This is a genomic window from Pseudomonas sp. DR208, from assembly GCF_019823005.1.
Classification (GTDB): Bacteria; Pseudomonadota; Gammaproteobacteria; order Pseudomonadales; family Pseudomonadaceae; genus Aquipseudomonas; species Aquipseudomonas extremorientalis.
This window is the reverse complement of the sequence record NZ_CP081944.1, coordinates 2963290-3193975: the sequence shown is the minus strand read 5'-3', so window position 1 is coordinate 3193975 and position 230686 is coordinate 2963290. Positions and strand designations below refer to the sequence as shown.

The window sequence follows — 230686 nt, the reverse complement described above, 5'->3', positions numbered from 1 at the left end:
CACCGTGTTTACCCGTGGGCTGGTGTCCAAGGAATTCCTGCACGATGAACTGTGGGAACTCTCGGCCTGGGCCTTCGATGATTTCCTGCGCGCCAACGACGATCCAGCGCTCAACCGCCTGGCGGATGTGGACGGGCCGAAGATCTTCCCCCACGACCCGGGCACCCTGCCCAACCGCGAAGACGACCTGGCCGCCGGCATGGATGAGTACGTGCGCATGGCCCAGTGTGGCATCACCCCGTGGGACCGGATCAGCACCGTCCCCGATGGCCTGCGCGGCCTGGAACAGACGCGCCGGATCGACCTGGAAGACTGGATGGACAAGCTTGGCCTCGACGCCGTGCTGTTCCCCACCGTGGCCGACGTAGGCCCGGCTGACGCCGATGTGAACGAAGCCTCTGCCGACATCGCCTGGAGCAACGGTGTCTGGGTGGCCAACGGCAACCTTGCCATCCGCCACCTGGGCGTGCCGACCGTCACCGTGCCCATGGGCGTGATGGCCGATATCGGCATGCCGGTGGGGCTGACGTTTGCCGGGCGCGCCTATGATGACTCGGCGTTGCTGCGGTTTGCGTCGGCGTATGAGTCGACCGGCAGCAAGCGGCTGGTGCCGCCGCGTACGCCGGCACTCTAACTCAAGGCAGGGGCACGGCAATCAACAGGATTGCCGTGCCGTGGGTAATCATCGCTCGCTCAGCCGTGCGCCAGCGCAATCATGTCGATCTCCACCGCCGCCGACTTCGGCAGCTGCATCACGCCGATCGACGTCCGCGTATGCACCCCGGCGCTGCCGAGAACCTCGTGCAACAGGTCCGACGCGCCGTTGGCCACTTCACTCTGCTGATCAAAATCCTCGGCACTGCGCACGTACACGGTGATGCGCGGGATGGCCTCGATCTGGTCCAGCGAACCCAGGGCTTGCTGGAGTAACCCCAGGCAGCGCAACGCGCTGATGCCAGCGGCGACTTGCGCCTGGGCCAGGGTCAGGCTGTCACCGACCTTGCCCGGCAGCACGATGGCATCGCCGACACGCGGGATCTGGCCGCTGATATACAGGTGGTTGCCATCGCGGACCAGCGGCGTGTAGTTGCCGCCGATCTTGAACTCATTCAACTGATAGCCGATACGCAATTGGGCGGCCTGGTATTTTTCGTCGCGGGTCATGGGCGTTGTTCCTCGTTGCGACGTTGCCACTCATCCACCATGTCGCCCAGGGTCTTGGGCCTATCGTTGCGAATCCAGGCCATGAACGGCCGGTCGAACTTGAACCCCGGGCCGCACTGCTCAAGCATGAAGCGGCGAACGTTCTGAGTGTTCTTGTAGTGTGGGGTGACGGGGGTAGTGCGGGTGATGGGGTCGCTGTGCCAGTCAAAATCCATGTTGTCTCTCGGGCGCCGTGGGGTTTCGGCGCTAGCATAGCGATGTGCTACCCGTGCAGGAAGCAAGGCGTGCATTGCTTGATGTCTTAGGACATCACATAAGCACAAGATATATTTATAACGCCATAAAGCCGAAGCTTTTCAGGATATTTCAAAATTTCACTTTCCTTCCCCATCTGAAATATTGCATGGTTGTACGACGACTTAGCCCGTCGTACCAGCCCCCAACAACAATAAGGAAACACCCATGCAAAACGTCAAAGTGCTGATCGGTTTTCTGTGCCTGTTCAGCGGCTATGTCGCCGCAGCGCCTGCCCCAGCCGAAAAGGACGTGGCCCAAGCGGTCGACCAACTGACCCAGGCCATGCTGCACCTGGACCTCAAGCAGCTTCACGCACTGACCTCCGACAAGCTCACCTACGGCCACTCCAGCGGCAAGGTGCAGAACAAAGACCAATTCATTGCTGACCTGGAAACCCACACCAGCGCGTTCAAGACCCTGGAAATGCAAAACCAGACCATCACCCTGCAAGGCGACACCGCACTGGTGCGCAACCACTTCCATGCCCTGGCGGTGAACAGTGGCGTTGAAGTGCCCACCGATATCGACAACTTCCAGGTCTGGCAGAAGCAAAAAGGCAAATGGCTGCTGATCGGACGTCAGGCCTACAAGTACTGATGCCCAGCGGTGAGCCGCTGAAACCGGCTCACCACGCCACCCCCTTGCGCACCGTCAACAGCGCTTCGCGCAGCGCTGGCAGCGCCACCGAGCCCAAGGCCAGGCGCAGTGCGTGCGGCACATGGGCCGAAACGGCAAACGGCTCGGCGGTGGACACGGAAATGCCCTCGCGCTGCAAGCTCATGGCCACCTGATCGGCCCGCGCCTCTTCCCCGAGGGGCAACCACAGGAAATACGAGGACGGATGGCTCACGTAGGCCAGCCCCTTCAGCACCTGCGCCGCCAAGGTCTGCCGCGCCTGGGCATCCTGGCGCTTCTGTGCTTCCAGTTGCGCCACCGTGCCATCTTCGAGCCAGGCCACCGCAATGGCGCTCATCACGCCCGGCACGTTCCAGGTGGTGGCCATGAGGGTGCGCTCCAGTGGTTTTACCCATTCCATTGGCGCTGCGACGAACCCGACACGTAACCCGGTCGCGACACTTTTCGACAGCCCGCCCACATACACCGTGCGCTCGGGTGCCAATGTCGCCAGCGGCGGCGGCGCGTCTTCGGCCAGGAACGCGTAGGCCGCGTCTTCGATGATCATCAGATTGTGCTGACGGGCGATCGACACCAGCTGTTCGCGCCGGGCCATGTCCATCACCCAGCCCAATGGATTGTGCAGAGTTGGCATGCTGTACACCGCGCGCACCGGGCGCTTGCGACACAGCTTGTGCAGCGCATCCAGGTCCGGCCCCAGCGGGGTGACCGGGATCGCGACGATTTCCAGGTGCAGGGTCTCGGCCAGCACCTTGAACCCCGAATAGGTCAAGGCATCCACGGCGATCACATCGCCAGGCTTGAGCAAGGCCATCATCGTCACCGCCAGGCCGTGCTGGGCGCCGCTGACCAGCAGCACCTGCTCGGCGTCCACCCTCAACCCTCGACTGAGCAAATGCCGCGCAAACGCTGCGCGCTCATGCAAGCGGCCCGCATGGGGCTGGTAACGCAACAGGGCTTCGAGGTCACCGGAGAGCGCCAACTGGCGCAACGCCGTGCGCAACATATCCGCCTGGCCCGGCAACGAGGGGTAGTTGAAGTTCAGGTCGAGCATGCCCGGCGCCACCGTCATCTGCCCGCTGCCCTGCCCCGGCGGCAGCGAGATTTCGCGCACGAAGGTGCCACGCCCGGCTTCACCGCTGACCAGTCCCATCCCCTCAAGCTCCGCATACACCCGGCTGGCGGTGACCAGCGCGAGGCCATGCTCGGCGGCCAGTTGCCGGTGGGTCGGCAGGCGTGTGCCGGGAGGCATGGTTCCACTGCGGATGGCTTGGGCGAAGGTATCGACCAACGACTTGTAGCGGGCGCGGGGCATTGGGCTGTATCCATGACAATTTTTTGATTGTCTCAATCCTCACCCCTAGGATGACCGCAACGCAACCCCTCCTTGTCCGGACGCCTGATCATGGAACGCACCTCCTCTCTCGACACCTTGAATACCAGCGCCCAAGGCTGGATCAACGGCTTTATCGGCGTGGTGATCTTCAGTGGCTCCTTGCCCGCCACGCGCCTGGCCGTGATGGCGTTCGACCCGGTATTCCTCACCATGATCCGCGCGGCCATCGCCGCCCTGCTGGGCGTGCTGCTGCTGTGGCTGTTCAAGGAAAAACGCCCCGCCCGCCAGCAGTGGATGCCCCTGGCGATTGTCGCCCTGGGCGTGGTGATCGGCTTCCCGCTGCTCACCGCCCTGGCGTTGCAATACGTGACCTCGGCCCACTCCATCGTGTTCATCGGCTTGCTGCCATTGGCCACCGCAGTGTTTGGCGTGCTGCGCGGCGGCGAGCGTCCGCGCCCGGTGTTCTGGCTGTTTTCGATCCTGGGCAGTGTGCTGGTGGTGGGCTATGCCTTCGCCCAGGGTTTGAGCGCCGCGCCGGCCGGCGACCTGCTGATGCTGCTGGCGGTGCTGGTCTGCGGCTTGGGCTATGCCGAAGGCGCAAAGCTGTCACGCAGCCTCGGCGGCTGGCAGGTGATCTGCTGGGCGTTGGTGGTCTCGATACCGGTGGTGGTGCCACTGAGCCTGATACTGGCGCCCACGAGCTTCAGCGACATCACGCTGCCCGCCTGGCTCAGCCTGGGCTATGTGGCGTTGTTCAGCATGCTGATCGGCTTTGTGTTCTGGTATCGCGGCTTGGCCCAGGGCGGGATCGCCGCCGTCGGCCAGTTGCAATTGCTGCAACCCTTCTTCGGCCTGGCGCTGGCGGCGGGCCTGTTGCATGAGCAGGTCAGCCTGGGCATGGTGCTGGTCACCGTCGCGGTGATCGGCTGTGTGGCTGGCGCGAAGAAGTTCGCCCGTTAACGCTGCGGCGCGACCATCTTGAACTTGATGTTGATGTCATTGGACACCACGCTGTTGCCGGCCCACTCGCCCTCGCCGATCTTGAAGTCGCCACGCCTGAGGATGAACTCGCCGTCGAACACACCAATGCCGCCCTGCTCCTTGAGCACCACGTCGACGTCCACCGGCCGCGTGGTGCCCTTGATTGTCAGGTTACCGCTGACCGTGTAGCGGTTACCCCCCAGCGCCTTGACCCCGGTGGATTCATACACGCCCACCGGGTAGGTCGCGGTATCGAACCAGGAGGCGCGTTGCAGCTCATCGTTGGCGTCCGGGCTGCCGGCGTCGATGCTGGCGAGCTGTATCCTGAGCAAGGCATGCCCGGCTTCCGGCTGTTGCGTATCGAAGGTCAAGGTGCCCTCGAAGTCGCTGAAGGTGCCGTATACCCGCTGCCCCAATTGCTTGTAGGTGAAGCTGATCTGGCTGGCGGTGCGGTTGACGTCCTTGTACTCCACCGCCTGGGCGCCGGCGCCATAGGCAAGGATCAAGGCGAGGACGGCGACCGGGGACTTTCGAGGTTTCATACAGCACTCCGCAACAGGTAAGGACACAGTATCGAGCTGACACTTCATACCAGGGATTTATTCCCATCGGGCGTTTGTCCTGCTAAACAGAGTAGTCGCCCCACAACAATAAGGACGCTGCATGCACGCCCCTTCGCTCCAGGACACCACCGCGCCGGAAGGCATCTGCTACGGCTGCGGCGGCAGCAACCCCCATGGCCTGCATATCAAGAGCCGCTGGGACGCGGACGGTGTCCACCTGGTCGCCGAACACCTGCCCGAGGCCAGGTACAGCGGCTGGCCCGACCTGGTCTACGGTGGCCTGATCGCGATGCTGGTGGACTGCCATTCCAACTGGACCGCCATGGCCTACCACTACCGCGCCGAACACCGCGAACCCGGCAGCCTGCCGCGCATCGATTGCGTGACCGGCAACCTGGGCATCAAATTCATCAAGCCGACCCCCATGGGCGTCACCCTCACGCTGCGCGCCCGTGTCGAGGGCGACGTGGGGCGCAAAACCCGCGTGATCTGCGAGGTGTACGCCGGTGACGTGCTGACCGCCGTAGGCGACTCGATCTTCGTGCGCGTCGACACCGGCCAACTGGCCGCCGCCGCCCATGGCCGTGACAGCTGATCCTGGTCTACATTGATGGCCACCGCTAATCGAGGACTGCACCGATGACTCGTCTCACCGCGAAAGACTTTGCGCCCGAACTGCTGGAACTCTACGACGGCTACGCCCACGGCAAGCTCAACCGTCGCGAATTTCTCGACCGCGCCGCCCTGTTCACCTTCGGCGGCCTCACCGCCTCGGCCCTGCTCGCGGCCCTGAGCCCCAACTACGCCCTGGCCGAACAGGTGAAATTCACCGACCCGGACATCGTCGCCGACTACATCACCTACCCGTCGCCCAAAGGCAACGGCAGCGTGCGCGGCTATCTGGTGCGCCCGGCCAAAGCGGCGGGCAAATTGCCGGCGGTGGTGGTGGTCCATGAAAACCGTGGCCTCAACCCTTACATCGAAGACGTCGCCCGGCGCCTGGCCAAGGCCGGTTTTATCGCGCTGGCGCCGGATGGCCTGACCTCGGTGGGCGGCTACCCCGGTAACGACGAAAAAGGCGTGGACCTGCAACAGAAAGTCGACCCAACCAAGCTGATGAACGACTTCTTCGCCGCCATCGAATGGCTCATGCACCACGACAGCAGCACCGGCAAGGTGGGCATCACCGGTTTCTGTTATGGCGGTGGCGTGACCAATGCGGCGGCCGTGGCCTACCCGGAGCTGGGCGCGGCCGTATCGTTCTATGGACGCCAGCCGGAAGCCAAGGACGTACCGCGCATCAAGGCGCCGATCATGCTGCATTACGGTGAGCTGGATACGCGGATCAATGAAGGCTGGCCGGCGTATGAAAAGGCGTTGAAAGCAGCCGGCACCACCTATGAGGCGTACATCTACAAGGGGGCCAACCACGGTTTCCACAATGATTCGACGCCGCGTTATGACGAAGCGGCGGCGAACCTGGCGTGGGAGCGCACACTGGGCTGGTTCCGCAAATACCTGGCGTGACGGAGGTCTGAATCTGGGGGGCTTGCTGTGCTGAGGCCTGCTTGCCCCGCGCCGGGCTGCGCAGCAGCCGCATGAGATAGACAGTGACCCCATCGGGGGACAATCCGTCGCCATTACAATGGCTCCAGCCCCGTCCAAAGCCAGACGACGCTCTCACCCTCCACGGTCGGCATCAGAACGCCATGCTCGATGACTTGCTTACTCCCCGGCTTATATTCACACACCCAGGCACCCGGATACGGACAGGGTTGACCGCTGTTCGCACGCATGCCGCTGACAGTCCAGTGCCAGCGCACGACCCGGCCTTCGTGGGCGGGTAGCGGTTCGTTCAACTGAACATCGTGTGCGATGAAGCGGTCGCTTTCAACTTCCCAGCGTCCTGCGCGAGGAGCCGGATCATGGGTATTGGCATAGCGGGCAGGCTCTGATGGTGTCTGATCAAGGTCACGCTGCCATATCACCACATCGTCTGTGGACGCCGCATTGAGGCCTGGCATGATCTCGCCCTGCTTGAAGGCTCGCCGGGTTTCCGCTTGCCCTGGAACCATCCACCATCCGGCTTGAATACAAGCTGTTCCCGCTACCATACGAAGAGGCATTGGCGTAGGGACTTGGACGGAAGACATCGGCGATGGAGCAACGAAGCGCAGTGCTGGCGTAGGCCAATCGCTGTCGAGGTCAAAGCGAGACATCCAGCGACGGCTGTCAGCGTCAGTGAAACGCTCGTTTGGGTCGCCGTCCCATTGGCCGAAGCCCAGCAATCCCAAATCATCGTAGCGGATCGGCTTGAGCAGTTTATTCAAGAGCATGGGCAGTTCGGGCACGCCTTTTTCGACCGGATACAATTCTGGCTGTTCGCCCAGTTCGATCCATTGGCCGCTCTGTAATTCGGTGATGCTGATGCGTGGGTGAGACAGTGTCGTACGCACTTGCTCGCGGGTCAGGTCAAGTTTTTCGCGCCAGTGGTCGGCGAGCAGGAACGCCCATGTGGGGGGGCGGATGCCGTCGAGCAGTTCGCCGCGCATGCTAAAGGCGTAGTCGATATCCAGGCCGTAGAAGCTGGGGGTTAGTGCTCGCTCCCACGTGGTGACGGCTGATCGCGTGCCAAATTCAAGTGGGTTGGCCATGGCGAAGCCACTATAGACCTGATGAGCCTTGAGCAGGTCAATGGTCTTGAGCACAAAGCGGCGCCACGCTTCGCGGTTGTCCAGCCACCATTGCCAGCGGTAATAGAACGTGATTGAGGAGTACGCGGTTTCTCTTCCTTCGTATTTTTTGAACCATGTACGCCAGAAATATCCTGCTGTCGTTGGTGATGAAACATGATTTTTTTCGTCAGTAAAGTTAAAAACAAAGGATTCGTCGTCTAAGCTTTTCCTGGCCTGTTCACGCAGATTTGGCAGGCGTGTGGAACCATATGGGTGTGGGCGTTCCGAAATTGGATGGGTGCCAACGGTGTAAGGCTTGCCGAGGAGCTGTTCGAAGGCTTCGTGGATATCCACCATCAGCAGCGCTTCTTCTTGGTGTTTGTCCGGGCCAGGAGGGAAATAGAAGTTGATGAACGGGCTGACGCTGTGTCGGGCATCGTCTGTCCCCCAATCAGTGTTTGGCCACTCCTTGAGCTCTGCAATGAATTCATCACGCTCATCTTCATCAAACAAATTATGGGTTGTACTCACGTTCACCTCCTGTTTTTTGTGCCTTTGGATGTAGGGGTCTGTTTGTTATCCGTTTCAAAGCCGGTGCAATCCTCCGGCACCCGTAGCAAGGCCACTTTCTCCCGCCCAATCTTTTTTCGGTTGGCTCCAGTTCTCGGCTGCATAAGCTCAGCGTATTGGTCTATTTGTTTTTGTTTTACCCAATCCCCTGGAAACTTGATCTCGACCGCCGCAAATACATTTTCGATCTCGAACGGTTCCTGGCGGTATTCCACTACCACCAGATCAGGTGCCAGAGAACGCGGGCGAGGCCAGAATGGCTGTATCGCGCTGCCAAACCGTTTGGGGCGAGTTGCTGGATCACCCAGCAACGCTTTTTGGCTGCTTTGGTTGTAATTCGGCTCGGCCTTGAGTGGGCTTCGCCACTCCAGTGCCTCGTCCACGGATTCAAAGAACAGCGAGGCGGTGAACTGCTTGAGTGCAACCTCAATCGTGGTTTCCACCCTATCGCCGGCGATCTTTTTGCGAATGCGGCGCGGCACCTTGATCGGCATCTGTAAGGCAACTGTGCAAACTTGGCTGATGGCTGGGCGAAAAGGCACTTTACGTTCGATGTATTCCTTGAAATTCAAGTTCTCCTGACCTCTGCGAGAAACCGTGCTATTGCCACCCCGGTCCACTGCGGCAAATGTGGAGCTTTTAATATCGATTTCACGCGTCATTGCTTCGATAGTGTCTTGAAGCATGTTTTTGATCTGCTTTCTTCGCTCGTTAATCTCTACTGCGAGTTGGGCCAGCTCGGTGGCAGTCTTGGCGTTTTCATAAGCCTGGTTCGCTCGATAAGCTCGATAGGCTCTGTCGATAACGTGAGCGAGAGTTCGGGCGATGGGGACTACTGGCATCAGTCGAGGTCTCCACTGTACTGAGCAAGAAAGTCATCAGGAAAAATGGCCTCGGCCTCTACGGGTGGGGCTTCATCATCGAAAGCCATCAGATAGGGCTGCCAGGTTTCGGTGATTCGTTGATCGTCGCGCATGATTGCCTTATGGGCCTGCACGGATTTGGATGCCTCGGTAACAGTCCAGTCAGTTCCCCCTTGGGAGCAGGTGAGGCCTTCGGTGAGTAGGGTGGCGCCATCGGTGATGCGATATCGATAGCCCGCGAAAGCACGTTGATCGTTCTTCAGCAACGTGTAACGTCCCAGGAATGCTCCAAGCGGTGCGGGAGGCGATTGTGGATTGCCAAGCGGATTGCCCGTACCGATTGCATCTGTGGTGACGGGGCCTTTGATCTTGATGGTCAGCCCATCAAGGGTAATGCCATTGCTATCAATCGTGATGCTGCCACCGGGGGCTTTCAGAACAATGCGTTCGCCCGATGTGACATCGAACACTGTCGTTTTTTGCTCAATGCGTTGCCCTGCGGATAGGTAGTAGCGGTTCCGGACTGATTGCTCAGCACTGCCTCCGACCTGGATGTTATGGTCAGCGGCAATTTTATCATGCCGGTTGTTGGCAATTTCCTCGACTCGGTCCCCGCCGATGCTGGTGTGATGATTACGCCCCAGCGTCTGAATTCGATCACGGCCCAGTTCCAGATGCTGATCCTGCACAATAGTAATGTGCTCATCGTTACCTACTCGCTCGCTGCGGTTATGGCCGATGTCTACCTGCTCGTCGTGTTCGACCTTCTCGCTTCGGTCGTTACCCACGTAGGTGGTGTTGTTGTTTTTGATATGGACGTTCTTGTCTTTTTCGGCGTGGATAAACACTTCCTGATGGCCCAACTCATCCTCAAAGCGCAGTTCGTTGAAGCCGGGTCCCTTGTGAGTGCGGCTTTTGATGGTCATCCGCGTCTTGTGTTTGGGCAGCTCATACGGCGGCAGATTGGTCTGGCGGTAGGTGCGGCCTATGGCGATAGGCTGGTCAGGATCGCCATCCAAAAAGCCGATGATTAGTTCCTGATTCACTCGTGGCACGGCCATGGCACCCCAGGTCGCCCCGGCCCAGCCTTGAGCGACACGGATCCAGCACGAACTCTGATCGTTGTTTTTGTCCGAGCGGTCCCACGGGAACTGCACTTTGACCCGGCCCCATTCATCGCAATAGATCTCCTCACCGGGAGGGCCGACCACCGTGGCGATCTGTGGGCCGTCGATGCAAGGTTTGTCACGCAGCGGCGCCTTCCAGTCCGAGGTCCAGCGGATGGCACTGGCCTTCATTTCATAAGACGTGCCGAGGCCGCTACCAAACGATTCTTCCTGCAGGCTGGTGTGCTGTTTGCCCTCGTGCTTGATGGCGATGGTGCGCCAGCGATCATTGAAGTCTTCACGCGGATGATCGTTGAGGTCGAACGCCAACCCCGGTTGCAGGCGTTCATCGTCGCCTTCCACATGGGCCAGCTTGGCGTCGTTGCGCAGGGCGGCCAGGCGGGTCTTGGTGAAGGGCTTGCCGGCGATATCGCGCTTGTAGCGGCCGGGGTAGTCGTAGCGTTCGTAGTCTTTGTGCTGGTTGTTCAGGTCCTGGTCGCCGGTGGCGGTGTGCTGCTGGTTGTAGCGCGGGTGGGTGAAGGTGTAGTCGCGCTGCACCTGCACGGCGGTACGTACCTGTTCGGTGTAGTGGAAGCGGGTCAATGCCGGCTCAAGGGCGTCGCCGCCACTCATAGGCTGGTAGATCACCGGGCAATCGGTGTGCGTGCCGATGGTGCCCAGGCCGCCGACGCGGTCGGTGAGAACGAGGGTGTGGCCGTCGGCGCGGTGTTCGAAGGTGTAGAGCAGGCCTTCTTCGGCGGCGAGGCGCGCGATGAAGTCGAGGTCGGTTTCACCGGCCTGTACGCAGTATTCGCGGGGTTGGTGCTCGAAGCAGATTTCGCTGCGGATGTCGGTCAGTTTCTGCTCGGCCAGCACGCTGGTGATGATGTCGGGCACGGTTTGGGCCTGGAAGATGCGCCAGTTGGAGCGCAGCCGGAAGCGCGCCAAGGTGGGTTCGACTACGGCGGTGTAGCGGGTGCGGCGGAAGCCGGTGTCGCCCTGTTGGAACAGGCTGACCAGGCCGTGGACGTAGCGCACCGGGGTGTCTTTGCGCCAGATGGTGAACACGGCGGCCAGGTCGAGCATGCGGTAGAAGTCGATGGCCGGGTGATGGCTGACCAGCTCCAGCTCCAGTTTGAAGGGCTGGGACAGGCCTTCTTCAAGGGTGAACGAAACCACTTCGAAGGGATCGCCCCGCAGCGGTTCGAAGGTGTAACGCAGGTCGCTTTGACGGGGCATGAAACCTCCTTGTGGTGAGTTCGGGTCAGTTGATCAACCAGCTGGCGTCGCCGTTTTCCAGGGTGCCTTCGTGGTCGGTGGTGTCACCGACGCGGGCTACAGCCCGGCCGTTAAAAGTGAAACGTTCTGATCCACTGGCGACAGCGACTGGGCCACACGCTGGACAAGCATGGCCGTGACCGACCAAAACGACGGCAGGCATAGAGCCTCCTGATGGCTTTTACATGGGGGTTAGAGCTTGAGAATTTTGTCCAGTGATGCAAGGACTTCTTGGGTGATGGCGTTCAGTCGCAGGGTATAGATCGTGTAGGCCACGACTAGTACGGCGGCGGCCAGTGCCCATGGCGTCCACAATGGCCACGTGCGTTTGATCCGGTAGTTACGCGGCGCAACGTTGGTCAACGGGTCGGTCAGGCGCTTGGGTGTTTCGCCGCGCAGGGGGCGCAGCAGGCCGTGCAGCTGGTTGATGATTTTTTGTATTTCGTCATCGCCCTTGGCATGGGCGCCATATTTACCTTTGAGACCGGAGATCAGGCACTGGTACATGAACTCCAGCACATGCTGGTACCTGGCCGCTTCGGGGATCATGTTGTTCATAACGGTAAAGAATTTTTCGCCGCCCCACGTCTCCTCATGAAACTGACTGAGCAGAGAGCGCGCACTCCAAGTGGAAGACTTGCCCCAGGTAGTGTTCATGACTACTTCATCCAATAACAGACACAGGCTGTAGGAGTAGGCCTTGAGCATGCCAGCGTCGTAGTCGAGTTGGTTGACTTCTTCCATGATCGTGGTGATCTGGTTGCTGACGCTTTGGTACAGCGCGGGCACATCGTTATGCTGGTCCAGACGGCGCAGGCGGATTACCAGTCCGATCAGGGGCGTGGCGGCGTCGCACAACGGGTTCCAGGCCAAGCCACGCATATCGAATTCGGGATCTGCGAGCAGCGGTTCAGGTTTGGTGCCAGGAGACGTCGGTTCAAGGGTATTTTCAGGCGAGGCGGCAGGTGTTGGTTCTGTGTGGATGGCTCTGTTGGATATGGCGTCACTCATCGCGTGCACTCTTTATATCTATTTGGTTGAGAGTTGCAACGCCAGTCCTGCATGGAAATTCGCTGCTAGAGCCACTCTAGGCAGACAAGATTTTGAGCTTCAATAGGTCATGGAGGATCAAGAGCCGTCCTACAATTACTGATGTAATAGGCTGTCAGTTTTGACTGTCTTTGATGGGTGTTTTTCAGCGGCGGATGTGGGTAGGAGCGAGCTTGCTCGCGAAAAAACCGAGAACGCCGCGTAAAACCAGAAGCACTGCGTGATCGTTGACGCTCTTCGCGAGCAAGCTCGCTCCACAGCAGGGGCACGTCAGTGTTCCAGTGCATAGCGCCGACAATGGTCGAGATAACCCTGCTCATGGCTCCCCACCAGTTGCACCACGCTGGTCCACAGCCACGACGGCGCATCCAGCTGTCTGGAACGGTTCTCCTGCAACACCGCCATCCAGTCCTTGCGGGTGTCGCGGTCCATCTGCCGGGCATGGGCGACACCCACCACCCGCGCCAGGTAACCGGCGGCGTGCATGGCGTCGATCTCGCTCAATTCGTCCAATTCCAGCTTCATGTCCTGGGGCAGCAGTTCGCGGATGAAGAAACCGTTGTCCAGCATCCGCGTCGCCACCATGCGCTCCCCCAAACTCGGTGACAGTTGACGGGCCCCCTCAACCACCCGGCGGCCATTGTCCCTGGGCATCTTCGCCCGTGCCACACGGGGCGCCGCCGCGCCGACGGCCTGCTTGATATCGATCAGGCAATATTCCTGGTCGTCCTTGTCGCCCACGCCGAGCAAGGCGGCATAACGCTGCAGGCCCAGGGAGCTGCAGCCCTTGACCCAATAGGCCGAGTCCAGCAGCTCGACCCTGGCGTCCTTGGGGCGGCCTTTGAGTGACGTCACCAATTGATGGATGTCCGCGGAGGCACAGAGCGTTTGCAGCGCGTGCTTTTCGGCCCGCGACAGCGACCAGAAATGCTTGCCCAGCGGAATACTCGGGCGAGCGTTCTCGATGCGTTCACGCGCCAGGTTCTTCCAGGTGCGCGCCACGGCGCTGCGCATGCCCGCCTTGACCTGGGACGGACGCGGCGGCGCTTCGTCAGGCTTGTCTTTGAATGCCTGTTCGTAGCCCACCATCATTTCTTCGAGCATGCGCGCGGTGGTGACGCCGGGCAGGTCCGAGCCGCGTGCGGCGGTGGCCAAGGACAGCGCCAGGCGCACCAGGTCGTGGGCCGGGTTGCCGATCACCGTCTGGTCAAGGTCGCGGATATGCATATCGATGCGCCCCTTGATATCACCGGTAGGCCCCAGGTTGCCGGCGTGGCAGTCACCGCAGATCCAGATCGCCGGGCCATGGGGCAAGCGGCGCCCGCTCTGGCTGTGCAGCCATTCGTAGAATTGCACGGTGCTGCCGCGCACGTAAGCGTGGGCAGAGCGGGCCATTTTCAGGTTACGTAGTTGGGTCAAGTGCGGCAGGCGGGCGGAGGGGCGCGGTATCTTCATGGAAAAACTCAGTGCAGGTGTTGCGGTAGAGCGCTGGCCCTCGACAAATGTTTCATTATGTTTCAAAAAAAGCATTTCAATCTTCCGCAGCCATGTCCCGCAACCAGCCTTTGAACGCCAGCATCGCCGCCGTCTCGGCCCGCGACTGCAAGCGCGTCAACCAGTAACTGCCGGTGGTGATGCCGACATCGAACGGCTGGCGAATCACATCGCTCTCCAGTTGCCGCGCAAACATCATCGCCGGCGCCAAGGCCACGCCGAGGCCTTGCAAGGCCGCCTCCATCATCGCCAGCGAAGAATCGAACACAATGCTGCGCGGCAGCAGGGTATCGGCGGGCAAACCGGCAGCCTGGAACCACAGGTTCCACTCATCGGCGCGGTAGGACCGCAGCAAGGTGTGTTTCAAGAGGTCGGCCGGTGCGTGCAGCTGTTCGGCCAGTTGCGGTATGCAGAGTACGGTAAGCGGGGCCTCCAGCAGTTCGCAGGCATCCGTACCGTGCCAGGCGCCGGCGCCGAAACGGACGGCGTAATCCAGGCCTTCGGCGGCCACGTCGACACGGTTGTTGTGGGTCGACAGGCGCAGGTCGATAAACGGGTAGCGCTGCTGAAAATCCGCCAGGCGTGGCAGCAACCAGCCGACCGCGAACGTGCCGACCGCACCGACGGTGAGGACCTCGCGGTAATGCCCGCCTTCAAATTGGCCGAGGGTGTGAGCAATGCGGTCGAAGGACTCGCGCAACACCGGCAGCAGGGTTTCACCTTCGCGCGTCAGCATCAGCCCTCGTGGCAGACGTTTGAACAAGGTGACATTCAGTTGCGCCTCCAGGCTTTTCACCTGATGGCTGACCGCAGCCTGGGTCACACACAACTCGATGGCCGCCCGGGTAAAGCTCAAATGGCGGGCCGACGCCTCGAACGCGCGCAGGGCGTTGAGGGGCAAATGGGAACGCAGCATGTCCTACCCTAGATTTTCTAATGGCAGCTGCAAGATATCATCGTTTGTCGAAGGGACCGAACCTGACTAGATTTGCCACGCCTGCGCAGGCCCCGATCGTCAGTGCATCATTTACATGGAAGCGAATAACCATGAATTCCAACGTTAGAAATTTCCTGATTTCAGCCTTATTTATCAGCTCCGGCACCTGCATGGCCGCCACCGACCTGCGCCAGGTCGTAGACAGCAGCGTCGACCCCCTGATGCAGCAGCAAGGCATCGCCGGCCTGTCGGTGGCGGTGGTGAACAAGGGTAAGGTGCAATACTTTAACTACGGCGTCGCCAACAAAGACAAACAACAGCGCGTGACCGAAGACACGCTGTTCGAGATCGGCTCGGTGAGCAAGACCTTCACTGCCACCCTCGGCGGCTACGCTGCGGCAAGCGGCAAGCTGAAGCTGTCGGACATGGCCAGCCAGCATCTGGCCGCGCTCAAGGGCAGTGCCTTCGACCGCATCAGCCTGCTGCAATTGGCCACCTACACCCCTGGCGGCCTGCCGCTGCAGTTTCCAGATGCCGCCGACAGTGCCGGCACCATGCTCAATTATTTCCAGCACTGGAAACCCACTTACGCCCCAGGCGCACAGCGTCTGTATTCCAACCCCAGCATTGGCCTGTTCGGCTACCTCAGTGCGCAAAGCCTGGGCCAGCCGTTCAACGTCGCCATGGAGAAAACCCTGCTGCCCAAGCTGGGCCTGACGAACACCCATGTCAGCGTGCCGGCAGACAAAATCCCTACCTACGCCCAAGGCTACGACAAGGACCAGAAACCCGTGCGCGTCGGCCCCGGCGCGCTGGACAGCGAAGCCTATGGCATCAAGACCAGCACGCAGGATCTGGCGCAGTACGTGATGCTGAACATGCACCCGCAAACCCTGGAGAAACCGCTGCAACAGGCCATCGCCACCACCCACACCGGTTACTACACGGTGAACGGCATGACCCAGGGCCTGGGCTGGGAGTACTACCCCTACCCGATCACGCTGCAAGCGCTGATGGAGGGCAACTCCACACCGATGGCCATGGAGCCGCACACGGTGAAATGGTTGGCCCCGGCCCAAGCGCAGCCGGCCAACGTGCTGTACAACAAGACCGGCTCGACCCGTGGGTTCGGTGCCTATGTGGCCTATGTGCCGAGCAAGGACATGGGGGTGGTGATTCTGGCCAACAAGAACTACCCGAATGCCGAACGGGTGAAAGTGGCCCATGCGATCCTGAGTGCGCTGGACCACTGATGCACACGCCCCGCAGGAACCGGCAAGCCGGCTCCTGCACGTTGGGTTACATACCGAGCCAATGCGGCAGCGCCAGCGAAATGAACGGCAAGTACGTGACCATGATCAGGAACACCAACAGAATCATCAGCCACGGCATCGCCGCGCGGATGGTCTGCCCCAGGGTCAACCCGGTCACCGCCGAGGTCACGAACAGGTTCAGCCCCACCGGCGGGTGCACCAGGCCGATCTCCATGTTCACCACCATCACGATCCCCAGGTGGATCGGGTCGATGCCCAGCTTCATGGCAATCGGGAAGAAGATCGGCGCCAGGATCAGCACAATGGCCGACGGTTCCATGAAGCTGCCCGCTACCAGCAGCACTACGTTGACCATGATCAGGAAGCCAATCGGCGTCAGCCCTTCGGAGATCACCCACGCGGTGATTTCCTGGGGGATCTGTTCGGTGGTCAGCACATGGGCAAACAGCATGGCGTTGGCAATGATGAACATCAGCATGATTGCCAGGCGCCCGGACTCCAGCAGCACTTTGGGACAGTCGCGCAGCTTCATGTCCTTGTAGACGAACAACGCCACGAACGCCGAGTATACCGCCGCCACTGCGGCCGCTTCGGTCGGGGTGAACATGCCGCTGTAGATGCCGCCGAGGATGATCACCAGCAGCAACAGGCCCCAGAAGGCGCGGCGTGCGCAGGTCAGCCATTCGCGGAACGTCGCCCGGGGCTGGGCCGGCAGCTTCTTGATGCGTGCGACGATGTAGATGGCGATCATCAGCATCAGGCCCAGCAACAGCCCTGGAATTACCCCTGCCATGAACAGCTTGCCGACCGAGGTTTCAGTCGCCGCCGAATACACCACCATCACAATCGACGGCGGGATCAGGATGCCCAGGGTGCCGGCGTTACAGATGATCCCCGCACCGAACGCCTTCGGGTAACCGGAACGCACCATGCCCGCCACGGCAATCGACCCCACCGCCGCCACCGTCGCCGGTGACGAACCGGACAGCGCCGCAAACAGCATGCACGCCAACACCGCCGCAATCGCCAGGCCGCCACGAATATGCCCGACACAGGCGTTGGCAAAGTCGATCAGCCGCTGCGCCACCCCGCCGGTGGTCATGAACGCCCCGGACAACAGGAAGAACGGGATCGCCAGGAAGGTGTAGGCGTCGGAGGTCTCGAACAGCTTGATCGCCAGGGAACTCACCGAGTCCTGGCTGAACATCAGGATCGACACCGCACCGGACAGCCCCAGGGAAATCGCGATGGGCACGCCGAGGAACATGAACACGAACAACAACAGAAACAGACAGAGCACGGCCATCAGTGACGCTCCTCATGACTGCCGGCCAATTTGCTGGCCTCACCGGCCTCGTCGGCCAAACCCAGCCCGACCTGACGGTGGGTAAGGATGCGGTAGAAAATTTCCAGGTAGCGGATAAACACCATGGCAAAACCGATGGGCACGATGATCACGATGTCACCGACGTCGATGCCGTACTGGTCGAGGTCTTCGGCGCCGATATGGGCGGTCATCACCGCACTCACCCATTTGTAGCTGGCGATCATGAACAGCCCGGCATAGGCCAGGCAGCACAGGCAGGCGAACATCCCGAGCACGCGTTGCACCGGGCGCTTGGTCAGCTTGACCAGGGCGTCCACGCCCAGATGGCCGGCGGTGCGCACGCCGTAGGAAATACCGAAGAAAATCAGCCAGCCAAACATGGCCTTGGTCAGCGCCACGCTCCAGGTCATGTCCTGGGCCCAGGTCATGGTGTGGTCGCCCAGGGCAGCGAAGAAGGTGCTGCTGAAGGCCCACTTGTCCGACAGGGCAAAGAACAGCGTGTAGATGTTGTTGAGCATGACGTAGACGAATGTCACCAGGGTCATGGCTGCCAGCAGGAAGGCAATGAAACCTTCCTCCAGGTGCTCCCAGACGCGCCTTAGCGTTTGCATGGCAAAACCTCGCGAAAGCAAATGAGATATCGATATGTGGGAGGGGGCTTGCCCCCTCCCACATTGGGGGTTACCGATTGGAGGCGTCTGCGGCCTTGATCAGATCAGCCCCGATCTCACCTTCGAACTTCTGCCACACCGGGCGCATGGCTTCGCGCCACAGCTGGCGTTGCTCCGGGGTCAGTTCGATGATTTCGCTGGTCTTGGCGTCGACGATCTTCTGCCTGGCCGACTGGTTCAGCGCCTCGGCCTGCTTGTTCACCTCGACGGTGACCTCGACCATGATCTGCTCCAGGGTGCTGCGGATGTCCGGTGGCAGGCCGTTCCAGAACTTGGCGTTGGTGATCACCATGTAGTCGATCAGGCCATGGTTGGACTCGGTGAAGTACTTCTGCACCTCGTTGACCTTCTGGCTTTCATAGTTCGACCAGGTGTTCTCGGTGCCGTTGACGGTGCCGGTCTGTAGGCCCTGGTACACCTCGGCGAAGCTCATCTTGCGCGGGTTGGCGCGGATCGCCTTGAACTGCTCTTCCAGCACGCTGGAGGCCTGTACGCGGAACTTCAGGCCACGGGCATCCTTGGGCTCATGCAGCGCTTTGTTGGCCGACAATTGCTTTAGGCCGTTGTGCCAATAGGCCAGGCCGAGGATGTTCTTGTCCTGCATCGAGGTCAGCAGTTCCTTGCCCTGGGCCGCCTGGAAACGGTCGACAGCAGCCAGGTCATTGAACAGGAACGGCAGGTCATAGATCTGCACCTGCTTGGTGTATTGCTCGAACTTTGCCAGGGACGGCGCCAGCATCTGCACGTCGCCCAGCAGCAGCGCTTCCATCTCCTTGCCATCGCCGAACAGCGACGAGTTCGGGTACACCTCGACCTTCACCTTACCGGGCAGACGCTCTTCGGCGAGCTTCTTGAACAACAGCGCGCCCTGGCCTTTGGGGGTGTTTTCGGCCACCACATGGGCGAACTTGATCACGATCGGGTCCGCCGCCTGAGCCAGGCCTGCGGCAAACAAGGTGGCGGCGCACAGCAGCGCCCGGGAGAGCTTGAGCATGGAAAATTACCTTCTTATTGTTGTGTTGTAAGGCAAGGTGCCTGATGTGACGCGTGTAGTGAATTTCGAATTTTAGATACCTGCGTTCGGAGTGGCCGAACGCTGCGCCTGGGCCGCCAACAACCTTTGTGCACGCAGCAACACCGGCGCATCCACCATCTGCCCATCGATCTGGTAGGCCCCTGCCCCATGGGCGCCGGCGTCCACCACCCGCTGCGCCCAGGCCAGGTCTGCGGCGCTCGGTGCGAGCGCTTCATGGATCACGGCCACCTGCTTGGGATGGATACACAACGCCCCGGCAAAGCCCATTTCATAGGCATGCCGGATCGAACGGCGCAGGCCCTCCGGGTCATCGATGGCCGGGTGGACGCCGTCCAACGGCGCGACCAACCCGGCGGCGCGGGAGTGTACGATCAGCGCCAGGCGCGCCTGGTCCAGGGCGAACTGCGCAGCCGGGGAGTTGCTGCTCAGGTTCAGGTCCAGCGCCAGGTCCAGCCCACCAAACGACAGGCGCTGCACCTGCGGCGCATGGGCGATCTCGGCCACAGCCAACAAGCCACGGGCGCTTTCGATAATCGGCCAGATCACTTTGCCGGTGGCGGCAACCACCGCTACCTGCGCGGCACTTTCAACCTTGGGCAGCAACACCCCCGCCACATTCGCATGGGCCTTGCAGAACGCCACATCCTCAAAATGCTCGGCATGTTCCGGCGCATTGATGCGCACCCACACCTGGGCAGCGGGGTTCGCCGTCAAAAACACCCCGAGGTTATCCCGCGCCTGGCGCTTGAGCGGCTCTTCCACCGCGTCCTCGAAATCCACGATCACCGCATCGGCCCCACTGGCCAGGGCTTTGGAAAATCGTTCCGGTCGGCTACCGGGTACAAACAACGCCGAACGCACCAATGGCTTTGGCATGACACAATTCCTTATTCAGATAACGCCGCGCGCGCGCAGGCTGTCGATGGCATCGCCGGAGTAACCGAGCTGATCGAGAATGTCCTGGCTGTGTTGACCCAATGCCGGAACGCCGTCCATGCGTGGGGTGAACGCGGCATTGCGGGCCGGCGGCAACAGCGACGGCAGCGGACCGGCCGGGCTGTCGACTTCACGCCAGCTGTCGCGCGCCTTGAGTTGCGGGTGGTCCCACACGCCTTGCATATCGTTGACCCGGGCGCTGGCGATCTGCGCCTCCTCCAGGCGCTGGATCACCGCTTCCGCATCCAATTGCGCAAAGCGGTCGACGATGATCTGGCGCAACACTTCACGGTTGGCCGAGCGCTTGAAGTTGGCGCTGAAACGCTCGTCCGCCGCCAGTTCAGGCGTGAGCAGCACCTTGTCGCAAAACGCCGCCCATTCGCGCTCGTTCTGCAACCCCAGCATGACGGTGCCACCATCGCCAGTGGGGAACGGCCCATAGGGGTAGATCGTTGAGTGCGCAGCGCCAGCACGCGGTGGCTGCGGTGCGCCGTCGAAGGCGTAATACATCGGGTAGCCCATCCACTCCACCAGGCTTTCCAGCATGCTCACGTCGATGCGACTGCCTTTGCCGGTCTTGCCGCGCAGCAGCAGCGCCGAGAGGATGCCGCTGTAGGCGTACATGCCTGCCGAGATGTCGGCGATGGAACAACCAGCCTTGGCCATCTGGTCGTCGCCAGGGCCACCGGTCACCGAGAGAAAACCGCCTTCGCTCTGGATCAGCAGGTCGTAGGCCTTCTTTTTCTCGTACGGCCCGCCCTCGCCGTAGCCGGAAATATCGCAGACGATCAACCGTGGGAAACGCTCGTGCAGCGCCTCGAACGACAGGCCCATGCGCGCCGCCGCGCCGGGCGCCAGGTTCTGCACCAGCACATCGGCATCGGCCAGCAGGGTGTCGAGGATATCGCCTGCCTCGTCCTGCTTGAGGTCCAGGGTCAGGCTTTCCTTGGAACGGTTGGTCCACACGAAATGCGAGGCCAGGCCGCGCACGCGCTCGTCGTAGCCACGGGCAAAGTCGCCGGCGCCGGGGCGTTCGATCTTGATCACGCGGGCGCCCAGGTCTGCCAACTGGCGTGTGCAGAATGGCGCGGCAATCGCATGTTCCAGGCTGACAACGGTGATGCCGTCCAGCGGTCTCGGGTTAGTCATGACAGTTCCTCAGAGCCAGTGGGCCATGGACGTGGCGTTGCGCAAATCCCAGACCTTCTCGATCACGGCGTTGGCCTGGGCCGGTGTGCGGGCGCCGCTGAACTGGCTCAGCCGCTGGAATTTATCCGCCAGTTCCGCGCGGCTCAGGGTGTTGCCCGGGTCGCCCTTGGGCTCGTCGATAGCACCGTGCAGCGTGCGACCCTCCACCGTGGTGACGGTGACGCGGCCGAGCCAGCGTTGCGGGTAGGCGCCGTCGACTTCGGGGTCGAGGGTCATGCTGACCTTGTCGCGAAAAGCCGAGACGGCTGGATCGGTCAATGCCAGCTCATGGAACTCGGTGAGACCGGCCTTGCCATGCACGCCAATCAAGCCCAGCACGGTGCCCATGGAGAACTTGGCCTGGTGCACGCTGGTCGGTACGTTCACGCGCCCCAGCACATCGATCGCGCCTTGATGCACGCGGGTTTCGACGCGGGCAATATCGGCGGCGGCGAGACGTTCGCGTTGCATCAGGTCCAGCAGCGCATCGGCGGCCGGATGGGTATGGCGGCACGAGGCGTGGAACTTGAACGAGGTTTCCAGCAGCGCCCAGCGACTGCCAAGGCCGGCGGACAACCTGCTCGGCTCGGCATCGCTGGACATGCCCGCCGCCAAGCCCTGGTCACCTTCCAGGATATTACGCGCCCCCGTCAGCCCATCCGCCGTCAGGTATGCGGCGAGCAACCCATCCGCTGCCGCCTTGGCGGTGTGCAGTTGTTTGGAGTCGGCGGCATCGCGCAGGAACTCCCACAAGCCGGCGGCCTGGGTGCCCGCGCTGCCGAGCAGGTTGATGAATTGTTCCTGGTTGAAATCCAGCAGCTTGCCCACCGCGACCGCCGCCGCCAACGTGCCGACGGTGGCCGTGGTGTGGAAGATGCGGTAATGGGAGCGCCCCATGAATTCGCCGATACGGATACCAGCCTCGTAGCCGGCCACCGAGGCCAGCAGCAAGTCACGGCCGGATTTGCCCAGGTCCTGGGCGGCGGCCAGGGCAGCCGGAAACACCACGGTGGCCGGGTGCAACACGGAGCTGTTGTGCAGGTCATCCTGCTCCACCAGGTGCGACGAAGCACCGTTGACCAACGCGGCGAAGTAGGCGCTGCTGCCGGCGCCATTGACGATCACTTGCGCCGGGCCGCTGCTCGGCCCCATCTTCTGCGCATAACGCTCGAACAATGGAATCGGATGCGCGCCCTTGCTCGCCAGCGCCGAGGCCAGCCAGTCCAGGTACAGGTCTTCGGTGCGCGCCAGGACGTTTTCGGGCAACTGTGCGTAGTGCAGGTCTGCCAGGAAGCGACACAAGGCTTGGGTATGGCTCATGGTCGGGCCCTCAGAAGCTGCGTGGCAGTTCGAGCAAGTGCTCGGCCACGTAGGACAGGATCAGGTTGGTGGAGATCGGCGCCACCTGGTACAGGCGCGTCTCGCGGAATTTGCGCTCCACGTCGTACTCGCAGGCAAAGCCGAAACCGCCGTGGGTTTGCAGGCAGGCATTGGCCGCCTCCCAGGACGCCTTGGCTGCCAGGTACTTGGCCATGTTGGCGCTGGCGCCGGCATGCTTGCCGCTGTCGTATTCCTCGCAGGCACGCCAGCGCATCAGGTCAGCCGCTTCGATCTCGATATGCGCTTCGGCAATCGGGAATTGCACGCCCTGGTTCTGCCCGATGGGCCGGCCAAACACCACGCGGTCACGGGCATACGCGCTGGCTTTTTCGATAAACCAGCGGCCGTCGCCGATGCATTCGGCGGCGATCAACGTGCGTTCGGCATTGAGGCCGTCGAGGATGTATTTGAAACCCTTGCCCTCTTCGCCGATCAGGCTGTCCAGCGGCAACTCCAGGTTGTCGAAGAACAGCTCGTTGGTCTCGTGGTTGACCATATTGGCGATGGGCTGCACGGTCAGGCCGTTGCCGATGGCTTCGCGCAGGTCCACCAGGAAGATCGACATGCCTTCGGATTTCTTCTTCACCTCGGCCAACGGCGTGGTGCGCGCCAGCAGGATCATCAGGTCGGAATGCTGGATCCGCGAGATCCACACCTTCTGGCCGTTGATCACGTACTTGTCGCCACGCTTGATCGCGGTGGTCTTGATCCTGGTGGTATCGGTGCCGGTGGTGGGCTCGGTCACGCCCATCGATTGCAGGCGCAATTCGCCGCTGGCCAGCTTGGGCAGGTAGAAGCGTTTCTGCGCTTCGCTGCCGTGCCGCAACAGGGTGAACATGTTGTACATCTGGCCGTGCACGGTGCCGGAGTTGCCGCCGCAGCGGTTCACTTCTTCAAGGATTACCGAAGCTTCGGCCAGGCCCAGACCGGAACCGCCGTATTCTTCGGGGATCATCGCCGACAGCCAGCCGGCGTCGGTCAGCGCCTTGACGAAGGCTTCGGGGAAGCCCTTCTCCTCATCGATCCGGCGCCAGTAAGCGGCATCGAATTCAGCGCACAAGGCGCGCACGCCGTCGCGGATGGCATTGAGTTCTTCGTTGTCATTCGGGTTCATCTGCGGCTCTCCGCCTGTTGTTCTTGGATTATTCGAAATGCACCTGGGCTTGCTGCGCCAGGCCATCGGCGTTGCCGGCCCACAGCTGGGCCACACCGGTTTCGGTCACGCGCCCGCCCACTTCGAAGGGTTGCGGCGCGATCAATGGGCGCACGCCGCGATAGGCAAACCGGCGCAAGGTGGCGTCGGGACGGGCGCGGCAGAACGCACGCAGGCCCAGGGTGGCGATCAGCGGCCCGTGCACCACCAACCCCGAATAGCCTTCGGTGCCGGTGACATAGGGGTAGTCGTAGTGAATTCGGTGGCCGTTGAAGGTCACCGCGCTGTAGCGAAACAGCAGGGTCGGCGTGGGGTCGACGGTTTCGGACCACTCGCCCTGCTCCAGCGCCTCGCCGCTGCCCGATTTGGGCGGCGTGGGTTCGCGGTAGACGATGTCCTGTTCCTCGCGGATCGCCAGGCGGCCTTGCTGGGAGTAGTCGTGGCGCACGGTGACGAACAGCAGCGCGCCAGTGCGGCCGGTCTTTTCTTCGACCTGGGTGATGGTCGACACCCGGGTCGCCGCCTCACCGGCACGCAGGGCATGCAGGAACTCGATGCGCCCACCGGCCCACATGCGATTGCGATTGTCGGCTGGCGGCAGGAAGCCGCCACGGGCCGGATGACCGTCAGTGCCCAGGGCGGTTTCCGGCAGTGGGTCCTGGAAGAAACACCACTGCCACAGCGGCGGGATGTCTGCGCCGTCTTCGGGCACGGCTTCGCCGAAGGTAGCGGCAATACGCTTGAGCAGGTTATGGCTGAGGTGGTCGTGGGCGGTTTCGCTTCGGCCGATCCAATCGGTGGCGCTCATCGGGTGCAGGTCCTCGGGCAGTGAGTGTCTGCCCCGGATCATGCAAGGACGCACCCGTTCCGGGAATTTGCATTTCAATAAACCAGCGTTCGGTTATGCTGAACGCCGCCATCCTGTCCCGGGAGTCTTGCATGCACTTCGATCTGGCCGACCTGCGCCTGTTTATCCACATCGCCGAATCCCCCAGCCTGACCCAGGGCGCCAAGCGTGCGTTTCTTTCGCCGGCCGCCGCCAGTGCGCGGATCAAGGCCCTCGAAGGCCAACTCGACACCCGCCTGTTGTACCGCGACAGCCGTGGCGTGGAGATCACCCCGGCCGGGGAGCGCCTTCTGCACCATGCGCGGTTGATCATGCGCCAGGTGGATTACCTGAAAAGCGAGTTCACCCAATACGGCGTGGATTCGGCCGGGCATATCCGCATTTTTGCCAACACCACGGCGGTCACCGAATTCTTGCCAGAGGTGCTGGCGGGCTTCCTGTCCCAGCGCCCTGGCGTAACGGTGGACCTGCAAGAGCGCCTGTCCCGCGACATCGTGCGTGGTGTGCTGGATGGCACCAGCGACATGGGCATCATCGCCGGCCCCGTGGAAGCCTCGGGGTTGCAGGTGCTGCACTTCAGCACGGATAAACTGGTGCTGATGGTGCCGGTGGGGCATGCACTGGCGCAACAAACCTCAGTCACCCTGGAACAGACCCTCGCCTACCAACACATCGGCCTGCATGAAGGCAGCACCTTGCTGAGCTTCTTGCGTGAACATGTCGAGCGACTGGGCAAACACTTGTCGCTGCGCATCCAGGTGTCGAGTTTCGAGGCGATCTGCCGCATGGTCGAAGCCGGCGTGGGCATCGGCATCATTCCCGAGTCCGCCGCTGTGCGCCACAGCCGTACCATGCGGCTGGTGGCGGTGAAGCTGGATGAGCCCTGGGCAATCCGCGAGCGCAGCATCCTGGTGCGGGAGCTGGAGGCGCTGCCCGGCACCATTCGGGCGTTGATTGCCACGTTGATGCCGGACTCGGTCAGTGCAAGCTGAGGTTACGCAGACGCGCACCGTCCACGGTGACATGGCTCAAACGCCCCTGGTCATCGAATAACAGCCAGCCGTCCTCGGTGCGACGGATGTTCACTTCGTAACGAGGCCAGTGCAGCACCGCACACAGGTGGTCACTGGCGCGATGGATAAAGTGCCAGCGCGTGTCGCGTTCACCAGCGATATAGCCGAACACCAACCACTGCGCGTCGAGGGCAACGCGCACCGGGTCGCCGTCGAAGAAACCTTCGTCACAGCCCGGCATGCGATACCCCTTGCGGTTGCCATTGACATCCAGGATCAGCGTCGGCTCTTCGTCATCGCGACACCTGATCCCGTACTCGATGGTTTGGTCGAGTGCACAGTACAGCGCGTGGCTCTCCTCCGACTGCGCGGATGCCGGATCGCGCCCGGCCAAGCGACGCTCAGGCAAGCGATAGTGCCAGCGTTCGACACCCTCGCGCGGGTTGTAGAGCCAGAGGAATTCATTATGTTCGTTGCTCTTGAGCGCGCGCAGCGCGCCCGGCAAGTCGCTGACATGCCACAGGGTCTGAAAGTTGCGGTCCACGTCCACCACGCGCAGTTGCCGGTCGTGACCGAGGGTCCAGGCGCTGCCGTCAAACTGCTCGGCGAATACATCCAACACCTGCACGCCCAGATCGGTGGCGGTACGGTTGACCAGGTCGAGCTTGCTGATGCGCCACACCCGGTCACGCCGGGCCAGCACCAGCGCCATCTGCCGACTGTGGGCCAGGACAATCCGCTGGGCCGGCACGGCGAAGTGGAACAGTGGCTGGCCGCTGGCATCCGTCACCATCGCACCGGCCTCGCCCAGCGCCACCAGGTAACGCTCGTCATCCAGCGCCACCGCGTCGTATATCGGTCGGCTGCCCTGGGTCGGGGCGGTCCACTCCAGCGCGTCGCCCACCCGTACCAACGAGCGCATGGCAGGCCGCTTGAGGGCCTGGCCAGGCAAGTCCGCCTGCAATAATTTATCGCGGCTCATCTTGACCAGCGCTTGCAGCTGATTGAAGTTCAGCCCGCCGCGACCACTGAGTTGGTCGGCGATCACCGCGTGCACGGTGGCACCGGCCAGCCAACTCAGGGCAGCGGCATCGGATTTGTGCGCCAACAGGGCGTGCGCCAGGGCATCACGCTCGGCGTATCGGTCGGGATCGTCACGCAACTGTTCGATCCACGGCCCATAAGCTTCCAGGGTCTGCGGCAGCAGAATCGCGCGTTTGACCAAGGCGCCCATCGCCAGCCGCCCACCGGCCGCTTCGGCATCCAGCAACCATTGCGCCGCGCGCGGGCGCTCATCCGGCAGGCTCCACACCACCTCGACGGCTTGCAGCCACAGGCCCTTGGCGATCAGCGATTCGGCCCACTCCAGGCGCAAACGCTCGGCAATCTGCGGCTGCCTGGCCTGGAGCAACACCACGGCATCGGCAAACGCATCGTCACGCCGTGCCACCAATAAGGCACGCTGCCAGTTCTCGGCCAGGCACAGCAAGCGCACGATGACCGCTGACGGCATGTCCCAGGCCAGGGCCAGGTCGGCAGCCTGTTGGTAACGTGCGTGTTTTTCCAGGTAGTCGAGGGCTTCCTGCCGCTCCTTGAGCAGTTCGGCGAGGACAAATACCGCTTCTTCGATCCGGTTTTCCCGGGCCAGGCGCTCGTAGGAGCGGCGATAGACCTCGCGCAGGTGCTCGGTCAGGCTTTGTTCGAAGTGATAGGCGCGGCCTGGCCCGCTCTGCTGGCTGAGGGTCAGGTCCTCGCGCCGCTGCGGCGTGCCGAAGTTCTGTTCAGCCTCCGGTTCCTGGCCTCCCAGAGGAATGGCATGGCGCAAGGCTTCGGCAAAATCACCGTCCTCGAACATCTCCAGCATGCGCTGCATGTAGGCGGCCTGGCGTTTGCCGTAGAGCCTGGACAATTTTGAACGCTCGGTCAGACGGGTCAGCCAACGGCGCCAGGCGGAGGGTTTATACCGAGCCGGTCTGGCCCGCTCGGCGATGCCCGGATCAGCCGGTGCTGAAGGCACGGCGCCGACGGGCCGCACGCCTCGACGCAGGTATTTGTTGATGCCCATCAACAAGGCAGTGAACACCGTTGCGCCTAGCAACATACCCAGGATCACGCGGCTGATGTCTTCAGTGGTCGAAGCAGGAATCGGCGTCAAGGGTTGGGATTGGCTGTGAATGGCCATCCAGATCAACCCGGCGACCAACGCCAGGGTAGCGCCCAGTTTCAACGCTGGGTACTGCGCGGGCGCCTCACTGGCCCATGGCTGGGCCGCCTTGGGAGGCGCTGCTTTCGGCGCTGGCAGTTGGCGCTCCAGCAATGCGCGGATCACGCCTTCCTGCTCGGGACTGACCGGCGCCAAGCCGCCAAGGATCTCACGCACATCGGTGATGTCCGGCACGGGCAGCAGCGGCACAACCGGCGCATGACAATCGAAGGTATCGAGTAAGGTGTAGGCACTGATCTCCAGCCACAACCCAGGTTCAAGGACCTCGGCGTCGCGCAGCTGCAAGGCGTGAACCTGGCTGCCGCGCACCAGCCACAAGTCGGCGGTGGGTAAAGCACGCAGCTCGTCAGCGGTCAGCCGTGCCGAACACAACCCACGCCCCTGGCGGACCAGCGGCCAGCCGGCAAGGGTCTGGCAATCCAGTGCGACGGGCGCGCTGAACTGCAACACATCTCCGTCGGCAAAACGGTAGGCAGCGGCACCCGTGCGCCAGTGTCCGAGGATCAGGCGAGCCCGCTCCTGCGTGGTGAAGCGGTCAGCAGGCAACCACACACCGTCGATGGACTGGTGGCCGGTCAGCAGCGGTCGGCGGATCAGCAGGGGTTCGTGCTCATGCATGGGCAGGCTCTTGTTTCAGGTCGCACATGACTTGCAGACGCATGTCGCGCTCGGTGACGTTGAACACCAGTAGTTCCCGGGCGGTGGTCAGCACCGCCACCAGCCCGCTCATGGGACAGAAGCTCGCACGGGCAATCGGTGCGGAGGTGGTGAACAGCGTCTGTTGCAGGCCTTCCGAGTACAGGCCGACGGTGTGCTGGTTCGGGCCCAGCAGTACCAGTGCATAGCACTCCTGCGCGGCCACGTGGTGATGCAGGCCGATAGCACTCCAGCCCGGCGCCAAATCGATCTGCGCCCTTTTCGCGGGGAAGCTGTCGTGGGTCACCAGGCGCCAACTCTGGCGGCCATCATGGTGAGTGAGTAATGCGCACCCGCCAAAGGTGTACTTCCAGTGGGCGGTGCTGGCGAACAGTACCTGGCTAACCCCGGCCGCTGCACCGACCGCATAGCCGGAACTGCGGACACCGGAGGCTGTTGCGGGGTACGCCACCAGTTGCCCGGCCTCGCTGCGGGCGTAGACCAACGACAAGGCATCCAGCTGCGCCAAGCCTATGACATTGTTGGTCACCGAGAAAAACGCGCCCCTCGGTCCATGACCGGGACGCTGCCAGTGGGCGAGTTGACCATTTGTATCGAGCACATACAGGCGTTCCGCTTGTTGGCCGCGCAGCCACACCGCGGGCAGCAAGGTCGCGGTGCCCGGTGGCAAGTGCAGCTCTTCGCGTGCAGGCTTGTTGGCGGAAACAAGGCCGGGGATATTCCAGAAGGTCAGGATCTGGCCATCACCGAGCACCGCACCGAGGCTGCGATAATTAAACGCGGCGGCAAACACATGCTGGTGCTTGCCCCACAGGCGACGGCGCACCTCCAGGGCTTTTTTCTGGTTTTTGTGCGGCAGCTTGATCACCGCCATGCCATGTTCGTCGAGCAGGCGCAGGGCGACATAGTTGCCTGAGCCGGAGATGACCGGTGGCAATGTCAAAGCCACCCGCGCCACCCGCCCGCTGGCGGTGGGCGCCGGGGTATGCGCGGCGTTTTCGAACTGGCCCTTGAGCAGGCGCACCGATTGTTGCTCGTCGGGCATGGGCAGCGACACGCGTCGTGACTGCAAGGCAAAAGACAGACTGCGTCCGTCCAGGTTGCGCGCAATCTGCACGCGGTGGGTGCAGGTCTTGGAATCGGTAGGCGGCAAGCGCTGGCCGACCACCCAGCACTCTCCCACCCGATGTTCGGCCAGGGCGTCACGCCAAGCCAGCCAATGGGTGTCGCTCACCACCTCATAGGTGCGGGCTTCGAGCAAGCGCTTGAGTTGCGCCGACGAGTCCAGCTCATGCAACACCGACGTGCCCTGCAGAATGCCCCAGCGCAATTGCGCCCCCGCCTCCTCGGCTCGCCGCGCCAGCAATATCAGCAGTGCCAGGTGTACCAGGCGCGCGGCGCCCAGTTGCAGGGGGCCGGCGTCGAACAACACCACGATCAGGCGGTTCGCCGCCTGGGCGCGGTACTGTGGCGCGAGGAACATATGCTCGCCGCCGACCGCCCGGCGCAGGAACTCATCGGGCACTTCATCGGCCAGCAGCCATTCGCTGGACAGCAGCCGCTCATAGGGGCCGCGCCGGTGTAGGTCGCCCAGGCCGTCGGGCTCCGGCACACCGCCCTGGTGCAGGCCTCGCAGCGGTCCCAACAGGGGGTTGAGGCGGCCCAGCAGGTCGGCGAACACGGGTAACTGTTCCGGGGCAAACCATTCCAGCCAGTGCCGCCAGGGTTGCAGCGACTCAGGCAGTTGCATGGGTGACTCCCCAATAATCAGCGATACGTTGCACAAGGGCGGGCGAAACAGCCAGCAAGCGGTCCAGCGGGACCACGGCCGCAGGCTCATGCCACACCAGCAGTGGCGAACGCTTGAAGCGTGCTGAAAAGGCCTGGCCCAACAGGTCCTGGGGCACATCCGGCTCCCAACTGGTCGGCAACCAGAGGTGTGGCGCGCTGGCGCTGGGGGCCGCGTAAGCCACGCCGTCGACCCACGGCAGATCAGCCGTCGAGCCCGTCACCACCAGCACCTCACCGTTGGCCGTGGCGTGCAGACGCGCGGCGAGTCCAGCCTCCAGCAGCGCCAGGCGCCTGAGCATCCGGCGTGCCGCATCACCCCAGGCCACGGCGGCTTGCGCCTCGGCGGGTGCCTGGCGTGAGCGCCAGCGCCAAGAATGGGTCAACGCACTCATTCGGCAGGTGTCAGCAAACGTGTGAGTTGCCCCCGTGCCTGCTGCAACGGCTCGGGCATCGTCTGGCTGTTGAAGTTCGCATCAATTTCGCGCAACAACCCTTCGAGCGCCGTACTGGTCGGCGGTTCGCTGCGGGCGAGATAGTCTTCGGCGGTTTCCAGCAGGCGATTCAAGCGTGACATCGGCTGCAACGTGGCCTCTTCCACCGCGCTGAACAGATGGCTGTTGCTGGAGGCGGCAAACAAGTCGCGCAGCACTTCACGACCGTGTTGCTGGGTAGCCTGGGTTGGCAACACGTAAAGCAGCGGCCACAAGTCAGCGTCGCTGGCTTCGAGGCGGCCGCCGAGCAACGCGGCAGCGGCGATCAGGCGTTGGGATTTGACAATACGCCGGTCGGACAGCTGGATACCGGCTTCGCGCAAACGGCGAATGGCCTGGGCCAGTGCCGGGCGCACGACGCTCAAGTCGACGTGTTTCAAGGCCTGGCCGAGGGTGTCCAGTTGCGCTAGCCCGAGTAACTGCTGCACCGGGCGCTGCTCCGACTGCCAGCCACCGGCCAACATCGCCTCCAATTGGTTGTCCGGCACCGACTCGACAAACAGGTGCAACAGGAAACGGTCACCAAAGGCCGCCAGCGCGTCATCGTCCGGCAGGCCGTTGGCCGCGCCGACGCACACCCGCAGCGGGCATTGCACCTGGGTATGGCCACGGCGGAAACGCCGCTCGTTGAGTACGCCGAGCAAGGTATTGAGGATCGCGGTGGAGCCCAGGAAGACTTCGTCGAGAAACACGATGTCGGCTTCCGGCAGCATGCCGCTGACATCGGTTTCCACCGTGCCTTCGCGCAGCTTTTTCAGGTCGACCGCGCCAAACAGTTCGGACGGTTCGGTGAAGCGCCCGAGCAGGTACTCGAAATAGCGCCCGCCCATGGACTGCGCGACGCGCCGCACCACTGCGCTCTTGGCGGTGCCGGGTGGCCCGATCACCAGGATATGTTCCTGGGCCACCGCCGCCAGCACGATCAGTTCGGCCAATTGCTCGCGCCCCACCAAGCCTTCGGTTGCGGCACGTACAGCGTGGCGGATTTGCGCGGCAGCGCTTTGCAACTGAGCAATCATGGGCGTCTTCCCTGAAACCAAAGCGCTGAATCTTGCCTGAGGCCAAGGTAATAGCAAAGCGTTGTTACATGTTCTTGTAAGGAGTCAGCCGTGCTCATGGGCTGGTGCGTTAACACTCTTTGACAGTTTCTCGACAAAGCTGCCAAAGACCTCCGGGTGTGGCCTCCCTAGCATTCGAGCATCCAAACCACCTGCCGGGTGCTCTTCATGCTTCGCACATTGCGCGGTATTCCATTGCTCGGTTGCCTGCTGGGCAGCATCGGCTGCCATGGGCAAGCCTCTGCCCCGCCGCCGATCCCCAAGGGCGACTACAGCGCGATCATCCGCTACCTGCAAACCCGCATCCCTCGGGACATGGCCCACGCCAACGTGCCCGGTTTGTCGATTGCCCTGGTCAATGGCCAGGAGTTGATCTGGGCCCGTGGGTTCGGCTTGGCCGACAAAACACTGGGCGTGCCGGTGACGCCGAACACGGCGTTTCGCGCCGGTGCGATCTCCAAGCTGCTCACCGCCAGCGCCGCCCTGCAACTGGTTGAACAGCAGCGGCTGGCGCTGGATGCACCGATCCAACAGACGTTGCGCGAGTTCTATGTGCGCTCGCGTTTCCACACCGACCAGCAGGCCGCCGACCGCGACATCACCTTGCGCCGCCTGCTCAGCCATCAATCCGGCCTGCCCAGCGAGCACCTGCGCGACCTGCGCAACAGCTATGCCATGGGGCAGATGCCGATGCGCCTGTCCGGCGTCTGGCTGAGTACACCGCCCGGCACCCAGGTGGCCTATTCCAACCTGGGTTATGCACTGGTCGGCGCGGCGATCGAGCGCAGCAGCGGCAGAGCGTTCGAGGCCCAATTGCAACACAGCCTGCTCAAGCCGCTAGAGATGAACCAGGCGAGTTTTATCGGCACCGCCGCACAGGTGAGCTATCGCGCCCAGGGCTATCAGGACGGTATCGCCAGCACCGACGCGCAGGTGCGCGACCTGGCGGCCGGCGGCTTATGGGCCAGCCCCAAGGACCTCAGCCATTACGTGCAGATGCTGTTCGCCGAGGGTCTGTACAAGGGCAACCGGGTGATGAACCAGCGCTCCATCGATGACATGTTCACCCAGCAAAACACCGGCAACGCCCTGGACTTCGATTGCCGGATCGGCCTGGCCTGGTTTCTCGCACCGTGCGGTGACGAGCCGGTCGGGCCTGGGGTGCGCACCTATCAGCACAGCGGTGGCGGCGATGATTTCGCCGCGCAGTTGACCGTGCTGCCAGACCAGCAACTGGCGGTGATCATCATGGCCAATGACAGCAACGCCGAAGACCTGGTTGCCACGTTGGCCACCGACACCCTGCGCCTGATGCTCCAGGCGCAGACCGGCGAGCCGGTGTGCAGCGAAGATTGCCAGGCGCCCCGTCACGGGCTCAAGCTGCGCCAGGTGCCGGCCGCCGTCGACCGCCAGCGCCTGTCCGGGTTTTACGCCACCGCCTGGGGCGTGTTCCGCATCCGGGACGACGCCGGTCGGCTGCGTGGCGAACTGGCCGGCTACGACTTCGAGCTGCTGCGTGACGACCACGGCTGGCTGCGCGCGCAGAAGAAAGTCCTGGGGTTCTGGCTCAAGGACCTCGGCGAACTCGGCCGCGTGCAGTTGGATGTGATCACCGTGCAGGGCCGGCAGATGCTCACCGCGCGCAGCCACGGCCAGCGCATCGCCATCGGCGAACGCATCGACCCGCCACCCTTGCCCATGGCCTGGGCCGACACCGTCGGCACCTACCAAGTGCTCAACACCCACGAGCCCGATGCGCCGTTGAGCGGCATCAGCGTGCGCCTGGAAGAAGGTTTCCTGGTGATTCGCGGCCAACTGCACGACGAGCCGCTGACCGACTACATCCTGCTGCCCGTGGACAACGCCCATGCCGTGCTCGCCGGCAACGGCTATGGCCTGGGCGACACCGTCAGCCGCCAGGTCAACGGCCTGAGCGCCTCGGGCTACTCCTTCAAACGTACCCATCCACCCTTGAGTTTCTGACCGACATGAAAACCCTGATGAGCCCCAAAAACCTCTGCCTGTCCCTCACCTCGTTGTGTTTGCTGGCAGGCGCCGACGCTGCACTGGCCGAGGACTGGACCTACAGCCTCAAAGCCGGCGTGGCCAATCTGCCGCGCTACAGCGGCAGTGACGAGCGCATGACTGCCCCGGTGTTCGGCGGCGCCATTGTCAGCCCCTGGGGAATTTTCCTCGATACCGACAAGGGCCTGGGCTGGGGCTACGAAGGCAACGCCTTGAGTTTCAGTGCGTATGTCGGCGCCAGCGCATCGCGCAAGGACAAGAACGAATCCCTGCACTTGGGCTCCAAGCGCCTCAAGGGCATGGGCGAAATCAAGTCACGCCCGCAACTGGGCGTGAGTGCCCACTACAATCTCGGCGGCGCCATTGTCGGCGCGACCCTGGAACATGCCCTCAAGGAAGATGACCACAAGGACAGCGGCAAGGCGTTCACCCATCTGGAATTGAGTCTGGGCACCACGCTGTACGAGGGGCGTTATGGCTCCGTCGATGCCAGCATCAACAGCCACTTTGGCGACCGGGACTATATGCAGACCTGGTACGGCGTCACCACCGGCCAAGCCGCGCGCAGCCGCTTCAAGGCCTACAAGGCCGGTGCCGGCAATATCAGCAATGGCCTGAACCTGGCCTGGAGCCTGCCGATCAGCGAGCACACCGAGTTCTCGACCTTGCTGGATGTGCAGTACCTGGCGGATGAAGCGGGCAAGAGCCCGATTGTGGAGCGGCGCTTGCAGACGTCGGTGATGAGCGTGCTGGAATACACGTTCTGATTGGATAGGTGGGAGGGGACTTGCCCCCGATGGCGGTGGATCAGCCCACATCGCTATCGGGGGCAAGCCCCCTCCCACACTTGATCTCCATTGAATGTAAAAGCGCTATTCGGCGTAGGCCCAGGTCATCCGGAACGACGCGCCGCCCCATTCCGAATCCTGCACTTGCACCTGGCCGCCGTGCCACTGCGACACCCGCTGCACCAGTGCCAGGCCCAGGCCGAAGCCACCGGTACGACGGTCGCGGCTGTCGTCCAGGCGCATGAAGGGCTGGAAGATCTTCGAGCGGCCTTCCTCCGGCACACCAGGGCCGTCGTCACACACCCGCACTTCATAGCCGCTGCCGAACTTGACCAGCGACACTTCCACACGCCGCTCGGCATACCGAATGGCATTGCGCAGCAAGTTGATCACCGCCCGCGCCATAAAACGCGGTTCGATCTGGATGTAGTCCACTTCGCAGGTGCGCAACGACAACTGGATACCGGCGGCTTCGGCCTCCAGCGCCACGCTGCCGATCACACTGTCGAGCCAGCTGTGGGCCTCGATGCGCTCGCGGGTGACCTGGGTGGCGCCGCGCTCCAGGCTGGCGTAGGTGAGCAGTTCGGAGACCATTTCTTCCAGCTCGCCCAGGTCGGCATACATGTCGGAGATCAGTTCGCCGCGCAGACGCGGGTCGATTTGTTGCTTGAGCTGGTCGAGTTCGAACGACAGGCGCGCAATCGGCGTGCGCAGCTCGTGGGACACGGCGTTGGTCAGTTCGCGCTGGTTGGCGATCAGGCTTTCAATGCGTTCGGCCATCTGATTGAAGTGCCCCGCCAGCTCGCGCACGGTGGAACGGCGCGGCAGCAGGATGCGTGAACCGAGGTCGTTGTCACCGAAGCGTTGTGCGGCCAGGCGAATATGCTCCAGGTCGCGCCAGTGCGGGCGCACCCAGAAATACAGCACGATCGCCAGGCACACCCCGAGAAAACCATAGGCCCACAGGTAGAGCCACTTGGGCTCTTCCGGCAGTTTGATTTCCAGCAACTGCGGGCCACCGTCAATGCTGGCGAGGAACTCCATGAAATCACCGCGCACCACCAGCAAGTCAGCGGCCAGCAGTTGTGTCTCGCGCTCGGTGAGCGCCTGGGTGTCCTTCTGGACCAATTTCAAGTGCAGCCCATAATGGGGCTGCAACTCGGCCAGCCGGGCCTGGCGTTGGTCGGCGCCGAGCGGACGCAGTTGCTCTACCAGGGCATACGCCGGGCCGCGCAAGGCTTCGCGGTTATAGGTTTCGTTGGCTTCGGGCAGCAGCTCGTCGAAGGTGTAGTTGACCAGCCAGATCGCCCCCGCCAGACCGAGGGCCAGGATCACATACAGGCGCAGAAACAGCCGCAGCATTTAAGCCTCCCACGCGAACGGGTTGAACAGGTAGCCCTTGCCCCAGATGGTCTTGATGCACACCGGTTCACGGGGGTTGTCGTTGAGCTTGCTGCGCAGTTTGCTGATGTACACGTCGACGCTACGGTTGAGGCCGTCGAACGCGATACCGCGCATGCGGTTGAGGATGTCATCGCGGGACAGGATCGTGCCTGAGTTGCTGGCCAGCAGCCATAACAGCTCGAATTCCATGGTGGTCAGATCGATCTTGTCATCCCCCAGGCTGACCCCCCGGCAACTGCGATCGATGGCCAACCGCCCGAACGCCAGGGCACCGCGCACCGTCGGCTCCGGGGCCTGGCGCCGTTGCAGGGCACGCAGGCGAGCCAGCAGCACGGGCGGCTTGATCGGCTTGATCACATAATCGTCGGCACCGGACTCCAGGCCCAGGATGTGATCCAGGTCATCTTCCTTGGCCGTGAGGATCACAATCGGCGTGTCAGACACCGTGCGGATCCCACGGCACACATGCAGGCCACTCTGGCCAGGCAGCATCAGGTCCAGCACGACGATCTTCGGCTTGAACGCCAGGAACGCTGCAAGGGCCTCATCGCCCCGGTGCTCCACGCGCACCTCGAAGCCATGCTGCTCCAGGAAGTGCGCGATCAGCCCCGCGAGTTTTTCGTCGTCTTCAACGAGCAAGACCTTGCCCAGCCCCAGGTTTTCCATAAGTTCTCAGTGTGCAGACGCAGATTGAAGAGCGGGCATTATAAGTGGCAAGCTGCCCAACTTAAGCAACTGGCCAGCCGTTGCCGACGAAGCTTCATGCTTTTAAGAGTTTTTAACAAATACCCCCCACTCTTTAACGCCAGCCACAGGGAGCTGTATGCGCAAGGATTACCTGGCGTTCTTTGTTTCGCTGTTCCTCTCGCGGTTGGCGGACCAGATCCTGCTGTTCATCGTGCCCCTGATCGTATTCCAGACCACGCAGAGTGTAGCCTGGGCCGGACTGGCATTCTTCGTCGAGTCGCTACCGCGTTACCTGGCGTTCCCAGTGTGTGGCGCCTTGTGCGACAAGTTCGCGCCAGTGCGCCTGCTGCAGATCAGCCAGGTTTACCGGGCGCTGGCGTGTGTGCTCGCGGTGGTCTTGCATGGGGTGTTCGATGGCCTCTACTGGATTGTCCTGCTCTCGGCGTTGTGCGGGGTGCTGACGACCCAGGGCATCATGGCGCGGGAAGTGCTGATGCCGCACATCTTCGCGCACTACAGCTACGCCAAGACCCTCTCCTACTCGCAGATCGCCGACCAGAGCGGGCTGGTGCTGGGGCCGCTGGTGGCGGCGCTGATGCTGGAAGTCTGGGCCTGGCATTGGGTGGTGCTGGGAGTGGCCGGATTGTTTGTACTGGCCGACCTGGCGATGCGCGCGTGGCAACGCTCCAGCACGGCGCACCTGGAAACCTTCGAACAGCATCAGGATATCTGGCTACAACCCCTGAAGATTGCGTTCGGGCATATCCGCAGCCTGCCGGACTTGAAACGGATCATCACCCTGGCCGTGGGGGTGAACCTGATCATTGGCGTCACCTTGGCCACATCGGCGGCGATGGTCACCGGCCACTTTGCAGCAGACAAGGACGCCTATGCCCTGCTGCAGGCAGCGGGTGCACTGGTGACCATCGGCATTCTGTTTTATCTGGCCCGGGCCGGCCTGCCGTTGAAAGTGCTGGGTGGCTTGTCGTATTCGATGATCGGGATGGGGGCGTTGATCATGGCCGCAAGCCCCGGCGTATGGCTGTATGCCGTGGGTTTCCTGCTGGTAACCGGTTTCGACAAGATGTTCAACGTCTACCTGCGCAGCACCCGCCAGCGGGTGATTCCCGTGCAGGACTTCGGCAAGACCGTGGGCGTGATCACCCTGCTCAACAACCTGCCGCAACCCTTGGCGGGCCTGGCGGTGGCGTTGCTGGCGGCGCCGCTGGGGACGCAGGCGGTGATCCTGCTGTTGGCCGGGATCGCCGCATTGCTCGGTGTGGCCGTGGCCTCAGGCTGGCACGCCACTGTGAAAGCGGAACTCGATGTCGGGTGACTCGATCAGGTCCTGCTCGGTCGCCCTGACCCGCTCGATCACCTGGGCGATGTCCTTGGCGTCGCCGTACTGGTACGCCAGCTTCAGGTAACCCTGGAAGTGCCGCGCCTCGCTCTTCAGCAGCCCGAAATAGAACTTGCCGAGTTCTTCGTCCAAATGCGGCACCAGGGCTTCGAAACGCTCGCAACTGCGCGCTTCGATAAAAGCACCGACCACCAGGGTGTCCACCAGTTTCACCGGTTCATGGCTGCGCACCACTTTGCGCAAGCCCGAGGCGTAACGCCCGGCATGCAGCTGGCGCAGCTCGATCTTGCGCTTTTTCATCAGGCGCATGACCTGCTCGTGATGCACCAACTCCTCGCGGGCCAGGCGCGACATCATGTTGATCAGGTCGACATGGCTGTAGTACTTGGCGATCAGGCTCAGGGCGGTGCTGGCGGCTTTGAATTCGCAGTTCTTGTGGTCGATCAGCAGGGTTTCCTGATCGGCCAGCGCGGCCTGGACCCAGGCATCAGGGGTGCGGCAACCGAGGAATTCGTGGATTTCTGGCAGGTTCATCGGGCTCACGGGCAAAAGGATCACAAAAGGCCGGCGATTATACCGACCCCGCCGCAGACCACCAGCCACCGGCCTTGATGTGCATCAACATGACGTGCGCGCGCCAGCAACTATAGTTGTTCCAGGCCCCGCCCTTTTTTATGGAGATCCCGATCATGCAAGCCATCCGCAGCATTCTGGTGATCATCGAGCCCGAGCACTCGGAAAGCCTGGCCCTCAAGCGCGCCAAGCTGATCGCCGGGGTCACCGACGCGCACCTGCACTTGCTGGTCTGCGACAAGAAGCATGAGCACTCGGCGCTGCTGGCGCTACTCAAGGCGGGCCTGCAGGAAGACGGCTACCGCGTCAGCACCGAGCAGGCATGGAATACCAGCCTGCATGAAACCATTATCGACGTGCAGCAGGCCGAAGGCTGCGGGCTGGTGATCAAGCAGCATTTCCCGGACAGCCCACTGAAAAAAGCCCTGCTGACGCCGGCGGACTGGAAGCTGCTGCGCTATTGCCCGAGCGCGGTATTGCTGGTCAAGACGTCTACACCCTGGATGGGCGGAAAGATCCTGGCGGCGATCGACGTAGGCAATACCGATGGCGAACACCGTTCGCTGCACAACTCGATCATTGACCATGGCTTTGATATCGCCAACCTGGCCAAGGCGCAGTTGCATGTGATCAGCGCACACCCGTCACCGATGCTGTCGGCGGCGGACCCAACATTCCAACTCAAGGAAACCATCGAGGCGCGGTATCGCGAGCAATGCAGGACGTTCCAGGCTGAGTTCGATGTGGATGACAAGCACCTGCATATTGAAGAAGGCCCTGCCGATGTACTGATCCCCTACCTTGCCCACCAATTGCCGGCGGCGGTTACCATCCTCGGCACCGTGGGGCGCACAGGTCTTTCCGGGGCGCTGATCGGTAACACCGCAGAGGTGGTGCTGGATGCCCTGGAGAGTGATGTGCTGGTGCTGAAACCTGACGAAGTGATGGACCGCCTGGTGGAGCAGGCCACCAAGGCCTGATGCCGACCTTTCAAACAATGAAGATAAAAAATGTGGGAGGGGGCTTGCCCCCGATGAGGGTGTGTCAGTTGATACATCCCGGGCTGACACACTGCCATCGGGGGCAAGCCCCCTCCCACAGGGGTTATCCGTTGTCAGTTGGAAAACACATCACGCAGAAAGCCGGGCGCGATATAGCGCTGGTAATGCGCCTCGGACAGGATAAAGAACTCACGGTCAATCGCGTCGCGCAGGTCCGGCAACGGCCAATCGCGAAATTCCGGTAATAGCACCATCCCATACGCCTCCAGGTTGGAAATCACCCGCGCGCCCCGGGCGATCAACTGGTAGGCCCAGCAGTACTCGGACTGGTGCGGCACGAAGCGGATCTTGCGCTGTTCCAGCTGGCCGCGCAGGGTCTTGGGGTCGAACACCTCCAGTTTGCCGGCCATCACCTGCACCAACAGCTGCTCCAATCGCAGCCAGACCGCGCGTTTTTCTTCCTCGTTATAGCCATTCCACTGGATCACTTCGTGGTGGAAGCGCTTGCAGCCACGGCACACCACATCGCCGTAAACCGTGGAGCACAGGCCGACGCAGGGGGTCTTGATGGTTTGGTTGGACATGGGTAACGACACGCAGATCAGCAAAACAATGCGCCATGTTAGCCCTTTGTCTAAGCGTGATCACCCAGCAAACTTGGTCAGGCAACTTACCTTTAGAAATTTTTTGCCGTAGAATCATCCGGCCTTGTAAGGCGCCAATAATCCGCTGGAAGCTGTTTTCAAAGCGTCACGAGCACAGTCGTTCCTTCAGAACGGTGTTGGCGCGGGCCCTGACTCGGTAGGTCAAAGCCCTCGCCAACCCTCATCAGCTCCGTTCTGCAGGCGTAAAACTTTGAAAGCAGCTTCTGTGAGGAATGCCGGCAGCGCTGGCTTTGCGGCCCAAAAAGCCCCCGAGCGCATGCGTGCCGTTCATTTCTGGATGAGCGTCCCGTGGGACCACTGATGAGGGTAATAACTGTGCTTGAAGCCTACCGCAAACATATCGAAGAGCGCGCAGCCCTGGGTATTGTTCCCCAGCCGCTTAACGCCGAACAAACCGCAGGCCTGGTCGAGCTGCTGAAAAATCCCCCGGCTGGCGAAGAAGAATTCCTCGTTGACCTGATTACCAACCGCATTCCACCAGGCGTTGACGAAGCTGCCTACGTCAAGGCCGGTTTCCTGTCTGCCCTGGCCAAGGGCGAAGCCACTTCCCCCCTGATCGACAAGAAACGCGCCGTTGAACTGCTTGGCACCATGCAAGGCGGCTACAACATCGTGACCCTGGTCGAGCTGCTGGACGACGCCACACTGGCTCCCGTCGCCGCCGCCCAACTCAAGCACACCCTGCTGATGTTCGATGCGTTCCACGACGTGGCCGAAAAAGCCCGTAACGGCAACGAACACGCCAAAGCCGTGATCCAGTCCTGGGCTGACGGCGAGTGGTTCCGCAACCGCCCTACCCTGGCCGACAAGATCAGCCTGCGCGTATTCAAGGTGACCGGCGAAACCAACACCGACGACCTGTCCCCTGCGCCGGATGCCTGGTCCCGTCCCGACATCCCACTGCACGCCCTGGCCATGCTGAAAATGGCCCGTGAAGGCATTGTGCCGGACGAGCAAGGCAAGACCGGCCCGATGAAGCAGATCGAAGAAATGCGCGGCCAGGGCTTCCCGATCGCCTACGTCGGTGACGTGGTCGGTACCGGTTCCTCGCGTAAATCCGCGACCAACTCCGTACTGTGGTTCTTCGGCGACGACGTTCCGTACGTGCCGAACAAGCGCGCTGGCGGCTTCTGCTTCGGCAGCAAGATCGCCCCGATCTTCTACAACACCATGGAAGATGCCGGCGCACTGCCCATCGAATTCGACGTTTCCAACATCAACATGGGCGACGTGATCGACCTGTACCCGCATGCTGGCAAGGTCTGCAAACACGGCACCGACGAAGTCATCACCACCTTCGAAATGAAGACTCCGGTGCTGTTGGACGAAGTCCGCGCCGGTGGCCGTATCCCGCTGATCATCGGTCGCGGCCTGACCGACAAGGCCCGTGCCGAGCTGGGCCTGGGCCCAACCGACCTGTTCAAGCTGCCTGAAGCGCCTGTCGACACCGGCAAAGGCTTCACCCTGGCGCAGAAAATGGTCGGCAAGGCGTGCGGCCTGCCAGAAGGCAAAGGCGTTCGTCCTGGCACTTACTGCGAACCGAAGATGACCACCGTGGGTTCCCAGGACACCACCGGTCCGATGACCCGTGACGAACTGAAAGACCTGGCGTGCCTGGGCTTCTCGACCGACCTGGTAATGCAGTCGTTCTGCCACACCGCGGCCTATCCAAAGCCGATCGACGTGACCACCCACCACACCCTGCCTGACTTCATCATGACCCGTGGCGGTGTATCGCTGCGTCCAGGCGACGGCATCATCCACAGCTGGCTGAACCGCATGCTGCTGCCGGACACCGTGGGTACCGGTGGTGACTCCCACACCCGTTTCCCGATGGGCATCTCGTTCCCGGCCGGTTCCGGTCTGGTTGCGTTCGCCGCAGCCACTGGCGTGATGCCACTGGACATGCCGGAATCGATCCTGGTGCGCTTCAAAGGCAAGATGAAGCCTGGCATCACCCTGCGTGACCTGGTTCATGCCATTCCTTACTACGCGATCCAGTCGGGTCTGCTGACTGTAGAGAAGAAAGGCAAGAAGAACGCCTTCTCCGGCCGCATCCTGGAAATCGAAGGCCTGAACGACCTGACGCTGGAACAGGCTTTCGAGCTGTCCGACGCCTCGGCTGAACGTTCGGCTGCCGGTTGCACCATCAAGCTGTCGAAAGAGTCGATCACCGAATACCTGAACTCCAACATCACCCTGCTGCGCTGGATGATCGGTGAAGGCTACGGCGATGCACGCACCCTGGAACGTCGCGCCCAAGCGATGGAAGCCTGGGTCAAGAACCCTGAGCTGATGGAAGCCGATGCCGACGCGGAATACGCCGAAATCATCGAGATCGACCTGGCCGACATCAACGAGCCGATCCTCTGCGCACCGAACGACCCGGACGATGCCCGCCTGCTGTCGAGCGTTGCCGGCGAGAAGATCGACGAAGTGTTCATCGGTTCGTGCATGACCAACATCGGTCACTTCCGCGCGGCCGGCAAGCTGCTGGAGCAGGTCAAGGGTCAGTTGCCAACCCGTCTGTGGCTGTCGCCGCCGACCAAGATGGACGCTCACCAACTGACCGAAGAAGGCTACTACGGCATCTACGGCAAGGCTGGCGCGCGCATGGAAATGCCGGGCTGCTCGCTGTGCATGGGTAACCAGGCACGTGTTGAGCCGAATTCGACCGTGGTGTCGACGTCGACCCGTAACTTCCCGAACCGTCTGGGTGACGGCGCCAACGTCTACCTGGCTTCGGCCGAGCTGGCAGCGGTAGCTTCTACCCTGGGTCGCCTGCCGACCGTCGAAGAGTACATGGGCTACGCAGCGAAACTGGACACCATGGCCAGTGACGTCTACCGCTACCTGAACTTCGACCAGATCGCCGAGTTCCGCAAGATCGCAGCAAGCGCCAACATCCCGGTGATTCAAGCCTAAGGTGTTGATGTGAAAAAACGCCGCGTATCGTGAGGTACGCGGCGTTTTTTATGCCTGGAATGCAGTACAAATGTGGGAGGGGGCTTGCCCCCGATAGCAGTGGGTCAGCCAATAAATCCGGCACTGAGACACCGCGATCGGGGGCAAGCCCCCTCCCACATTTTTACCGCGTCAGGTTTAAGCGAAGAACGAATAGACCACCGCAGTAATCGCCACCAGGCCAACCGCCGTGACGAACACATTGGACGCCTGCCCCCGGTACTTGGCCATGGCCGGCACCTTGCGAATGGCATACATCGGCATCAGGAACAGAATCGAAGCAATGATCGGACCGCCCAGCGCCTCGATCATGCCGAGGATGCTCGGGTTCAACGTGGCAACGATCCAGCACACCACCAGCATGAACGCCGCCGTCATGCGGTCCAGGCGCTTGGCCTCAGGGCGACGACCGGTCTTCAGCACCAGCCCCTTGAGGCCTTCACTCGCACCGATGTAATGCCCCAGGAACGACTTGGCAATCGCCACGAACGCAATCAACGGCGCTGCGAACTCGATGGTCGGGTTATTGAAGTGGTTGGCCAGGTACGACAGGATCGACAGGTTCTGCGCCTTCGCTTCGGCCAGTTGCGCCGGCGACAGGGTCAGCACGCAGCTGAATACGAAGAACAGCACCATCACCACCATCAACAGGTGCGCGCGGGACAGGATCTGCGAGCTGCGTTCATCGGCGTGGGCGCCGTACTGGCGCTTCTGGTCCACCGCGAAGGCCGAGATGATCGGCGAATGGTTGAACGAGAACACCATTACCGGGATCGCCAGCCACAACGTGTTGAGCAGTGCGGACGGTGCGGGGATGACGCTAGCGGTGCTGAGGATGCCGCCGTTCCAGTGCGGAATCAGGTACACCGCCAGGAACAGCAACGCGACGATAAACGGATACACCATCAGGCTCATGGCCTTGACGATCACTTGCTCGCCGCAACGCACCACGGCCAGCAGGCCGAGGATCAGCACGAACGACAGGATCGCCCGGGGCGGTGGCGCAATGTGCAGTTGGTGTTCCATGAAGCTGCCGACCGTGTTGGTCAACGCCACGCTGTAGATCAGCAGGATCGGGAAGATGGCGAAGAAGTACAGCAAGGTGATCAGCGCACCGGCCTTGATGCCGAAGTGTTCTTCCACCACGTCGGTGATGTCGGAACCTTCACGGCCGGACAGCACGAAGCGGGTCAGGCCACGGTGGGCGAAGAAGGTCATCGGGAACGCCAGCAGCGCCAGGATCACCAGGGGCCAGAAGCCGCCCAGGCCTGCGTTGATCGGCAAGAACAGCGTACCGGCGCCAATGGCGGTACCGAACAGGCCAAGCATCCAGGTGGTGTCCTGGCGGCTCCAGCTTGTGAGGGTTGCAGGTGTCGTTGCATAGCGTTCGTCGACGCTATTGGCCTGATCATTCATCCGGTCGGATCTCCGCATTTACACGGCCGGGACGAGTCAGAAAAACCTGACAGGCAGCGCCCCGACCATAGAAGGGGCCGGATTGTCCGGGATTCTTCTGAAGAAGCAAAGACTTAGCTGAGGAACGGTGGTGCGGTGCACGCCCGCAGGAGCGGCTGTAGACGGCGGTTTTCGGGGCCTGTGGCTGAAGGCAGAATATACATTCCCACACCAATCTATTTTAGAATCACGGCTGTTACTGTAGTTTTCACACAACGCCCGCCGCTTATCCAGAGAGCCCTGCCATGCCTCGCGTCTCCCGCAAACAAGCCGATCTCAACCGCGAAATCATCGTCGAGGCCGCCACGCACCTGTTTCGTGAGCGCGGACTGCACGGTATCAGCCTATCAGACGTGATGGCTGCTGCCGGCCTGACCCACGGCGGGTTCTACGGGCACTTCGCCTCCAAGGAAGCCCTGGCCACCGAAGCCTGCCAACAGGCATTCGAGCACGCCAACCTGGGCTGGCAGGCCAAAATCGAGCACAGCGACGATCAACAGGCCGCGCGCCAGGCGGTGCTGGGGCCCTACCTGACCGCCACCCACCGCGACAACCCCGGCGACGGCTGCCCGGTCTCGGCTTTCGCCCCGGACATGTGCCATGAACCGGCCGATACCGCTTTGCAGCGCACCTTTATAGAAGGCGTTGAAAAGTCCCTGGAGATCTTCGCCCAACTCGAGGACGGTGACCGTCAAGCCATGCTGGCCCAGTACGCAATGATGGTGGGCGCAGTGACCCTGGCACGTGCGACACGGGGCAATAGCCTGTCGGACGAGTTCCTGAAGGCTGCAAGAAATGCCCTCCTGCCCGTTGACAGCCCTTCCCCCGTCCCGGCATGACCAGGCCATGAACTTTTTCCGGCTCGTCCTCACCCATACCACCACGACCGCTTCCGGCGGCGGGCAAGCGCAGTCGAGACCCGCTTCTGACCGCACAAATACCGCATACTCCTCCCCTCAAACCCTTCAGGAAGAGCCTTCCGATGACCGCCACTGTTCTGGTCCTGGTTGAAACCATCAACGAATACCTGCCCATCATCGAGGGCAATGACTTTCATGTGATCCTCGCGCCGACACCCGCCGAACGCGCCGAAGCCATCAAGGCCCACGGCAGCCAGATCAAGGCGGTGCTGACCCGTGGTCCGCTGGGCTTGTACGCCGAGGAAATCGCCGCCCTGCCCCTGCTGGAAATCATCTGCGTGATCGGCGCCGGCTACGAACACGTCGACCTGCAGGCCGCCAGCAATCGCGGGATCGTGGTCACCAACGGCGCCGGCGTGAATGCGCCGTCGGTGGCCGATCACGCCATGGCGTTGCTGCTGGCGCTGGTGCGCGGCATCCCGCAGACCGACGCCGCGGTGCGCCGCAGCGAATGGCCCAAAGTGATGCGCCCGTCCCTGGGCGGCAAACAATTGGGCATTCTCGGGTTGGGCGCCGTAGGTATGGAGATCGCCAAGCGCGCCGCCCTGGGGTTCGGCATGCAAGTGAGCTATCACAACCGCCAGCCCCGTGACGATGTGGACTACACCTACTGCGCCACCGCCGTTGAACTGGCGCGCACCTCGGACTTCCTGATCCTGGCCACGCCGGGCGGTGCCAGCACCCGCCACCTGATCGACCGCCATGCCCTGGATGCCCTGGGGCCGAATGGCTACCTGGTCAATATCGGTCGTGGCAGCGTGGTGGTCACCGCCGACCTGGTCGCCGCCCTGGAGCAGCGTCGCATCGGTGGCGCGGCGCTGGATGTGTTCGACGATGAGCCCAAGGTGCCCGACGCGCTCAAGAAACTCGGCAATACCGTGCTCACCTCCCACGTGGCCGGGCTGTCGCCGGAAGCGGCCCATGACACCGTGCAGCGCGTGGCCGACAACCTGGTGGAGTACTTTGCCGGCCGCCCGGTGCTCACTCCGGTCGCCCTGCCCCCGCCTACGAAATGACCGATCAGGCACGCTGATCATCCTCCAACACGCTAACCTATTAAGCCGCCCCGACCTTGTCGCTGGGCGGCTGTGCGCATTAGATTAGGAAATAGTCCGAGGCCTTTAGAATAAGCAGAAGGGATAAGCATGGCGCTGAACGACCAATCGACCCAGATTCGCCCAGGCGAAGAGCTTGATGCCAGCCTGATCGATCCCTACCTCAAGGCCCATATCCCGGGCCTGGACGGCACGCCCAGGATCAGCCAGTTTCCCGGTGGCGCGTCGAACCTGACCTACCTGTTGGAATACTCCGGCCAGGAATTCGTGCTGCGTCGCCCACCCTTTGGCCACAAGGCCAAGTCCGCCCATGACATGGGCCGCGAATACCGCATTCTCAACCAGCTCAAGGACGGTTTCCCCTATTGCCCCAAGGCCTATGTGCATTGCACTGACGAGTCGGTGATCGGTGCCGAGTTCTATGTGATGGAGCGCGTCAACGGCATCATCCTGCGCTCCGACCTGCCGCCCGAACTGGGCCTGGATGCGACCAGGACCGAGGCTTTGTGCAAAAGCTTCATCGACAAGTTCGTGGAACTGCACCAGGTGGACTACCACGCCTGCGGCCTGGCCGACCTGGGCAAGCCCGACGGCTACGTGGCGCGTCAGATCCGCGGCTGGAGCGACCGCTACGAGAAGGCCCTGACCCCCGACGCACCAAGCTGGGAAGCCGTACGCGCCTGGCTCGACGACAAGATGCCGGCCGATCACCCCACGTCCAGCATCGTGCACAACGACTACCGCTTCGATAACGTGATCCTCGACCCGCACAACCCGATGCAGATCATCGGCGTGCTGGACTGGGAACTGACCACTCTCGGCGACCCGCTGATGGACCTGGGCAACACCCTCGCCTACTGGATCGAAGCGGCGGACCCGGCGCCGGTGCAGTTGATGCGCCGCCAGCCGAGCAACGCCCCCGGCATGCTCACTCGCCGTGAGTTCGTCGACTATTACGCCGAACGCTCCGGCATCCAGATCGACAATTTCGACTTCTACTACACCTACGGCCTGTTCCGCCTGGCCGGCATCGTGCAGCAGATCTACTACCGCTTCTTCCATGGCCAGACCCAGGACAAACGCTTTGCGCAGTTCATTCACATGAACAAGCTGCTCGAGCAGATGAGCCTGAACGTCATCAGCAAATCGTCCCTTTAAGGAACCGCTATGTCCAAGACCCACCTGTTCGACCTCGATGGCAAGATCGCATTCGTTTCCGGCGCCAGCCGTGGCATCGGCGAGGCCATCGCCAAGTTGCTGGCCCAGCAAGGCGCCCACGTGATCGTCTCCAGCCGCAAGCTGGAAGGCTGCCAGCACGTCGCCGATGCGATCATCGCCGACGGTGGCAAAGCCACGGCCATCGCTTGCCATATCGGTGAAATGGAGCAGATCACCCAGGTGTTCGCCGGTATCCGCGAGCAGTTCGGCCGCCTGGATATCCTGGTCAACAATGCCGCGACCAACCCGCAATTCTGCAACGTGCTGGACACCGACCTCGGTGCGTTCCAGAAGACCGTGGACGTGAACATCCGCGGCTACTTCTTCATGTCCGTGGAAGCCGGCAAACTGATGCGCGAGAACGGCGGCGGCAGCATCATCAACGTCGCCTCGATCAACGGGATCTCGCCGGGTGTGTTCCAGGGCATCTACTCGGTGACCAAGGCCGCCGTGATCAACATGACCAAGGTGTTCGCCAAGGAATGCGCGGCGTTCGGCATTCGCTGCAACGCCCTGCTGCCGGGCCTGACCGACACCAAGTTCGCCTCGGCGCTGGTGAAGAACGATTCCATCCTGAAAATGGCCCTGGCGCAGATCCCGCTCAAGCGTGTGGCCGACCCGAGCGAGATGGCCGGTGCGGTGCTGTTCCTGGCCAGTGACGCGTCAAGCTACACCACCGGCGTATCGCTGAATGTGGACGGCGGTTTCCTGTCCTGAGTACACCTGGGTTTCTACAGATCGATTTGCGCGTAACCTTGGCGCAGATCGAACTGTCCCAGGATGAAACATGGAACTCCACATCGTCATCAACGGGCGCAAGGACCTGGCTGCCCAGCTTTATCAGCAGTTGCGTGAAGCCATCGCCACCGGCCGACTCGCGGCGGGCGCGCAATTGCCACCCAGCCGCCTGCTGGCCGAGCAATTGGGCGTATCGCGCAAGACCGTGTCCGACACCTACGCCACGTTGACCTATGAAGGCCTGCTGGTGGGCAAGATTGGCCGTGGCACCTTCGTCAATGCGTGGGCGCCACAGACGAATCGCGTGCAAACCGCCACCGACCTGGCCTGCGCCGCCAACCTGGCGAAATGGCAGGCACTGCCCTCGCCCATGCGTCATCCCACCCGCGACAGCACCTTGCGCTACGAATTTATCGGCGGTGCGACCAGCCGCCACCAGTTCCCCCTGGATGAATGGCGCCGCTGCACCCAGGACGCGCTGCGGCGCATTGCCCGGAACAGTGGCTTCTACAGCCAACCCGAAGGCTTGCCGGCGCTGCGCAGCGCAATCGCCGGGCACATCGCGTTCTCCCGTGGCGTCAACTGCCGCGACAGCGACATCGTGGTCACCAACGGCGCGCAACAGGCGCTGGACCTGATTGCCCGCGTGGTACTGGAACCGGGCAGCGTTGTGGCGATGGAAGACCCCGGCTACAGCCCCGCCCGCCAGATGTTCATGGCGGTGGGCGCCCAGGTCGCCAGCGTGCCGGTGGATGAACAGGGCATCCGGGTCGACCTGATTCCCGACGGCACACGGCTGATCTATGTGACGCCCTCCCACCAGTTCCCACTGGGCATGCCCATGAGCCTGGCGCGTCGTGAAGCCTTGCTGGCGCGGGCGTTCGAGCTGGGCGCGATCATTATCGAGGACGATTACGACAGCGAGTTCCGCTACGAGGGGCGGCCCACCGACTCGCTGCAAAGCCTGGACACCCGTGGTGTGGTGACCTATGTGGGCACCTTCTCGAAAACCCTGCTGCCCGAGTTGCGCCTGGGCTACGCGGTGCTGCCGCCGGCGATCTACGGCGCGGTGCTCAAGGCCAAGCAATTGACCGACCAGCACAGCTCCACTCTGCCCCAGTGGGCGTTGGCCAAGTTCATCAGCGAGGGCTACCTGCTCAAGCACATCCGCCGCTGCCACACGGTCTACGCCGGGCGCCGCGAGCGGATCCTGCAGCGCCTGGCGGGGGATCTGTCGCCGTGGTTCGAAGCGGTGCCGACCGTGGCCGGGTTCCACATGGCGGCGCTGTGCAAGGTGCCGGTGGACATGCCGCTGCTGATGGAGCTGGCGCGCCAGGCAGGAGTGGGCTTGTATCCCCTGGATGTGTTCTTCCACGATGCGCCGGTACGTCCTGGTCTGATCATCGGCTTCGGTGCCATCGAGGCCCTGGACATCGACCCGGCGCTGGATACGGTCCGCGATATTCTCCAGCAGATTGGCTAGCGGATTTTCCGCCGGATTGGTCATTGGTCACTCAGGCCCCGCGGCGTAGGGTGAAGAGGTCTCGAACTACTCGGAAACCTCATCATGAAACGACTGCTCGCCGCCTCCCTGATGCTCGCCTCGCTCTGCGCCGTGGCTCACGAACCGGTGTACAACCAGGAGTCGATCAAGGTCCTGCAGGAGCATGCGCTGGCCAATGTCCCGGGCAAGAAAACCCTCATGCTCACCGTCGATTACGCCCCCGGGCAGGCCACCGTGCCCCACAGCCACACCGGCACCGCCGTCGCCTATGTGCTGGAAGGCGCGATCACTTCACGGGTGAATGACGAGCCCGCGAAAACCTACAAGGTCGGCGAGTCGTTCTACGAGCCAGCGGGTTCCCGCCACTTTGAATCGAGCAATGCCAGCCAGACCAAGCCGGCCAGGTTGCTGGTGGTAATGGTGCTGGATGACAAGGCCGAGGTGCTTACCCCTCTGCCCAAGTAACCCACCTTTCTGATTTGTATCGGTCAGTGACTCAGGGGCGTTTGAACTGGCGGCGCAGGTCTTCGGTCCGCTCGCGACAAGCACAGCCTTCCAGGTGATCATTGACCATGCCCATCGCCTGCATCAACGCATACATCGTGGTCGGCCCCACGAACGTCCAGCCGCGCTTTTTCAAGGCCTTGGACAATCGCACCGAGGCCGGCGACGTGGGATTGCCCGTCCAGTAAGCCATGTCCACCACCGCCGGCCGTTCATCCTCATCGGGTTCGAACGCCCACAACCAGCGCGCCAGCGAACCGGTCTCGTCCACCAGCTCACACGCCCGGCGCGCATTGTTGATCGTGGACACGATCTTGGCCCGATTGCGCACAATGCCCGGGTCCTGCATCAACCGCGCGACATCCGCTTCGCCGTACTGCGCCACCCGCCGAAAATCAAAGCCTTCGAAGGCCACCCGGAACTGCTCGCGCTTGCGCAGGATGGTGATCCAGGCCATGCCCGCCTGAAAGCCTTCGAGGCAGATCTTCTCGTACAACTGGATATCGTCCGCCACCGGCACGCCCCATTCGGCGTCGTGGTAACGCGGGTACTCCGGCGCCGCCGTGCGCCAGGTGCAGCGGGTCTGCCCGGTTTCGTCAGTGGTCAGTCCTGGTGTGTCCATCCATCACCTCATGTGCCGAGCAGCGGATGATAAGCGAAAAAAATTCCGCCCTGCCAACCGCTCAAGCATCGCCGTTACCGACCAACTGGTCAGACCGGGACCTGTAAACCGCCAAATAATTGCTTGTGATTTCAAAAATACCGGGCGTAGACTGGCCCCGCACTGGACTTACCGGTAAGACCACAAAAATTAAGCCCTGGAACCACCAGGGCACCGAATAGAGATCCCTCCCATGCTCAGATGGTGCTCGCGTTCGATTTTCCTGCAAGTCGTGATTGGCCTGATGCTCGGCATCGCCTGCGGCCTGGCCCTTCCCGAATTCTCCTCGCAACTCAAACCCCTGGGTGACGGCTTTATCAAGCTGATCAAAATGCTGATCGGGCTGATCGTGTTCTGCGTGGTGGTCAGCGGCATTTCCGGCGCCGGCGACTTGAAGAAAGTCGGACGCATCGGCCTCAAGTCAGTGATCTACTTCGAGATCCTCACCACCGTTGCGCTGGTGATCGGCCTGGTCATGGCCTTCAGCACCGGCATCGGCCAAGGCGCCAATATCCACCTGGAACAATTGTCCTCCGCTGGTTTGAATGAACTGGCCGACAAGGGCCAGCACATCCGCGGCACCAGTCAGTTCCTGATGGACCTGATTCCCAACTCGGTCATCGGTGCCTTTGCCGACAACAACGTGCTGCAAGTGCTGCTGTTTTCGGTGCTGTTCGGCAGCGCGCTGAACCTGGTGGGCGAAGCGGCGTCGGGCATCTCGCGACTGATCAACGAACTGAGCCACATCATTTTCCGCATCATGGGCATGATCGTGCGCCTGGCGCCGATCGGTGTGTTCGGCGCGATCGCCTTCACCACCAGCACCTATGGCCTGGACTCCCTGCAACACCTGGGCAGCCTGGTGGGCCTGTTCTACCTGACGTGTCTTGCCTTTGTCGCACTGATCCTCGGCATGGTGATGCGCCTGTCGGGCCTGCGCATGTTGCCGCTGCTCAAGTACCTGCGTGAAGAACTGCTGATCGTCATGGGCACCGCTTCCTCTGACGCCGTATTGCCACAGATCATGCGCAAGCTGGAGCACCTGGGCATTGGCAGTTCCACCGTGGGCCTGGTGATTCCAACGGGGTATTCGTTCAACCTCGATGGGTTCTCGATCTACCTGACCCTGGCCATTGTGTTTATCGCCAACGCCACTGGTACACCCCTGTCGATGACCGACCTGCTGACGATCCTGCTGGTGTCGTTGATCACCTCCAAGGGCGCCCACGGCATTCCGGGGTCGGCGCTGGTGATCCTGGCGGCGACCCTCACCGCGATCCCGGCGATTCCGGTGGTGGGCCTGGTGCTGGTGCTGGCGGTGGATTGGTTCATGGGCATCGGCCGTGCATTGACTAACCTGATCGGCAACTGCGTGGCGACCGTGGCCATTGCTCGCTGGGAAAAAGACATCGATATCCAGCGCGCCAACAAGGTGCTGGACGGTCAGCAAGGCTATGCCTTCCAGGCCAAGAAGCCGGTATTACCGGCGCATCAAGAGTTCTGAAATGTGGGAGGGGGCAGCCCCCTCCCACACATCTATTTGCAAGAACAGGGAGACGCACGACGTGATCAGCACCTCAACCGTCGTCAATTCAGTCGTAGAAAAACTCCGCGCCGCCTTGGCACGTGGACAGTGGCGCCGGGGTGAAATGCTCCCCGGCCAACGCGAACTGGCCGAACAGATGGGCATCAGCCGCCCCAGCCTGCGTGAAGCGGTGATCGTGCTGGAGACCCTCGGCCTGGTGCGCTCCATGCCTGGCAAAGGCGTGGTGGTGCTGGAAACCAGCGTCAGCGAACCGCAATCCAGCGACGCGGTAGCCGACGCCAGCCTGGAAGACATCCTGCAACTGCGCTACACCCTCGAACCCTTCATTGTCGGCCTGGTAGCGCAGTCCATCAGCAGCAAGGAAGTCGGCCAACTGCGCCTGACCTTGATGGACATGCGCGAAGCCCTCGACGCGGGCGACGCCGAAGCCGGCATGAACGCCTACATCGGCTTTCACGAAGAGCTGTTCGCCCTTACCTCCAACCCGATCTTCCAGAACGTGGTGCAACAGACCAGCAATGCCCTCAAGCAAAGCGCCCAGGTACTGCGCAACTCGCCCGAACACCTGGCCGAACGCCTGCAGGAAAACGAAGCGGTAGTACGCGCCATCCGCAACAAGAACAGCGCCCTGGCCAGTGCCGAGATGCGGCGGCACATCCTTCAGGAAGGCCTGCGCATGGGTATTCGCTTGAACATCCCGGACGACCATCTGGGCAGCTGATTTTTTGGAGACAGGCCATGACCGCCCACGCCTTGCACTACGACCCTATCCTCCCGACCCTGCGCCTGGTCGCCGGTAAAAAGCCTTCAGTGGATGACATCTATCCGCGCTTGTTCGACGCCATCCTCGAACAGCGTATTGCCCCGGCCAGCCGTTTTACCGAAGAAGGCCTGGGCGAGACCTTTGGTGTGAGTCGCAGTGTGATCCGCCGGGTCCTGGCCAAGCTGTCCCATCAGCAAGTAATCATCCTGCGCCCCAACCAGCGTGCCCAGGTGGCAGCACCGGACGCACAACAGACCCGGGAAATTCTGGAAGCGCGGCGACTGACGGAAATCACGGTGGTGCAATTGGCCTGCGCCCAAGCCACTCCCGCGAAAATACGCCAGTTGCGCGACTTGATCACCAGGGAGCGCGAATGCATCGAGCGCGACCAGCGTGGGCCGGCGATTCGGTTATCCGGGGAGTTTCACCTGCAACTGGCAAAGATCGCCGGTAACGAGCCGCTTGCACAGTTCCTCAACAGCCTGGTGCCGCTGACGTCACTCGCAATCGCTCGCTATGAAGCGCAAGCCTGTACCTACTGCGCATGGCAGGAGCATGGGGCAATTGCCGACGCCATTGAACAGCAGGACGTCACCCGCGCCGTCAACCTGATGACCCTGCACCTGAATCACCTGGAAAGACAACTGAATCAATGACCACGCCCCTCACCCCCTAGGTATGTACCGCCCGGATACCGACCTGCTCCATACCCTGTGTCTGCACAACTAAAGTGCCTAATCACAGGTCATCATCATGTATGTAGATACTCAAACCATGCCTGCGCTGTTCGCGCTGCTCACACAGCTGAATGCGCAGAAAAGCCTACTGGGTGAAACAATCAATGGATCACTGGGACAACTGAATGAGATCGCGACAAAGATCGGCTTTGAACTGCTCGCGCTTGAGAGCTATGACAAAGCCGAGCTATGCCTGACGATTGCCGCCGCCCAAGGCAAGGCTCAAGCCCAGTACGCAATGGCAACCTGCGTTACCCGCCGGGATGGTGGTTTTCGCATTGCCTCGCAAGAAACTCGCCAATGGCTGAGGCTGGCGGCGGCTCAAGACTACGTCCCGGCACTGATGCGTTTGGGCGATACCCAATCCCTGCGCAAAGCCGCTGAAATACTCACCCCCAAGGCGGAGGCCGGAGATACTCAGGCCATGAGCTTCCTGTTTAAACTCGACAAGGATGTGAATTGGTTGAAAAAAGCCGTTGCCCTCAACGATTCTTCAGCGCAATTCGAGCTCGCCGAGGCCTATCACGATACTCCGCAACTGGTCCCCAACGCCGTGGAACGTCACGCACTGATCGAAGAGCTTCGGCAGAAAGCGGCCGACGGCGGTAGCGTGCCGGCGCTGGCTGAGCGTGTTTTCTCCCCTACGTCCACCGCAGACATTCTGGAAAAACAACAACGACTGGTCCAGCTCGCTTTATTGGGTCAACTCGATGCGTTGGTGGAATATGGGTATGCACTGGCAGGCATGCCGCATATCAACCAAGGGTTGTCCCTTGCCGTACAGCGACACACCGTGGCACCGCGGACGTACGGACTTGAAAGGGATTTCGCCAAGGCCTATGCAGTGCTGGGCATGGTTCTGCCAAAACTGACCAACCCCCTCGCGGCTGAAAACCTGCAACATGACATGGATGCTATTTGGCATCAAATGACGCCGCAACAGTATTCGGCCAGCGAAGCAATCCGCGTCAGCCTGCACGAACGGATAGAACACGTATTCAAATCCATCGCCCCCTTCATCATTGTGGGCGCACCGCATTGATCCCGGAACATCAGCGACATTGAAGGCCCCATAAAAAATCCCCGCATCATTGCATGCGGGGATTTTTGTTTTCTACGACGGATCAGCCGTTTAAAGCACCGACTGACCACTCAACGCCAGGTCCAGCAACTCACGGTTGGCCACCGCGTACATGGCGTAGTCCGTGCCGACCGCCGCACGGATTTCCACCATCATCGCCACCCAACGCTCGGCCATGTCCTTGTGCTGCTCAAGCCACAGGGCCACGCGGGCCTCCATGTCTTGTGGCGCGTCGGCCATTTGCAGGACGGAGATGGTGATCGCGCGTTGCTGCCAGTCCACATCGTCGCGGAACGCTTCGCGGGCCGCAGCCTGCCAGTTGTTGCCCACCGGCAGATCGCTGATCTGCTGCAGGTACCATGGCAAGTCCAAAGCGCTGCCAACGGCGAAGTAGGCCTTGGCCACTTCGGCGGCGTCATGCCCGGTCACGTCAGCGGCTTCGATGATCGGCAGCAAGGTGTACAGGTGGGTCGTACCTGCAACCATGCGCGCCAGCAGCTCCGGCACACCGGCTTCGGTGTAGGCCTGGTAGCGCTTCTGCCAGCCTTCGCGGGTCGGCCCTTCCAGCAGTTCGTCGAGCTTGAGGCCCAACGCGGCCAGGTGCGGTCCGAAGTGCGCGGTGTCTCGGCCTGCGTCCTGCTCGTTGCGACGACTGCGCAGGAACCAGCGCGTGGCGCGACGGCCCAGGCGCATCAGCTCGTCCATCAACTGCAATTGCACGTCGGCGGAGACCTGGTGGTCCAGGGCTTCTATTTGGCGGAACCAGTGCGGGAGGTGGAAGATGTCACGCACGATCACATAGGCGCCGGCCACGTTCGCCGGGCTCATGCCGGTCGACTCTTTGAGTCGCTGCACGAAGGTGATGCCCATGTGGTTGACCAGGTCGTTGGCGATCTGGGTGCTGACGATCTCGCGCTTGAGGCGGTGGCGACGCATGGCCTCACCGAACTTGGCCACCAGGCTCGGCGGGAACGCGGTCTCCATGTCGCGGGTCAGGTACTCGTCATCCGGTACCAGCGACTTGAGCAGCGCTTCCTTGAGGTCGATCTTGCTGTACGAGATCAACACCGACAGCTCCGGACGGGTCAGGCCCTTGCCGTTCGCGGCGCGCTCGGTCAGCTGCTCCTCGGTCGGCAGGTACTCGATGGCGCGGTCCAGCTTGCCACGGCCTTCCAGGTCGCTCATCAGGCGCTTGTACTCGGCAGCACGCTCGTAGGCACGGCGCGCTGCCAGGGACAGGGCCTGGGTCTGCTTGTAGTTGTTGCCCAACACCAGGTTGCCGACTTCGTCGGTCATGCTCGCCAGCAACTGGTTGCGTTGCTTGTCGGTCATGTCACCGGCCTGCACCACTTCGTTGAGCAGGATCTTGATGTTCACTTCGTGGTCGGAGCAGTCCACGCCACCGGCGTTGTCGATGAAGTCGGTGTTGGAACCGCCGCCATTGAGGCCGAATTCCACACGACCCAGCTGGGTCATGCCGAGGTTACCGCCCTCGCCCACCACCTTGCAGCGCAGCTCGTTGCCGTTGACGCGCAGGGCGTCGTTGGCCTTGTCGCCCACATCGGCGTGGCTTTCGCTGCTGGCCTTGACGTAAGTGCCAATACCGCCGTTCCACAACAGGTCTACCGGCGCCTTGAGCAAGGCATTCAGCAGTTCGGTCGGCGTCAGCTTGTCGGCCGAGATGTCGAAGCGTTCTTTCATCTGTGGCGAGATGGCAATGCTCTTCGCGCTGCGCGAGAAGATACCGCCGCCTTCGGACATGATGCTGGTGTCGTAGTCGGTCCAGGCCGAACGCGGCAGCTCGAACATGCGCTGGCGCTCGACGAAGCTGGTGGCCGGGTTCGGGTTCGGGTCGATGAAGATATGCAGGTGGTTGAAGGCCGCGACCAGTTGCAGCTTGTCGGACATCAATAGGCCGTTGCCGAACACGTCACCGGCCATGTCGCCGACGCCCACCACGGTGATACTGTCTTCCTGCACGTTGATGCCGCGCTCACGGAAGTGACGCTGCACGCCGACCCATGCGCCCTTGGCGGTGATGCCCATTTTCTTGTGATCGTAACCGGCGGAACCACCGGAAGCGAACGCATCGCCTAGCCAGAAGCCGTAGTCGATGGCGATGCCGTTGGCGATGTCGGAGAAGGTCGCAGTGCCCTTGTCCGCTGCTACCACCAGGTACGGGTCATCGTCGTCATGGCGCACGACGTTGACCGGCGGCACCAGGGCGCCGTCTTTCAGGTTGTCGGTGATATCCAACAGGCCGGAAATGAAGATGCGGTAGCAGGCGATACCCTCGGCCGCGATCTCGTCCCGGCTGCCGCCCAATGGCAGGCGACGCGGCAGAAAGCCGCCCTTCGCACCCACGGGCACGATGACCGAGTTTTTCACTTGCTGGGCTTTTACCAGGCCAAGCACTTCAGTACGGAAGTCTTCTTCACGGTCGGACCAGCGCAGGCCACCACGTGCGACGTTGCCGAAACGCAAGTGCACGCCTTCGACGCGTGGCGAGTACACAAAGATTTCAAACTTCGGCACAGGCTTGGGCAGTTCAGGGATCGCGTGCGGGTTGAACTTGAAGCTGAAGTACGACTTGTTCTGGCCGTTGGCGTCGGTCTGGTAGAAGTTGGTGCGCAGGGTGGCCTTGATCAGGTCCAGGTAGCGACGCAGGATGCGGTCTTCGTTGAGCACCTGGACATCGTCCAGGGCGGTGAGGATCGCTTGCTCCAGGCGCTGCTGCTTGTCTTCCAGGTCGTCGGCGGTGAGCTTGCGCGCCAGGTAGAAGCGGGTCTTGAACAACCGGGTCAACTCGCGGGCGATGTCGGTGTGGTTGTTCAGGGTGCTGGCGATGTAACCGAGGTCGAAGCCCAGGCGGATCTGCTTGAGGTAACGGGCGTAGGCACGCAGCAGCGCGACGTCGCGCCATGGCAGGCCAGCGGTGAGCACCAGGCGGTTGAACGCATCGTTCTCGGCGTCGCCATGCACGATGTGCACGAACGCGTCCTGCAGGGTGTCGTTGAGTTGCTGGATATCCAGGTTCACGCCTTCGGCGGCGATGAACGCGAAGTCATGGATCCAGAACTCACGGCCATTGGCATGACGCAGACGGTACGGGAACTCACCCAGCACGCGCAGGCCGAGGTTTTCCAGGATCGGCAGCACGTCGGACAGCGCCAGCGGGGTGTCGGCGTGGTACAGCTTGCAATGCAGCTCGCGTTGGCCGGAGACCTGGCCCAGCGGCTGATAGAAGCTCATCACCAGCGGGTTGGCTTCGGTGAGGCTGAGCAAGTGCTGCATATCGACCACCGCCGAGTGCGCGGCAAAGCGCTCGCGGTAACCGGCCGGGAAGCCTTTCGGGAAGTCCGCCAGCACATTGGTGCCGTGGGCTTCGCCAAAGCTTTCCACCACCAGACTGGAGTAGTCGTCCTGCCAGCTGCGGCAGGCCTGCACCACTTCCTTTTCCAGTTGCAGCGGGTCGATATCCAGGCGGTTCTTCGGGTCAACCCGCAGAATCAGCTGCACACGGGCCAGCACGGATTCGGAGAAGAAGGTCCAGAACTCGCAGTCCGACGCCTTCAGGCGATCCATCAATACTTGCTGGATCTTCTGGCGCACTTCGGTGGAATAGATGTCGCGTGGCACGTAGGCCAGGCAGTAGCAGAAACGACCGTACGGGTCTTTGCGCAGGAACACGCGAATCTTGTTGCGCTCCTGGATCTGCACGATCGACATCACAGTGCTGAACAACTCGTCGACCGGGGTCTGGAACAGGTCGTCACGGGGCAGCACTTCAACGACCTGGGCCAGTTCCTTGCCCAGGTGCGCCTTGGGCTGGAAGCCCGAGCGGCGTTCGATTTCCGCGACCTTGCGGCGGATGTATGGAATGACCCGTACGCTTTCGCCATACACCGAGGAGGTGTACAGGCCCATGAAGCGGTGTTCCTTGATGACCTTGCCGTCGGCGTCGATCTCACGGATCGACACGTAGTCCGGGTAGGCCGGGCGGTGCACGCGGCTCGGGTGCGCGGCCTTGGCGAAGGACAGCACGGTTGGCTCACGCAGGTAGGCCACGGCGTAATCTTCGATGCGCAGATCGTCGGCGGTGAGGCCGGCGCGCAGCAGCTTGGTCAGACCGAGGAAGGAACCGGCGTCATATTCGATATGACCGCCGTCCGCCTCGTCACGTACCACGAACTCTTCATAGCCGAGGAAGGTGAAGTGGTTGCCCACCAGCCATTCCAGGAAGTTCTTGATCTCGGCTTTTTCTTCGCCGTCGATAGCGAACTGGCTTGCGTCGATACCGGCCAGCAGGTCCTGGACCTTGGCTTTCATCGGTTCGAAATCGGCCACGGCCACGCGCACTTCGCCCAGCACCTGCTCAAGCTCTTTGCTCAGCACGTTCAGTTCGGCGGCGTTGGCGCAACGATCGATTTCCAGGTACATCAGCGATTCTTGCTGGATGCCTTCGCCCTGGGTGCCTTTGGGCAGGATTTCCAGCAACTCGCCCTTGGCGCCACGGCGTACGCTGAGCACGGTGGTCTGCAGGGTGTGGATGCTGTAGCCACGGCGGTTCAGCTCGGTGCGGACCGAGTCCACCAGGAAGGGCAGGTCATGGTGCAGCACTTCGACCGCGGTGTGGGTCGACTGCCAGCCATGACGTTCGTAATCGGGGTTGTAGACCCGCACTTGCGGTTGGGTGTGGTCAAAGCGCTCAAGCAGGCGCCACGCAGAGAGGGTGCAACCGGCCAGGTCGGAAAGGCGACGCTGGGTCAGTTCGTCCAGGGAAATGATGCCGAAGAATTGTTCAGCGAACAGCGCCACTTGTGGCAGTGCCTGTTCACTGATGTGCTGCGCCAGTGCCGCTTGCAGTTGATGCTGGAAGTCGGCCTTGCTGGCTGCGGTGAAAAACGCCATCTGTGGTACTCCGCTTGGGCTTGTTATTGATGGAAGCGTCGCGTGTTATCCCCTTGCGGGGAGACCGTCAGCGCTGTTCGCTGGGTGACGAGTTAAGCACCATAAACGAATCAGGGTGACAGGTGGGTGAAGCTGGACAAGACAATGAGGTCACATACAACGTCCATAAGATGTGCACCTTGCCGGGTGACGGTACGACGGGCAGGTCAGGCGCCAGGCTCATGCACATCCGTTGTGCAGCTTAACGAGTGTGGGAAGCCAGCTGCTTGCGACGCTGCGACATATTCGGTCATCGGCAAGCAGGCGCCGGGTTGCGACTTGGGCAACCCATCATTTCCGGGAGAAAAACCGGCTATTTCCACGCCGGCGAGTATTAGAAATGACCGATATTGCCCCCCAGGTCATGCACGAGGTCTGACACAGGAAGCAGCACAAAATTCGCCGCAATGGCACAATTGCGCGCATTACGCCCTCCCCCAGACAGGATTGCCCATGCTGCAACTGAAAACCGACGCCCTGATGGCCACGCCGTGCGACGACGAAGAAGACAACATGGCGATGCTCTGCTGCCACGGCAAGAACGGCGAAATGTTCATGCTGACCCGCTACCCGGATGAGGACGAAGTGGAACTGACCTGGGATTACGAGCCCTCGACGCTGGATGGGCTGAAGGTCACGCTCAGTGACACTACCCTGCTGGTCGAATTGGCTGCCGGGGATGCCGATGCCTTGGGTGGCAAGGACCAGCTGGAGATTACCCACGCCACGGCGGCGTCGGATATGGCCGAAGTCGAGCAAACCCTGCAAAACATCCTGAAAGGCACCGGCACTTTCACCCGAATTTAAGCGGCACCCACAATCAAATGTGGGAGGGGGCTTGCCCCGATAGCGGCGAACCAGTTCCTGCATCTGCGTGTGACCCACTGCAATCGGGGGCAAGCCCCCTCCCACATCGACCGCGTTCCCACACAAATTTCCTACAAGATTTGCCAAAAATACCCGTCACGCCGTTAGTCGCCACCCCCCTCGATGCATTAAAGTAGACGCCCCAGGTCTTGGCATTTTTCACAACGCCAAGGCTCATCTCTCCAGGAACCGTCATCGATGGAACATCGTGAAGCGCTGCTTGCGCTGCGAACCTTTCTTTCTACGCAGATTCTCGGCCAGGAAAAACTCATCGATCGCCTGTTGATCGCCTTGCTCGCCGACGGCCATATGCTGGTGGAAGGCGCGCCGGGCCTGGCCAAGACCAAGGCCATCAAAGAGTTGGCCGAAGGGATCGAAGCGCAGTTCCATCGTATCCAGTTCACCCCCGACCTGTTGCCCGCCGACATCACCGGCACCGAGATCTATCGCCCGGAAACCGGCAGCTTCGTGTTCCAGCAGGGCCCGATCTTCCACAACCTGGTGCTGGCGGACGAAATCAACCGCGCCCCGGCCAAGGTGCAATCGGCGCTGCTGGAAGCCATGGCCGAGCGCCAGGTCAGCGTCGGGCGCAGTACCTATGACCTGTCGCCGCTGTTCCTGGTGATGGCCACGCAAAACCCCATCGAACAGGAAGGCACCTACCCCCTGCCGGAGGCCCAGCTCGACCGTTTCCTGATGCACGTCAAGATCGGCTTCCCCGACGCCGCCGTGGAGCGACGCATCCTGCAACAGGCCCGTGGCGAAGCGCTCAACGGCGAAACCAAGCCGGAACGCCGCGTCAGCCAGCAGGCGATCTTCGCCGCACGCAAGGAAATCCTCGGCCTGTACATGGCCGACGCGGTGGAGGAATACCTGGTGCAACTGGTCATGGCCACGCGCACGCCGGCCAAATTTGATCCTGAGATGGCCGAGTGGATCGCCTACGGCGCCAGCCCTCGCGGCTCCATCGCCCTCGACCGCTGCGCCCGCGCCCATGCCTGGCTGGCCGGTCGCGACTTCGTCAGCCCGGAAGACATCCAGGCGGTGCTGTTCGACGTGCTGCGACATCGCATCATCCTGTCGTTCGAAGCCGAAGCCGCCGGCATCGACCAGGACCGCGTGGTGCAACGCATTCTCGACGTCGTTGCCGTCGCTTGAACCGCATGAACGCAGGCGATGGGATCCGCATCACGCTCAGCGAGTTGATCGAGATGCGCCATCGCGTGCGCGAAGTGCAGCTGTTTTCCACCCCAAGCCAGCGCAGCCCGCTGATCGGCCTGCACCACTCCAAACTGCGCGGACGCGGTGTGGACTTCGACCAGGTGCGCGTGTACCAGGCCGGGGACGATGTGCGCACCATCGACTGGCGCGTGACGGCGCGCACCCAGGAGCCGCACACCAAGCTGTTCCATGAAGAGCGCGAGCGGCCCATCTTCATCATGGTAGAGCAAAGCTGCCGGCTGTTTTTCGGCTCCGGGCAAATGTTCAAGTCGGTGCTGGCGGCACAGGCGGCCAGCCTGATCGGCTGGGCCGCGCTGGGCCACAACGACCGCGTGGGCGGGCTGGTGTTCGGCGATAGCGAGCACTACGAAATCAAGCCCCGGCGCAGCAAACAAAGCCTGCTGCAATTGCTCAACCGCCTGGTGCGAGTCAACCAGAGCCTGAACACCGAGAGCCGCCCCGAAGCCGACGCCCTCGGCATGGCCCTGCGCCGTGGCCGCGAAGTGCTGCGCCCCGGCAGCCTGGTGATTGTGATCTGCGATGAACGCGCGCTGACCGAGGGCGCCGAGCAACAACTCAGCCTGCTGTCACGCCACTGCGACCTGTTGCTGCTGCCGATCTCCGACCCGCTGGACCACGCCCTGCCCGCCGCCGGGCTGTTGCGCTTCGCCGAACGCGGCGCCCAGCTGGAACTGGACACACTCAACTTCGACCTGCGCCAGGCCTACAAGGCCCAGGCCGAAGCGCGCATTGCCCGCTGGGAACTGCTCGCGCAGAAACTGCGTGTGCTGTTGATGCCCTTGAGCACCCAGAGCGAAATGGTCGAGCAATTGCGCGAATACCTCAACCCGCAACGCCCGGTTAAAAAACAATGAGCAGCCTGGACCAACTGCAACCGCTGATCGCCCCGCCCGCCATCGGCTTCTGGCCGCCTGCGCCAGGTTGGTGGCTGTTGCTGCTGGTGATTCCGTTGCTCGGTTGGGGCCTGTGGTCCCTGCGCCGTTTCCTGCCGGCCCGCCGCCCCGTGGCTCGCGCCGAACAACCGCTGGACCCGCTGCGCATTGCCGCCCTGGCGGAACTGGCGCTGATGCCCAAACCCTACGACGGCGCGCCTGCCGGCGCCTGGCTGCAACAGCTCAACGGCCTGCTCAAGCGCCTGTGCCGCAACGACTACCCCTACAGCCAGAGCCACACCCTCAACGGCCGCAAATGGCTGGCGTTCCTCGACAACCGCTGCCCTGCCGCCGGCCTCACGCGCTGGATGGTGCTGGTGGAAGGCGCCTACAAACCCGAATGCAAACTCGACGACAAGGCCATCGCCGGCCTGACCCAAGCGGTCGATACCTGGATTCGCAAACATGTTTGAGTTCGCCTGGCCGTGGATCTTTGCCCTGTTGCCATTGCCCTGGTTGATGCGCCTGCTGCTGCCCGCCGCCGACAGTGGTGAGCCCGCATTGAAAGTCAGCTACCTCAGCGACCTCGAAGGCCTGGCCCGTCGCCGCGCCCGCGTCAACCTGCCGGGCTGGCGCCAGCAAGCGCCGTTCGTGGTGCTGTGGTTGCTGCTGTTGACCGCCGCCGCACGCCCGGAATGGCTCGGTGAGCCACTGCCCATCGCCGCCAGTGGCCGCGACCTGCTGGTGGCGGTGGACGTGTCCGGCTCCATGGATTTTCCCGATATGAACTGGCAGGACGAAGACGTGAGTCGCTTGAGCCTGGTCAAGCATCTGCTCGGCGACTTTCTTGAGGGCCGTGAGGGTGATCGCGTCGGCCTGATCCTGTTCGGCAGCCAGGCCTACCTGCAGGCACCGCTGACGTTCGACCGCCGCACCGTGCGCACCTGGCTGGATGAAGCGCGCATCGGCATTGCCGGCAAGAACACTGCGATTGGCGATGCCATCGGCCTGGCCTTGAAACGCCTGCGCCAGCGTCCGGCGCAGAGCCGCGTGCTGATCCTGGTCACTGACGGCGCCAACAATGCCGGGCAGATCGACCCGCTGACCGCTGCGCGCCTGGCGGCCGAAGAAGGCGTGAAGATCTACCCCATCGGCATCGGCGCCGACCCGGAGCAAACGGGTTCCCTGGGCATCCTTGGCGTCAACCCGAGCCTGGACCTCGACGAACCGGCGCTCAAGGCCATCGCCGAAGCCACCCACGGCCAGTACTTCCGAGCACGTGATGGCGAAGAGTTGCAAGCGATCAAGCAAACCCTCGACAAGCTCGAACCTGTCGAACAACAACCCACCCAGGCGCGGCCCGCCCTGGCCTTGTACAGCGCGCCGCTGGCCCTCGCGCTGGTGCTGAGCATGTTGCTGGTGATCCAGGAACGTTGGCCGAACAACGCCCTGCAACGCGTGTTCAATAAGCTGTCGAGCAAGGGGATTTTCCTGCAGCAACACCCGGAATGGCGCCAGCGCCTCAAACGCCTGCGTTTGCGGAGGCGTCGATGATCGACCTGTGGCCGCACTGGTTCCGTCCCTGGTGGTTGTTGCTGTTGCCGTTGCTCGGCTGGCTGCTGTGGCATCTGTGGCACCGGCAAAAGCGCGCCGGGCGCTGGCAAATGATCCTGCCGCCGGCTTTCCACGCGGTATTGCTCAGCGGTGGCAACGGCCGCGAGAGCAAATCGCCGTGGGTGGTGCTGGGCATCGCCTGGCTGTTGGCAGTGCTGGCGTTGCTCGGCCCCAGTTGGCAAAGAGTCGAGCAGTCCAGCCAGAAGCCGTCCGACCCATTGGTGGTGTTGCTGGAACTGACCCCGGAAATGCTCGCCACCGACAGCCCGCCCAACCGCCTGGAGCAGGCGCGGCGCAAGCTGTACGACCTGTTGCAGGCGCGCACCGATGCGCAAACCGCCATTGTCGTCTATGCCGGCAGCGCCCACACGCTGGTGCCGCTGTCGGACGACCTGGCCACCAGCCGCAACCTGCTGGAGGCCTTGCGCCCCTCGATCATGCCCGAACCCGGCCACCGCGCCGACCTGGCCGTCGAGAAGGCCCTGGGCCTGCTCAAACAAGGCGGCCTCGGCCAGGGGCGCCTGTTGCTGATCGGTTCTTCGCTGTCCAAACAGGAGCGCCAGGGCATCCGCCTGTTGCTGCAAAGCGGCCAGGCGCCGAGCTTGTCGATCCTCGGCATCGGCAGCCGCGAGGGCACGCCGGTGACCCAGGAAAGCGGCGAGTTCCTCAAGGACGAACAAGGCGCGATCCTGGTGCCGCGCCTGGACAGCCCGACCCTCAAGGCCTTCGCCAGCGAAATGGGTGGCCGCTACCGCGCTGCGCGGCTGGACGACAAGGACCTGCGCCAGCTCGGCGTGCTCGACCCACCGCAAACCCTGCGCAACGACGGCCAGTTGCTGCACCTCGACACCTGGGCCGACCAGGGCTACTGGCTGCTCCTGCCGCTGTTGCTACTGGCCGCCTGCGCCGGTCGGCGCGGCTGGTTGTTCTGCCTGCCGTTGCTGCTGTTGATTGCACCGCAACCCAGCTACGCCTTCGGCCTGCAAGACCTGTGGCTGCGTCCCGACCAGCAGGGCCAATATCTGCTGAAGAAAAAACGCCCGGCCGAAGCCGCCGAACACTTCCAGGACCCGCAGTGGAAGGGCGTGGCGCTTTACGAGGCCGGCAACTATGCCGAGGCCATCAAGCTGTTTGCCGAAGGCAATGACGCCTACTCCCACTACAATCGGGGCAATGCGCTGGCAAAATCCGGGGAACTGGAAGCCGCTATCGACGCCTACGAGCAAGCCCTCGAAGCCCAGCCCGACCTGCAACCGGCGCTGAAAAACAAAGCGCTGGTAGAAACCCTTATGCAGGAACAGGCCCAGCCGGAGCCGTCTCCTGCGGCAAAAAACGAGGATGACGAAACCACCCAACCCGGCCAAACTGCGCAACCGGGCGCCACCGGGCAAAACGCCACAGGCGGCGAACAGTCATCCCAGGGCCAGGGTCAAGCCGGCACTGGCGACACCGACCCCGGCAACACGCCGCAAACCGTGGGTAATGAAGTACCGGGCAGCGAACTGGGCGACGAACAGACCACCACCCCACCGCTGCGGCCTAGCGAGGCCAGCTTCGACGGTGAACATCGCCAGGCCCTGGAGCAATGGCTGCAGGAGATCCCGGACAACCCCGGCGAACTGCTGCGCCGCAAATTCTGGTACGAACAGCAACAACATCAGGACAAGACTCGATGAGCCGCCGCACCACCCTACTGCTTCTGCTCGCCTTGTCGGCTGGCCACGCCCAGGCGGCGAGCCTGGTCGCCAGCGTCGACCGCAGCCGCGTCAACTCCGGGGAAACGGTGGAACTGACGGTGGAGTCCAGCGACGTCACTCAGTTCGGCAAACCCGACCTGTCGCCGCTGGATGCGCAGTTCGAAGTCAGCGGCACGCGGCAGATCAACCAACTCACCACGCTGGGCGGCGACAACCACGCAACCACGCGCTGGATCATCACCCTGCTGCCCAGGGAAAACGGCACGGTGGTCATCCCGCCCCTGCAAGTGGGCGAACACAAGACCCAGGCGATCAGCCTGCAAGTGGTGGAGACCGCCAGCCAGAACACCGCTGCCGAGCTGGCGCCGGTATTTATCGAGGCCAACCTCGACCAGACCAGCGTCTATGTCCAGGCGCAGGCACTGTTGACCGTGCGCGTCTACCACTCGGTGTCGCTGTATGACGACAGCAGCCTCACGCCGTTGCAGATTGCCGATGCGCGTGTGGAGCAGTTGGGCGAGTCGCGCACCTATGAAAAGGTCATCAACAGCATCCGCCACGGCGTGATCGAGACCCGCTACGCGATCTACCCGCAGCACAGCGGCACGTTGGCGATCCCGACGCAGACCTTCAGCGCGACCCTGGTGGAATCGCGCCCGCCCCAGGAAAACACCCTGCAAGGCACCAAGCCGGGCAAGTTGATCCACGTGAGTTCCGCAGAGCTGCCGCTGGTGGTCAAACCCAAACCGGCGCTGTATCCCGCCGATACGCCGTGGTTGCCGGCACGCAGCCTGACCTTGAGCGAACGCTGGAACCCGGAGCCCGAGCATGTGCAGGTCGGCGACTCCCTGACCCGCAGCCTTACGGTCAAGGCCGAGGGCCTTTCCAGCGCACAACTGCCGGCGCTGCCCAGCACCGAAATCAACGGCCTGCGCCGTTACCCGGATCAGCCGGCGCTCGGCAACCAGACCAGCGACCATGGCCTGATCGGCAGCCGCGAAGACCGCGAGGCCCTGGTGCCCACTCGCGCCGGCAACCTGGAACTGCCCGCCGTGGACGTGGTGTGGTGGAACACCCACGAAGACCACCTCGAACGCACCAGCCTGCCGGCGCGCACCTTGCAGGTCGCCATCAACCCGAGCCTGGCCGTGGATACCCCCGCTACGCCGACGGTGATCACCGCACCGGACGATGAACGCCTGTGGCTGTGGCAACTGAGTACGCTGATCCTGGCCTGCACCACCCTGCTGGGCTTTGGCCTGTGGTGGCGTGCACGTCGGCAACCGGCCGTGCAGCGCGCCGCACAGACCGGCCCGAGCCCGCGCACCCTGCTCGATGACCTTAAACGCGCCACCCAGGCCAACGACCCCCAAGCCACCCGACAGGCCCTTGACGCCTGGGCGCGGCAACAGCCGGAAACCCTGGCGGATATGGCGGCGCGGTTTGTGCCGCTGTCGGACGCGTTGGACGGCTTGAATGGTGCACTGTACAGCGAGAGCGGGCATTTCTGGTTGGGTGAAGACCTGTGGCGTGCGGTGAAGGCGATTCCGATAGCTGAGCGCGAACCGGACCCGGCGGCGGATACCACCAGCCTGCCGCCGCTGTATCCCAAGTAGCCAAGGTCACTACTCAAGATAGGACAGGCGACGCCGATAAAGCGATGTAGCTTTCGATTAATGGAGTTTTTAAAATGGCCATTACGTTGAATGTTTCCTATCCGCCATTAAGTAAGCAAACAGACGCTTATACCATCAAAAATCCGCAGCAAGTCACGAATGCATTCACCATTACCGAAGCCTCCGAGGCGGCGGATACATTGAAGCTTGGCGATCAGGAGAAGATCAGTCAGCTTAAGGAGTTTTTGAAAGATTATGATATGACGTCAATCAGTACGGATGAGCTTAAGAAAGTCGGCAGAAGGCTCTACGACGACGGAATGATCAGCCAACGCGCTTTTGGGATGTTCATTTCGGGAGATGGTGCATCGGATGCCAATGGTCGCCAAACTAACACCCACGTAAAATTTAATGCCATCGCGCTATTCAACGAGAAACTGGAAGATACGCGGGCTTTTTTCAAAAGTGAACCAATGGTTGCAATGCAAGACGGTGCCATGGACCACTTGCAAGGGATGGTCAGCGCAAATCAAGCTGTTGGTGCATTGGCGTACTTTATCAAGTCCACTAGTAATGATTTATCAATAAATGAGTACGCTTGACTTTGACGTATGAGTCAAGGCGCGCCAGGTTCAACCTGACGCGCCGCCTGCCCGTCTAGCGCCCGTATCTTACCGTACCTGAATAGGATTTAGACGCACTGGTTTCGTTCTTCAGCCGTACTCGATAGGTACCGAATGGCCCCACGTAAGACGCGTTAGTGCCGATACTGAATGACACTCTGCTCCAGGAAGAGCCTACTTCACGCTCAATAAAAATCGCCGGAGCACTTCCCGCTCCTCCCGCTGAAACCGTTGCATCGATATTCGCGGCAGAACAGCCATTGGCACCGGTTATTTTAAATGGACCATATACCGTGATCTCATCATTGGGCTGCATTATCCCGGTATAACTATCAGCAATATTCAAACACAACGCAGAAGCCTGAAAGGAAACAAACATCAATACAGCAAGCGGCAATGCAATAAGGCTTTTCATAATAGCCTCCATCATTATTAAGAAAACACAAAAGCGCATCACACGAGGAGCGCGTTACTTGACCACTCCACGCTTGCCAGACTGCATGAATTTTTTATCAAAGTAAGCCAGCCGCTTCCTAAATCCTGGAAGGAAAGTCCTGTCATTTTTTAGTGCAGGAATAAGTAAGGCGTTTCCTAATCCTGCCGCCCACTTATGGGATCGGCATTTAATAACATTTTACTTTGCGTTTTTTCAGAGAAATATTCTAACCCTTGGCACGTAGCGGGCTTGCTCGCGAAGGCGATGTGTCAGATAGAAATGCACTGACTGACCCACCGCCATCGGGAACAAGCCCCCTCCCACATTGAATCTGTATCGCCTGGGGCAGCAGGGTCGCATTACAGGTAAACTCCCCTCCTTTTCATCTATTCCACGGAGTTCGCCTTGCGTCTGTTTCACACCTCCGACTGGCACCTGGGTCAAAACCTCCACGGCCAGGAACGCGACTTCGAACACGCCTGTTTCCTCGAATGGCTGCTGGGCCAGCTCAAGACCCATCAGCCGGACGCTCTGCTCATCGCCGGCGATATCTTCGACACGGTCAACCCGCCGCTCAAGGCCCAGGAGCGGCTGTATGACTTCATCATCAGCGCACACGAACAAAACCCCAAGCTGACCATCGTGATGATCGCCGGCAACCACGACTCCGGCTCACGTATCGAGCTGCCGGCACCGTTGATGCGCCGCCTGCACACCCATGCCCTGGGCCGCGTGCTGTGGCTGGACGATGGCCAGCTCGACGCCGAACGGCTGCTGATCCCGCTGCCCGACGCCAAAGGCAAGGTTGCCGCGTGGTGCCTGGCGCTGCCCTTTTTGCGCCCGGCGGAAGTCACCGGCGCGCACCTGGGTGACGACTACCTGCGGGGTATCGGCCAGGTGCATGAATGGCTGATCGCCGCGGCCAATGCCAAGCGCAAAAAAGGCCAGGCGCTGATTGCCATCAGCCATGCGCACATGGCCGGTGGTTCGGTGTCGGAAGACTCCGAGCGCAGCCTGATCATCGGCAATGCCGAGGCGCTGCCGGCCAGCCTGTTCGATAAAAGTGTCGGCTATGTTGCCCTCGGCCATTTGCACAAGCCGCAAAAGGTCAATGGCGAAGAACGTATTCGCTACAGTGGCTCGCCGATCCCACTGTCGTTTTCCGAAATCGGCTACAAGCACCAGATCCTCGATGTGGTGTTCCAGGGCCAATGCCTGGTGAGCGTCGAACCCATCCTGATCCCGCGTTCGGTCGACCTGCAACGTCTGGAAGCCGCGCCCCTGGCGGATATCCTCAAGGCCCTGGCCGAGTTGCCGGACATCGACCTGCTGGCTGAAACCCAACGCCACCCCTGGCTCGAAGTGCGCGTCCTGCTCGACGAACCGCAGCCCGACCTGCGTCAGCAAATCGAAGCCGCGCTGCAAGGCAAGGCTGTGCGCCTGGTGCGCATCGCTGCCGAGTACGCTGGCAAGGGCCCGCGTGAGGACGAAGGCGACGACCGCCTGATCGAACTCGACCAGCTCACGCCTCAGGAATTGTTCAGCCGCGCCTGGCAGGACAGCTACGGCAGCGAGGTGGATGAACAGACCTTGAAGGACTTCGCCGTGTTGCTCCAGGAAGTGCAGCAAGAGGAGGAACAGCCATGAAGATCCTCGCCATCCGCCTGAAAAACCTCGCGTCCCTGGCCGGCCCGTTCGAGATCGACTTCACCGCCGAGCCCCTGGCCAGCGCCGGGTTGTTCGCAATCACCGGGCCGACCGGCGCCGGTAAAAGCACCTTGCTCGATGCCTTGTGCCTGGCGTTGTTTGGCGCCGTGCCACGCCTGGGTGATACCGGCCAGGCGAAGATGCCGGATGCCGACAGCGACATCTCCATCGGTGACCCACGTACCCTGCTGCGCCGCGGCACCGGTGGCGGTTATGCCGAGGTGGATTTTGTCGGCGTCAGTGGCCGCCGCTACCGCGCGCGCTGGGAAGCCAACCGCGCGCGCGACAAGGCCAGCGGCAAGTTGCAGAACAGCCGCCAGAGCCTGATCGACCTGGACAGCGACCAACTGCTGGCCAGCCAGAAAACCGAATACAAGACCCAGCTGGAATTGGCCCTGGGCCTGAACTTCGAACAGTTCACCCGCGCCGTGTTGCTGGCGCAGAGCGAGTTCAGTGCGTTCCTCAAGGCCAACGACAACGAGCGCAGCGAACTGCTGGAAAAGCTCACCGACACGGCCCTGTACACCCAGCTGGGCCGGCGTGCCTTCGACAAGGCCAAAGAGGCCCGGGACGCGCACAAACAGTTGCAGGACCAGGCCACCGGCGTGGTGCCCCTGGCCCCTGAAGCCCGTGCCGAGCTCGATCAGCAATTCGATGCCGCGCAGCAGCAACTCAAGGTCCATCAAGCCCAACTCAAGCAGCTGGAGCTTCAGCACACCTGGCTCAAGGAACTGCGCGAATGGCAGGAACGTCAACTGGCCGCCACCGAACAGCTGCAGCAGGCGCAGGCCGACTGGAATAACCAGGACGCGCAACGCCAGGACCTCGGCCGCCTGGAACAGTTGGCGCCGCAGCGTCATCTGTTCGTGCGCCAGGCGGAACTCGGCACACAGCTGGCGCCGTTGGCGGCGCAGATTCAGTCCCATACGCGGCAACAAGCCGAATTGCAGGCCCGCCAGGACCAGGCCCGACAGCAACTGGCCAGCGCGCAAACCGCCTTGGCGCAAGCCCTGAAAAACCAGGCGGATGCCGCGCCTTTGCTGCGCCAGGCGTTCGACGAACACAGCACCCTCACCCACTTGACCAAAGAGCTGGCCAAGCGCACCGAGGACAAACAGCAACACGCAAGCGCCTGCACCGAAGGCCAGGCCCGGCTCACCGGCCTGCTGGAAAAACAGAGCGAAGTCGCGGAGCGCCTGCAACGCCTGGCCAACGAGCTTGAGCGCAGCGCCGCCCTCGCGCCCTTGAGTGATGCGTGGACCGCCTACCGCGACCGCCTGCAACAACTGATGCTGATCGGTAACCGCCTGAATAAAGGCCAGGCCGAACTGCCGCAATTGGAGCAACGTGCAACCCGCGCCGCCGAACAGTTCACCCAGCAACGCGAAGCCCTGGACTTGCTGTACCAGGAGGCCGGTGCCGAGCCTCACGCCGTGGCCGAGCAAATCCAATTGCTGGCCAGCCTGCTGCAAGACAATCGCAAACAGCAGCGTGCCTTCGAAGACCTGACGCGCCTGTGGGACCACCAGCAACAGCTGGATCAGCAAGCCGCTGGCCTGACGCAAAAGCTCACCGTGGCCCAACAGCAACGCGAGCAGTTGAACCAGACCGGCTTGCAGACCAAGGCCGAGCTGACGGTGGCCGAACAAACGCTGAACGTGACCAGACAACTGCTGGAACGCCAGCGCCTGGCCCGCAGTGCCAGCGTCGAGGAGTTGCGCGAGCAGCTGCAGGACGATCAGCCCTGCCCGGTGTGCGGCAGCCACGAACACCCGTACCACCAGCCCGAAGCCCTGCTGCAAAGCCTCGGTCGTCATGACGAAAACGAAGAAGCCAGCGCGCAGAAAGCGGTGGACACCCTCAAGGAAAAACTCACGGAGTTGCGTGGCGAAGTGGGCGGTTTGATCGCCCAGCAAAAGGAATACCTGCAACAGCAGGAACACCTGGCGACGCAACAGCAAGCGCTGAAACCGAGCCTGGAGGCACACCCGCTGTCCGCGTCGCTGTTCAATCAGGAACCGGCCAAGCGCAGCGCCTGGCTTGAGCAGCAACTGGGCCAGTTGACCCAAAGCATCACCCAGGACGAACAGCGCCAAGGCGCCCTGCTCAACCTGCAACAAAACGCCGGGCGCCTGCAGCAACAACTGCAAGCCGCCCAGGAAGCAAGCCAGCAGGCCCGTCAATTGCTGGTGGACCAGCAGCGCGAGTTGGCCAGCGACCGCGAACGCCTTGAGCAGGAACTGAGTGCCTTCACCAGCCTGCTGCCCGCAGACACCCTGGCAGGTCTGCGCGCCGAGCCCGCAGCCACCTTTATGCAGCTGGACCAGCAGGTCAGCCAGCGCCTGGAACAGCTGGGCCATCAGCGCGACGAATTGGCCGAGCAACAAGAGCGTCAACAGGCGATCGAGAAGGAACAGACCCACCAGCAGCATCGCCAACAGCAACTCGACGCCCTGCTCCAGCAAGTCACCGAACTGGCGACCCAACAGCAAGCGGCTCAGGAAAAACTCAACGCGTTGCTCGGTGAACACACCAGCGCCGAGCAGTGGCAGCAACAGTTGGAACACGCCGTGACACAGTCACGCCAGAGCGAAACCGACGCCAACCAACAACTGCAGGACATCCACAACGCCCTGATCCAACTGGCCGCCGACCTCAAGGCCCAGCAGGAACGCGAGCAGGCATTGCAGGCCGAACAGCACAGCCTCGACACGCGCCTGCACGACTGGCGCGCGCTGCACCCGGAACTCGACGACGCCGGCCTCGACCGTTTGCTGGCCTACGACGACGCCCAGGTCAGCCACTTGCGCCAGCAGTTGCAACACAGCGAGAAAGCCGTCGAACAGGCCAGGGTCCTGCTGCAAGAACGTGAGCAACGCCTCGCCGAACACCAAGCCCAGCACAATGGCAACTTCGAAGCCGATGAACAGGACACCGCCCTGGCCACGCTCAACCAACAGTTGGCCGAGGCCGAGAAACACTGCGCCGAACTGCGCGCGCGCCAGTCCGAAGACCAGCGCCGCCAGGACGCCAACCAGGCGTTTGCCGAACAGATCGCCAAGGCGTATGACGAATGGCAACGCTGGGCGCGCCTGAACGCACTGATCGGCTCGGCTACCGGTGACACCTTCCGCAAGATCGCCCAGGCCTACAACCTCGACCTGCTGGTGCACCACGCCAACGTGCAATTGCGCCAACTGGTGCGCCGCTATCGCCTCAAGCGCGGCGGCAGCATGTTGGGGCTACTGGTGATGGACACGGAAATGGGCGACGAACTGCGCTCGGTGCACTCGTTGTCCGGCGGCGAAACCTTCCTGGTGTCACTGGCGTTGGCCTTGGGCCTGGCGTCGATGGCATCCAGCACCTTGAAGATCGAGTCGCTGTTTATCGATGAAGGCTTCGGCAGCCTGGACCCGGAATCGCTGCAACTGGCGATGGACGCGCTGGACGGTTTGCAGGCCCAGGGGCGCAAGGTGGCGGTGATTTCCCACGTGCAGGAAATGCACGAACGCATCCCGGTCCAAATCCAGGTCAAGCGCCAGGGTAATGGTTTGAGCACGCTGGAGGTGAAGTGAGCGAGGTGCTGCTGTATTCGTTCCGGCGTTGCCCGTATGCGATGCGGGCACGCCTGGCCTTGCGTTATTCAGGCGTACCCGTACAGATCATCGAGGTCAGCCTCAAGGCCAAGCCGGCCGAGATGCTGGCACTGTCGCCCAAGGGTACGGTGCCGGTACTGAGCGTTGACGGACGCGTGATTGAAGAGAGCCTGGAGATCATGCAATGGGCCCTGGCCCAGCACGACCCGGATGATTGGCTGCTGCAGGGTGACCCGGCGGTATTGGCACTGATTGCCGAGAACGACCAGGGTTTCAAGTATCACTTGGATCGATACAAGTACGCCGACCGCTACCCGGAATACCCGATGGAACATTATCGGGCCGAGGGCGAGGTGTTCTTGCAGAAGCTGGAAGGCCTGCTGGGGGAACGCGCCTACTTGCTGGCAGAGCATCCGAGCCTGGCGGACATGGCCCTGGCGCCGTTTGTACGCCAGTTTGCCCATGTGGATCGGGAGTGGTTCGCCGGGACGCCGTATCAACGGTTACAAGCCTGGCTTCAGCGCGTCCTTACTTCACCGCTATTTATCGCCGTGATGACAAAACCCTGAGGCCGGCACAATCAAATGTGGGAGGGGGCTTGCCCCCGATGACGGTGGATCAGTCAGCTAATCTGTAGCTGACCCACTGCTATCGGGGGCAAGCCCCCTCCCACATTTGATCTCAGTGACCTACCGCTTAGTGCTGGGTCTTGTGATCCAGTGCGGCGTAGAAGTTGGCGCTCTGTTGCAGGTATTTCTGGGTGTAGGCGCTGGTGCTGGATTTTTTGCCGGTGACTTCCACGCTGGCTGCGGCAGGCAGGGCAACAGTGGCGGAAACAGCGGAAGCGGCGATGATGGAGAAGAGATTCAGATTCATGTCGGTAACCCTTGTGTTCGTTTGGTTGAGTGGCCGGGGAAGGCCTTGGAACCCAACTTACGCCCGAGGGCTGAACCTTAGAAATGCTTTGAAACAGTAGCCGCTATTAACAGAATTAATAGAAAGGGTCAGGCCCCGCACGGCGGGGCCTGTGGCTTATTGACGCACCAGGAACTTGAGGTCGCTGGGGGCATCGATCGGCAATTTCTGCACGGTTTTACCCAGCAGGCCGGTTTTGGGGTCGCGTTCGACCACGACGATTTCGTTGCTTTTCTGATTGGCGATCAGCAGGAACCGACCGCTGGGGTCCAGGCTGAATTCGCGCGGGTGGTCACCGTCCACCGAGCGACGTTGCAATTCCTTGAGGTGCGCGGTGGCCGGATCGATGCTGAACACCAGCAACTGGTTGGCCGTGCCACGGTTGCTCACGTAGAGGAATTTGCCGTCACTGGAGGCGTGCAGCGCGGCACCGGCCTTGTCGGACACCGGTTGGCCGGCGGCGAAGTCCACCAGTTGCGTCTGGGTCAACTGGCCATCCTTGTAGTCGAACACTGCCACCTGCGCACTCATCTCAGTGGTCAGCCAGGCGTGCTTGCCATCGGCGCTGAACAACAAGTGACGCGGGCCGCTGCCTGGCGGCAGTTGCACCGAGGCCGGATTGGCCGGGGTCAATGGCAGCTCATGGTTGGCCTTGGGATCGTAGCGGTAGGCAAACAGCTTGTCCGCCCCCAGGTCCTGTACAAACACGTACTTGCCATCCGGCGACGACACCACCGAGTGCACATGGTTGGACGCCTGGCGCTCAGGGTTCACGCGGCTGGCCGGGTGCCCGCTCAGTTGCACCGGAGGCGACAGCTTGCCCGTGGCATCGACTGGCAGCACCGCCAGGCTGCCGCCCGGGTCTTCCACGACCGAATAGTTGGCGACGAACAGATAGCGCCCATCGGCGGCCACACTGGAATGGGTCGGCTCGTTGCCCAGGCTCTGCACCTGGTTGATCAGGGTCAATTGGCGAGTCTGCGGATCGATGCTGTAGCTGCTGACGCGCCCGACCGGGTCCTTCTGGCCGGGGCCGTTCTCGTTGACCACGAACAGGTGCTTCTGGTCCTTGGAGATTGTCAGCCAGGACGGGTTGGCCGCTTTGGCCGCGAGCACCGGTTTACCGCTGAACTGGCCTGTGCGGCTGTCAAATTGCAGGCGGTAGATCCCTTCACTGCTGCCGGCGGTGTAGCTGCCCACCAACAGTTCATAGGTATCGGCCGGCGCGGCTTGCACCGACATCGCTCCCACGCTGCCGGCCATCAGCAGCGGCCAGAATTTACGCATCATCATCCGCTTCATCCTCGTCGTTATTGTTGCCGGTGAAGGCGCTCATGCAGATCAGGCGGTGCTCGCCCGAATCACCGGTAAGGGTCCAGCTTTGCAAGGTGCCATCGAACGTCGCGGCGTTGACCTGTTCCAGGCTGAAACGCCAGCGTTTTTCTGCTCGGCCGTCCATGGCGGTGATCAGCAGTTTTTCGTTATCGAGTTCAAAATCAAAGGCATGCAGCCCATCGATTTCAAGCATGTCGCTGGTTTCAAGGACGGCAGGCAAATTCTCAGTCATCACAGTCTTTCATCAGGTTCAAAGCGCTAATCATAGGCCAGTTTGCCGCCAGGGCCTAAAACCATAGCGGGCTACCGCATGGCGACAACGCTAGGCATTACCTTGCAAGGACGCACTCTTATCCGACGTAAAGGAACCCACATGCCCGTACAGCCCCCCGCCCCAGTGGCGGACCCCACACGACAAGCGGTTGCTGCGCAATTTCTCGGGCGCCCCACTTTGCGTACCGTCACCGCGCAAATGCTGGGCACCCACCTGGTGGAGAAGTACCCACCGCTGACGCTGCCCGTCGCCGACCTTCGGCTGGCCGTACCCCGTGACGGCGGTGGCCGCGCCCTGCTGCCGTTGCTGGACGTTGCGCTTGACCATATCGCCGACGGCAGTTTCCCCGATCTGACGGCACGCCAGAACCTGGATTGCTACCTGAGCGATGCCACTGGCACCCGGCTTGGCTCTCACGAGAACGGAGAGCGCCGCGACTTCGACCTGCGGGTTATCGAAGCCCTCATCCGGGAGCTGCCACGGGTGCTGTTCATCGGTTTTCAAGAAGCCTTGGCTGCTTACTGGGGACAGGACAGCGACGCAGGGAGCGTTCGCTGGAAGTGGCTGGCCGATGTGCTGCAAGGTGTGTTGCTCGAAGTCGCCACACGCCAGACCGGCCTCACTGCCCAGCACATTGAAATACTCAGCGCGTTGAACCGTTATCCCGACCGGGCATCGCGCGCGCTCAGCCCCGCCCCCGCCAACGAGGTCCACGCCTACACCTTGGAAACCCACTTGCAACGCGCCGGCAAGCGGCTGACCGTACAAGGCACCGAGATCCTGGTGGTGCGCGGCAAGCAAGCACTGCTTTTTCGCCTCAACGGTGAGATCCAGACCTACCCCGACCTGGAAACCTTCGGCCAGGCGTGGGGCGAGCAGTTGCAACAGCGCTTCATGGCCGAGCGCATCACTTGGCAGCAGTACGAACCCGATGGCAATATTTTCGAAGTGCAAGCGGCGCTCATCCTGAACCAGCAGTTGGACGATCTCGCGACTCTCCAGCTTCCCGCCCAATCCACGCGGCAAGCAGTGGAACGCCTGTTTGCCGTCACCACCGACCCTGCGCAGTGGCTGGCGCCATCAAGCGCCACGTCGCCGGCAACGGTGGCGGCCATCCAGGCCGCCCTGCCGGATCATCTGCAAGCCACCAGCGCCGCCAACCGCCTGGCCTACCGACACACCCTGCTGGAACACGCCAGCCTCAAGCGCCAGACCCTTGGCGACGCCGACTTCGATAGCCTGGAAACACTGCGCGGCTATGCCACCGCGCATGTGAACCACCAGTTGTGCATGGACCGCGCGGTTGCCAAGGGCGGACTGCGCGCCTGCACCCATGAAGCGCTGGCGACCGGCTACGATGCTGGCGATCTGGAACTGACCTTTCATGTGCCGGTGGGTATCCTCGAAGGGGGTTACATCGAACCTGTCGTCATGAACCTGGTCGACCTTGCCCTGAAGAATCTATCGGGCCGCCCCAAAGGCCGCATGACCATACGCCACGTCAAAGGCCGCGCAATCGAAGCCTGGCTGACGCCCGATTACCTCCTTCAACTGGTCCAACGCGTCGACATCGGCAAAAACTACCCCGCTTACCTGCGCCGGGAACTGATGGGGCAGACCGAGGCGGCACGCAAGCGTCAAGGCCTGTTCGAGCAACTGCGCCCCCTGCATCTGAAAACCCAGGCACTGGAGCGTTTGATCAAGAGTGAAGCCGGCCTCACCCAGCGTGGTTTCGAGTGTGTGAAAGCGCTGGTCAACCCGAACCCGCTGGAGCGCCGGGTCAATGGCGAGGATATTGTCATCCGGCCGCTGGCCTTTGTACGCAAGCCAGGCGCCAAGGCGGATGTGGTGCGCAATATGTTCGTCATCGAACCCCGCGACACGCAGTCGGGACCGCACCTGCTGTATCGACCGGCCTATGCCGAGGCGCTGTTGGAATACCCCCATCGCGAACAGTTGCTGGCGGCCATCGTGCAACCCGGCGACCTGCAGGAGAGCGTGCTGACCTGGTTGCCGGACCAGTCCAGGGCGGTCTACAGCAACGGCGGTTTCAACGAGCCTCACTACGTGCGCGTCGGCATGGGCTCGGAGTTCGACCGCCTGCCCAGCGTGCCAAAGCCCGCCGAGCTGGCCGGTGCCGACGACGAAAGCAACGATGAAATAGGCCTGGCGCTGCGCAACGGCAGCCTCATGGAATATCTGTTCGGCAGTGAAACACAGCAACTGGTGGATCAGGCCGAACGGGAGTCGACCTCCAACAGTGAAAGCCGCTGGGCGCTTATCCTCGAAGGCCTGCAACTAGGGTTCAACACTCTGCTGCTGGCTGTACGCGGCCCCATGGCGACAATCGGTTGGCTGATGCAGGCCATGCAAGGCGTAGTGAAGGACCTGCCGGCACTGGAGAGTAACGATCCGACAGCCAGGGAGCTGGCGTGGATTGATCTGCTGCTCAATATCGGCATGGCGATGTTGCATCACGGATCGACCGGCGTGCCGCGCGAAGCGCCCCAGCGTGATGAACAGGCCACGATCCCCTCACCCTTCAAGCACCCACTGCCAGGCCAGCGCTTGATCAGGCCGGCCGTGGTTGAGCGAGGCGCTGTCGGCCTGCCTTCCGAGCCACCGGGGGGTGGTCGCACGCTGTTGGACTTTGATCGCTCCCTGGCCGGTGATGGCGCCTCGGCGATGCTTCTCGAGAGACTGCGGGGCGTCAATGTGCCCTGGCCCACGCCTGTTCCCGAGCCGATCAGTCTCGGGCCCTATCGGGGTTTGTACAAGATCAACGACCAATGGCATGCCTCGGTGGGAGGCCTGCTGTTCAGGGTCAACATCGTGCCGGGTTTCGGTGAAGTCTTTATCATTCACCCGCTCAAACCAGACCACCCGGGCATCAAGCTGAAAACCGACGGCAACGGCCATTGGACGCTGGACCGTGGTCTCAAGTTACTGGGGGGCGGACGCAAGCGGTTGCAGGAGCTGCGCCGTGAAAAACAACTTGAGAACGAACGGTTGACGGATCGCTTGCTCCAGCTCGTTCCGGAGGCGAAGTTCCTGATGGCACCCATTATTCAGACAGGAACCCAACTGGCAGCCGCCCTCCAGGGTCTGGAGAAACAACTCAAGACCCTGCGAATCATCCAGGATCTGCTGCTCAAGGCCTCGCAAACCCAACGTCCAGACCTGGAAGTACGTCAACAGACTGAAATCTCTGAGTACAAACGCCTTCGCAACCAGTTTGATGTATTGCTGCAGCAACTCGAAACTCAACTGGCCCAATCCTCGCCAGTGTACTTGGAGTTGACCACCTTGACCCGTCAGCTGGAGGAAGCCGCCATTGCCGGCCTGCCCCTGATCAATGCGGCAACCATTGTTAAAGAGGTCTGGAACCAGCAGATGTTCCTCCACAAGATGCAATTGAATGCGTTGGAGTTCCATATCGTTACCGAGGCAGGCGAGCCATTGGAGGAATGGCACAAGCGGATGCAACCGCGAATCGTCGCGGGAGACTCGACCCCCATCGACGAAAACCTGCGGATGGCCACGGGCTACATCGACTACCTCGAACACATGGTCGCCCATTCCGCTAGCATGGAAGCTAGCCTCCAGCACCTGGGACAAGCGTCGGCGACAGCGCGCGCGGTACGTCAAGAACTGCTGGCAAGTATTCCAAGCGTTGAATTGTTTTTCTCCGACAACCTCAAGCTCAGTGCGCTGGAACTGCTTACCAGCCTGAGCCAAATACGCTTCGAGATGCCTTCATCACTGTCGGCGTTGCAGCGGTATTACAAGGCGCGTTATCAAGTGTGCGGGCTGGACATAGGCCTGAAATCCCACATTGAGGTACGCAGCAGTACCGAATACCCGTTGGATGAGCAACGCAATGTCTACGAGACAGTTCTCGATAAATACCAGCAAGCCGAGTTCGCCCTGCGGGCCCTCAAGACGTTGAAGCCCGACGCGTTGGGGCCCGAAGCCGAACGTGTGCTCAAGGGCCTCGAATTCGCCAAGGTGTTGGCGCAAAACGAACTGGAGGCGGTGGTCAGAGAACAGGAAGACCTCAAGGTCGAACTGCCACTGTCCAAGACGCTACGTGCCAAGCCTGCGGCAAAGCGCGTGTTCAAGACCCGTAAAAAGGAATACCTGATCGGCGAGCTCAAGCCCGCCGACGCGCAGAACGGCGAGGAACACATCACCATCACCGACACGTTGCTTGGCAAGACCCTGGCTTCGTATAACCAGCACACGGACGGTTGGGCCCCCATCGACGAGGCAACTACCTCGACGCCGGCCCCGCAGCTTCGCTCACTCGCGACCCTCAAGAGTGAAGCCCAGGGATTGATCGAACAACGCCAGGACCTGGAGCAATTGGTCGCGGCGGACCAGGCGAAACTGGACAACCCTCTCACTCGCCAGGATGCCAATCCCGGGGAATGGGACACGCTGCTCAACGCGCAAGCCGAAAAATTTACCCAGCTCGCCAATGAAATCAAACGCGACCATCTCGACGCGCCCACGGCCCAGAACCTGATTGACGAATGCCTGGCGCAAGCCAAGGACATCAATCGCTGGGCACAGCGCATCTGCAGCGACGCCTACAAACGCCAGTGGCCGACAATGGAAGGCGTCGCCTACCTCTGGGACCATCAGCAGATCGATATCAACCTCACGAGCCAGGCCGACCCGCAACGCCCGACCCTCAGTGGAGACTTCTTCACCGAATACGCGGTGTACGACAAGGCGCAAAAACCGCCGGTGGTGTTGTGGTACGCCCATTTCCACTATGCCACTGCCGACGCACCGCCCGATGGCTATACGCGGGCCCATCTGAAATTGCCGGAGCAACGCAAACTCACCCAGAAGGATTTGCTCAAGGCCCATGTGCAGGATTACCTGAGCCGCTTGAAAGACCCCGGCAGCGAACCCGTGACGAAAATCGTCTACGTGCTCATCACTCCACCGCTGGACAACCTGTTCCTCAAGATAGCGCCCAAGCCCAAGGGTGTTCAGGCGTGAACAAGGCCGGCTGACCAGAGGATGGGGTATTAGCGTGGTCGCTATCAAGCATCCGAAAAAGAAACTCGAGAAACCCGAAACCCGGGACACCGCGTGACACGTACACGGCGGCGCACCTGAAGATACCCGCCCAGCGCTACCTGACCCAGAAAGACCTGGTCAACGAGCCGGGTTCTGCCGGAGCGGTGGAGCTTGTCCGTGCGCAGATTGGCAAGCCATTGGATGAGAAACTGTTCCTGAAACTGTAACCCGCAAAAAAGCCGCACCCTGTGCGGCTTTTTCGGGGGCGGCGACTCAGTGCGCAAACAGCGAGTTGCCCTTCTGCCCCGCCAGTTTTTCCGGTTTGATCAGGAAACGCGCCAGGGCCGGCAACAGCCACAGTGCACCGAACATGTTCCACAGCAACATGAAGGTCAGCATCAGGCCCATATCCGCCTGGAACTTGATGGCCGAGAAGATCCAGGTGCACACGCCGATCGCCAGGCACAGGCCGGTGAACAGCACGGCTTTACCGGTGGACTTGAGCGTCTGGTAGTACGCCTCCTGCAATGGCAAACCGGCACGCAGGAAGCTTTCCAGGCGGCTGTAGATGTAGATGCCGTAGTCCACGCCGATGCCCACACCCAGGGCCACCACCGGCAAGGTCGCGACCTTGACGCCGATGCCCATGAATGCCATCAGCGCGTTGCCCAGCACCGAGGTCAGCACCAGCGGCAGCACGATGCACAGCGTCGCGGCCCAGGAGCGGAAGGTGATCATGCACATGGTCGCCACGCACAGGTACACCAGGATCAGGATGGTCAGTTCCGACTCCTTGATCACTTCGTTGGTGGCCGCTTCGATCCCGGCGTTACCGGCGGCGAGGATGAATTCCAGGCCGTCCTTGTTGTTCTCCCTGGCAAAGTCCTGCACCGCATGCACCGCACGGTCGAGGGTCTCGGCCTTGTGGTCGTTGAGGAACACCAGCACCGGCGCCAGGGAACAGTTGTTGTTGTACAGGCCATCGGCACGGGCGATGGAGTTGTTCAGCACATCCGGGTTGCGCGACAGGGTTTCCCATTTCAGGTTGCCCTCGTTCATGCCCTTGATCATCTGCTTGGACACAGTCACCAGCGAAATCGCCGACTGCACGCCCTCGGTGTTCTGCATCTTCCACATCAGTTGGTCGATGGGCGCCATGGCTTCATAGCGCGAGCAACCTTCGGCCTTGGTCTTGACCATCACCACCAGCACGTCGGAACTGGTGGAGTAATTGCTGATGATGAAGTTGTTGTCCTTGTTGTAGCGCGAGTCCGGGCGCAACTCCGGCGCACCCTGGTCAAGGTCGCCGATCTTCAGGTTCTGGCTGTACCAGAGGCCGCCGCCAAAGGCGACAAGCGCCAGGGCGATGGAGATCGGCGCGACTTTCGGGTTGGCAAAATTCGACAGCAGGCGCCAGAACGAATGTTCGCGATTCGCGTCTTTCTTGCTCTTGGCGATGGCGCGCTTGCTGATACCGACATAGGAGATCGCTACCGGCAACAGGATCAGGTTGGTAAACACAATCACCGCCACGCCGATGGACGCGCCGATCGCCAGTTCACGGATTACACCGATGTCGATGATCAACAGCGTGATGAAGCCCACGGCGTCGGCCAGGATTGCGATCATCCCCGGCAGGAACAGTTGCCGAAAGGTGCGCCGGGCGGCGGTCAGCGCGTTGTCCGCCTCGCTGGACTGCAGCGCGATGCCGTTGATCTTCTGCACGCCGTGAGAGATCCCGATGGCGAAGATCAGGAACGGCACCAGCATCGAATAGGGATCAAGGCCGAAACCGAAGAAATGCATCAACCCCAGCTGCCAGATCACCGCCACCAGCGTGGTGCTCAACACCGCGACGGTGCTGCGCAGGCAGTTGGTGAACCACAGCAACAGAATCAGGGTGATAACAAACGCGATGCCGAAGAACATCACCACCATGACCAGGCCGTCGATCAGGTCACCGACCTTCTTGGCGAAGCCGACGATGTGGATCTTGACGTTGGGGTTCTGGGCTTCGAACTTGTCGCGGATCTTGTCTTCCAGTTCGTGGGAGAACTTGCGGTAGTCCAGGGCCAGCAACTTGCCCTGGTCCTGCGGGTCCGGGTAGGACTCCAACAGCGGGATGTCGACAATGCTCGACTTGAAATCGTTGGCCACCAGTCGCCCGACCTGGCCAGACTTGAGCACGTTGTTGCGCAGTTGATCGAGACTTTCCGGCGAGCCGTTGTAGCTCTGCGGGATCACTTCACCGCCGGCAAAACCCTCTTCGGTCACTTCGGTCCAGCGTACGCTGGGGCTCCACAGCGACTTGAGCCCCGAACGGTCGACGCCGGAGATGTAGAACACCTCGTCGTTGATCTGCCGCAGGGTCTCCATGTACTCCCTGGTAAAAATGTCACCGTCCTTGGCCTCCACCGAGATGCGCACCGTATTGCCCAGGTTGGCCAGGTCGTTGCGGTGTTCCATCATCTTTTCGATGAAGGGGTGCTTGAGGGGGATCATCTTTTCAAAGCTGGTGGACGGGCGTATCAACGTTGCCTGCCAGAACAGGAAAATACTCACCAGCAGGCAGATCACGATCACTGCCGGGCGGTTGTTGAAGATCAGGCGCTCAAGAAAGGTCGCTTTATCGTTGTGATGACTGCTCATAGTTCCCCGCCTTCTTCTTATTTTGGCTCTTTATTTCAGGAGCAGTTCGGCGCCAGTCGGCGTGGCAACCCGCACCCCACCCTGCCCGGCCAGAATCAAGTTGCCGTTGCCGGCCGCCGTGACGGACGACAGCGAAATCCGGTCCGGACGGTTGAACACGCTGAAGGTCAGCCCATCGTCATGGCTGACCACCACGCTGCCGCCGTTGCCCACCACGACGATGGCACCGTCCTCCAGCAACGCCGCGCCCGACAAACCAAACTCCAGCGCTCCCCGCGCCGCGTTCAATTCGACCTGTTCCCAGGTACTGCCGAAATCCGTGGAGCGGTACAGGTTGCCGCGCAAGCCGTAGGCCAACAGCGTTTGCGCTTGGGCGGTGCCGATCACGCCAAACAACGAACCCTCGTAGGGGCCTTCGAGTTTTTCCCAGGTCTGGCCGTCGTCACTGGAGCGGAACATGCTGCCCTGCTCGCCGACGATGAACAGGCCGGCCTCCTTGATGTGGGCAATGGCGTTGAGGTGATACTGGTCTTCGTTGTCGAGGCGGTCGCTGACGTCATTCCAGGTCTTGCCACCGTCGGTGGTTTCAATCAGCGCACCGTAGGCGCCCACGGCCAGGCCGTGGTTCGCGTCGTTGAACCACACATCGAGTAGAGGCGCTTCGCGCTTGAGGTCCTGATACTGCTGGCTCCAGGTCGCGCCGCCGTCGGTGCTGGCGAGGATCTGTGCATCGTGGCCGACCGCCCAGCCTTGCTTGTCATCGACAAAAAACACCGCCGTGAGCAATTGCCGGGTGGGGACTTTGGCTTGGGTCCAGGTGCTGCCCTGGTCGTCCGAATAGAGGATGTGCCCGCGATCACCGACCGCCACCAGGCGCTTGCCTGCGTGGACCACGTCGATCATCAGGCCCTTGGCGGCCTTGGGGGATTCAATCGCAAAAGTGGTATCGCCGGCGGCCTGGACGGAGGTCGACAACGCGGCTGACGCTACCCCCAGTCCAAACAGCGAGAGCGCTGCGGCCAGCATCGCAACCCTGCGTGCGGCGCGTGGGCGGCAGACAACCCACCCCATGACAGGCTCACTCATAGACCTTTCTCCCATTTATTATTGTTATCGCTCGCCTTCCGGGGCCTTGGAACCTGCAATCTAGAGCGCCTGGAGGAAGCAGGGCCATCCTATCGGGCTTTCGAATCGTCTGACAATCGGCGCTACGTTATCTTTTGTTAACTGCAGGCATTTGGCCCCATGGTGAATGTAGCTGCATTCGCCGGGGTGATTGCCAGCGCACAAATGAATTTTTATTCCATCTATTGAATTTAAGGAATTTTTATTCCATTAATAGCCTTCCTGAAAACAATAATCCAAAGGACCACGGCGATGCGTGAACTCGGAATCGGCTTGATCGGCACAGGCTTCATGGGCCGCGCCCATGCATTGGCATTCAATAACGCCCGTGCGGTATTCGAACTGCCGGTACACCTCAAGCTGGCCGCCCTGGCCGATGCCGACAGCGAACGCGCCCGGCGCTGTGCCACCGCCTGGGGGTTTGCCCAGGCCCATGGCGACTGGCAGGCGCTGATCAATGATCCGTGCGTCGATGTGGTGGCTATCACCACGCCCAACCATTTGCACTACCCCATGGCCATGGCCGCGATAGCCGCAGGCAAGGCGGTGTACTGCGAAAAACCCCTGGCCGTGAGCCTGGAACAGGCCGACGCGATGCGCCGCGCCGCCAGTGCCGCCGGGGTGGTGACGCGGGTCGGCTACAACTACCAGCACAATCCGATGATCACACTGGCGCGGCAGATGATTGCCAGCGGCGAGCTTGGCGAAATCATCAGCTTCCAGGGCGAGTTCAGCGAGGACTTCATGGCCAACCCGGCCTCCCCGTGGTCATGGCGGTGCGAAGTCGAACATGCCGGTGGCGCCCTGGCGGACCTGGGCAGTCATTTGTTGTCGATGGCCCGTTATCTGGTGGGGGATGTGCTGAGCGTGTGCGCCGACACCCAGACCGTCCACGGCCAGCGCCCTGCCGTCAAAGGCAGCGCCGAGCTGAAATCCATCGCCGTGGATGACCAGGTGCATGCCCTGCTGCGCTTCGCCAATGGCGCCCGAGGCACCGTCAGCAGCAGTTGGCTCAAGCACGGCTACAAGAACCACCTGAGCTTCGAGATCAGCGGGACGCAAGGCACCCTGGCGTTCGATCAGGAACGCTTGAATGAATTGCAGGTGTGCCGCGTAGGTCAGGAGGGGTTCCAGCGTTTGCTCGCCGGCCCTGCCCTGCCGGGTTATGCGGCGTTCAGCCCGGCGGCGGGGCATCAACTGGGGTACAACGAGCTGAAGACGCTGGAGGTGCAGGAGTTGATTCTGGCGCTGGCAGGCCAAGGTGCGGATGGCACGGACTTTGAAGCAGCGTGGGAGGTTGAGCGGCTGGCAACGGCGATTCGCGTAGCGGCCCGTGAAGAGCGCTGGGTAACCGTGAACGCCGTCTGAAACACAGCACAGGTCCATTGTGGAAGGGGGCTTGCCCCCTCCCACATTCGGATCATAGACAATTCGAGGTCAGCGCAAGGCCCGGCGCAATACTTTGCCGACGGTGGTCTTGGGCAGTTCGGTGCTACGGAACTCCACGAACTTGGGCACCTTGTACCCTGTCAAGTACTCCCGGCAATGCGCCAGAATCTGCTCCTGCGTGAGGTTCGGGTCCTTGCGCACCACGATGATCTTCACCTTCTCCCCCGTCACGCCATCTTCCACCCCAATCGCCGCCACTTCGCCCACGCCTGGATGCAGAGCCACCACATCCTCGATTTCATTGGGGTACACGTTGAAGCCCGAGACCAGGATCATGTCCTTCTTGCGGTCCACCAGGCGGATATAGCCGCGCTCGTCCATTACACCGATATCGCCGGTCGACAGCCACCCGTCGGCGTCCAGCACCTCGGCGGTCGCCTCCGGGCGTTTCCAGTAGCCCTGCATCACCTGCGGCCCGCGCACTTGCAGCTCGCCCTGCTCGCCGATGTCGGCCAGTTCGCCGTCTTCGCGCATGAAGCGCACCCAGGTCGATGGCAAGGGCACGCCGATGCTGCCGGTGAACTCCATCTCACGCATGCGCGCAATGTTGATCGGGCTGATACTCACCACCGGCGAACACTCGGTCAGGCCGTAGCCTTCGATGATCGGCAGCCCGGTGACTTCTTTCCAGCGCTTGGCCACCGCCGTGTGAGTGGCCATGCCGCCGGCGATCACCATGCGCAGGTCGGAAAAGTCCCGCGCACAGAACTCCTTGTTCTCCAACAAGCCGTTGAACAATGTGTTGACCCCGGCAATGCCGTTGAAACGCTCCTTGCGCAGGATCATCTGCACCCGTTTCACATCCCGTGGGTTGGCGATCAGGATGTTGCGCCCGCCCAGGCACATGAACATCAGGCAATTCACCGTCAGGGAAAAGATGTGGTAAAGCGGCAGCAAGGTGACGTTGGTTTCCTGCTTGTCCTGGTCCAGTTGGTCCCCCACCCACGCCTTGGCCTGCAGCAGGTTGGCGATGATATTGCGGTGGCTGAGCATCACGCCCTTGGCGTCGCCGGTGGTGCCGCCGGTGTATTGCAGAAACGCCAGGTCGTCCAGATACATCCCCACTGGAAAATGGTTGAGTGCCCGCCCCTGTTTCAGCACTTGGTTGAAGCGTACCGAACCGCGCAGGTTGAACGCCGGCACCTGTTTTTGCACACGGCGCAGGATGAAGTTCATCGCTGCGCCCTTGAAGGTGCCGAGCAGGTCACCGATGGCCGCGATCACCACGCGCTTGACGCTGCTGCCGGTGATGACTTTTTCCAGGGTGTGGGCGAAGTTCTCGAAGATCACCACGGTTTCTGCGCCGCTGTCCTTGAGCAGATGCTTGAGCTCATGGGCGGTGTACAACGGGTTGACATTGACCACTACCGCACCGGCCAGGATCGTGCCCAACAGGCAGATCGGGTACTGCAAGCAGTTGGGCATCATCAGCGCCACGCGGTCGCCCTGTTTGACCCCCTGCCCCTGCAGCCAGGCCGCAAAAGCGTAGCCTTGCACCTGCCAGTCGGCATAGGTCATTTCGGTGCCGATGCTGACGTACGCGACCCGCTCGCGAAACTTATCCAGGTGCTCCAGGAACACCTCGCGCAACGACGGATAGTCCTCGATACCGGCATCGATATCCGCCGGGACGCCAGGCAGGTAAGCGTTCAACCAGACCCGTTCGGTGTGTTCCAGGCTTACAGCGTTCATGGCAGTCTCCTTGTTGTTGTTTTTGATAGAGCTACTTTTCGACGATGGCGGTAATGCCCAGCCCGCCCGCCGCGCAGATGGAAATCAGGCCGCGCCCACCACCGTTCTCATGGATGATCTTGGCCAGCGCCGCCAGTTGGCGGCCACCGGTGGCCGCGAACGGGTGGCCGCAACCGAGTGAGCCACCGTTGACGTTCATTTTTGCGCGGTCAATGGCCCCCAGCGGTGCCTCCAGGCCTAGGCGCTCGCGGCAATAATCGGCGTCTTCCCAGGCCTTGAGCGTGCACAGCACCTGGGCGGCAAAGGCTTCGTGGATCTCGAAGAAATCAAAGTCGTTGAAGCTCAAACCTTCACGCTGGAGCATGCGCGGCACTGCGTAGGCCGGGGCCATCAAAAGGCCTTCGGTGCCGTCGACGAAGTTCACCGCGGCGGTTTCGCCGGTACGCAGGTAGGCCAGCACCGGCCAGCCGTGTTCGGCGGCCCACGCCTCGCTGGCCAACAACACCACCGAAGCGCCATCGGTCAGCGGCGTGGAATTGCCCGCCGTGAGCGTGCCGTCCTGGCGGTCGTAGGCCGGGGCCAGGCCGGCGAGTTTCTCCAGGCTGGCGTCGGCGCGCAGGTTGTTGTCCTTCGCCAGCCCGCGATGGGGGCTGATCAGATCGTCGAAGAAGCCGCGCTTGTAGGCCGCTTCCAGGCGCTGATGGCTGGTAAGGGTCAACTCATCCTGAGCCAGTCGCTTGATCTGCCAGCGCTTGGCCATTGCTTCGCAGTGCTCGCCCATGGACAAGCCGGTGCGTGGCTCGCCATTGCGAGGCAGCAATGGTTTGAAGAACATCGACGGCCGAACCTTGAGCAACGTCTTCAACTTGGCGCCCATGCCCTTGGCGCGGTTGGCAGCGAGCAAGGTGTGGCGCAGGGATTCGTTGATGCCGATCGGTGCGTCGGAGGTGGTATCGGAACCGCCGGCAATGCCCACCTCGATCTGGCCCAGGGCGATCTTGTTCGCCACCAGCAAGGCCGCTTCCAGGCCGGTGCCGCAGGCTTGCTGCACGTCGTAGGCCGGCGTGTCCGGGGACAAGGTGGTAGAGAGCAACGACTCACGTGCCAGGTTGAAATCGCGCGAGTGCTTGATCACCGCCCCGGCGGCAAACTCCCCGAGGCGCTGGCCGTGCAGGTTGTAACGGTCGACCAGGCCCTGCAAGGCGGCCACCAGCAGGTCCTGGTTGCTGTCGTGGGCGTACACCGTGTTGGAGCGGGCAAACGGGATGCGGTTACCGCCGATAATCGCCACGCGGCGGGTCGGCGGCGGGTTGAAGCTGTAGTCACTCATCGAACGCTCTCATTCCAAATGAATAGGCCACGCATATGGGGCTTGTCGCCGGCGAAGTTGCGCACTTCGAATTCACGGCGCGGGCCGGTCACGGGGCGATTCCACAGCGCTACCTGGCCGGGCAGGAAGATCGGCAGCTTGAAGTCGCAATGGGCCTCGGCCTGGTCCAGCCCGCCGGGTGGTTGCTGGGCGGCGAGCGCCCGGCCCAGGGTCCACATGCCATGGGCGATGGCACGGCGGAAACCGAAGAGTTTCGCGCCGATCAGCGAGGTGTGAATCGGGTTGAAATCCCCCGACACCCTGGCAAAACGCCGGCCCAGGTCGGCGGGCAACACCCAGCGTTGGGTGCGCAACAGCCCCTCCTCCTGCAACGGCAACACGTCGTCCCATGGCTGGCCGACCGGGTCCTTGACGTCCCGGCGCAGGTACAGGCTGTCGCTCTCCCAGACCAGGGTGTCGGCGCCGTAGGCTCGGGTGGCGATGCTCAGCGCCTGGCCTTTGGGATGGGCAACCCAACGCTCGGCATACACCTCCAGGCGCAACGCCTGGCCCGGGTGCAGGCGCTGGTGCTGGCGAATGCGATTGGCCAGGTGCACCATGCCGCTGGCCGGGTACGGGAAGCTTGGGCGCGTGAGCAGCATCAGGTGCAGCGGGAACGCCAGCACATGGGGATAGGACAACGGCACACCCTGCTGGCGGCGAAAACCGCAGGCGCGGCCATAGGCCTCAATGCCGGCGCCGGACAACTCTGCCGCCGCGCGCACCAGGCGCTCCCTGGGCAGCACCGGTGCGCCGTCGAGTTTGGGTTTGCGCAAGGCGCGCACGCCATCCAGCAGCAAGCGGGTGCGCGATGGCGGCGGGTCGATAATCTGCGTCGCATAGTCCATGGCTCAGGCCCCCAGCAGGCTTTGCCCGCACACGCGTACAACCTGGCCATTGACCCCGCCGGAAGCCGGGTGTGCCAGCCAGGCGATGGTCTCGGCCACATCAATCGGCTGACCGCCCTGGGACATCGAGTTCATGCGCCGCCCCGCTTCGCGGATCATCAGCGGGATTTTTGCGGTCATCTGGGTCTCGATGAACCCGGGCGCCACCGCATTCACCGTGACCTGCTGCGCCGCTGCATGGGGTGCAAGGCCTTGCACCAGGCCAATCACACCGGCCTTGGAGGTGGCATAATTGCTCTGGCCGAGGTTGCCGGCGATGCCGGAGATCGACGACACGCACACGATGCGCCCACCGGGATTGAGCCCCTGGTTGTCCAGCAACGCCTGGCTGAGTTGCAACGGTGCGTCGAGGTTGACGGCCAATACGCTGCGCCACGCCGCCTCGTGCATTTTGGCGATGGTTTTGTCACGGGTGATCCCGGCGTTGTGCACCACCACATCAAACCCGCCGTATTGGCTGGTGTGGGCCTGCAACAAGGCGGCAGCGTCCGGGGCAGTGATGTCCAGCGGCAACGCGGAACCGCCAACGCTGGTGGCGGCTTGCTGCAATGCGTCTTGCGCCTGGGGCACGTCCACGCACACCACATGCGCGCCCTCCCGGGCTAACACCTGGGCAATCGCCAGGCCGATGCCACGGGAAGCGCCGGTGACCAGGGCGCGGCGGCCGGCGAAGGGTTTGTCCCAGTTGACCGTGACCTGGCCATCTACCGGTTGTTCCAGGCGCACCACTTGCCCGGACACATAGGCCGAGCGGCGCGACAGGAAGAAACGCAGGCTGCTGTCCAGCGCGCCTGCGGCACCAGGCGCCACGTAGATCAACTGCACGGTGATCGCCCGGCGCAGCTCCTTGGCCAGCGAACGCACCAGTCCCTCAAGGGCGCGTTGGGCGATGGCCTGGGGCAAGTCCTGGCAATGTTCCGGCGCAGTACCGAGCACCACCACACGGCCATGGTGGCCGATGCGTTTGGCGTTGGCGTGGAAGAATTCATACAGCTCGTCCAATTGCTGCAGACTGGCCACGGCGCTGGCGTCAAACACTGCGCCCTGCACCTTGACCGTGGACGGTGCCTTGGGCGTGGCCGGGGTGGCCGTGACCGTGTCGGTGGCCGCGAACACACGCTGCACTTCAGTGGTCAGGCGCCCTGCCCCAGCGACGATCACCGGGTTGACCAGGCCGTGCTGGCCGCTGCGATGGCGTTGCAGCGGCAGCGGTTGCGGTAAACCCACGGCCTGGGCCAGGCGACGGCCCCAGGGGGAATTGACGAACGAGAGGTAGCTGTCACTCATAGATAGATTCACTCACCACACATACATGCCGTGTAAACCCGGTCTGTGTGGGAGGGGGATTGCCCCCTCCCACATTGATTGGTTTTTTTCCTAATTGACCGAGGCGTTTTCGCTTTGGCTGGCGCGACGTTTCGTCGTCGGCTCCAGCGCTTGCTTGCGCTGTTGCAACGCCTCCAGCAAGCCGAAGTCCTGCGGGAAGTCGTCCACCTGAATGCCGTGGTCGGCGTATTCCACATAACGCCCGAGCAAGGTGTCTTCGTCGTCGCTGATCAGGTCCAGTGCCCGCGCCTTGACGCGCCAGGTCGTGAACGCCGTGGCGGAGATCGGCATCGGCTCGATCAGGCCCTGCTTGACGGCGGATTTGAGCCGGGCCTCGATCAGCTCCACTTGCGGCAACAGGCGAAAGCCCAATTCGCCATAGGCCAGCTTGTCGATTTCCGGACGCGGGATGTAGGAATTGGCCAGCAGGCGGTCGCGGGTTTCCCCCGGCGTCTGCACCACATCGGCCACCTGGGCCAGCAGGCGGTCCGACGGTTTGCGCAGCGGGATACCGAAGGGGAACGTCAAGGCCTTCAGCACGGAGGCGGCGGCTTTCGACGGGTAATTGTCGAGCACTTCGGCCAGTGCTTCATGGGCGCGCAGCAAGGCGTCCTGGGCCGCCCAGTGTACCAGCGGCAAATCCGCCTGGGGCCGGCCGTCATCCTCAAAGCGCTTGAGCACGCAGGACAGGATGTACAGCTGCGACAGAATATCCCCCAGGCGCCCGGTGATACTTTCCTTGCGCTTGAGGGCACCGCCCAGCACGCCCATGGAAATGTCCGAGACCAATGCCAGCACCACCGACAGGCGATTGGCCTGGCGGTAGTAGGACGCCAGCGCCGGGTCGGTCTTTGCCGGGGCAGAAATCAGCCGGCCGCCTGTCAGGGAATGCACCACAGCACGCACGGTGTTGGCCAATACAAAGCTCACATGGCCGAACATGGCACTGTCGAATGCCTCCAGCGCCTTGCGCCGATCAGGGTTGCGCGCCGCTTCCATCTCGCGGAACACATAGGGATGGCAACGGATCAGGCCCTGGCCAAAGATGATCAGGCAGCGCGTCATGATGTTCGCGCCTTCCACCGTAATGGCGATGGGGCTTTGCTGATAGGCGCGGGCCAGGAAGTTATTCGGGCCCATGCAGATGCCTTTGCCGGCGACGATGTCCATGCCGTCATTGACGATGATCCGCGCCCGTTCGGTAACGTGGTACTTGGCAATGGCCGAGATCACCGAAGGTTTTTCACCGGCATCCAGGGATGCTACCGACACCTTACGCACCGCATCACAGGCATACAGGTGCCCGGCCATGCGCGCCAAGGGCGCCTGTACCCCCTCGAACTTGCCGATGGGCAGGCCGAACTGTTTACGCATCGCCGCATACGCGGTCGTGCCGCGCACCGCGACCTTGCCCAGGCCGACGTTGGCCGATGGCAGGGAAATCGCGCGCCCGGCGGCCAGGCATTCCATCAGCATGCGCCAGCCGTTGCCGACTTGTTCGCGCCCGCCGATCACCCATTCCAGCGGGATGAACACATCCTTGCCGGTGGTAGGACCGTTCTGGAACACGGCGTTGAGTGGCCAATGGCGGCGACCGCTGTTGACGCCTGGGTGAGACGTAGGAATCAACGCGCAGGTGATGCCCAGCGAACCCGGCGCCCCCAACAGCCCGTCCGGGTCTTCTGCGCGAAACGCCAGGCCGAGTACCGTGGCGATCGGACCAAGGGTGATATAGCGCTTGTCCCAGGTCACCCGGAAGCCCAGCACTTCCTCGCCTTCATGCATCCCTTTGCAGACGATGCCCAGATCGGGAATCGCCCCGGCATCGGAGCCGGCATACGGGCTGGTCAGGGCAAAGCACGGGATGTCTTCACCCCGTGCCAGACGCGGCAGGTAGTAATTGCGCTGGGCGTCGGTGCCGTAGTGCAGCAGCAGTTCGGCCGGGCCGAGGGAATTGGGCACCATCACCGAAATCGCCGCCGCCGAGCAGCGCGTCGACAGCTTCATCACCACCTGCGAGTGCGCATAGTGGGAAAAGCCTTTGCCGCCGTACTGCTTGGGAATGATCATGCCGAGGAAACCGGCGTCCTTGGTGTATTGCCAGCCCTCGGGGGACATGTCCTGCCAGACCTGGGTGGTTTCCCAATCGTTGGCGATGTCGCACAGGGTTTCCACTTCATTGTCGAGGAAGGCCTGCTCTTCGGCGCTCAGGCTGGCGGGCGCGGCTTGCAACAGGCGCTGCCAGTCAGGCTTGCCGCTGAACAGCTCGGCGTCCCACCACACGGTGCCAGACTCGATGGCCGCGCGTTCGGTATCGGACATGGCGGGCATGATTGTACGAAACAGCGCCAGAGCCTTGCTGGTGAGCAAGGTGCGGCGCAGGGGTTTGATGGTCATCAGCACTGCAGGCAGAAGCACCAGGAGCGCCGCGACGGTCATGCCGAAACCGGCGACCACGTTGAACAGATAACCGGCTGCCAGCCAGATCAGGCCAGCGCCCAGCCAGTGAATGGCAGCAGCTTGTCGATACGCCAGGGCAATCGCAGCTGCGACACCCACCAATAACCAGATAACCATGGGGATACCTCTACTCGATCAGGGCGTGGCAAACACTATGCAGCTCGAAATGAGCGGCGGCGTAAAGCCACACTACAAACTCGGAAAAGCAAATTCAAATTTTATTTTGAAATTTTTATTTAATTCATTGGCGAAAAAATAGCGGCTGAACCCGTCAGCCTGCTCAAGTGATAGTGAAGAGCTCATCACCTCTGAATAGGAGGACGCTCACAGATAAGGGCAGCAAGATGCGCTTGATGCCCTTCTCCATCATCCTCTTAACGTCAGAACGCGTAGGTTGCCGAGAGACTGACCACATCGCCCGACGATTCTGCTTTACCGTCAAGGCTGGCGCCCCCCAGGCGATCGACGTTCTTGGTCTTCAGCTTGACCTCCTGTACGAACTGGTGGGAGTAGGCCACGTCAAAACTCAAGCCCTTTATCGCTTTCACATCGTACCCGGCTCCGAGTGAGAGGAAGGTGCGGTCGCCGTCCGGAATCCGTGGATCGCGGGTCGAATTACGCGTTGGCGTCTGGTCAATAGCGACACCGGCACGCAGGGTCAACTCATCGGTAGCGCGGAAGTCGCCACCGACCGAATACATCCACGTATCTTTGTAGTTGTAAGGAATAGAGACGATATTGATATCGCCAGACTTCAGCGTGAGATCCTTGAACGATGACCATTGCGTCCACACCACACTCGCGCCCAAGGTGAAGCGGTCGTTGAATTGGTGCACCCAGTCAAAGCCAGCCGTGGCCGGAATATCGAGCTGGGTACTGGCATGGGCACCATCGGGGAACAGTTTTAGGCCTGGGTAAGCCACTTCAACCAATGTTCCGTTGCCACCTATCGGGCTGGGTTGGGTCATCAAGGCATTGTTATACGCGTCCGCCCGAATATTGTACTTGCCCGTCATCTTGTTCTTGATCTTGGCATGATAGTTAAGGCCCAAGGTGTCTTGATCAGTCGGTTTCCAGGTCACACCGGTAAACCAGCCTGTCGAAATATTGTCGACCTTGACCCGCATCAGCGCGCCCCCCACGCCTGAGGGAAATTGGACACCACTCAGCTCAGGGCTGTTGGAAAGGGAAGCCGCGGAAAACAAATCGATGTTCTGGCTCACAAAACCTTTGCTGTGCTGAACAATCAAACCGCCACCAATGGAAAACTGATCATTGACCTTGAATGAAAGAGAGCCTGTCAACCCAACGGTTTCGATCTTTGTATCCACGGCAAAATCACGGAATTTGGAGTCCTCATTCCATGTCGAACGCATGCCTTGGGGCACCACCTGGCTCAAACCGAAAGCGAAGCGGTCGCCAAGTGGCACTACCATGAACCCTGTCGGCAACCACGCCGTAAACCCGCCTTGTCCCCCATCGTTGTTGTTCACCGCAGCCGCCGATATATCGGGAAAACCGTTGTCCCCAATTGGAATATTGGAAATAGGGTCGCCTTTGTAATCATTGGCGCTCCCCTTGTATTTGATCTTGATGCGCGCGTAATCGACCGTAAACTGCGCAACGTTATGTTCTACGAAAGCCATGGCTGCCGGGTTGTTGTACGCAGAACTCGGATCGTTCTTGAACAACGAACCGCCAGCAAATGCCCGACCCCAACCAGGTGCCCCATAAGTAGGCGTAGAGAAACCGCCGGCGTGCACAGGCGCGGCAGCCATCACCCCTCCCATTAATGCCAAGCCCAGCAGAACCTGTACCTGTTGTTTTTTATTATTCATACGGCACTCCTTATTGTTATCTCACTGAGTCGGCCCCAGCCGACTCGTGTTGCTACTTGGTTTTCCTGATTTGCTGTGCATCCCGCTCAGGGAAGCACGGTAATACCTGGGGCCACGGCGCCTAGGCTGACAATGGTGCAGCCACCTGTAAGTGCCTGGTTGCTCGCGCCCACACTCAAGCCGCCAGGTGTATTAGCCAGCGAGACAGAGACGGTGGATGGAGCACAATGAGTCGCAGGCCACGCGGGAGAGGTCGTCGCGTAGGTCAAGGCCATGCCGGTGATTTGACCAGTGGCGATGCTGGTAGGCGTCAACCGCCAGGGTAAATCAGTGGGCTGATACAGGGCACAGATCGCCCCTCCGGAAAGTGACACGGTGTTGATTCTCAGCCCTGCACCCTCTGGCTCCACCACGCCTGTAAATGCGAAGCTGCAGTTGACCGCAGCTCCAAATGTCGACGCGGATTTAATGGTTATAGTCCCGCCCGAACGGGTCGTTAAAATCGCGCCGGGTGGACTGAAAGACGCCGCATTGGCAACCGCTCCCAGGCCAAGACACAACACTATCGAGCCTGCCTTTACGAGTGCTATCAAACTCTTCATTACCTTTTCTTCCCTGTGTGACGGTTGATATGAGCGTGAACTGTTATTCAAGGAATAAAAATAGCGTTGGAAACTTCGTCATTCATCTATATCACCGTACCGTCGCCAGCCAGCACTTGATGGGTTGCTGAAACATCAAGACCACCGGGGCCATTGCCAATACTCACGTTAATAGGCGGCCATCGGCACTGCCGCAGAACTAAATCAAGCAAACAAACACGTGCGATCACAGTCGTCTTTTGCACTTGACGTATTCCACTCTGAACTAATGACAGCGTTCACTCGGTATAAATGGACACTTCACGTTCAAGGGAACACCTGGCGCGCCTCAACAAGCGCCTCAACAGAGACGCTTGTCTTCTTAAGGGGTGATCAGCCCTTTGTTCTCAAACAACCATCAAGGAACAATGGTCAACGTCGGCGATGGGGTGACGCTCAGGCTCACCACGGTGCAACTGCCACTCAGGGTCTGGTTGGCAGCGGTCAGCACACCACCGCTGTAGCCCACGGTAATAGTCGAAGGGCCGCAATTGGAGGCTGGGTACAGAATCGAGCTGGCGATGGTATAGCCGACGTTTGTCACCGAACCGGCGGCAGGGCCCGTGGCAGTCAGGGTCCAAGGCAAACCGGTGATCTTCGGCAGCGCGCACAGGCCGCCACCGGTGACCGCGACGCCAGTGATCTTGGCCACGCCTGTCGCATCGACATTCCCGGTAAACGTGGCACCACAGTTAACGGTGGCCTGGAAGGACGAAGGCGACTTCACCGAGATGGTGCCTGGCGCGGTGAAGCTCGTGTTTACAGGACTGATGCTGTACGCGTTCGCCATCGAAGCAGCACCCATGCAAACAGCCAAAGCAGACAACGATACGAGGGTTTTCAAGCTTTTCATTGTTTTTCCTCACATGTTATGGCGAAGTCATTTCGCCGGGGGTAATGGCCATGAACGAGAGGTCACGGTGAATCTGCAGAACTTCCCTTTCCAGCCAAATCTCAATTCAATTACCGCTGTAACATCCGACGGTTATTCAACAACTTTGAAGTTCGGCGGCATCTTGATCGACACCGTCTTGATCTTGCAGTCTTCGCCAATGGGTACATTGGCGGCTTCCAACTTGCCGGTGGCGTTATCCCAAGTGCCATCAGCCGTCGAAGGTCCGCACTTTCCGCCCAGACCGAATGCATGCACGTCCACGCTGATCTTCGACATGGAACCACTCTTGGTGTCTTTGGCGACTAACACCCACGGCAAGTTGATGGCTTCCACGCGGCTGCACTTGAGGCCGCCGTCGAATTCCACTTTGTCGACATTCACCGATGAGCCATCGGCCGCGACCTTGCCGGCCACCTTGATGGTGCAGTCGGCGCTGATCAGCGCGCCCTTGGAGAAGCTGATGGGGCCTTGGGCGGTAAAGGCGCTGCCCGCCGGCTCGATGCGCGCAGCCTGGGCCTGGTGATAGGCAATCAGGCCCAGCGCGGCCAATACGATGTGGGTGGTGAACTTGGCAGGTGATTGCATGGTGTACGTCCTTCCCTTTAATTATTTTTGTTCGGGTCAAACCACTGTATTGCAACTCATTTTGTAAACCTTGGGCAAAAGCAGCCTGCGCGGCACGCAGGCCCCGAGTACGCCAACAACCGGTTACTTGAACTTAGAACGGTTTGGCGCTGTTACTGTACTTCTCCAGGTACTTCAACCGCTGTGAGGGCTGAAGGTTGGTCAGGGTGATATCCCCGGCGTAATGATTGAGTACGCGATGATCCATGCGCCGCCGCCACAAGTACGGTACATAGGCCCAGACAATCATGCTCGCGTAGCCATAAGGGAGTTGAGGTGACTCATCAAAGTGGCGCAACGATTGATAACTACGGGTCGGGTTGGCATGGTGATCAGAGTGCCGTTGAAGTTGGAACAGAAAGATATTGGTGACAATACGGTTACTGTTCCATGAATGCCGTGGCGAGCAACGTTCATAACGACCATTGGGCAACTTCTGGCGCTTGAGGCCGTAGTGCTCTACATAGTTCACTACTTCCAGCAGCGAGAAGCCGTAGATACCCTGGATGATCAGGAACGGAATCACCGTCGCGCCCAACCAGGCGATCATCGCGCCCCACAACACCACGCTGTACATCCAGGCGCTGAGTACGCCGTTCTGCCAGTGCCATGCCGGCAGACCAAGCTTGCGCAGGCGTTCGCGCTCCAGGTTCCACGCCGAGCGGGCGCTGAACCACACCGAGCGTGGCAGGAAGGCCCAGAAGCTCTCGCCCAACCGCGAGCTGGCCGGATCTTCCGGCGTCGCGACACGCACGTGATGGCCACGGTTGTGCTCGGTGTAGAAGTGCCCGTAGAAGGTCGGTGCCAGGGTGACCTTGGCCAGGAACACTTCCAGTGGGTTGGGCTTGTGCCCCAGTTCATGGGCCGTGTTGATCGCGATGCCAGTGGCGGCGCCGGTCGACATGGCCATGCCCAGGTAGGTGAACCAGCTCGGTTCGCCATGCAGTTGAGTACGTGCGGTGATGTAACTGGCGGCGTGGGACAGCCAGTTGGACGGCTCCAGGTTCGCGGCAGCCTGCAACAGGCCCCCCTGGATGATCCAGTCGATTCCGCCCGCGGCGAGCCAGCCGGTGATCACCACCGAGGAGATGACAAACACCACGCCGGTGTAGACGATCCAGCGATAGTAGCGTTGGGATTCGAGGTGGCCGACAGCAGATTCGGGCGGGTTGCTCACGTCTTCACCGAGCAAGCCATCGATCAATGGGATCAGGCCGAAGATGACCAGTACACCGACCCACCAGAGTTGCTGGGTACCGGTGCTGATGGCCAGTGCGCCGGAGAGCAACGGAGTGGCCAGGGGCAGGATGCCCAGCCACCACAGGTGACGCTTGCCGTCGGTCCAGATGCTTGGGGCTGCCAGGGTCTGATTCATGGCAGCCTCCGTGTCATGGGGGCAGGAAACAGGTTCAGGGAGCGCTGAGTGCTCCAGGAAATCAACCATGCGATAAAAGACGTTTTTTTCATTTTTATTCGCTCTTAGGCATTTCAAAAATCATTTCAAAATAAACATTGAAATATTTTTTTAAAGAAATAGCGCGGAATCGTTAGGTCGTCAACTACTTTTTCGAAGCCTTTTTTACGTGACCGGGCAGTCTCTTTTTCAGCTGTTTGGTCAGGTCTCTAGGGCAAGCATTTCGGACGGTCCAACCCGCAACGAGGGCCACGATTATTTGTTCGCCAAGGCAAACGGCGGGTGCAGGATCGAGGCGGTTTGTGCTGGCCGCGCACGCTTGGCCAACTGCTGCACCGCTTCCGCCACCCGTTCGGTGGCGGTGATCGGCAGCATATGCCCGCGCCCCTCCACCACTTGCAGCTTCAGGCCGGGCACCTTGTCGGCCAGGGCCTGGCCGTGTTTGCGAAAGTCCAGCACCTTGTCCCGTGCGCCGTAGATCAGGCTGATGGGCAGCGTCAGCTGCGGGTAGCGCTTGACCATGTCCGGCAGGTGGTCGTTGACCAGGGCGATCTCGCTGGAGGCCGCATAGAAGTTGTCAGGACGCATGCCCAACAGGCCGCCGCCACGGGTAGCGAAGTCCTCCGGGGCACTGTCCGGTGCGAACACGCCCTTGACCACCGAGCGTCTTGTCAACAGGCCCATGGGAACCGTCAGGGTGCGCGACACCCAGCGCCTGAGCCAGGCAGGCCGCACGGCCAGTGACCAGAACACCAGTGGCAAGGTCGGTTGAGGGTGCGTCAGGGGCGCCACCAGTATCAGTCCCGACACCGCATGGGGATGGTCGAGGGCCAGCGCCAGTGAAATCGCCCCACCGAGGGAATGCCCCAGCACCAGCGGTTTATCCAGGCCCAACGTATTGATAAAAGCCGCCACCTGACGCGCCTGGGCCGGCAAGTCTGCAGCAGTGCCTTTATGGCGCGTGGAATAGCCCGACCCCGGTCGGTCGAGGCTGATCACGCGAAAGTGCTCGCGCAACTGACCGGACAAGGCATAGGTCAGGTTGCGACTGCTGCCCATCAGGCCGTGAATCATCACCAGCGGCGGTCCCTTGCCTTCCTCGTAATAATGAAAGCGCTCGCCGTTTACCTCCAGAAAGCGTCCGTTGATCGGAACGGCGGCTTCGATACGCCGCGTCATCCACGTACTGAATCCCCACAACACGGCGCTCGCGCCTACCAACACAGCCGCAGCGATAACCCATTCAACAGCCATAGCTCGGTCCTCTGCATCCCTGCTGCCGGCGACCTGACCGGAATTGATCAAGGCCTCGGCCATCGTCCACACCCTGGACCCGAACGGCGTGCCTGTCCGTCGGACAAATGGCACATGAGGAACCTGGGACTAGCGTAGGCGATATTTTCAGGTAGATTATTTAAAATCTTTTTTAAAATAAGTAATTCAATTTTTCTTTGCAATGGTGTTCTATCTAAAAGACAAAACAAGAAAGGAGCACATCCGATGCCCACGAGGGACTGCTTATGAATGCCCAGAGTGATTCAATCGACATCGCCATCATCGGTTCCGGCTTTGCCGGCCTGTGCATGGCGATCAAGCTCAAGGAGGCCGGGTTCACCGACTTCTTTATCGCCGAACAGGCCGACACCCTCGGCGGCACCTGGCGGGACAATCATTACCCGGGCTGCGCCTGTGATGTGCAGTCCCATGTGTATTCGTTTTCCTTTGCGCCCAACCCGGCCTGGACGCGGCAGTTCGCGCCGCAGGCGGAGATCCGTGCGTACCTGGAGCAATGCGCCACGCGCTTTGGATTGGCGCCCTATCTGCGCTTCGGCATGGGCCTGGAGCGGGCGGTGTTCGACGAGCACCTGCAACGCTGGCAATTGAGCTTCAGCGGTGGCCGCCAGGTCAGTGCGCGGGTGCTGGTGTCGGGCATGGGCGGCTTGTCGCGTCCGGCGTTACCGGATATTCCGGGGCTCGATCATTTCAAGGGCAAGCGCTTCCACTCCCAGCAGTGGGACCATGAATACTCCTTGAAAGGCAAACGCGTCGCGGTGATCGGCACCGGCGCCAGTGCCATTCAGTTCGTACCGCAGATCGCGCCGCAGGTGGCCCACCTGGACCTGTTCCAGCGCACGCCACCGTGGATCATGCCCAAGCCCGACCGGGCGATTACGCCTGTCGAGCGCTGGCTGTTCAAGCACCTGCCCTTCACTCAGCGCTTGGTGCGCGGGGCTTTCTACTGGGCGCTGGAAGGCCGCGTGGTGGGCTTTGCCCTGCACCCAAGGCTGATGAAAATGGTGCAGAAAATCGCCCTGCGTCACCTGCACAAACAAGTAGCCCGCCCATCCCTGCGCAAGACCCTGACCCCGGACTACACCATCGGCTGCAAACGCGTGTTGATTTCCAACGACTACTACCCCGCCTTGTCGCGCAGCAATGTCGAGGTGGTCACCGATCGCGTGCTGCGCATCGAAGCCGACGGCGTGATCACCGCCGACGGCATCAAGCACCCGGCCGATTGCCTGATCTTCGGCACCGGTTTCCAGGCCAGCGATCCCCTGCCCCGCGACTGCATCATCGGGCGCGGCGGTGTGGACCTGATGGACACCTGGCAAGACGGCGCCCATGCCTACAAGGGCACCACGGTGCCTGGTTATCCCAACCTGTTCCTGATCGTCGGGCCCAACACTGGCTTGGGGCATAACTCGATGATCCTGATGATCGAAGCCCAGGTGACTTACATCATGGATGCCCTCCAGCACATGCAGCGGCACCGCATCGCCACGGTGGACGTCAAGGCGGCCGTGGAAAGCGCCTACAACCAACAGTTGCAAGCCAAGCTCAAGCGCACCATCTGGAACACCGGCGGTTGCCAGAGCTGGTACCTCGACCCGCGCACCGGCAGGAACACCACCTTGTGGCCCGGCTCGACCTGGCGCTTCAAGCAGGTGACCCGCCAGTTTGCGCTCAAGGATTACGTGGTCGACCAGTTGCCGGTCAACCTGCCCAGCCGCCCCGTGCCGGCCCCCCACTCCACCCCGGAAGGCAGCCTGTCATGAAGTCATTCAATGGCCGCGTAGCGGCAATTACCGGCGCCGCATCCGGCATGGGCCGCGCCCTGGCATTGGCCCTGGCGCGTGAAGGTTGCCAGCTGGCGCTGGCAGATAAAAACAGCCAGGGGCTGGAGCAGACCCTGGCGCTGATCAAGACCTCGACCCTGGCCCCCGTGTCGGTCACCACCCAGGTACTGGATGTGTCCGATCGCCAGGCCATGGAGGAGTGGGCCGCACGCTGCGTGGCCGATCACGGCCAGGTCAACCTGGTGTTCAACAATGCTGGGGTGGCTCTGTCGAGCACGGTGGAAGGCGTGGACTATGCCGACCTGGAATGGATCGTCGGTATCAACTTCTGGGGCGTGGTGCATGGCACCAAAGCATTTCTGCCATACCTGAAAGCCTCGGGCGAAGGCCATGTGATCAATACGTCCAGCGTATTCGGTCTGTTCGCCCAGCCCGGCATGAGCGGCTATAACGCCACCAAGTTTGCGGTGCGCGGTTTCACCGAATCCCTGCGCCAGGAACTGGACCTGCAACGCTGCGGTGTGTCGGCCACCTGCGTGCACCCCGGTGGCATCCGCACCGATATCTGCCGCAGCAGCCGTATCGACGCGAACATGACGGGCTTCCTGATCCACAGCGAACAGCAGGCCCGCGCCGATTTCGAAAAGCTGTTCATCACCGACGCCGACCAGGCCGCCAAGGTGATCCTGCACGGCGTGCGCAAAAACAAGCGCCGCGTGCTGATCGGCCGCGACGCGTATTTCCTCGACCTGCTCGCCCGTTGCCTGCCCTCGGCCTATCAAGCCCTGGTGGTGTTCGCCAGCAAGCGCATGGCGCCCAAACCGCGCACGCCGGTATTTGAAACCAACGACGAGCCCCACCTCTGAACAGGAGCACGCACTATGTTGCCGATCCGCCGTGACATCCATTTCGCCCTGCCCGCCGAGCGCATCAAGGACTGGCATGAACAGGGCCCGTTCATCACCCATTTCTTCAATGCCCTGTCGCTGCTGTTTCCCCAGGGCGAGCTGTTTTTCATGGACAGCGTGCGCCACTATCGCCAGGACATCGACGACCCTGCGCTTAAAAAAGAGATCCAGGGGTTCATCGGCCAGGAGGCCATGCACAGCCGCGAACACGTGGCCTACAACGACTTGCTGCAAGCCGCCGGGTTGCCGGCACATACGCTGGACCGGCGCTTGAAGTTCATCCTCGACTGGCAGAAAAAACACCTGCCTGCGTCCTTCAACCTGGCGGTGACCATTGCCCTTGAACACTACACGGCGATGCTGGCCGAAATCCTGTTGAGCGACCCGTCGCGCTTCGGCAATTCGCTCAAGGGCTATCAGCAGATGTGGTATTGGCACGCCCTGGAAGAAACCGAACACAAGGCCGTGGCGTTCGATGTATGGAACCGCGTGATCAAGCCCGGCCCCAAGCGCTATCTGCTGCGTACCGGCACCATGCTGACCACCACGGTGTTCTTCTGGCTGGTGGTGTTCGACTTTCACCTGCGCCTGCTGATTGCCGACCGCAAGTCGGGTGGGCACCTCAAGGGTTTCTGGCGCATGTTGAAGTTTCTGTATGGGCCGAAGGGTGTTTTCCCACGAATGCTGGTGCCGTGGCTGCACTACTTCAAACCCGGCTTTCACCCCTGGGACCACGACAATCGCGCGCGCCTGGCCGGGATCGATGGCCTGGTCGAGGAGATCGAGCAGACCCAGCGCGGGTATTAAGCCTGCGCCAAGGCGGCGCGTTCACGTACGAACCCTTCCAACTGATCGCCCGGCAGTGCCTTGCTGAAATACCAGCCCTGGATAATCAATTCGGCGCCGGTATTCAGGAAGGCCAACTGCTCGGCAGTCTCCACTCCTTCCACCACCACGCCCAGGTTCAGCGCCTCACAGAAGCGCAGCATGCCGGTCATCACCTGGGCGCCCTTGGGGTCGTGCTGGGCCACCACGAAGCTGCGGTCGATCTTGATGAAGTCCACCGGGAACTGGTGCAGGTAACTCAGGGCCGAAAAGCCGGTGCCGAAGTCGTCGATATACACCTTGGCACCGATGGCCTGCAGCTTCTGGATAGTCTGGCGCGTGACCTGGATATCACTGACCAGGGCATCCTCAGTGATCTCGACCGATACGTGCCCATGGGCCTGGGCCAGGATCTCCACCAGGCGTTCGCCGAAGGCGGCGTCGGTCAGGGTCGCGCTGGAAATATTGATGGTCATCGGCAGGGAAAAACCGAGTTTCTGCCACTTCTGGTACTGGCGAACCGCCTGGGATGCTACCCACACATCCACATCCGGCATCAACCGCGCCTGGGCCAGCCATTGCAGGAATTCCCACGGCGAATGCACCGTGCCCTGGGCGTCGCGGGCCCGCATCAGCGCTTCACACCCGGTGCACAGGCCTGTGCGGGTCGAGACCTGCGGCTGGAATTCGAGGTAGAACTCATAGTCGCTGATCTGCTGGATGCGGCTCAGTTCCACGGCCTGGCGCGCCAGGGTCTTGTGGGAGGCGAGTACCGGGTCCAGCTCGCGCAAACGGCCCTTTTCTTCAAGGCCACGGAAGGTCATGTCCAGGGACTTGAGGTACACCGTGCCCCCTTCACTGGCCTGGCGATGGATCGCCCGCACATACGGCGCGTACACCAGGGTGCCCAGGCCCAGCAGCGCCACTTGCAGCGCCACCGCCGCCAGGTCGCCGTGGGTACTCAGATAGGCATTGAGCAGCACCGGCGCGGTGAACGGCACGCTGACCACCGCCGGCGACACCCAGCCCATCTGCACCACCGTCAACGCCAGCATGGCATTCAACGCCGGGACGATCAGAAACGGTATGAACAAACGCGGGTTGAGGATGATCGGCAAGCCGAACAGCAGCACCTCGCTGACGTTGAACAGTGACAGCGGCAGGCTCGCCACCGCCAACAAGCGCATGGACTGGCTCCTGGAGAACAGCAGGATGGCCAGCAACAGGCACAATGCACCGCCCGAGCCACCGATAAACGCAAAGCTGCCCAACAGGCCACTGTTCAACACATATTTGACCGGCTCGCCCGCCGCCAGGGCCATGCTGTTCAGCACCACGACCTGATCCAGTACATCGAACAGCGGTTGCATGGCGTACACGCCGTGGATGCCGAAAAACCACAGCAGCGAATTCATCAGGGTCACGAACAGGCCGCTGCCGTAGGGTGACTCCAGCGCGTCCAGCACCTGGGGGCCTTGCAACTGCGCCACATACGGAATCTGCAGCAACAAGGACAGCACCACCACCAATGCCAGGGCAGTGATAGCGCCTGGCAGCACCATATTGATCGTGCCCCGCAGGTTGTGCCCCACCAGGTCTTCGTTGACCAGACGGGTCCAGCGGTAGCGGTGCAGCCAGGCAATTGCGGGAACGTTCAACAGCGGCGAGGCAATGGCGATAAACAGCACAAAGGTGGCCGAGGCCCTGGGGTAGTCCCGCAGGATGAATGTCGCCACCACCACATGGGCCAGGCACAGGAATGCCACGGGCAATTGGGGCAGGCGATGCTGGATCGCCAGCATGTAACCGATGGACGCGGCCACCAGCAGCGGGATCACGGAACTGATCTGGTTGTGCAGGCCGGCGAGGAACGCCACCACCTGCGGGTGGAAGCCAAGGACGCGAGCACATTCCGAAAGAATCAGAAAGCCCGCCGAGACCAGCAGGCAAGGCAGGATCCACAACAGCCCTTCGCGGATCGCCCGCAGCGATTCAGTGCTGGCCAACGCAGCCAGGCGTTGGGTGAAGAAAAGCTTGAACAGCGTTTGCGCCATGACCCATCCCTCTGCCCATCGCCCACTGTCCCTGCAAGGCAGGGCTGGAAGCACCGGCTAACGCTACACGTCCTGGCCCAATGAGCGAAAGCCTTTTGCCATTCATCTGGGGGAATTTCCGAATCGGATAACAGGCCAGGCCCTGTTTTTTCCAAACAGTTGAGTTTTATGATCCAGGCCAATCGCTCAATCTGCTTCAATGACGCCTATCCGCCCTCCCCCTGACCTGTGTTTGGAGTAAGCCTTTGTCACACCCCGGTGATAACCACCAGCGCGCGCTGGACAGATTCCTCGATGAACACCCCGATGTCGCCGCCGAACTGGATACCCTGAATCCGCTGGCTGCCCAGGCCAGGGGCGAAACCCTGGCCCAGTACCGCGCCGAACGCTTGCATGAAGCCTTTGAAGCACAAGCTGAACGCCAGGGCCTGTTTGCCTGGGAGCTGCCCCTCAAACTGACCGCCGATTCCTGTGAGGCCTTTGAAGCCCAGCGCCGTGAGGTACACAAGGAGGTGGCACAGATGGCGGGCCTGAGCTGGGTCGAGTACTGCCAACTGCACGACCTGCCCGGCTAACGCACTACCCCAGGAACCAGACACGGCGCCCGCAGCCCAGCACTTCGCGCAACTCGGCGACCGACACCGTGCGTTGTTCAGGATCCATCGCCAGAGCCGAAGACACTGCAGGCCAGCAATGCCTGGGCAACTGCCTCGGCCTCGGCAGCGGCTGATGCTGCTGACGTTCGCCGGGGCGCCGTCCTTCGGCCAACTCATAGAGCACACTGGCAACCCCGTACAGATCGGCACGGGGTGAGGGAAGCCCTCCGGCCATCAGCTCCGGCGCCGCATACGCAGGAGTCCAGGCATTCAGGCGACTGCGGCTCAAGCCGGGCAATCCGGCCCTTGCCTGCGCTTCAGCATGCCCCAGGCCAAAATCGAACAGCCGTATCCCCTGCTCCCCCACCATGATGTTCGCCGGTTTCACATCGCCATGCAGCACTCCTTGTCGATGGGTGTAGGCCAGCGCATCCAGCAGTTGCAGGGCGATGGGTTGCAGCGCCTGCCACGCCATCCCTTGCGGGCATTCCGGGAGCAGGCGGTCCAGGGTCAGGCCGGGCATTACTTCCATGGTGAAGAATGCCAGCTGGTGCGCCGTGTCGACCTCGAAAGAAAAGGCCCGGACCACATGTTCATGTCGCAGGCTCCGGGTCAGGGCGAACTCGCTGTACAGCAACACGTGGGCGTCGGTGGACGCACAGAGCGTCTCACCCAACAACTTCAGCGCCACGCGCGCGTCCGGTTCGCCAAACGCCTCATGCAGCAGATCCCGGGCACGATAGACCACCCCCATGCCCCCTGAACCGAGAATTCGCTCCAGCTGGTAGCGTCCCGCAAGCAGGTTCGGCGGACCGGCTGCGGCGTTCATGGCTGCACCACCACCGCAGTGAGGTCATCCAGCGCAGGTCCACGCAACACGTCGCTGAACAACCGCTCCACTACCTGCCCGGGCGTGCCGGCATTCATCGCACGCCCCAGTTGCCGGTGGCTGAGCCCCTGGTACAAGCCATCACTGCACAGCAAGAACACATCGCCTGGATGGGGACGCAGTTCCAGTATCTCCAGACTCAGCGGTTTTCCGGCACCAATGGCACGAGTCAAGGCGCGGGCGTCTGGATGAGCGCGGGCCAGTTCCAGGCTCACATGCTGTTTGTCCATCAGTTGCTGTTGCAGGGAGTGGTCCCTGGACAGCTGATACAAACGCTGCCCTCGCCAGAGATAACATCGGCTGTCCCCTGCCCAGACGCACGCCGCGCGGTCGCGCTCAAGCAACAGGACAACCACCGTACTGCCCATGACGCGTGCCAGGCCATCGGCCGCCTGCAACTGGCTGTCGAGCCCCCGCAGGCAGCGTTGGACGGCCTCGACCCGCTGGTCGAAGCTGCCTTGGCCTGGCAGCGCCGCGAGGCTGCTGACCACCCGTTGACTGGCCACATTCCCAGCATGGTGCCCTCCCATTCCATCGGCGACCGCCCAGCAACCGCGTTGCGGGCAATCGAGGAACCCATCCTCGTTACGCGCACGACGCTTGCCTTGCGCCGTGCGGCCAGCACTTCGCCAAGGGTGCGCGCGGTTCACAACTGCTCCGGCAGGCGGAAGCCGCGCCATGTGGCCATCTGGAACGGGCTGGGGCTGCGTTGGCTGGTGAGCAGGTAGTTGGCACGCAGGCCGGCCAGGTCGGCCTTGAGTATCTGTGCATCCCTGCCGCTGGCCGGCTCGTTTTGCATCAGTTCGAAAAGCCGGAACAACGACCAGGCTCCCCGGTCTTTTTCAATGCCCAGCGGTCGCTCGGTACCGCGCTCCAGTACCAGGCTGCTGCGCCCATTGTCCGCATCACTCGGCCAATGGAACGCCATGGGCACGATGGGACCGTGACGGTATTCCAATTGCTGATCGCCCACCCGCAGCGTCGCACGGTTGACGGCCTGGTCCAGGCTGTAGGGCGCCAGCGTGAACAGAACGGCCCAATTCCCCTGGTCTGCGCTGAAGAACCCCTGGCGAATGACCTGCGCGCGTGTCAGCTGGTCGAGCAACGAACGTGAAACAGGCAAGCTGCGGCCCTCAAGGCCACGCAAACGATAGCGGCTCCCCTCGACACTGACGAACGGCCGCAGGTAGCTGTCATAGAAGTGCTCCATCACCCCCCGTGGTTTGAAGAACGACTGGAAATCACCCAGGGCAACATCGCTGCCGGCGTCGGCATTGAAGGGGTAGCGGTGCCGGATCGCCTTCACATAAAAGCCATACACCTCACTCTGATAACGCTGGTTCACATACCCATAGGCGTCATCAAGCAGATGGCGCCAGGTTTGCTCGGCAATCCCGTCCAACCAGCCCTTGAGCGGCTGCGGCAAGCGAGCAGCAGCGTCACGCAGGTTACCCAACAGCGGCTGCTGTCCATCCATGCGTTGCCGGGCCATCTTGAATGCCGCGTGCTCGGGCGAACTGTCACGGTTCAGTGTCGAGACTTGCAAGTGCAACTCATCCAACAGGCGCAAGGCCTGGGTCAGCTCGGCCGTCGGGTTCTGCTCTTCATCCAGCAATTGGTGCAAGGGCTCGAAACGACGCAGCAATGCGCGCCGGGCAGTATCCGGCGGTGTTTGGCGCGGCAAGGCTCGGGTGAGCAAGCCGGACACCGGCGTGCCCAACTCAGCGACCTGCTGGTTCACCGCTCCAAACCGCTCATGGGTCGGCAGCAGTCGCGTGTGTTCACGCACTTGCCGCAACAGCAACACCAGCGCCGACTGGGCGGAAGTCAAGTTCGCAAGCTGCTGCGCATCGTGCCTCAGGTCGTCGCTTTCCAGCAGCCTGACTCGACCCAGCGCATCACTCCAGATGTCGGCGTACTCGCTGAAGTAACGCTGTTCCAGCGCCAGCATCAGCTTGCGCAAGTCCACGACACTGAGGTCTGCGGCCTCCCCAAGCACCCAATTATCCTGGGCGATGGCATTGACCAACTGTGGCCCCTGGCTCTCGAAAAACTGCAGGTATTTACGGGTATAGAAACCCGGGATGGGGGGCTCAACCCTCGAAAACGCCGGGCTTTCGGCGAGGCGCAAGGGTTCCAGGTGCCGCGCTTGCTCGCGCAGTGTCCGGTAGACCACCTCTACCATTGGCTCGCCGCGCAGCACCAGACGGGCCTGGGCGACCAACTCATCATTCAGCGGGGCCGAAAAACCCTGTTCAACGAGCCGTGCAACGTGTTCGTTCAGGCGTTTGTGTGTCGATGCATCCTCGATGTACCCAACAGTCCGCAGCCCCGCCACTTGCTCGGCCAACCAGGCCTTATCACGTCGCTCGGGCAGGTTGAGCATCAAGTAAGCGCGAAGGCTGTCCAGCAACTGCTCGCGATCACCCAGGCTGTCACGTACCTGTTGTTCGAGCCGTAGGGTCACGTAGGGGAGCAATTGCTGATGCAGGGCTTGTTCGTAGGCGCTGTTCAATGATGGCCGACTCAACTCGCCCTGATACAAGCCGCCCCGCTCAACCCAAGGTACCTGCGCCGCCGGTGGAAACACCTCCGTGGCCGCCAGGCGACTGTCCAACAGCGCGAGCAACGCCAGGCTGGCGTCCGCTTCGGGTTGGCCTACAGGCTTGGGGTTGATCAGCTCCCGCAGTTGCACCAGCCGCTGATAGTTGAATGCGTAACTGTGCGCCCACAGCGCCCCGGCCGTACCCACAACCAATGAGGCGGCCAGCGCCATCAACCCGTGGCGTCGACGTATGCGCTGTCGCTCCGGGGTACGCAGCCCGGCAAGACCGGCCTCGGCAAAAATCACCCGATTGAACAGGCCCTGGGCAAAATGGGCACGCACATCACCTGTCTTCGCACAGGTCAGGTAGAACCCGCGCAAGCCGTTGATTCGCTGATAGCGATGGGCGGCAAACGCACTCTCGATAAACAGGCAGACGAACTCGCCCAGGCGAGCGAGATGCTGAGGAAAGCCCAGCATGCGGCCTCGGCGCTCAAGGTTGCGCTCCTGATGCAAGCGCGGGATCAGCTCGGCCCCCACACGTTGCAACAAGGCGTCGAATGTTTCGCGCACCTCGGCGGTATCAGTGCCTGCCATGCCTGACACCAGGCGCTCACCCAGCCAGCCTTCTGCGGCATCGCCCTGCCGCGCATCAAAGAACTCGGCAAACCCGGCCAGCCGATCAAGCTGCGTCAGCACCAGATAAACCGGCACATCTACCTGCAGTGACTGCTGGATGTCCTGCAAGCGGTTACGCACATGGCGCGCGTGAAGCTCCAGGTCGTGTTCGTTGCTGCGCAGCAGCGTATCGACTGACAGCGTCACCACCACGCCATCGAGCGGCCGTGCCCTGCGCCATGACTTGAGCATGTCCAGCATTGTCGACCATCCCGCTGCATCGACACTGTGGTCGGGCTGGCTCAGGTATCGACCGGCCATCTCAACCACCACCGCGTCGTCGGCAAAACACCAGTCACAGTAAGAGGTGGCGCCTGGCGGCATCGCGTGCGTCCGGTCGAGCCCCGCCGGCAACCCGGCAGCGGCCAGCAAGTCGGTCTTGCCGCTGCCCTGCTCGCCAATCAACAGGAACCAGGGCAGTTCCTGGCGCGAACGCTCATTGCGCTCGACGTAGCGGTGTGAGGTTTTCAACGTTTGCAGCGCTTCCTTGAAGCGCCTGCGCACCTGCACCACTTCGTCATTGATCAACCCCTGCTGCTGAAGATGTTCCAGCTGCCCAGGCTGATCCAAACGCGCGGAGCGACGTGCCCCCACAACCACCATCGCCACCCCCCATGACAGCAGCATTGCGCTGATGGTCAACAAACGGGCCGTCGAACCCTGCCAGAAACGGTAGTCGTCTACCGCCAGCAACGGCCCGACAAACCACACCAGCAGCGCACCGGCCAGCACCAACAACAGGCTCCATACCCAACTCTCGCGCAGCACCTTGCCCACGCGTCTGAAGAATGCGTTCATTCATTGCTCCCAGCGTTACAAGGGCGTCCGAGACGGCTCTGCCAGCGAAGATTGGAAAGCGTGCAACGTCGCCCTGCGCTCCTGGCCCAGCATCCAGGCGAACCCCGAATACACCACCAGCAGACACGCCAGCACGCAGGCTGCGGCCCAGGTAGCCGAGACAATGCGTATCCGTGCCTGAGAGGTCACGCCGGCGCCGGATACAAGGGTTAACGGCGGCTGATCACCGCGCACATGCCTGATCTGGCGATACACCGCGTCGTGTACAGTTTCGAGCTGCGCCCTTCCCCGCTCCATGACACGGTATTGGCCTTCGAACCCCAGGGACAGGCACAGGTACATCAATTCCAGCAGGGCCACATGCTTGACGGGGTCACGGGACAAACGCTCAAGCAGCTGGAAAAATTTTTCACCGCCAAAAGTTTCGTTGTGGAAACGGCTGAGCAGGCTGGTCTTCGACCAGTCGCTACGGCCGCCCCACGGCGTAGTGACCACGGCTTCATCAATGACACTGCACAGTACGTAACGCGCCGACATCACCTGACTGTTCTCGGCCCCCAGATACAAGGCATAGGCCTCGAACGCGTTGATGCCCGAGGAAAACTCCTCATTGAGTGCCGGCAGGCTTTCCCGGCCGGGGCTGGCCTTGAGTTGGACCACTTGCAGCAAGAGTTCCCAGGCCGCGGTCAACAGCACGTTGGGGCCACTCTTGAAGTGCCGTATGCCTTGCATCTGGGCGCAATAGATCATGCGGTCTTCCAGTTGCTCGAAGCGTGGCGGCGACGGGAAGTCCGTAACGGCTGCGTGCGCCGGTCCGAGACCCTCACGGTCAAGCAACACGGTTCTTTCGTCTTGCGGGTATTCACTGTCCATAGTCATGACGTCAGTTCCTGATAGCCCAGAAGTTGAGTTCCAGCTCGGCAAACTCGCCGCTGGCGTGGAAGGCGAAACCACCTGATTGCTCCAACTGCGCAATGTCACGGAGGCTGAGTTCGAGCATGAAATAGGTCTTGCCGGCGTGAAACGGGATCTGCCGCGGCGCTACCGGCAACGGCTTGACCTTGATCCCGGCCAGCTGCAGGTTGACCAGTTCGCGGATACGCTCCACCGGTCCGATCTTGAGATGGGCCGGCAGTCGATGACGTAGTTCCTCCGTATCGCACTGGGCAGTGGCCGCCAGGATGAAGGTGGCCGTACCGAGTAACTTGAGGTCGCTCACCGGGCATACCAGCACCCCGTACTGCCGTGGTTGCAGCGTCAACTCGACCGCCTGCTGTTCCAACACCAGCGACAGCGCCGCACGAAGGCCTTCCATCAATCCACGAAAGCTCGCGCCCTGATCGCCATGCCGGTATTGCGCCGGAAATTGCGCCCGTTTGCTGTCGTTGGAAAAGGTGCACAGCTCACCGAAAATCGACAGCAACTCCCGATACACCACCTCCGGCCGCACCTGGGTCTGGCTCAGGTAGTGACGCAATCTCAATTCCGCACGATTGATCAACTGCAGCATCAAAAAGTCGCCGACCTGTGCGCTGGCGCTAGCGCCGTTTCCCTGGATGCGCGCTGCAATCGCATCGCCACGGGTCGCCAGCAGGCTGGTGACTTCGTTGATGCAAGACGCCACATACCCCGAGCCCTGAAGGTAGATAAACGTTGGTACAAAATCCGCATCCAGCCTCACGCCGCCGTCCTGGGTCGAATCCACCACCCGGGCAACCTGGAGTTTAACGTAGAACGCGTCACCGGGCGGCTCGCCCAGCATCAGGCGCAAGTCCGGGCGCGCGCATTTGATCTGGCAACGGGAGTCGACCCCGGCAGTGGAGTCACCGATTTCTGTATCACAGGCAACATAGCGCGCCAGGACATCGCGTTGCTCCTTCGAACGCACCTCAACCTGATTGTCAGTCGCCAGCGGCAGCGCCAGGTACACAGCCTGTCTGCCTGCATTGGCAGGCACCTGCAACATCAGCGGTTCCAGGGTGCCGCTCAGCTCGAACAGGCTGCCGTCCGGTAGCACTCCGGTGGCCTGGTTCACCACAATCTTGCCCAGGTTCAGGTACTGCACATCGACTTCCAGGCTCAGGAAACCCCACGCATCACTGCTCAGCAGCCGGGTGTGGTTGAGTTGCCGATGGTAGTAGCGGTCGCTGTGCTGCAAGTGTTGGGGCCTCAGCAGCATGCCCTCTTGCCAGATAACGTTGTGGATCTGCATCTCAGTCCTCCGTCCTGTCAGGTTGAGGTGCCGCCATCCGGATACCCGTCTGGTCCAGCACGATGTCGGCACGGGTCAACTGTCCGGGAGCCAAAGGCAGCACCCATCGCCATTGCACATGGGGCAAGTCACGATAGGCCGCCAGCACGCCGACATAGCGACTGCGCGGCTCGACACTCAGCTTGAGCGCCAGCCGTTCGCCGGGACGCAGTTCCAGTTCCTCGCCGCTGACCCAATCCTTGGGCAGTGCCTGCTCGGCCCGGCCGTAGAGGCTGAAGAAATCGGCGTTTTCAAAGGCCACCGGATGCCGCAGCTCCAGCAATTGCACCACCACTGGCGAGGGGCGGCCGTGAAGGTCGGGATTGACCTCGTCGCTGGCCGTCAGAGTCAGGTCCAGCTTGGTCAGGGTGGAATAAGGTGAAAGGGTGCTGCATCCCGCCAGCCCCCCCAGCAGTAGCAGCGTGAATGAAACCGCGATCCGAGACCGGCCAATCATCCTGCGTACCCCGCGTGAAGGGTGGAGACCAGGCGTACCTGCTCCTCGTAGGCTTTGCAAAAATCATGACGCAGCACCTGCTCATCCAGGGGCTCGTCCTCAGTCAGTCGCCGATAATGACGTTGGTAGGCCCGCCAATGGGCGCCATCGCTGAAGAACCTGGGTGACTTGCCGTCACGTTCGAAGCGCAGCAGCAAGGGCCCAGGCGCAAAGGCCGCCAATGCACCGCGTATGGCAGCCCGACAGGCCACGACCAGAGCCAGTTGATGAACCTGCAAGTCTCGGTACGCCTGATCGACCGCTTGCTCGGCAGAGAACTGACAGGATTCATCGGCGCCGAGCAAAAACGCCAGGGCGGCATGGTTGTCGGCACAGTCTTTCAACGGGTTGCGGGTATTGAGCAGCGGAACCGCCAGTAAGCCGTGGACCTCACTGTTGAGTTCATCGCGGGTTCGCACGCTTTGCTGCAACCCTGCGAGGGTTTGCCTGAACAGGCCCGCCACCTTGATCGCCAGGGCTTCGCGCCCCGGCGTATCAAGCGCGTCCACCTGCATGCCCAATGCGTGGGCGAACTGCGCCCAGAATGCTTCCGAGGTTGCAGGTGGTGGTGTGACAGGTGACACGACGTCTCTGGCCGGCTCAGCCCATTGCGGCACGACCAGGTGATCGTGCTCCACCGTGCCCTGACGCAAGGTTTCGAAAGGTGCCTGTGGCGTTGTGCCCAACGCGTCCAGCTCTGCCGAGGAATTGCCGAGCCGTACCTCGCGATCCAATGCGTCGACAGGATCCAGCCCCAGGAACGCGTCGTCTGGAATCGTGTCTTGCCGAGCAAAACCCTGCCCTGCCTGCAACACCAGGCGGGCACGGATATCCAGCAACCCCAGTTGGTACACATCGCCGTCACTGATGAGCCGTGCCTGTCCTTTGCACAGGCGCTCCATACTGCCCGACACACCGATACCGTTGCTGCTGATATCCGTCAGGAAATAGCGGCCCTCTCTAAAACTGACCAGAGCGTGGTGACTGGAAATCAGACGGTTGGCATCCGGGAGCACCCAGTCACAACCCGACCCACGTCCGATCACGCCACCGACACCGTCAAATGTCTTGCGCTCAGGCGGCTCCCCGTTTGCGGTGCTACAGAGTTCAAACATCAATTGCATGACAGCAGCCCCCTGTTCAGTGCCCACGACGAGTCGCGTGGGGGTCACCCAACGGACGGTAGTCGGCGTCATCAAAGACATAATTGGCGTTACAGCCACTCAACAAACACAGCGCAAGCACCAGGGCTTGCCACGGATGAAAAGGCATCAGGTATCTCCCATGAAAATAAGCGGCCCGCACGTTCCCTGCTCAACACTCCTCGCGGGCGTCCCCCACGGGGATTTTCAAGCGCGCCAGGCGGTAAAGCAGCGTGCGCCGCGCAACGCCCAACTCACGAGCGGTACGGGTGCGATTGCCACGGTTCTTGTGCAGGCAATCGATCAGGAATACCCGCTCTACCCGCTCCAGGCGTTGGCGCAGCGTCGCATCGACTGCCCCGGTGGCAGCCGGCACCGGCAAGGACAGGTGTGCCGGCAGGATCACACCGTCGTCACAGAGCAGCACCGCACGTTCCACCAGGCACTTGAGTTCGCGGACATTGCCGGGGAAGGCGTGACCCGAGAGTTGATCAAGGGCTGCACTCGACCATTGCACCGGCACACGCCCGAGGTCAGCAGAGGCTTGATGCGCGAACTCCCGCGCCAACAGCAACACATCGCCGTCACGCTCACGCAGGGGCGGCAGTTCGATGGGAAACTGCGCAAGCCGGTAGTAAAGGTCCTCGCGAAAACTGCCTTGGGCGACCATGGTGGCGAGGTCACGGTGGGTGGCGGCGATGATGCGTACATCCACCTTGTGGGCCGTACTGGCGCCCAACGGACGCACTTCGCCCTCCTGCAAGACCCGCAGCAATTTAGCCTGCAGCGACAGCGGCATATCACCGATTTCGTCGAGGAGCAGCGTGCCGCCGTCCGCGCTGTCAAACAGCCCGGCGTGGTTACGCTCGGCCCCTGTGAAAGCACCTTTGCGGTAACCGAACAGCTCACTCTCCAGCAGCCCTTCGGGAAACGCCGCACAGTTTTGCACCACAAATGCTTTGCTCCTGCGCGGCCCCGCAGAATGGATCGCCCGCGCCACGACCTCCTTGCCTGTACCGGTCTCGCCACGCAGTAACACGGTGTAGGGGGTATGCAGGACCTTGCCGATCAAACGATACGTCTCGTCCATAGCCATGCTGCTGCCGATCAACCCGTACGCTGAACGTGGCGCCGGCATGTAAGCCTGGGGCTGGGCAACACATCCAGTGGCACACTGACACTGCAGTAAAGCGCGCTGCATCAAGGCAAGGCTGCCCAACTGGCTCAAGGCGGCGGTGTAGCCCTGCAGGTTTTTCCGATGCTGGCTGGCACACAGCAGTACCCCCTTGATGCCCTTGCCTCGGTCAAACAACGGCACACATGACAACGCTTGCCAGGGGGCCCCCATGACCGGCAGGAAACCGTACTCGTACATGCTGCCTGAGTGTTCTTCCAGGCTAAGGGCAGTTTGCTGGTTGAGCACGTAGTGCAGCACCTGTTCATGCTGGAAATCCTTGGTACAGGCCGGATCGCCAGGGCAAGGCATGCCTTGCAAATGCTGGGCGATCAGCTCAAGCCGGCCAGTGGATTCGTTGCGCCAGTACCATTGGCTGAGGTCACACTCGCTCAGTCGCGCCGCTGCGGCGACACACAAACCGGGGAGAGTGGCTGCGTCGTCCGCGCTGCCCAGGCGGATGAACCCGTCAAGCAGCGCATCGGCACAGACCGCCGAACGGGGCAGCAGGGTGAGCAGCCGATCCTCCCTCATTGGCTGAACTCACAGGTTGGAACGCCGTTAGCCGCCAGCCGGGCATGGACCTGTGACACAGGCTCACCTCGGGCCATGGCTTGCAACCGCCGATCGACCACCTGCGGCAACAAATGCAGCTCGATCCATTGATCGACGTAACGCGCGCCACTGTCATCGTGGGCGCACCGCTCGGCCATGTGTTCAACCAGCTCCGACGTGTAACTGAATGCCAGACTGCGCAGACTCAAGCGTTGCCCCAGGCGTTCGAGCTTGAGCCTTGCCAGGTCATGCAGGACGTCACCCGTGACCGGGTAATACGGCACGACACGCATCCTGGCCAATAACGCGGCTTTGAAGTGGTCCCGCAATTGCGGCAGGATCGCCTCATGCAGCGTTCGCACGTCAGGTCGTCCGCCACCTGCGCACAATTGCCCGATGCGCTCACTGCCCAGGTTGGACGTCATCAGGATCAGCGTGTTGCGAAAGTCGATTTCCCGCCCTTCTCCATCATTGGCCAGGCCCTTGTCGAAAATCTGGTAGAACAGGTTCAACACTTCTGGGTCGGCCTTCTCGACCTCATCGAGCAGCACTACCGAATACGGGCGTTGGCGCACAGCTTCCGTCAACACGCCACCCTCGCCAAAACCGACATAACCGGGCGGTGCGCCAATCAACCGAGACAGGGAATGTTTTTCCTGGAACTCCGACATGTTGAGGGTGGTGACGAAGCGCTCACCGCCATACAGCAGGTCGCCAATGGCCAGCGCCGTCTCAGTCTTGCCCACGCCACTGGGGCCGACCAGCAGGAATACGCCGACCGGCGCATCAGCCTTGTTGAGCCCCGCAGCAACGGCACGCAGGTTGCGGTCCAGGGCCTGCACCGCTTGCTCCTGGCCGAGAATGCGCAGGCGCAGCGCATCGGCAAAACCCAGTACCTGTTCACTGTGCTCAAGTGCCAGTTGTTCAACCGGGATCCCCGTCCATGCACTGATGACCTGAGCCACCAGGCGGGGGCACACCTGCTGCGTGGTTTGCTGCTGTGCAAGCCAGCGTTGCTCGAGGTCCAGGCGCTCGCCGTCCAGCGCCTCCATCCGCAGGTTCAGCGCGTGCAAGGTCTGTTCGTCCACGGGAAAGCCTTCGTCCCGGTCTCGGCTCAATGCCTGACGCTGCCGCGCCCCCGCCGCCTGTTCTGCATAAAGGTGTTGCAACGCCTCAGGCGCGGTCTCCCGGCGAGTGCTCAAACGAGCGCAAGCGGTATCCAGCACATCTACCGCCTTGTCGGGCAACTGACGCCCGGCCAAGTAACGGGCGCTCATCTGCGCCGCCGCGACCACCGCATCGTCGCGCACGTAAACACCATGACTGCGCTCATACACCGGGACTAATCCGCGCAGGATCGAGATCGCTTGCTCGACGCTGGGTTCTCCGACCCGAACAGGCTGGAAACGCCGCGCCAATGCCGGGTCTTTTTCAAAGTATTTCTTGTATTCCGTCCAGGTCGTTGCAGCGATGGTGCGCAACTCGCCGCGAGCCAGCGCCGGCTTGAGCAGATTGGCGGCATCGGGCGCACCCGCCTGCCCACCCGCCCCCACCAGCGTGTGCGCTTCATCGATAAACAGGATCACCGGTTTCACCGCGGCGTTGACCTCATCGATCACACCCTTCAGGCGTCGCTCGAACTCGCCTTTGATACTGGCACCGGCCTGGAGCAGGCCCATGTCCAAGGTCAGTAGCCGCACCTCCCTGAGAGACTCGTGCACCTGTGCAGTGGCCACACGCAACGCGAGGCCTTCGACAACGGCTGTCTTGCCCACTCCGGCTTCACCGACCAGGATTGGGTTGTTCTTGCGTCGACGCATGAGTATGTCGATCAACTGGCCGATCTCAACGTCACGACATAACACCGGGTCAATACGCCCTTCATGGGCCTGGCGTGTCAGGTCGTGAGTGAAGCGCTCCAGCATTGATTCGCCCTGCGGCGCAGGGTCTGTACGAGGCGCCTGATCCGACACGAACGCCTGCACACGCTGTGCATCCAGCCGGCTCAGAAAAACCTGATAGGCGCTGCCCGCGTGCTGCCGCGGATGGCGCAAGAGCGCCAGCAACAGGGCGCCGTGATCGATTTCAATGTGTCGCAGTTCCAAATGAGCAACCATCGAAGCCTGTTGCAGCCATTGCACCAGTGCCTGGGCAAACACCGGATTGCGTGACGCACTGGCCTCCCCCTTGGGTTGCAGCGTGGCTTGCAGTTCTGCGGTTTCAATACCGGCATCCTTCAGCGCCCGCACCAGCAGGCCATCGCGATGCTCGAGCAGGGTCAACAGCAGGTCTTCCACCAGCACTTCACTGCCGCCGCGCATGACGCAGCGCTCGGCGGAACGCTCCAGGTCTCTGCGGGTCTGGGGGGTCAATGCCTGGATAAGTTGTTGCAGGTCCACAGTCATCATCCTGATTCATCCCTAATAAGCGTTGCCTGGCACAATGACCACACCGTCGGCGCATTCATGCGCCAGCCAACTGGTCCAGCCGAGGCGGCAGACGTTGTGTTCGCCGATGTGCAGCGGCCGGATCTCTTCCTTGGCCATGACCAGACGCACGTCATAGTCCAAAGGGTCCCGCGCCGTCAGGCGCACCAACGAACACAGCAGCGGGTAGTCCGCGCCGGTCGGCAAAAAACCATGGAATCGGTCCCACCCCACCCCCTGCAGATGCACCCTGAACTTGCCGTTGCGATCAGCCACCTGGCTGCCCAGCACCTGGTCATGGCCAAGGGTGCTGTTGGCGGCGCCAAGCCGATTTCGCTGTGATTCGGCGATGATCACGCTGCGCAGGACCCATTGCTCGACGAACAAACGGCGGTGTTTGAAGTAGTAACGCAGCACCGTCTCGATCAAGGCCGCAGAATGCACCCGCAGGCTGAGCAACCCCAGGTAGGGCAACAGTCGCTTGCCGTTCAGTTGCGTGGCGCTGCGGACCTGCGGCCCTCTTAACCCGATCAACGCAAACATCTGCTCGGAGAAGGCATCACGGGCGCCTGCCTGGAAACACACCCGATAGCGATATTTGCGCCAGATCGGCAGCATCAGCCGTTGCAGACGGTGATGGAACACGTCGAGGAAGTCCCGGGTTGCATGGGCACCCAATTCATCGGCGCACGCCTGCTCAGCGTAAAACGCTGGCAATGGCGAACCCGCACCACACAGGCCCAGTACGTTAAGACGCAAACGCGCACGCAACTGGCCGTGCTCGATAAAAAACGCCACCCGGTCGATATCGTGACCGGGAAAACCCAGGCCCGGGTTGGCCTGGAACTCAAGCAAGTCGTACAGCGTGTCGTCATCCAGCAACGGATGGGCATCGCGCAGACGCTTGATGACCCGCAGGACCGCCTGAAACAGCGAGTACTCACGGATGACCCGGGTCAGTTGTGTCAAAGCGGGGGCTGCTGGCCCATCCGTGGTGACCATAGGTACACGTCTCCTTGTGTGCTGATGACTCTAAGTTCGTGGTAAGCGTTGAGGCTGGCGTACAGCGCGAAGAATTCGTTGAGCACCGAGGCGAACACAAACACCTCGCCCTCCCCCAGGAAGCCCTGGGGATCGATGGTCAAGTCGATGCGTAACCCTCGAATCGGCAAGCCGTGGAGCAATTGGTCGACTGCTGTGTGGCTGACCGAGCGCATCGCGCCCAATCGCCGCTCGCTGACCTTCTGCGCCTGGCGATCGTGGTAGCGCGGCAAATCGTAGGTTTCGAGGATCACTTTCAAGGCATGGATGTCGGTCAGCGACAGGTAGTTGAGCGACATGTTGCTGATCAGCCGCCAGAGAAAGTCCTGGTCCAGAGGCGGAGTAAAACTGGCTGTCGGTGCGCAGATATTCCGAAACGACAGCCCTTGCGGCGTCTGCTCGCAAGGCTGGTTGATGTCGCCGATCTGCAACTGTCGAGGCAGGTTGTGATTGGTGCACGTCAGCTCGATCGACAGTGTCTGCTGATCCAGCTCCAGACCGCTGCCCAACCCGAGCCAGGTATCCAGCCCGGTGTGCTGCGCCGATGGCCGCTGGCGAATGCTGTAACTCGCCGGTCCCTGGGAACGCGCGGTATCCCCCTCATGCTCGAAGGATTCAAAGGGCACGTAGGCCTGATACCCCAGCCCTCCGGGGTGCCAACCCGTGACGCTGTCTACGGAAAATACACTGGCGTTACCACGTGAGTACTCACCAGGGATCAGCAGGTATTCGTCCTGTTTTCCGTCCAGGCGGATAGGTACCGCGTCATGCTTGAACAGGTTGACGATGGGGGTGCAGTACAGCTTCACGTTATCCAGAGTGGGCTGCCCGGGTTCTCGCCATGGCCTGCCCAATCGGAAGCGCATCACTACGCCGCACACCTGCTTGAGCAGTTCGCCAGGTAATCGGTGCAGTACTCCCAACCCTCCCACGTCGACAAACAGGTACTTGTCGGGAAAGGCAAAGTACTCCTGCAGATGGCGATAGCCGCCAAAAGTATTCGCTGGATACGGAATCAGTGCCTGCTCCTCGCTGAACCCTACCGGCTGAACCTGATCGGCCTCCAGACGCAGCGATATCGCCTGCCCATCCTCCCCACTGACCGGAAAGCCATCCCGACCGAAAGGCAGCAACTCGATACCCTCCAGATGACGCAACAGACTCAGGTACAACGCCTGGCTGATGTAGCGATCCCCCGCCAGATGCAGACGTAGCTGATCGACGTTCCACTCACTGAAGTTGCCTTCTGCACTCATCTCCAGCCGCAGGCTCAAACTGCCCCGCTCAGCCTGGGCGCTGTAGTCCAGCGCACTCAGTTGCAACGGTAGAACCTGAGTGGCGTAGCAGGTACGAAAGCGGCATCGTTCGTCATTGACTGCGACACTTTCAACCGGTGTATCGCGCGCGACCCACACACCAGGGCCTGAGTGTTTCAGCGGATCGAACTGCAGGATGCTGAACGCCGGCAATGGACGCATGTAGTTGGGCCAGAGCAACTGCATCAGCGAATGCGTCAGCTCTGGAAGCTCGTCATCCAGTTTCTGACGCAAGCGCCCGGTGAGAAACGCAAAGCCTTCCAGTAACCGCTCTACGTCCGGGTCCTGACCCGCCTCCGCAAGAAAGGGAGCAAGCGCCGGATTGCGCTCGGAGAAACGTCGACCGAGCTGTCGCAGTGCACTGAGTTCGCTCTGGTAGTAACGGTTAAAGGTCATCAGGCATGACCTCTACCCGGCCGGAATCAGAGAGCCGCGCGGTAAACACCACCGGTTGAGCGACACCCTTGACCACCAGGGTGGCTTCGATAGCGAACGCAAGCGCCAGCGGGTCATGATCCCGTGGCAACATCATCACTTTTACCTGCTTCAAGCGCGGCTCGTACGCTCGGATAAAGCGCTCGATCAACAGACGTGACTGACTCAGTGATTCATGCAGGCTCTGATTCATATCATTGAGGTCGGGCATACCGTAGTCCGGCAATGTCTGAACGCTGCCGGCACGGATACTGAGCATTTTCCCCAGGTGGTTCGCGACAGATGTCACGCTACTGGCGGGGGTTGCCGCCGGACGCTCGAGGCGCTCGAACAGGCTTCGATAACCGTGCACTTCCTGGTCCTTGCTCATTCTTTGTCGAGCTTGCCGACGAGGGATAGCGTGAAATCAGCGCCCATGTACTTGAAATGCGGTCGCACACTCAGGTTGACGCGGTACCAACCGGGCTCACCCTCGACATCACTGACGACGATGCGTGCCGCCCGCAAGGGACGTCGCCCACGGACTTCAGCGCTGGGGTTTTCCTGGTCGGCCACGTACTGGCGAATCCATTTATTGAGTTCGAGCTCCAGGTCGGTGCGCTCCTTCCATGAACCCAATTGCTCACGCTGAAGGACCTTGAGGTAATGGGCCAGGCGATTGACCACCATCATGTATGGCAACTGGGTGCCCAGGCGGTAATTCAGCTCGGCTTCCTTGCCCTCGGGGCTGAGCCCGAAGTGTTTCGGCTTTTGCACCGAGCTGGCGGAAAAAAACGCCGCGTTGTCACTGCCCTTGCGCATCGTCAAGGCGATGAAGCCTTCTTGCGCCAGTTCGTATTCACGACGGTCGGACACCAGTACTTCGGTGGGGATCTTGGTTTCGATTTCCCCCATGCTCTGGAAGTGATGCAACGGCAAGTCTTCCACCGCTCCACCGCTTTGCGGGCCAATGATGTTCGGGCACCAGCGGAACCGCGCGAAACTGTCAGTCAGGCGCGTGGCGAAGGCGTAGGACGTGTTGCCCCACAGGTAGTGCTCGTGACTGTTGACCACGTTTTCCTGGTAGGCAAAGGTCTTGACTGGACACTCAAGCGGATCATAGGGCGTGCGCAGCAGGAATCGCGGCACGGTCAAGCCGATGTAGCGCGCATCTTCGCTTTGGCGAAAGCTCTGCCATTTGGCAAATTGCGGGCCTTCGAAGTGATCCTTCAGGTCCTTGAGGTCGGGTAAACCGGTGAAACTTTCCAAGCCGAAGAACGCCGGCCCGGCGGCTGCGATAAATGGCGCATGGGCCATGCAGGCCACACTGGCGGCGTACTGCATCAGCTTTACATCAGGGGCGCTGGGGGACAGGAAGTAGTTGGCGATAATTGCGCCCACCGGCTGGCCACCAAACTGCCCGTATTCCGCACTGTAGATGTGCTTGTACAACCCGGACTGGGTCACTTCCGGCGAGTCTTCGAAATCTTCCAGCAGGTCTTGCCGGGAGACGTTCAGCAGTTCGATCTTGATGTTCTCGCGAAAGTTGGTGCGATCGACCAGCAGTTGCAACCCCTTCCAGGACGCTTCCAGCGCCTGGAAGTCGGGATGGTGCAGTATCTCGTCCATCTGCAGGCTGAGCTTGGTGTCGATCTCGGCGATCATCCGGTCGACGAGGCGTTTCTTGACGGGCTCGCCACGGTTCTGGGGCTTGATCAACTCTTCGATGAACGCCGATACACCGCGCTTGGCAATGTCATAGGCGTCGTCGTCGGCGCTCAGCAATGTCTGGGCAACGATGTTATCGAGGATGCTGTGCTGATCAGCAGGTTGTGCCGGCAGCGAATGCGGTTGTGTCGTCATGGGGTCAGTGTCCTTTTACTGGAAAATGTCAGGCGTCGGGGCTGTCCAGCCCTAGTTCCGCCAGTACCCGTGCCCGGGACTCGTCGTCGGCCAGGGCTTGCTCGATAGCCTTGCGAAAGCTCGGGGTGTTGCCCAATGGCCCCTTCAACGCCACGAGTGCCTCACGTAGGGCCATCAGCTTGTGCAACTCGGGTACCTGCTCCACCAGGTTGGCAGGGTTGAAATCCTTCATGCCGTTGATGCGTACCTGAATGGCCAACTCGTCGACGCCCGCCTCCTCCTGCAAACGGTTGGGCACGCTCAACGTCAAGCTCAATGCCTGCTTGGCCAACACGTCATCCAGGGTGTTCTTGTCGATTGCGATGGGCTTGCGATCTTCGAGCTTGCGCACATCCTCACGCTGGGTGAAATCGCCCAGCACCAACAGTTTCAATGGCAGCTCGACTTCTTCCTGCGCCCCGCCGATGGCAGGTTTGAACGTGATGTTGATACGTTCCTTGGGGGCTACCGAACCTTCTTTGGCCATGGTGTCTCTCCTTTTTCAAGTGGCTCGAAAGCCTATTCAAGTACCGCTTCCAGATCGAAGAGGCACAGCCTGCGATGGGTGTCTTCCTTGCGTTCGCGCACGGCATGGTTTTGTGGCAGCAGGTCGCAACAGCGGTGCAGGAGCTGCGTCACTTCCAGGGCCAGCTCCGGCTCCCAGCGCTCCAGGCCCATGCGTTGCAGTTCATGGTCAAGCTGTTCGAGCTGGATCTTCGCCAGCTCATGCTTGCCCGCCTGTATGCACAGACGCGCTTGGGCGAGCCGCCAATGAAAACGTGCGCGATCACTGCGCGCGGCCTGCATGCCTTGCTTGAGTTCTCGAATGGCAGACTTGAGTCCGTCCTGACGCAGCCGCGGTGTCAACGCCTGCAACGCGGTTGCCCAGGGCTCGGCGTTCGCATCGATCACTGCTGCGGGTAATTCGGACCTGTGCAGGTGACGGACAACCTGCTGGGAGATCCAGTCGCGAGTGGCTGCGTCGGCAAAGGGTACGCCGTCGTGAAAGCGAAACTCCGGCAGGTCCGGCAAGCGTTGCAGCAACAGCGCGAAGGTCACTTCCAGCTCGGTCATGGCCAGGTCGGCCTGCAGGACCACCAGGCATTCCCAGAGCATGCGCAGACCATCGAACCAGAACATCGCCCCGGCAAGACTGGCCTCAAGTTCAAGCACCAGGTCTGCGTGATGGCCTTGTGCAAAGCGCTCCTGATAACGTTTGAGCTTGTCGGGAGCGGGCCCGCGCAACGCGGTCACCTGCTCGTTATCGGCATTCGGGTAGCTGGCAAGTGCCAGCCATGCCAGTGTCCGACTCAAACGCAACGCACGCAGGTCGGTGGCGCTCTGGCGCAGCCACCAGGCACAGAGTGGGCGGGCCTGCTCCTGCAAGGTACGGAGCACCTTGTGGGCGTCCTTTTCGCTCTCCACCGCCGCTTCGGACTTGCGCAATTGGCTGGCGGCCTGCTTGACTTGCTCGATAACTCCGCTCAATCCCGCCACCGGGGTATCGTCCTGCACTGCCCGCTCCAATCGCTGCGCCAATTGCCTGCGAACAGGCAACAGCAGCGGCGCATCATCCCCGAGGTGCTCGGCCCAAAGCTCATCCAGATGCACCAGGTGCTCCAGCAAGGCGCGGAACAAAGGCTGCTGGTTCTGGAGCGCCAGGCCCTGCGTGAACAGCGGCTCGAGTCGCAACACCAGCCATCCGAATGCGGCACCGCGGGTGCGCGGTTTTTCCGGGTAGAGCACCGACCACTGATGCTCACAGAGGTAGCGCAACAACCCGAGCCCCGCCAGCAGCCCCGGGTAGGATTCACGCTGGTGCAATGCCCAGGTCAGCCACACAGCCACCCGCAGATCCTTGGACTGATGGCGCAGCAGGTTCTCGCTGGTTTCCAGCACCTTGTGCCAGTCGGGCTGGCTGCCGGCATGAATCGAGTGTGCCTTTGCCAGCTCGGACTCCAGCACTTCATATTCACTCGAAAAGCGCATATCGCTGCCCGCAAAACTTGTTTGCGTACAGGGTGATCGCGCAACTTCCAGATAATAATCATACCGATCATCCGAACAAACCATTTGCCACCACACACAACTAAAAACCCACAAAAAAACCAACTAACCACGCAAGTACTGCGTGACAGCCAGCGATCTTTAGTTCGCAATTTCCTGCGAATTCCTCGAACCTTAGTCATGCCCAAAACATTCAGCAAGCGATGGAACTGCACTTAGTCCTTTTCCTACAAACCCAGTTACCACAGGGTGCGCGCAGGATTTTGCGCACCTATCACTGCATAGCCAATCAGCTAATCGTCAAACTTCAGCATTCATCAACAGTTCAATATGAGCAACTAAATGCGCACCCATGCGCAATCGAATACGCGCAATTAAGCCCAGTAGCAGCCTATCGCGCTGGATATTCGACCTTATACAACAGCATCACCCTGATTTCATTGGCGCCTGCACTTTCAGGCACGTTTCTTGTTATAGGCATTTGCCCAGCCGAAAAAACTTATCGGTTGGAACGAACTCATCAATCAGACAAGGAACCCCGTCATGCCAACACCCGCGTATCTCTCCATTACCGGTGTAAAACAAGGTTTGATCACGGCAGGCACGTTTACCCAGGACTCGGTAGGTAACATTTACCAGGAAGGCCATGAAGACCAGATTCTGGTCCAGGCTTTTTCTCATCAGGTGATCATTCCCCGCGACCCACAGTCAGGCCAGCCAACAGGTCAGCGCGTCCATAAACCCCTGATGATCAGCAAAGTGTTCGATAAGTCCTCGCCCTTGCTCTTCAGTGCATTGACCAGCGGCGAAGAGGTCAAGTGCCGGCTGGAGTGGCTGCGCACTTCGTCGGCCGGCACCCAGGAGCATTACTTCACCATCGAACTGGAGGGGGCGACCATCGTGGATATCCAGTCACGCATGCCCAACTGCCAGGACCCCGACAACGCCCATTTCACTCACCTGGAAGATGTGTATTTCACCTATCGCAAGATCGTGTGGACCCACGAAGTGTCCGGTACTTCGGGGTCGGATGACTGGCGCAGCCCGGTTGCAGGTTAAACCGGCTTGACACAGGCACGGCGCCAGGGAAGGCGCCATGCCTGTACGGCAACTACACCATCGCCAAAGGATGCTTGCGTTTCGGTGCGCCGAATACCCGATCGATCGCGTCCAGGTCGTGCTCATCCAACACCAGCTTGGCTGCGGCTGCGTTGAGTCGCACGTGCTCGGGTGTAACGGCCTTGGGGATGGCGATCACACCGTCCTGGCGCAACACCCAGGCCAGGGAAACCTGGGCGGGTGTGACCTCGTGGCGGCGGGCGATCTGCTTGAGGGTGGGGCTGGACAACAGTTCGCCGCCCTGGGCGATCGGGCAGTACGCCATCAAGGGCAAGTGGTGCTGTTGCCACCAGGGCAGCAGGTCGAATTCGATGCCGCGTTCTTCAATGTTGTACAACACCTGGTTGGTGGCGCAGGCCGGGGAGGCAAGTTCCTGCAAGTCGGCCACGTCGAAGTTGGAAACGCCCCAGCGTCCGATCTTGCCGGCTTCGCGCAGGCGTTCGAAGGCTTCGACCGTTTCTTCCAGCGGGTACTGGCCGCGCCAGTGCAGCAGATACAGATCAATGTAGTCGGTGCCCAGGCGCTGTAGGCTGGCCTCACAGGCACGGGGCACGCCCTTGTGGCTGGCGTTGTGCGGGTAGACCTTGCTCACCAGGAACACCTGGTCGCGGCGGCCACGAATGGCCTCGCCGACGACCGTTTCAGCACCGCCCTCCCCATACATTTCAGCGGTATCGATGAGGGTCATGCCTTCGTCGATGCCCAGTTGCAACGCCGCCACTTCCGCGCGGTGCTGGTCGGGATTTTCGCCCATGCGCCAGGTGCCCTGGCCGATGACAGGGACGGGAACGCCCGCCAGATCAATGGTACGCATGACAACCTCCTGATGAGTTCGCGGATTAACAGTGTGGCATTGGTCGGACAAAAGGGTTCAATCGAAGTATGGTTAGCCTCTGCCAAGTCGCCAGGAAGTCTCTGCAATGCTGTTTGTCGTCATGCTCGGGGGTAAGCACCCGCGGGCGAAAATTGAAGTTCACGATGTGGTGTTTGCCGTGGCGGACACGCTGGAAGCAGCCTACCCGCAACTGCGTGCCGACTGGTTCGGCAGCCCCAAGGGCATGCATATCGACTCGTGGATGGCGGTGGATGGCGTCGACGGCTGGAAAGTCGAACTCAGCCCCCTGGCCCCTGCCGCCGGCGCACATCACCTGTACTTCATCAACCTGGGCGGTTACGAAGCCAACAGCTTTGGCGAGGCCCACCACTACCTCCTGGTGGCCGCCCGCAATAAGCAGGAGGCCACGAACAAGGGCAAGCAACAGATGCTGCGTCACTGGTCCCAGGCCCACACCGATGGGGTACTGGACATCGACGACTGCCTGCCCATCGACCTGGTGGACGGTCGTTATATCCACCTGGTGCAGGGACCGCACCGACCGGTCATCCAGCAGAACGACTACATCGTCCTGACCTGAACCCTACCTGACAGTGCATGCGCAACTCATCGAATGGCTCCCCGTGGCGGCGCCATGGCCTGTACCTGAGCCACTCGGTTAATCGAGTGGAACTTTGCCAGGAAATAACCGCCTGAATCCGGTAGGCTCACCTTTTTTATTCAAGGAGTTACTTCCCATGGCCAAAGCCACCGCCCGTCACATCCTCGTTTCCACTGAAGACAAGTGCAACGAACTCAAGGCCCAAATCGAAGGCGGCGCCGATTTCGCAGAAGTCGCCAAAGCCAACTCCAGCTGCCCATCCAGCCGCCAAGGTGGTGACCTGGGTTCGTTCGGTCCAGGCCAGATGGTCAAGGAATTCGACACCGTCGTGTTCAGCGCCCCGGTCAACACCGTGCAAGGCCCGGTAAAGACCCAGTTCGGCTATCACCTGCTCGAAGTCACCAGCCGCCAGGACTGATCCCGTCTGTGCTGATGCAATAAACAACGGCCCGCCTTTTGGTGGGCCGTTGTGCATGTGATGACTGGCGACGCTCATGCCGTTAGCGTACAAATCCCTTTCCTTCTTCATACGGCGTTCAAGGCTGACAATGCGATTGGCTTTTTCTTACTTCTTGAGCTCGTCCCTGGCACTGCTGCTGACCAGCACTGCCGTGATCGCGGCGCCTCAACCGTACCTGACGGTGTATGGCGAACCGGCCAAGTACCCTGCCGGCTTTACCCATTTCGACTACGCCAACCCTGACGCCCCCAAGGGTGGCAGCCTGCGCCGCTCGGCCATCGAGATCGGACGCTTCGACCATGTATTGCCATATATCGACAAAGGCATCGGCGTGTCCCAGGTTGACGGCTGGCTCTACGCGCCCCTGGCCCAGCGTTCCCTGGACGAGCCCTACACGGTCTACGGCCTGGTCGCCGAAAAAATGGAGCGCGCCGACGACGGCCTGTCGCTACGCTTTTTCCTCAACCCCAAGGCGCGCTTTGCCGATGGCAAGCCGATCACCGCCGAAGACGTGCGCTACAGCTTCGACCTACTGATGACCCAGGGCAGCCTGCGGTTTCGCACCCTGTTCGCCGACGTCAAGCACGTCGAAGTCGAAGGCGAGCGCCAGGTACGTTTCGATTTCTCCAGCAATGAAAACCGTACCCTGCCCCTGGACATCGCTACCCTGCCTGTCTTCCCCGAGCACTGGTGGAAGACCCGCGACTTTGCCAACGGCGGTGGCTATGAAGCCCCCCTGGGCAGCGGTCCGTACAAAGTCAGCAAGATCGACTCCGGCAGTACCATCACCTTTACCCGTGATCCGAACTGGTGGGGCAAGGACTTGCCTGTCAGCCGTGGCCTGTACAACTTCGATCACCTGAGCCTGGAGTATTTCGGCGACACCGAAGTGGCCCGCCAGGTATTGCGCGGCGGCGCCTACGATTTCAACCGTGAGTTTTCCGCCACCGGGTATTCCATCGGCTACAACGGCCCGGCCCTGGATGACGGGCGCCTGCAACGTGCGCACCTGGCCAAGGAAATGCCGCAACCGGCCCAGGGTTATGTGTTCAACGTGCAAAAACCGATATTCAAGGACCGCCGCGTGCGCCAGGCCCTGGCAATGCTGTGGGATTTTGAATGGGCCAACCGGCAGATGATGCGCAATATGTACATCCGCCAGCAGAGTTACTTCTCCAACAGCCCGCTGGCCGCCAGCCAGCCGCCAACAAAAGAAGAGCTAGCGATTCTTGAACCCTTGCGTGGCCAGGTCCCCGACGAAGTGTTCAGCCAAGTGTTCAAGGCACCGGTCACCGATGGTAGCGGCATGATCCGCGACAAGCAGTTGCAAGCCCTGGGCCTGTTGGAAGAAGCAGGCTGGAAGCCAGAGGGTGACAAATTGGTAAACGCCGAAGGCGAACCGCTGGAATTCACGTTCCTTAACACTCAGAACGGCCTCGAACGTCTGTTGTTACCGTACAAACGTAACCTCGCGCAGATCGGTATTACCCTCAATATCCGCCGTATCGACTCCTCGCAATATGTGAATCGGATCATGGCCAGGGATTACGACATGATCGTCATTGGTTTCCCCGTCACCACGTCACCGGGCATGGAGCTGTACAACTATTTCGGCTCGGCCGCCGCCTACGATCCAGGCGCCAACAACTACGCCGTACTCAAGGACCCCGCCGTCGACAGCCTGATCAAGGGCCTGGTCAAGGCCGACACCCAGGCGCAGATGCTCACTTACGCCCACGCGCTGGACCGGGTGCTGCAATGGAACTACCTGTGGATCCCCAATTACTACCCGCCCGGCACCTCCGCAGCATGGTGGAACCGTTTCGGCCGCCCGGCCATCGAGGCAAAGAACGACGAAGCACTGGAAACCTGGTGGGAAATCAGCCCCACGCCCCTGACGAATGAGCAAATGAATGCAGAGCTGAAAAAACGCGGAGGTGCGCACTGATGTTGGCCTATATCGTGCGGCGCCTGCTGCTGATCATCCCGACGCTGGTGATCATCCTGCTGGTGAATTTCGTGATCGTGCAGGCCGCCCCCGGCGGCCCGGTGGAACAAGCCATCGCCCATCTGCAAGGGATCGGCGGCGGCGGCGTCGGCGGTTCCTCCGGTGAAGGCATCAGCAGCGGCTCCCGCGCCAGCCGTGGCCTGGACCCGAAGCTGATCGCTGACATCGAGAAACAGTATGGCTTCGACAAACCCGCGCCGGAACGCCTGTGGCTGATGCTCAAGAGCTATGCCCAGATGGACTTCGGCAACAGCTTCTTTCGCGGCAAGACGGTGATCGAGCTGATCCTGGAAAAAATGCCCGTGACCATCTCCCTCGGCCTGTGGGCCACGTTGATCACCTACCTGGTGTCGATTCCCCTGGGGATTCGCAAGGCGGTGCGCCACGGCAGTAGCTTCGACGTGTGGAGCAGCACCGCGATTGTCATCGGCTATGCGATGCCGGCATTCCTGTTCGCGATGTTCCTGATCGTAGTGTTTGCCGGTGGCACATCGTTGAACTGGTTTCCGGTGCGCGGTCTGGTGTCGGAAAACTTCGAAGAGCTGAGCACCGTGGGCAAGGTCGCCGATTACTTCTGGCATCTGGTATTGCCGGTCACCTCGCTGGTGATCGGCGGGTTTGCCACGCTGACCATCCTCACCAAGAACTCGTTCCTCAATGAAATCACGCGCCAGTACGTGGTGACCGCCCGCGCCAAGGGCTTGAGCGAACGACGCGTGCTCTACGGGCATGTTTTCCGCAATGCGATGTTGCTGGTGATCTCCGGAATTCCCCAGGCCTTTATTGCCGTGTTCTTTGCCGGTTCGCTGCTGATCGAGGTGATTTTCTCCCTCGACGGCCTGGGCCGCATGAGCTACGAGGCGGCTGTGTCCCGGGACTACCCTGTGGTATTCGGTTCGCTGTTCATCTTCACCTTGTTCGGTCTTTTGATAAAACTCATCGGTGACCTCTGCTACACCCTGGTGGACCCGCGTATCGACTTCGCGGCGAGGAACGCTTGATGCTTAACCTGTCTCCCGTGGCCCGTCGGCGTTTCGAGCGCTTCAAGAAAAACCGCCGCGGCTGGTGGTCGCTGTGGCTGTTTATCGGCCTGTTTATCCTGACCCTGGGCGGCGAGTTGATCGCCAATGACAAACCCTTAGTGCTGAGTTTCAAGAACGAGCTGTATTTTCCGGTGTTCAAGCGCTACACCGAGCAACAGTTCGGCGGCCAGTTGCCGTTCCAGGCTGACTATCGCAGTGACTACGTGCAAAAGCTGATCGAGCAGGACGGCGGCTGGATGCTGTTCCCGCCGATTCCGTTCAGCGACGACACGCCCAACTACGAGCTGACCCGCCCTGCCCCCAGCCCGCCTTCGACGGTGAACTGGCTGGGCACCGATGACCAGTCGCGGGATGTACTGGCGCGGGTGATCTTTGGCGCCCGGGTATCGATCCTGTTTGCGCTGGCGCTCACCGCGATCAGCGCAGCCATCGGCATTGCCGCCGGCGCATTGCAGGGCTATTACGGCGGTTGGGTGGACCTGATCGGCCAGCGCGTGCTGGAGGTGTGGTCCGGATTGCCGGTGCTGTACCTGCTGATCATCCTGTCGGGTTTTGTGGAGCCGAATTTCTGGTGGCTGCTGGGGATCATGGCGCTGTTTTCCTGGCTGGCCCTGGTGGATGTGGTGCGCGCCGAGTTCCTGCGCGGGCGCAACCTGGAATACGTCAAGGCCGCACGGGCGCTGGGCCTGGGCGATGGCAAAATCATCCGGCGGCATATCCTGCCCAACGCCATGACGGCGACCTTGAGTTACCTGCCGTTCATCCTGACCGGTGCGATTTCGACGCTGAGCGCGCTGGACTTTCTCGGTTTCGGCATGCCGGCAGGCAGCGCGTCCCTGGGTGAGCTGATCGCCCAGGGCAAGCAGAACCTGCAAGCGCCGTGGCTGGGCCTGACAGCGTTTTTCACCCTGGCGCTGATCCTGTCGCTGCTGGTCTTTATCGGCGAGGCATTGCGTGATGCCTTCGACCCACGCTCATGAGTGACTGCCTATGAACCTGATCGAAATCCGCGACCTCAGCGTCGCGTTCAGTGGCCAGACCGTGGTGCGCAACCTGTGCCTGGACGTACGCCCCGGCGAGTGTTTGGCACTGGTGGGCGAGTCGGGCTCGGGCAAGTCGGTGACGGCCCACTCGATCCTGCAACTGCTGCCCGAGGCCGGTACTCAAACCACCGGTTCCATCAAGTACCGTGGCCAGGAACTGGTCGGCGCTTCAGCCGCCACCTTGCAGAAGCTGCGTGGCAACCGCATTGCCATGATCTTCCAGGAGCCGATGACCTCGCTCAACCCGTTGCACAGCATCGAAAAGCAGATCGGCGAAACCCTGCTGCTGCACAAGGGCCTGGGCGGCAAGGCGGCGCAGGCGCGCATCCTGGAACTGCTCGAACTGGTGGGCATCCAGAAGCCCCAGGAACGCCTCAAGGCTTATCCGCACCAGCTCTCCGGTGGTCAGCGCCAACGGGTGATGATCGCCATGGCCCTGGCCTGCGAACCGGAACTGCTGATCGCCGACGAACCCACCACCGCGCTGGACGTGACGGTACAGCGCAAGATCCTGCTGCTGCTCAAGTCCCTGCAACAACGCCTGGGCATGTCCCTGCTGCTGATCAGCCACGACCTCAACCTGGTGCGCAGCATTGCCCAGCGCGTGTGTGTGATGCGTGCCGGTGAAATCGTCGAGCAGGCCGACTGCCAGACACTGTTCAACGCGCCGCAGCACCCCTACAGCCGCCTGCTGCTGGATGCAGAGCCGGCCGGCGATGCGCTGTGCAGCGATGCACGCGAGACGGTATTGCAGGTGGATGACCTGACCGTGCAATTCCCCCTCGGCGGTGGTTTGTTCCGGCGCAAGACTTACTTGCGGGCAGTGGATGGCATCAGCCTGAGCGTGCAGCGCGGCAAGACCCTGGGGATTGTCGGCGAGTCCGGCTCGGGCAAGTCCACCCTGGGCCAGGCGATTTTGCGGCTTCTTGATTCCACGGGCAGCATCCGCTTCCAGGGTGAAGCCCTCGACCCGCTGAACCATAAGCAGATGCGCCCATGGCGCAAGCAGATGCAGGTGGTGTTCCAGGACCCCTACGGCAGCCTCAGCCCGCGCATGACCGTGGAGCAGATCATCAGCGAAGGCCTGGAGGTGCACGCACCGTGCAGCCTGGCCGACCGCGATGCACAGGTGGTGCAGGTGCTCAAGGACGTGGGCCTCGATCCCGCCAGCCGCCATCGCTACCCCCATGAGTTCTCCGGTGGTCAGCGCCAACGCATCGCCATCGCCCGCGCCCTGGTGCTCAAGCCGGCGCTGATGTTGCTCGACGAACCGACCTCGGCCCTCGACCGCACCGTGCAGAAACAAGTGGTGGCGCTACTGCGTGAGTTGCAGGAGAAATACGGCCTGACCTACCTGTTTATCAGCCACGACCTGGCCGTGGTGCGTGCCATGGCCCATGACATGATCGTGATCAAGGATGGCAAGGTGGTGGAGGCCGGCGCGAGCCACCAGGTGTTTGATGCACCGCAGCATCCTTACACCCAAGAGCTGCTGGCAGCGGCGTGCGGGCTGTCGTCATGAGTACCAGCCTCACGGATTACCAACAGGTTCGCGGCCTGGCTATCCAGTCGCTGTTCGAGATCATCGAGCAGTCCAGCGAAGGCACGGTGATTGTCGACCGCGACGCCAATATCGTGTGGATGAACGAGCGCTACGCCAAGCGCTTTGGCCTCAAGAGCGCCGACGAGGCCATCGGCCAGCCGTGCGAGCAGGTGATCTCCAACAGCCTGCTGCGCCAGGTGGTACGCAATGACCAGCCCATATTGCTGGACATCCAGGACACGCCCAAGGGCCCGTTGGTGGTGATGCGCTTGCCGATCCACAACGACGCCGGTGCGGTGATCGGTGCGATCGGCTTTGCCTTGTTTGATGAACTGCGCAACCTGTCGCCACTGATTGAGCGCTACCTGAGCATGCAGCAAGAACTGGCGTCGACGCGCTCCTTGCTGCGCTCGCGGCAGAGCAAATACAACTTCGCGCATTTTATCGGCACCAGCGCCGCCAGCCTCGAAGTGAAACGCCGGGCGCGGCGCAGTGCCAGCGCCGAATCGCCCGTGTTGCTGCTGGGCGAAACCGGTACCGGCAAGGAGCTGCTGGCCCAGGCGATTCATGGCGCGTCCAGCCGTGCGCACAAGGCCTTTGTCAGCATCAACAGCGCGGCGATTCCCGCTGACCTGCTGGAAGCCGAGTTCTTCGGCACCGCACCGGGCGCGTTTACCGGCGCCGACCGCAAGGGCCGCCCCGGCAAGTTCCAGATCGCCCAGGGCGGCACGCTGTTCCTCGACGAAATCGGTGACATGCCCCTGCCCTTGCAAAGCAAACTGCTGCGCGTGTTGCAGGAAAAGGAATTCGAGCCGGTGGGTTCCAATGAGATGCTGCACAGCGATGTGCGGGTGATCGCCGCCACCTCCATGGACCTGGAGGCGGCGATCAAGCGCGGCGAGTTCCGCGCGGACTTGTATTACCGGCTGAATGTGCTGCCAATCCAGGTGCCGCCGTTGCGTGAGCGGCTGGAGGATATTCCGGCGTTGAGCGAGGCGATCCTGGAGGAACTGCGCAGCCAGCATGAACTGGACCGCGAGGCCCTGGCACTGCTGGCGCAGCATGCGTGGCCGGGGAACATCCGTGAGTTGCGCAATGTGCTGGAACGGGCGGCGTTGCTCAGTGATGACCTGGTGTTGAATGCCGGGGAGATTCGGGCGGCGATTGGCACCTTTACCCCCGTGGAGCGTGGGAGTGCCGTCGCGACAGTCGAGGGCGAAAGCTTCAGTGCGGCGCGGGAGCGGTTTGATCGGCAGATCATCGCGGCGGCATTGAGCGCGTGCGAGGGAAATGTGGTGGAAGCGGCCAAGCGGTTGGGGCTTGGGCGGTCGACGCTGTACAAGAAGATGGTGGCGTTGGGTATCAACTGATCTCCAAACAGAGACACAAATTTCAATACAGAGACTAGCTAATGTGGGAGGGGGCTTGCCCCCGATGGCGTTGCTTCAGCTGGCTATTAGTTGGCTGACACACTGCCATCGGGGGCAAGCCCCCTCCCACATTTGTTTGTCACTTGTCTCAAGTTAGAGACAACATTCAGAGAAGCACACCAAATACAGAAAATTACTGTTTAATTTCAACAAGTTAAGAACATGGCACATATCTCGCTATAGCCCTCTCCTAAATCAACACCCCACAACAATAACAATCCGATGGAGACACACCATGAGTGTGATCATTGCCCTGGCAGCCCTGGCGCTGCTGATGCTGGCGGCCTACCGTGGCTATAGCGTTATCCTGTTTGCCCCCATCGCCGCTCTCGGCGCTGTCCTGCTCACCGACCCGTCCGCCGTCGCCCCTGCCTTTACCGGGGTGTTCATGGAGAAGATGGTCGGCTTTATCAAGCTGTATTTCCCGGTGTTCCTGCTCGGTGCAGTGTTCGGCAAGCTGATCGAGCTGTCGGGCTTCTCGCGCTCGATTGTGGCGGCGGCCATTCGTTTGCTCGGCACGCGCCAGGCGATGCTGGTGATCGTGCTGGTCTGCGCCCTGCTCACCTACGGCGGCGTATCGCTGTTCGTGGTGGTGTTTGCGGTGTATCCGTTTGCAGCGGAGATGTTCCGCCAAAGCAATATTCCCAAGCGCCTGATCCCGGCCACCATCGCCCTCGGTGCGTTTTCGTTCACCATGGACGCCTTGCCCGGCACCCCGCAGATCCAGAACATCATCCCCAGCACCTTCTTCAACACCACCGCCTGGGCCGCGCCGTGGCTGGGTTTGATCGGCACGATCTTCGTGTTCTGCGCCGGCATGCTCTACCTGGCACGCCAGCGCAACAAGGCGCAGCGTGCCGGTGAAGGCTATGGCACGGAGCTGCGCAACGAGCCGGAAACCGCCGAGAACCTGACCCTGCCCAATCCCTGGATCGCGCTGTCGCCACTGATCCTGGTCGGCGTGATGAACCTGTTGTTCACCCACTGGATCCCGCAGTGGTACGGCAAGACCCACAGCCTCAGCCTGCCCGGCATGAGTGCGCCGGTGACCACCGAAATCGCCAAGCTCACCGCGATCTGGGCGGTACAGGCGGCGTTGCTGGTGGGGATCATCGTGGTGCTGGTGTTCGGCTTCTCGGCGATCAAGAGCAAGCTGGCCGAAGGTAGCAAAAGCGCGGTCAGCGGTGCGCTGCTGGCGGCGATGAACACCGCCTCTGAATATGGCTTTGGCGCGGTGATCGCCTCGCTGCCGGGCTTCCTGGTGCTGGCCGACTGGCTCAAGGGCATTCCCAACCCGCTGGTCAATGAAGCGATCACCGTGACCCTGCTGGCCGGTATCACCGGTTCCGCCTCGGGCGGCATGAGCATCGCCCTGGCGGCCATGTCCGAGAGCTTTATTTCGGCGGCCCATGCGGCCAATATCCCCCTTGAAGTGCTGCACCGCGTCGCGGCCATGGCCAGCGGCGGCATGGACACCCTGCCCCACAACGGCGCGGTGATCACGCTGCTGGCGGTCACCGGCCTGACCCACCGCGAAGCCTACAAGGACATTTTCGGCATCACGCTCATCAAGACCCTCGCGGTGTTCGTGGTGATCGGTACTTTCTACGCCACCGGCATTGTGTGAGGTTTCCATGACGACATTGAACGGCAAGACCGCCCTGGTCACCGGCTCCACCAGCGGTATCGGCCTGGGCATCGCCTTGAGCCTGGCCAAGGCCGGCGCCAACCTGATCCTCAATGGCTTCGGTGACGCCAGCGCGGTGATCGCCCAGGTGCGGGCGTTCGGCGGCAAGGTCGGCCATCATCCGGCCGACGTCAGCGACCCGGCGCAGATTGCCGACATGATCGCCTACGCCGAGCGTGAATTCGGCGGCGTCGACATCCTGGTCAACAACGCCGGCATCCAGCATGTGGCGGCGGTGGAAGACTTCCCGGCCGAACGCTGGGACTCGATCATCGCGATCAACCTGTCCTCGGTGTTCCACAGCACACGCTTGAGCCTGCCGGGGATGAAGGCCAAGGGCTGGGGGCGTATTGTCAATATTGCCTCGGTGCATGGCCTGGTCGGGTCGGTGGGCAAGGCCGCGTATGTGGCGGCCAAGCATGGCGTGATCGGGTTGACCAAGGTGGTCGGCCTGGAGACCGCCACCAGCAATGTCACCTGCAACGCCATCTGCCCCGGCTGGGTGCTGACGCCGCTGGTGCAGAAGCAGATCGATGATCGCGCCGCCAGTGGTATCGACCCGCAGCAGGCGCAGCACGACCTGCTGGCGGAGAAGCAACCGTCGCTGGCGTTTGTGACACCGCCGCAGTTGGGTGAACTGGTGCTGTTTTTGTGCAGCGAAGCCGGTGCCCAGGTGCGCGGTGCGGCATGGAATATCGACGGCGGCTGGCTGGCCCAGTAACAGCGGACACTGGCGTTCAAAATGTGGGAGGGGGCTTGCCCCCGATAGCGGTGGGTCAGTCACCCCATGTATCAACTGGCACTCCCTCATCGGGGGCAAGCCCCCTCCCACATTTGAACTGTATTGTGTGGAAGACCTAGATAAGAACAAGAGACCTTGCTGATGCCCGACATCCTCTGGCAACCCTCCCCGGAACGCATCGCCAACACGCGCATGGACCAGTTCCGGCGCTACATCAACCAGCGCTACAGCCTGCAGCTTGGCGACTACCCGGCGCTGCACCAGTGGAGCATCGACCAGCGCGCGGATTTCTGGCGGGCGATCGTGGACTATTTCGACGTGCAATTTCGCAGCCCGCCCACCGCGGTGCTGATCGAAGACGCCGAAATGCCCAGCGCCCGTTGGTTTCCCGGTGCGACGCTGAATTTTGCCGAACACCTGCTGCGCCGACGTGACGCTCACACCGCCGTCGTGGCTGTCGCAGAAGACGGCCAACGCGAACAACTGACCTACGCCGAACTGGCCGCCCACGTCGCCGGCCTGCAACGCAGCCTGCGCGCTGCCGGCGTGACCCAGGGTGACCGCGTCGCGGCGTGTATGCCCAACACCTGGCAAACTTTGGTGGGCATGCTCGCCACCACCAGCCTGGGCGCGATCTGGTCCTGCTCGTCGCCGGACTTCGGCACCCAGGGCGTGATCGACCGTTTTGGCCAGATCGAGCCCAAGGTACTGATCACCTGCGCCGGCTACCGCTATGCCGGCAAGGATATCGACCAGACCGCCAAGCTCAATGAAATCCTCGCGCGCCTGCCGTCCCTGGAGCAGTTGATCATCGTGCCGTATGCGCGCCCCCAGGCCAGGATCGAGGACTATCAGACCCACGCCAGCGTCTGGCTGTGGCCGGACTTCTACCAACCCGGCGGCGAGCCTGACTTCGTCGCGGTGCCGTTCGACCATCCGCTGTACATCCTCTACTCCAGCGGCACCACCGGCGTGCCCAAGTGCATCATCCATGGCACCGGCGGCGTATTGCTCACCCACCTCAAGGAACACGGCCTGCATGCCGACCTGTCCCGCGAGGACTGCCTGTTCTACTACACCACCTGCGGCTGGATGATGTGGAACTGGCTGGTGTCGGTGCTGGCCATCGGCGCCACGGCGGTGCTGTATGACGGCTCACCGTTTCACCCCGGCCCCGAGCGTTTGATCGACCTGATCGATGCGGAACACATCAGCGTGTTCGGCACCAGCCCCAAGTTTCTCGCCACCCTGGAAAAAGCCGGCCTGCAACCGCGCCTCAGCCATGACCTGGGCAGCCTCAAAGGGCTGATCTCGACCGGCTCGCCGCTGTCGCCGCAGAGCTATGACTACGTGTACCGCGAAATCAAGGCCGAGCTGTGCCTGTCGTCCATGTCCGGCGGCACCGATATCGTCTCCTGCTTTGTGATCGGCAACCCGGTGCTGCCGGTGCGGCGCGGTGAAATGCAGTGCAAGAGCCTGGCGATGGCCATCGAAGTGTGGGACGACCAGGGCCGGCCGCTGGTCGGTGAAAAAGGCGAGCTGGTGTGCACCCGGCATTTCCCGGCCATGCCCATCGGGCTATGGAAGGATCCGGAGCGCAAGAAACTGCTCGCTTCGTATTTCAGCCAGTTTCCCGGCGTCTGGGCCCAAGGGGACTACGCCGAACAGCGCCCCAACGGCAGCCTGCTGATCCACGGGCGTTCCGACGCGGTACTTAACCCGGGCGGCGTGCGGATCGGCACCGCGGAGATCTATCGCCAGGTGGAAAAAATCCCCCAGGTGCTGGAAAGCCTGGCCATCGGCCAACGCTGGCAGGACGACGTGCGCGTGGTGCTGTTCGTGCGCCTCAATGACGGTATCGAACTGGACGAGGCCCTGGAACAGCAGATCCGCCAGGTGATCCGTGCCAACACCACACCGCGCCATGTGCCGGCCAAGATCCTCGCTGTCACTGATATCCCCCGCACCATCAGCGGCAAGATCGTCGAATTGGCAGTGCGTAATGTGGTGCACGGCGAGCCGGTGAAGAACACCGACGCCCTGGCCAACCCGCAGGCGCTTGATCAGTTCCGCGATCGCCCGGAACTGGCGCAGGGATGAAAGGTTTCAGCGCTGACGCAGTCATTTGAAGACAAACCCCCAATGCATGCTATTTTTCGGGGGTAGTCACTCATTGCCGACTGACGGGATAATGGGTGTTGTCATTTTTCAAAGCGTTACGCTCAGGGCTTTTTCATGATTGGAACATCCACCGGCAGCGAAGCCGCCGCATTGATTGCGCGGCTGGACTGGGCGCAAAGCCCTCTCGGTGAGGCCGGTGATTGGCCGCAAAGCCTGCGCACGGCGGTCGATATCGTGGTGCACTCGCCGATGCCGATGCTCCTGCTGTGGGGCAACCAGCTCACGCAGCTCTACAACGACGGGTTCGCCCAACTCGCGGGCAATAAACACCCTGGGGCCATGGGCCAGCCGGCGCACCAGACCTGGCCGGAGCTGGAAGGCTTTACCGGGCCGATCTACGACGCCGTGCTCAGCGGCCAGGTGCGTACCTTCAGCGAGCAGCGCTTCGTACTGCAACGCCACAATCGCGATACTGAAATCTGGCTGGACCTCACCTACAGCCCGGTCCGCGATGAAAGCGGCAGCGTTGCCGGCATCCTGGTCACCGCCATCGAAACCAATGAACGGCGCAAGGCCCAGCACAACACCGAACAGCGCCTGCAACTGGCATTGGCGGCCACCGACGCGGTCGGCACCTGGGACTGGGATATCGGCGAAGACCGTTTTATCGCTGACACGCACTTCGCCTACCTGCATGGTGTCGATCCCGACGATGCAAGCCGTTTGCCGATCAGCGACTACCTGCAAGGCGTGCACCCGGAAGACCGTGGCATGGTGGCGCGCAGCATCAAGCACTGCATCACCTTCGGCACCGAGTACGCCGAGGAATACCGCCTGCTGCAAGCCGATGGCCAAGTGCGCTGGGTATTCGCCCGCGGGCGCTGCTACAAGGATCATCAAGGCCGCCCCGCGCGTTTCCTGGGTGCTGCGCTGGACCTGACCGAGCGCAAACACACCGAGCAGGCCTTGCGCCAAAGCCAGAGCGAGCTGCAGCTGATCATCAACGCCATGCCGGTGTTGATCGGTTATGTCGACCACGAGCAGCGGTTCCGCCTGAACAACAGCGCTTACCTGGACTGGTACGGCATGACGCCCCAGGAGCTGTACGGCAAGACCATCCGCGAAGTGCTCGGCGACGAGGTGTATGCCGGGCGTGTAGACAAGATCGAGGCCGCACTCAAGGGCAAGGCCTGCAGCTTCATGACCATCACGCCACACCAGGACGGTCGACCACGCCACGCCCTGATGAAGTACCTGCCACGCTTCAGCAATGACGGTTCGGTGAAGGGTTTCTACATCTTTGTGATCGATGAAACCGAACGCAAGCTCACCGAAGAAGCCCTGCGCCACCTCAATGAAAACCTCGAGGAACGCGTGGCCCAGCGCACCCAGGCGCTGGCCGAGGCCAACCAGCGCCTGCAAAACGAAATGTTCGAACGCGAACGCGCCGAAGATGCGCTGCGCCACGCCCAGAAGATGGAAGCGGTGGGCCAGCTCACCGGCGGTATCGCCCACGACTTCAACAATATGCTCACCGGCATCATCGGCAGCCTGGACCTGATGCAGCGCTACATCGCTGCCGGGCGCAGTGACGAGATCGGCCGTTTTACCGATGCCGCCGTATCCTCCGCCCACCGTGCGGCCGCCCTCACCCACCGCTTGCTGGCGTTCTCGCGGCGCCAGTCCCTGGACCGTCGCCCGCTGGACCCGAACCAGTTGGTGGCGTCCCTGGAAGAGTTGTTCCGCCGCACCAAGGGCGCGCACATCAGCCTCAAGGTGCAGCTCGGCCATGACATCTGGCCGGTGAACACCGACGCCAGCCAACTGGAAAACGCCCTGCTCAACCTGGTGATCAACGCCCGCGACGCGATGCCCGACGGCGGTGAACTGCTGATCGAAACCGCCAACAGTTACCTGGACGGCACCGACATCACCACCCTGGAACCGGTCAAGGCCGGCGACTACGTGATGCTTGGCGTGTGCGACAACGGCACCGGCATGGCGCCGAAGATTCTGGCCAAGGCGTTCGACCCGTTCTTCACCACCAAACCCATCGGCCAGGGCACGGGCCTGGGGCTGTCGATGATCTACGGCTTTGCCCAGCAGTCCGGCGGGCATGTGACGATCCAGAGCGCGCCGGGCCAGGGCACCTGCGTGCGCCTGTATCTGCCGCGCCTGCATGGCACCTCCCTGGAAAGCGACCTGCCTGCCAGCCTCGGTGAAGCCCCGGTAGCCCTGGCCGGTGAAGCCGTGGTCGTGGTCGAAGATGACCCGGCAGTGCGCATGCTGGTGGTCAATGTGCTCGACGAACTGGGCTACACGGCGCACCAGGCAGGCGACGCCCGGGCTGCACTGCCACTGCTGGAGTCGGACCTGCGTGTGGATCTGCTGGTGACTGACGTTGGCCTGCCGGGCATGAATGGCCGGCAGCTTGCGGAAATCGCCCGCCAGCACCGGCCGGGGCTGAAGGTACTGTTCATGACCGGTTACGCGGAAAAAGCCGCCGAGCGCCAGGGCTTCCTCGAAGACGGCATGGACATGGTGGCCAAGCCGTTTTCCATCGACCTGCTGGCGACAAAAATCCGCAGCATGATCAACGCCGACGAATGAGTTCAGGCATAATCGCGCGCCGTCGCACACCTGGTAGAGATCAATGAAAGCCCAAGCCCGTCATATCCTGGTGAAAACCAGCGAAGAAGCCGAACAGCTCAAACAGCGCATCGCCAAGGGCGAGGCGTTTGATGTACTGGCCAAGAAGTACTCCACTTGCCCCTCGGGCAAACGTGGCGGCGACCTGGGCGAAGTGCGGCCCGGGCAAATGGTGGGGGCGATTGATGCGGTGATCTTCAAGAAACCGGTGAAGGTGGTTCACGGGCCGATCAAGAGCAAGTTCGGGTATCACTTGGTGCAAGTGTTTTACCGGGATTGATGGGTTGGCTGCAGACCGCTATCGGGGGCAAGCCCCCTCCCACATTTGAATAGGTTCACAAATCAAACTGTGGGAGGGGGCTTGCCCCCGATCCGCCGCAGGCGGCCATTCACCCCCGGGGAATCAGCGCCCCCGGCACCTGGATAACCCGACTGGCCAACCGATGCCCGGCCAATGCAGCCTGCTCCGGCGAGCTTCCCTTGAGCCGCCCGGCCAGGTACGCCGCACTGAACGAATCCCCCGCCGCTGTCGTGTCCACCACCTTTTCCACCTTGATCGCCGGCACGCAAAAGCGCTCGCCGTTGCAGCGTATCAGGCACGCATCCGCGCCACGCTTGAGCACCACCTCTTCAATCTCCGGATACGCCGCGAACACCTGCTCGCTGTCGGCATAGCCAAACAGCGCACGCTCGTCGTCCTCGGTGAGCAAGGCAATATCCACTTCGGCCAGGACACGCCCATACGCAGCACGCGCCGCCTCGACACTGGCCCACAATCGCGGCCGGTAGTTGTTGTCGAACACCACCTTGCCTGCGCGTCGGCGGGTTTCGATCAGGGTTTGCAGCAAGCGCTCGCGACCGACTTCACCCAGCACTGCCAGGGTGATACCGCTGAAATACACCACGTCATAGTCCGGCAACGCGGCCAGGATCGGCTCCGCCGCCGGCGTGGTGAAACAGTCGCGCACGGCGGCTTCGTTGCGCCAATACAGGAATTTGCGCTCGCCGTTGGCGTCGGTCTGGATGCAATACAAGCCTGGCAAACGTCCAGCCAGGCGCTGGACCCTCCCCAGGCCGAGGCCTTCCTCCGTCCATTGCCGGCACATGGCATCGCTGAAACTGTCATCGCCCAGGGCGGTGACGTAGTCGACACTGCCGGTATCGCCCAGCTCGCGGCGCAGGTACACCGCCGTGTTCAGGGTATCGCCGCCGAAGCTCTGGTGCAGGCTGCCGTCGGCACGGTGTTGCAGTTCGATCATGCATTCGCCGATCAGGGCGATGCGGGGTTGGGTGCTCATAGCGATAGTCTCGGGAGTGACTGATGGCCTCATCGGGGGCAAGCCCCCTCCCACATTTGAATAGGTTCACACATCAAACTGTGGGAGGGGGCTTGCCCCCGATGGGATCGACGCGGTCTAGAAGCAGGTAGGCAGAGACTCAATCACCTGCAACCGCTCATCCACCAGGCAACCGACCTGCCACTTGTCAAAGGTCAGGCACGGGTGCGAAGTGCCAAAGGCAATGATGTCACCAATACGCAGCTCAACCCCCGGCGCCACCGTCATGAACGCATGCTGGTCCATCACCGCGGTGACCTTGCACGCACTCACATCATCGCCTTCGGCTGGCAGGATACCGGCCTTGTAACGCTTGAGCGGCACCGGCAGGCCGGCATCATAGGCCACGTCGCGCTTGCCCAGGGCGATCACGGCAAAGCCCGGCTCGGGCAACGACTGCACATGAGCCCAGACTTCCAGGGCCGGGTGCAGGCCTTCATCGAGATCGCTGCGGCGGTCGAGCACGCAGCATTGCGCTTCTTTGTAGATGCCATGGTCATGGGCCACGTAGCTGCCGGGACGCAGCACACTGAGGAAGCGGCCGGCGGCGTTCTGTTCTTCGAACGACTCGGCGATCAGGTCGTACCAGGCCGAGCCCGACGCGGTGATGATGGGCTTGGGCAGGTCGAAAGAGCCGTTGTTCTGCAAATCCACCGCCAGGCGCACCAGGCTCGCGGCGAAATCGCGGATACCGCTGATGGCGTGCTCGCCGTGGATCACGCCCTCATAGCCTTCGATACCGGTAAGGGCCAGGGCCGGCTGGGCCTTGATCGCCTTGGCCAGTTCGCGCACTTCCTGCTCGCTGCGGCAACCGCAACGGCCGCCGACCACGCCGTACTCGATCATCACGTTCAGGCGCAGGCCACGGGCGGCGAAGAACAGCCCCAGGTCGGCGACGTTGTCCGGGTGATCGACCATGCAGTGGAAGTCGAAGTCCTTGTCGGCCAGCAGGTCAGCGATCAATGCCATGTTCGGCGCGCCCACCAGTTGGTTGGCCATCAGCACGCGGCGCACGCCACCGGCATACGCGGCGCGGGTCTGCACGGCGTTGGCCAGGGTGATGCCCCAGGCGCCTGCCTCGATCTGACGCTGGAACAGCGCCGGCATCATGCTGGTCTTGCCGTGGGGCGCGAGCTGCGCGCCGCTCTTGCTGACAAAGTCCTGCATCCAGCGGATGTTGTGTTCCAGCGCATCGCGGTGCAGCACCAGGGCCGGCAGGCTGACGTCGCGGACCAGATGGGCACCGACGGCGGCGGCGCCTTTTTCAACGGCATTGATGGCAGACATGAAATGCTCCTATTCGTTGATGCGACGGGCCAGGTTGTTGGCACTTTCGATCAACACCCGGCGATAGTCGTTGTAATTTTTGATCGCATCGGCGCGCGGAGCGACGATGCACAGGGTCGCAATGCTGATGCCTTGCGCGTCCCGCACCGGGGCGGCAAAGCAATGGGTAAAGGTGTCGGCCACACTGTCGAAGGAAAAGAAACCATCGAGGGTGGCCTGACGGATTTGTGCCAGGAAGGTATCCAGCGGCAAGCGCTGGCCATCCGGCAGGATAAAATCATCGTGATCGATCAGGTCGACGATCTGCTGGTCGCTCAAGTGCCCCAGCAACAGGCGCCCGGAAGCGGTCCAGGGGATCGGCGCGTTTTCGCCGATGTCCGAAGAAATACGAAAATGCCGCTCGCCCTCGCGCATCAGCGCCACCGTGTACTTGCGCCCGTTGAGCAGGCACATCTGCGCGGTTTCGTGGGTCTGGCTGACAATCTCCTGCAAGGCGTGGTCGGCCTCGCGGGTCAGGTCGAAATGCCGCAGGTGTGCCTGGCCCAGGAAATACAGCTGGCGGCCGAGGTAGACGTGACCGTCCTTGCCCACCGTTTCCAGGATGCGTCGCTCTAGCAGTGACGCGACCAATTCGTAGACGGTGGATTTGGGGCTGCCGATGCCGCTGGCAATATCATTCGGGCGCAGGGGCTGGCCGATTTCCTTGAGAAAATCGAGGATATCGAATGCCCGGTCCAGGCCTTTGGCGCGGCGTTTGATGGTGTCTTCGGTCATGGCAGCCTTCGATTCCTGTAAAAATGCTGTGATCTGCGCAGATCCTTGTGGGAGGGGGCTTGCCCCCGATAGCGGCGAGCCAGTGACCTGTGCTTGTGCTGACACACCTTCATCGGGGGCAAGCCCCCTCCCACATTGGATTTTCCGTGGTTTCAAGAATGGGGCATTTAGCCCTTTTTCTTGTAGGCCACGCAATCGATCTCCACCTTGCAGTCGACCATCATGTTCGCCTGCACACAGGCCCGCGCCGGGGCATGTTCCGGGGTGAAGTATTCGCCGAAGACTTTATTGAAACTCCAGAAGTCCCGCGGGTCCTCCAGCCATACCCCCACGCGGACCACATCTTTCAATTCGTAGCCAGCCTCTTCGAGGATCGCCACCACGTTGCGCATGGTCTGCCGGGTTTGCTCAATGATGCCGCCAGTGATGATTTCGCCATCCACCGCAGGCACCTGGCCCGAGACGTACAACCAACCGTCCGCTTCCACGGCGCGGGCGAAAGGACGGGGTTGGCCGCCGCCGGCAGTACTGCCGGCACCATAACGAGTAATGCTCATAACAACAGGCTCCTGATTAAAAACGAATGTTCTTGAGAAATTCCGCCAGGCGCGGCGATTGCGGGCGTTCGAAGATGTCCTTCGAGGAGCCCTGCTCTTCAATGCGGCCCTGGTTCATAAACACGATCTTGTCCGAGACTTCATAGGCAAAGCGCATTTCGTGGGTGACCAGCAGCATGGTCATACCCTCTTCCGCCAGGCCCTTGATCACGCTGAGGACTTCGCCCACCAGTTCCGGGTCGAGGGCCGAGGTGACTTCGTCGAACAGCATCAGGCTGGGGTTCATGGCAATCGCGCGGGCAATCGCCACACGTTGTTGCTGGCCGCCGGACAACTGGCCGGGAAAGTGGTTACGACGCTCCAGAAGTCCTACACGATCCAACCATTTTTCCGCGAGCGCCACCGCCTCGTCCTTAGGCATTTTCTTAACTTTCAATAAGCCCAGGGTGACGTTTTGCAACGCCGTCAAATGCGGGAACAGGTTGAACTGCTGGAATGCCATGCCGGTCATGGCCCGATGCTGGGCAATCACACGCTCGGGGTGACGCACGCGCTTGCCGGCAACCTCGCTGTAGCCGATGGACTCGCCATCCAGGGTGATCTGCCCGCCCTGGAACTCTTCCAGCAGGTTGACGCAACGCAACAGGGTGGTCTTGCCCGAGCCGCTGGAGCCGATCAGGGTCACCACGTTGCCGCGCTGCATCGACAGGTCGACGCCCTTGAGCACTTCCACCTGGCCGTACTGCTTGCGCAGGCCGCTAATGTTCAGCAGTGGTGGGTTGGTTTGAGGTTGGTTCATGGCAAGGCCACCCGCTTTTCAATGTAGCGCCCGAATAACTCGATGGCGTAGTTGATGACAAAGAACATAAAGCCTGCGAACAGGTAAAACTCCAGGGTCATGAAGGTGCGTGCGATCACTTGCTGAGTGCTCAACAACAACTCGGCCACGCCGATCACCGAGAGCAGGGTCGAGGCCTTGACGATTTCCGTGGAGGAGTTGACCCAGGTCGGCAGGATCTGGCGCAGCGCCTGGGGCAGCAACACATAACCCAGGGACTGATAGAACGTCAGGCCAATCGCCTTGCCCGCTTCCAGTTGCCCACGAGGAATAGCTTGCAGCGCACCGCGCACGATTTCCGAGACGTGGGAACCGCAGAACAGCGTCAACCCGACCGCACCGGCCTGGAACGCGGTGATCTGCCAACCGAGCGCCGGCAGCATGTAAAAGCACGCCAATACCAGCACAAACACCGGCGTGCCCCGGATCAGGTCGACGTACAGCCGGAACGGCGCACGCATCCAGAACTTGCCGTAGGTCAGGATCAACCCGGCGACGATGCCAATCAGGGTGCCAAAGATAATCGCCAATGCGGACACATAAACACTGGCCTGGAAGCCCGCCCAGAGGGTATCCCGGGCGATCCACAACTCATGCAGCCAGCTGGGGGATTCGTACATGGAAACCTCTCTTAACGACGGATCGCCAGACGCTGTTCCAGGTAACGGAGCAGCATGGCAATGAGGTAACAGGCGGCCACGTAGAGCGCGGTCGTGACCAGCCAGGTTTCAATCACCCGGTAGCTCTCGACGTTGATCTTGCGGGCGTAATAGGTCAGCTCCGGCACCGCGATGGCGGCGGCGAGCGAGGTGTCCTTGAAAAGCGAAATGAAGTTGTTCGACAGCGCGGGCAACACATTGCGCAGCATCACCGGCACGGTGATGTAGGCACGGATACGCCACTCGCCCAGACCGATGGCCAGCCCGGCTTCACGCAAGCCCTTGGGAATATTCAGCAGCCCGGCGCGGAATACTTCGGTCAGATAAGCCCCGGCGTACAACGACAAGGTGATGATGAACGACGGGATCTTGTCCAGGCGGATGCCCAGGCTGGGCAAGGCGAAGTAGATCAGCAGGATCAGCACGAGGATCGGCGTATTGCGGATCACCGTCACATACACCGAGGCCAGCACGCGCAGTGCCTTGTGTTTCGACAGCATGGCAAATGCCATCATCAGGCCGATCACGCAGCCGATCGCGATCGACAGCAGCGCCAGCTCGAGGCCCAGGCCGAGCCCCGCCAGCAAGCTGGGGAAGTCGCGCCATACGGCGGCAAAGTTCAACTGATAGTTCATGGTCAGCAGTACCTGATTGGGGCGCCGTCAGCGACGCCCCAGGTTTTCGATTTACTTGAACTCAACCGGGAAGCCGATCGCAGGTTCCGGCAGATCCACGCCGAACCATTGCTTGAACGAGGCCTTGTAGGTGGGGAACTCCACGCCGGTCATGGCTTCATGCAGCGCGGTGTTGACGAAGTTCAGCCAGTCCTGATCGCCACGCTTGACGGCGCACGCATAGGTTTGCGGGCTCCAGGCGTAAGCCGGGCTGCGGTAGCGGCCTGGGTTCTGCACCATCAGGTACTTGACCGAGGACTGGTCGGTGGCGGCGGCATCGGCGCGACCGGAGTTCACCGCCTGGTACATCAGGTCGACGCTGTCGTACTGGTCGACCTTGGCTTTGGGCAGCGCCTGGTGCACCAGTTCTTCGGCGTAGACGTTTTGCAGCACCGCTACGGTGACGCTGTCGCCGGCAGCCTGCAGGTCTTCGATCTCTTTGTACTTGCTGTTGTTGGGCAGCAGCAGGCCCACGCCTTCGCGGTAATACGGCAGGGTGAAGGCCACCTGCTGGGCGCGGCTGGCGGTGACGGTGATGAACTGGCAACTCATGTCGACCTTGTCGGTCAGCAGGTTGGGAATCCGCGCATCAGAGGACTGCACCACGAACTCGACCTTGCTCGGGTCGTTGAACAAGCCTTTGGCCACGATGCGGCCGATGTCGATATCAAAACCCTGCAACTTGCCATCCGCTCCCTGGAAGTGCCACGGCGCATTGGTACTGCCTGTACCCACGATCAGATGCCCACGCTTGAGCACATCATCGAGCTTGCTGTCCGCCGCCTGCACTACGCTTGCGAGGGAAGCCGATGCGGCGAAGAGAAAAACACACGCTTTGAATACGGAAGGTCGGTGATGCATGACAAGCACTCCAGGAGTTGTGTATTCCGCTATACCGGAACTTAGTATGTAACAACGGAATAGACAGCAGAAAGTGTGCCACACGCGGCAACGGAAAAACACGACCTTAATAAATCTGTTTTAGATCAAATAGATAAAAGATGATTCGTGACAAAGCGCTTACCAACACTTGAAATCACTTTGCTACGCAAAGCCCCACACCGCGGTGACAGGCCCCACTGGCGTGCGACATAGCGGCGTTACCGCGCACCGTTGCAGTGCGCCGGTTGCGTGGAAAATTCCCCGCGCTGGGCTAGCCTTGGCACATTCATTCCGACAAGGACTCCACCCCGATGACCTTCCGCCTCACCCTGGTTTTGCTGTCCTTTCTGGTGGCCGGCAGCGCTTCGGCCAGCAACGACCGACGCGAATGCAAGGCCGAACTGCGCAAGCTCAACGAAGCCTTGAGCACCAATTACACAAGCCAGAACCACCACGGCTACCGTCAGGCGAAGACCTCAAGGGACAATCTGGAATACAAGAAATGCGCAAGCCAGGCGCGCAAAGCCCGCGAACGCCTGGAGCGCGACAGGGACCTGTGAAGGTTGACAGTAGACGACCGACGCCCCCCCGGCTTAGCGTGAGCCAGGCCTGGAGGGGAATATCGATGAGCTATGTGAATGCCGTGATTGCAGACAAAGCTGCGTTTGAGCGTGAACTGGACACCCCGAAATCCGTATTTGTGGTTTTCATGTCACATGAATGCACGGCTTGCACTGATGCGATGCCGCGTTTCATGCGCATCAGCGAGCACTACAAGGAGCAGGTCAAAATCTTGATTCTTGATTGTATGGACACGCCTCGACACCCAAGGGTCGACCGTATCCCGATGCTGTTGATCTACCGCAATCAGGTACTGCTCGAAGCCCTTCCCGGCCTTGGCGAGCAAGCGCTGCGACGCGCCTTCGAGCAATACAGCCAACTACCCGCCGTTACGCCTGGTGCATAGGCACCAGGCAAACCTGCGTCACCCGCCGCTCTTCCACCGCCGCCACCGTCAGGCGCCAGCCCTCATGTTCCAGGCTATCGCCCACCACTGGCAGGCGGTCGAGCAGGCTCATGACCAGACCGGCCAGGGTCTGGTAGTCCTCGGTCGCCGTCGCCTTGAAACCGGTACGCTGGCGGACCAGGTTGAGGTTCAAGGCACCATTGGCGCGAAAGCCATCGCCTTCCTCGACGATATCCGGCCCCTCGATTTCGCTGGCATCCGGCAACTCACCGGCAATGGACTCGAGAATGTCGGTCATGCTCAACACGCCCATAAAGTCACCGAATTCGTTGATCACGAACGCAATGTGCGTGGATTCCTGACGCATCTGCTCCAGCGCATTGAGGACCGAAAAGCTGTCGAGCAAGTTGATCGCCCGACGCGCCAGGTGCTCCAGGTTCGGCTCGTTGCCGGCCAGATACTCCTTGAGCAATTCCTTCTTGTGCACGAAGCCCAGCGGCTCATCGACGGCGCCATTGCGGATCAACGGCAGTCGCGAATAGGACGAGTGCATCAGTTTCAGACGGATACTGTCGGGATCGTCCGCCAGATCGATGCAATCGACCTTGGCCCGCGGCGTCATCAGCGTGCGGATCGGTCGCTCGGCCAGTTGCAGCACGCCGCTGATCATCACGCGCTCACGTCGATCAAACAGCGGGCCTTGGGTGGCATCCGGCTCGCCGAGCAGGTCGGCCACCTCTTCACCCACCTCCTCCACCGCCAGGCTGCGACCGCCGAGCAAACGCATCACCGCATGAGCGGTACGCTCGCGCACTGGCAACACGCCTTGCGCCGACTTCTTGCGGCGTGAACGGGCGATCTGGTTGAACACTTCGATCAGGATCGAGAAGCCGATGGCGGCGTACAGGTAACCCTTGGGAATATGGAACCCCAGGCCTTCGGCGGTCAGGGCGAAACCGATCATCATCAGGAAGCCCAGGCACAGCATGATCACCGTCGGGTGCGCGTTGACGAAGCGTGTCAGCGGCTTGCTCGCCACGATCATCAGGCCGATGGACACGATCACCGCGATCATCATCACCGCCAGTTCGTCCACCATGCCCACGGCGGTAATCACCGCATCCAGGGAGAACACCGCGTCGAGCACCACGATCTGCGCCACGATCGGCCAGAACATCGCGTAGGCCACATTGCCTGTGCGCTGGGCCACATGCCCCTCGAGGCGTTCATGCAATTCCATGGTGGCCTTGAACAGCAGGAACACACCACCAAACAGCATGATCAGGTCGCGGCCGGAGAAGCTCTTGTCGAACACCTCGAACAACGGCTGGGTGAGGGTCACCAACCAGGAAATACTCGCCAACAGGCCCAGGCGCATCAGCAACGCCAGGGACAGGCCGATCAAGCGCGCACGGTCACGCTGCTCCGGCGGCAGCTTGTCCGCCAGGATCGCGATAAACACCAGGTTGTCGATGCCCAGTACCAGTTCCAGCACAATCAAGGTCAACAGGCCGAGCCAGGCCGTTGGATCCGCTAACCATTCCATTTATTGAGTCTCTTCAGTCATCGATTTTCAGAATGCCGGGCACGGCAGAGTGCGGTCAGTGGACCGGTAAAAGGTTAGCAGTCGGAATACGGGGTGCTTCAGCGGGAACAACGACAGAGGATGTCTTGGGGAAAGACGACTGGGAGGCTCCGAGAGGGTGTTCATGCAAATCCTGCAATGACAAAAGGACTTGAATCGTACAGTCGAAAGGGAAAATCCCCACAACCCAAAACTATTACAAGATCTGTAAAACCTTCGAAACCAGTTCGATCATTTGATCATTGCGTGAAATTATTATCAGCATAAATACCTACTTGTCTTTGGTGCGAAGCCCTAAAAACCAATAAATCAGCCTATTTCTGAGTTTTATACGAAAGCATTTGACTGATCAGATTTTCATTTGATAAACATATGATCAGCACAAGGCAATGAATGAACGACTGACTACAACAATAAATGGGGTGCTCATCATGAAACTTGCTACGAACTTCGCCGCCGCTGCGGCCCTCTCCCTCCTCGCCAGCAGCATCGCCCTGGCCGCCGACGGCAAGACCTACAAGGTCGGCGCCGCGGTCTACGGCCTCAAGGGCCAATTCATGCAGAACTGGGTACGCGAACTCAAGGAGCACCCCGCCGTGAAAGACGGCACCGTGCAATTGACCGTATTCGACGGCAACTACGACGCGCTGACTCAGAACAACCAGATCGAAAACATGGTGACCCAGCACTACGACGCCATCCTCTTCGTGCCCATCGACACCAAGGCTGGCGTCGGCACCGTGAAGCAGGCCATGAGTAACGACGTGGTGGTCATCGCCTCCAATACGAAAGTTGCCGATGCCGCCGTCCCCTACGTGGGTAACGACGATGTAGAGGGCGGCCGCCTGCAGGCCCAGGCCATGGTCGACAAACTCAACGGCAAGGGCAATGTAGTGATCATCCAGGGCCCCATTGGTCAGTCGGCACAGATCGACCGGGAAAAAGGCGAGCTGGAAGTGCTGGGCAAGCACCCGGACATCAAGATCATCGAGAAAAAGACCGCCAACTGGGACCGCGCCCAGGCCATGGCGCTGACGGAGGACTGGCTGAACGCCCACCCCAAAGGCATCAACGGCGTCATCGCGCAGAACGACGACATGGCCCTCGGCGCGGTACAGGCCCTGAAATCCCACGGCCTGACGTCCAAGGATGTACCGGTTACCTCCATCGACGGCATGCCGGATGCCATCCAGGCCGCGAAAAAAGACGAAGTCACCACCTTCCTGCAGGATGCCCAGGCCCAGTCCCAGGGTGCGCTGGACGTGGCCCTGCGCGCCCTGGCCGGCAGCGACTACAAGCCCCGGTCGGTGATCTGGGAACGCTATGCCAAGGATGTGCAATGGGCTGACGGCACCGCGAAGAACTACATCCTGCCCTGGGTGCCAGTAACCAACGCCAACGCCGATGCGCTGTACAAGCAAGTCAGCGGCGCCAAGTAAGCCGTAGCCGGTTGATCGCTCCCCGCATGGGAGCGATCCGTTCATCTTTGTTGTGAGGCCTGCCATGTCCACCGTCACCGAACGCCCGCAAGAACACCTGCACCCCGTCATCCCGAAAACCATGCAGGCCGTGGTCTGCCATGGCCCGGAAGACTACCGGCTGGAAACCGTCGACGTGCCCACCCCCGGCCCCGAGGAAATCCTCACCAAGGTCGAGTTGTGCGGGATCTGCATGGGCGACATCAAGACCTATCGCGGCGCGCCGTCGTTCTGGGGCGACGCCGAGCAACCACGCTATGTGAAACCGCCGATGATCCCCGGCCATGAATTCGTGTGCCGCGTGGTCGCCCTGGGCCCAGGCGCGGACAAGCGCGGCGTGAAGATCGGCGACCGGGTCATTTCCGAGCAGATCGTGCCGTGCTGGGGCTGCCGCTTCTGCAACCACGGCCAGTACTGGATGTGCCAGAAACACGACCTGTATGGCTTCCAGAACAACGTGCAGGGCGCCATGGCCCAGTACATGATCTTCACCAAGGAAGGCATCATCCATAAGGTCCCGGATTCCATCGCCCCGGATGAAGCGATCCTGATCGAACCCCTGGCCTGCTCGCTGCACGCTGCCGAGCGCGCCAATGTGGATTTCGACGATGTCGTGGTGGTCGCCGGCGCCGGCACCCTGGGCCTGGGCATCATTGGTGCGGTGCGCATGCGCCATCCGAAGAAACTCATCGTGCTGGACATGAAACCGGAACGCGCCGCCCTCGCCCTGCGCATGGGCGCCGACGAAGTGTGGAACCCGGCCGACGTCGATGTACTGGCGAAGATCCGCGACATCACCGATGGCTACGGCTGCGACATCTACATCGAAGCCACCGGTCATCACAAGGCCGTGAACCAGGGCCTGGCGATGCTGCGCAAGCTGGGGCGGTTCGTCGAGTTCAGCGTATTCAATGACGAGGCCACGGTGGACTGGTCGATCATCGGCGACCGCAAGGAACTGGATGTGCTCGGCTCGCACCTGGGGCCTTACATGTACCCGCGCGCCATCGACTTTATCGGCAACCGCAAGATCGACATGCGCGACGTGGTCACCCACAAGTTCGCCCTGGCGGACTTCAAGGAAGCGTTCGCAGTGATGGAGCGCGGCGACAAGTCCCTCAAGGTAGTGCTTGAGCCTTGACCAACTGCATGTACCGCACCACTGCCGGCGCTCTCTCGAAGCGCCGGTGGATCAACGACAACCAGGACGCCGCCTCGCTGCCCTGAATCGGGCGATACACCACTCCCGGCAAGCTCACGTGCCCCACCACCGACGCCGGCACCACCGCCACGCCCTGCCCCAATGACACCAACGCGACGACCGCCACCAACCCACCCGGCTGCGGCCCCAGGCGCGGCGCAAAACCACCTTGGGCCGCGACGTGCAGCGTGCCGCTGATCTGCTCCGGCAGGATGAAGGTCTCGTTTTGCAGATGCTCGCAGTGGATGACTTTCAAACCCAACAGCCATGAGTCCTGCGGCAACGCCAGCACAAAACCTTCACTGTCCAGGCGCACTGCTTCCACACCGTCCGGCAAGGTCATCGGCGAACGGACATAGCCGATATCGCAGCGCCCGTCCGCAACGGCACCCGGCAGTATTGCCATGGCACATTCACGCACGTTCACGCTGACATCGGGAAACGCCTGGCAGAACCCCTGCATCTGCCGCTGCAACACCCCGGAATACACGGCGGAAGCCACGTAGCCCAACTCCAGATGGCCGATCTCGCCACGCCCGGCACGCTGGGCATTGCGCTGGGCAAACTCGAACTGACGCACCGTCGCCTCCGCTTCGATCAGCAGCGCGGCACCGGCCTCGGTCAGGCTGACTTCGCGCTGTTGACGGACAAACAGACGTGTGCCCAGGCTGGTTTCCATGTCCTGGATCTGCCGACTCAAGGTCGGGGGTGCGATCCCCAGCTGCTCGGCGGCGCGGGTGAAATTGCGCTGACGGGCAACGGCCAGGAAATAGCGAAAATGACGGATGTCCATGTCTGCATTAGCTCAAAGGTAATGAAATGAGTCGGCTTGGCTAATAAAGCCACTGGGCAGCGCGGATATGCTGAGACAAACCACAACACTAGAGAGCCCTTGCGATGTCCGTCAACTGCATTCCCCCTATTGCCTTTGAGGTAATTCAACCATGAGCCGGGTCAGCCCACGCCTGACCTTGCTGACTGCGTCCGGCGTTTGCTCGCTGATCGTGCTCGACACCAATATCGTCGCCGTGACCCTGCCGAGTATCGCCCGCGACCTGGGGGCGAACTTCGCCGATATCGAATGGGTGGTCAGCGCCTACATGCTGGCGTTCGCCGCGCTATTGCTTCCGGCCGGGAGCATTGCCGACCGGTTCGGGCGCAAGAAAACCCTGGTCTGGGGCCTGAGTATTTTCATCCTGGCGTCATTGGGTTGCGGTGCAGCACCCACCGCGCTGCTCTTGGATAGCGCCCGCGCGGTCAAAGGTGTGGGCGCGGCGCTGTTGCTCACATCCGCCCTCGCCTCCATCGGCCATACCTTCCACGACGAGGTGGAGCGCGCCAAGGCCTGGGCCTTCTGGGGCGCGTGCATGGGCGTGGCGATGACTGCCGCACCGACCTTGGGCGGCCTGATCACCCAGTACCTGGGCTGGCGCTGGATCTTCTACCTCAACCTGCCGGTGGGGCTGCTGCTGATGAGTCTGGTCCTGCGCGCCATCCCGGAATCCCGCGACACCCAATCCGCGCGGCTCGATCCGTGGGGCAGCCTGGCGTTCAGCGCCAGCCTGCTGTGCCTGATCTGGGGGCTGATCGAAGCCAACCGCATCGGTTGGGACAACCCGTTGACCTACGCCCGCCTGATCGGTGGCGCAGTCTTGCTGGGCGTGTTTGTACTCGTCGAACGAGTGCAACGGCGGCCCATGGTCGACCTGCAACTGTTCCGCCACCCACGCTTTATCGGTGCGCTGTTAGGGATGTTCGCCTATGCCGGTTGTGCCCAGGTGATGATGACGCTGCTACCGTTCTACCTGCAGAACGGCCTGGGATTTTCTGCGATCGCTTCGGGCCTGGGCATGCTGCCGTTTGCGCTGACCATGCTGATCTGTCCGCGCATCGGCGCACGCCTGGCCGCACGCTTTGCCCCGGCGACGATGATGGCAGCCGGGTTGACCCTGGTGGGCAGCGGCAACCTCTTGAGTGCCTGGGCAGTGAACGTCGGCGACTACCTGCCCTTCGCCCTGGCGATTGCCGTTACAGGCGCCGGTGCCGGCTTGCTCAATGGCGATACGCAAAAAAACATCATGGCCTGCGTACCACGGGACCGCGCGGGAATGGCGTCGGGCATGAGCACGACCATGCGCTTCAGCGCGATCATGTTGGCGATTGGGGTGTATGGGGCGTTGTTGAGCGGTCATAGCGAACGGCTGTTGAGTGCACGCATTGGCGCGCAATGGCAGGCACAGGTAAACGCGATTGCGTCACGCGTGGTGGCCGGGGATATGCCGGCGGCGATGGGCTTGTTGCCGGAATCGGCACGGGCGGTGGTACAGCCGCTGGCACGGCAGGCCTTTGTGGGTGGCTTCAGCGGGGTGTTGTGGGTGGCGGGGTTGTTGGGGTTGCTCGGAGCGTTGGTGGTGGGGATGTTGATGAGGAAACCTATCCCAGCGGTGCAACAGGCTTCAATAAAACCTGCGCACCGCTGATCAGCCTTACCAGAACCGCTGCTGAGTCAACCGGTTCCACCAGGTCAACAGCACCCGGTCCACCGAACCGCTGGCCGCCAGGCCCACACGCTCCTGCAGGCTCTTGCGCTCGGCATAGTGCAGGTGGAACACCTCGGCGCTCTTGGCCTTGGTGGCCAGGTATTCGTCACTGGTTTGCAGTTCATCGACCAGTTGCTTGTCGAGGGCTGCAACACCCAGCCACACTTCTCCGGTGGCGACTTCATCGATTGCCAACTGCGGGCGATAACGCGAGACGAAGTTCTTGAACAACTGGTGAGTGATGTCCAGGTCTTCCTGGAACTTCTCGCGGCCCTTCTCAGTGTTTTCGCCAAACACGGTGAGCGTGCGCTTGTACTCGCCGGCGGTGAGTACTTCGAAGTCGATGTCGTGCTTTTTCAGCAGGCGGTTGACGTTCGGCAACTGCGCCACCACGCCAATGGAGCCGAGGATGGCAAACGGCGCGCTGATGATCTTCTCGCCGATGCACGCCATCATGTAGCCGCCGCTGGCCGCGACCTTGTCGATGCACACGGTCAACGGCACGCCCGCCTGGCGGATACGCGCCAGTTGCGACGAGGCCAGGCCGTAGCTGTGGACCATGCCGCCGCCGCTTTCCAGGCGCAGCACCACTTCGTCTTTCGGGGTGGCCAGGCTCAACAAGGCGGTGATTTCGTGGCGCAGGCTTTCGGTGGCCGAGGCCTTGATGTCACCGTCGAAGTCCAGCACGAACACCCGTGGCTTGGCCTCGGCCTTCTGCTTGCCCTTCTTCTTTTCGGCCTTGCCTTCGGACTTGCGCAAGGCCTTGAGCTGGTCCTTGTCGAGCAGGCTCGACTCCAGGCGCTCGCGCAGGCCTTTATAGAAATCATTGAGCTTGCTGACCTGCAACTGGCCGGCGGATTTGCGGCGCCCTTTACTGCGCAGCGCCGCGAAGCTGATCAATACCACCAGAATAGCGACCACCAGGGTGACGGTCTTCGCCAGAAAGCTCGCATATTCGGCCAAAAAATCCATGTTGCTCCTTACAAGTGCAGTGCGCCGGGCGCGGATTGCCCCAGCATACCGGCGGCACCGCGTTCGGGCCAGTGATCAAACCGCCAGCAACTACAGGCTCCAACGAGCTTTTAAAACAAGCGTATGTTTTTTCATTGACAGCTCGCAGGCATCCTCATAACCTCGCCAGACTTTCAACGTACCGGGAAAACGGACGTGGGCAGCATCTATCTGATTCGACATGGCCAGGCCTCCTTCGGTGCAGACGACTATGACGTCCTGTCGCCCGTCGGCGTGGAGCAGGCGCAAGTGCTCGGTCGCCACCTGGCGGACATGGGCCTGGTGTTCGACCGCTGCGTGGCCGGCGACCTGCGCCGCCAGCAGCACACCGCCAGCGCCGCCTTCGATCAGTACCACACCCTCGGTCTGCCGGTGCCGGCGCTGGAAACCGACAGCGCGTTCAACGAATTCGATGCCGACGCAATCATCCGCGCCCTGCTTCCCGACCTGCTCACCACCGAACCCGAAGCCCTGGAGATCCTGCGCAATGCCGCGCAGAACCGCAGCGAATTCCAGCGCATCTTCGCGCTGATCATCGAGCGCTGGCTCGCCGGCACCTATGATCCACCGGGACTGGAAAGCTGGCTGGGCTTCGTGGAACGCGTGCAAGGTGGCCTGCAACGCATCCTTGAGGCGGCGGACAACACGCAGAAGATCGCGGTGTTCACCTCCGGCGGCACCATCACCGCCCTGCTCCACCTGATCACCCGAATGCCTGCCGCGCAAGCCTTCGAACTGAACTGGCAAATTGTTAACACCTCGCTCAACCAGCTGAAATTCCGTGGTCGCGAGGTGGCACTGGCTTCCTTCAACAGCCATACCCACTTGCAACTGTTGAAGGCGCCGCAGCTCATCACCTTCCGATGAACCGCGGCCAACCGTGACCCCAAGGTCACTGGACTCTACCCTAAAGGATCGAAACCATGACTGACGTAGCCAAAGCTGTAGAAGCAATGAAAGCCAAATTCAACCCAGCCGCCGCTGACGGCCTGGACCTGGTGTTCGGTTTCCGCATCGACGACACCCAGAACTTCTCGCTGGTCGTGAAAAACAACACCTGCGAACTGCTGGAAGGCGAAAACCCGGACGCCCAGGTCACCCTGGTGATGGACGCAGAAACCATGAAAGGCATCGTCAGCGGCGAGACCGACGGCATGCAAGCCTTCATGGGCGGCAAGCTGCGCACCGAAGGCGACATGATGCTGGCCATGAAGCTGAGCGAGCTGTTCCCTTCCTGATTCACGGGCAACCCTGAATCCCGATCCCGCCTTTACAGGCGGGATTTTTATTTGGGTTGCAGCAACAGCGCCACCAATGCACTCCACCCGGTTTGATGCGAAGCCCCCAGCCCACGCCCGGTCTCGCCATGAAAGTACTCATGGAACAGCACCAGATCGCGACTTGCCGGATCCGCCTCCAACGACGCATACCCCACCATCGACGGCCGCGAGCCGTTTTCATCTCTCAGGAACAACCGCGTCAGCCGCTGGCTCAGACTGTCGGCCACGTCCTCCAGGGACGCCAGATAACCACTGCCCGTCGGATACTCCACCGAGAAGTTGTCCGCGTAATAACGGTGAAATTCGCGCAGCGACTCGATCAGCATGTAGTTCACCGGCATCCACAACGGCCCGCGCCAGTTGGAGTTGCCGCCGTACAGCCGCGAGTCGGATTCACCCGGCTGGTAGCTCGCACTGAGGGTGTTGCCATTCATCTTCAACGCCAGCGGTTGCTCGGCGAACGCCTTGGACAAGGAGCGCACGCCGAACGTCGACAAGAACTCCTGTTCATCGAGCATGCGCCGCAGCAGGTCTTTGGTCCGCTCGCCGCGCAGCAGCGCGAGCAACAGGCGATTACCCTGCCCCGGTTCGTTCCAGCGTGAAACCAGCCTGGCCAGGTCCGGCCGATGTTTCATGAACCCCAGCAGCCGCTCGCGCAAGCCCTCCAGGCCTTCATGTTCACGCTGCTCCAGCACCAGTACGGCAAACAGCGGCATCAGGCCAACCATCGAACGCAGGCGCACCGGTTCGTTCTGGCCATCGGGGCGGTGCAGCACGTCGTAGAAGAACAGGTCCTGCTCATCCCACAGGCCTTCGGCGCTGTCGTCGACACGGTTAATGGCGCCGGCGATATACAGGAAGTGCTCGAAAAATTTCACCGCGATGTCGACATACACCGCATTGCGCTTGGCCAGCTCCAGGCCGATGCGCATCAGGTCCAGTGCATAGGCCGCGACCCACGCCGTACCGTCGGCCTGATCCAGTTGATACCCCGGCGGCAGTGCGGCGGAGCGGTCGAACAAGGCGATATTGTCCAGCCCCAGGAAACCGCCCTGGAACAGGTTGCGGCCTTCGGCGTCCTTGCGGTTGACCCACCAGGAAAAATTCAGCAGCAGCTTGTGGAAGATCCGCTCAAGGAAATCCATATCGCCTACGCCGTTGAGCGCCTTGTCCTGCTGGTACACCCTCCAGCTGGCCCAGGCATGCACCGGCGGGTTGGCGTCGTCGAACCGCCATTCGTAGGCCGGCAATTGGCCGTTGGGGTGCATGAAGCGGTCCTTCACCAGCAGCAACAACTGCTGCTTGGCGTACGCCGGATCGATCAGCGCCATGGCCACTGCCTGAAAGCCCTGGTCCCACGAGGCATACCACGGGTATTCCCAGGTGTCGGGCATGGAGAGGATGTCGAAGTTGGACAGGTGGCGCCAATGGGTATTGCGGATATGCAGGCGCTCGGGGGGCGGCGCGGGTTGTGCGGGGTCGCCGTCGAGCCATTGGTTGACGTCGAAATAGTATAGCTGCTTGGACCACAGCAACCCGGCCAGTGCCTGACGCTGCACATTGCGCGCATCGTCGTCGGCCATGCCACGTTGCAGGGCGGCGTAGAAGTCATCCGCTTCCTGGCGGCGTTGTTCGAACAGCTTGCGCGCGTTGACCTGTGGCGCGTCGACAGGGGCAAAGCGCAGGTAGAGCGTTTTACTTTCCATCCCGGCCAGTTCGACAACGAAACGCGCCGCGACTTTGGTACCGCTGTCACGCCGAATTGCCGAGTGAACACCCTCGACCACGTAATCGTTGATCCCATCCTTGAACGGCCCCGGCGCCGGCTGCCCATCCAGCCTGGGGTAGTTGGTTTCGTTCTCGCAGAACAGCCACTCCAGCCCGTCCTGGCCCCAGGCGCCGAGATGACGGTCCGGCAGTTCCGGATGGCGTGCCAGCACCTGCTCCCCGTCCAACATCAACTGCGGCTTGGGCACGTCGAAGGTCCAGCTCCAGTCATTGCGCGCCCACAGTTGCGGCAGCACCTGCAGCCGTGTCGGCTGGTCCGAGCGATTGTGCACGGTGACGCGCATGAAGATATCGTCGGGCTGGTGCTTGGCGTACTCGACGCTGACATCGCAGTAGCAGTTGTCTTCGAACGCGCCGGTGTCGAGGATCTCGTACTCGGCATCAGCCAGCCCACGGCGGGCGTTTTCGCTGATCAGGTCGGCGTAGGGAAAGGCGGCATGGGGGTATTTGTAGAGCATGCGCATGTAGGCATGGCTCGGTACGCCGTCGACGAAAAAGTACAGTTCCTTGACGTCTTCACCGTGGTTGCCCTCGGCGTTGTCGAGACCGAACAGGCGTTCCTTGAGGATCGCGTCACGCTCGTTCCACAGGGCCAGGCCCAGGCACCAGCGTTGCGCCTTGTCACTGAAACCGGCCAGGCCATCCTCGCCCCAGCGGTAGGCGCGGCTGCGTGCATGTTCATGGGGGAAGTAGGCCCAGGCGTCGCCGTCGGCGCTGTAGTCTTCGCGCACCGTGCCCCATTGGCGTTCGCTCAGATAGGGGCCCCACTCGCGCCAGCGCTCGGCATCCTGCTGCGCCAGACGCTGACCTTCGGTTGTCTCAAGCATTCGAGTGTCGGGTGTGGCCGTCATCGGGTCCTCCATCGCCTACCAGGTGAGAGGCAGTGTAGAGCCCAATGACGCCCGGGTGCACATGAAGACTTAGAAGATGGCGTAGGTGTAGTTGAAGATCAGGCGGGTCTGGTCCTGGTCGGCGGTGCCGGTGTTCTTGCCGTGATAGGTGCCGGTACGGAACGTAGTACCGAAGCCTTTCAGGGGACCTGCCTGCACCACGTAGTCCAGGCGGAAGTCGGCTTCGTTTTCCTTCTGGTCGGGGCCGCCGGCGACCTTGGACTTGATGTCCGAACCGTCCAGGTAGGCCACGGACGCCTTCAGCCCAGGTACGTACGCCTTGAAGTCATAGGTGTATTGGCCAAAGTTGACCTGCTCGCCCGCGCGGGAGAACTGGCCGACCACGGCGTCGGTGAACAGGTAGAAGTCGCTGCCGCCGGCGCCTTGGGCATGCGGGTCGGCGAGGCTGCCCTGGTTGACCCAGACGAAACCGCCGTCGTCACCCACGCCAATGTGGCCGAGCATCAAGCTGCTGCCGCCCAGTTGGTAGGTGAAGGCCGCACTGTAGGTTTTGTTGTCGACTTCGCCGGCGTGTTTGGCGTAGCCACCGTTGTTGTTGAATTGGTAGCCGCTCTCGCCGTTCTTGCCGTCGCTGCGGCTGTCGAAGTAGCGCAGGTCGGTCTTGAACGACTGGTCATTGCCCAGCGGCAGGGTATGGACCAGGCCGACGTAGTTCTGTTTGTAGAAGTCTTGCAGTTGGGCGTAGTAGTACTGCAACGTCAGGTTTTTCGCGATCACGTTGTCGGAAGAACCAAACGGCTTGTAGTCCACCCCACCGAACTTGAAGCTGTCGCTGTCGCGAGTACCACCGGCCACGCTCAGGCCTGTGGAGTTGCTGGAAGCACGGCCTTCGGCGCGGTTCAGCTCACCACCGGTGAAGGTGACATTGGGAATGTCGTTGGAGGTCAGGATACCGCCATCAAAGGTCTGCGGTGCCACGCGACTGTCGTTGGACACCAGGATCGGCAGCACCGGCGCCAGGCCACCACCGACGTGCAACTCGGTCTGGGAAATACGGAACTTCACATTGCCGGCGGCGCGCCCGAAGGAGTCGGCCGGTTCAGTGCCATTGTTCCTGGTCGGGAAGAAGCTGTTGCCGTTACCCGCCAGGCCCGGACCCGCGGTGTGGCCGTCGCCACCGTCCAGGCGCAGGGCGCCGAAGGCCATGACATCGAAACCCAGGCCAACGGTGCCTTGGGTGAAGCCGGACTTGTAGTCAAAACGCAGCGCTGTGGCGGCTTCGCGCAGATCGTTGTTGGTGCCCGAGCGGTTATCCGCGCTGTAGTACATGGTCCGTGAGCTGACAGACGCATGGCTGTCTTCAAGGAAGCCGCTGTGACCGTTGCCGGTGCCCAGCGAGCCGAGCCCGAAGTCATCGGCGTAAGCCTGTTGTGCAAGAACGGCGGCGGTGATCGACAACGCCAGTGTAGAAATTTTCATTAACGACAGCCCCTAAACATTTTTTTATGTGTCTGGTGTGCATAACCGCGTTTTCATCCTTGCAAACGTGACGATTCTTTCACGCCGGCCGGGGCGGACTTCGTGAAGAATTAGTTAGGAAAAACGCCCGAAAATGAAATTTCACACGGGCCGTTTTTTGTCATCTTCACGTCATCTCATTCATTTGCAGAATGAAGTCCTGAAGAATCTTCGTTTGCAAGGCGACGTTGCGCTCAACAAAATCCAGCAAAAGGCCACTATCCGCGCCCCCGCCATCAGGAATTTTTCTATGCACAGCACCGCACAGGTCAGCCCCGACGAGATCCGCAAGGGCTTTTCCAAGGCCATGTCCGACATGTACCGAGATGAAGTTCCGTTGTATGGCGCGCTGATGGAGCTGGTGGCCGAGATCAATGCGCACGTGCTCGACACCCAACCGCTGCTGGCGCAACAGCTGCAACGCACCGGCGAAATCCAGCGCCTGGACATGGAACGCCACGGCGCGATCCGCCTGGGCACCGCCACCGAGCTGGCCACCATCCGCCGCCTGTTCGCGGTGATGGGCATGCAGCCGGTGGGCTACTACGACCTGACCCCGGCTGGCGTGCCCGTACACTCCACCGCGTTTCGCGCCGTGCATGAACAGGCGTTGCAGACCAGCCCGTTTCGCGTGTTCACCTCATTGCTGCGCCTGGAACTGATCGAAAACCCCGACCTGCGCGCCTTCGCCGAAACCGCCCTGGCCAAGCGTTCGATCTTCACCTCCGGCGCCCTGGCACTGATTGAAAAAGCCGAAAACCAGGGCGGACTCAACGCCCAGGATGCCGACGAATTCATCCGCCAGGCCCTGGAAACCTTCCGCTGGCATCACACCGCCACCGTCACCGGCGCGCAGTACCAGCAACTGAGCGACCAGCACCGCCTGATCGCCGACGTGGTCGCTTTCAAGGGCCCGCACATCAACCACCTGACACCGCGCACCCTGGACATCGACCAGGTCCAGGCCGCCATGCCCGGCAAAGGCATCACCCCCAAGGCCGTGATCGAAGGCCCGCCGCGCCGCCACTGCCCGATCCTGCTGCGTCAGACCAGCTTCAAGGCCCTGGATGAACCCATCGCCTTCACCGACGCCCAAGGCAGCCACAGCGCACGCTTCGGCGAAATCGAACAACGCGGCGTGGCGTTGACGCCCAAAGGCCGCGCGCTCTACGACCAACTGCTGAACGCCGCCCGCGACGCACTGGGCGCCTTCCCCAACGAGGGCAACGCTGCACGCTATGTCGAATTGATGGAACAACACTTCCAGGCCTTCCCGGACAACCATGCCCAGATGCGCGAGCAGGGCCTGGCCTACTACCGCTACTTCCCCACCGAGCAAGGCCTGGCGGCACGCGGCAGCGCCGATCAACCACGCACCCTGGAGGCACTGATCGCCGCCGGCCACATCGACGTGGAACCGTTGGTGTATGAAGATTTTCTGCCGGTGAGCGCGGCAGGGATTTTCCAGTCGAACCTGGGGGATGCGGCGCAGAGTCACTACGCAGCCAACTCGAACCAGGCCGAGTTCGAACAGGCACTGGGCCAGCGAACGATTGATGAATTGAAACTGTATGGCGAGACGCAGCAGCGCTCCATCGATGAATGCACCCAGGCGCTGCTGGCATGAACTGAAGTACCCACCCGGCTCACCAGCGCAATCCTTGCGCTGCAACAGTCCCCAGAGCCGGGTAGGAGGTGGGCATCATAGGCAGTGAAGAGTCACCTGTCCCCCGGACAATTCTGAACAAATATGTCCATAACTCTGTAGGAGCAAGCTTGGTCGCGAAGAACCCGAGAACGCCGCGTCCACTCAGGGCGCCGGCGTCATCGTTGGCGTTTTTCGCGAGCAAGCTCGCTCCTACAGGAGGCTCGATCGTGATCAGCCCAACTTCACCACAATCTCATCTTTGATCAACAAGCGTTTCTTCTTCAGCTTCTCCACATCCTCGTCGCTGGCACTTGCCGACTCCGCCTTCAGCACCTCTTTGTCAGCGTCGTCGTACTGCGTGAGCAGCGAGTCCAGGCGTTTGTCGCTCGCCCTGCGTTCGTGAACGACTTCCTTGCTCAACCCCAAGTCCTGATACAGGTCGTGTTTCACTGGCATGGCGTACCTCCGCATGTTGATCAATGGCTTACGCCCTAGAAGCTAGACCATTGCGAGGGGTCTTGTCATGTTCAGGGTCAATACAGCCCCGTTCGTCGCGGCGCGGGCGTTTGGATCAAACCTTTGCCTCGCCCTGCCCTCCACTCTAGATAGCCACCCGAGGGAGAACGGTTTCATGACGCACGCTGCCACCGCTGTCGACACCCAATGCATCAACACCCTCCGCACCCTGGCCATGGATGCCGTGCAAAAGGCCAATTCCGGCCATCCGGGCACGCCCATGGGCCTGGCGCCGGTGGGTTATACGCTGTGGAGTCGTTTCCTGCGTTATCACCCGCAACATCCCGACTGGCCCAGCCGTGATCGGTTTGTGCTGTCCGTTGGCCATGCCTCGATGTTGCTGTATTCGCTGCTGCACCTGGCCGGTGTGGTGGAACTGGATGCCGACGGCAAGCGCACCGGCCAGGCCGCTGTCAGCCTGGACGATATCAAGCAGTTTCGCCAAGCAGGCTCCAAAACCCCCGGCCACCCCGAATACCGCATGACCACTGGGGTGGAGACCACTACCGGCCCGCTCGGCCAGGGCTGTGCCAACAGCGTCGGCATGGCGATGGCCGAGCGTTGGCTGGCCAAGCGCTTCAACCGCGAAGAAAAAACCCTGTTCGACTACAACGTCTACACCCTGTGCGGCGACGGCGACATGATGGAGGGCATCAGCGGCGAAGCGGCGTCCATGGCCGGGCATTTGAAACTGGACAAGCTGTGCTGGATCTATGACAACAACACGATCAGCATCGAAGGCCACACTGAGCTGGCGTTCAGCGAAGATGTGATCAAGCGCTTCCAGGCGTATGGGTGGCACACCCTGCATGTGACCGATGCCAACGACTTGCAAGCCCTGAGCAATGCCTTGGAGGCGTTCCATTGCAACCGCGGCGCGCCTACCCTGATTGTGGTCGACAGCGTGATCGGCTACGGCTCCCCGCACAAACACAACACGGCCGCCGCCCATGGCGAGCCCCTGGGCGAAGAGGAAATTCGCCTGACCAAGGCAGCCTATGGCTGGCCCGAGGATTCCAGCTTCCTGGTTCCCGATGAGGTGCGCACGCAATTGCGTGATGTTTTGCTTGAGCGCAGCGAGCCGCTGTATGAAAAGTGGAGCGAGCACCTGTCCCAGCTGGAACAGTACGAACCGGAATTGGCCGATGAATTGAGGCGCATGCGTGCCGGGGAAATGCCGGAGCACTGGCAGAAACACCTACCGGATTTCGATACCGACGCCAAGGGCATCGCCAGTCGTGCCGCCGGCGGCAAGGTGCTGAATGCGTTTGCCGAACAGATCCCCTGGCTGCTGGGCGGCTCGGCCGACCTGTCACCGTCGACCAAGACCAACCTCACCTTCGACGGCGCCGGGCGTTTCAGCGCCGAGGACTACAGCGGGCGCAACCTGCACTTCGGCATTCGTGAACATGCCATGGGCGCCATCGCCAATGGCATGGCATTGTCCTACCTGCGGCCGTACACCTCGACCTTTCTGGTGTTCAGCGACTACATGAAGCCACCGATCCGCCTGGCGGCAATCATGGAACTGCCGGTGGTGTTCGTGTTTACCCATGATTCGATTGGCGTGGGTGAAGATGGGCCAACGCACCAGCCGATCGAGCATCTGACCCAGTTGCGCGCAACGCCGGGGCTGCTGACCTTGCGCCCCGGTGACGCGAATGAAACCCGCGAGCTGTGGAAGGTGGCGCTGGCACAGACCCATCGGCCAAGTTGCGTGGTGCTGTCGCGTCAACCGCTGCCGACGCTGGATCGTACGCGGTACGCGGCGGCATCCGGGGCCGCCAAGGGCGCTTACGTGCTGGCGGGTGCAGATGCGCCCCAGGTAATTCTGCTGGCCACAGGCAGCGAAGTCAGCCTGGCGGTGGCGGCGTATGAGCAGTTGAAAGACGAAGGGATTGCCACGCAGGTAGTGTCCATGCCTAGCTGGGAGTTGTTCGAGGACCAGGACCAGACGTACCGCGACAGCGTGTTGCCGCCGGCGGTGAAAGCTCGGGTCGTCGTGGAGCAGGCAGGCCCCCTCGGCTGGGACCGGTATGTGGGGCAGACCGGCGCCAAGGTGGTGATGAACAGCTTTGGTGCGTCGGCGCCGTTGGCCCAGTTGCAGGAGCAGTTCGGGTTTACGGTTGAGAATGTTGTGAAGCAGGCGAAAGCACAGATCCAACTGACTCAACAGTGATTAGAAAGGTGGGAGGGGCAAGTCGAACGGTCGCATTGCCCCTCCCACATTAAATCCTCATCCGCTTTCAGTTCAGTTCTTTGGTCAGGAATGGCGCAGTCCGGCTGGCCTTGCTTTTGGCAACCTTCTGCGGCGTACCACTGGCCACCACCTTCCCGCCCATATCCCCCGCCCCCGGCCCGATATCGATCACCCAGTCACTCTGCGCCACCACGCGCATTTCATGCTCCACCACGACCACTGTATGCCCCGCGTCCACCAGCTGGTTCAACTGGTTGAGCAGGCGGTCCACATCCCGTGGATGCAACCCGGTGGTGGGTTCATCCAGCACATACAGGGTGGCGCCCCGCGCATTGCGTTGCAGCTCGGTCGCCAGTTTGATGCGTTGTGCTTCACCACCGGACAACTCGGTCGCCGGTTGCCCCAGGCGCAGGTAGCCCAGGCCGATATCCCGCAGCACCTGCAACGAACGCAACACCCCAGGCTGCTCGGCAAATACCTCCACCGCCTGTTCCACTGTCAGCCCGAGCACGTCGGCGATGCTCAAGCCTTGCCATTTGATCGCCAGGGTCTCGGGGTTGTAGCGTGCGCCGTGGCAGGTCGGGCATGGCGCATACACGCTGGGCATGAACAGCAGTTCAACGCTGACAAAACCCTCGCCTTCACAGTTCGGGCAACGGCCCTTGGCGACATTGAAGGAGAACTGCCCGGCATCGTACTGCCGTTTCTTCGCCGCCGGAGTGGCCGCGAACAGCTTGCGCACGTTGTCAAACAGCCCGGTGTAGGTCGCCAGGTTGGAGCGTGGCGTGCGGCCGATGGGTTTCTGATCGACCTGCACCAGGCGGCGGATATGCTCCAGCCCGGCGCGGATGTGGCCCCCGCTGGTTTGCGGGGCGTCGTCTTCCAGGCTTGGTTCTTCGTCGTTTTCCATCACACGCCCAAGGCCGGCGCCCACCAGCTCCAGCAGTGCCTGGCTGACCAGGCTGGACTTGCCCGAGCCAGAAATCCCGGTGACCGCCGTGAAGCAGCCCAATGGGAAATCCACGTCAAGGCCCTTGAGATTATTGCGCGTCACACCTTCCAGTTGCAGCCAGCCGGTGGCTTCACGGCGCACCTGAGTCGACACGCGCTTTTCCGCGAACAGGTACTCACGGGTCTGCGACGCCGCCACCTGCGCCAGCCCCGCCGGCGGGCCGCTGTACAGCACCTGCCCGCCCTGTTCACCGGCCGCCGGGCCGACGTCGATCAGCCAGTCGGCGCGGCGCATGGTTTCCAGGTCATGCTCCACCACAAATAATGAATTGCCGGCCGCCTTCAAGCGGTCAAGGGCGGTGAACAATGCCTCGCCGTCCGCCGGGTGCAGGCCCGCCGAAGGTTCGTCCAACACGTAAATCACGCCGAACAACTGCGAACCCAATTGCGTTGCCAGGCGCAGTCGCTGCAACTCGCCGGACGACAAGGTCGGCGTGCTGCGCTCCAGGGACAGGTAACCCAGGCCCAGTTCGGTCAAGGTACTGACCCGCTCCAGCAAGTCCTGGGCGATGCGCTGCGCGGCCAGGCGTTTCTCCACCGACAGCTTCATCTTGTCCTGCCCCGCCGCCACCGGTCGCAGCAACTCGGCCAACTGCGTCAACGACAGTTGCGACAACTCGCCGATGTCCACCCCGGCAAACTTCACCGACAGCGCCGCCTGGGTCAGCCGCTTGCCGTCGCACAGCGGGCAGGCGCTGCCCTGCATGAACTGCGACACGCGCTTTTTCATCAGCGCACTCTGGGTATGGGTGAACGTGTGCAGGATGTAGCGCCGTGCGCCGATGAAGGTGCCCTGGTAGCTCGGCTCCAGTTTGCGCTTCAACGCATCGCGGGTCTGTTCCGGGGTGAAGCCGGCGTACACCGGGACGGTGGGGGTCTCTTCGGTAAACAGGATCCAGTCGCGCTGCTTTTTCGGCAGGTCGCGCCAGGGGATGTCCACGTCATAGCCCAGGGTCACCAGGATGTCCCGCTGGTTCTGCCCCTGCCACGCCAACGGCCAGGACGCCACCGCACGCTGGCGAATGGTCAGGGAAGGATCGGGCACCATCAGCGCCTCGGTCACTTCATACACACGCCCCAGGCCATGGCACTGCGGGCACGCGCCCTGGGGCAGGTTCGGCGAAAAGTCTTCGGCGTACAGCATCGCCTGCCCCTTCGGATAACTGCCGGCGCGGGAGTACAGCATGCGGATCAAACTCGACAACGTGGTCACGCTGCCCACCGACGAGCGCGCACTCGGCGTGCCGCGCTGCTGTTGCAGGGCCACGGCAGGCGGCAGGCCTTCGATGCTGTCCACGTCCGGCACGCCGACCTGGTCGATCAACCGCCGTGCATAGGGCGCCACCGACTCGAAATAGCGACGCTGGGCCTCGGCATACACCGTGGAAAACGCCAGGGACGATTTGCCGGAACCCGACACCCCGGTGAACACCACCAGGGCATCGCGGGGGATATCCACATCGACGTTGCGCAGGTTGTGTTCGCGGGCGCCGCGCACGCGGACAAAGCCCGAGGGTTGGGCAGTGATAGAGGGAATATTGCGCGTTGAAGTCATGGACAACCTTGTCGGGCGGTGAGCACGCTGCGCACCCGTTGCGTCAGCGCTTCGGGGCTGTAGGGTTTGCTCAGCAGATGAATATCGGGGCTCAGCAAGTGATTGCTGGAGAGAATGTCACGGGTGTGGCCGGAGGTGAACAGCACCGGCACCGCAGGCGTCTGCTGGCGGGCCCAGTCGGCCAGGTCGGTGCTTTTGACGCGGCCGGGCATGACCACATCGGTGAAGATCAGGTCCGGTGGCGAGCCTGCCTGCAGTTTCGACATGGCCTGGTCACCGTCTTCGGCGGTAAGTACGGTGTAGCCGGACTGTTCGAGCAGCTCCACGACAGTCAGGCGCACACCTTCATTGTCCTCGACCACCAGGATGGTTTCCTGTCCGCCGCTGTGCTGCACCTGGTCCATATGCACATCGAGGCTTTCCGGTTCCAGGCTGTGGGGGAAATACATCTGCACCACCGAGCCCTTGCCCTCCTCGCTCCACATTTCCACATGCCCGCCACTCTGGCGCACAAAGCCGAACACCATGCTCAGGCCCAGGCCGGTGCCATGGCCTTCACGCTTGGTGGTGAAGAAGGGTTCAAAGGCACGCTTGAGGGTGCTCTCGGACATGCCGACGCCGGTATCGGCCACCTCCAGGCGCACATACTCGCCGGGCTTGATGCTTTTACCCGCGCAATCGGCCGGATTGAGGATGATATTTTCGCCGGAGATGCGGATCACGCCTTCGCCCTTCATGGCGTCGCGGGCATTGATCGCCAGGTTGAGCAGCGCGTTCTCCAGTTGGTTGCGGTCGACATTGATAAACCAGGCATCCTGGGGCATCTGCACGTCGACATGGATGGTTTCGCCCAACGCCCGTTGCAGCAACTCGCCAAGCCCCGCGTAAATGCGTTGCGGGTTGTACACCGCCGGCGACAGCGGTTGGCGCCGGGCGAACGCCAGCAGTTGCGAGGACAGCTTGGCCCCACGCTCCACCGCCGCAATGGCGGCCGTGACACGCCGCTGCACCTGGGCGTTGTCCGGCTCCTGGCGGGCCAGCAGGTGCAGGTTGCCGGCGATCACTTGCAGCAGGTTATTGAAGTCGTGGGCCACGCCGCCGGTGAGGCCGCCAATGGCTTCGAGTTTCTGCGACTGGCGCAACTGGTCCTCGGCCGCGGAGCGCGCCTGCACCTCGGCGGCCACCCGTTGTTCGAGGTTGTGCGTGAGTTCCTGGCGCACCTGTTCGGACTTCACCAGTTCGGTGGTCTCCACCACAATCGCCAGCACGCCGGCCGGTTGTTGATCGTCGCCGGCCACCGGACTGTAGTAGAGGTCCAGCCACACGGTTTCAGGCTGGCCGTTGCGCAACAGCACCAGGTCCTTGTTGTTGAATGACAGGGTGCCGCCGGCCAGGCAGGTGTCCATCACATGCCGATTGAAGTCGGCCACTTCCGGCCAGCCGAGTTCCACCGGTGTGCCCAGCAGGTAGGGGTGACGGCCACCGGCAAAGGCCGAGTAGCTGTCGTTATAGATCATGTGCCCCAGGCGTCCCCACAACATCACCATCGGCACAGGCGAAGCCAGCATCATCTGTACGGTACACGCCAGGCTGGTGGACCAGCGGTCAATGGGGCCCAGGTCGGTGCCCGACCAATCGAATGCGCGGATCCGCTGGGCCATTTCACCGGCCCAGCCTTCGCAGCCGTGGGGGTTGGATAAGAATTGCATCGGTTGGCTCTGTGCGCTAAGAGAACATCGGCAAGTTTTGGAGCGCTGCAAACCCGGATGGTTTCACCTCATCTGCATCAGAAGTGATTACAGCAGAAACCACGGGACTCAGTGAAAATCCCGACTGCGCACATTGATCCCTTCCAACAAGGGCGTCAGGTCGGTCAGGCGCCCGGCGATCAAGTGCCGCACCTCGCCCACCGCTTCCCAGCGCCCGTCCACCTTCAACAGCCGCGAGCCCACCAGCGCCTGGCGTTGACGCTCGGCCAAGTCACGCCAGACCACCACATTGAGGTTGCCGAATTCATCTTCCAGGGTGACAAAGGTCACACCGCTGGCAGTCCCCGGGCGCTGTCGACCGGTCACCAGCCCCGCGACGCAGACATTACGGCCGTGCTCCACCGTCATCAGTTCATGGGAGCTGCGACAGCGGCGCTTGCGCAATTCATCCCGCAGCAACGCCAGAGGGTGCGGCCCCAGGGTCGTGCCCACAGTGGCATAGTCAGCCTGCAGGTCTTCACCCACGGTCGGTGCCGGCAACTCGACCGCCGCCTCATCCGGGCTCGGCAGGCCGGCAAACAGCCCCAGTTGCTTGTGCACGCCGGCCACCGCCCAGCGCGCCGTGTGGCGGTTGTCAGCCAGGGCGCGCAAGGCTCCGGCATCCGCCAACAAGGCCTGGGCACGTGCATCCAGCCCGGCGCGCTCGTCCAGGTCGGCAATGTCGCTGAACGCTCGACGCAGGCGCGCGGCTTCGATGCGCCGCCCATCTTCTTCGCGAAACCCGGAGATCATGCGCAAGCCCATGCGAATCGCCGGTTGTGCACCATCGATGGGCTCCAGGCTGCAATCCCAATCGCTGGCCTGCACATCCACCGGCCGGATCTGCAAGCGATGGCGCCGTGCATCCTGCAGGATCTGGTCCGGGCTGTAGAAGCCCATGGGCCAACTGTTGATCAGCGCACAGGCAAACGCCGCCGGTTCATGGCACTTGAGCCAGCAACTGGCGTAGGTCAGCAAGGCGAAACTGGCCGCGTGGGACTCGGGGAAGCCATAGCTGCCAAAGCCTTTGATCTGCTCGAAGATCTGCGCGGCAAAGGCTTCGGTGTAACCGTTTTTCAGCATGCCGGTGCGCAGGCGCTGCTGGTGCGGCTCCAGGCCGCCGTGGCGTTTCCAGGCGGCCATGGAGCGGCGCAACTGGTCTGCCTCGCCGGGGCTGTAGTCGGCGGCGACCATGGCGATCTGCATCACTTGCTCCTGGAACAGCGGAATGCCCAGGGTGCGTTCCAGAACGGTTTTAAGCTCCGGCGAAGGATAGGTTTCGGGTTCTTCCTTGTTCCGCCGCCGCAGGTACGGGTGCACCATGCCGCCCTGGATCGGCCCCGGTCGCACGATGGCCACCTCGATCACCAGGTCATAGAATTTCTGCGGCCTGAGCCTTGGCAACATCGACATCTGCGCCCGCGATTCGATCTGGAACACGCCGATGGTGTCGGCCTTGCTGATCATCGCGTAGGTGGCCGGGTCTTCCTTGGGGAGCGTCGCCAAGGCCAGGTCGCGGTTGCGGTGACGACGCAGCAAGTCGAAGCAACGCCGGATCGCACTGAGCATGCCCAAGGCCAGGATATCTACCTTGAGCAAGCCCACCGCGTCGAGGTCGTCCTTGTCCCACTGGATGATGGTGCGCTCGGCCATGGCGGCGTTTTCCACCGGCACCAGGGTGTCCAGCGGGTATTCGGAAATCACGAAGCCGCCAGGGTGCTGGGACAGGTGCCGAGGGAAGCCGATCAATTGCTGGGTGAGCGTGAGCACCCGGCGCAACAGCGGGCTGTCGGGATCGAAGCCGCCTTCGCGCAGGCGCTCCAGCGGCGGGGCATCGTCGCTCCAGCGCCCACAGCAGTCGGCCAGGGCGTTGATCTGGTCCGGCGGCAGCCCGAGGGCCTTGGCCACATCGCGTACCGCGCCAGCGGCGTGGTAACTGCTGACCACCGCCGTCAGCGCCGCGCGGGTGCGGCCGTAGCGCTGGAACACATACTGCAGCACTTCTTCGCGGCGCTCATGTTCGAAGTCCACGTCGATGTCCGGCGGCTCGTTGCGCTCCCTGGACAGAAAGCGCTCGAACAACAGGCTCGTCAGGCTCGGGTCGATCTCGGTGATGCCCAAGGCAAAACACACCGCCGAGTTGGCCGCCGAGCCGCGGCCCTGGCACAGGATCGAACGGCTGCGGGCGAACTGCACAATGTCATGCACCGTGAGGAAATAGCTTTCGTAGCCCAGCTCGCTGATGAGCGTCAGTTCGTCATGGATCTGCTGCAAGGTCTTGGCGTCGACACCCTGCGGCCAGCGTTGGGCGATGCCCGCTTCTGTCACGGCGCGTAGCCAGGATTCGGCGTCGTGGCCGCTGGGCACCAGTTCACGCGGGTAGTGATAGCGCAACTGGCTGAGGTCGAAGGTGCAACGCCGGGCAATCGCCTGGGTTTCATCGAGCAGGGCTTGCGGGTACAGCGCGGCCAGGGCATCGAGGCTGCGCAGGTGCCGCTCGCCATTGGGGTGCAGGCGCGTGCCGGCTTCGGCCACTGGCACGTGATGACGGATGGCGGTCATGGTGTCTTGCAGGGCACGGCGGCCACGCGCATGCATGTGCACATCGCCACAGGCCACCGCCGGGATGTGCAGGCTGGCGGCCAGGTTCAGGCGTTGCTCCAGGTGGCGCGCATCGTCCTGGCCGCAGTGCAGGTGCACCGCCAGCCACAGGCGCCCGGCGAAGGTGCGGCGCAGCCACTGGATCGAGGCCTGGGTGTCGCCGTCCTCGGCAACCCACAGTGCCAGCAGGCCGGGCAGCGGTTGCTCGAAGTCCTCCTGCAACAGGCGATAGCGACCCTTTTCCGCGCGCCGCCGGGCCACGGTGATCAAGCGGCACAGGTGCTGGTAACCGCTGAGGTCTTCCACCAGCAGTACCAGTTTCGGGCCGTTCTCGATGCGCATCTCGCTGCCGATTATCAGCGGCAATTCCACCGCCTTCGCCGCCTGCCAGGCCCGCACGATGCCCGCCAGGGTGCATTCGTCAGTGATCGCCAGGGCGCTGTAGCCTTGGCGCTTGGCCCGTTCGAACAGCTCCAGCGCACTCGACGCACCGCGCTGGAAGCTGAAGTTGGACAGGCAGTGCAGCTCGGCGTAATTCATGCAAACCAGCCTTGCAGCCACAACCCATCGCTTTGCCCGACGTTACGAAAGGCCCAGCCTTGCTGGCCGGCGCGGGTCTGGATCAGGTAGTAGTCGCGGCGGATATCGGCGCCGTCCCACCAGCCCGACTCGATGCGTTCCGGCCCCATGAGGATATTCACGCCGTGTTCGGCCAATAGCGTAGGTTCGCTCAGCAACCAACCGGGGCGTTGCACCCTGTGCAAGGTCGGGCAGAGGTTTTTGTCGCTCGCCGCTTGCCAGGCGCATTCGGGGCGATGGTCGGCGTGGAAGCGCAAGCCCTGCACGGCCTCATCGCCGAGACGGGCGCGCAGGCGTTCGCGCAATTGTTCCCACGGCAAGGTCTGCTGCGGGCGGTCGTCGAACAGGTCCTGGCGCTGCGGCACGAACACCGGCAAATCCTGGGCGACCAGGCGGAAACCGCGTACCGGTGAGGTGACCTGTACCTGCTCCAGGCGACCCCGGGCCAATTCAAACAGCATCGCCGGTTCGCGCTCGGCGCTGAGCAGGCCAACCTTGATCACCGTGTCCGGCGCCTGGGCGTGTTCCAGGTGCAAGTCAAAGCGCTGCACGCCACTGTCGCGGCCACACAGGAAGGCCGACAGATCGCCCGTCAGGCGTCGCAAAGGAAACAGCAGCGCCTGATGGGACTGCACGTCGAAATTCAGCTCGATGCGCACGTCGAATCGGTCCGGAGGCTGATAGAACGCCAAGGCCAATGGCCGCTGCCCGCTCAATGCATCCAGGTGCTTGAGCAGTCCAGCATCAAAGCGCCGCGCCAAGGTGTGCCGAGGCAGCGCCTGCACCTGGGCCAGGCGGCGCAGGCCCATGCGCGACAACGCCGTGGCGGCCTGCGGGTCGAGGCCGGCGCGATCGATGGGCAGCGGCGCCAGGGCCTGTAGCAAGCCGTGATCCTGCACCGCCAAACCATCGTAGAAATTCGCCAGCACCCGCGCCGCGGCCGGGTTGGGCGCAGCGACGATGCGGTGACGAAAACCCAGTTCGGTCAATTCTTTGCGTAAGCGTGCTTCGAACCGCGGCCACGGCCCGAACAGGCCCAGGCTCGATTCAATCTCGAACAACAAGGCACGCGGGTAATACAGGCTGACCTGGGAACTGAACTGGTAGGCCCAGGCAGCCAGGAACTGTTGATGGCGCTCGATCTCGGCGGGGTCGTATTCGACGCTGGCAAAGGTTTTGGTCAGGGCATGCGCCGCCGTCAGGGATTGACCGGGGCGCAGGCCCAGGGCGCGGGCGGCGTCATTGACGGTTTGCAGCACGCGCCGCTGTGGCGTGCCGGCCAGCAGGGCCAAGGGCTGGTCCGGTTCGGGGTGCACACGCTGCACCCCGTCCAGCGCCAATTGCGGGAAGACAATACACACCCAGCGCATGACAACCTCAGTGCCCCGCCAGGGCAATCGGCGTCGGATGGGCCAGCCCGCCCCGGCACTTGAGCACCCTTACCTGCGCGGGCTTGGCCTCCACGGCCAGGCGTAACGCCGCGGGCGATGAGTTGACCGACTCACTCAAGGCGCGCCAGGCAAACGCCAGGGTCTGCCCGGTTTCCGCCGCCACTTGCAGGCGCCGCAGCGCCCGGTCATCGGCCTTGCGCGGCCAGCACAGCACCGCCCCGCAACTGCCGGAACGCAGGCATTGCTCCACCGCCCACAGGGCATCGCGTTCCTCGGTCTGGATCACCGAGAGCAGGCGCAGGTCCACCCCGGCGTTCTGCCAGGCATGGGGGTACGGTGTATACGGAGGCGCCACCAACACAATGCGCTCCCCTGCCTTCGACAAGCGCGCCAGGGTCGGCAGCACCAGTTGCAATTCGCCCACACCTTCCTTGGCCATGAGGATTTCACTCAAGGCCGCCTCCGGCCAGCCGCCCGTGGGCAGCACCGCGTCCAGGGCCGCCAGCCCGGTGGGATGCACACTGGACGGCGGCGCGGCGGGCCGGCCCTTCCAGACACGCCCGCCATTGAACAGCGTGTCCAGCGCAACCACGGCGCCCATCAGCCTTGCCTCACCAAACCGCAGAACACCCCTTCGATGGCCAGGTCCTGGTCGGGCCCCACCACGATGGGTTGATACGCGGGGTTGCGCGGCAGCAGACGCACGTGGTCGCCACTGCGCTCGAAACGCTTGATGGTCACTTCGCCGTCCAGGCGCGCCACCACGATCTGCCCGTTCAAGGCCTCGGCACTGCGGCGTACGCCGACCAGATCACCGTCGAGAATGCCGTCCTCGATCATCGAATCGCCCTGCACCCGCAACAGGTAGTCCGGGGTTTTCGCGAAGGTCGACGGGTCCAGTTGCAGACGGCTGTGCACTTCGGCATCGGCGCCGATGGGCAAACCTGCGGCCACGCGACCGAGCACCGGCACATCCAGCCATTCCGGGCGCGCCGGCTGGTTGAGCAAACGAATGCCACGCGCCTGGTTGGGGTTGACTTCGATAAACCCGGCTTCGGTCAGCGCCAGCACATGCTTGCGCGCCACGCTGCGCGAGGCAAAACCGAACGCCTCGGCGATCTCGGCGAGGCTGGGAGGCTGGCCTTGTTGCGCGATGCGGTCGCGGATAAAGGTCAGGATGGCGGTACGGCGGGGGGTTAGAGTCGTCATGGAGTACATTTGTACTCTTGTGGGAAATTTCTGACAATAGCCGCTAGTCGCGTGATAGCGGACGAGCGTTGTCGAACCGTCCCACATAACCGCCGGATAAGCTCTACTCCCCTCCCCTGCAAACATCCGCAAAGTCCCTCGCCTGACTACACAGTGCGAGGGATTGCAGATGGCGTTATGGGTTTGGGCTCCGGTTGATGGGGCTGTTTCATGATCGAAGTGACCAGCCAAACCATTGGCTATTTGGTACTGGCCATCCTGGATTCAAAGACGCGAGACGTCGAATCCGTTATCCGCGACTTCAAGCGCTGCCTCAATCACTACGACGCCTGGGCGGAGAGCTTTTTCAGCTTTTCGGCGCTGGATATCGAGCAGGTCTTCAAGGTTGGAGATGAAGTGGCACTGGTCGCGCCGATCAACCGCTCCCTGTTTCCCAGCACCACCACCGCAACCTGCCAGGCAGACGGCACGCTGACCCTGGTGCATATGTTCCAGAGTTCTCGATTTGTGCCGATTGGCGATACGCCCGTGATGGTGCAGCGCATTGATCCGAAAGGTGGCCCGCTCGGGGAGCCCCTCCATAAAACCATCGGACCCAGCGGCATTCTCGAAATCAAGGAATGTGATCGTAACCAGCAGTATCGGGTCAGTTTCTATCCCAACGTTTCCAAGGTGCACTTCAAGGCGCTGTACGCCTCTTATCAGTCGGTTATCGAACCGCTGGAAGGCTGGCTGCGCCGTGAATGGGCCACCACCTTCGCCGCCTTGTGGAAGGGTTATTCCGAAGCCAATTTTCTCAAGCGCTACCTCTCGCTGCACGAAGCCTACGCACGCGGGTTTAGTGGGGCGTTGTATTCACTCTGGGACAACATCACGCAGGTGCTTCAGTGGTTTCTGGCCCCACTGAAGCATGCCGAAAAGCTGCTGCATTACCTGAGCCACGAAGAATTCGAAAAGCTGTTGAAGCTCGGCACCGAAAGCATCGCAAAGGGCTTGCTGGTGCTGAGTGATGAGCCGTTGCTGTTCATTTATCTGTCGGCAATGGTCAGTTGGATGCGGATGTTGCCGCCGCCTTATATGAATGAGCTGCTGGGGGAAATCAGCGCTGAAGTATTGATCAATTTGCTGCTGTGCCTTGCCACGGCAGGTATGGGGATGGCGGTACGCATCAGTACCAAGGTACTGGGCAGCATCAAGTCTCAACGTGCGCGCAAATGGCTTGAGCACATGGCTGGGCAGTTCGGGAAATTTCGTGCGGATGATCACACGCAGGTGGCCAAGCCGATATTGCTCAGTAGCCAGGCGACGACGATCAAGACGATTCCGGATGCGCCGTTGAAGGCCGGGGATCAGGTGGTTGCCAACGCGGTACCGGTGGTACGCAACAAGTCCCAGCGAACCGCGTTGGTGCGGCAGGAGACCGTGGATGATGTGCCGGTTTCTGCTCGCAACCCGAATGGGGATGCGGCGGCATCTTCGGACAAGACCGCCACCAACGGCTGCCCGGTGTCGATGGTCACCGGCGAGGAACTCCTGACCCTCACCGATGGGACGCTGGACGGGATCTTGCCGTTTGAGTGGACGCGGTTGTATCGCACCAGTGCCGTAGAAGTGGATGTCGGGCTGGGGTTTGGTTGGAGTCACGCGCTGGCGCATCGGCTGGTGGTTGTGGGTGATGCGGTGGTGTGGACGGATCATGAAAACCGCTCCACCACCCTGCCCTTGCCGTCGACTTCTCGCCCCGCAATCACCAACAGCCTGGCCGAAGCCGCAATCTATCTGGGTTCGTCGCCTGATGAACTGGTGCTGGCCCAGGCATCACGTTTCTACCACTTCCGCGACGGTGTGCTGACAGCGATCAGCGACGCGTATGACAACCGGCTGCGCATTACCCGGGACTTTCTGGGGCGTGTTGAGCGGGTGGATAACGGCGTCGGGCGCTCGTTGTGGTTGCGCTATGCGTCGGGCCGAATCGTGGCGGTGGATTACCAGATTCATCGCGTTGTGGATGACGGTCCGTTTGTGTGGGTGACGGAGCAGACGGTTGTTTCCTACGCCTATGACGGCTTGGGACGACTGGTTTCAGCGACCAACGCGGTCGGTGAAAGCGAGGTTTATCGCTACGACGAACAGCACGTCATCCTTGAGCGCGGTTTGGCCGGTGGGGCGAGTTTCTTCTGGGAGTGGCAACGGTCTGGCAAGGCGGCGCGGTGTGTCCGGCATTGGGCCAGTTTCTCGCAGATGGACACGCGTTATGCCTGGGATGACAACGGCCAGGTCACGGTGTTTAACGCCGATGGCAGCCAGGAAGTCTACGGGCATGACCAGCGGGCGCGGCTGGTGCAGCGGGTTGATCCTGACGGGGCCGAGCACTTTAAATCCTACGATGACAGAGGCCGGCTGACGGTTGAGCAGGACCCGCTCGGGGCGATCACGGCGTATCAGTACGACGAAGCCGGGCGCTTGGTGGCGGTGTTTCCGGGGGACGATGAGCCGACGACCTACGAGCATGACAACGGCTTCGTACGCGTTGTAAGGCGGGGTCAGGCGGTTTGGAAGTATGAGCGCAATGACCAGGGCGATGTCATTCGCAAGATCGATCCTGACGGTCACGTTACCGATTACACCTACAACAAATATGGGCAGCTGATTGGGGTTTGGTTCCCGGATCACAGCTGTCAGCGGCTGGTGTGGAACGAGCGTGGGCAGTTGCTTGAGGAGCAGTTGCCCAATGGTGGGATCAAGCGTTATCGCTATGACGACCGTGGGCGACAGATTGCGCGGGAGGATGAGCATGGCGCGCTGACCCAGTATCAGTGGGACAGCGTGGGTCGGTTGATTCGCGTTTCGCTGCCAGGCGGCGAATTCAGGGAATACAGCTACAACCCCTACGGAAAAATCACCGCCGAACGCGACGAACAGGGGCACGTCACACGCTACGAATACGCCGACGGCCTGCACCTGATCAGCCGCCGCATCAATGCCGATGGCACCCAGGTCAAGTACCGCTACGACAACGCGCGGTTACTGCTGACCGAGATCGAAAACGAGGTTGGCGAGACCTACCGGCTCCAGTACCACAGCAACGGCCTGATTCAGCAGGAAACCGGGTTTGATGGTAAGCGCACGGCGTACGTGTACGACCTCAACGGCAACCTTCAGGAAAAGACCGAACACGGCGATGACGGCAGTCAGCTGGTTACCCGCTACGAGCGCGATTACGCCGGACGCCTGGTCAGAAAAACCCTGCCCGATGGCAATACCGTCGATTACACCTACGACCGCCAGGGCAATCTCCTCAGCGTCGAAGACGGCCACTGGTCCCTGGCCTACGAGTACGACAGCCAAAACCGCCTCACCGCCGAACACCAAGGCTGGGGCACCCTGCGCTACGGCTACGACGCCTGTGGTCACCTGCAAAACCTGCGCCTGCCGGACAACAACCGCCTCACCTTCAATCACGACAAAGGCGGCCACCTCGCCACCGTCGAACTGAACGGCGCTGTTCTTACCTCACACCTGTTCAAGGCTGGTCGCGAACAGCAACGCCAACAAGGCCAACTGCTCAGCCACTACCAACACGACCACCAAGGCCGCCTGTTCAACCAGAGCATCAACGACGCCGAAGGCCCGCTATACCGCCGTCATTACGACTACGACAAATCCGGCAACCTCACCCGCCTGCTCGACACTCGCAAAGGTGAACACCGCTACCACTACGACCCACTCAACCGCCTCACCCGCGCCGACCACACCCAAGGCGAGCAAGAACGCTTCGGCCACGACCCCGCCGGCAACCTGCTCATGCAAAACCGCCCCGGCCCCGACATCGTCGCCGGCAACCGCCTGATGATCCAGGGCGACCACCATTACGACTACGACGCCTTCGGCAACCTCATCCGCGAACGACGCGGCAAGGGCCATCAACTCGTCACCGAATACCGCTACGACTGCCAGCACCGCCTGATCGGTATTAAAAAACCCAACGGCCAGACCGCCAGCTACCGCTACGACCCGTTTGGGCGGCGTATCAGCAAAACCATAGATGGGATTACTACCGAGTTTTTCTGGCAAGGCGACAAACTGATTGCCGAACACCATGCGGATCGGCATCGCAGCTATCTCTATGAACCGGACAGCTTCCGTCCGCTGGCCTTGCTGGAAGGCTTCGGCCCGAAGGACACCCAGGCCTACCACTACCAACTAGACCACCTCGGCACCCCGCAGGAACTCACTGCCCAAGACGGCGAAATCGTCTGGTCCGCGCATTACCGCGCCTACGGGGAAATCACCCGCCTCGACATCGGAAAAGTCGACAACCCGCTGCGCTTCCAGGGTCAGTATTTCGATCGGGAAAGCGGACTGCACTACAACCGCAATCGCTACTACAATCCGGATGTTGGTCGGTACTTGACGCCGGATCCGGTAAAGCTGGCGGGTGGGATCAATGCGTACCAGTACGTACCTAGTCCTACGGGGTGGGTTGATCCGTTAGGCTTAAGCACGTGTCCGGGTGACAGATGCAAACCTAATGCTCCTCCTGCCATTCCGATGCCTAGCGTTGATGAAGGCACACCCACTCTTCCTCAACTCACACGGACTGACCGACAGGCGAGAATAGATAAACTGGCAGAGGCCAATGCAAAACGGAAAGTGCTGGGCTGGGAGCAGGAGTACGATATGCATACGGTTGAAAAGCATGGTCCAGAGATACCAGACAGCGCGTTAAAGCAACGATCTATTGATGGAACACATCCTACGACTGGGGAGAGAGGAGCGGTCAACTCCAGCTCCCAATTTAAATCCTGGAGAATGCAGCTCCACGCTATAAATAAGGCTTTGGGCAGGATGCAGGACAATTCGCCATCTCCCACAGCTTTTGATAGAAGCGGCAACCCCGTGGTTGTGGTCGAGCTACCTGGAGCCGGACGAGGCTACAAACCTAACCCCAGGGACGTAAACAACCCTAGATACATTGAGAACATGGATAGAGTGGAAGTCAGATTTGATAGAAACAATCCAACTCGACCATTCACCGCATTCCCGAAGTGAACAGACGATGCTGAAATGCCCATTTATGAACACTCCATACAGCCCTAATATATCTCATATACTAGGAGCCTTATCCATATACGATCTTGAGGAAACAGCTGGAAAAGAACTACGGAAACATGATCCTAACAATCAGAAAGACAGGGAAGAGATCATAGTTTCTTTTATCCTCAAAGACCTTATGTACCTATCATACAGACATCGTTTCGTATTGATGTCAGCTCTCAGGGATGCACTGGACAACCACGACTTTGACTTCTCAAAAGAATTCAAAAGCGACTACGACGAATACATAACGATGGCCTGGGACGAAACAGAAATCGCCGATCCGCGGGGCTTTTTCGCCGACATCTATCGACTAGCCAATGAGGTTTGGCGAGATGACCTCCAAAAAGCCAGCCTCGAAGACCAGTCAACCTGGTAACCCAAACACCGCCCTCCAAGGCAACACCGCCCCTCTGTGGCGAGCAGGCTTGCCCTGCGTTGGGCCGCGAAGCGGCCCAGTCCAGGCGATGGGTGTTTTCAGGTAACCCCGCATTGTCTGTTTTGGGGCTGCTGCGCAGCCCAACGCAGGGCAAGCCTGCTCACCACATGAAGGCTGCGAACCACAACAAGCGGGATCACCCAAACAAAGGGAGTTCACCAACCCTCTTTAAGCATCCGCAACTCCAAATGCTGCAACAACATGATGGTCTTGCCATCCACAATCTCGCCGTTTTGCACCCTTGCCAAAGCCTCCTCAAAGCCCAGCTCCAGCACTTCGATATCTTCGCCCTCCTCTTCCAAGCCACCGCCAGTCCCAACCCGATCACCCGGCTGATACTCCCCCATGAAAAAGTGAATTCGCTCGGTCACCGAGCCCGGGCTCATGAACGCTGCGTAGATTTTCTCCACATGGCCGACGCGATAGCCGGTCTCTTCCTCGGCCTCCAGGCGAATGCGCTCTTCGGGGCTGGCGTTATCCAGCAGCCCGGCCGCCGCCTCGATCAGGTAACCATGGTAGTCGTTGACGAACGTCGGCATGCGGAACTGGCGAATCAGCAACACCGTGCGCTGGGCGCGGTTGTACAACAGGATGGTCGCGCCATTGCCGCGGTCGTACACCTCGCGGGTCTGGGTTTGCCAGCTGCCGTCGCGGCGGCGCAGGTCGAAGCTGTACTTTTTCAGCAGGTACCAGTTCTTCGAAAGGGTCTCTTCGGCGGTGATGCGAACGGGGCTGGTGTCCATGGTCGTACTCTCAAGAAAGGGCGAGTGTTTGTTTCATGCGATCCCAGGCAAATGGATCATTGCTGGCGCGCAGGATGTAACCCACATGCGTCGCCGGTGACGATCACCCACCCTAACAATCTCTGCACGTCTTGTTCAATGCAGTAACACTTTGTAAGAAACACCCGTGGGCGGCCGTCGAATTAATACCTGCCTGGGCAAGCCATCTGGTAAAACCCCTGCTTGACCTTTTACCTGGAACCTTCATGTCCTCACGTTTTTTCTCGCGCCTGAGCCTGCGCTGGTTTCCCCTGCTGTGCATGGCGCTGCTGATCGTCGGCCTGCCGGTGGGCTGCGCCGTGCTGCAACACAAGGAACGCGAACTGGTGTTTCGCATCGAGCCAGGCACCGCCAGTTGGTACAGCGGCTTGCCCAAGGCGGTGCAGGAGTTCGAACTCAAGCCGGCCAGCTTCAAATCGGGGCAAAACATCCATGGCTGGTGGTACCCGGCGGACAAGAAAGATGCTCCCTCGATCCTCTACCTGCACGGCGTGCGCTGGAACCTCACCGGGCAGCTGTTTCGCATCGAGCAACTGCACGCCCTGGGTTATTCGGTGCTGGCCATCGACTATCGCGGCTTCGGCCAGAGCCACGGCGAGCTGCCGTCGGAAACTACCGTGTACGAAGACGCACGCATCGCCTGGGAACGCTTCCAGGTGCTGCAACCCGACCCGCAGAAACGCCTGATCTACGGGCACTCGCTGGGCGGCGCGGTAGCCATCGACCTGGCTGCCGAATTAGGCAAACAGACACCGTTGCCGGTACGTGGCCTCGTCATCGAATCCACCTTTACGTCGCTGGCGGATGTAGCCACCGCCGTGGCGAATACCTCACTGCCGGTGCGTTGGTTGCTGTCGCAGAAGTTCGATTCCATCGACAAAATCGCCGACATCCATATGCCGCTGCTGGTGGTGCATGGCCTTGACGACCGCTATGTACCACCGCGTTTCAGCCAGCAGTTGTTTGAAGCCGCCCGGGAGCCCAAGCGGCTGTTACTGGTGCCCGGTGCCAGCCACAACAACAGCATGAGCCTGGCCGGTCGCAGTTATGGCCAGGCGCTGGACAAACTGATGCAAGCGAAGATGCCGACGCAGGTTGTCACCCACTCCACAGGCCGCAACGGCGACTCGTAAAAATGTTTTTCGGCACTGGGTTCGTGCTTGCCTGTCAAGCGCAAACCCAGGCCATGCTGGGCCGAATCCGAAGTTGATCAAATATTGATCTTGGCTTAAATCGCCAACCCTGCCGGGGCTTCGCAAAGTTATCCACAGAGATACCCACGGTTTTCGTGGACAACTCTTTTTATTTTTTTACGCTTTTTTTGCTCAGTAAACGTTTTCCGGGAATGTCCCCGGCAACAAAATTTCGCGATTCACATCGCGTATATCGTTATACCCACACAGCGCCATCGTCACGTCCAACTCGCGGGCAATGATCTCGAGCGCCTTGGTCACACCCGCCTCGCCCATCGCCCCCAGGCCATACAAATGCGGCCGACCGATCATCGTACCTTTGGCACCCAACGCCACCGCCTTGAGCACGTCCTGGCCGGAGCGAATGCCGCCGTCGAGCCACACCTCGATGCGCTCCCCCACCGCCGCCACAATCGCCGGCAACTGGCTGATGCTCGACGGCGCGCCATCCAATTGCCGTCCTCCGTGGTTGCTCACCACCAGCGCATCGGCACCGGCATTTGCGGCCAGGCGTGCATCCTCTACATCAAGAATGCCCTTGATGATCAACTTGCCGCCCCAGCACTGCTTGATCCACTCCACATCGTCCCAACTCAGGCGCGGGTCGAACTGCTGGGCGGTCCAGGACGACAGCGAACTCATGTCGGCCACGCCTTTCACATGCCCGACGATATTGCCGAAGCCGCGCCGTTTAGTGCCAAGCATGCCCATCACCCAACGTGGCTTGGTGGCCATGTCGAGGATATTCGGCAGGGTCAGTTTGGGCGGCGCGGACAGGCCATTGATCAAGTCTTTGTGGCGTTGCCCGAGGATCTGCAAGTCGAGGGTCAGCACCAATGCATCCACGCCGGCGGCCTTGGCGCGCTCGATCAATTGCTCGATAAAGGCGCGGTCGCGCATCACGTACAACTGGAACCAGAACGGCTGGCCGACGTGCTCGGCGATGTCTTCCAGCGAACAGATGCTCATGGTCGACAAGGTGTAGCGCAGCCCAAAGGCAGCGGCAGCGCGGGCGGTGAGAATCTCGCCATCGGCATGCTGCATGCCGGCCAAACCGGTCGGCGCCAGCGCGACGGGCATGGCCATGTCCTGGCCGATCATGCTGGCGCGGATCGAGCGCTCGTCGATATTGCGCGCCACCCGCTGGCGGAACTTGATGCGGGCAAAGTCGCTTTCGTTGGCGCGGTAGGTGCTCTCAGTCCAGGAGCCGGAATCGGCATAGTCGTAGAACATCCGTGGCACACGTTTTTGCGCGAGCTTGCGTAAATCTTCGATGGTTGTGATCAACGACATCTAGGTCACCTCTCCCTGGACTGAATGCTGAGAGTAACCGCCCATCGCCCGCACAACCAGCCATTGCGTTTACGGAATGAGACGACTAATCTCGCACAAACCCGCAAAAAGACGCAAAACCATGCACAACACACATCAAGCCATCGACCTGCCTTCTTTGCGCAAACAGAAGATTTTGTTGCTGCTGGAACGCGACGGCAAAGTCACCGCCTCGGAGCTGGTGGAGCACTTCGCCGTGTCCCAGGACACTATCCGCCGCGACCTGGGCGAGCTCGCCGCTGCCGGCCTGCTGCAACGCGTGCACGGCGGCGCCCTGCCCCGCCCCAAAGACACCGGCAAGGATTTTTTCACCCGAGTGGGCGAAACCAACGACGCCAAGCGCCACCTCGCCCGCCTGGCCGCCGAACGGGTCGAGGATGGCCAGATCGTGCTGTTCGATTCCGGCTCCACCACCCTGCAGATCGCCCAGTCCTTGCCGCACTCGATCCGCCTGACGGTGGTCACCACCTCGCCGATGATCGCCATCGCCCTGGCCGACCATCCCGATGTAAAAGTGATCCTCACCGGCGGCCAACTCAACCCGGCGACGCTGTCCACCGGCGGCCATGAAACCGTGCGGTTGATCCAGAGCATCAAGGCCGACCTGCTGTTTACCGGCGTGTGCGCACTGCATCCGCAAGTCGGTATCAGTTCGCTGCATTTTGACGAGGTCGCGGTCAAGCAAGCCTTGCTCGACAGTGCGTCCCATGTGGTGGCGGTGACCATGGCCGACAAGATCGGCGCCGTGGAGCCGTTTGTGGTGGCACCGTGCAGCCGCATACACACGTTGATTACCGAATGGCACGTGCCGAATGTGCAAGCGTATGAACAGCTAGGTGTGGAAGTGCTGCGGGTAGAGGTCGAGTAGGCACAGCGCATCGGAGGTTGCCAGGCCGCTGGCCGTGTTGTCGAAGATGCACCAGGTGGGCACGCCATCCTCCATGGACGCGCTGACCAAACGGGCATAGGCCTGGACCCGTTCAGGTCCATAGACGCTGTGATAAATGCGCGGCGTCCCGTGCAGGCGCCAATAACGCACGCCCTGCCAACCGGCCGGTGTGTCTCCCGACGCAATAAGCGGCGGGTCGGCCGCCACTCGCCCGACCTGCAGGTGGCGCAACAGCTCCTCAGCCGCAAGCCAACTCCCATGACGTGGCTCAAGCACTACGTGGCCCGTGAAACGTCGGCGCAACGCCGTGAAGAATGCGCTGGCAACGAGCGGTTCGTAATGCAACGAAGGCGGTAATTGCACCAACAGGCAACCCAGCTTTTCGCCCAATTGCAGGCATTGCCCAAGAAACTCATTCAGTGCAGCCTCACAGCCTTGCAGGCGCAGCTCATGAGTGAGGCGCTTAGGCACTTTGACCGAGAAACGGAAGCCTGAGGGCACCGAATCCGCCCAGCGTGCATACGTCTTCGCCAGGTGCGGACGATAGAAGGAGCTGTTGATTTCCACCGCATTGAAGCGCGAAGCGTAGCGCTGCAAATGCGTGCCTTCACCAGTAAACCTCGGCCAGTATTCACGCGGCAAACTCCAGCCAGCACAGCCCACATAGGGACCTGCAGTCAAAACAGCACCTTGGCAGCATCGCGCATGAAAATCTCGATGGTCTTAGGGCCCACCCCGTCGAATTCCCCGAGACGTTTTTCGAAGGCCTCACGGCTTTCGCTGACACTGCGCATATGGGTGATCTTGCCGGCGTATTCGGCGTTCAACCTGGCGCTGAGGTCGAGCAAGCGTTGCGCGGTGGTTTCGTCATAGCGCACGTAATGCGCGCGTCCCAGCATGGCCACCAATTCACGCGATGTGCAGTGCTGCAGCTTGCGCGCAGTGTCACGGCCTTCTTCCTCGACAATCACCTTATAGGCCTGCGCGGCAATCGGTGCCTGGATACGCTTGCCCATCAGGAAGCTGGCGATAAACCACTTGAACAGACTGTGGTCATCGCCGGGCTTGAGTTCAATGCCCAACTCCGACGCGCTGATGGCGCGGGCCATGTTCAGTGGCCCAGTTTGCGCTCGGCCTTGGCGGCCTGTTCATTGATGGCATCGGTCTGACGCTCGATGTCTTTGATCTCGGTGGGCGTCACTACTTTATCGACGGTTTCGGTCTTGGGATTCGGGCGTTCCAGAGGCTGGCCCTTGTCAGCCTTTTCGGTGCCCCGCTGGGCTTCTTCAGAGCTGATGGGCGCTGGGGTTTTATCGGCATTCATGGTGAGTCTCCAGTCAATTGAAGGCCCGTGAAAATGACGGGCGCTTAAGCAGCAGAGGCCTGCCGAGGTGGATAGTTCAAGGAAATTGCCCGCGCCAACCGCCCGGAAAATAAGCGCAAATTAATTTAAACCTTTGTCGCCCGCGCTGGATCAACTCTCTCAGAATCCCATTCCCCAACTGGAGACACTCGATCATGAGTTCACACCTAAACGGCAAGAATATTCTGGTTATCACCTCCAATACCGGCATTGAGCGCGATGAACTGCTCAAACCGCTGGAAGCACTGCGCGGGCATGGCGCGACGGTGACCCACGCCTCCAGCAAGGGCGGCACCACACAGACCTTCGTCGGCGACACCGAGAAAGACCAGACGGTGGAATCCGCTGCAAAACTGTCCGAGCTCTCCGGTGCTGATTTCGATGCACTGGTCATTCCCGGCGGCACCGTCAATGCGGACACGCTTCGCCAGGATGCAGCCGCACTGAAGCTGATCAACGAATTCGTGCAGGCGGGTAAAACCGTAGCGGCGATTTGTCACGGACCCTGGGCACTGATTGACGCAGGCGTGATCAAGGGCAAGACCCTGACCTCCTACAAGAGCGTGCGTATTGACCTGGAAAACGCCGGTGCCGCTGGCTGGGTCGATGCCGAGGTCAAGGAATGCAAGGCCAACGGCTGGACCCTGATTACTTCGCGTACGCCGGACGATCTGCCGGCATTCAATGAGGCAATTGCAAGGGCTGTGGCAAGCTGATGCCCGAGCGCTGAACGAAAACAGGCGCCGTCGAGGCGCCTGTTTTTTATGGGCTGATGCCTCAGCTTTTACGATGCTCCGGCATCTCCCGTTTCGGGCCGAACATTGCCCAGGCGATCAGCCCCAACAGCGGCACAAAAATCAGCACCACCAGCCATAATCCTTTGGACTCCCAGCCCCCCGTGCTGCGCAAAACGATATTGATCGCCCACAACTCCAGCAGCAACAGAATCACCGCCAGCCCAATCCAGATATATTGAATTTCCATGCTTCACCTCCTAGGTCGTATGCGTTAGGTCAAGCATCGGCCGTGAGGGTTCATTTAAATTTGCGCGAACCTTGCGCCGTGGTGGAATGCAATGCGCCACAGGGCCAACCATGCAACCTGCACGAACGGCACCGTCACGCACTCGCTGTAGGCCATTGAATTTGTAGAGGTATTTCAAAAAGCTCAGGTTGGTACACCTGATGCACTCCTGCACTGGACGAGGCGTGCATTTCGACACGCCCTGAGTTTCCCGTGAGGTGTCACCCATGAATGCGATTGACCTGCTCAAAGCCGACCACGAACGCGTCAAAGCCCTGTTGACTCAACTGAGTGAATCCACCGAACGCGGGGTCAAGAAACGCACTGAACTGCTGGCCAAGCTGGAAGCGGAAATCAGCCTGCACACCAAGCTGGAAGAAGAAATCCTGTACCCGGCGTTCAGAAAAGCCGGAGGCAAGGAACAAGACATCATGTACCACGAGGCCAAGGAAGAGCACCGTACCGTCGACGCCCTGGTACTGCCCGACCTGAAGCAGACCGAACCTTCGACAACAGAGTTTTCCGGCCGCGTCAAAGTGGTCAAGGAGCTGTTGGAGCACCATATCGAAGAGGAGGAAAGCGAGATGTTTCCCCAAGCGAGAAAATTACTCGGGAAAGCACAACTTGAAGAACTGGGCGCCGAGATGGAAGCGATGAAAACAGCGCATAAAAAGCAGCAGGCGACCAAGACCCTGGCAGCCTGAAGCATGTTTCACCGAGGCCTCACGGGTGGTACCGGGGCTTCGGTGCCGGGTGCTCCGGGTGCTGGCGAAGGTTCGGGCGCCAATCCCCAATCGCCCTGTCCGTACCAGTCATCACCGAGCATTTCGGCCGGGTGCATGGTGCGGTCGGCACCGTTGCCCCAGGCCAGGTCAGAGTCGCCGCAATAGCGGTCACACCCCCAGCAGATGCGATCAGGGTGGTGTCGCTGATGGTCAGCACCGCGATGTTCAAGGAAACGAAACTGCGTTGGGTCAGATGGGCCATGATCCAGGCTCCAGGCGTTGAAAAGATGCGTCCAGCCTGCGCCGCATCGGGCGCAGGGCCTATTCCTCGAAGCAGGTATGCCATCAGGGGGCCAGGCGCGTGCGCTGCCACCCTGCGTCATGCAGGCGGTAGTCGAGGCGGTCGTGCAAGCGGTCTGGCCGGCCTTGCCAGAACTCGATGCGCCGGGGTTGCAGGCAGTAGCCGCCCCAGTGCTCGGGCCGGGGCGGCTGGCGCCCGGCAAAACGCTCGGTGACCTCGCGCAGGCGCCCTTCCAACTCGCTGCGATGGGCCAGGGGCTGGCTCTGGGGCGAGGCCCAGCTGCCCAACTGGCTGGCGGCCGGGCGGGCATCGAAGTAGTCGTCCGACAGCTCGGCATCGGCCTTCACCACCGAGCCTTCGATACGCACCTGGCGCTCCAGGCCCGGCCAGAAGAACGTCATGGCGGCATGAGGGTTGTCCGCCAGTTCATGGCCCTTGGCGCTCTGGTAATTACCAAAAAAGAAAAACCCGTCGGTGCTGAAGCCCTTGAGCAGCAGGATGCGGCAGTGGGCATGCCCCTGGCCGTCCACCGTGGCCAGGGCCATGCTGTTGGCCTCGGCGGGCGGCACTTCGGTCTTGCGGGCCTGGTCCAGCCACTGGCCGAACAGCTCCAGCGGGTCGGCCTGCGGGCAGTCATCGCGAAGGCCGTAGAGGGTGTAGTTGCGGCGCAATTGCGCAAGGGACAGGGGCATGGCGCGGTCCTCCAGAAAGTTCGCCACAGTGTGGGAACTGGCGCACCGCTGTCCCTTGACCACGATCAACAATCGCCCGCGGCATGACGCCGCATGCCGCTTACCACAACGACTTGACGATGATCTTGCGCGCCTTGATGCCGGTCAAACCCGCTACAGCAACGGGATGCTGTAGCTGACAATCAGCCGCGTCTCGTCCTTGTCCGCCGTGTCATTGCCGCGCAATACCGCACTGCGCCAGGTAAAGCCCAGCCCTTTCAAGGCGCCGGTGGGGATCACGTAGTCCAGGCGCAGGTCGCGCTCCCATTCGCTGTTGTCGCTGCCGGCGGTGCGGATATGGCTGCCGTGAATGTAAGTCACACTGGAGCGCAACCCCGGTACGCCCAGGCTGGCAAAGTCATAGGCATAACTGCCCACCATGGCCTGTTCACCGGCATTCACAAACTTGAGCGACTGGGAGTTGGTGATCAGGTAAAGCGAACGGCCCTGCCCCTGGTTGATGTGCGGGAAGTCACTTTGCCCGGTGGTTTTCTGGTAGCCCAGGCTCAGCGAATGCCCGCTCAAGCCATAGGTGAACAGTGCGCTCCACAAGCGGTTGTCGACCTTGCCTGTGTTGACGCCGGGCGCGTAGTAGCCCGAGCCGACATAACCTTCGCTCCGGCCCGACGCACTGCCGTTCTTACCGTCGGCGGTGCTATAGAAATACCGCAGGTCGCTCTTGAGCTGCCCCACCGGCAGTTGCCAGTTGTGCACCAGGCCCAGGAAGTGCTGTTGGTAGAAGTTCTCCAGGCTGGCGTAGTAGTACTGCATCTGCAGTTGCTTGCTGACGGTGTAATCCACGCCGCCGTAGTAGAACTGGTGACTGGACTTGCCCTTGACCGGGTCATTGGCGCCGGCAATCGACAGGCCTTGGCCGTTGCTGGAATTGCGGTCCACGACCTGCTCGATCTTGCCCGCGATCAGGTTGATGTCCTTGAAGTCCCTGGACTCCACCTGATAGCCGCGGAAAGTCTGGGGCAACAGGCGCCCGTCTTCGGTGGTCAGCACCGGCAGCCTGGGCGTCAGGCTGCCGGCCTTGAGTTGGGTCTGGGCAATGCGCAGTTTGCCGGTGACGCCGGTCTTGCTGAAGTCATGGGCGGCCTTGCCATCGTCCAGCGGGAAGACGCTGCCGGGGGTGTTATCGGCACCGGACTTGCCGGCCCGGCCGGAGGCGTCCAGGCGCAGGCCGTACCACTCTTGCAGGTCCAGGCCCAGGCCGACCGTGCCTTCGGTGAAACCGGACTGGTAGTTGAACATAAAGGCCTGGCCCCATTCCTTGTCCGAGGCGGCCTTGGCGTTGCGGGTGTCCTGGTTGTAGTAGAAGTTGCGCAGGTCGAGGCTGGCTTTGCTGTCATCGATAAAACCCGACGCAGCCGCCTGCTGCGCAGCGCCGATGGAGACGGCGAGCGCCAGGCAAGTCTTGTGGTTCATGAAGGCTCCGAGCAGTAAGTGAGGCGATCCGTCGCAGCCCCGGCCTGTTCTTGTCGCAGGCCTGTAGAGTGGCACTCGACGGGAGCGCGCACGGTATAGGCTTGATCCCTGGGGAAAAAGCCACGAACTGCACGATTCACTTTTTCAGTTTGCGTAACAATCCACCGAGCGGCGAGCGCGCGTCCAGCAGTGAGGTGCAGTGCAGGCACGGCCGTGGTACGAGCCCGAATACCCCCAGGATGATGTAGATCACGGGCCGACCTCGATCACGACTTTACCGAAGGCGCCGCGCTGCAAATGGGCGAAGGCCCGGGGCGCTTCGGCAAAGCGGTAGGTGTGGTCGATCACCGGTTCGAGGCTGTGTCGCTCCACCATGCGAACCAGGTCTTCAAGGGCACGCCGTGGCCCCACCGCTACACCGACGATGGCGGCGCGCTTGGCCAGCAGGCTCATCAGCGGCGCGCTCAACTGGTCGCTCTCCAGCAGGCCGATCACTGAGACACGCCCACCGTTGCTCACCGCTTGCAGTGAGCGCGCCAGGTTGTCGCCACCGGCCATTTCCAGCACGTGCTCGGCGCCGCGTCCGCCGGTCAGTTCCAGCACGGCGTGGTGCCAGTCCGGCACCCGGCCACGGTGGATGCCATGGGCGGCGCCCAGTTCGACGGCACGGGCGATTTTTTCATCGCTGCTGCTGGTGATGATCACACGGGCACCATGGGCCGCCGCCAATTGCACGGCAAACAGCGAGACGCCGCCGGTGCCCTGCACCACCACGGTCTGGCCGGCGTGCAAGTGGCCGAGTTCGATCAGCGCCATCCAGGCCGTCAATGCCGCCACCGGCAAAGTGCTGGCCTGGGTGGCGTTCAACGAGCGCGGCGCGAGCACGCACCATTCGGCAGGGGTGGCCACGTACTCGGCAAGCATGCCGGGGATCGGGCCGCCTTGCGGTGGCGCGTCGGCCCAGGACAACGGCCTGCCGTCGACCCAGCCGGCGAAGAAACTCGACAGCACCTTATCGCCCACCTTGAACCGGCTCACACCTTCCCCCACGGCCATCACCGTGCCCGCCATGTCGGACGCCGGGGTGAAAGGGAATTGCAGGCTGGCGCCCATGCCGTTTTCCGCTACCTCGGCGTCACGGTAGTTGAGCGACACCGCCGCGACGCGCACCAGCACCTCCCCGGCCTTGGCCACCGGTCGCGGCACACGGGCCAGGCGCAGGGTATGCAGGCCAAAGGTCGGGATTTCCCAGCGTTGCATCAAGTCGGTCATGTTCAGGTCTCTCGTGAGGGTTTTGCGCAAGGATAAGAACCTCGCTCCACGGGATTAAGTAGGGGGCGACTCCTGGCTCTGCGGAGCTTTCATTCCGCAATGCTGGCAATTGCGCTAGGGTATCGGGCAATTCCCGTCGGCAATCGGTGCATCAGATGGACAACCTCACGACCCTGAATGCCTTTGTGCAAGTCGCACACACTCACAGCTTTGTCGCCGCCGGGCGGGTGTTGGGGGTGACGGCGTCGGCGGTCGGCAAGAGCGTCGCACGCCTGGAGGAGCGCCTGGGTGTGCGACTGTTCCACCGCAGTACGCGCAGCGTGACGCTGACTGCCGAGGGCGAGCTGTTTTTGCAGCGCAGCCGGCGCATCCTGCGGGAAATCGAGGAAGCCGAGGCGGAGTTGTCCCAGGTCAGCCAGGCGCCCCGTGGTCGCCTCAAGGTCAGCCTGCCGTTGGTGGGCCATCCGTTTTTGCCGGTGCTGGCCGACTTCAAGCAGGCCTACCCCGACGTCGAGCTGGACCTGAGCTTCACCGACCGCCGCGTGGATGTGGTTGAGGAAGGCTACGACGCGGTGTTGCGCAGCGGCGAGGCGCCGGACTCGCGCTTGAGTTCACGGCTGGTGGGGGATTATCGGATGATCGTCGTGGCGGCCCCCGCCTACCTCGAGCGTCACGGCACACCGCAGCGCTCCAGCGACCTGGCCCAGCACAGTTGCATCCTGTTCCGCTTCCCGAATACCGGCAAGTTGCAGCGTTGGCCGTTGCACACCCAGGGCATCGAACTCGACCAGCACCTGCCGGCGGCGATGATCTGCAACAACCTCGAAGCCCGGGTATGTTTTGCACTGCACGGCATTGGTATCGCCTACCTGCCGGACTTCGCCATTCGCGAGGCCCTCGACAGCGGGCAATTGCTGCAGGTGCTGCCTGACTGCGCCGAGCATGGCAGCTTCCGCATGATGTGGCCGTCGAGCCGGCACCCGTCGCCCAAGTTGCGGGTGTTTATCGACTTTCTCAAAGAACGCCTGTTTCCCTGATCAAGTACTGTCGAAGTGCTGCCGCACCTGAGGATGACGGACGTCGTCACGTGGATCCGCCAACACCTCAGGGCACCGGCAACCATCGACTGAATTCCCCCCGGCTGTTCAATGGGCACCAGGCGAAGTCCGTTTGCGCTGGGGGCAATGGCTGGCGTTCAACCATCGCGCACGGCGAACCCTTCCAATCGAACAGCGTTGCGCCCTGCCAAACCAGCACCACACCCCTGGCCTGGCTTTTATCCGTCTGCACCCAACATGCAGCAGCGGCCGCCATGAATGCCTCAATGGGTTCGTCATCGATGCGTGCTCGATACACCGAGCCCAGCAGCCAGCGGCAGACGTTCACGTGGTAAGTCCAATCCTGCGGTGGCCGGTGGCGATAGGCCCAGGTCATAAAGCTGCGAAACAGGTTCAGGCCCTCGGGCGGGTCCAGCTTGAGCAGCGCCGGGCAGATGTCGAACAAGGTGTGCCAATACGGCAGCAGGCGAGCATCCAGGTGCACGAAACTGCGGGAATTGCTGGGGTATTCAGGCGGCGCCGGTTCTGCGTGCAGGCGGCGGGACGCCTTGCTGACCAGGCGGCTGGCGCCTGCGGGCAACAGGTGGTTCATGAAACGCACTCACAGTCATGACGATGGAATGCCTCCTGGTTTCAGGAAGCCCAAGGCAAACGTCAGAATGCAGGGGAAGCGCGGGGGTTGGCCGAGGGCCAGGAATATCGTGGTGGCGCCTTGTTGCGCCGTTCATGGGCCGGACGCGGGGGGTGTCCCAGGCCCAGCAGCCAGGCCAGGCCGACCAGGAACACCAGGGCAACGGTCAATGCGTTGCAGACCGGGCAGGCAAAGTAGTTCGAGATGTTGCTGGAAGACGGGCTACCTAACCCTTTGTCGGAAAGTGGCGCCTGGTTGCCGCTCACCGAACAGAACGCTCCACCGATGCCATTGAGCGCCTGCCCCGTCATCTGCCCATGCCCCAAACCGCAGACGAACAGGTTCATGAGCACGCAGAAGTACAGGGCCCAGGCGATCAGCGAACGGTCGGGGTGGCTCGATTTCATGGCGGCGACTCTACCACCCGCGCCGCAAAAGGATGAAGCGCGACATGCCCCTGTGGCAGAACGTCGCAGATTACGTGCGCTTCCCAGGGTTGGTAGACTGGGCGCCCTCAAAGCCTGACGTATTGATCCAGAGCAATGCAGGCGCTTCACAGGATGCACAGTTGATGAGTACGTTATTCACCCGCCGCAAGGTGCTGACCGGTATGGGCCTGTTGGGCCTGGGCAGCCTGCTGGGCGGCTGTGACTACAGCCCCAGGCTGAACTTCAAGTACGGCAAGGACTTGAGCGACAAGATCATGGGCCGCACCTTCAAGCTCAAGAACACCGACGGCGAGACCGTCACCCTCAGCTCGTACCGTGGCCTGATGCCGGTGGTGTTCTTCGGTTTCACCCAGTGCCCGGCCGTGTGCCCGACCACCCTGGCGCGCGCCGCCCAGGCCAAGAAGCTGATGGGCCGCGACGGCGAAATCATGCAGGTTGTGTTCATCACCCTGGACCCGGAACGCGACACGCCCGAGATTCTCGACAAGTACGTCAAGGCCTTCGACCCCAGTTTCGAAGCGCTGTACGGCACCCCGGAAGAAATCGCCGTGGCCGCCAAGGAGTTCGGGATCTTCTATGAAAAGATCCCCGCCGGCGACACCTACACCCTGTCCCACACCGCCACCAGTTTCGTGTTCGACACCCGTGGCAACCTGCGCCTGGGCCTGCAGGCATCCCTTACCGCTAAAGAGTGCGCAGAAGACCTGCTCACCGTCATGGAGGTCTGCTAATGACTGCCGTTCAACACCTCAAGCGCACCCTTATCGGCATGACCCTGCTGGGTCTCGCCGCGCACGCCAGCGCCCAGGTGCAAGTCACCGACGCCTGGGTACGCGCCACCGTGCCGGGCCAACCGTCCAGCGGCGCGTTCATGACCGTCACCGCCGACAGCGACAGCAAGTTGCTGAGCGTGGCCTCGCCGGTGGCCAAGGACGTGCAGATCCATGAAATGAGCATGAAGGACGACGTGATGCGCATGGGCCCGGTGGACTCGGTAGCCCTGCCGGCCGGCAAGGCCGTGACCCTCGACCCCGACGGTTACCACGTGATGCTGATGGGCCTGACCGGCCAGATCAAGGAAGGCGACCAGGTGCCGCTGACCCTGACGGTGCAGAACGCCAAGGGCGAAAAGCAGGCGATTGAAGTGAAGGCGCCGGTGCGTGGCCTGGATGGGATGGACCATAGCAAGATGGACCATGGCAAGATGCACTGAGACGTGCGCACACGCCTCAATCCACGATAAATAGCCTTGCCCCGGCACTCGTCGAAGATCGATGCCCTTCCATGTCAGTGCCCACCTGGTAACTCATCCCGGCCGTCAGCGTAAACTGACGGCCGTCTTCCAGTTCTGTGTGCAACTCGCCTTCCAGGCATAACAGCACATGCCCCCGCCAGCACCAATGGTCCGCCAGGTAGCCAGGCGTGTATTCGACCATGCGCACACGTGTTGTGCCGAAGTGGCAGGTTCGCCACAGGGCATTGCCAGTGATACCTGGGTGAATCACCGGTTCGACCGTGGACCAGTCGGTGGTGCCAAAAGGAACAGCAGTGAGATCCATGGCGAGCGCTCGCGTTGATTGATGTGTCTTGAGGCTATTCACAAGACACGGTGGACGGTAGACACAGATCGACCCGTTTTATGAGATACGGGTATCCTGCCCGCGCAGAGCTCACGGACACGCTTATGCAGATCGACCCTGCCTACATCCTTCACGAAACCGAACACTGGCGGCTCAACCATCATCTGGCATCTGCGTTGCCCGGCTACCTGATGCTGGGGGCCAAGGCGCCGATCCACTCCCTGGCTGACATGCCGGAACCGGCGCTGGCCGAGTTGGGCGGGTTGCTCGCGAAGGTCCAGCGGGTAATGGAGGCGCAGCTGGAGCCGAAATGGCTGTACATCAGCCGGTATGGGCACATGCCGGGCTTCCCGCTGCACTTTCATTTCATCCCCGTGTATGACTGGGTAGAGGCGGCGTTTTGGCGTGATGAGCGTTATCGGGTGCTGCAAGGTTTTGGAACACAGGAACTGGCGCAGACATCGACCGATGGGGCTGAGTTGACGCTGTTTGTATGGCGTGAGTTTGGAGAACGCCTCACGCCACCGCAGGTCCAGGGAGACACGGTGCATCAAGTCATTGAGAGGCTGCGCGTAGCGTTTGCGCGTCAATGACGAGTGGTGTCAGGGGATCAGTTGTTTTGTCATCGGGATACACGCCAACGTCAGCCCCGACGGCGAGAAATAAACCGCCTGTTCATCCCCCGCATAGCCACACGCCCGGTAAAAGCTCGCCGCATTCAACGTCGCATCCAGCACCACGGTCTTAACCGCCATCTCCCGCGCAACCGTCTCAAGGTGATCGAGCATCGCCTTGCCATATCCGCGCCCGGTGCACTCGGGCAATACGAACAGTGCGCCAACTTCATTGTTGTCCAGATCAAGCATTCCAGTGACGACCGCCCTACCGTTCAGCCACCCCAGGTAAAACGGTTTATCCATCAGCGCGCTGTAACCATCCTCGGCCTTGCCCCGCGTCCACAGCAGCATTTGCTCGCGCGTGTAAGCGCCGATGCATTGGCCGCGAATGGCCTGCAAGCGGATGTCGAACGCCACCTGGGCGTGTTCTGGGGTAGCCCGTTTTATCTCCAGCATTTCACGCTCCCTCCATGAAATCATCGTGCCATTAGCACACTTGTGCTAATCGACCCCTCCTCCCTGCGGCGCTATATTCCCCGGCACTTCCAGCGCTCCTCCGGCACCGTGCATTTCTTGCGCGTGGGCGCGTTGTGCGCTGGAAAAACCATAACAACCCCAAGGAAGAAGCACCATGAAACTGCAATCCTCCGTTACCCGCCTCACCCTGTTGGGCGCCCTGATCATCGGCGTCGCCGGCTGCAGCAACATCAAACCTACCGAAGATCACCTCAAGACGCTGTCGGAGACCAACCTGGGCGAACCGGTCAAGCGTATTTCCAATGTGCGCAGCGACTCGATGACCACCTACTACGTCGCCAGTGCCGCCTCCGGCGAGTACAACTGCTCAGTGCCCAGCGGTGCCAGCGGCGGCATGTTCGCCGTGGCCAGCTTTGGCATGATGAAGCCTGCGGCCTACTGCCAACCCAAAGGTGCACGCGGCAACCCACTGCAGGGCTTCACCCAGTAACCGTCTGCTGGCTCAGGTCGCGCAAGGTCCCGCGCAGTTCGGCGGGACGCACCGGCTTGGAGAGAATGGCGATCCGGCGGTCGTGCAAGGCGGCCTGGATTCTCTCCACGTCATGCCCGGTGAGGATCAGCGCAGGGACGGCCCAGCCGCGTTGCTCGCGCAGGGCATCGATGCATTCGATACCCGTAGCGTGGTTGCCCAGGTCGTAGTCGGCGACGATGATGTCGCAGTCACTGACCAGAGCACGCCCCGAAGACTCCGCCTGCACCTCGCAACCCCAGCGCTCCAGCAGGGCCTGGGTGGCGAGCAGCACGTTGTGGTCATCTTCTACCAGGCACACCTTCAACCCGGTCAGCAACCCGGCCTGGCGCGTGTCGTCGCGCGGTGCCGTGGCACGTGGCGCAGAGGCCAGGGTCAAGCCATACAGGCTTACAGAAGTACCATGGCCCACCCGTGAGCGCAGGCCTACCTGCACTCCCATCAACTGCCCCAGGCGCTTGACGATGGACAGTCCAAGGCCGACGCCTTCGACGTCCTTGTCACGCAGGTGGCGCACTCGATAAAACTCCTCGAAGACCTTTGATAGATGCTCCTCGGCAATCCCCCGGCCCCGGTCATGAATCTCCACCGCCAAGCCGCCGTCGCGAACGCGCACGCCGATCAGCACAGGCCGTTGCGCGCCGTATTTGAAGCAGTTGGACAGCACGTTCTGCACCATGGTCGCCAGCAGCGCAGGGTCGACCAGCACCCAATGCGTGCAGGGCCGCAGGCGCAGCTCCACCCCGGCCCAACGCGCGGCCTCGGCGTTCTGGCGCACCAGGTCGGCAAGGAACTCGCCCAGGTGCACCGCCTGGTACTTGGGCAAAACGCGGCCGTTGTCGAGGGTGTAGAGATCGAGAATCGAGCGGAACAATTGCGATACGTTGAGCAGCGAACGGTCGATGTTATCGACCAGGCGCCGCTCTTCATCACCCAGCCGGGCTTCGCGCAGGCAAGCGGTGAACAGGCCGATGGAATGGATGGGTTGACGCAGGTCATGGCTGGCCTGGGCAAGGAAACGGGATTTTTCCAGGTTGGCGGCAATGGCCTGCTCGGAGGCCTTGCGCGTGCGCTCCAGCAGGATATGCGCGTACACCGGGATCACCGTGCTGGTGATCATCAACATCAGCACCATGAAGGGTTGCGCCTGCCACACCGGCGTCAGCCGATACACAATCAGCAGCGCCAGCAAGGCCAGCGCCGTGGCGATCGCCAGGTAGCGCGAGCCGTAGCGCATGCCGTTGCCCAGGTTGACCCACACCATCACCGCATACAACGGCAACGCCGCTTCACCGCCCACCACCATGCCGAACGAGGTGCCGGTGTAGTCGTGGATCATGCCGAAGATGCGCCGCGCCGGGTAGTGCCCCGGCCAGCGCACGATGACTTGGCGCAAGGCAATGGAGGCCAGCAGGAACAGGAAGATATACAGGATCACCGGCAGGTAGGTGTCCACCGACTGTCCCGGCAGGAAGCCCAATGCACCGATGTAGACGATTGCAATGCTGGCGACCACGATGCGCAGGTTGGCCTGGTCGAGTTCGGAGTTAGTCTCAAGACTCATGGGTTTACGTCCTTGTGCGGCAGTCATCAATTCCTTCACGCACCGCAGGCAGGCCTTGGGCGCGGTGGTAAGGTAGCATGCAACGGCACAACCTTGCCCCAGGGAGGAGCACCCCATGACCGGCCGTATCATCATCGCCGATGACCACCCGATGTTCCGCGAAGGCATGCTGCGCACCGTGCAGCGCCTGCTGCCGGACGCCCTGGTGCAGGAAGCCGGCGACCTCGGCGGTGTGCTCGCGCTGATCCGCGACGGCGGCGAGATCGACACGTTGATCCTCGACCTGCGCTTCCCCGGCCTGACCTGCATGAGCCAACTGGTCGAACTGCGCCAGCAATTGCGGCGCACCACGCTGATCGTGGTATCGATGGTGGACGACCCGGCGCTGATCGACCAAGTCATGGCCCTGGGCGCGGACGGGTTCATCGGCAAGAATATTGCCCCCGAAGAGATCGGCCAGGCGCTGCTGGCGATCCGCGAAGGCGAAGTACTGGTCAAGTTCGCTCCCTCTGGCCTGCTGCCACTGGACACCCATACCCTCACCGCCCGCCAGCAAGACGTGCTGCGTCTGATCGCCCAGGGCAAGACCAACAAGGAAATCGCCAAGGCCCTGGATATCTCGCCGTTTACCGTGCGTATCCATGTGTCGTCGCTGCTGCGTACGCTGGGTGTGCCCTCGCGGGCGGCGGCCGCCGTGAAGTATGCCGGGGAGTTCCAGTGACCAGCCGTGCGTAAGCCCCGCTGCATCCGATATTTATGCTCACTTCCCAGCTTAATAATATTTTATTAATAACCGCCCTCCCCCTAGCCTTGAAGTCATGCCAACGCTGAATCCAACGGCATTACGCAAGGACAGAGGACATGACTGAAGCAATAACAAAAACAGACACGCTGGTGGTGGGCGCCGGCCAGGCTGGCGTGGCCATGAGCGAGCATCTGAGCAAGCAAGGCGTGCCCCACCTGGTGCTGGAGCGCAGCCGCATCGCCGAGCGCTGGCGCACCGGGCGCTGGGATTCACTGGTGGCCAACGGGCCGGCGTGGCATGACCGCTTTCCCGGCCTCGCATTCGACACCGTCGCCCCGGACGGCTTTGCGCCGAAGGAACGCGTGGCCGATTACTTTGAAGCCTACGCCCGCAAGTTCAACGCGCCGATTCGCACCGGCGTCGAGGTGCTGTCCGTGGTACGCAATGTCGGCCGCCCCGGCTTCACCGTGCACACCAGTGAAGGTGTGATCGAAGCCAACCGGGTGGTGGCCGCGACCGGACCATTCCAGAAACCGGTGATCCCGGCGATTGCGCCGAAAGATACGGCCCTGCACCAGATCCACTCCGCCGAGTATCGCAACCCCGCGCAACTGCCGACCGGCGCCGTGCTGGTGGTGGGCGCCGGCTCATCCGGCGTGCAGATTGCCGATGAATTACAGCGTTCCGGGCGCCAGGTGTACCTCTCCGTCGGCGCCCACGACCGCCCGCCCCGCGCCTATCGCAACCGCGATTTCTGCTGGTGGCTGGGGGTGCTGGGTGAGTGGGACCAGGCGGCGATGAAGCCCGGCCGCGAGCACGTGACCATTGCGGTCAGCGGCGCGCACGGCGGCAAGACCATCGACTTCCGCGAGCTGGCCCAGCAAGGCATGACCCTGGTGGGCCTGACCCAGGCGTTCAAGGGCAGCGTCGCCACGTTCCAGCCGAACCTGGTGGAAAACCTGGCACGCGGCGATGAAAACTACCTGGCCCTGCTGGATGCCGCCGATGCCTACATCGAACGCAACGGCCTGGACTTGCCCCTGGAGCCCGAAGCCCGTCGCGTCTTCCCAGATGCGGACTGCATCAAGAACCCGATTCTGGAACTGGACCTGACCAAGGCCGGTGTTACCTCGATCATCTGGGCCACCGGTTTTGCCGTGGACTACAGCTGGCTGAAAGTCGCAGCCTTCGACGAGGCCGGCAAACCCCGGCACCAACGCGGCGTTTCCAGCGAGGCCGGAGTCTACTTCCTCGGGTTGCCGTGGCAGTCGCGCCGGGGGTCGTCGTTCATCTGGGGCGTGTGGCACGACGCCAAATACGTCGCCGACCACATCGCCATCCAGCGTCAATACCTTGAATACCGCGAAGCCGCCCCGCTGGCTCGCCCATCCCCTGTCAACGCCTGAGCCGTCATTGTCGGAGTTTTCTTGATGCCCACTCACACCCGAATCCGCATGTTCAACACTAAAGAAACCTACCCCAACCAGAGCCTGGACAACGATCTGTGCCAGGCCGTGCGCGCCGGCAATACCGTGTATGTGCGCGGCCAGGTTGGCACCGATTTCGAGGGTAACCTGATCGGCCTTGGCGACCCACGCGCCCAGGCCGAGCAAGCGATGAAAAACGTCAAGCAACTGCTGGAAGAGGCCGGTTCCGACCTGTCGCATATCGTCAAGACCACCACCTACCTGATCGACCCGCGCTACCGCGAGCCGGTGTACCAGGAGGTTGGCAAGTGGCTCAAGGGCGTGTTTCCGATCTCCACCGGGCTGGTGGTGTCGGCCCTCGGCCAGCCACAGTGGCTGATGGAAATCGATGTGATCGCCGTTATTCCCGAGTGAGGAGCCGCACATGACCTTTTCAATCGTCGGTCGGTGCGCCGAAACCGGCCAACTGGGCATTGCCATCAGCTCCTCGAGCATTGCCGTGGGCGCCCGCTGCCCCTGGTTGCGGCCCGGAGTGGGCGCGGTGTCGACCCAGAACATTACCTTGCCGGCGTTGGGCCCGGACGTGCTGGACCTGCTGGAGCAAGGGCTGGCCCCTGCCGACGCCCTCGACAAAGCGCTGACTCGCAATGGCTACAGCCAGTACCGGCAACTGACGGCGATTGATCACCTGGGACGCAGCGTGCATTTCAGCGGCAGTGAAACCCTCGGCACGCACAACGCGGTATCGGGCGAGCAGTGCGTGGCGGCGGGCAACATGCTGGCCGACCGCGCGGTGATCGAGGCAATGGTCAGCGCTTTCGAGCAGGGCGAAGGCCAATTGGCCGACCGACTGCTGGCGGCCATGCACGCCGCGATTGCCGCCGGTGGCGAAGCCGGCCCGGTGCACTCTGCCGCACTGGTGGTGGTGGGCGAACTGACCTGGCCGATCATCAACCTGCGGGTGGATTGGGCCGATGAACAGCCGATCCTTGCACTGCAAACACTCTGGGACGCCTACCGTCCGCAGGTGCAGGACTACATCGACCGCGCCCTCGCCCCGGACCGCTCCCCCGGTTACGGCGTGGCCGGAGATGACCGATGAATACCAGCCGCGAACTGCTGCAGACGCTGGTTGCGTTCGACACCACCAGCCGTGAATCCAACCTGAAACTGATCGAGTTCGTGCGGGACTACCTGGCGGGCTTCGGAGTGGCCTGCGAGTTGGTCTACAACCCGGAACGCAGCAAGGCCAACCTGTTTGCCAGCGTTGGCCCGGTGGAGTTGCCCGGCATTGTGCTGTCGGGGCATACCGATGTAGTGCCGGTGGACGGCCAACCCTGGACCGTGCCGCCGTTCGAGCTGACCGAGCGCGATGGCAAGCTGTTTGGCCGTGGCACCGCCGACATGAAGGGCTATATCGCCTGCGTACTGGCGCTGGTGCCGGCACTGGTTGCAGCGCCGCTGCGGGTGCCGGTGCACATCGCCCTGTCCTATGACGAAGAAGTCGGTTGCCTGGGCGTGCGTTCGTTACTCGCGGTGCTGGAGCAACGCCCGGTCAAACCCATGCTGTGCATCATCGGCGAACCCACCGAACTCAAGCCGGTGCTCGGGCACAAGGGCAAGTTGGCGATGCGTTGCGATGTACATGGCGAGGCGTGTCACTCCGCCTATGCGCCGTATGGAGTGAATGCGATTGAACATGCCGCCGAGTTGATCGGTGAGTTGGGGCGAATTGGCCAGCGCCTGCGCGATACCCAGGACGCACGGTTTGACCCGCCGTTCAGCACGGTGCAGACCGGGGTGATCAGTGGCGGCAAGGCCCTCAACATCGTGCCGGCGGACTGCAGGTTTGATTTCGAAGTGCGCGCATTGCCGTCGCAAGACCCGTCCGAGGTGGCGGATGAATTGAAGGCTTACGCTGAGCAGCAGGTGTTGCCACGCATGCAGGCGGTGAGCGCGCAAAGTGCGATCCGGTTTACCGAGTTATCGGCGTATCCCGGGTTGGTCACCGACGAGCGCAGCCAGGCGGCGCAGTTGATTGCCGCGTTTTCCGGTTCACGGGAATTCGGCACGGTGGCGTTTGGCACCGAGGGTGGTTTGTTTGATGCGGTGGGCATTCCCACGGTGGTGTGCGGGCCCGGCAGCATGGACCAGGGGCATAAGCCGGATGAGTTCGTGGGTGTGGAACAGCTCGACGGCTGTGATCGGATGTTGCAGCGGATGCTGGCAACATTGCTGTAGCACGTCCGAGCTGAAGTATCCCGCCTCTGAATAAGGGTGAAACACTTGAAACGGGGCTTTATCCAATGATCAGGAACCGAGCCTGTTGAGTCGCCACCTATTGTCGCCATCAACTCATAGGTCCGATTATGCCAAGTATCCATTCATCTTCCACTCCTTCGTCACTTCAAGGAGCACATCAGGCGTTGCACGTGCGCACTCTTGACAACGTGCTGCACAAAACCGGGATGCGCTTCACGATACAACTGCATGACTACCAAGGCGCGCAAAAGATCTTCGATGAACTCGCCAGGTCAAAAGACATCGGTGTCAAACAACAATCTGACGTCTATGATCTCAATGATTTTGGTGGCGGGTTTGGTATGTACAACACACTTCATTTCAGTTTCAAACCTGACGCACGTGACGGTACCTTCAGCCTTGCCTTACAGATGAGAATCAGTGATTTCCATCGAGAGTTCCAACAAAAGCTTGATGAGGCCGGCATCAGGAATTACGCCCCATCAGAATAAAGATTGATTGTTCCCTGGTGTCGCAAAGAAACGCATCCTCAGGACGAATTTGATCCATCTGTGAGTAGCAGTCCGGTCAGGAGACACCCAGTACCCTGCGAGAATTCACGATGTAAAACATTCAACCCTCTTTCCCACGTTCTGCGTGAGAACGATCATGTCAGCCGAGCAAGCGGGCGAGTTCTTCGCGGCAGTAGTCGACAAATAGCTGCACCGGCTTGGTCAGCGGTGCGCGGCGCAGCCATACCGCCGACAGGCCGGAACCGGTGACGGTCTCGGCCAACGGCACACACACCACCTTCTGCCCATCGTAGGTGTACTCGGTGAACGGCTTGGTCACCAGAATCGAAAACCCGAACCCCCGCCCCACCATGCCCCGCACCATCTCGATCGACGGCGAGCTGAACACGATATTCGGCGTCAGCCCGCGCTCTTCGAAAATGCTCACGAAGTAGGTGCGGCTGGGCAGCACGTCCAGCAGGATCATCGGTTCCAGCACCAGGTCTGCCAGCGACACCCTGGCCTGTTGCGCAAAGCGATGATCGGCCGGCAAGAGCGCATAGGGCTGCTGCGGCGGCATCAACGGGGTGGTTTCGATAGTCGCGCCCAGGTCGTGCTCGAACAGCATGGCCACGTCGATACTGCCCGCCGTCAGCGCCTGCACCAGCTCCTGTTGTTCGCCATCGCGGATACGGATTTCCACCCCCGGCCAGCGCGCCTTGAAACCGGCGATCAGACGCGGCAGGTACAGCGGCGCCACGGTTTCAAAGCAGCCGATATCGATCTGCCCCGCCACCACGTCATTGTCCGCCAGGGCGTTCTGCTCGAACTCGTGGGCCACCCGCAACAGCTCCAGCGCCTTGCGATAGAAGCGTGCGCCGCTGGGCGTCAGCGACACGCCCTGGGCGTGATGACGGATAAACAATTGCACGCCAAAGCTGTCTTCCAGCTGCTTGATCGCCGTGGACACCGACGGCTGCGCGATATACAGCTTGCGCGACGCCTCGGCGACGCTGCCGCACTCGGCCGTGGTGACGAAATATCTGAGCTGGCGCAGGTTATAGGCAGCCATCGGGACCTCCAGAAACGTGGGGCTTCGCCCGTCAATCAGGTGTAGGCAACATACCGGAGCGCGACAAGACGCGAGCTATATTTTTTAAGGTCTATAGCAACAAACTTACTAATTTACCTCCCCGCGCCCATTGCAGATGATCACGCCAACAACAAAGCGCCGCGCAGGTGGCGCACAGCGAAGTACGTCAACGTACTCACCTTGCCTTGGAGCTCGTCATGGTTACCACTGCAACATCCTCCGCCCCGCTTATCGAAAAACACACGATTGGATACGTGCCCCCGGAAGACCGCCATGGGAAGGTCAGAGACCTGTTCACCCTGTGGTTCGGTGGCAACATCGCGCCGTTGCCGATCGTCACGGGGGCGCTGGGGGTGCAACTGTTCCACCTCAACCTGCTCTGGGGCATCGTCGCGATCCTCGTCGGCCACCTGGTCGGCGGCGTGTTGATGGCGTTGCACTCGGCCCAGGGCCCGCAGATGGGCATCCCGCAAATGATCCAGAGCCGTGCCCAGTTCGGCTCACTCGGTGCCCTGCTGGTGGTGGTGATTGCCGGCGTCATGTACATCGGCTTTTTCGCCTCCAACATCGTACTGGCTGGCAAGTCCCTGCACGGCGTGGTCGACGCCGTGCCCGTGCCGGTGGGCATCGTGATCGGCGCCATCGGCTCCGGCATCATCGGCATCATCGGTTATCGCTTCATCCACGTGCTCAACCGCATCGGCACCTGGGTGCTCGGCGCCGGGATTGTGCTGGGGTTCGGCTACATCTTCACCCATGTACAGACCACCGACTTCCTGACCCGCGGTGAATTCAACATCTCCGGTTGGCTGGCAACGGTGTCCCTGGCGGCGCTGTGGCAAATCGCATTCGCGCCCTACGTCTCCGACTACTCGCGCTACCTGCCGGCCGACGTGCCAGTCGCCTCCACCTTCTGGACCACCTACCTCGGCTCGGCCCTGGGCTCCAGCCTGTCGTTCATCTTCGGCGCCGTCGCCGTACTCGCCACCCCGGTCGGCATGGACACCATGGACGCCGTCAAACTCGCCACCGGCGCCATCGGCCCATTGATGCTGGTGCTGTTTCTGCTCAGCGTGATCAGCCACAACGCGCTCAACTTGTATGGTGCGGTGCTGTCGATCATCACCCTGGTGCAGACCTTTGCGTACCGCTGGATTCCCACCGCCAAAAGCCGTGCGGTGATCTCGATCCTGGTGTTGGCGGCCTGTGCGATTGCGGCGGTGTTTGCCTCCAAGGATTTCATCGGCCATTTCGTCGACATGGTGCTGGTGCTGCTGGTGGTGTTGGTACCGTGGACAGCGATCAACCTGATCGACTTCTACGCGATCCACAAAGGCCAGTACGACATTGCCTCGATCTTCCGCGTGGATGGCGGGATCTATGGGCGATACAACCCACAGGCATTGCTGGCCTATGAGGTGGGGATCGTGGTGCAGATTCCGTTCATGAACACACCGCTGTATGTGGGGCCGATTTCGGCGCACATCAACGGGGCGGACCTGTCCTGGGTGGTGGGCTTGGTGGTGACGTCGCCGTTGTACTTCTGGCTGGCGAGTCGGGACAGCGCGTATAAGCGCCGGATGGACGGGGGGAAGTTGGTGGGTGGGGTTTGATGTACCCGCTGTGAGTTGAGTGATGAGGTCACTGTGGCGAGCGGGCTTGCCCCGCGTTGGGCTGCGCAGCGGCCCCAGTAAGGTTGAATGCGGTGTGCCAGGCAGGTCTCCTGTGCTGAATTTGGGGCTGCTTCGCAGCCCAACGCGGGGCAAGCCCGCTCGCCACAGGGGATCTGTGTCGCTCGGGTCGATGTTTGTCTATCATGTGGCCTCTCGCTCAATGCCTCAGGAAACGCCCATGCCCGCCCTCACTTTGCGCAACGCCCTCCCCGCCGACGCCGCCCGCTGCTTTGAAATCGAGATCGGCGCCTACGAAGGCGACGAAGCCGCCACCCTGGAAAAGATCGGCACGCGTATTGCGCAATACCCGCAAGGCTTTCTGATCCTGGAAGCGGCTGGCGAAGTGGTGGGTTTCATCAACTGCGGCTGCGCCCACCACGTGGTGATGTCGGACGAGGCGTTCAAGGAGTTGGTCGGCCATTCGGCCGACGCGCCGAATGTGGTGATCATGTCGGTGGTGGTCGACCCGGTGCACCAGGGCAAGGGCTATTCGAAAATACTGATGACCGAGTTTGTGCAGCGCATGCGCGGCATGGGCAAGCAGACGATTCATCTGATGTGCAAGGAGCAACACGTGCCGCTGTATGAGCGCATGGGCTACCAGTATGTGCAGCCGTCGCCATCGGATCACGGTGGCATGGCGTGGCATGAAATGGTGATGGTGTTCTAGACCCCAGGGTTAATGCAGCACTTGTGTGTCCGGACGTAAGCCAGTCACGGGCAGTAAAAGACGCCAATGTATTTCAGCATGCAAATACCTGATCTAGATGCACCCACTCTGATACTCCACCTGCATCGGCAAACAAAAAACCGGACATGTCGTACAGCCACGCAAGCCATTGCATGAGTGCACCCGGTAGCGGTTTCACCTCGTTACATCCGCCGAAAACCGCCTGATTGAACAGCCTTTGCACGCTCTGTAGCCTCTGATGCAACCCGCCAGACAGGTGCTGACGGGTTGGTTTTTTTCACTATCAGAGAGGTATTGCCATGTCTTCAATCAACGGCTTCAACCCTTACACCGCTGCCTATCAAGCGCTTGCAACACACATCGACAACGACCAGGCACGCCACAACCCCTTGGATGACACCGCCGGGGATGATGCCGAAGTGTTCGACCCCAATACGCAAAGCTGGCAACCCACCCAGGCGGCGGGCAAAGGGCAACATACGCCGCTGGGCAATCCGTACCGCGAACCAATGGATTTTGAGATCAAGGCCGATAACATGGGAGGATGGCAGCGCGCATAAGCCAGACGAGAACCCGTGATGACAGCCCACTACATTGAAGTCAGCGACCAGCCCAACCCCGACGCGGAGCGTATCCTCGGCGCCGGCTTGGCGGCGTTCAATGAGGCCATCACGGGCTATAACGACCGGCGCTTGCTGGCGGTGCTGATCAAGGATCCCGACACCCGGAAAATCCTTGGCGGTATCACCGGCAAAACCACGCTGGGCACGGCGTTTCTCGATCTGTTCCACCTGCCCGACACGTTGCGCGGCTCAGGCCTGGGTAGTCAGTTGCTGCATGCCTTTGAAGAAGAGGCCCGGCGCCGTGGCTGTCGCAATGCGGTGCTGTACACCCTGAGTTTCCAGGCGCCGGCGTTTTACGAGAAGCATGGCTGGGTGCGCTTTGGCGAGATTCCATGCGAACCGGACGGCAGCAGCCGGGTGTTCCTGTCTAAATCGCTGTGATGTTTTACCAGCTCCCTGACGCCCCGCCGCCGCCACTGGAACCACCGCCGCCGGATGAACTGCTGCTGGAACTGGACCGGGAGCTGCCGGAGCTGGAACCGGAACCACCGCCCGACCCCGAGCCGCCCTCGGAAATACTCTGGATAAACACAATAAACGCCACGATGGTCGCAGCCGGTATCGCCACTATCCAGCCCTGGTAACCCTGCCCCAGCAACATCCCCACGGCCACATAGACCGCCAGCACCACCAACACACGCAGGATGAAAAAGCGTGGGCGTTTTTTCCAGGATTCACGGATGACGAAAAACAGCCCCACGTACAATCCCAGCACCAAGGCGCTGCCAAACGGCCACACCAGCCAATGGACGAAGTTGACCTCGACGAAGTGGTTCGCCACCAGCACCGCGACGATGTACGCCAGCAGTCCCAACACGCTGTAAAACACCCCACGCGCCAACCACAGTGCGCCGAATGTGGCGCCGCCGATCAGCAACGTCAGCGGCACTACAAACAGGTACATCGGCCAATCGCGCCCGCCGCCATAGATCGCCAGAAGCGCAGTCACTACCGCGGTGGCAATCAACGCGCGGCGCCAATGCAGCTTGCCGGCGGCGATGAGCACACCGCCAATGGCTCCGATGGCAAACGCCAGCAGTATCGCAATGAACTGCGGATTGAGCCCCGGCGCCGCAATCGCAGGCAAGTCACCGCCTTCGACCAGAACCACCAGATCGTTCACGCCCTGGGAGACACCGCCCGCGAAATCGCCCTGGCGAAACGCCGGCGTGATGTGTTCTTCGATGATGCGATGGGCCAGCAGGTCGGTCACCGTGCCCTCCAGGCCGTAGCCCACTTCGATACGCACCTTGCGATCGTCCTTGGCCACCACCAGCAGGATGCCGTCGTTGATGTCCTTGCGCCCCAGCTTCCAGGCACGGAACAGCTGGTTGGCGTAGTCCTCGACACTCGCGCCGCCAGTGGTGGGCACCAGCAGCACCGCAATTTGCGCGCCTTTGCGCTGTTCAAGGTCGGCGAGCTGGTTTTTCAGACCGGTGGCGGTGGCGGCATCCAGGGTGTTGGTGAGGTCGATCACCCGTTGGTCGAGGGCCACGCCGATCGGCGAATCCTCTGCATGGGCGGTGCTCAACAGGCCGATGAGCACCAGCCCCACCAGGCCCAGGATCGATTGCCGAAAAATCGCCATCATGCTTTGTTACCTGAAGTTTCTTCCTGAAGGCGCCGACTTTACCTTATCAACGCTATAACGCGTGACCCCACGGCGTTGACTATCTAAACTGCGCACATACATAGCAATACGCCATAACCGAGAAGCCGATGGATCTACGTCAGCGCAACAACGTCAATATAATGGGCACCGGCGCGTCGACCCTGGTGTTCTCCCATGGTTTTGGCTGCAACCAGGCCATGTGGAACTACCTGGCACCGCCTTTCCTCGAGCGTTTTCGTGTAGTCCTGTACGACCTCGTCGGCGCAGGCCTGTCGGACCTGAGCGCGTACGACAAAGACAAATACAGCACGCTGGACGGCTATGCCCGCGACCTCAATCAGATCATCGACGCCCATGCCGCAGGCCCGGTGATTCTGGTGGGTCACTCGGTCAGCGCGATGATCGGCACCCTCGCCGACCGCCAGGCACCGGGACGGATCGCCGCCCACGTGATGATCGGCCCGTCGCCGCGCTATATCGATGAAGACGGCTATATCGGCGGTTTCAAGCGTAGCGATATCGAAGACCTGCTCGACACCCTCGACAGCAACTACCTCGGCTGGTCCAGCGCCATGGCCCCGGTGATCATGGGCGCGCCTGATCAGCCCGCGCTGGGCGAAGAGTTGACCAAGAGTTTCTGCCGCACCGAGCCGGATATCGCCAAGCAATTCGCACGGGTGACGTTCATGTCGGACAACCGCCAGGATGTGATCGGCCTGGCCACCCCGGTGCTGATCCTGCAATCGACCGACGACCTGATCGCCCCGGTGGCTGTCGGCGAATACCTGCACAGCGTGTTGCCCAACAGCACCTATCACCTGGTGGACAACGTCGGCCACTGCCCGCACATGAGCGCGCCCCAGGCTTGCGCGGCGGCCATGGACAGCTTCCTTGCGCCGTGGGCAGCTGCACGTGCCAGCTGATCTATTCGATAGCGCCGCTTGCGCACTGGCCGTCACCTCGGAAGATGGCACCCTGGTGCAAACCAACGCACGCTTCAGCGAATGGCTGGGGTTCAGTGCCGCCGAGCTGTGCGGCAAGCGCTTCCAGAACCTGCTGACCATGGGCGGCCGGATTTTCCACCAGACCCACCTGGCGCCCATGTTGCGCATGCATGGCAGCGTCACCGAAGTGAAGCTGGACATGCTGCACCGTGACGGCCACAAGATCACCGTGCTGCTCAACGGCAACAAGCGCGAGCAGGCCGACGCTACGGTGTACGACCTGGCCCTGTTCGGCACCACCGACCGCGACAAGTACGAACGCGAGCTGCTCAACGCACGCAACCTGGCCGAAGCCCTGCTGCAGGAAAAAACTGCCACCGAACTGGCCTTGCAGCAAGCCCAGGCCGAACTGCGCGAGGCCTATGCCATCGCCCAGCGCCGCGCACTGTTCGCCGAGCAGATGGTGGCGATTGTCAGCCACGACCTGAAAAACCCGCTCACCGCCATCCGCATGGCCTCCGGCTTTCTCAGCCGCAGCGAACGCACGGCCAAGGAGCGCCAGTTGCTGGGGCACATCGGCCAGTCGTCCGAACGCGCCCAACGCATGATCGCCGACCTGCTTGACTTCACCCAGGCCCGGGTCGGCCAGGGCATCTCCATCAAGGCCCTGCCGTTGGACTTGCATGGCGTGATTCATCGCACCGTGGACGAACTGCGCGTGGCGTTTCCCAAGGCGACGTTGGAACATCACGCAGAAGGCCATGGCGACGCCTGCCTGGATGCCGACCGCGTGCAGCAGATCATCGGCAACCTGGTGGCCAACAGCGTGGCCTATGGCGACCTGCAACGACCGATCCGGATTACCTCACGCCTGGGCGTTGGCGGCTGCGAAGTGGCGGTACACAACCACGGCGCGGCCATTCCCAAAGCGTTGCTGGCCGGGCTGTTCGAACCCATGACCCGAGGTACCGACCAGGGCAGTGATGTGCGAAGCGTGGGCCTGGGCCTGTATATCGTGCGCGAGTTGGCCAAGGTGCACGGCGGGGATGTGGCGGTGAGTTCCTGCGCCACCGGCGGCACCACCTTCACCGTGACGTTTCAGAACACGTAGGCGCTGCCTTGCATCACCGGCTCGACACTGCCGGTCAGCACCACACCGCCCTCACCCGCCCAGTGCACGGTCACGATGCCGCCGTCGCACTCTACCTGTACCGTGGCATCCAGCAACCCGCGCCGGATCCCATTGACTACCGCGCCGCAGCAGCACGAGCCGGAGCCCTGCGGCACGCCGCCGCCACGCTCCCAGATGCGCAGGCGGATACGGCCACGGTCCAGCACCTGCACGAAATGCACATTGGTCTTGTCCGGGAACAACCGATGTTTTTCCAGCGCAGGGCCCACGGCGGCGACGTCGATTGTGGTGAGGTCATCCACGAAAAACGTACAGTGCGGGTTGCCCATGCTGCACGCGGCCGGGTCGCCCTCGATAGGCAGAACAAGCGTATCCATGGCCTCGGCCAACGGCACTGCATGCCAGTCCAGCGACGGCTCGCCCATGTTCACCGAGACTTGCCGCCCGGTGGCACGCACGCAGGTCAGCAGGCCCCGGTCGGTACGCAACAGCACCGAATCCGTAGCGGCCTCATGCATCAAGCGATCAGCCACGCCACGGGTCGCGCTGCCGCAGGTGGCCAGCGGCGTACCGTTGGGGTTCCAGAACTTGATGCGCGCGGCGGCATCATCGCAGTCGAGTACCACGGCAAGCTGGTTGAAACCGATACCGGTGTGACGGTCGCCCAGGCGGCGGGCGATCTGCGCGGTGATGGGATCGTGCAAGCCACGGCGGTCGATGATGATGAAGTCATCGCCATGGGCGTGCATTTTCACGAACGGCAAAAGCATCGGTTGTCCTGTGGTCGACCTGTGGGGGAACTGAAGGATACTCTGAACCGGCCCACTCTTATGAGACCCACCTATGCTAATTGTCTTCAGCGGCCTGCCCGGCACCGGCAAAACCACGATTGCCCGCGAACTCGCACGCCAGACCGCGGCGGTTTACCTGCGTATCGACGTGATTGAACAGGCTATACGCGAGGCCGGTGTGCTGGCGGGGGACGTGGGTGCCAGCGGTTATGGCGTGGCGAATGCACTGGCGCTGAGCAGTCTGCAACTGGGCCATACCGTGGTGGCGGACTGCGTAAATCCGGTCAGGGAAAGCCGCCAAGCGTGGAAGGCCGTCGCTCTAGCAGCAAAGGCGGCATTACTGAATGTTCGGGTGATCTGCTCAGACCAGCAGGAACATCAACGACGGGTGGAAACCCGCACGGGGGATATTCCCGGCCTGGTTCCGCCCTCCTGGGCGTCTGTGTTGGCGCATGAGTATGAGGTTTGGGATGAAGTGCCCTTGACGCTCGATACCGCCTGCATGACACCGGAGCAAGCCGTGACAACAACGATGGCGAACCTCACCTCTGTGGCGAGCGGGCTTGCCCCGCGTTGGGGCGCGAAGCGGCCCTGAAACCAGGCAATGCGTTCTGACAGGGGAAATGCAGGGGCTTACCGGGGCTGCTGCGCAGCCCAACGCGGGGCAAGCCCGCTCGCCACAACAGTCCCGCTCGCCACGAGGTTGAGCCGCCTACAACACGCTGCCCATCGCCTTCATCAACACCAGGTCCCGGCCGTAGATATCCGGCGCATACACCAACCCGCCCTCACGGTTGACCTCAACCGTCCAGTAACTCAACAACACCGGCACCGGCGTGGCCAGCCTGAATTCGTGGGTCACGCCGGTGGCCAGCAGTTCATCGGTGCGCGCGCGTTCGGCCGGGCTCACCAGCAGATCGCGCAGGAGCAGCGGTTGCTCGACCCGCACACACCCCGAACTGAACGCCCGTGGCCCTTTGGTGAACAGCGGCTGGCTCGGCGTGTCGTGCAGGTACACCGAGTACGGGTTGGGAAAGCGCATCACGATCTTGCCCAGCGGGTTGCGCGGGCCAGCTTCCTGGCGCAGCAGGATGTTGCCCGGGCGCGCCCAGTCGATCTGTTCCGGCGCCAGCGGATGGCCTTCGGCATCGAGCACTTGCAGGTTCTGTTGGCGCAGGTATTCAGGGTTGAGGCGGATGGCCGGGAGTTTGTCCTCGCGCATGATGGTGGGCGGGATGGTCCAGGTGGGGTTGAGGGTCAGCCGGGTAATACGCGATTTGAGCAATGGCGTCTGGCGCTCGGCGCGGCCCACTTGCAGGCGGGTCTGCCACACCGGGATGCCGCTCTGGTACACGCTCAATTGCGCCGCCGCGACGTTGACCAGCACGCCCTCGGGCTCCAGGTCCTGGGCCAGCCAGCGGAAGCGTTCGAGGTTGATGCGCAGTTGCTCGCGACGGATCGCCGGGCTGATATTGAGCTCGGCCACCGTACCGGCGCCGATCACGCCGTCGGCCTGCAACGAATGACTCAGCTGGAAGGCCTTGACCGCCTTGACCAACTCGTCACCGTACTGCCTGCCGCCGGGGGCCTTGGCCAGGTAACCCCCGCCGATCAGGCGCCGCGCCAGTTCCGGTACGCGCGGGTCGTCCATCCCGGGGCGCAACAGCGGGCCGTTGGCGACCGGGTCCCAATGCGGCAATGGTTGCTGGCGCACAGTGGCATAGGCATTGCGCAGGCTACGGTAGAGGTCCGCGCTGGGGCGAGCCTGATCGAACGCCTGGGCCATGTCTTGCAGGCCGGTGGCGGCAAACGCCAGCACTTCAATATTGGGGTCGCGGGTCGGCGGCTGGGAATGCCACAGCGGCTCGAAGCGCGATTGCTGCAGGCGCCCATAGTGCAGATCCTGCAGGGCTTGCAGGTAGTGCTGGCTGCTGGCGATGTCGCTGCACAGCACGTTGGCCGTGGCATCTGGCGCAGGCAGGCTATAGTGGGTGGGGTCCAGGCCGTCATCGGCAAGCATCAGCAACTGAGATTGCAGGGCTTGCCGGCGCTCGTCGGCGGACCACAGTGGCCCATTACCCTGCTGCTGGTAGAACGCTTGCAGACGCAGTTGGGCAGCCGCGTCAATCTGCGGCACCAGGCTGGGGCAGACGCTCGGCAGTTGCGCCAAGGCCTGCTGCACGGGTGCCAGGTCGACCGGTGCGGGCGTGGTCACCGGCAACGGCTCGACCGGCAGCGCATCGGCTGTCGCGACCAATGGTGCAACGAGCAGGCAAATGCTCAAGTAACATGCGTGTTTTTTGAACAATTGACCTGGCTCCAATCCACAGCGGGGGGATACTTTGTAGATGCTGACTTTTATGCGCCGCCTCGGCTTGATGACCGTGACGTTGGCTACGCTGAGCAATTTTGCGCTCGCCGCCAATCAGACCTCTCCTAACTTGTATAGCAGCCTGGCGCGCTCGGCTCCAGAACTCAATCCCACTGTCCTCAAAAGCGCCCTGAACGCGGTGCAGTGCGCAGTCAATAACGGCGAAGAGCGTTCCGAACGCCTGGCGGTCATTGACTACTCCCAGCCTTCCACCGCCCGTCGGCTGTGGATCTTCGATTTGCGCAAGAAGACCCTGGTACTGCGCGACCTGGTGGCCCACGGCGCCAAGTCCGGGGAAAACTTCGCCACCCAGTTTTCCAACCTGGAAGGCAGCCACCAGTCCAGCCTGGGTCTGTTCCGCACCCAGGAAAGCTACCTGGGCACCCACGGTTACTCGTTGCGCATGGACGGCCTGGAGCCGGGTTTCAACGATCAGGCCCGCGACCGCGCCATTGTGATCCACGCCGCCGACTACGTAAGCCCCCTGTGGAGCAAGCGTGAAGGTCGTATCGGTCGCAGCCAGGGTTGCCCGGCCGTGCGCCCGCAGGTAGCCCGCCAGGTAGTGGACAAGCTCAAGGATGGGCAGTTCATGTTTTCGTGGTACCCCGACCAGCGTTGGTTGAAGTCTTCGACCTACCTCAATTGCAAACCCCAACAGGTGGCGAGTAGTCGTACAATCCGTGGCGGATAGCCTGTCCCCATAGATAAGAGAGCGCCGCATGCTTCTACATAAGTCCACCTGGATCGAGATCGGGCAGTTTCTGGAACGCAGCCGCACGGTGGTGATTCCCATCGGCTCCAACGAGCAGCACGGCCCCACCGGCCTGCTTGGCACCGACTGGATGTGCCCGGAAATCATCGCCCATGAAGCGCAAAAGAGCGCCGACATCCTGATCGGCCCGACCTTCAATATCGGCATGGCTCAGCATCACCTGGGGTTTCCCGGCACCATTTCCCTGCGCCCTTCCACCTTTATCGCCGCGATTGGCGACTGGGTGCGTTCGCTGGCCGGGCATGGTTTCGAGAAAATTCTGTTTCTGAACGGCCATGGCGGCAATATCGCCACGATTGAAGCGGCGTTTTCCGAGCTGTACGCCGAAGCGAGCTTCGCCCGTCGCCCCGCCGGGTTTGCGTTGAAGCTGGTGAACTGGTGGGACCTGGAAGGCGTGACCGACCTGGCCCAGCGCCAGTTCCCGGTGGGCCACGGCAGCCATGCCACGCCTTCGGAGATTGCGGTGACCCAATGGGCCTACCCGGACACGATCAAGACCGCCGACTACTCGCCGCAAATCGCCAACACCGGGCCGATCCGCGAAGCCCTGGACTTCCGCGCGCGCTTCCCGGATGGGCGCATGGGCTCGGACCCGGCGCTGGCGACGGTGGAAAAAGGTGGGGAATTGGTGGCGCTGGCCGCGCAGGGGTTGGTCAAGACAGTGAACAGCTTCAGCAACGAAGCCAAGCCCTGAGCCATACATAGATCTACATGTGGGAGGGGTCTTGCCCCCTCCCACATTTGGTTTTATGCATGCCTGGGATTATTGGCAGTCCTTTGCCGCCAGCTCCAGCCGCGACGGTGTAATCGTCGACGCCAACGGCTTGCGCTCATACAAGAACACCTTGGCGCCCTCTCCGGCCTTGTAGGCTTCCAGCACATCATCGGCGGCTATCTTGCTGGTCAGCACTACTTTGGCATGGCGCGAGTTCTGGGTGACGGTCGAGGTGATCCCGTGTTTTTCCAGCTTGGGCAGCACGCACTGCACATAGGCTTCCGGGCTCTTGCCGGTTTGCAGGGTCAGGCTCGGGGCGTTGGGGGCGGTTACACAACCAGCCAACAACAGGGAAGCAATGGCCAAGGCCGGGGCGAAAAAAGCGCGCATGAAAAATTCCTGACTATAAAAATAAAGGTTCACATCAACCGGCACGGACCAACGCTTTGAGCGACGCATCGAACTGCTTCAAGGCATCGAGTTGCACATCACGCTGCTGCTCGATCTGCGCGGCAATCTCCGGCGCGGCCTTGTCATGTACCCACACCGATGGCACCTGCTTGTGCACCGAGCCTTCGGCCTTGGCGATGTACTGCAGGTTCGCGTCGTAGAACCGCGCGATAAAACGCGCCTCCACCACATCGTTACGCTGGGTCAGCAGTTGGTTATGGGTATCGAGCATCACCACCACATCGGGGTGCGCCTGCACCAGGGCGTCCAGGTTGTCGTAGACCGTTACCGACAAAAAGGTGCCTTGCAGCGAGCTCATCAACCAATCGATGGCCAGTTCCGGGTCGGAACTGTTGACGAACGCCTGGCGGATACGTCCGTCGAGGGCATCCTTGGCGCCATTCAAGGCCATATCGTGGTAGCGTTCGAGGTAGCTGAGGTTGTCGCGGGTGTTGTCGCTCAACAACACACCCACTGACTGCGTGTGCTGCAGGGAGTCTACGCTACCGATGATAGGTAGCAAATGGCTGGTATGCAGATCATCGGCGATTGCCGCGTTGTTGATGACCACCGTGCCAAGCATCAGAGCCATCAAAGCCACCTGAATAAACGTCCTCATCGCGCATTTCCTTGAACAGCGTCTCGATGGGGCGATTTTCCGCTTTTCCTGCAAAAACAGAACTTGCGATGCTTGATGGTGACTATTATCTGAACCGATAGTGCTGACATAAAACCTATAAGGACCACGCCATGAAGCCCTACCAGAAAACCTTCGACCGCATCCGCGAAGCCGTACTACCGGAGTTCCGCGAGCGGGTCGCCGATTACCTGGTCGACTATGAACACGTGCTGCAGGACGAGGCGGCGGACGCGGATCGGATCAGCGCCAGTGCCCAGCAACTGCGCGGCTACCTGCGCGGCCTGAACACCACGCGGGTACTGGGCATGGCCGACTGGGAGGAGCTGGACCGCCGTGTGAAAGAGGATTGGCTACGGGTGGTGGAAGCCGAATAACGCGCGAGGCGTATCGATCAGCAAGGCCTGCGCCACCGGTGTCGACCAGCCCAGGGCCTGGCGTTGCTCGATCACTGCGGGGTAGTCGACTGACGTTTCATGCTGGGTGTGTGGCCAGTCACTGCCCCACACCAAGCGGTGCAGACCGAAACTCTGCTGCAGTAACGGCATGGCCTGGCGGGCGAACTCAAGGTTCTGCGCCGGGCTGCCACCCAGGCGATAGATCCCCGAGACTTTCAACCACAACTGACCGCTGAGGCCCAAGTCCAGCAACTCGGCAAAATCGCGCTGGGCGACGCCGAGTCGTGCATCCGGCCGGCCAAAATGGTCGACCACCAGCTTGATCCCGAACGGCAGCAACTGGCGCACCAATTGCGGCAGGTCGGCTACCTCGCGGTGCAATTCCACGTGCCAGCCCAGGGCGACGAGGTGCTCGAAAAAAACCTTCCAGCCGGGCTCGGCAAAGTCTGGCAGCGCCCGGCCCACCAGGTTCAAGCGCACGCCAACCACGCCTGCGCGGGCCATCGCCTGTAAAGCGTCGTGCGGGATATCCCGCTCCAGCACTACCACGCCGCGCAACTGATCCGGGGCTTGCTGCAAAGCGGCCAACAGATAGCCGTTGTCGGTGCCCAGGAAACTGGGCTGTACCAGCACACCGTGGCTCAGGCCATTGGCGTGCAAGTGGCCGAGGTAGTCCGCCAGCGTGGCGTCGTAGCCTGGGGTGTAGCGACGCTCACCGGCCAGGGTCAGCGCCTGGCTGAATACATGGGCGTGGGCGTCGATGCCGGAGATGGAACGGTTATCAAGCATGGGGTCGTCTTTCAAAAGTAAAAAGGATCAGGCCTGGGCGCGCTGGCCGCTCACGACGCGCTCGGCGGGTGCCGCTTCGAGCACGCGGCCACGGGTTTCCGGCAGGCACAGGGCGGCGATCACCGCGACGCCGTAGGCGATCCCGGCATCGATGCCGATGGCCGAGCCGAGGGACATCGAGTCGCTCATATGCCCCACCAGAAAGGGAAACACCGCCGACAGCACGCGCCCGAAGTTGTAGCAAAAGCCCACGCCGGCGCCGCGCACATCCGCCGGGTACAACTCGTTGAACAATGCCCCCAGGCTGGCCGGGATACCGGCGGCGAAGAAGCCCAGCGGGAAGCCAAGGAACAGCATCTGCGTATTGCTCAGCGGCAGGAACACATAGGCCTGCACGGTGATCACGCAGCACAGCGCAAACAGCACGATGTTCTTGCGGCGACCAATGCGGTCGATCAGCCAGCCACTGGCGATGCAGCCACACCAGAAGGCAAAGATGATCACCGCCAGGTAGCCGCCCGAGTTGAGTACCGACAGGTTGCGCTCGGTCTTGAGAAAGGTCGGCAGCCAGGTCATCACCGCATGGTAACCACCGTGGGCACCCAGGCCCAGCAGGCCGCCGAACAGCGTGACGCGGATCAGCTCAGGGCGAAAGATGCCCGCCAGCGACTTGAAGAAACTCTGGGGAATCGCCTGTTCCTTTTGCAGGCGCTGAAAGCTGTCGGGTTCTTCAACGTTACGCCGCACCCAGATAATCAGGAACGACGGCAGCAGGCCCACCACGAACATCACCCGCCAGGCCATGTCCTGGGGCACAAACGAATAGATCAGCGCAAACACCCCGACCGCCACGCCCCAGCCCACGGCCCAGGCGCTCTGCACGGTGCCCATCACTTTGCCGCGATATTTCGGGTTGATGGTCTCGGCCATCAACACCGCACCCGCCGCCCATTCACCGCCGATGCCGAAGCCTTGCAGCGCCTTGACGACCAGCAGTTGGTGGAAGCCGGTGACGAACGCCGACAAAAACGTGAAGAACGAGAACCACAGGATCATCCACTGCAACGTGCGCACCCGGCCGTAGCGGTCGGACAAGGTACCGCCGACCCAACCGCCGATGGCCGAGGTCACCAGCGTGACGCCACTGATCAGCCCCGCATCGCCCTTGCTCAAGGCGAATGCCGCGATGAGTGCCGGGATCGCCAGGCCGAACATCTGCACTTCCAATGCATCCAGGGACCAGCCGCCGAAGCAGGCCCAGAACGTTTTGCGCTCCCGAGGAGTGACTTGGCGATACCAACTGAACATGATTTTTATCCTTATAGGTCAAACGCGAGGCAGCCGGGCGCGAACCGCACCACAGCCGGGCCAGTGTTGGGCAAACAGTTAACGGTGCGGGTGTGCGGTCAGCGAATGTCCACGCGGTAGCGGAAGTGTTCGGCATGCCCACGGGAGCGTCGCCACTCCAGGGGCTGGCCGGCGTAGTCGCGGGCCAGGCGCTCGATCACCACCACCGGGCTGTTGACCGGTACTTGCAGCAAGCGCGCGTACACCGCGTTGACCGATTCGGCCGTGAGGGTTTCCTCGGCCGAGGCCACCACTTGCCCGCAGACGTCTTCATACACCGGATAGAGCAACGGGCCTTGCGCGGCCAGGTCGATGTCGAGCAGCGCCTGGAAGCGTGCGCGCGGTAGCCAGATTTCTTCGGCGAGCAGCGGCTGCACGTCAAACAGACGGGTCCGGACGATGCGGATCACTTGGGCTTCGGGGGCCAGGCCCAGCGCCTCGCTGACCGCCGACGGCGCAGGCACGGACTCGACCGTGAGGATGCGGCTTTGCGGCACCTGACGCTCGCCCGACGGGCCTTGAAAACGGAAAAAGCGAAACAGCGACGACTGGAATTGCGGGCGGCGCACAAAGGTGCCACGGCCCTGCTGACGCTCCAGAATGCCCTCGCTGACCAGTGCATCCACGGCCTTGCGCACGGTACCGGTCGACAGCGCGTACTCGGCGGACAACACCGCTTCGGTGGGAATCGCTTCGCCGGGGCGCCAGCGATTGTTGGCGATCTGCTCGATCAGCTGGTCGCGCAAGCGTTGGTAAAGCGGCAGGCGGGCATCACTGGACAGCGTATTCATGGGGTCACATTCACTTTGTTATGTAGTCATATATATGAATATGACCAGAGTATTCTTCCGCCGGGTGGTGCCTGTCAAGCGCCTCACCGCAGACGGAAGATGAATGGTGGTTACTGCGCCGGGCGTTGTTGCTGCACCCACGCCTGCACGGAGGGCCGCTGCCACTGGCGTTGGGCGTATGCCACCAACTCGGCAGGCACGCTGTCACCGTTGAGGATCAGGCGATTGAGCATCACCGCCAGGTCCACATCAGCGATGGACCACTCACCGAACAAGTACGGCGGATTACCCGCCAACAGCGCCTGGGCCGCACTGATCAACTTCGTTGCCGCCACTTGAGCCACAGGCGACAGTGCGGGCATCTTCTGCCCATAGAACACCACCATCGTCGAGCGCTCCTGACGGATCGGCAACAAATCGCTGCGCAGCCATGCCTGGACCTGCCGCGCCCTCGCCCGCTGTTTTGGATCGGCCGGATACACCGGCACTTCAGGGTAGGCCTGCTCCAGGTACTCGGTGATCGCCGACGACTCCGACAAGGCGAAGTCGCCCTCCAGCAAGGTCGGTACGCGTTGGGTCAGGGACAGTTGGGCAAAGTCGGCCGCGTGCTGCTGCGCGGCATCCAGGTCCAGGGTAACCGTGTCGAACGCCAGGCCTTTTTCGCGCAGGGTCACGAACACCGACATGGCGTAGGGGCTGGTGTACAGATGATCCACATACAGGCGCATAACGATTCTCCTTGAGGGGGAACACCACGCTACGAGATGCGCCACAAGAAAGACAATGCGCTGTTTTTATGGGGGCATTCCTGGGTGGAATACCGGGTTAACCGGCAAATCCGCCCTCGTCCAGAAAGGCACGTTCCTCATCCGTGGTCTCACGCGCCAACACCTCGTTTCGATGGGGAAAACGCCCGAATTGCTCGATGATGCGCGCATGTTCCTTGGCCCAATGGTAGGTGTTGGTATCCAGTTGCCGGTTCAGGTCCAGGGAGCGCTGTTGATCGGCCGGGTCTTCCGAATGCTCGAACGGCAGGTAGCAGAACGCACGCAATGCCGGTTCGACCTGCCGGTCCAGCCCGGCGTCCACCATGCGCCGCGCATACAGCCGTGCGAGCGGGTCGGTGGCGAACATATGGGCGGTGCCACGGAAGGCATTGCGCGGGTACTGGTCGAGCAGGATCAGCAACGCCAGGGCACCGTGCGCCGAGTCCAGCCAGCTTTCCAGCTCACGCCGGGCGGCTTGCAGATGCGCGCTGTGGAAAGTGTCGCGGAAGCTGGCGTCGAAAGCAGCGTCCTTGGCAAACCAGCGCTTGGGGCCGGCGTGTTGCCAGAAGTCGATGACATCCTGCGGCGTCGTCATGGTGAGTACCTGGAAAAATGATTTAGCTGACGGTATCAGAATCCAATGTTATAGGATAACGCTCCCTTACCACCCTGCCCTGTGATCACGCCCATGACCGACGCTGTTCCCCTGCGCCAACGCCTGCTTTCCATCGACGCCCTGCGCGGCCTGGTGATCCTGTTCATGCTCCTCGACCATGTGCGCGAAACCTTCCTGCTGCACCGCCAGGTCAGCGACCCGATGGCCATCGACAGCACCGAGCCCGCACTGTTTGCCAGCCGCACCCTCGCCCACTTGTGCGCGCCGGTGTTTGTGTTGCTCACCGGGCTGTCGGCCTGGCTCTACGGCCAGAAGTACCAGGGCCGTCGCGATGTGTCGGCGTTCCTGTTCAAGCGTGGGCTGTTCCTGGTGGTGCTGGAGTTCACCCTGGTCAACTTCGCCTGGACCTTCCAACTGCCGCCCAGCGTGATCTATATGCAAGTCATCTGGGCGATTGGCGTGAGCATGATCGCCCTTGCGGCGCTGGTGTGGTTGCCGCGCCCGCTGCTGGTCGTGTTGGCGGTGGTGATCATTGCCGGGCACAACCTGCTGGATGGGCTGCACTTCGAGGCCGGTTCGGCACTGCATATTCCGTGGACAATCCTGCATGAGCGCAGTTGGATCGAAGTGGGCGCGTCGCTGCGCCTGCGCGTCACTTATCCGGTGCTACCGTGGATCGGCGTGATCGCCCTGGGCTACAGCCTCGGCCCCTGGTTTGCCAAAGACATGCAGCCGGCGCAGCGCCAGCGTTATCTATGGCTGGGCGGTGCAAGTGCATTGATAGGGTTCGTGGTAGTGCGAGCGGTCAATGGGTATGGCGAAAAACCATGGCAAGCCTATGACAACGGCGTGCAAACCCTGATGAGCTTTTTCAACATTACCAAGTACCCGCCTTCGTTGTTGTTTCTGGCACTGACGCTGGGGATTGGGCTACTGCTGTTGCTGGCGTTCGAGAAGGCGGGAAGCAAGCGCTGGATCAGCATGCTCGTCACCTTCGGTGCAGCGCCTATGTTCTTCTATCTGCTGCACCTGTACGTGCTGAAAATCCTCTACGTCACGTGTGTGGCACTGTTTGGCCTGACTCACGGCAACTACTTCGGCTCCGACGGCATGGGCGCCATTTGGCTGGTGGCGTTGCTGCTGCCGCTGGCGCTGTACGCGCCGGTACATTGGTTCGCCGGGCTCAAGGCCCGGCGCCGCGACCTGGCCTGGCTCAAGTACCTGTAGAAACTCGATCTATGCGTGAGTCGAGGTGACAAGATCCATTCATGTTGCGACCAGATGCGCATAAAACGCGTGAAACATGAAATACGCACACACCGCCAGCGCCAGGCCCATGCAACGGTTGAACACGGTAAACGCCGACGCCCCGTTGATCCGCCGTCCCAGCATTGCGCCAAGCAACGCATAGAGCCACGGCGCGCCAAACGCGCCAAAAGCCAGCAACGCCGACACCAGTGCAATCGACACCCCGGTGATATGCGCGGCCGGCAGCATGACGCTGGTGATCGGCAACACCGCCATGATGCCCTTGGGGTTGAGCAACTGGATCACCAAGCCGTTCCAGAACGTGAGGGTCTTGGCCGGTGCGGTAGAGACTTTTTCATCGACCACCGTGCGCGCGGTGAACACTTGATAAGCCAGGTACAAGGTGTACACGCCGCCAACCAACGAAACATAGGGCAACGCCACCTGGGAAATGATCGCCTCGCCGGTGTAGCCGAACAGCACGAACAACACCAGCATCGCGCAGCCCACGCCGATGAAAAACCCGGTGGAGCGCCGGAACTGACCGGTGAGCCCGGCGTTGAGGCCCATGAAATTCACGGGACCGGGGCTGTACATGACGCTGAAGGCGTAGAGGAAGATGTCCATGGAAGACCTGCAGTAGAAAGAGTGTGGCGAGTCTACTGAGGGGAGATGGGGGGATTCTTGTATGTTTGTGGTTGGGCTGGATGGAGAGGCTGCGCATCCGAGCGGGAGCAAGCTCACTCGCCACAGGTATAGTGTTTGCCGGACCCTTCAGGACAAAACCAGACATGGATGTATTCACCCAAGGCAGTTGCCTCTGCGGCGCAATCACTTATCACGTTTCGACACCGCTCAAGGCCGTCACCCACTGCCACTGCAAAAAATGCCAGAAAGGGCATGGCGCTGCGTTCGCGACGTATGCCAGCGCGCGCCGATCAGAAGTGACGATCCGGGCTGTGCGTGACACGCTGAAAAGCTATGAATCTTCGCCAGGTATCACCCGTCAATTCTGCTCGGAATGTGGTTCATCGCTGTTCTGGAGCGACGCTGAAGGAAAGTATCCAGAGTGGATTTCGATTGCGCTGGGCACGCTCGATACCCCCTTCAAGGTAAAGAACCAGGCGCACAGTTGCATTGAGTCCAAGGCACCCTGGCTTGGTGGACAGTTCCTTTGAGTCCGCTCAACGCAAACGTCTCGATACGCAAACTGGAGCAACTCCCGGCGCAGATCCGAGCCCTCGAAGCGCAGGCAGTCGCCGAAGGCTTCCGGTTCCTGACACGATTGATCACGGAGTGGGAAGACGGCTCCAATCGATTTGATCGGCCGGGTGAATGCTTTCTGGGAATGTTTTGTGACGGGCGGTTGATCGCCGTCGGTGGTCTTTCTTGTGATCTCGTCGCGGGATCAGGGGTTGGACGGCTTCGCCGGGTATACGTAGAACGTACTTACCGTGGGCGACAGGCTGGTAAGGCCTTGGTGGTGCAGCTGCTGGAAAATGCTGCCGTGCATTTTCACAAAGTACGTCTGTCCACCGACACATCGGAGGCCGCAGCTTTTTATGTTCGATGCGGTTTTGATCAGGTGGCTGATGACACCGCCACCCACGTAAAAAGCTTGAAAAACGGCTGAAACGGATGCTGCCGGCTGCGCAACACACAATAAAAATGGGGATCGTCGAGCTTCAGCGAGGCTACGATGGAGGTGTGTCAGCGGCATCTCTATCGGCAGTGCCGCCGTCATCGCGGCCTAGCTGGGGCTCGACGGCTCCCACAGTGGGTTTTGCAGTGCTTGAAAGGTCGTTACATCAACGGAATCGAATAACTCACGAACACCCGATTCTGATCCTGGTCCCGCGCCACTTCACTGCGCGACACACCGTTGCGCCAGCCGAACCCGACGTTCTTGAACGTGCCGCTCTGCACCACGTAATCCAGCGAG

The 230686-nt window shown here is 61.7% G+C and carries 203 protein-coding genes and 1 pseudogene (2 of these 204 running past the window's edge); 91 read left to right on the top strand and 113 right to left on the bottom strand.

Translation table 11 applies throughout. The features are described from left to right. Positions 1–634, top strand: partial view of an amidase gene (locus K5K89_RS14535; RefSeq protein WP_222541710.1) — the 3' portion only. It extends 1067 nt beyond the left edge of the window; the window shows 634 of its 1701 coding nt (coding positions 1068–1701); the start codon falls outside the window, past its left edge; its stop codon occupies positions 632–634. A gap of 59 nt (positions 635–693) precedes the next feature. On the opposite strand, the gene K5K89_RS14530 is transcribed toward K5K89_RS14535, so the two are convergent. Next, entirely contained in the window at positions 694–1164 is a 471-nt protein-coding gene (locus tag K5K89_RS14530; protein WP_222539597.1) for a RidA family protein, read from the bottom strand. Next, positions 1161–1379, bottom strand: a complete 219-nt coding sequence (locus tag K5K89_RS14525) for a DUF6434 domain-containing protein (protein ID WP_222539596.1) — start codon at positions 1377–1379, stop codon at positions 1161–1163. Before K5K89_RS14525 ends, K5K89_RS14530 begins: the two co-directional genes overlap by 4 nt. A 247-nt stretch (positions 1380–1626) precedes the next feature. Here K5K89_RS14525 and K5K89_RS14520 point away from each other — a divergent pair, with 247 nt between their 5' ends. After that, positions 1627–2058, top strand: coding sequence for a nuclear transport factor 2 family protein (locus K5K89_RS14520; protein WP_058424070.1), 432 nt, complete (start codon positions 1627–1629; stop codon positions 2056–2058). A 28-nt stretch (positions 2059–2086) separates the two neighbouring features. On the opposite strand, the gene K5K89_RS14515 is transcribed toward K5K89_RS14520, so the two are convergent. After that, a complete protein-coding gene (locus K5K89_RS14515) occupies positions 2087–3412 on the bottom strand; it encodes a PLP-dependent aminotransferase family protein (RefSeq protein ID WP_071487909.1) in 1326 nt (441 codons plus the stop codon). A 90-nt stretch (positions 3413–3502) separates the two neighbouring features. On the opposite strand from K5K89_RS14515, the gene K5K89_RS14510 reads away from it, so the two are divergent. After that, positions 3503–4393, top strand: coding sequence for a DMT family transporter (locus tag K5K89_RS14510; RefSeq protein WP_222539595.1), 891 nt, complete (start codon positions 3503–3505; stop codon positions 4391–4393). Here the strand turns inward: K5K89_RS14510 and K5K89_RS14505 are convergent. Next, positions 4390–4956: a YceI family protein gene (locus K5K89_RS14505; protein WP_071487911.1), complete on the bottom strand. Its 567-nt coding sequence runs from the start codon at positions 4954–4956 to the stop codon at positions 4390–4392. The genes K5K89_RS14510 and K5K89_RS14505 overlap by 4 nt on opposite strands. 121 nt (positions 4957–5077) lie before the next feature. On the opposite strand from K5K89_RS14505, the gene K5K89_RS14500 reads away from it, so the two are divergent. Together K5K89_RS14500 and yghX are read left to right on the top strand one after the other, a co-directional pair. Next, positions 5078–5572, top strand: a complete 495-nt coding sequence (locus K5K89_RS14500) for a PaaI family thioesterase (RefSeq protein ID WP_071487912.1) — start codon at positions 5078–5080, stop codon at positions 5570–5572. A gap of 44 nt (positions 5573–5616) precedes the next feature. After that, positions 5617–6504, top strand: a complete 888-nt coding sequence (yghX, locus tag K5K89_RS14495) for a YghX family hydrolase (protein ID WP_222539594.1) — start codon at positions 5617–5619, stop codon at positions 6502–6504. Positions 6505–6617: 113 nt separating this feature from the next. Here yghX and K5K89_RS14490 read toward each other — a convergent pair whose 3' ends face one another. From K5K89_RS14490 to K5K89_RS14460, 7 genes are all read right to left on the bottom strand, one after another. Continuing rightward, entirely contained in the window at positions 6618–8183 is a 1566-nt protein-coding gene (locus K5K89_RS14490; RefSeq protein ID WP_222539593.1) for a type VI immunity family protein, read from the bottom strand. A 2-nt stretch (positions 8184–8185) separates the two neighbouring features. Continuing rightward, positions 8186–9064, bottom strand: a complete 879-nt coding sequence (locus K5K89_RS14485) for a VRR-NUC domain-containing protein (protein ID WP_222539592.1) — start codon at positions 9062–9064, stop codon at positions 8186–8188. Then, entirely contained in the window at positions 9064–11430 is a 2367-nt protein-coding gene (locus K5K89_RS14480) for a type VI secretion system Vgr family protein (RefSeq protein WP_222539591.1), read from the bottom strand. Before K5K89_RS14480 ends, K5K89_RS14485 begins: the two co-directional genes overlap by 1 nt. Positions 11431–11455: 25 nt before the next feature. Next, positions 11456–11632 carry a PAAR domain-containing protein gene (locus K5K89_RS14475; RefSeq protein ID WP_222539590.1) on the bottom strand — a complete coding sequence of 59 codons (177 nt, stop codon included), beginning with the start codon at positions 11630–11632 and terminating at the stop codon, positions 11456–11458. 29 nt (positions 11633–11661) lie between these two features. Next, positions 11662–12480 (bottom strand): type IVB secretion system protein IcmH/DotU, encoded by an 819-nt coding sequence (gene icmH / locus K5K89_RS14470; RefSeq protein WP_222539589.1) that lies wholly within the window; start codon positions 12478–12480, stop codon positions 11662–11664. Between the two features lie 309 nt (positions 12481–12789). Further along, on the bottom strand, positions 12790–13974 hold the full coding sequence (locus tag K5K89_RS14465; protein WP_071487914.1) for a DUF2252 family protein: 1185 nt from the start codon (positions 13972–13974) through the stop codon (positions 12790–12792). Between the two features lie 76 nt (positions 13975–14050). Beyond that, entirely contained in the window at positions 14051–14929 is an 879-nt protein-coding gene (locus K5K89_RS14460) for a LysR family transcriptional regulator (RefSeq protein WP_071487915.1), read from the bottom strand. Positions 14930–15060: 131 nt separating this feature from the next. Between K5K89_RS14460 and ampC the strand changes: the two genes are divergently transcribed. Next, positions 15061–16203, top strand: a complete 1143-nt coding sequence (gene ampC, locus K5K89_RS14455) for a class C beta-lactamase (RefSeq protein ID WP_222539588.1) — start codon at positions 15061–15063, stop codon at positions 16201–16203. 46 nt (positions 16204–16249) lie between these two features. On the opposite strand, the gene dctM is transcribed toward ampC, so the two are convergent. The 8 genes from dctM to K5K89_RS14415 form a co-directional block, all read right to left on the bottom strand. Next, complete coding sequence (dctM, locus tag K5K89_RS14450) at positions 16250–17530, bottom strand: C4-dicarboxylate TRAP transporter large permease protein DctM (protein ID WP_071487917.1); 1281 nt, start codon at positions 17528–17530, stop codon at positions 16250–16252. After that, on the bottom strand, positions 17530–18162 hold the full coding sequence (locus tag K5K89_RS14445) for a TRAP transporter small permease (protein ID WP_071487918.1): 633 nt from the start codon (positions 18160–18162) through the stop codon (positions 17530–17532). Before K5K89_RS14445 ends, dctM begins: the two co-directional genes overlap by 1 nt. Before the next feature lie 70 nt (positions 18163–18232). Next, entirely contained in the window at positions 18233–19216 is a 984-nt protein-coding gene (locus K5K89_RS14440) for a TRAP transporter substrate-binding protein (RefSeq protein ID WP_092244101.1), read from the bottom strand. Positions 19217–19288: 72 nt separating this feature from the next. Then, complete coding sequence (locus tag K5K89_RS14435; RefSeq protein WP_071487920.1) at positions 19289–20134, bottom strand: HpcH/HpaI aldolase/citrate lyase family protein; 846 nt, start codon at positions 20132–20134, stop codon at positions 19289–19291. Positions 20135–20149: 15 nt separating this feature from the next. Next, a complete protein-coding gene (locus K5K89_RS14430) occupies positions 20150–21343 on the bottom strand; it encodes a CaiB/BaiF CoA transferase family protein (RefSeq protein WP_222539587.1) in 1194 nt (397 codons plus the stop codon). A gap of 9 nt (positions 21344–21352) precedes the next feature. Next, positions 21353–22702: an MmgE/PrpD family protein gene (locus K5K89_RS14425; RefSeq protein WP_222539586.1), complete on the bottom strand. Its 1350-nt coding sequence runs from the start codon at positions 22700–22702 to the stop codon at positions 21353–21355. A gap of 10 nt (positions 22703–22712) precedes the next feature. Beyond that, positions 22713–23876: an acyl-CoA dehydrogenase family protein gene (locus K5K89_RS14420; protein WP_071487922.1), complete on the bottom strand. Its 1164-nt coding sequence runs from the start codon at positions 23874–23876 to the stop codon at positions 22713–22715. A gap of 28 nt (positions 23877–23904) precedes the next feature. Then, positions 23905–24723, bottom strand: coding sequence for a MaoC family dehydratase N-terminal domain-containing protein (locus K5K89_RS14415; protein WP_222539585.1), 819 nt, complete (start codon positions 24721–24723; stop codon positions 23905–23907). Positions 24724–24854: 131 nt separating this feature from the next. Here K5K89_RS14415 and K5K89_RS14410 point away from each other — a divergent pair, with 131 nt between their 5' ends. Continuing rightward, positions 24855–25754, top strand: a complete 900-nt coding sequence (locus K5K89_RS14410) for a LysR family transcriptional regulator (protein ID WP_222539584.1) — start codon at positions 24855–24857, stop codon at positions 25752–25754. On the opposite strand, the gene K5K89_RS14405 is transcribed toward K5K89_RS14410, so the two are convergent. The 4 genes from K5K89_RS14405 to K5K89_RS14390 are packed head-to-tail and all read right to left on the bottom strand — an operon-like array spanning position 25741 to position 31957. Continuing rightward, entirely contained in the window at positions 25741–28617 is a 2877-nt protein-coding gene (locus K5K89_RS14405) for a bpX6 domain-containing protein (RefSeq protein WP_071487925.1), read from the bottom strand. The two genes, K5K89_RS14410 and K5K89_RS14405, sit on opposite strands and share 14 nt — an antisense overlap. After that, positions 28610–30406 (bottom strand): hypothetical protein, encoded by a 1797-nt coding sequence (locus K5K89_RS14400; RefSeq protein WP_222539583.1) that lies wholly within the window; start codon positions 30404–30406, stop codon positions 28610–28612. The genes K5K89_RS14405 and K5K89_RS14400 overlap by 8 nt, the downstream gene beginning before the upstream one ends. Then, on the bottom strand, positions 30393–30839 hold the full coding sequence (locus K5K89_RS14395) for a hypothetical protein (RefSeq protein WP_083351457.1): 447 nt from the start codon (positions 30837–30839) through the stop codon (positions 30393–30395). The genes K5K89_RS14400 and K5K89_RS14395 overlap by 14 nt, the downstream gene beginning before the upstream one ends. Further along, entirely contained in the window at positions 30836–31957 is a 1122-nt protein-coding gene (locus tag K5K89_RS14390; RefSeq protein WP_071487927.1) for an AAA family ATPase, read from the bottom strand. The genes K5K89_RS14395 and K5K89_RS14390 overlap by 4 nt, the downstream gene beginning before the upstream one ends. Positions 31958–32164: 207 nt before the next feature. Here K5K89_RS14390 and K5K89_RS14385 point away from each other — a divergent pair, with 207 nt between their 5' ends. Further along, positions 32165–33979: a serine hydrolase domain-containing protein gene (locus K5K89_RS14385; RefSeq protein WP_222539582.1), complete on the top strand. Its 1815-nt coding sequence runs from the start codon at positions 32165–32167 to the stop codon at positions 33977–33979. A gap of 17 nt (positions 33980–33996) precedes the next feature. Then, positions 33997–34788, top strand: a complete 792-nt coding sequence (locus K5K89_RS14380) for a MipA/OmpV family protein (RefSeq protein ID WP_222539581.1) — start codon at positions 33997–33999, stop codon at positions 34786–34788. Between the two features lie 105 nt (positions 34789–34893). On the opposite strand, the gene K5K89_RS14375 is transcribed toward K5K89_RS14380, so the two are convergent. Further along, positions 34894–36171, bottom strand: coding sequence for an ATP-binding protein (locus K5K89_RS14375; RefSeq protein WP_222539580.1), 1278 nt, complete (start codon positions 36169–36171; stop codon positions 34894–34896). Further along, positions 36172–36879, bottom strand: coding sequence for a winged helix-turn-helix domain-containing protein (locus K5K89_RS14370; protein ID WP_071487930.1), 708 nt, complete (start codon positions 36877–36879; stop codon positions 36172–36174). It lies immediately after the preceding gene. Positions 36880–37036: 157 nt separating this feature from the next. Here K5K89_RS14370 and K5K89_RS14365 point away from each other — a divergent pair, with 157 nt between their 5' ends. Continuing rightward, on the top strand, positions 37037–38236 hold the full coding sequence (locus tag K5K89_RS14365) for an MFS transporter (RefSeq protein WP_102592592.1): 1200 nt from the start codon (positions 37037–37039) through the stop codon (positions 38234–38236). Here the strand turns inward: K5K89_RS14365 and K5K89_RS14360 are convergent. Continuing rightward, positions 38192–38794: a tRNA-(ms[2]io[6]A)-hydroxylase gene (locus K5K89_RS14360; protein WP_071487932.1), complete on the bottom strand. Its 603-nt coding sequence runs from the start codon at positions 38792–38794 to the stop codon at positions 38192–38194. The two genes, K5K89_RS14365 and K5K89_RS14360, sit on opposite strands and share 45 nt — an antisense overlap. 155 nt (positions 38795–38949) lie before the next feature. Between K5K89_RS14360 and K5K89_RS14355 the strand changes: the two genes are divergently transcribed. After that, positions 38950–39813 carry a universal stress protein gene (locus K5K89_RS14355; protein WP_102592593.1) on the top strand — a complete coding sequence of 288 codons (864 nt, stop codon included), beginning with the start codon at positions 38950–38952 and terminating at the stop codon, positions 39811–39813. Between the two features lie 134 nt (positions 39814–39947). Here K5K89_RS14355 and K5K89_RS14350 read toward each other — a convergent pair whose 3' ends face one another. Further along, positions 39948–40418 (bottom strand): DUF1289 domain-containing protein, encoded by a 471-nt coding sequence (locus tag K5K89_RS14350; protein ID WP_071487934.1) that lies wholly within the window; start codon positions 40416–40418, stop codon positions 39948–39950. Positions 40419–40814: 396 nt separating this feature from the next. Here K5K89_RS14350 and acnB point away from each other — a divergent pair, with 396 nt between their 5' ends. Beyond that, a complete protein-coding gene (gene acnB / locus K5K89_RS14345; protein WP_071487935.1) occupies positions 40815–43424 on the top strand; it encodes a bifunctional aconitate hydratase 2/2-methylisocitrate dehydratase in 2610 nt (869 codons plus the stop codon). A 177-nt stretch (positions 43425–43601) separates the two neighbouring features. Here acnB and K5K89_RS14340 read toward each other — a convergent pair whose 3' ends face one another. Continuing rightward, positions 43602–44879 carry a serine/threonine transporter gene (locus K5K89_RS14340; protein ID WP_071487936.1) on the bottom strand — a complete coding sequence of 426 codons (1278 nt, stop codon included), beginning with the start codon at positions 44877–44879 and terminating at the stop codon, positions 43602–43604. Positions 44880–45163: 284 nt separating this feature from the next. On the opposite strand from K5K89_RS14340, the gene K5K89_RS14335 reads away from it, so the two are divergent. The 6 genes from K5K89_RS14335 to K5K89_RS14310 all read left to right on the top strand — a co-directional run bounded on the left by K5K89_RS14335 (position 45164) and on the right by K5K89_RS14310 (position 50818). Further along, positions 45164–45757, top strand: coding sequence for a TetR/AcrR family transcriptional regulator (locus K5K89_RS14335; protein WP_093513374.1), 594 nt, complete (start codon positions 45164–45166; stop codon positions 45755–45757). A 143-nt stretch (positions 45758–45900) separates the two neighbouring features. Beyond that, on the top strand, positions 45901–46854 hold the full coding sequence (locus K5K89_RS14330) for a 2-hydroxyacid dehydrogenase (protein ID WP_071487938.1): 954 nt from the start codon (positions 45901–45903) through the stop codon (positions 46852–46854). 129 nt (positions 46855–46983) lie between these two features. Next, positions 46984–48051, top strand: a complete 1068-nt coding sequence (locus K5K89_RS14325; protein WP_222539579.1) for a phosphotransferase family protein — start codon at positions 46984–46986, stop codon at positions 48049–48051. A gap of 9 nt (positions 48052–48060) precedes the next feature. After that, entirely contained in the window at positions 48061–48828 is a 768-nt protein-coding gene (locus K5K89_RS14320) for an SDR family oxidoreductase (protein WP_071487940.1), read from the top strand. Positions 48829–48898: 70 nt separating this feature from the next. After that, entirely contained in the window at positions 48899–50332 is a 1434-nt protein-coding gene (locus tag K5K89_RS14315; protein WP_222539578.1) for a PLP-dependent aminotransferase family protein, read from the top strand. Between the two features lie 84 nt (positions 50333–50416). Further along, positions 50417–50818, top strand: a complete 402-nt coding sequence (locus tag K5K89_RS14310) for a cupin domain-containing protein (protein ID WP_222539577.1) — start codon at positions 50417–50419, stop codon at positions 50816–50818. A gap of 31 nt (positions 50819–50849) precedes the next feature. Here K5K89_RS14310 and K5K89_RS14305 read toward each other — a convergent pair whose 3' ends face one another. After that, entirely contained in the window at positions 50850–51479 is a 630-nt protein-coding gene (locus K5K89_RS14305; protein ID WP_222539576.1) for a DNA-3-methyladenine glycosylase I, read from the bottom strand. A 217-nt stretch (positions 51480–51696) separates the two neighbouring features. Between K5K89_RS14305 and K5K89_RS14300 the strand changes: the two genes are divergently transcribed. From K5K89_RS14300 to K5K89_RS14285, 4 genes are all read left to right on the top strand, one after another. Next, the gene (locus tag K5K89_RS14300) at positions 51697–53022 is read left to right on the top strand and encodes a C4-dicarboxylate transporter DctA (protein WP_172963357.1); all 1326 of its coding nucleotides are present in this window, start codon (positions 51697–51699) and stop codon (positions 53020–53022) included. A gap of 61 nt (positions 53023–53083) precedes the next feature. Further along, positions 53084–53785, top strand: a complete 702-nt coding sequence (locus K5K89_RS14295) for a FadR/GntR family transcriptional regulator (RefSeq protein WP_012724653.1) — start codon at positions 53084–53086, stop codon at positions 53783–53785. Positions 53786–53802: 17 nt separating this feature from the next. Beyond that, positions 53803–54483 (top strand): GntR family transcriptional regulator, encoded by a 681-nt coding sequence (locus tag K5K89_RS14290; protein WP_071487945.1) that lies wholly within the window; start codon positions 53803–53805, stop codon positions 54481–54483. A 97-nt stretch (positions 54484–54580) separates the two neighbouring features. Next, positions 54581–55606 (top strand): hypothetical protein, encoded by a 1026-nt coding sequence (locus K5K89_RS14285; protein WP_222539575.1) that lies wholly within the window; start codon positions 54581–54583, stop codon positions 55604–55606. Between the two features lie 90 nt (positions 55607–55696). Here K5K89_RS14285 and K5K89_RS14280 read toward each other — a convergent pair whose 3' ends face one another. After that, positions 55697–60556, bottom strand: a complete 4860-nt coding sequence (locus tag K5K89_RS14280) for an NAD-glutamate dehydrogenase (RefSeq protein ID WP_222539574.1) — start codon at positions 60554–60556, stop codon at positions 55697–55699. A gap of 492 nt (positions 60557–61048) precedes the next feature. Between K5K89_RS14280 and K5K89_RS14275 the strand changes: the two genes are divergently transcribed. From K5K89_RS14275 to K5K89_RS14240, 8 genes are all read left to right on the top strand, one after another. Further along, positions 61049–61402, top strand: coding sequence for a hypothetical protein (locus tag K5K89_RS14275; protein WP_071487948.1), 354 nt, complete (start codon positions 61049–61051; stop codon positions 61400–61402). 258 nt (positions 61403–61660) lie between these two features. Beyond that, positions 61661–62620 (top strand): AAA family ATPase, encoded by a 960-nt coding sequence (locus tag K5K89_RS14270; protein ID WP_003174327.1) that lies wholly within the window; start codon positions 61661–61663, stop codon positions 62618–62620. Between the two features lie 5 nt (positions 62621–62625). Next, a complete protein-coding gene (locus K5K89_RS14265) occupies positions 62626–63558 on the top strand; it encodes a DUF58 domain-containing protein (protein WP_071487949.1) in 933 nt (310 codons plus the stop codon). Continuing rightward, positions 63555–64049, top strand: coding sequence for a DUF4381 domain-containing protein (locus K5K89_RS14260; RefSeq protein WP_058424110.1), 495 nt, complete (start codon positions 63555–63557; stop codon positions 64047–64049). Before K5K89_RS14265 ends, K5K89_RS14260 begins: the two co-directional genes overlap by 4 nt. Then, positions 64042–65130, top strand: a complete 1089-nt coding sequence (locus tag K5K89_RS14255; RefSeq protein WP_071487951.1) for a vWA domain-containing protein — start codon at positions 64042–64044, stop codon at positions 65128–65130. Before K5K89_RS14260 ends, K5K89_RS14255 begins: the two co-directional genes overlap by 8 nt. Then, positions 65127–66866, top strand: a complete 1740-nt coding sequence (locus K5K89_RS14250) for a tetratricopeptide repeat protein (RefSeq protein ID WP_222539573.1) — start codon at positions 65127–65129, stop codon at positions 66864–66866. Before K5K89_RS14255 ends, K5K89_RS14250 begins: the two co-directional genes overlap by 4 nt. Then, positions 66863–68503 (top strand): BatD family protein, encoded by a 1641-nt coding sequence (locus tag K5K89_RS14245; protein ID WP_222539572.1) that lies wholly within the window; start codon positions 66863–66865, stop codon positions 68501–68503. Before K5K89_RS14250 ends, K5K89_RS14245 begins: the two co-directional genes overlap by 4 nt. A 74-nt stretch (positions 68504–68577) precedes the next feature. Then, entirely contained in the window at positions 68578–69105 is a 528-nt protein-coding gene (locus K5K89_RS14240; RefSeq protein ID WP_071487954.1) for a hypothetical protein, read from the top strand. Positions 69106–69160: 55 nt separating this feature from the next. Here the strand turns inward: K5K89_RS14240 and K5K89_RS14235 are convergent, their stop codons facing one another. Continuing rightward, positions 69161–69541, bottom strand: coding sequence for a hypothetical protein (locus tag K5K89_RS14235; protein WP_130898140.1), 381 nt, complete (start codon positions 69539–69541; stop codon positions 69161–69163). 426 nt (positions 69542–69967) lie between these two features. Between K5K89_RS14235 and K5K89_RS14230 the strand changes: the two genes are divergently transcribed. Genes K5K89_RS14230 through K5K89_RS14220 form a run of 3 tightly spaced genes read left to right on the top strand, consistent with a single transcriptional unit; the run spans position 69968 to position 75434 of the window. Then, positions 69968–71209 (top strand): exonuclease SbcCD subunit D C-terminal domain-containing protein, encoded by a 1242-nt coding sequence (locus K5K89_RS14230; protein ID WP_071487955.1) that lies wholly within the window; start codon positions 69968–69970, stop codon positions 71207–71209. After that, the gene (locus K5K89_RS14225) at positions 71206–74844 is read left to right on the top strand and encodes an AAA family ATPase (RefSeq protein WP_222539571.1); all 3639 of its coding nucleotides are present in this window, start codon (positions 71206–71208) and stop codon (positions 74842–74844) included. The genes K5K89_RS14230 and K5K89_RS14225 overlap by 4 nt, the downstream gene beginning before the upstream one ends. Further along, entirely contained in the window at positions 74841–75434 is a 594-nt protein-coding gene (locus tag K5K89_RS14220) for a glutathione S-transferase (RefSeq protein ID WP_222539570.1), read from the top strand. Before K5K89_RS14225 ends, K5K89_RS14220 begins: the two co-directional genes overlap by 4 nt. A gap of 127 nt (positions 75435–75561) precedes the next feature. Here K5K89_RS14220 and K5K89_RS14215 read toward each other — a convergent pair whose 3' ends face one another. The 3 genes from K5K89_RS14215 to K5K89_RS14205 form a co-directional block, all read right to left on the bottom strand. Next, positions 75562–75741, bottom strand: coding sequence for a hypothetical protein (locus K5K89_RS14215; RefSeq protein ID WP_058424118.1), 180 nt, complete (start codon positions 75739–75741; stop codon positions 75562–75564). 156 nt (positions 75742–75897) lie between these two features. Further along, the gene (locus K5K89_RS14210) at positions 75898–77073 is read right to left on the bottom strand and encodes a lactonase family protein (protein ID WP_071487958.1); all 1176 of its coding nucleotides are present in this window, start codon (positions 77071–77073) and stop codon (positions 75898–75900) included. Then, on the bottom strand, positions 77060–77347 hold the full coding sequence (locus K5K89_RS14205; protein ID WP_222539569.1) for a DUF5629 family protein: 288 nt from the start codon (positions 77345–77347) through the stop codon (positions 77060–77062). The genes K5K89_RS14210 and K5K89_RS14205 overlap by 14 nt, the downstream gene beginning before the upstream one ends. A gap of 141 nt (positions 77348–77488) precedes the next feature. On the opposite strand from K5K89_RS14205, the gene K5K89_RS14200 reads away from it, so the two are divergent. After that, complete coding sequence (locus K5K89_RS14200; RefSeq protein WP_222541664.1) at positions 77489–82402, top strand: dermonecrotic toxin domain-containing protein; 4914 nt, start codon at positions 77489–77491, stop codon at positions 82400–82402. 294 nt (positions 82403–82696) lie between these two features. Here the strand turns inward: K5K89_RS14200 and K5K89_RS14195 are convergent, their stop codons facing one another. Then, a complete protein-coding gene (locus K5K89_RS14195; protein ID WP_071487961.1) occupies positions 82697–85072 on the bottom strand; it encodes an efflux RND transporter permease subunit in 2376 nt (791 codons plus the stop codon). Between the two features lie 30 nt (positions 85073–85102). Next, positions 85103–86143, bottom strand: coding sequence for a WD40/YVTN/BNR-like repeat-containing protein (locus K5K89_RS14190; protein WP_071487962.1), 1041 nt, complete (start codon positions 86141–86143; stop codon positions 85103–85105). Between the two features lie 306 nt (positions 86144–86449). On the opposite strand from K5K89_RS14190, the gene K5K89_RS14185 reads away from it, so the two are divergent. After that, positions 86450–87565 (top strand): Gfo/Idh/MocA family protein, encoded by a 1116-nt coding sequence (locus K5K89_RS14185; RefSeq protein WP_071487963.1) that lies wholly within the window; start codon positions 86450–86452, stop codon positions 87563–87565. Positions 87566–87634: 69 nt separating this feature from the next. On the opposite strand, the gene K5K89_RS14180 is transcribed toward K5K89_RS14185, so the two are convergent. The 11 genes from K5K89_RS14180 to K5K89_RS14135 form a co-directional block, all read right to left on the bottom strand. Then, the gene (locus K5K89_RS14180) at positions 87635–89338 is read right to left on the bottom strand and encodes an AMP-binding protein (protein WP_222541663.1); all 1704 of its coding nucleotides are present in this window, start codon (positions 89336–89338) and stop codon (positions 87635–87637) included. A gap of 31 nt (positions 89339–89369) precedes the next feature. Beyond that, positions 89370–90668, bottom strand: coding sequence for an acetyl-CoA C-acetyltransferase (locus tag K5K89_RS14175; protein ID WP_222541662.1), 1299 nt, complete (start codon positions 90666–90668; stop codon positions 89370–89372). Beyond that, positions 90665–91555, bottom strand: coding sequence for a MaoC/PaaZ C-terminal domain-containing protein (locus K5K89_RS14170; protein ID WP_071487966.1), 891 nt, complete (start codon positions 91553–91555; stop codon positions 90665–90667). Before K5K89_RS14170 ends, K5K89_RS14175 begins: the two co-directional genes overlap by 4 nt. A gap of 3 nt (positions 91556–91558) precedes the next feature. Next, on the bottom strand, positions 91559–92902 hold the full coding sequence (locus K5K89_RS14165) for a 3-oxoacyl-ACP reductase (protein ID WP_222541661.1): 1344 nt from the start codon (positions 92900–92902) through the stop codon (positions 91559–91561). A gap of 90 nt (positions 92903–92992) precedes the next feature. Continuing rightward, on the bottom strand, positions 92993–95518 hold the full coding sequence (locus K5K89_RS14160; RefSeq protein ID WP_222541660.1) for an acyl-CoA dehydrogenase: 2526 nt from the start codon (positions 95516–95518) through the stop codon (positions 92993–92995). 263 nt (positions 95519–95781) lie between these two features. Further along, entirely contained in the window at positions 95782–97239 is a 1458-nt protein-coding gene (locus K5K89_RS14155) for an outer membrane protein transport protein (protein WP_222541659.1), read from the bottom strand. Between the two features lie 86 nt (positions 97240–97325). After that, complete coding sequence (gene praB, locus K5K89_RS28795) at positions 97326–97841, bottom strand: alkane oxidation protein activator PraB (protein ID WP_315901969.1); 516 nt, start codon at positions 97839–97841, stop codon at positions 97326–97328. Positions 97842–98238: 397 nt separating this feature from the next. Then, positions 98239–98733 carry an alkane oxidation protein activator PraB gene (gene praB, locus K5K89_RS14150; RefSeq protein ID WP_071487970.1) on the bottom strand — a complete coding sequence of 165 codons (495 nt, stop codon included), beginning with the start codon at positions 98731–98733 and terminating at the stop codon, positions 98239–98241. A 132-nt stretch (positions 98734–98865) separates the two neighbouring features. Next, entirely contained in the window at positions 98866–99360 is a 495-nt protein-coding gene (gene praA / locus K5K89_RS14145) for an alkane oxidation protein activator PraA (protein ID WP_071487971.1), read from the bottom strand. A 133-nt stretch (positions 99361–99493) separates the two neighbouring features. Then, on the bottom strand, positions 99494–100774 hold the full coding sequence (locus K5K89_RS14140) for an alkane 1-monooxygenase (protein WP_222541658.1): 1281 nt from the start codon (positions 100772–100774) through the stop codon (positions 99494–99496). Between the two features lie 294 nt (positions 100775–101068). After that, positions 101069–102067 (bottom strand): alpha/beta fold hydrolase, encoded by a 999-nt coding sequence (locus tag K5K89_RS14135; protein ID WP_222541657.1) that lies wholly within the window; start codon positions 102065–102067, stop codon positions 101069–101071. A gap of 266 nt (positions 102068–102333) precedes the next feature. Here K5K89_RS14135 and K5K89_RS14130 point away from each other — a divergent pair, with 266 nt between their 5' ends. The 3 genes from K5K89_RS14130 to K5K89_RS14120 are packed head-to-tail and all read left to right on the top strand — an operon-like array spanning position 102334 to position 105608. Beyond that, the gene (locus K5K89_RS14130; protein ID WP_222541656.1) at positions 102334–103872 is read left to right on the top strand and encodes a flavin-containing monooxygenase; all 1539 of its coding nucleotides are present in this window, start codon (positions 102334–102336) and stop codon (positions 103870–103872) included. Further along, on the top strand, positions 103869–104759 hold the full coding sequence (locus K5K89_RS14125) for an SDR family NAD(P)-dependent oxidoreductase (RefSeq protein WP_222541655.1): 891 nt from the start codon (positions 103869–103871) through the stop codon (positions 104757–104759). Before K5K89_RS14130 ends, K5K89_RS14125 begins: the two co-directional genes overlap by 4 nt. A gap of 15 nt (positions 104760–104774) precedes the next feature. Further along, on the top strand, positions 104775–105608 hold the full coding sequence (locus tag K5K89_RS14120; RefSeq protein WP_092244265.1) for a metal-dependent hydrolase: 834 nt from the start codon (positions 104775–104777) through the stop codon (positions 105606–105608). Here the strand turns inward: K5K89_RS14120 and K5K89_RS14115 are convergent. Next, complete coding sequence (locus K5K89_RS14115; RefSeq protein WP_071487976.1) at positions 105605–107680, bottom strand: EAL domain-containing protein; 2076 nt, start codon at positions 107678–107680, stop codon at positions 105605–105607. The genes K5K89_RS14120 and K5K89_RS14115 overlap by 4 nt on opposite strands. A 245-nt stretch (positions 107681–107925) precedes the next feature. On the opposite strand from K5K89_RS14115, the gene K5K89_RS14110 reads away from it, so the two are divergent. Further along, entirely contained in the window at positions 107926–108255 is a 330-nt protein-coding gene (locus K5K89_RS14110; RefSeq protein ID WP_222541654.1) for a DUF6388 family protein, read from the top strand. A 4-nt stretch (positions 108256–108259) separates the two neighbouring features. On the opposite strand, the gene K5K89_RS14105 is transcribed toward K5K89_RS14110, so the two are convergent. Genes K5K89_RS14105 through tssA form a run of 16 tightly spaced genes read right to left on the bottom strand, consistent with a single transcriptional unit; the run spans position 108260 to position 127976 of the window. Further along, on the bottom strand, positions 108260–109105 hold the full coding sequence (locus tag K5K89_RS14105) for a serine/threonine-protein kinase (protein ID WP_071487978.1): 846 nt from the start codon (positions 109103–109105) through the stop codon (positions 108260–108262). Beyond that, complete coding sequence (locus K5K89_RS14100) at positions 109102–109845, bottom strand: PP2C family protein-serine/threonine phosphatase (RefSeq protein WP_083351459.1); 744 nt, start codon at positions 109843–109845, stop codon at positions 109102–109104. The genes K5K89_RS14105 and K5K89_RS14100 overlap by 4 nt, the downstream gene beginning before the upstream one ends. Further along, positions 109812–113186 carry a type VI secretion system membrane subunit TssM gene (gene tssM / locus K5K89_RS14095; RefSeq protein ID WP_222541653.1) on the bottom strand — a complete coding sequence of 1125 codons (3375 nt, stop codon included), beginning with the start codon at positions 113184–113186 and terminating at the stop codon, positions 109812–109814. Before tssM ends, K5K89_RS14100 begins: the two co-directional genes overlap by 34 nt. A 15-nt stretch (positions 113187–113201) precedes the next feature. Then, the gene (gene icmH, locus K5K89_RS14090; RefSeq protein WP_071487980.1) at positions 113202–114065 is read right to left on the bottom strand and encodes a type IVB secretion system protein IcmH/DotU; all 864 of its coding nucleotides are present in this window, start codon (positions 114063–114065) and stop codon (positions 113202–113204) included. A gap of 4 nt (positions 114066–114069) precedes the next feature. Next, positions 114070–115398 (bottom strand): type VI secretion system baseplate subunit TssK, encoded by a 1329-nt coding sequence (gene tssK / locus K5K89_RS14085; RefSeq protein WP_222541652.1) that lies wholly within the window; start codon positions 115396–115398, stop codon positions 114070–114072. A 1-nt stretch (position 115399) separates the two neighbouring features. After that, positions 115400–115894 (bottom strand): type VI secretion system lipoprotein TssJ, encoded by a 495-nt coding sequence (gene tssJ, locus K5K89_RS14080; protein WP_222541651.1) that lies wholly within the window; start codon positions 115892–115894, stop codon positions 115400–115402. After that, positions 115891–117057, bottom strand: coding sequence for a type VI secretion system-associated FHA domain protein TagH (gene tagH / locus K5K89_RS14075; RefSeq protein WP_222541650.1), 1167 nt, complete (start codon positions 117055–117057; stop codon positions 115891–115893). The genes tssJ and tagH overlap by 4 nt, the downstream gene beginning before the upstream one ends. A 16-nt stretch (positions 117058–117073) precedes the next feature. After that, positions 117074–117205: a type VI secretion protein gene (locus K5K89_RS14070; RefSeq protein ID WP_081049244.1), complete on the bottom strand. Its 132-nt coding sequence runs from the start codon at positions 117203–117205 to the stop codon at positions 117074–117076. 42 nt (positions 117206–117247) lie between these two features. Further along, positions 117248–118783 carry a sigma-54 interaction domain-containing protein gene (locus K5K89_RS14065; RefSeq protein WP_222541649.1) on the bottom strand — a complete coding sequence of 512 codons (1536 nt, stop codon included), beginning with the start codon at positions 118781–118783 and terminating at the stop codon, positions 117248–117250. Then, positions 118780–121212 (bottom strand): AAA family ATPase, encoded by a 2433-nt coding sequence (locus K5K89_RS14060; protein ID WP_222541648.1) that lies wholly within the window; start codon positions 121210–121212, stop codon positions 118780–118782. The genes K5K89_RS14065 and K5K89_RS14060 overlap by 4 nt, the downstream gene beginning before the upstream one ends. A gap of 12 nt (positions 121213–121224) precedes the next feature. Beyond that, positions 121225–122232, bottom strand: coding sequence for a type VI secretion system baseplate subunit TssG (gene tssG / locus K5K89_RS14055; RefSeq protein ID WP_222541647.1), 1008 nt, complete (start codon positions 122230–122232; stop codon positions 121225–121227). Then, complete coding sequence (tssF, locus tag K5K89_RS14050; RefSeq protein ID WP_222541646.1) at positions 122196–123983, bottom strand: type VI secretion system baseplate subunit TssF; 1788 nt, start codon at positions 123981–123983, stop codon at positions 122196–122198. The genes tssG and tssF overlap by 37 nt, the downstream gene beginning before the upstream one ends. Beyond that, complete coding sequence (tssE, locus tag K5K89_RS14045) at positions 123973–124392, bottom strand: type VI secretion system baseplate subunit TssE (protein ID WP_409996323.1); 420 nt, start codon at positions 124390–124392, stop codon at positions 123973–123975. The genes tssF and tssE overlap by 11 nt, the downstream gene beginning before the upstream one ends. Beyond that, on the bottom strand, positions 124389–125864 hold the full coding sequence (gene tssC / locus K5K89_RS14040) for a type VI secretion system contractile sheath large subunit (RefSeq protein WP_071487989.1): 1476 nt from the start codon (positions 125862–125864) through the stop codon (positions 124389–124391). Before tssC ends, tssE begins: the two co-directional genes overlap by 4 nt. A gap of 28 nt (positions 125865–125892) precedes the next feature. Beyond that, a complete protein-coding gene (tssB, locus tag K5K89_RS14035) occupies positions 125893–126390 on the bottom strand; it encodes a type VI secretion system contractile sheath small subunit (RefSeq protein ID WP_092244306.1) in 498 nt (165 codons plus the stop codon). Between the two features lie 32 nt (positions 126391–126422). After that, a complete protein-coding gene (gene tssA / locus K5K89_RS14030) occupies positions 126423–127976 on the bottom strand; it encodes a type VI secretion system protein TssA (RefSeq protein WP_222541645.1) in 1554 nt (517 codons plus the stop codon). 477 nt (positions 127977–128453) lie between these two features. On the opposite strand from tssA, the gene K5K89_RS14025 reads away from it, so the two are divergent. Further along, the gene (locus K5K89_RS14025; RefSeq protein WP_025858362.1) at positions 128454–128969 is read left to right on the top strand and encodes an Hcp family type VI secretion system effector; all 516 of its coding nucleotides are present in this window, start codon (positions 128454–128456) and stop codon (positions 128967–128969) included. Between the two features lie 52 nt (positions 128970–129021). Here K5K89_RS14025 and K5K89_RS14020 read toward each other — a convergent pair whose 3' ends face one another. Continuing rightward, positions 129022–129843 carry an aldo/keto reductase gene (locus tag K5K89_RS14020; protein ID WP_102592766.1) on the bottom strand — a complete coding sequence of 274 codons (822 nt, stop codon included), beginning with the start codon at positions 129841–129843 and terminating at the stop codon, positions 129022–129024. Positions 129844–129949: 106 nt separating this feature from the next. Here K5K89_RS14020 and K5K89_RS14015 point away from each other — a divergent pair, with 106 nt between their 5' ends. The 12 genes from K5K89_RS14015 (at position 129950) to K5K89_RS13960 (ending at position 145471) form a co-directional block, all read left to right on the top strand. Then, the gene (locus K5K89_RS14015) at positions 129950–130444 is read left to right on the top strand and encodes a DUF1543 domain-containing protein (RefSeq protein ID WP_071487993.1); all 495 of its coding nucleotides are present in this window, start codon (positions 129950–129952) and stop codon (positions 130442–130444) included. A gap of 157 nt (positions 130445–130601) precedes the next feature. Then, positions 130602–130883, top strand: coding sequence for a peptidylprolyl isomerase (locus K5K89_RS14010; RefSeq protein WP_003174386.1), 282 nt, complete (start codon positions 130602–130604; stop codon positions 130881–130883). Positions 130884–131013: 130 nt separating this feature from the next. Beyond that, positions 131014–132873, top strand: coding sequence for an extracellular solute-binding protein (locus K5K89_RS14005; protein ID WP_071487994.1), 1860 nt, complete (start codon positions 131014–131016; stop codon positions 132871–132873). Continuing rightward, positions 132873–133934 (top strand): microcin C ABC transporter permease YejB, encoded by a 1062-nt coding sequence (locus tag K5K89_RS14000; RefSeq protein WP_222541644.1) that lies wholly within the window; start codon positions 132873–132875, stop codon positions 133932–133934. Before K5K89_RS14005 ends, K5K89_RS14000 begins: the two co-directional genes overlap by 1 nt. After that, on the top strand, positions 133934–134956 hold the full coding sequence (locus K5K89_RS13995) for an ABC transporter permease (RefSeq protein ID WP_071487996.1): 1023 nt from the start codon (positions 133934–133936) through the stop codon (positions 134954–134956). The genes K5K89_RS14000 and K5K89_RS13995 overlap by 1 nt, the downstream gene beginning before the upstream one ends. A 10-nt stretch (positions 134957–134966) precedes the next feature. Further along, complete coding sequence (locus K5K89_RS13990) at positions 134967–136541, top strand: ABC transporter ATP-binding protein (protein ID WP_222541643.1); 1575 nt, start codon at positions 134967–134969, stop codon at positions 136539–136541. After that, on the top strand, positions 136538–137932 hold the full coding sequence (locus tag K5K89_RS13985) for a sigma-54 interaction domain-containing protein (RefSeq protein WP_071487998.1): 1395 nt from the start codon (positions 136538–136540) through the stop codon (positions 137930–137932). The genes K5K89_RS13990 and K5K89_RS13985 overlap by 4 nt, the downstream gene beginning before the upstream one ends. A 295-nt stretch (positions 137933–138227) precedes the next feature. Continuing rightward, positions 138228–139619, top strand: a complete 1392-nt coding sequence (locus tag K5K89_RS13980) for a GntP family permease (protein WP_092244328.1) — start codon at positions 138228–138230, stop codon at positions 139617–139619. Positions 139620–139626: 7 nt separating this feature from the next. Beyond that, positions 139627–140400 (top strand): 3-hydroxybutyrate dehydrogenase, encoded by a 774-nt coding sequence (gene hbdH / locus K5K89_RS13975; RefSeq protein ID WP_222541642.1) that lies wholly within the window; start codon positions 139627–139629, stop codon positions 140398–140400. A 162-nt stretch (positions 140401–140562) separates the two neighbouring features. Next, positions 140563–142521 carry an acetoacetate--CoA ligase gene (locus tag K5K89_RS13970; RefSeq protein WP_222541641.1) on the top strand — a complete coding sequence of 653 codons (1959 nt, stop codon included), beginning with the start codon at positions 140563–140565 and terminating at the stop codon, positions 142519–142521. Positions 142522–142656: 135 nt separating this feature from the next. Next, complete coding sequence (locus K5K89_RS13965; RefSeq protein ID WP_071488002.1) at positions 142657–145152, top strand: PAS domain-containing protein; 2496 nt, start codon at positions 142657–142659, stop codon at positions 145150–145152. A 43-nt stretch (positions 145153–145195) separates the two neighbouring features. After that, on the top strand, positions 145196–145471 hold the full coding sequence (locus K5K89_RS13960; RefSeq protein ID WP_003174397.1) for a peptidylprolyl isomerase: 276 nt from the start codon (positions 145196–145198) through the stop codon (positions 145469–145471). Between the two features lie 109 nt (positions 145472–145580). Here K5K89_RS13960 and K5K89_RS13955 read toward each other — a convergent pair whose 3' ends face one another. The 8 genes from K5K89_RS13955 to K5K89_RS13920 all read right to left on the bottom strand — a co-directional run bounded on the left by K5K89_RS13955 (position 145581) and on the right by K5K89_RS13920 (position 152178). After that, positions 145581–146489, bottom strand: coding sequence for a sugar kinase (locus K5K89_RS13955; protein ID WP_222541640.1), 909 nt, complete (start codon positions 146487–146489; stop codon positions 145581–145583). A 117-nt stretch (positions 146490–146606) separates the two neighbouring features. Next, positions 146607–147815, bottom strand: a complete 1209-nt coding sequence (locus K5K89_RS13950) for an amino acid deaminase (protein ID WP_222541639.1) — start codon at positions 147813–147815, stop codon at positions 146607–146609. A 9-nt stretch (positions 147816–147824) separates the two neighbouring features. Further along, positions 147825–148589, bottom strand: coding sequence for an IclR family transcriptional regulator (locus K5K89_RS13945; protein WP_058424172.1), 765 nt, complete (start codon positions 148587–148589; stop codon positions 147825–147827). A gap of 167 nt (positions 148590–148756) precedes the next feature. Then, positions 148757–149146, bottom strand: a complete 390-nt coding sequence (locus K5K89_RS13940) for a RidA family protein (protein ID WP_010210958.1) — start codon at positions 149144–149146, stop codon at positions 148757–148759. A gap of 16 nt (positions 149147–149162) precedes the next feature. Continuing rightward, positions 149163–149945, bottom strand: coding sequence for an amino acid ABC transporter ATP-binding protein (locus tag K5K89_RS13935; RefSeq protein WP_222541638.1), 783 nt, complete (start codon positions 149943–149945; stop codon positions 149163–149165). Beyond that, on the bottom strand, positions 149942–150604 hold the full coding sequence (locus K5K89_RS13930; protein WP_016976586.1) for an amino acid ABC transporter permease: 663 nt from the start codon (positions 150602–150604) through the stop codon (positions 149942–149944). Before K5K89_RS13930 ends, K5K89_RS13935 begins: the two co-directional genes overlap by 4 nt. A gap of 11 nt (positions 150605–150615) precedes the next feature. After that, positions 150616–151278 (bottom strand): amino acid ABC transporter permease, encoded by a 663-nt coding sequence (locus K5K89_RS13925; protein ID WP_025857547.1) that lies wholly within the window; start codon positions 151276–151278, stop codon positions 150616–150618. A gap of 51 nt (positions 151279–151329) precedes the next feature. Further along, complete coding sequence (locus K5K89_RS13920) at positions 151330–152178, bottom strand: transporter substrate-binding domain-containing protein (protein WP_071493089.1); 849 nt, start codon at positions 152176–152178, stop codon at positions 151330–151332. A gap of 332 nt (positions 152179–152510) precedes the next feature. Between K5K89_RS13920 and K5K89_RS13915 the strand changes: the two genes are divergently transcribed. Together K5K89_RS13915 and K5K89_RS13910 are read left to right on the top strand one after the other, a co-directional pair. After that, entirely contained in the window at positions 152511–152759 is a 249-nt protein-coding gene (locus tag K5K89_RS13915; protein ID WP_222541637.1) for a hypothetical protein, read from the top strand. Positions 152760–152824: 65 nt separating this feature from the next. After that, complete coding sequence (locus tag K5K89_RS13910) at positions 152825–153166, top strand: thioredoxin domain-containing protein (RefSeq protein ID WP_222541636.1); 342 nt, start codon at positions 152825–152827, stop codon at positions 153164–153166. On the opposite strand, the gene K5K89_RS13905 is transcribed toward K5K89_RS13910, so the two are convergent. After that, positions 153150–154712 (bottom strand): TerC family protein, encoded by a 1563-nt coding sequence (locus K5K89_RS13905; protein ID WP_222541635.1) that lies wholly within the window; start codon positions 154710–154712, stop codon positions 153150–153152. The two genes, K5K89_RS13910 and K5K89_RS13905, sit on opposite strands and share 17 nt — an antisense overlap. 470 nt (positions 154713–155182) lie before the next feature. Here K5K89_RS13905 and K5K89_RS13900 point away from each other — a divergent pair, with 470 nt between their 5' ends. Continuing rightward, positions 155183–156190, top strand: coding sequence for a substrate-binding domain-containing protein (locus K5K89_RS13900; protein ID WP_222541634.1), 1008 nt, complete (start codon positions 155183–155185; stop codon positions 156188–156190). Between the two features lie 64 nt (positions 156191–156254). Then, positions 156255–157370: an MDR/zinc-dependent alcohol dehydrogenase-like family protein gene (locus K5K89_RS13895; RefSeq protein WP_222541633.1), complete on the top strand. Its 1116-nt coding sequence runs from the start codon at positions 156255–156257 to the stop codon at positions 157368–157370. Here K5K89_RS13895 and K5K89_RS13890 read toward each other — a convergent pair. After that, positions 157348–158223 carry a LysR family transcriptional regulator gene (locus K5K89_RS13890; RefSeq protein ID WP_222541632.1) on the bottom strand — a complete coding sequence of 292 codons (876 nt, stop codon included), beginning with the start codon at positions 158221–158223 and terminating at the stop codon, positions 157348–157350. The genes K5K89_RS13895 and K5K89_RS13890 overlap by 23 nt on opposite strands. Positions 158224–158374: 151 nt before the next feature. Here K5K89_RS13890 and K5K89_RS13885 point away from each other — a divergent pair, with 151 nt between their 5' ends. Further along, positions 158375–159910: an MFS transporter gene (locus K5K89_RS13885; protein WP_222541631.1), complete on the top strand. Its 1536-nt coding sequence runs from the start codon at positions 158375–158377 to the stop codon at positions 159908–159910. 6 nt (positions 159911–159916) lie between these two features. Here the strand turns inward: K5K89_RS13885 and sohB are convergent, their stop codons facing one another. Beyond that, complete coding sequence (sohB, locus tag K5K89_RS13880; protein ID WP_071488016.1) at positions 159917–160942, bottom strand: protease SohB; 1026 nt, start codon at positions 160940–160942, stop codon at positions 159917–159919. A 195-nt stretch (positions 160943–161137) separates the two neighbouring features. On the opposite strand from sohB, the gene K5K89_RS13875 reads away from it, so the two are divergent. After that, a complete protein-coding gene (locus K5K89_RS13875; protein WP_222541630.1) occupies positions 161138–161848 on the top strand; it encodes a histidine phosphatase family protein in 711 nt (236 codons plus the stop codon). Positions 161849–161904: 56 nt separating this feature from the next. Then, positions 161905–162219 carry an SCP2 sterol-binding domain-containing protein gene (locus K5K89_RS13870; protein WP_071493079.1) on the top strand — a complete coding sequence of 105 codons (315 nt, stop codon included), beginning with the start codon at positions 161905–161907 and terminating at the stop codon, positions 162217–162219. Positions 162220–162266: 47 nt separating this feature from the next. Here K5K89_RS13870 and K5K89_RS13865 read toward each other — a convergent pair whose 3' ends face one another. Beyond that, positions 162267–164900: an MGH1-like glycoside hydrolase domain-containing protein gene (locus K5K89_RS13865; protein WP_222541629.1), complete on the bottom strand. Its 2634-nt coding sequence runs from the start codon at positions 164898–164900 to the stop codon at positions 162267–162269. Between the two features lie 69 nt (positions 164901–164969). After that, the gene (locus K5K89_RS13860) at positions 164970–166379 is read right to left on the bottom strand and encodes an OprD family outer membrane porin (RefSeq protein WP_071488020.1); all 1410 of its coding nucleotides are present in this window, start codon (positions 166377–166379) and stop codon (positions 164970–164972) included. Positions 166380–166668: 289 nt separating this feature from the next. On the opposite strand from K5K89_RS13860, the gene K5K89_RS13855 reads away from it, so the two are divergent. After that, positions 166669–168045, top strand: coding sequence for a VOC family protein (locus tag K5K89_RS13855; protein WP_222541628.1), 1377 nt, complete (start codon positions 166669–166671; stop codon positions 168043–168045). A gap of 252 nt (positions 168046–168297) precedes the next feature. Here the strand turns inward: K5K89_RS13855 and K5K89_RS13850 are convergent, their stop codons facing one another. Beyond that, complete coding sequence (locus K5K89_RS13850; protein WP_071488022.1) at positions 168298–168522, bottom strand: DUF465 domain-containing protein; 225 nt, start codon at positions 168520–168522, stop codon at positions 168298–168300. 175 nt (positions 168523–168697) lie between these two features. On the opposite strand from K5K89_RS13850, the gene tkt reads away from it, so the two are divergent. Continuing rightward, complete coding sequence (gene tkt / locus K5K89_RS13845; protein WP_222541627.1) at positions 168698–170761, top strand: transketolase; 2064 nt, start codon at positions 168698–168700, stop codon at positions 170759–170761. Between the two features lie 67 nt (positions 170762–170828). Here the strand turns inward: tkt and uvrA are convergent, their stop codons facing one another. From uvrA to lexA, 6 genes are all read right to left on the bottom strand, one after another. After that, the gene (gene uvrA, locus K5K89_RS13840) at positions 170829–173348 is read right to left on the bottom strand and encodes an excinuclease ABC subunit UvrA (RefSeq protein WP_071488024.1); all 2520 of its coding nucleotides are present in this window, start codon (positions 173346–173348) and stop codon (positions 170829–170831) included. After that, on the bottom strand, positions 173345–175057 hold the full coding sequence (locus K5K89_RS13835; RefSeq protein WP_222541626.1) for an ATP-binding protein: 1713 nt from the start codon (positions 175055–175057) through the stop codon (positions 173345–173347). Before K5K89_RS13835 ends, uvrA begins: the two co-directional genes overlap by 4 nt. Positions 175058–175165: 108 nt before the next feature. After that, the gene (locus K5K89_RS13830; protein ID WP_222541625.1) at positions 175166–178258 is read right to left on the bottom strand and encodes an error-prone DNA polymerase; all 3093 of its coding nucleotides are present in this window, start codon (positions 178256–178258) and stop codon (positions 175166–175168) included. Then, positions 178234–179646, bottom strand: a complete 1413-nt coding sequence (locus K5K89_RS13825; protein WP_222541624.1) for a Y-family DNA polymerase — start codon at positions 179644–179646, stop codon at positions 178234–178236. The genes K5K89_RS13830 and K5K89_RS13825 overlap by 25 nt, the downstream gene beginning before the upstream one ends. A 7-nt stretch (positions 179647–179653) precedes the next feature. Then, positions 179654–180268, bottom strand: coding sequence for a translesion DNA synthesis-associated protein ImuA (gene imuA, locus K5K89_RS13820; RefSeq protein WP_222541623.1), 615 nt, complete (start codon positions 180266–180268; stop codon positions 179654–179656). Next, complete coding sequence (gene lexA / locus K5K89_RS13815) at positions 180268–180885, bottom strand: transcriptional repressor LexA (protein ID WP_071488029.1); 618 nt, start codon at positions 180883–180885, stop codon at positions 180268–180270. Before lexA ends, imuA begins: the two co-directional genes overlap by 1 nt. 201 nt (positions 180886–181086) lie before the next feature. Between lexA and K5K89_RS13810 the strand changes: the two genes are divergently transcribed. Further along, a complete protein-coding gene (locus tag K5K89_RS13810; RefSeq protein WP_222541622.1) occupies positions 181087–185928 on the top strand; it encodes an RHS repeat-associated core domain-containing protein in 4842 nt (1613 codons plus the stop codon). A 25-nt stretch (positions 185929–185953) separates the two neighbouring features. Next, a complete protein-coding gene (locus K5K89_RS13805) occupies positions 185954–186352 on the top strand; it encodes a hypothetical protein (RefSeq protein WP_371322022.1) in 399 nt (132 codons plus the stop codon). Positions 186353–186567: 215 nt separating this feature from the next. Here K5K89_RS13805 and K5K89_RS13800 read toward each other — a convergent pair whose 3' ends face one another. Continuing rightward, a complete protein-coding gene (locus K5K89_RS13800; protein WP_071491699.1) occupies positions 186568–187155 on the bottom strand; it encodes an NUDIX domain-containing protein in 588 nt (195 codons plus the stop codon). Positions 187156–187400: 245 nt separating this feature from the next. Here K5K89_RS13800 and K5K89_RS13795 point away from each other — a divergent pair, with 245 nt between their 5' ends. Further along, the gene (locus tag K5K89_RS13795; RefSeq protein ID WP_071491700.1) at positions 187401–188327 is read left to right on the top strand and encodes an alpha/beta hydrolase; all 927 of its coding nucleotides are present in this window, start codon (positions 187401–187403) and stop codon (positions 188325–188327) included. A 192-nt stretch (positions 188328–188519) separates the two neighbouring features. Here the strand turns inward: K5K89_RS13795 and K5K89_RS13790 are convergent, their stop codons facing one another. Beyond that, a complete protein-coding gene (locus K5K89_RS13790) occupies positions 188520–189680 on the bottom strand; it encodes an alpha-hydroxy acid oxidase (protein ID WP_092245482.1) in 1161 nt (386 codons plus the stop codon). Between the two features lie 121 nt (positions 189681–189801). On the opposite strand from K5K89_RS13790, the gene K5K89_RS13785 reads away from it, so the two are divergent. Then, the gene (locus K5K89_RS13785) at positions 189802–190587 is read left to right on the top strand and encodes a DeoR/GlpR family DNA-binding transcription regulator (RefSeq protein ID WP_071491702.1); all 786 of its coding nucleotides are present in this window, start codon (positions 189802–189804) and stop codon (positions 190585–190587) included. On the opposite strand, the gene K5K89_RS13780 is transcribed toward K5K89_RS13785, so the two are convergent. From K5K89_RS13780 to K5K89_RS13770, 3 genes are read right to left on the bottom strand one after another with little or no spacing between them, the layout of a single operon-like run. Continuing rightward, positions 190552–191289: a DUF72 domain-containing protein gene (locus tag K5K89_RS13780; RefSeq protein ID WP_222541621.1), complete on the bottom strand. Its 738-nt coding sequence runs from the start codon at positions 191287–191289 to the stop codon at positions 190552–190554. The two genes, K5K89_RS13785 and K5K89_RS13780, sit on opposite strands and share 36 nt — an antisense overlap. Then, positions 191286–191717 carry a DNA methylase gene (locus K5K89_RS13775; protein WP_071491704.1) on the bottom strand — a complete coding sequence of 144 codons (432 nt, stop codon included), beginning with the start codon at positions 191715–191717 and terminating at the stop codon, positions 191286–191288. The genes K5K89_RS13780 and K5K89_RS13775 overlap by 4 nt, the downstream gene beginning before the upstream one ends. Before the next feature lie 2 nt (positions 191718–191719). Then, on the bottom strand, positions 191720–191932 hold the full coding sequence (locus K5K89_RS13770; RefSeq protein WP_222541620.1) for a hypothetical protein: 213 nt from the start codon (positions 191930–191932) through the stop codon (positions 191720–191722). 194 nt (positions 191933–192126) lie between these two features. On the opposite strand from K5K89_RS13770, the gene K5K89_RS13765 reads away from it, so the two are divergent. After that, positions 192127–192687 carry a type 1 glutamine amidotransferase domain-containing protein gene (locus tag K5K89_RS13765; protein ID WP_071491706.1) on the top strand — a complete coding sequence of 187 codons (561 nt, stop codon included), beginning with the start codon at positions 192127–192129 and terminating at the stop codon, positions 192685–192687. A 61-nt stretch (positions 192688–192748) separates the two neighbouring features. Here the strand turns inward: K5K89_RS13765 and K5K89_RS13760 are convergent, their stop codons facing one another. After that, positions 192749–192955, bottom strand: coding sequence for a PLDc N-terminal domain-containing protein (locus K5K89_RS13760; protein WP_071491707.1), 207 nt, complete (start codon positions 192953–192955; stop codon positions 192749–192751). A gap of 266 nt (positions 192956–193221) precedes the next feature. Between K5K89_RS13760 and K5K89_RS13755 the strand changes: the two genes are divergently transcribed. Beyond that, positions 193222–193698, top strand: a complete 477-nt coding sequence (locus K5K89_RS13755; RefSeq protein ID WP_092245471.1) for a hemerythrin domain-containing protein — start codon at positions 193222–193224, stop codon at positions 193696–193698. Positions 193699–193706: 8 nt separating this feature from the next. Here K5K89_RS13755 and K5K89_RS13750 read toward each other — a convergent pair whose 3' ends face one another. From K5K89_RS13750 to K5K89_RS13735, 4 genes are all read right to left on the bottom strand, one after another. Continuing rightward, complete coding sequence (locus tag K5K89_RS13750; protein ID WP_261401113.1) at positions 193707–193904, bottom strand: DUF3079 domain-containing protein; 198 nt, start codon at positions 193902–193904, stop codon at positions 193707–193709. A 160-nt stretch (positions 193905–194064) separates the two neighbouring features. Then, complete coding sequence (pdxH, locus tag K5K89_RS13745; protein ID WP_222541619.1) at positions 194065–194712, bottom strand: pyridoxamine 5'-phosphate oxidase; 648 nt, start codon at positions 194710–194712, stop codon at positions 194065–194067. A gap of 153 nt (positions 194713–194865) precedes the next feature. Next, complete coding sequence (locus K5K89_RS13740; protein WP_222541618.1) at positions 194866–196182, bottom strand: OprD family outer membrane porin; 1317 nt, start codon at positions 196180–196182, stop codon at positions 194866–194868. A gap of 249 nt (positions 196183–196431) precedes the next feature. Beyond that, positions 196432–197454, bottom strand: coding sequence for a zinc-dependent alcohol dehydrogenase family protein (locus tag K5K89_RS13735; RefSeq protein ID WP_222541617.1), 1023 nt, complete (start codon positions 197452–197454; stop codon positions 196432–196434). A gap of 155 nt (positions 197455–197609) precedes the next feature. On the opposite strand from K5K89_RS13735, the gene K5K89_RS13730 reads away from it, so the two are divergent. Next, the gene (locus tag K5K89_RS13730) at positions 197610–198491 is read left to right on the top strand and encodes a LysR substrate-binding domain-containing protein (protein WP_071491712.1); all 882 of its coding nucleotides are present in this window, start codon (positions 197610–197612) and stop codon (positions 198489–198491) included. 67 nt (positions 198492–198558) lie between these two features. Here the strand turns inward: K5K89_RS13730 and K5K89_RS13725 are convergent, their stop codons facing one another. Next, complete coding sequence (locus K5K89_RS13725) at positions 198559–199104, bottom strand: putative natural product biosynthesis protein (RefSeq protein WP_222541616.1); 546 nt, start codon at positions 199102–199104, stop codon at positions 198559–198561. Positions 199105–199166: 62 nt separating this feature from the next. Next, complete coding sequence (locus K5K89_RS13720; protein WP_092245363.1) at positions 199167–199550, bottom strand: DUF2946 domain-containing protein; 384 nt, start codon at positions 199548–199550, stop codon at positions 199167–199169. 164 nt (positions 199551–199714) lie between these two features. On the opposite strand from K5K89_RS13720, the gene K5K89_RS13715 reads away from it, so the two are divergent. Then, entirely contained in the window at positions 199715–200323 is a 609-nt protein-coding gene (locus K5K89_RS13715) for an SCO family protein (protein WP_124423954.1), read from the top strand. After that, the gene (locus K5K89_RS13710) at positions 200323–200805 is read left to right on the top strand and encodes a copper chaperone PCu(A)C (protein WP_071491715.1); all 483 of its coding nucleotides are present in this window, start codon (positions 200323–200325) and stop codon (positions 200803–200805) included. The genes K5K89_RS13715 and K5K89_RS13710 overlap by 1 nt, the downstream gene beginning before the upstream one ends. 16 nt (positions 200806–200821) lie before the next feature. On the opposite strand, the gene K5K89_RS13705 is transcribed toward K5K89_RS13710, so the two are convergent. Further along, entirely contained in the window at positions 200822–201151 is a 330-nt protein-coding gene (locus K5K89_RS13705; RefSeq protein ID WP_093123532.1) for a DHCW motif cupin fold protein, read from the bottom strand. Between the two features lie 125 nt (positions 201152–201276). Here K5K89_RS13705 and K5K89_RS13700 point away from each other — a divergent pair, with 125 nt between their 5' ends. Beyond that, on the top strand, positions 201277–201765 hold the full coding sequence (locus tag K5K89_RS13700) for an HIT family protein (RefSeq protein ID WP_071491717.1): 489 nt from the start codon (positions 201277–201279) through the stop codon (positions 201763–201765). Positions 201766–201774: 9 nt separating this feature from the next. On the opposite strand, the gene K5K89_RS13695 is transcribed toward K5K89_RS13700, so the two are convergent. Then, positions 201775–202245, bottom strand: a complete 471-nt coding sequence (locus K5K89_RS13695; RefSeq protein ID WP_222541615.1) for a GNAT family N-acetyltransferase — start codon at positions 202243–202245, stop codon at positions 201775–201777. Between the two features lie 175 nt (positions 202246–202420). Between K5K89_RS13695 and K5K89_RS13690 the strand changes: the two genes are divergently transcribed. Continuing rightward, on the top strand, positions 202421–202756 hold the full coding sequence (locus tag K5K89_RS13690) for a hypothetical protein (protein ID WP_033896666.1): 336 nt from the start codon (positions 202421–202423) through the stop codon (positions 202754–202756). Here the strand turns inward: K5K89_RS13690 and K5K89_RS13685 are convergent. Further along, positions 202746–204359 carry a hybrid sensor histidine kinase/response regulator gene (locus tag K5K89_RS13685; protein ID WP_071491719.1) on the bottom strand — a complete coding sequence of 538 codons (1614 nt, stop codon included), beginning with the start codon at positions 204357–204359 and terminating at the stop codon, positions 202746–202748. The two genes, K5K89_RS13690 and K5K89_RS13685, sit on opposite strands and share 11 nt — an antisense overlap. 115 nt (positions 204360–204474) lie before the next feature. Here K5K89_RS13685 and K5K89_RS13680 point away from each other — a divergent pair, with 115 nt between their 5' ends. The 6 genes and pseudogenes from K5K89_RS13680 to K5K89_RS13655 all read left to right on the top strand — a co-directional run bounded on the left by K5K89_RS13680 (position 204475) and on the right by K5K89_RS13655 (position 209284). Beyond that, positions 204475–205080 (top strand): LuxR C-terminal-related transcriptional regulator, encoded by a 606-nt coding sequence (locus K5K89_RS13680; protein WP_222541614.1) that lies wholly within the window; start codon positions 204475–204477, stop codon positions 205078–205080. Between the two features lie 97 nt (positions 205081–205177). Next, positions 205178–206510 (top strand): annotated as a pseudogene (locus tag K5K89_RS13675) (flavin-containing monooxygenase). 24 nt (positions 206511–206534) lie between these two features. Further along, the gene (locus K5K89_RS13670; RefSeq protein WP_016969085.1) at positions 206535–206945 is read left to right on the top strand and encodes a RidA family protein; all 411 of its coding nucleotides are present in this window, start codon (positions 206535–206537) and stop codon (positions 206943–206945) included. A 10-nt stretch (positions 206946–206955) separates the two neighbouring features. Beyond that, on the top strand, positions 206956–207633 hold the full coding sequence (locus tag K5K89_RS13665) for a DUF1028 domain-containing protein (RefSeq protein WP_071491722.1): 678 nt from the start codon (positions 206956–206958) through the stop codon (positions 207631–207633). Beyond that, on the top strand, positions 207630–208772 hold the full coding sequence (argE, locus tag K5K89_RS13660; protein ID WP_071491723.1) for an acetylornithine deacetylase: 1143 nt from the start codon (positions 207630–207632) through the stop codon (positions 208770–208772). The genes K5K89_RS13665 and argE overlap by 4 nt, the downstream gene beginning before the upstream one ends. 191 nt (positions 208773–208963) lie before the next feature. Next, the gene (locus K5K89_RS13655) at positions 208964–209284 is read left to right on the top strand and encodes a hypothetical protein (protein ID WP_130898105.1); all 321 of its coding nucleotides are present in this window, start codon (positions 208964–208966) and stop codon (positions 209282–209284) included. Between the two features lie 160 nt (positions 209285–209444). Here K5K89_RS13655 and K5K89_RS13650 read toward each other — a convergent pair whose 3' ends face one another. After that, positions 209445–210356, bottom strand: coding sequence for a LysR family transcriptional regulator (locus K5K89_RS13650; RefSeq protein WP_071491725.1), 912 nt, complete (start codon positions 210354–210356; stop codon positions 209445–209447). Between the two features lie 218 nt (positions 210357–210574). Here K5K89_RS13650 and K5K89_RS13645 point away from each other — a divergent pair, with 218 nt between their 5' ends. From K5K89_RS13645 to K5K89_RS13630, 4 genes are all read left to right on the top strand, one after another. Next, the gene (locus K5K89_RS13645) at positions 210575–211990 is read left to right on the top strand and encodes a purine-cytosine permease family protein (RefSeq protein ID WP_222541612.1); all 1416 of its coding nucleotides are present in this window, start codon (positions 210575–210577) and stop codon (positions 211988–211990) included. A gap of 238 nt (positions 211991–212228) precedes the next feature. Further along, a complete protein-coding gene (locus K5K89_RS13640; RefSeq protein WP_222541611.1) occupies positions 212229–212720 on the top strand; it encodes a GNAT family N-acetyltransferase in 492 nt (163 codons plus the stop codon). A 320-nt stretch (positions 212721–213040) separates the two neighbouring features. After that, on the top strand, positions 213041–213301 hold the full coding sequence (locus K5K89_RS13635) for a hypothetical protein (RefSeq protein WP_071491728.1): 261 nt from the start codon (positions 213041–213043) through the stop codon (positions 213299–213301). 18 nt (positions 213302–213319) lie between these two features. Next, on the top strand, positions 213320–213745 hold the full coding sequence (locus tag K5K89_RS13630; RefSeq protein ID WP_222541610.1) for a GNAT family N-acetyltransferase: 426 nt from the start codon (positions 213320–213322) through the stop codon (positions 213743–213745). Positions 213746–213749: 4 nt separating this feature from the next. Here the strand turns inward: K5K89_RS13630 and K5K89_RS13625 are convergent, their stop codons facing one another. Beyond that, complete coding sequence (locus K5K89_RS13625) at positions 213750–214955, bottom strand: TPM domain-containing protein (protein ID WP_222541609.1); 1206 nt, start codon at positions 214953–214955, stop codon at positions 213750–213752. 128 nt (positions 214956–215083) lie between these two features. Here K5K89_RS13625 and K5K89_RS13620 point away from each other — a divergent pair, with 128 nt between their 5' ends. Both K5K89_RS13620 and K5K89_RS13615 read left to right on the top strand, forming a co-directional pair. After that, complete coding sequence (locus tag K5K89_RS13620) at positions 215084–215899, top strand: alpha/beta fold hydrolase (RefSeq protein WP_222541608.1); 816 nt, start codon at positions 215084–215086, stop codon at positions 215897–215899. Then, complete coding sequence (locus tag K5K89_RS13615) at positions 215889–217031, top strand: PAS domain-containing sensor histidine kinase (protein WP_222541607.1); 1143 nt, start codon at positions 215889–215891, stop codon at positions 217029–217031. The genes K5K89_RS13620 and K5K89_RS13615 overlap by 11 nt, the downstream gene beginning before the upstream one ends. On the opposite strand, the gene dapF is transcribed toward K5K89_RS13615, so the two are convergent. Further along, the gene (dapF, locus tag K5K89_RS13610) at positions 217019–217822 is read right to left on the bottom strand and encodes a diaminopimelate epimerase (protein ID WP_222541606.1); all 804 of its coding nucleotides are present in this window, start codon (positions 217820–217822) and stop codon (positions 217019–217021) included. The two genes, K5K89_RS13615 and dapF, sit on opposite strands and share 13 nt — an antisense overlap. 73 nt (positions 217823–217895) lie before the next feature. On the opposite strand from dapF, the gene K5K89_RS13605 reads away from it, so the two are divergent. Further along, complete coding sequence (locus K5K89_RS13605; RefSeq protein WP_222541605.1) at positions 217896–218438, top strand: AAA family ATPase; 543 nt, start codon at positions 217896–217898, stop codon at positions 218436–218438. 117 nt (positions 218439–218555) lie between these two features. Here the strand turns inward: K5K89_RS13605 and K5K89_RS13600 are convergent, their stop codons facing one another. Further along, positions 218556–220151, bottom strand: a complete 1596-nt coding sequence (locus K5K89_RS13600; RefSeq protein WP_222541604.1) for a murein L,D-transpeptidase — start codon at positions 220149–220151, stop codon at positions 218556–218558. 40 nt (positions 220152–220191) lie between these two features. Between K5K89_RS13600 and K5K89_RS13595 the strand changes: the two genes are divergently transcribed. Together K5K89_RS13595 and K5K89_RS13590 are read left to right on the top strand one after the other, a co-directional pair. Further along, a complete protein-coding gene (locus K5K89_RS13595) occupies positions 220192–220905 on the top strand; it encodes a murein L,D-transpeptidase catalytic domain family protein (protein ID WP_071491735.1) in 714 nt (237 codons plus the stop codon). Between the two features lie 28 nt (positions 220906–220933). After that, positions 220934–221680 carry a creatininase family protein gene (locus K5K89_RS13590; protein ID WP_222541603.1) on the top strand — a complete coding sequence of 249 codons (747 nt, stop codon included), beginning with the start codon at positions 220934–220936 and terminating at the stop codon, positions 221678–221680. A gap of 69 nt (positions 221681–221749) precedes the next feature. On the opposite strand, the gene K5K89_RS13585 is transcribed toward K5K89_RS13590, so the two are convergent. Together K5K89_RS13585 and K5K89_RS13580 are read right to left on the bottom strand one after the other, a co-directional pair. Further along, the gene (locus K5K89_RS13585; protein WP_071491737.1) at positions 221750–222091 is read right to left on the bottom strand and encodes a hypothetical protein; all 342 of its coding nucleotides are present in this window, start codon (positions 222089–222091) and stop codon (positions 221750–221752) included. 34 nt (positions 222092–222125) lie between these two features. After that, positions 222126–222770, bottom strand: a complete 645-nt coding sequence (locus K5K89_RS13580) for an ATPase (protein ID WP_222541602.1) — start codon at positions 222768–222770, stop codon at positions 222126–222128. A 131-nt stretch (positions 222771–222901) separates the two neighbouring features. Between K5K89_RS13580 and K5K89_RS13575 the strand changes: the two genes are divergently transcribed. Beyond that, a complete protein-coding gene (locus tag K5K89_RS13575; protein WP_071491739.1) occupies positions 222902–223165 on the top strand; it encodes a hypothetical protein in 264 nt (87 codons plus the stop codon). On the opposite strand, the gene K5K89_RS13570 is transcribed toward K5K89_RS13575, so the two are convergent. From K5K89_RS13570 to K5K89_RS13550, 5 genes are all read right to left on the bottom strand, one after another. After that, on the bottom strand, positions 223142–223975 hold the full coding sequence (locus K5K89_RS13570) for an amidohydrolase family protein (RefSeq protein ID WP_222541601.1): 834 nt from the start codon (positions 223973–223975) through the stop codon (positions 223142–223144). The two genes, K5K89_RS13575 and K5K89_RS13570, sit on opposite strands and share 24 nt — an antisense overlap. 27 nt (positions 223976–224002) lie before the next feature. Beyond that, positions 224003–225283: an MFS transporter gene (locus tag K5K89_RS13565; protein WP_222541600.1), complete on the bottom strand. Its 1281-nt coding sequence runs from the start codon at positions 225281–225283 to the stop codon at positions 224003–224005. A gap of 98 nt (positions 225284–225381) precedes the next feature. Then, entirely contained in the window at positions 225382–226113 is a 732-nt protein-coding gene (locus K5K89_RS13560; protein ID WP_222541599.1) for a GntR family transcriptional regulator, read from the bottom strand. Positions 226114–226223: 110 nt separating this feature from the next. Beyond that, the gene (gene yfcF, locus K5K89_RS13555) at positions 226224–226841 is read right to left on the bottom strand and encodes a glutathione transferase (protein ID WP_222541598.1); all 618 of its coding nucleotides are present in this window, start codon (positions 226839–226841) and stop codon (positions 226224–226226) included. Between the two features lie 97 nt (positions 226842–226938). Then, positions 226939–227475 (bottom strand): DUF924 family protein, encoded by a 537-nt coding sequence (locus K5K89_RS13550; RefSeq protein WP_222541597.1) that lies wholly within the window; start codon positions 227473–227475, stop codon positions 226939–226941. A 93-nt stretch (positions 227476–227568) separates the two neighbouring features. Here K5K89_RS13550 and K5K89_RS13545 point away from each other — a divergent pair, with 93 nt between their 5' ends. Further along, positions 227569–228723, top strand: a complete 1155-nt coding sequence (locus tag K5K89_RS13545) for a DUF1624 domain-containing protein (RefSeq protein ID WP_222541596.1) — start codon at positions 227569–227571, stop codon at positions 228721–228723. 39 nt (positions 228724–228762) lie between these two features. On the opposite strand, the gene K5K89_RS13540 is transcribed toward K5K89_RS13545, so the two are convergent. After that, positions 228763–229371 (bottom strand): LysE family translocator, encoded by a 609-nt coding sequence (locus K5K89_RS13540; protein ID WP_071491746.1) that lies wholly within the window; start codon positions 229369–229371, stop codon positions 228763–228765. 164 nt (positions 229372–229535) lie between these two features. On the opposite strand from K5K89_RS13540, the gene K5K89_RS13535 reads away from it, so the two are divergent. Together K5K89_RS13535 and K5K89_RS13530 are read left to right on the top strand one after the other, a co-directional pair. Then, positions 229536–229922: a GFA family protein gene (locus K5K89_RS13535; RefSeq protein ID WP_083351464.1), complete on the top strand. Its 387-nt coding sequence runs from the start codon at positions 229536–229538 to the stop codon at positions 229920–229922. Continuing rightward, complete coding sequence (locus K5K89_RS13530; protein ID WP_071491747.1) at positions 229919–230377, top strand: GNAT family N-acetyltransferase; 459 nt, start codon at positions 229919–229921, stop codon at positions 230375–230377. The genes K5K89_RS13535 and K5K89_RS13530 overlap by 4 nt, the downstream gene beginning before the upstream one ends. A 170-nt stretch (positions 230378–230547) precedes the next feature. On the opposite strand, the gene K5K89_RS13525 is transcribed toward K5K89_RS13530, so the two are convergent. Beyond that, positions 230548–230686, bottom strand: the final stretch of a protein-coding gene (locus K5K89_RS13525; protein ID WP_071493311.1) for an OprD family porin. The gene runs 1181 nt beyond the window's last position; only the last 139 of its 1320 coding nucleotides appear in the window; its start codon lies beyond the right edge, outside the window; the stop codon is at positions 230548–230550.

Coding starts and splice junctions, on each gene's coding strand:
- K5K89_RS14530 (WP_222539597.1), bottom strand. CDS start 1,164: ATGACCCGCGACGAAAAATACCAGGCCGCCCAATTGCGTATCGGCTAT.
- K5K89_RS14525 (WP_222539596.1), bottom strand. CDS start 1,379: ATGGATTTTGACTGGCACAGCGACCCCATCACCCGCACTACCCCCGTC.
- K5K89_RS14520 (WP_058424070.1), top strand. CDS start 1,627: ATGCAAAACGTCAAAGTGCTGATCGGTTTTCTGTGCCTGTTCAGCGGC.
- K5K89_RS14515 (WP_071487909.1), bottom strand. CDS start 3,412: ATGCCCCGCGCCCGCTACAAGTCGTTGGTCGATACCTTCGCCCAAGCC.
- K5K89_RS14510 (WP_222539595.1), top strand. CDS start 3,503: ATGGAACGCACCTCCTCTCTCGACACCTTGAATACCAGCGCCCAAGGC.
- K5K89_RS14505 (WP_071487911.1), bottom strand. CDS start 4,956: ATGAAACCTCGAAAGTCCCCGGTCGCCGTCCTCGCCTTGATCCTTGCC.
- K5K89_RS14500 (WP_071487912.1), top strand. CDS start 5,078: ATGCACGCCCCTTCGCTCCAGGACACCACCGCGCCGGAAGGCATCTGC.
- yghX (WP_222539594.1), top strand. CDS start 5,617: ATGACTCGTCTCACCGCGAAAGACTTTGCGCCCGAACTGCTGGAACTC.
- K5K89_RS14485 (WP_222539592.1), bottom strand. CDS start 9,064: ATGCCAGTAGTCCCCATCGCCCGAACTCTCGCTCACGTTATCGACAGA.
- K5K89_RS14480 (WP_222539591.1), bottom strand. CDS start 11,430: ATGCCCCGTCAAAGCGACCTGCGTTACACCTTCGAACCGCTGCGGGGC.
- K5K89_RS14475 (WP_222539590.1), bottom strand. CDS start 11,632: ATGCCTGCCGTCGTTTTGGTCGGTCACGGCCATGCTTGTCCAGCGTGT.
- icmH (WP_222539589.1), bottom strand. CDS start 12,480: ATGAGTGACGCCATATCCAACAGAGCCATCCACACAGAACCAACACCT.
- K5K89_RS14465 (WP_071487914.1), bottom strand. CDS start 13,974: ATGAAGATACCGCGCCCCTCCGCCCGCCTGCCGCACTTGACCCAACTA.
- K5K89_RS14460 (WP_071487915.1), bottom strand. CDS start 14,929: ATGCTGCGTTCCCATTTGCCCCTCAACGCCCTGCGCGCGTTCGAGGCG.
- ampC (WP_222539588.1), top strand. CDS start 15,061: ATGAATTCCAACGTTAGAAATTTCCTGATTTCAGCCTTATTTATCAGC.
- dctM (WP_071487917.1), bottom strand. CDS start 17,530: ATGGCCGTGCTCTGTCTGTTTCTGTTGTTGTTCGTGTTCATGTTCCTC.
- K5K89_RS14445 (WP_071487918.1), bottom strand. CDS start 18,162: ATGCAAACGCTAAGGCGCGTCTGGGAGCACCTGGAGGAAGGTTTCATT.
- K5K89_RS14440 (WP_092244101.1), bottom strand. CDS start 19,216: ATGCTCAAGCTCTCCCGGGCGCTGCTGTGCGCCGCCACCTTGTTTGCC.
- K5K89_RS14435 (WP_071487920.1), bottom strand. CDS start 20,134: ATGCCAAAGCCATTGGTGCGTTCGGCGTTGTTTGTACCCGGTAGCCGA.
- K5K89_RS14430 (WP_222539587.1), bottom strand. CDS start 21,343: ATGACTAACCCGAGACCGCTGGACGGCATCACCGTTGTCAGCCTGGAA.
- K5K89_RS14425 (WP_222539586.1), bottom strand. CDS start 22,702: ATGAGCCATACCCAAGCCTTGTGTCGCTTCCTGGCAGACCTGCACTAC.
- K5K89_RS14420 (WP_071487922.1), bottom strand. CDS start 23,876: ATGAACCCGAATGACAACGAAGAACTCAATGCCATCCGCGACGGCGTG.
- K5K89_RS14415 (WP_222539585.1), bottom strand. CDS start 24,723: ATGAGCGCCACCGATTGGATCGGCCGAAGCGAAACCGCCCACGACCAC.
- K5K89_RS14410 (WP_222539584.1), top strand. CDS start 24,855: ATGCACTTCGATCTGGCCGACCTGCGCCTGTTTATCCACATCGCCGAA.
- K5K89_RS14405 (WP_071487925.1), bottom strand. CDS start 28,617: ATGCATGAGCACGAACCCCTGCTGATCCGCCGACCGCTGCTGACCGGC.
- K5K89_RS14400 (WP_222539583.1), bottom strand. CDS start 30,406: ATGCAACTGCCTGAGTCGCTGCAACCCTGGCGGCACTGGCTGGAATGG.
- K5K89_RS14395 (WP_083351457.1), bottom strand. CDS start 30,839: ATGAGTGCGTTGACCCATTCTTGGCGCTGGCGCTCACGCCAGGCACCC.
- K5K89_RS14390 (WP_071487927.1), bottom strand. CDS start 31,957: ATGATTGCTCAGTTGCAAAGCGCTGCCGCGCAAATCCGCCACGCTGTA.
- K5K89_RS14385 (WP_222539582.1), top strand. CDS start 32,165: ATGCTTCGCACATTGCGCGGTATTCCATTGCTCGGTTGCCTGCTGGGC.
- K5K89_RS14380 (WP_222539581.1), top strand. CDS start 33,997: ATGAGCCCCAAAAACCTCTGCCTGTCCCTCACCTCGTTGTGTTTGCTG.
- K5K89_RS14375 (WP_222539580.1), bottom strand. CDS start 36,171: ATGCTGCGGCTGTTTCTGCGCCTGTATGTGATCCTGGCCCTCGGTCTG.
- K5K89_RS14370 (WP_071487930.1), bottom strand. CDS start 36,879: ATGGAAAACCTGGGGCTGGGCAAGGTCTTGCTCGTTGAAGACGACGAA.
- K5K89_RS14365 (WP_102592592.1), top strand. CDS start 37,037: ATGCGCAAGGATTACCTGGCGTTCTTTGTTTCGCTGTTCCTCTCGCGG.
- K5K89_RS14360 (WP_071487932.1), bottom strand. CDS start 38,794: ATGAACCTGCCAGAAATCCACGAATTCCTCGGTTGCCGCACCCCTGAT.
- K5K89_RS14355 (WP_102592593.1), top strand. CDS start 38,950: ATGCAAGCCATCCGCAGCATTCTGGTGATCATCGAGCCCGAGCACTCG.
- K5K89_RS14350 (WP_071487934.1), bottom strand. CDS start 40,418: ATGTCCAACCAAACCATCAAGACCCCCTGCGTCGGCCTGTGCTCCACG.
- K5K89_RS14340 (WP_071487936.1), bottom strand. CDS start 44,879: ATGAATGATCAGGCCAATAGCGTCGACGAACGCTATGCAACGACACCT.
- K5K89_RS14335 (WP_093513374.1), top strand. CDS start 45,164: ATGCCTCGCGTCTCCCGCAAACAAGCCGATCTCAACCGCGAAATCATC.
- K5K89_RS14330 (WP_071487938.1), top strand. CDS start 45,901: ATGACCGCCACTGTTCTGGTCCTGGTTGAAACCATCAACGAATACCTG.
- K5K89_RS14325 (WP_222539579.1), top strand. CDS start 46,984: ATGGCGCTGAACGACCAATCGACCCAGATTCGCCCAGGCGAAGAGCTT.
- K5K89_RS14320 (WP_071487940.1), top strand. CDS start 48,061: ATGTCCAAGACCCACCTGTTCGACCTCGATGGCAAGATCGCATTCGTT.
- K5K89_RS14315 (WP_222539578.1), top strand. CDS start 48,899: ATGGAACTCCACATCGTCATCAACGGGCGCAAGGACCTGGCTGCCCAG.
- K5K89_RS14310 (WP_222539577.1), top strand. CDS start 50,417: ATGAAACGACTGCTCGCCGCCTCCCTGATGCTCGCCTCGCTCTGCGCC.
- K5K89_RS14305 (WP_222539576.1), bottom strand. CDS start 51,479: ATGGACACACCAGGACTGACCACTGACGAAACCGGGCAGACCCGCTGC.
- K5K89_RS14290 (WP_071487945.1), top strand. CDS start 53,803: ATGACCGCCCACGCCTTGCACTACGACCCTATCCTCCCGACCCTGCGC.
- K5K89_RS14285 (WP_222539575.1), top strand. CDS start 54,581: ATGTATGTAGATACTCAAACCATGCCTGCGCTGTTCGCGCTGCTCACA.
- K5K89_RS14280 (WP_222539574.1), bottom strand. CDS start 60,556: ATGGCGTTTTTCACCGCAGCCAGCAAGGCCGACTTCCAGCATCAACTG.
- K5K89_RS14275 (WP_071487948.1), top strand. CDS start 61,049: ATGCTGCAACTGAAAACCGACGCCCTGATGGCCACGCCGTGCGACGAC.
- K5K89_RS14270 (WP_003174327.1), top strand. CDS start 61,661: ATGGAACATCGTGAAGCGCTGCTTGCGCTGCGAACCTTTCTTTCTACG.
- K5K89_RS14265 (WP_071487949.1), top strand. CDS start 62,626: ATGAACGCAGGCGATGGGATCCGCATCACGCTCAGCGAGTTGATCGAG.
- K5K89_RS14260 (WP_058424110.1), top strand. CDS start 63,555: ATGAGCAGCCTGGACCAACTGCAACCGCTGATCGCCCCGCCCGCCATC.
- K5K89_RS14255 (WP_071487951.1), top strand. CDS start 64,042: ATGTTTGAGTTCGCCTGGCCGTGGATCTTTGCCCTGTTGCCATTGCCC.
- K5K89_RS14250 (WP_222539573.1), top strand. CDS start 65,127: ATGATCGACCTGTGGCCGCACTGGTTCCGTCCCTGGTGGTTGTTGCTG.
- K5K89_RS14245 (WP_222539572.1), top strand. CDS start 66,863: ATGAGCCGCCGCACCACCCTACTGCTTCTGCTCGCCTTGTCGGCTGGC.
- K5K89_RS14240 (WP_071487954.1), top strand. CDS start 68,578: ATGGCCATTACGTTGAATGTTTCCTATCCGCCATTAAGTAAGCAAACA.
- K5K89_RS14235 (WP_130898140.1), bottom strand. CDS start 69,541: ATGAAAAGCCTTATTGCATTGCCGCTTGCTGTATTGATGTTTGTTTCC.
- K5K89_RS14225 (WP_222539571.1), top strand. CDS start 71,206: ATGAAGATCCTCGCCATCCGCCTGAAAAACCTCGCGTCCCTGGCCGGC.
- K5K89_RS14215 (WP_058424118.1), bottom strand. CDS start 75,741: ATGAATCTGAATCTCTTCTCCATCATCGCCGCTTCCGCTGTTTCCGCC.
- K5K89_RS14210 (WP_071487958.1), bottom strand. CDS start 77,073: ATGATGATGCGTAAATTCTGGCCGCTGCTGATGGCCGGCAGCGTGGGA.
- K5K89_RS14205 (WP_222539569.1), bottom strand. CDS start 77,347: ATGACTGAGAATTTGCCTGCCGTCCTTGAAACCAGCGACATGCTTGAA.
- K5K89_RS14200 (WP_222541664.1), top strand. CDS start 77,489: ATGCCCGTACAGCCCCCCGCCCCAGTGGCGGACCCCACACGACAAGCG.
- K5K89_RS14195 (WP_071487961.1), bottom strand. CDS start 85,072: ATGAGCAGTCATCACAACGATAAAGCGACCTTTCTTGAGCGCCTGATC.
- K5K89_RS14190 (WP_071487962.1), bottom strand. CDS start 86,143: ATGGGGTGGGTTGTCTGCCGCCCACGCGCCGCACGCAGGGTTGCGATG.
- K5K89_RS14185 (WP_071487963.1), top strand. CDS start 86,450: ATGCGTGAACTCGGAATCGGCTTGATCGGCACAGGCTTCATGGGCCGC.
- K5K89_RS14180 (WP_222541663.1), bottom strand. CDS start 89,338: ATGAACGCTGTAAGCCTGGAACACACCGAACGGGTCTGGTTGAACGCT.
- K5K89_RS14175 (WP_222541662.1), bottom strand. CDS start 90,668: ATGAGTGACTACAGCTTCAACCCGCCGCCGACCCGCCGCGTGGCGATT.
- K5K89_RS14170 (WP_071487966.1), bottom strand. CDS start 91,555: ATGGACTATGCGACGCAGATTATCGACCCGCCGCCATCGCGCACCCGC.
- K5K89_RS14165 (WP_222541661.1), bottom strand. CDS start 92,902: ATGAGTGACAGCTACCTCTCGTTCGTCAATTCCCCCTGGGGCCGTCGC.
- K5K89_RS14160 (WP_222541660.1), bottom strand. CDS start 95,518: ATGGTTATCTGGTTATTGGTGGGTGTCGCAGCTGCGATTGCCCTGGCG.
- K5K89_RS14155 (WP_222541659.1), bottom strand. CDS start 97,239: ATGAATAATAAAAAACAACAGGTACAGGTTCTGCTGGGCTTGGCATTA.
- praB (WP_315901969.1), bottom strand. CDS start 97,841: ATGAAGAGTTTGATAGCACTCGTAAAGGCAGGCTCGATAGTGTTGTGT.
- praB (WP_071487970.1), bottom strand. CDS start 98,733: ATGAAAAGCTTGAAAACCCTCGTATCGTTGTCTGCTTTGGCTGTTTGC.
- praA (WP_071487971.1), bottom strand. CDS start 99,360: ATGCAATCACCTGCCAAGTTCACCACCCACATCGTATTGGCCGCGCTG.
- K5K89_RS14140 (WP_222541658.1), bottom strand. CDS start 100,774: ATGAATCAGACCCTGGCAGCCCCAAGCATCTGGACCGACGGCAAGCGT.
- K5K89_RS14135 (WP_222541657.1), bottom strand. CDS start 102,067: ATGGCTGTTGAATGGGTTATCGCTGCGGCTGTGTTGGTAGGCGCGAGC.
- K5K89_RS14130 (WP_222541656.1), top strand. CDS start 102,334: ATGAATGCCCAGAGTGATTCAATCGACATCGCCATCATCGGTTCCGGC.
- K5K89_RS14125 (WP_222541655.1), top strand. CDS start 103,869: ATGAAGTCATTCAATGGCCGCGTAGCGGCAATTACCGGCGCCGCATCC.
- K5K89_RS14120 (WP_092244265.1), top strand. CDS start 104,775: ATGTTGCCGATCCGCCGTGACATCCATTTCGCCCTGCCCGCCGAGCGC.
- K5K89_RS14115 (WP_071487976.1), bottom strand. CDS start 107,680: ATGGCGCAAACGCTGTTCAAGCTTTTCTTCACCCAACGCCTGGCTGCG.
- K5K89_RS14105 (WP_071487978.1), bottom strand. CDS start 109,105: ATGAACGCCGCAGCCGGTCCGCCGAACCTGCTTGCGGGACGCTACCAG.
- K5K89_RS14100 (WP_083351459.1), bottom strand. CDS start 109,845: ATGGCGCGGCTTCCGCCTGCCGGAGCAGTTGTGAACCGCGCGCACCCT.
- tssM (WP_222541653.1), bottom strand. CDS start 113,186: ATGAACGCATTCTTCAGACGCGTGGGCAAGGTGCTGCGCGAGAGTTGG.
- icmH (WP_071487980.1), bottom strand. CDS start 114,065: ATGACTATGGACAGTGAATACCCGCAAGACGAAAGAACCGTGTTGCTT.
- tssK (WP_222541652.1), bottom strand. CDS start 115,398: ATGCAGATCCACAACGTTATCTGGCAAGAGGGCATGCTGCTGAGGCCC.
- tssJ (WP_222541651.1), bottom strand. CDS start 115,894: ATGATTGGCCGGTCTCGGATCGCGGTTTCATTCACGCTGCTACTGCTG.
- tagH (WP_222541650.1), bottom strand. CDS start 117,057: ATGCAATTGATGTTTGAACTCTGTAGCACCGCAAACGGGGAGCCGCCT.
- K5K89_RS14070 (WP_081049244.1), bottom strand. CDS start 117,205: ATGCCTTTTCATCCGTGGCAAGCCCTGGTGCTTGCGCTGTGTTTGTTG.
- K5K89_RS14065 (WP_222541649.1), bottom strand. CDS start 118,783: ATGAGGGAGGATCGGCTGCTCACCCTGCTGCCCCGTTCGGCGGTCTGT.
- K5K89_RS14060 (WP_222541648.1), bottom strand. CDS start 121,212: ATGATGACTGTGGACCTGCAACAACTTATCCAGGCATTGACCCCCCAG.
- tssG (WP_222541647.1), bottom strand. CDS start 122,232: ATGGTCACCACGGATGGGCCAGCAGCCCCCGCTTTGACACAACTGACC.
- tssF (WP_222541646.1), bottom strand. CDS start 123,983: ATGACCTTTAACCGTTACTACCAGAGCGAACTCAGTGCACTGCGACAG.
- tssE (WP_409996323.1), bottom strand. CDS start 124,392: ATGAGCAAGGACCAGGAAGTGCACGGTTATCGAAGCCTGTTCGAGCGC.
- tssC (WP_071487989.1), bottom strand. CDS start 125,864: ATGACGACACAACCGCATTCGCTGCCGGCACAACCTGCTGATCAGCAC.
- tssB (WP_092244306.1), bottom strand. CDS start 126,390: ATGGCCAAAGAAGGTTCGGTAGCCCCCAAGGAACGTATCAACATCACG.
- tssA (WP_222541645.1), bottom strand. CDS start 127,976: ATGGTTTGTTCGGATGATCGGTATGATTATTATCTGGAAGTTGCGCGA.
- K5K89_RS14025 (WP_025858362.1), top strand. CDS start 128,454: ATGCCAACACCCGCGTATCTCTCCATTACCGGTGTAAAACAAGGTTTG.
- K5K89_RS14020 (WP_102592766.1), bottom strand. CDS start 129,843: ATGCGTACCATTGATCTGGCGGGCGTTCCCGTCCCTGTCATCGGCCAG.
- K5K89_RS14015 (WP_071487993.1), top strand. CDS start 129,950: ATGCTGTTTGTCGTCATGCTCGGGGGTAAGCACCCGCGGGCGAAAATT.
- K5K89_RS14010 (WP_003174386.1), top strand. CDS start 130,602: ATGGCCAAAGCCACCGCCCGTCACATCCTCGTTTCCACTGAAGACAAG.
- K5K89_RS14005 (WP_071487994.1), top strand. CDS start 131,014: ATGCGATTGGCTTTTTCTTACTTCTTGAGCTCGTCCCTGGCACTGCTG.
- K5K89_RS14000 (WP_222541644.1), top strand. CDS start 132,873: ATGTTGGCCTATATCGTGCGGCGCCTGCTGCTGATCATCCCGACGCTG.
- K5K89_RS13995 (WP_071487996.1), top strand. CDS start 133,934: ATGCTTAACCTGTCTCCCGTGGCCCGTCGGCGTTTCGAGCGCTTCAAG.
- K5K89_RS13990 (WP_222541643.1), top strand. CDS start 134,967: ATGAACCTGATCGAAATCCGCGACCTCAGCGTCGCGTTCAGTGGCCAG.
- K5K89_RS13985 (WP_071487998.1), top strand. CDS start 136,538: ATGAGTACCAGCCTCACGGATTACCAACAGGTTCGCGGCCTGGCTATC.
- K5K89_RS13980 (WP_092244328.1), top strand. CDS start 138,228: ATGAGTGTGATCATTGCCCTGGCAGCCCTGGCGCTGCTGATGCTGGCG.
- hbdH (WP_222541642.1), top strand. CDS start 139,627: ATGACGACATTGAACGGCAAGACCGCCCTGGTCACCGGCTCCACCAGC.
- K5K89_RS13970 (WP_222541641.1), top strand. CDS start 140,563: ATGCCCGACATCCTCTGGCAACCCTCCCCGGAACGCATCGCCAACACG.
- K5K89_RS13965 (WP_071488002.1), top strand. CDS start 142,657: ATGATTGGAACATCCACCGGCAGCGAAGCCGCCGCATTGATTGCGCGG.
- K5K89_RS13960 (WP_003174397.1), top strand. CDS start 145,196: ATGAAAGCCCAAGCCCGTCATATCCTGGTGAAAACCAGCGAAGAAGCC.
- K5K89_RS13955 (WP_222541640.1), bottom strand. CDS start 146,489: ATGAGCACCCAACCCCGCATCGCCCTGATCGGCGAATGCATGATCGAA.
- K5K89_RS13950 (WP_222541639.1), bottom strand. CDS start 147,815: ATGTCTGCCATCAATGCCGTTGAAAAAGGCGCCGCCGCCGTCGGTGCC.
- K5K89_RS13945 (WP_058424172.1), bottom strand. CDS start 148,589: ATGACCGAAGACACCATCAAACGCCGCGCCAAAGGCCTGGACCGGGCA.
- K5K89_RS13940 (WP_010210958.1), bottom strand. CDS start 149,146: ATGAGCATTACTCGTTATGGTGCCGGCAGTACTGCCGGCGGCGGCCAA.
- K5K89_RS13935 (WP_222541638.1), bottom strand. CDS start 149,945: ATGAACCAACCTCAAACCAACCCACCACTGCTGAACATTAGCGGCCTG.
- K5K89_RS13930 (WP_016976586.1), bottom strand. CDS start 150,604: ATGTACGAATCCCCCAGCTGGCTGCATGAGTTGTGGATCGCCCGGGAT.
- K5K89_RS13925 (WP_025857547.1), bottom strand. CDS start 151,278: ATGAACTATCAGTTGAACTTTGCCGCCGTATGGCGCGACTTCCCCAGC.
- K5K89_RS13920 (WP_071493089.1), bottom strand. CDS start 152,178: ATGCATCACCGACCTTCCGTATTCAAAGCGTGTGTTTTTCTCTTCGCC.
- K5K89_RS13915 (WP_222541637.1), top strand. CDS start 152,511: ATGACCTTCCGCCTCACCCTGGTTTTGCTGTCCTTTCTGGTGGCCGGC.
- K5K89_RS13910 (WP_222541636.1), top strand. CDS start 152,825: ATGAGCTATGTGAATGCCGTGATTGCAGACAAAGCTGCGTTTGAGCGT.
- K5K89_RS13905 (WP_222541635.1), bottom strand. CDS start 154,712: ATGGAATGGTTAGCGGATCCAACGGCCTGGCTCGGCCTGTTGACCTTG.
- K5K89_RS13900 (WP_222541634.1), top strand. CDS start 155,183: ATGAAACTTGCTACGAACTTCGCCGCCGCTGCGGCCCTCTCCCTCCTC.
- K5K89_RS13895 (WP_222541633.1), top strand. CDS start 156,255: ATGTCCACCGTCACCGAACGCCCGCAAGAACACCTGCACCCCGTCATC.
- K5K89_RS13890 (WP_222541632.1), bottom strand. CDS start 158,223: ATGGACATCCGTCATTTTCGCTATTTCCTGGCCGTTGCCCGTCAGCGC.
- K5K89_RS13885 (WP_222541631.1), top strand. CDS start 158,375: ATGAGCCGGGTCAGCCCACGCCTGACCTTGCTGACTGCGTCCGGCGTT.
- sohB (WP_071488016.1), bottom strand. CDS start 160,942: ATGGATTTTTTGGCCGAATATGCGAGCTTTCTGGCGAAGACCGTCACC.
- K5K89_RS13870 (WP_071493079.1), top strand. CDS start 161,905: ATGACTGACGTAGCCAAAGCTGTAGAAGCAATGAAAGCCAAATTCAAC.
- K5K89_RS13865 (WP_222541629.1), bottom strand. CDS start 164,900: ATGACGGCCACACCCGACACTCGAATGCTTGAGACAACCGAAGGTCAG.
- K5K89_RS13860 (WP_071488020.1), bottom strand. CDS start 166,379: ATGAAAATTTCTACACTGGCGTTGTCGATCACCGCCGCCGTTCTTGCA.
- K5K89_RS13855 (WP_222541628.1), top strand. CDS start 166,669: ATGCACAGCACCGCACAGGTCAGCCCCGACGAGATCCGCAAGGGCTTT.
- K5K89_RS13850 (WP_071488022.1), bottom strand. CDS start 168,522: ATGCCAGTGAAACACGACCTGTATCAGGACTTGGGGTTGAGCAAGGAA.
- tkt (WP_222541627.1), top strand. CDS start 168,698: ATGACGCACGCTGCCACCGCTGTCGACACCCAATGCATCAACACCCTC.
- uvrA (WP_071488024.1), bottom strand. CDS start 173,348: ATGACTTCAACGCGCAATATTCCCTCTATCACTGCCCAACCCTCGGGC.
- K5K89_RS13835 (WP_222541626.1), bottom strand. CDS start 175,057: ATGCAATTCTTATCCAACCCCCACGGCTGCGAAGGCTGGGCCGGTGAA.
- K5K89_RS13825 (WP_222541624.1), bottom strand. CDS start 179,646: ATGCGCTGGGTGTGTATTGTCTTCCCGCAATTGGCGCTGGACGGGGTG.
- imuA (WP_222541623.1), bottom strand. CDS start 180,268: ATGGGCGCCGTGGTTGCGCTGGACACGCTGTTCAATGGCGGGCGTGTC.
- lexA (WP_071488029.1), bottom strand. CDS start 180,885: ATGTACTCCATGACGACTCTAACCCCCCGCCGTACCGCCATCCTGACC.
- K5K89_RS13810 (WP_222541622.1), top strand. CDS start 181,087: ATGATCGAAGTGACCAGCCAAACCATTGGCTATTTGGTACTGGCCATC.
- K5K89_RS13805 (WP_371322022.1), top strand. CDS start 185,954: ATGAACACTCCATACAGCCCTAATATATCTCATATACTAGGAGCCTTA.
- K5K89_RS13800 (WP_071491699.1), bottom strand. CDS start 187,155: ATGGACACCAGCCCCGTTCGCATCACCGCCGAAGAGACCCTTTCGAAG.
- K5K89_RS13795 (WP_071491700.1), top strand. CDS start 187,401: ATGTCCTCACGTTTTTTCTCGCGCCTGAGCCTGCGCTGGTTTCCCCTG.
- K5K89_RS13790 (WP_092245482.1), bottom strand. CDS start 189,680: ATGTCGTTGATCACAACCATCGAAGATTTACGCAAGCTCGCGCAAAAA.
- K5K89_RS13785 (WP_071491702.1), top strand. CDS start 189,802: ATGCACAACACACATCAAGCCATCGACCTGCCTTCTTTGCGCAAACAG.
- K5K89_RS13775 (WP_071491704.1), bottom strand. CDS start 191,717: ATGGCCCGCGCCATCAGCGCGTCGGAGTTGGGCATTGAACTCAAGCCC.
- K5K89_RS13770 (WP_222541620.1), bottom strand. CDS start 191,932: ATGAATGCCGATAAAACCCCAGCGCCCATCAGCTCTGAAGAAGCCCAG.
- K5K89_RS13765 (WP_071491706.1), top strand. CDS start 192,127: ATGAGTTCACACCTAAACGGCAAGAATATTCTGGTTATCACCTCCAAT.
- K5K89_RS13760 (WP_071491707.1), bottom strand. CDS start 192,955: ATGGAAATTCAATATATCTGGATTGGGCTGGCGGTGATTCTGTTGCTG.
- K5K89_RS13755 (WP_092245471.1), top strand. CDS start 193,222: ATGAATGCGATTGACCTGCTCAAAGCCGACCACGAACGCGTCAAAGCC.
- pdxH (WP_222541619.1), bottom strand. CDS start 194,712: ATGCCCCTGTCCCTTGCGCAATTGCGCCGCAACTACACCCTCTACGGC.
- K5K89_RS13740 (WP_222541618.1), bottom strand. CDS start 196,182: ATGAACCACAAGACTTGCCTGGCGCTCGCCGTCTCCATCGGCGCTGCG.
- K5K89_RS13735 (WP_222541617.1), bottom strand. CDS start 197,454: ATGACCGACTTGATGCAACGCTGGGAAATCCCGACCTTTGGCCTGCAT.
- K5K89_RS13730 (WP_071491712.1), top strand. CDS start 197,610: ATGGACAACCTCACGACCCTGAATGCCTTTGTGCAAGTCGCACACACT.
- K5K89_RS13725 (WP_222541616.1), bottom strand. CDS start 199,104: ATGAACCACCTGTTGCCCGCAGGCGCCAGCCGCCTGGTCAGCAAGGCG.
- K5K89_RS13720 (WP_092245363.1), bottom strand. CDS start 199,550: ATGAAATCGAGCCACCCCGACCGTTCGCTGATCGCCTGGGCCCTGTAC.
- K5K89_RS13715 (WP_124423954.1), top strand. CDS start 199,715: ATGAGTACGTTATTCACCCGCCGCAAGGTGCTGACCGGTATGGGCCTG.
- K5K89_RS13710 (WP_071491715.1), top strand. CDS start 200,323: ATGACTGCCGTTCAACACCTCAAGCGCACCCTTATCGGCATGACCCTG.
- K5K89_RS13705 (WP_093123532.1), bottom strand. CDS start 201,151: ATGGATCTCACTGCTGTTCCTTTTGGCACCACCGACTGGTCCACGGTC.
- K5K89_RS13700 (WP_071491717.1), top strand. CDS start 201,277: ATGCAGATCGACCCTGCCTACATCCTTCACGAAACCGAACACTGGCGG.
- K5K89_RS13695 (WP_222541615.1), bottom strand. CDS start 202,245: ATGCTGGAGATAAAACGGGCTACCCCAGAACACGCCCAGGTGGCGTTC.
- K5K89_RS13690 (WP_033896666.1), top strand. CDS start 202,421: ATGAAACTGCAATCCTCCGTTACCCGCCTCACCCTGTTGGGCGCCCTG.
- K5K89_RS13685 (WP_071491719.1), bottom strand. CDS start 204,359: ATGAGTCTTGAGACTAACTCCGAACTCGACCAGGCCAACCTGCGCATC.
- K5K89_RS13680 (WP_222541614.1), top strand. CDS start 204,475: ATGACCGGCCGTATCATCATCGCCGATGACCACCCGATGTTCCGCGAA.
- K5K89_RS13670 (WP_016969085.1), top strand. CDS start 206,535: ATGCCCACTCACACCCGAATCCGCATGTTCAACACTAAAGAAACCTAC.
- K5K89_RS13665 (WP_071491722.1), top strand. CDS start 206,956: ATGACCTTTTCAATCGTCGGTCGGTGCGCCGAAACCGGCCAACTGGGC.
- argE (WP_071491723.1), top strand. CDS start 207,630: ATGAATACCAGCCGCGAACTGCTGCAGACGCTGGTTGCGTTCGACACC.
- K5K89_RS13650 (WP_071491725.1), bottom strand. CDS start 210,356: ATGGCTGCCTATAACCTGCGCCAGCTCAGATATTTCGTCACCACGGCC.
- K5K89_RS13645 (WP_222541612.1), top strand. CDS start 210,575: ATGGTTACCACTGCAACATCCTCCGCCCCGCTTATCGAAAAACACACG.
- K5K89_RS13640 (WP_222541611.1), top strand. CDS start 212,229: ATGCCCGCCCTCACTTTGCGCAACGCCCTCCCCGCCGACGCCGCCCGC.
- K5K89_RS13635 (WP_071491728.1), top strand. CDS start 213,041: ATGTCTTCAATCAACGGCTTCAACCCTTACACCGCTGCCTATCAAGCG.
- K5K89_RS13630 (WP_222541610.1), top strand. CDS start 213,320: ATGACAGCCCACTACATTGAAGTCAGCGACCAGCCCAACCCCGACGCG.
- K5K89_RS13625 (WP_222541609.1), bottom strand. CDS start 214,955: ATGATGGCGATTTTTCGGCAATCGATCCTGGGCCTGGTGGGGCTGGTG.
- K5K89_RS13620 (WP_222541608.1), top strand. CDS start 215,084: ATGGATCTACGTCAGCGCAACAACGTCAATATAATGGGCACCGGCGCG.
- dapF (WP_222541606.1), bottom strand. CDS start 217,822: ATGCTTTTGCCGTTCGTGAAAATGCACGCCCATGGCGATGACTTCATC.
- K5K89_RS13605 (WP_222541605.1), top strand. CDS start 217,896: ATGCTAATTGTCTTCAGCGGCCTGCCCGGCACCGGCAAAACCACGATT.
- K5K89_RS13595 (WP_071491735.1), top strand. CDS start 220,192: ATGCTGACTTTTATGCGCCGCCTCGGCTTGATGACCGTGACGTTGGCT.
- K5K89_RS13590 (WP_222541603.1), top strand. CDS start 220,934: ATGCTTCTACATAAGTCCACCTGGATCGAGATCGGGCAGTTTCTGGAA.
- K5K89_RS13585 (WP_071491737.1), bottom strand. CDS start 222,091: ATGCGCGCTTTTTTCGCCCCGGCCTTGGCCATTGCTTCCCTGTTGTTG.
- K5K89_RS13580 (WP_222541602.1), bottom strand. CDS start 222,770: ATGAGGACGTTTATTCAGGTGGCTTTGATGGCTCTGATGCTTGGCACG.
- K5K89_RS13575 (WP_071491739.1), top strand. CDS start 222,902: ATGAAGCCCTACCAGAAAACCTTCGACCGCATCCGCGAAGCCGTACTA.
- K5K89_RS13570 (WP_222541601.1), bottom strand. CDS start 223,975: ATGCTTGATAACCGTTCCATCTCCGGCATCGACGCCCACGCCCATGTA.
- K5K89_RS13565 (WP_222541600.1), bottom strand. CDS start 225,283: ATGTTCAGTTGGTATCGCCAAGTCACTCCTCGGGAGCGCAAAACGTTC.
- K5K89_RS13560 (WP_222541599.1), bottom strand. CDS start 226,113: ATGAATACGCTGTCCAGTGATGCCCGCCTGCCGCTTTACCAACGCTTG.
- yfcF (WP_222541598.1), bottom strand. CDS start 226,841: ATGCGCCTGTATGTGGATCATCTGTACACCAGCCCCTACGCCATGTCG.
- K5K89_RS13550 (WP_222541597.1), bottom strand. CDS start 227,475: ATGACGACGCCGCAGGATGTCATCGACTTCTGGCAACACGCCGGCCCC.
- K5K89_RS13545 (WP_222541596.1), top strand. CDS start 227,569: ATGACCGACGCTGTTCCCCTGCGCCAACGCCTGCTTTCCATCGACGCC.
- K5K89_RS13540 (WP_071491746.1), bottom strand. CDS start 229,371: ATGGACATCTTCCTCTACGCCTTCAGCGTCATGTACAGCCCCGGTCCC.
- K5K89_RS13535 (WP_083351464.1), top strand. CDS start 229,536: ATGGATGTATTCACCCAAGGCAGTTGCCTCTGCGGCGCAATCACTTAT.